The sequence below is a fragment of the Pseudomonas sp. FW305-20 genome, from assembly GCF_058788075.1.
The window spans coordinates 1-221,611 of sequence record NZ_JBYTAJ010000006.1 but is presented as its reverse complement, the minus strand read 5'-3'; the positions used below and the strand labels follow the sequence as shown (position 1 = coordinate 221,611).

At 59.7% G+C, this 221,611-nt stretch carries 196 protein-coding genes and 2 pseudogenes; 95 read left to right on the top strand and 103 right to left on the bottom strand.

The features are described 5' to 3' along the window. Window positions 1-83: 83 nt before the first annotated feature. Window positions 84-1,757, bottom strand: a complete 1,674-nt coding sequence (locus AC3WP4_RS07980) for a putative bifunctional diguanylate cyclase/phosphodiesterase (RefSeq protein ID WP_102614560.1) — start codon at window positions 1,755-1,757, stop codon at window positions 84-86. A 263-nt stretch (window positions 1,758-2,020) separates the two neighbouring features. Here AC3WP4_RS07980 and rep point away from each other — a divergent pair, with 263 nt between their 5' ends. Together rep and AC3WP4_RS07970 are read left to right on the top strand one after the other, a co-directional pair. After that, window positions 2,021-4,030 carry a DNA helicase Rep gene (rep, locus tag AC3WP4_RS07975; protein WP_056738697.1) on the top strand — a complete coding sequence of 670 codons (2,010 nt, stop codon included), beginning with the start codon at window positions 2,021-2,023 and terminating at the stop codon, window positions 4,028-4,030. 56 nt (window positions 4,031-4,086) lie between these two features. Then, window positions 4,087-4,659 carry a xanthine phosphoribosyltransferase gene (locus AC3WP4_RS07970; RefSeq protein ID WP_008150200.1) on the top strand — a complete coding sequence of 191 codons (573 nt, stop codon included), beginning with the start codon at window positions 4,087-4,089 and terminating at the stop codon, window positions 4,657-4,659. Between the two features lie 127 nt (window positions 4,660-4,786). Here the strand turns inward: AC3WP4_RS07970 and AC3WP4_RS07965 are convergent, their stop codons facing one another. The 6 genes from AC3WP4_RS07965 to dadA all read right to left on the bottom strand — a co-directional run bounded on the left by AC3WP4_RS07965 (window position 4,787) and on the right by dadA (window position 10,910). Continuing rightward, window positions 4,787-6,709 carry an acetyl-CoA hydrolase/transferase C-terminal domain-containing protein gene (locus AC3WP4_RS07965; RefSeq protein WP_102614559.1) on the bottom strand — a complete coding sequence of 641 codons (1,923 nt, stop codon included), beginning with the start codon at window positions 6,707-6,709 and terminating at the stop codon, window positions 4,787-4,789. A gap of 134 nt (window positions 6,710-6,843) precedes the next feature. Further along, window positions 6,844-7,269: a c-type cytochrome gene (locus AC3WP4_RS07960; protein ID WP_074871930.1), complete on the bottom strand. Its 426-nt coding sequence runs from the start codon at window positions 7,267-7,269 to the stop codon at window positions 6,844-6,846. 168 nt (window positions 7,270-7,437) lie between these two features. Next, window positions 7,438-7,986 (bottom strand): cupin domain-containing protein, encoded by a 549-nt coding sequence (locus AC3WP4_RS07955; protein ID WP_064680419.1) that lies wholly within the window; start codon window positions 7,984-7,986, stop codon window positions 7,438-7,440. Between the two features lie 125 nt (window positions 7,987-8,111). Further along, window positions 8,112-9,185, bottom strand: coding sequence for an alanine racemase (alr, locus tag AC3WP4_RS07950; RefSeq protein WP_102614558.1), 1,074 nt, complete (start codon window positions 9,183-9,185; stop codon window positions 8,112-8,114). Between the two features lie 95 nt (window positions 9,186-9,280). Next, window positions 9,281-9,634 carry a RidA family protein gene (locus AC3WP4_RS07945; protein WP_008150191.1) on the bottom strand — a complete coding sequence of 118 codons (354 nt, stop codon included), beginning with the start codon at window positions 9,632-9,634 and terminating at the stop codon, window positions 9,281-9,283. Then, entirely contained in the window at window positions 9,606-10,910 is a 1,305-nt protein-coding gene (gene dadA / locus AC3WP4_RS07940) for a D-amino acid dehydrogenase (protein ID WP_074880408.1), read from the bottom strand. The genes AC3WP4_RS07945 and dadA overlap by 29 nt, the downstream gene beginning before the upstream one ends. Before the next feature lie 157 nt (window positions 10,911-11,067). Between dadA and AC3WP4_RS07935 the strand changes: the two genes are divergently transcribed. Then, entirely contained in the window at window positions 11,068-11,556 is a 489-nt protein-coding gene (locus AC3WP4_RS07935) for an Lrp/AsnC ligand binding domain-containing protein (RefSeq protein ID WP_003176896.1), read from the top strand. 129 nt (window positions 11,557-11,685) lie between these two features. Here the strand turns inward: AC3WP4_RS07935 and AC3WP4_RS07930 are convergent, their stop codons facing one another. Further along, a complete protein-coding gene (locus tag AC3WP4_RS07930) occupies window positions 11,686-12,039 on the bottom strand; it encodes a YkgJ family cysteine cluster protein (RefSeq protein ID WP_007947437.1) in 354 nt (117 codons plus the stop codon). Between the two features lie 147 nt (window positions 12,040-12,186). On the opposite strand from AC3WP4_RS07930, the gene AC3WP4_RS07925 reads away from it, so the two are divergent. Then, window positions 12,187-13,500 carry an NAD(P)/FAD-dependent oxidoreductase gene (locus tag AC3WP4_RS07925; protein WP_102614557.1) on the top strand — a complete coding sequence of 438 codons (1,314 nt, stop codon included), beginning with the start codon at window positions 12,187-12,189 and terminating at the stop codon, window positions 13,498-13,500. Between the two features lie 183 nt (window positions 13,501-13,683). Here AC3WP4_RS07925 and AC3WP4_RS07920 read toward each other — a convergent pair whose 3' ends face one another. Beyond that, a complete protein-coding gene (locus AC3WP4_RS07920; protein WP_074871935.1) occupies window positions 13,684-13,929 on the bottom strand; it encodes a DUF1127 domain-containing protein in 246 nt (81 codons plus the stop codon). 179 nt (window positions 13,930-14,108) lie between these two features. Between AC3WP4_RS07920 and AC3WP4_RS07915 the strand changes: the two genes are divergently transcribed. Both AC3WP4_RS07915 and AC3WP4_RS07910 read left to right on the top strand, forming a co-directional pair. After that, window positions 14,109-15,542: an aminotransferase-like domain-containing protein gene (locus AC3WP4_RS07915; protein ID WP_074871937.1), complete on the top strand. Its 1,434-nt coding sequence runs from the start codon at window positions 14,109-14,111 to the stop codon at window positions 15,540-15,542. Window positions 15,543-15,602: 60 nt separating this feature from the next. Next, window positions 15,603-17,171, top strand: coding sequence for a phospholipase D family protein (locus AC3WP4_RS07910; RefSeq protein WP_102614556.1), 1,569 nt, complete (start codon window positions 15,603-15,605; stop codon window positions 17,169-17,171). Between the two features lie 30 nt (window positions 17,172-17,201). On the opposite strand, the gene AC3WP4_RS07905 is transcribed toward AC3WP4_RS07910, so the two are convergent. Beyond that, window positions 17,202-18,347, bottom strand: a complete 1,146-nt coding sequence (locus AC3WP4_RS07905) for an MFS transporter (protein ID WP_102614555.1) — start codon at window positions 18,345-18,347, stop codon at window positions 17,202-17,204. Window positions 18,348-18,532: 185 nt separating this feature from the next. Further along, on the bottom strand, window positions 18,533-20,026 hold the full coding sequence (locus AC3WP4_RS07900) for an aldehyde dehydrogenase (RefSeq protein ID WP_074871942.1): 1,494 nt from the start codon (window positions 20,024-20,026) through the stop codon (window positions 18,533-18,535). A 236-nt stretch (window positions 20,027-20,262) separates the two neighbouring features. Between AC3WP4_RS07900 and AC3WP4_RS07895 the strand changes: the two genes are divergently transcribed. Next, on the top strand, window positions 20,263-20,625 hold the full coding sequence (locus AC3WP4_RS07895) for a cupin domain-containing protein (protein ID WP_074871944.1): 363 nt from the start codon (window positions 20,263-20,265) through the stop codon (window positions 20,623-20,625). 185 nt (window positions 20,626-20,810) lie between these two features. After that, a complete protein-coding gene (locus tag AC3WP4_RS07890; protein WP_074871946.1) occupies window positions 20,811-21,095 on the top strand; it encodes a hypothetical protein in 285 nt (94 codons plus the stop codon). A gap of 84 nt (window positions 21,096-21,179) precedes the next feature. Here AC3WP4_RS07890 and rpmG read toward each other — a convergent pair whose 3' ends face one another. Next, complete coding sequence (gene rpmG, locus AC3WP4_RS07885) at window positions 21,180-21,335, bottom strand: 50S ribosomal protein L33 (RefSeq protein ID WP_008150173.1); 156 nt, start codon at window positions 21,333-21,335, stop codon at window positions 21,180-21,182. An 11-nt stretch (window positions 21,336-21,346) separates the two neighbouring features. Beyond that, window positions 21,347-21,580, bottom strand: a complete 234-nt coding sequence (gene rpmB / locus AC3WP4_RS07880; RefSeq protein ID WP_007894701.1) for a 50S ribosomal protein L28 — start codon at window positions 21,578-21,580, stop codon at window positions 21,347-21,349. A 445-nt stretch (window positions 21,581-22,025) separates the two neighbouring features. On the opposite strand from rpmB, the gene AC3WP4_RS07875 reads away from it, so the two are divergent. Then, the gene (locus AC3WP4_RS07875) at window positions 22,026-23,612 is read left to right on the top strand and encodes an ABC transporter substrate-binding protein (RefSeq protein WP_102614554.1); all 1,587 of its coding nucleotides are present in this window, start codon (window positions 22,026-22,028) and stop codon (window positions 23,610-23,612) included. 129 nt (window positions 23,613-23,741) lie between these two features. On the opposite strand, the gene radC is transcribed toward AC3WP4_RS07875, so the two are convergent. Next, window positions 23,742-24,416 (bottom strand): RadC family protein, encoded by a 675-nt coding sequence (gene radC / locus AC3WP4_RS07870; protein WP_074871949.1) that lies wholly within the window; start codon window positions 24,414-24,416, stop codon window positions 23,742-23,744. Window positions 24,417-24,552: 136 nt separating this feature from the next. On the opposite strand from radC, the gene coaBC reads away from it, so the two are divergent. From coaBC to AC3WP4_RS07835, 7 genes and pseudogenes are all read left to right on the top strand, one after another. Continuing rightward, window positions 24,553-25,761 (top strand): bifunctional phosphopantothenoylcysteine decarboxylase/phosphopantothenate--cysteine ligase CoaBC, encoded by a 1,209-nt coding sequence (gene coaBC, locus AC3WP4_RS07865; protein WP_102614553.1) that lies wholly within the window; start codon window positions 24,553-24,555, stop codon window positions 25,759-25,761. 5 nt (window positions 25,762-25,766) lie between these two features. Continuing rightward, entirely contained in the window at window positions 25,767-26,222 is a 456-nt protein-coding gene (gene dut / locus AC3WP4_RS07860) for a dUTP diphosphatase (RefSeq protein WP_007894692.1), read from the top strand. Window positions 26,223-26,573: 351 nt separating this feature from the next. Next, window positions 26,574-27,950: pseudogene (locus AC3WP4_RS07855) on the top strand (phosphomannomutase/phosphoglucomutase); the annotation flags it as partial. Window positions 27,951-27,975: 25 nt separating this feature from the next. Continuing rightward, the gene (gene argB / locus AC3WP4_RS07850) at window positions 27,976-28,881 is read left to right on the top strand and encodes an acetylglutamate kinase (protein WP_074871956.1); all 906 of its coding nucleotides are present in this window, start codon (window positions 27,976-27,978) and stop codon (window positions 28,879-28,881) included. 191 nt (window positions 28,882-29,072) lie between these two features. After that, complete coding sequence (locus tag AC3WP4_RS07845) at window positions 29,073-29,285, top strand: hypothetical protein (protein ID WP_074871958.1); 213 nt, start codon at window positions 29,073-29,075, stop codon at window positions 29,283-29,285. Between the two features lie 18 nt (window positions 29,286-29,303). After that, window positions 29,304-29,876 (top strand): hypothetical protein, encoded by a 573-nt coding sequence (locus tag AC3WP4_RS07840; protein ID WP_074871960.1) that lies wholly within the window; start codon window positions 29,304-29,306, stop codon window positions 29,874-29,876. Beyond that, window positions 29,863-30,246: a hypothetical protein gene (locus AC3WP4_RS07835; RefSeq protein WP_074871962.1), complete on the top strand. Its 384-nt coding sequence runs from the start codon at window positions 29,863-29,865 to the stop codon at window positions 30,244-30,246. The genes AC3WP4_RS07840 and AC3WP4_RS07835 overlap by 14 nt, the downstream gene beginning before the upstream one ends. Before the next feature lie 157 nt (window positions 30,247-30,403). Here the strand turns inward: AC3WP4_RS07835 and pyrE are convergent, their stop codons facing one another. Beyond that, window positions 30,404-31,048, bottom strand: a complete 645-nt coding sequence (gene pyrE, locus AC3WP4_RS07830) for an orotate phosphoribosyltransferase (protein ID WP_074871964.1) — start codon at window positions 31,046-31,048, stop codon at window positions 30,404-30,406. A gap of 82 nt (window positions 31,049-31,130) precedes the next feature. Between pyrE and crc the strand changes: the two genes are divergently transcribed. Next, entirely contained in the window at window positions 31,131-31,910 is a 780-nt protein-coding gene (gene crc / locus AC3WP4_RS07825) for a catabolite repression control protein Crc (RefSeq protein WP_007934608.1), read from the top strand. 181 nt (window positions 31,911-32,091) lie between these two features. On the opposite strand, the gene AC3WP4_RS07820 is transcribed toward crc, so the two are convergent. Then, the gene (locus AC3WP4_RS07820) at window positions 32,092-32,460 is read right to left on the bottom strand and encodes a DUF4870 domain-containing protein (RefSeq protein ID WP_074871966.1); all 369 of its coding nucleotides are present in this window, start codon (window positions 32,458-32,460) and stop codon (window positions 32,092-32,094) included. Window positions 32,461-32,488: 28 nt separating this feature from the next. Beyond that, window positions 32,489-33,211, bottom strand: a complete 723-nt coding sequence (gene rph / locus AC3WP4_RS07815; RefSeq protein WP_074871968.1) for a ribonuclease PH — start codon at window positions 33,209-33,211, stop codon at window positions 32,489-32,491. A gap of 269 nt (window positions 33,212-33,480) precedes the next feature. On the opposite strand from rph, the gene AC3WP4_RS07810 reads away from it, so the two are divergent. The 7 genes from AC3WP4_RS07810 to AC3WP4_RS07780 all read left to right on the top strand — a co-directional run bounded on the left by AC3WP4_RS07810 (window position 33,481) and on the right by AC3WP4_RS07780 (window position 39,586). Further along, window positions 33,481-34,344 (top strand): YicC/YloC family endoribonuclease, encoded by an 864-nt coding sequence (locus AC3WP4_RS07810; protein WP_008150145.1) that lies wholly within the window; start codon window positions 33,481-33,483, stop codon window positions 34,342-34,344. A 12-nt stretch (window positions 34,345-34,356) separates the two neighbouring features. Beyond that, window positions 34,357-34,977, top strand: a complete 621-nt coding sequence (gene gmk / locus AC3WP4_RS07805; protein WP_076029287.1) for a guanylate kinase — start codon at window positions 34,357-34,359, stop codon at window positions 34,975-34,977. A 167-nt stretch (window positions 34,978-35,144) separates the two neighbouring features. Beyond that, the gene (rpoZ, locus tag AC3WP4_RS07800) at window positions 35,145-35,408 is read left to right on the top strand and encodes a DNA-directed RNA polymerase subunit omega (protein WP_007894670.1); all 264 of its coding nucleotides are present in this window, start codon (window positions 35,145-35,147) and stop codon (window positions 35,406-35,408) included. A 56-nt stretch (window positions 35,409-35,464) separates the two neighbouring features. Continuing rightward, a complete protein-coding gene (gene spoT, locus AC3WP4_RS07795; protein WP_033059343.1) occupies window positions 35,465-37,570 on the top strand; it encodes a bifunctional GTP diphosphokinase/guanosine-3',5'-bis pyrophosphate 3'-pyrophosphohydrolase in 2,106 nt (701 codons plus the stop codon). A 25-nt stretch (window positions 37,571-37,595) separates the two neighbouring features. Then, complete coding sequence (locus AC3WP4_RS07790) at window positions 37,596-37,976, top strand: RidA family protein (protein ID WP_003229509.1); 381 nt, start codon at window positions 37,596-37,598, stop codon at window positions 37,974-37,976. 57 nt (window positions 37,977-38,033) lie between these two features. Further along, window positions 38,034-38,774: a hypothetical protein gene (locus AC3WP4_RS07785; protein WP_074871972.1), complete on the top strand. Its 741-nt coding sequence runs from the start codon at window positions 38,034-38,036 to the stop codon at window positions 38,772-38,774. A 77-nt stretch (window positions 38,775-38,851) separates the two neighbouring features. Next, window positions 38,852-39,586 carry a hypothetical protein gene (locus AC3WP4_RS07780; protein ID WP_074871974.1) on the top strand — a complete coding sequence of 245 codons (735 nt, stop codon included), beginning with the start codon at window positions 38,852-38,854 and terminating at the stop codon, window positions 39,584-39,586. A gap of 51 nt (window positions 39,587-39,637) precedes the next feature. Here the strand turns inward: AC3WP4_RS07780 and AC3WP4_RS07775 are convergent, their stop codons facing one another. Next, window positions 39,638-40,495, bottom strand: coding sequence for an SDR family oxidoreductase (locus AC3WP4_RS07775; protein ID WP_102614551.1), 858 nt, complete (start codon window positions 40,493-40,495; stop codon window positions 39,638-39,640). Window positions 40,496-40,684: 189 nt separating this feature from the next. On the opposite strand from AC3WP4_RS07775, the gene exbB reads away from it, so the two are divergent. The 6 genes from exbB (at window position 40,685) to AC3WP4_RS07745 (ending at window position 47,604) form a co-directional block, all read left to right on the top strand. Next, window positions 40,685-41,653, top strand: coding sequence for a tonB-system energizer ExbB (gene exbB, locus AC3WP4_RS07770; protein WP_102614550.1), 969 nt, complete (start codon window positions 40,685-40,687; stop codon window positions 41,651-41,653). Window positions 41,654-41,659: 6 nt separating this feature from the next. After that, window positions 41,660-42,088 carry a TonB system transport protein ExbD gene (gene exbD / locus AC3WP4_RS07765; RefSeq protein WP_010465232.1) on the top strand — a complete coding sequence of 143 codons (429 nt, stop codon included), beginning with the start codon at window positions 41,660-41,662 and terminating at the stop codon, window positions 42,086-42,088. Then, entirely contained in the window at window positions 42,085-42,834 is a 750-nt protein-coding gene (locus tag AC3WP4_RS07760; RefSeq protein WP_102614549.1) for a TonB family protein, read from the top strand. The genes exbD and AC3WP4_RS07760 overlap by 4 nt, the downstream gene beginning before the upstream one ends. A 276-nt stretch (window positions 42,835-43,110) precedes the next feature. Beyond that, entirely contained in the window at window positions 43,111-44,040 is a 930-nt protein-coding gene (locus AC3WP4_RS07755; RefSeq protein ID WP_008150125.1) for a hydrogen peroxide-inducible genes activator, read from the top strand. Window positions 44,041-44,049: 9 nt separating this feature from the next. Continuing rightward, on the top strand, window positions 44,050-46,125 hold the full coding sequence (recG, locus tag AC3WP4_RS07750; RefSeq protein WP_102614548.1) for an ATP-dependent DNA helicase RecG: 2,076 nt from the start codon (window positions 44,050-44,052) through the stop codon (window positions 46,123-46,125). A 78-nt stretch (window positions 46,126-46,203) separates the two neighbouring features. Continuing rightward, complete coding sequence (locus AC3WP4_RS07745; protein WP_102614547.1) at window positions 46,204-47,604, top strand: aminoacyl-tRNA deacylase and HDOD domain-containing protein; 1,401 nt, start codon at window positions 46,204-46,206, stop codon at window positions 47,602-47,604. A 267-nt stretch (window positions 47,605-47,871) separates the two neighbouring features. Here AC3WP4_RS07745 and AC3WP4_RS07740 read toward each other — a convergent pair whose 3' ends face one another. Then, window positions 47,872-48,261, bottom strand: a complete 390-nt coding sequence (locus AC3WP4_RS07740) for a helicase (protein WP_074871989.1) — start codon at window positions 48,259-48,261, stop codon at window positions 47,872-47,874. A gap of 291 nt (window positions 48,262-48,552) precedes the next feature. Continuing rightward, window positions 48,553-48,792, bottom strand: a pseudogene (locus AC3WP4_RS07735) (hypothetical protein); the annotation flags it as partial. A gap of 475 nt (window positions 48,793-49,267) precedes the next feature. On the opposite strand from AC3WP4_RS07735, the gene AC3WP4_RS07730 reads away from it, so the two are divergent. Continuing rightward, on the top strand, window positions 49,268-49,663 hold the full coding sequence (locus AC3WP4_RS07730; protein WP_074872023.1) for a DUF6124 family protein: 396 nt from the start codon (window positions 49,268-49,270) through the stop codon (window positions 49,661-49,663). 138 nt (window positions 49,664-49,801) lie between these two features. Here the strand turns inward: AC3WP4_RS07730 and tagQ are convergent, their stop codons facing one another. From tagQ to tagH, 12 genes are all read right to left on the bottom strand, one after another. After that, window positions 49,802-50,731 (bottom strand): type VI secretion system-associated lipoprotein TagQ, encoded by a 930-nt coding sequence (tagQ, locus tag AC3WP4_RS07725; protein WP_074872025.1) that lies wholly within the window; start codon window positions 50,729-50,731, stop codon window positions 49,802-49,804. A gap of 84 nt (window positions 50,732-50,815) precedes the next feature. Continuing rightward, a complete protein-coding gene (locus tag AC3WP4_RS07720; protein WP_256581120.1) occupies window positions 50,816-52,513 on the bottom strand; it encodes a formylglycine-generating enzyme family protein in 1,698 nt (565 codons plus the stop codon). 37 nt (window positions 52,514-52,550) lie between these two features. After that, window positions 52,551-53,744, bottom strand: a complete 1,194-nt coding sequence (locus AC3WP4_RS07715; RefSeq protein ID WP_102614545.1) for an ABC transporter permease — start codon at window positions 53,742-53,744, stop codon at window positions 52,551-52,553. After that, window positions 53,744-54,460, bottom strand: a complete 717-nt coding sequence (locus tag AC3WP4_RS07710) for an ABC transporter ATP-binding protein (RefSeq protein ID WP_102614544.1) — start codon at window positions 54,458-54,460, stop codon at window positions 53,744-53,746. Before AC3WP4_RS07710 ends, AC3WP4_RS07715 begins: the two co-directional genes overlap by 1 nt. Next, a complete protein-coding gene (locus AC3WP4_RS07705) occupies window positions 54,460-57,510 on the bottom strand; it encodes a serine/threonine-protein kinase (protein ID WP_102614543.1) in 3,051 nt (1,016 codons plus the stop codon). The genes AC3WP4_RS07710 and AC3WP4_RS07705 overlap by 1 nt, the downstream gene beginning before the upstream one ends. Continuing rightward, window positions 57,507-58,238 (bottom strand): PP2C family protein-serine/threonine phosphatase, encoded by a 732-nt coding sequence (locus tag AC3WP4_RS07700; protein ID WP_102614542.1) that lies wholly within the window; start codon window positions 58,236-58,238, stop codon window positions 57,507-57,509. The genes AC3WP4_RS07705 and AC3WP4_RS07700 overlap by 4 nt, the downstream gene beginning before the upstream one ends. Then, window positions 58,239-58,892: a type VI secretion system-associated protein TagF gene (tagF, locus tag AC3WP4_RS07695; RefSeq protein WP_102614541.1), complete on the bottom strand. Its 654-nt coding sequence runs from the start codon at window positions 58,890-58,892 to the stop codon at window positions 58,239-58,241. It lies immediately after the preceding gene. Further along, entirely contained in the window at window positions 58,889-62,389 is a 3,501-nt protein-coding gene (tssM, locus tag AC3WP4_RS07690; RefSeq protein ID WP_102614540.1) for a type VI secretion system membrane subunit TssM, read from the bottom strand. The genes tagF and tssM overlap by 4 nt, the downstream gene beginning before the upstream one ends. Next, a complete protein-coding gene (locus AC3WP4_RS07685) occupies window positions 62,386-63,684 on the bottom strand; it encodes a DotU family type VI secretion system protein (protein ID WP_102614539.1) in 1,299 nt (432 codons plus the stop codon). Before AC3WP4_RS07685 ends, tssM begins: the two co-directional genes overlap by 4 nt. Window positions 63,685-63,690: 6 nt before the next feature. Next, window positions 63,691-65,025, bottom strand: coding sequence for a type VI secretion system baseplate subunit TssK (gene tssK, locus AC3WP4_RS07680; protein ID WP_074872042.1), 1,335 nt, complete (start codon window positions 65,023-65,025; stop codon window positions 63,691-63,693). A gap of 16 nt (window positions 65,026-65,041) precedes the next feature. Further along, window positions 65,042-65,548 (bottom strand): type VI secretion system lipoprotein TssJ, encoded by a 507-nt coding sequence (tssJ, locus tag AC3WP4_RS07675; RefSeq protein ID WP_074872044.1) that lies wholly within the window; start codon window positions 65,546-65,548, stop codon window positions 65,042-65,044. A gap of 61 nt (window positions 65,549-65,609) precedes the next feature. Beyond that, window positions 65,610-67,010, bottom strand: a complete 1,401-nt coding sequence (gene tagH, locus AC3WP4_RS07670) for a type VI secretion system-associated FHA domain protein TagH (RefSeq protein ID WP_102614538.1) — start codon at window positions 67,008-67,010, stop codon at window positions 65,610-65,612. 403 nt (window positions 67,011-67,413) lie between these two features. On the opposite strand from tagH, the gene tssA reads away from it, so the two are divergent. The 17 genes from tssA (at window position 67,414) to AC3WP4_RS07585 (ending at window position 87,214) form a co-directional block, all read left to right on the top strand. Further along, window positions 67,414-68,448 carry a type VI secretion system protein TssA gene (gene tssA / locus AC3WP4_RS07665; protein ID WP_102614537.1) on the top strand — a complete coding sequence of 345 codons (1,035 nt, stop codon included), beginning with the start codon at window positions 67,414-67,416 and terminating at the stop codon, window positions 68,446-68,448. 80 nt (window positions 68,449-68,528) lie between these two features. After that, complete coding sequence (gene tssB / locus AC3WP4_RS07660; protein ID WP_102614536.1) at window positions 68,529-69,038, top strand: type VI secretion system contractile sheath small subunit; 510 nt, start codon at window positions 68,529-68,531, stop codon at window positions 69,036-69,038. Window positions 69,039-69,053: 15 nt separating this feature from the next. Next, window positions 69,054-70,547: a type VI secretion system contractile sheath large subunit gene (gene tssC, locus AC3WP4_RS07655; RefSeq protein WP_074872049.1), complete on the top strand. Its 1,494-nt coding sequence runs from the start codon at window positions 69,054-69,056 to the stop codon at window positions 70,545-70,547. Between the two features lie 234 nt (window positions 70,548-70,781). Further along, a complete protein-coding gene (locus tag AC3WP4_RS07650; RefSeq protein WP_074872051.1) occupies window positions 70,782-71,270 on the top strand; it encodes an Hcp family type VI secretion system effector in 489 nt (162 codons plus the stop codon). Between the two features lie 81 nt (window positions 71,271-71,351). Next, on the top strand, window positions 71,352-71,810 hold the full coding sequence (locus AC3WP4_RS07645; RefSeq protein WP_076029268.1) for a type VI secretion system amidase effector protein Tae4: 459 nt from the start codon (window positions 71,352-71,354) through the stop codon (window positions 71,808-71,810). Continuing rightward, window positions 71,807-72,247, top strand: a complete 441-nt coding sequence (locus AC3WP4_RS07640; protein WP_102614535.1) for a hypothetical protein — start codon at window positions 71,807-71,809, stop codon at window positions 72,245-72,247. The genes AC3WP4_RS07645 and AC3WP4_RS07640 overlap by 4 nt, the downstream gene beginning before the upstream one ends. A 10-nt stretch (window positions 72,248-72,257) precedes the next feature. After that, entirely contained in the window at window positions 72,258-72,755 is a 498-nt protein-coding gene (locus AC3WP4_RS07635) for a hypothetical protein (protein ID WP_232252230.1), read from the top strand. After that, the gene (tssE, locus tag AC3WP4_RS07630) at window positions 72,749-73,261 is read left to right on the top strand and encodes a type VI secretion system baseplate subunit TssE (protein ID WP_074872059.1); all 513 of its coding nucleotides are present in this window, start codon (window positions 72,749-72,751) and stop codon (window positions 73,259-73,261) included. Before AC3WP4_RS07635 ends, tssE begins: the two co-directional genes overlap by 7 nt. Next, entirely contained in the window at window positions 73,258-75,117 is a 1,860-nt protein-coding gene (gene tssF, locus AC3WP4_RS07625; protein ID WP_102614534.1) for a type VI secretion system baseplate subunit TssF, read from the top strand. The genes tssE and tssF overlap by 4 nt, the downstream gene beginning before the upstream one ends. Next, window positions 75,081-76,121, top strand: coding sequence for a type VI secretion system baseplate subunit TssG (gene tssG / locus AC3WP4_RS07620; protein ID WP_102614533.1), 1,041 nt, complete (start codon window positions 75,081-75,083; stop codon window positions 76,119-76,121). Before tssF ends, tssG begins: the two co-directional genes overlap by 37 nt. Before the next feature lie 4 nt (window positions 76,122-76,125). Further along, a complete protein-coding gene (tssH, locus tag AC3WP4_RS07615) occupies window positions 76,126-78,804 on the top strand; it encodes a type VI secretion system ATPase TssH (RefSeq protein WP_102614532.1) in 2,679 nt (892 codons plus the stop codon). A gap of 172 nt (window positions 78,805-78,976) precedes the next feature. Then, a complete protein-coding gene (locus tag AC3WP4_RS07610) occupies window positions 78,977-80,914 on the top strand; it encodes a type VI secretion system Vgr family protein (RefSeq protein ID WP_102614531.1) in 1,938 nt (645 codons plus the stop codon). 18 nt (window positions 80,915-80,932) lie between these two features. Further along, window positions 80,933-81,367, top strand: coding sequence for a DcrB-related protein (locus tag AC3WP4_RS07605; protein WP_008007718.1), 435 nt, complete (start codon window positions 80,933-80,935; stop codon window positions 81,365-81,367). A gap of 12 nt (window positions 81,368-81,379) precedes the next feature. Beyond that, a complete protein-coding gene (locus tag AC3WP4_RS07600) occupies window positions 81,380-85,750 on the top strand; it encodes an RHS repeat-associated core domain-containing protein (protein WP_102614530.1) in 4,371 nt (1,456 codons plus the stop codon). Continuing rightward, window positions 85,750-86,229, top strand: a complete 480-nt coding sequence (gene comJ, locus AC3WP4_RS07595) for a competence protein ComJ (protein ID WP_074872069.1) — start codon at window positions 85,750-85,752, stop codon at window positions 86,227-86,229. The genes AC3WP4_RS07600 and comJ overlap by 1 nt, the downstream gene beginning before the upstream one ends. Window positions 86,230-86,241: 12 nt before the next feature. Further along, a complete protein-coding gene (locus tag AC3WP4_RS07590; protein ID WP_102614529.1) occupies window positions 86,242-86,583 on the top strand; it encodes a hypothetical protein in 342 nt (113 codons plus the stop codon). Window positions 86,584-86,818: 235 nt separating this feature from the next. Beyond that, a complete protein-coding gene (locus tag AC3WP4_RS07585) occupies window positions 86,819-87,214 on the top strand; it encodes a DUF6124 family protein (protein ID WP_102614528.1) in 396 nt (131 codons plus the stop codon). A gap of 90 nt (window positions 87,215-87,304) precedes the next feature. Here the strand turns inward: AC3WP4_RS07585 and AC3WP4_RS07580 are convergent, their stop codons facing one another. From AC3WP4_RS07580 to AC3WP4_RS07570, 3 genes are all read right to left on the bottom strand, one after another. Next, window positions 87,305-87,580 carry an HU family DNA-binding protein gene (locus tag AC3WP4_RS07580; RefSeq protein ID WP_003213368.1) on the bottom strand — a complete coding sequence of 92 codons (276 nt, stop codon included), beginning with the start codon at window positions 87,578-87,580 and terminating at the stop codon, window positions 87,305-87,307. A gap of 192 nt (window positions 87,581-87,772) precedes the next feature. Next, complete coding sequence (locus tag AC3WP4_RS07575) at window positions 87,773-88,921, bottom strand: NAD(P)/FAD-dependent oxidoreductase (RefSeq protein WP_074872074.1); 1,149 nt, start codon at window positions 88,919-88,921, stop codon at window positions 87,773-87,775. Between the two features lie 20 nt (window positions 88,922-88,941). Then, complete coding sequence (locus AC3WP4_RS07570; protein ID WP_074872076.1) at window positions 88,942-89,109, bottom strand: rubredoxin; 168 nt, start codon at window positions 89,107-89,109, stop codon at window positions 88,942-88,944. 200 nt (window positions 89,110-89,309) lie between these two features. Here AC3WP4_RS07570 and AC3WP4_RS07565 point away from each other — a divergent pair, with 200 nt between their 5' ends. Both AC3WP4_RS07565 and ubiA read left to right on the top strand, forming a co-directional pair. Continuing rightward, window positions 89,310-89,873 carry a chorismate--pyruvate lyase family protein gene (locus tag AC3WP4_RS07565; protein WP_102614527.1) on the top strand — a complete coding sequence of 188 codons (564 nt, stop codon included), beginning with the start codon at window positions 89,310-89,312 and terminating at the stop codon, window positions 89,871-89,873. Next, window positions 89,873-90,763: a 4-hydroxybenzoate octaprenyltransferase gene (ubiA, locus tag AC3WP4_RS07560; RefSeq protein ID WP_102614526.1), complete on the top strand. Its 891-nt coding sequence runs from the start codon at window positions 89,873-89,875 to the stop codon at window positions 90,761-90,763. Before AC3WP4_RS07565 ends, ubiA begins: the two co-directional genes overlap by 1 nt. 150 nt (window positions 90,764-90,913) lie before the next feature. On the opposite strand, the gene AC3WP4_RS07555 is transcribed toward ubiA, so the two are convergent. Next, a complete protein-coding gene (locus tag AC3WP4_RS07555; RefSeq protein ID WP_074872081.1) occupies window positions 90,914-91,300 on the bottom strand; it encodes a COG4315 family predicted lipoprotein in 387 nt (128 codons plus the stop codon). Window positions 91,301-91,452: 152 nt separating this feature from the next. Here AC3WP4_RS07555 and phoB point away from each other — a divergent pair, with 152 nt between their 5' ends. The 3 genes from phoB (at window position 91,453) to AC3WP4_RS07540 (ending at window position 94,974) form a co-directional block, all read left to right on the top strand. Further along, entirely contained in the window at window positions 91,453-92,142 is a 690-nt protein-coding gene (gene phoB, locus AC3WP4_RS07550) for a phosphate regulon transcriptional regulator PhoB (protein WP_046045002.1), read from the top strand. Between the two features lie 81 nt (window positions 92,143-92,223). Then, the gene (gene phoR / locus AC3WP4_RS07545; RefSeq protein ID WP_219732363.1) at window positions 92,224-93,510 is read left to right on the top strand and encodes a phosphate regulon sensor histidine kinase PhoR; all 1,287 of its coding nucleotides are present in this window, start codon (window positions 92,224-92,226) and stop codon (window positions 93,508-93,510) included. 123 nt (window positions 93,511-93,633) lie between these two features. Next, complete coding sequence (locus AC3WP4_RS07540) at window positions 93,634-94,974, top strand: hemolysin family protein (RefSeq protein ID WP_074872085.1); 1,341 nt, start codon at window positions 93,634-93,636, stop codon at window positions 94,972-94,974. Window positions 94,975-95,003: 29 nt separating this feature from the next. Here AC3WP4_RS07540 and AC3WP4_RS07535 read toward each other — a convergent pair whose 3' ends face one another. From AC3WP4_RS07535 to AC3WP4_RS07500, 8 genes are all read right to left on the bottom strand, one after another. Further along, on the bottom strand, window positions 95,004-95,900 hold the full coding sequence (locus AC3WP4_RS07535; protein ID WP_074872086.1) for a peptidoglycan DD-metalloendopeptidase family protein: 897 nt from the start codon (window positions 95,898-95,900) through the stop codon (window positions 95,004-95,006). A 200-nt stretch (window positions 95,901-96,100) separates the two neighbouring features. Continuing rightward, the gene (locus AC3WP4_RS07530; protein WP_102614525.1) at window positions 96,101-97,051 is read right to left on the bottom strand and encodes a response regulator; all 951 of its coding nucleotides are present in this window, start codon (window positions 97,049-97,051) and stop codon (window positions 96,101-96,103) included. 167 nt (window positions 97,052-97,218) lie between these two features. After that, window positions 97,219-97,980, bottom strand: coding sequence for a phosphate signaling complex protein PhoU (phoU, locus tag AC3WP4_RS07525; RefSeq protein ID WP_008150055.1), 762 nt, complete (start codon window positions 97,978-97,980; stop codon window positions 97,219-97,221). Between the two features lie 71 nt (window positions 97,981-98,051). Next, entirely contained in the window at window positions 98,052-98,885 is an 834-nt protein-coding gene (pstB, locus tag AC3WP4_RS07520; RefSeq protein WP_007896484.1) for a phosphate ABC transporter ATP-binding protein PstB, read from the bottom strand. Between the two features lie 204 nt (window positions 98,886-99,089). Continuing rightward, window positions 99,090-100,760 (bottom strand): phosphate ABC transporter permease PstA, encoded by a 1,671-nt coding sequence (pstA, locus tag AC3WP4_RS07515; RefSeq protein ID WP_102614524.1) that lies wholly within the window; start codon window positions 100,758-100,760, stop codon window positions 99,090-99,092. A gap of 15 nt (window positions 100,761-100,775) precedes the next feature. After that, the gene (locus AC3WP4_RS07510; protein ID WP_102614523.1) at window positions 100,776-103,058 is read right to left on the bottom strand and encodes an ABC transporter permease subunit; all 2,283 of its coding nucleotides are present in this window, start codon (window positions 103,056-103,058) and stop codon (window positions 100,776-100,778) included. Between the two features lie 230 nt (window positions 103,059-103,288). After that, entirely contained in the window at window positions 103,289-104,287 is a 999-nt protein-coding gene (locus AC3WP4_RS07505) for a phosphate ABC transporter substrate-binding protein PstS (protein ID WP_074872095.1), read from the bottom strand. A 233-nt stretch (window positions 104,288-104,520) separates the two neighbouring features. Continuing rightward, on the bottom strand, window positions 104,521-105,819 hold the full coding sequence (locus AC3WP4_RS07500; RefSeq protein WP_076029248.1) for an MFS transporter: 1,299 nt from the start codon (window positions 105,817-105,819) through the stop codon (window positions 104,521-104,523). A gap of 362 nt (window positions 105,820-106,181) precedes the next feature. Between AC3WP4_RS07500 and AC3WP4_RS07495 the strand changes: the two genes are divergently transcribed. Further along, on the top strand, window positions 106,182-106,586 hold the full coding sequence (locus AC3WP4_RS07495) for an acyl-CoA thioesterase (protein WP_003177184.1): 405 nt from the start codon (window positions 106,182-106,184) through the stop codon (window positions 106,584-106,586). Between the two features lie 57 nt (window positions 106,587-106,643). Further along, window positions 106,644-107,543 (top strand): D-hexose-6-phosphate mutarotase, encoded by a 900-nt coding sequence (locus AC3WP4_RS07490; protein WP_102614522.1) that lies wholly within the window; start codon window positions 106,644-106,646, stop codon window positions 107,541-107,543. Between the two features lie 125 nt (window positions 107,544-107,668). Here the strand turns inward: AC3WP4_RS07490 and AC3WP4_RS07485 are convergent, their stop codons facing one another. The 4 genes from AC3WP4_RS07485 to purE all read right to left on the bottom strand — a co-directional run bounded on the left by AC3WP4_RS07485 (window position 107,669) and on the right by purE (window position 110,235). Further along, window positions 107,669-108,205: a DUF3299 domain-containing protein gene (locus AC3WP4_RS07485; protein ID WP_102614574.1), complete on the bottom strand. Its 537-nt coding sequence runs from the start codon at window positions 108,203-108,205 to the stop codon at window positions 107,669-107,671. Window positions 108,206-108,294: 89 nt separating this feature from the next. After that, window positions 108,295-108,540 (bottom strand): GlsB/YeaQ/YmgE family stress response membrane protein, encoded by a 246-nt coding sequence (locus AC3WP4_RS07480; protein ID WP_074872101.1) that lies wholly within the window; start codon window positions 108,538-108,540, stop codon window positions 108,295-108,297. A gap of 109 nt (window positions 108,541-108,649) precedes the next feature. Then, window positions 108,650-109,732: a 5-(carboxyamino)imidazole ribonucleotide synthase gene (locus AC3WP4_RS07475; protein WP_074872103.1), complete on the bottom strand. Its 1,083-nt coding sequence runs from the start codon at window positions 109,730-109,732 to the stop codon at window positions 108,650-108,652. Between the two features lie 11 nt (window positions 109,733-109,743). Continuing rightward, a complete protein-coding gene (purE, locus tag AC3WP4_RS07470; RefSeq protein WP_074872105.1) occupies window positions 109,744-110,235 on the bottom strand; it encodes a 5-(carboxyamino)imidazole ribonucleotide mutase in 492 nt (163 codons plus the stop codon). A 469-nt stretch (window positions 110,236-110,704) separates the two neighbouring features. On the opposite strand from purE, the gene AC3WP4_RS07465 reads away from it, so the two are divergent. Then, window positions 110,705-111,364, top strand: a complete 660-nt coding sequence (locus tag AC3WP4_RS07465) for a hypothetical protein (RefSeq protein WP_102614521.1) — start codon at window positions 110,705-110,707, stop codon at window positions 111,362-111,364. Window positions 111,365-111,421: 57 nt separating this feature from the next. Here AC3WP4_RS07465 and AC3WP4_RS07460 read toward each other — a convergent pair whose 3' ends face one another. Further along, complete coding sequence (locus AC3WP4_RS07460) at window positions 111,422-112,333, bottom strand: LysR substrate-binding domain-containing protein (protein ID WP_102614520.1); 912 nt, start codon at window positions 112,331-112,333, stop codon at window positions 111,422-111,424. Window positions 112,334-112,513: 180 nt separating this feature from the next. Between AC3WP4_RS07460 and aspA the strand changes: the two genes are divergently transcribed. The 7 genes from aspA to AC3WP4_RS07425 all read left to right on the top strand — a co-directional run bounded on the left by aspA (window position 112,514) and on the right by AC3WP4_RS07425 (window position 125,367). Then, a complete protein-coding gene (aspA, locus tag AC3WP4_RS07455) occupies window positions 112,514-113,938 on the top strand; it encodes an aspartate ammonia-lyase (RefSeq protein WP_008150027.1) in 1,425 nt (474 codons plus the stop codon). A 498-nt stretch (window positions 113,939-114,436) separates the two neighbouring features. Further along, complete coding sequence (locus AC3WP4_RS07450) at window positions 114,437-115,885, top strand: alanine/glycine:cation symporter family protein (protein ID WP_076029246.1); 1,449 nt, start codon at window positions 114,437-114,439, stop codon at window positions 115,883-115,885. A gap of 131 nt (window positions 115,886-116,016) precedes the next feature. After that, window positions 116,017-117,021, top strand: a complete 1,005-nt coding sequence (locus AC3WP4_RS07445; protein WP_102614519.1) for an asparaginase — start codon at window positions 116,017-116,019, stop codon at window positions 117,019-117,021. A 164-nt stretch (window positions 117,022-117,185) separates the two neighbouring features. Then, window positions 117,186-118,178, top strand: coding sequence for an AraC family transcriptional regulator (locus AC3WP4_RS07440; protein WP_102614518.1), 993 nt, complete (start codon window positions 117,186-117,188; stop codon window positions 118,176-118,178). A 257-nt stretch (window positions 118,179-118,435) separates the two neighbouring features. Next, window positions 118,436-119,467, top strand: a complete 1,032-nt coding sequence (locus AC3WP4_RS07435; RefSeq protein ID WP_102614517.1) for a histone deacetylase family protein — start codon at window positions 118,436-118,438, stop codon at window positions 119,465-119,467. 12 nt (window positions 119,468-119,479) lie between these two features. Beyond that, window positions 119,480-120,580, top strand: a complete 1,101-nt coding sequence (locus AC3WP4_RS07430; protein ID WP_102614516.1) for a polyamine ABC transporter substrate-binding protein — start codon at window positions 119,480-119,482, stop codon at window positions 120,578-120,580. Window positions 120,581-120,741: 161 nt separating this feature from the next. Further along, window positions 120,742-125,367: a dermonecrotic toxin domain-containing protein gene (locus AC3WP4_RS07425; protein ID WP_102614515.1), complete on the top strand. Its 4,626-nt coding sequence runs from the start codon at window positions 120,742-120,744 to the stop codon at window positions 125,365-125,367. Between the two features lie 122 nt (window positions 125,368-125,489). Here AC3WP4_RS07425 and pdxR read toward each other — a convergent pair whose 3' ends face one another. Next, the gene (gene pdxR / locus AC3WP4_RS07420; RefSeq protein WP_102614514.1) at window positions 125,490-127,040 is read right to left on the bottom strand and encodes a MocR-like pyridoxine biosynthesis transcription factor PdxR; all 1,551 of its coding nucleotides are present in this window, start codon (window positions 127,038-127,040) and stop codon (window positions 125,490-125,492) included. A gap of 90 nt (window positions 127,041-127,130) precedes the next feature. Here pdxR and AC3WP4_RS07415 point away from each other — a divergent pair, with 90 nt between their 5' ends. Genes AC3WP4_RS07415 through AC3WP4_RS07405 form a run of 3 tightly spaced genes read left to right on the top strand, consistent with a single transcriptional unit; the run spans window position 127,131 to window position 128,899 of the window. Then, complete coding sequence (locus AC3WP4_RS07415; RefSeq protein WP_074872122.1) at window positions 127,131-127,754, top strand: FMN-binding negative transcriptional regulator; 624 nt, start codon at window positions 127,131-127,133, stop codon at window positions 127,752-127,754. A gap of 9 nt (window positions 127,755-127,763) precedes the next feature. Continuing rightward, window positions 127,764-128,210, top strand: coding sequence for a GNAT family N-acetyltransferase (locus AC3WP4_RS07410; protein WP_102614513.1), 447 nt, complete (start codon window positions 127,764-127,766; stop codon window positions 128,208-128,210). A gap of 17 nt (window positions 128,211-128,227) precedes the next feature. Next, window positions 128,228-128,899 carry a GNAT family N-acetyltransferase gene (locus tag AC3WP4_RS07405; RefSeq protein ID WP_102614512.1) on the top strand — a complete coding sequence of 224 codons (672 nt, stop codon included), beginning with the start codon at window positions 128,228-128,230 and terminating at the stop codon, window positions 128,897-128,899. Between the two features lie 120 nt (window positions 128,900-129,019). Here the strand turns inward: AC3WP4_RS07405 and AC3WP4_RS07400 are convergent, their stop codons facing one another. Then, on the bottom strand, window positions 129,020-129,919 hold the full coding sequence (locus AC3WP4_RS07400) for a homocysteine S-methyltransferase family protein (protein WP_102614511.1): 900 nt from the start codon (window positions 129,917-129,919) through the stop codon (window positions 129,020-129,022). A gap of 112 nt (window positions 129,920-130,031) precedes the next feature. On the opposite strand from AC3WP4_RS07400, the gene AC3WP4_RS07395 reads away from it, so the two are divergent. From AC3WP4_RS07395 to AC3WP4_RS07385, 3 genes are all read left to right on the top strand, one after another. After that, window positions 130,032-130,853: an ABC transporter substrate-binding protein gene (locus AC3WP4_RS07395; RefSeq protein ID WP_102614510.1), complete on the top strand. Its 822-nt coding sequence runs from the start codon at window positions 130,032-130,034 to the stop codon at window positions 130,851-130,853. After that, window positions 130,850-131,686, top strand: coding sequence for an amino acid ABC transporter permease (locus tag AC3WP4_RS07390; RefSeq protein ID WP_074872130.1), 837 nt, complete (start codon window positions 130,850-130,852; stop codon window positions 131,684-131,686). Before AC3WP4_RS07395 ends, AC3WP4_RS07390 begins: the two co-directional genes overlap by 4 nt. A 222-nt stretch (window positions 131,687-131,908) precedes the next feature. Beyond that, window positions 131,909-134,221 carry an autotransporter outer membrane beta-barrel domain-containing protein gene (locus AC3WP4_RS07385; protein ID WP_102614509.1) on the top strand — a complete coding sequence of 771 codons (2,313 nt, stop codon included), beginning with the start codon at window positions 131,909-131,911 and terminating at the stop codon, window positions 134,219-134,221. Between the two features lie 76 nt (window positions 134,222-134,297). Here AC3WP4_RS07385 and oadA read toward each other — a convergent pair whose 3' ends face one another. Both oadA and AC3WP4_RS07375 read right to left on the bottom strand, forming a co-directional pair. Next, window positions 134,298-136,106 carry a sodium-extruding oxaloacetate decarboxylase subunit alpha gene (gene oadA, locus AC3WP4_RS07380; RefSeq protein WP_074872132.1) on the bottom strand — a complete coding sequence of 603 codons (1,809 nt, stop codon included), beginning with the start codon at window positions 136,104-136,106 and terminating at the stop codon, window positions 134,298-134,300. An 11-nt stretch (window positions 136,107-136,117) separates the two neighbouring features. Next, entirely contained in the window at window positions 136,118-137,533 is a 1,416-nt protein-coding gene (locus AC3WP4_RS07375) for an acetyl-CoA carboxylase biotin carboxylase subunit (protein ID WP_008156643.1), read from the bottom strand. A 190-nt stretch (window positions 137,534-137,723) separates the two neighbouring features. On the opposite strand from AC3WP4_RS07375, the gene AC3WP4_RS07370 reads away from it, so the two are divergent. Further along, window positions 137,724-138,686: a LysR family transcriptional regulator gene (locus tag AC3WP4_RS07370; protein WP_074872135.1), complete on the top strand. Its 963-nt coding sequence runs from the start codon at window positions 137,724-137,726 to the stop codon at window positions 138,684-138,686. Here AC3WP4_RS07370 and AC3WP4_RS07365 read toward each other — a convergent pair. The 3 genes from AC3WP4_RS07365 to AC3WP4_RS07355 all read right to left on the bottom strand — a co-directional run bounded on the left by AC3WP4_RS07365 (window position 138,628) and on the right by AC3WP4_RS07355 (window position 142,914). Beyond that, window positions 138,628-138,837, bottom strand: a complete 210-nt coding sequence (locus AC3WP4_RS07365; RefSeq protein WP_076029232.1) for a PA3496 family putative envelope integrity protein — start codon at window positions 138,835-138,837, stop codon at window positions 138,628-138,630. The two genes, AC3WP4_RS07370 and AC3WP4_RS07365, sit on opposite strands and share 59 nt — an antisense overlap. 201 nt (window positions 138,838-139,038) lie before the next feature. Continuing rightward, window positions 139,039-139,905: a transcriptional regulator HexR gene (gene hexR / locus AC3WP4_RS07360; protein ID WP_008156648.1), complete on the bottom strand. Its 867-nt coding sequence runs from the start codon at window positions 139,903-139,905 to the stop codon at window positions 139,039-139,041. Between the two features lie 135 nt (window positions 139,906-140,040). Beyond that, window positions 140,041-142,914, bottom strand: coding sequence for an EAL domain-containing protein (locus tag AC3WP4_RS07355; RefSeq protein WP_102614508.1), 2,874 nt, complete (start codon window positions 142,912-142,914; stop codon window positions 140,041-140,043). 258 nt (window positions 142,915-143,172) lie between these two features. Here AC3WP4_RS07355 and uvrD point away from each other — a divergent pair, with 258 nt between their 5' ends. The 3 genes from uvrD (at window position 143,173) to AC3WP4_RS07340 (ending at window position 147,090) form a co-directional block, all read left to right on the top strand. Then, the gene (gene uvrD, locus AC3WP4_RS07350; RefSeq protein ID WP_074872141.1) at window positions 143,173-145,356 is read left to right on the top strand and encodes a DNA helicase II; all 2,184 of its coding nucleotides are present in this window, start codon (window positions 143,173-143,175) and stop codon (window positions 145,354-145,356) included. A gap of 313 nt (window positions 145,357-145,669) precedes the next feature. Beyond that, window positions 145,670-146,545: a Tim44 domain-containing protein gene (locus tag AC3WP4_RS07345; protein ID WP_102614507.1), complete on the top strand. Its 876-nt coding sequence runs from the start codon at window positions 145,670-145,672 to the stop codon at window positions 146,543-146,545. A 137-nt stretch (window positions 146,546-146,682) separates the two neighbouring features. Further along, window positions 146,683-147,090 carry an SMI1/KNR4 family protein gene (locus AC3WP4_RS07340; RefSeq protein ID WP_008156656.1) on the top strand — a complete coding sequence of 136 codons (408 nt, stop codon included), beginning with the start codon at window positions 146,683-146,685 and terminating at the stop codon, window positions 147,088-147,090. Between the two features lie 21 nt (window positions 147,091-147,111). On the opposite strand, the gene AC3WP4_RS07335 is transcribed toward AC3WP4_RS07340, so the two are convergent. Then, window positions 147,112-148,875, bottom strand: a complete 1,764-nt coding sequence (locus tag AC3WP4_RS07335; RefSeq protein ID WP_074872144.1) for a cation:proton antiporter — start codon at window positions 148,873-148,875, stop codon at window positions 147,112-147,114. A 288-nt stretch (window positions 148,876-149,163) separates the two neighbouring features. On the opposite strand from AC3WP4_RS07335, the gene AC3WP4_RS07330 reads away from it, so the two are divergent. Next, window positions 149,164-149,646: an acyl-CoA thioesterase gene (locus tag AC3WP4_RS07330; protein ID WP_074872148.1), complete on the top strand. Its 483-nt coding sequence runs from the start codon at window positions 149,164-149,166 to the stop codon at window positions 149,644-149,646. Between the two features lie 90 nt (window positions 149,647-149,736). Here AC3WP4_RS07330 and pdxY read toward each other — a convergent pair whose 3' ends face one another. Beyond that, entirely contained in the window at window positions 149,737-150,609 is an 873-nt protein-coding gene (gene pdxY / locus AC3WP4_RS07325) for a pyridoxal kinase PdxY (RefSeq protein WP_074872150.1), read from the bottom strand. A gap of 120 nt (window positions 150,610-150,729) precedes the next feature. Between pdxY and AC3WP4_RS07320 the strand changes: the two genes are divergently transcribed. Next, on the top strand, window positions 150,730-151,143 hold the full coding sequence (locus AC3WP4_RS07320) for a DUF3301 domain-containing protein (protein ID WP_074872152.1): 414 nt from the start codon (window positions 150,730-150,732) through the stop codon (window positions 151,141-151,143). 1 nt (window position 151,144) lies between these two features. Here AC3WP4_RS07320 and AC3WP4_RS07315 read toward each other — a convergent pair whose 3' ends face one another. Beyond that, a complete protein-coding gene (locus AC3WP4_RS07315) occupies window positions 151,145-152,116 on the bottom strand; it encodes a CobW family GTP-binding protein (protein WP_102614506.1) in 972 nt (323 codons plus the stop codon). A gap of 26 nt (window positions 152,117-152,142) precedes the next feature. Between AC3WP4_RS07315 and AC3WP4_RS07310 the strand changes: the two genes are divergently transcribed. Beyond that, window positions 152,143-152,499 carry an NADH:ubiquinone oxidoreductase gene (locus AC3WP4_RS07310; RefSeq protein ID WP_102614505.1) on the top strand — a complete coding sequence of 119 codons (357 nt, stop codon included), beginning with the start codon at window positions 152,143-152,145 and terminating at the stop codon, window positions 152,497-152,499. Window positions 152,500-152,503: 4 nt separating this feature from the next. Here AC3WP4_RS07310 and AC3WP4_RS07305 read toward each other — a convergent pair whose 3' ends face one another. Then, window positions 152,504-153,154 (bottom strand): DUF1826 domain-containing protein, encoded by a 651-nt coding sequence (locus tag AC3WP4_RS07305; protein WP_102614504.1) that lies wholly within the window; start codon window positions 153,152-153,154, stop codon window positions 152,504-152,506. Beyond that, window positions 153,154-154,362, bottom strand: coding sequence for a zinc metallochaperone GTPase ZigA (gene zigA, locus AC3WP4_RS07300; RefSeq protein WP_102614503.1), 1,209 nt, complete (start codon window positions 154,360-154,362; stop codon window positions 153,154-153,156). The genes AC3WP4_RS07305 and zigA overlap by 1 nt, the downstream gene beginning before the upstream one ends. A gap of 268 nt (window positions 154,363-154,630) precedes the next feature. Between zigA and folE2 the strand changes: the two genes are divergently transcribed. From folE2 to AC3WP4_RS07265, 7 genes are read left to right on the top strand one after another with little or no spacing between them, the layout of a single operon-like run. Further along, entirely contained in the window at window positions 154,631-155,527 is an 897-nt protein-coding gene (gene folE2 / locus AC3WP4_RS07295; protein ID WP_102614502.1) for a GTP cyclohydrolase FolE2, read from the top strand. Then, complete coding sequence (locus AC3WP4_RS07290) at window positions 155,524-156,192, top strand: metal ABC transporter ATP-binding protein (RefSeq protein WP_102614501.1); 669 nt, start codon at window positions 155,524-155,526, stop codon at window positions 156,190-156,192. Before folE2 ends, AC3WP4_RS07290 begins: the two co-directional genes overlap by 4 nt. Then, window positions 156,192-157,058 (top strand): metal ABC transporter permease, encoded by an 867-nt coding sequence (locus tag AC3WP4_RS07285; protein ID WP_102614500.1) that lies wholly within the window; start codon window positions 156,192-156,194, stop codon window positions 157,056-157,058. The genes AC3WP4_RS07290 and AC3WP4_RS07285 overlap by 1 nt, the downstream gene beginning before the upstream one ends. 11 nt (window positions 157,059-157,069) lie before the next feature. After that, window positions 157,070-157,945: a metal ABC transporter substrate-binding protein gene (locus tag AC3WP4_RS07280; protein ID WP_102614499.1), complete on the top strand. Its 876-nt coding sequence runs from the start codon at window positions 157,070-157,072 to the stop codon at window positions 157,943-157,945. After that, window positions 157,942-158,502 carry a gamma carbonic anhydrase family protein gene (locus AC3WP4_RS07275; RefSeq protein ID WP_046044954.1) on the top strand — a complete coding sequence of 187 codons (561 nt, stop codon included), beginning with the start codon at window positions 157,942-157,944 and terminating at the stop codon, window positions 158,500-158,502. Before AC3WP4_RS07280 ends, AC3WP4_RS07275 begins: the two co-directional genes overlap by 4 nt. A 2-nt stretch (window positions 158,503-158,504) precedes the next feature. Further along, complete coding sequence (locus AC3WP4_RS07270; RefSeq protein ID WP_102614498.1) at window positions 158,505-159,842, top strand: dihydroorotase; 1,338 nt, start codon at window positions 158,505-158,507, stop codon at window positions 159,840-159,842. Window positions 159,843-159,859: 17 nt separating this feature from the next. Continuing rightward, complete coding sequence (locus tag AC3WP4_RS07265; protein WP_102614497.1) at window positions 159,860-160,741, top strand: His/Gly/Thr/Pro-type tRNA ligase C-terminal domain-containing protein; 882 nt, start codon at window positions 159,860-159,862, stop codon at window positions 160,739-160,741. A 23-nt stretch (window positions 160,742-160,764) separates the two neighbouring features. Here the strand turns inward: AC3WP4_RS07265 and AC3WP4_RS07260 are convergent, their stop codons facing one another. Beyond that, window positions 160,765-161,286 (bottom strand): DUF3617 domain-containing protein, encoded by a 522-nt coding sequence (locus tag AC3WP4_RS07260; RefSeq protein WP_074872171.1) that lies wholly within the window; start codon window positions 161,284-161,286, stop codon window positions 160,765-160,767. Window positions 161,287-161,418: 132 nt separating this feature from the next. Here AC3WP4_RS07260 and cls point away from each other — a divergent pair, with 132 nt between their 5' ends. Beyond that, a complete protein-coding gene (gene cls, locus AC3WP4_RS07255; protein ID WP_074872173.1) occupies window positions 161,419-162,858 on the top strand; it encodes a cardiolipin synthase in 1,440 nt (479 codons plus the stop codon). On the opposite strand, the gene cfaB is transcribed toward cls, so the two are convergent. The 5 genes from cfaB to hflK (AC3WP4_RS07230) all read right to left on the bottom strand — a co-directional run bounded on the left by cfaB (window position 162,855) and on the right by hflK (AC3WP4_RS07230) (window position 170,221). Next, window positions 162,855-164,042: a C17 cyclopropane fatty acid synthase CfaB gene (gene cfaB / locus AC3WP4_RS07250; protein ID WP_102614496.1), complete on the bottom strand. Its 1,188-nt coding sequence runs from the start codon at window positions 164,040-164,042 to the stop codon at window positions 162,855-162,857. The two genes, cls and cfaB, sit on opposite strands and share 4 nt — an antisense overlap. Before the next feature lie 227 nt (window positions 164,043-164,269). Next, window positions 164,270-166,180 (bottom strand): cation-translocating P-type ATPase, encoded by a 1,911-nt coding sequence (locus AC3WP4_RS07245; RefSeq protein ID WP_102614495.1) that lies wholly within the window; start codon window positions 166,178-166,180, stop codon window positions 164,270-164,272. After that, window positions 166,177-167,235 (bottom strand): protease modulator HflK, encoded by a 1,059-nt coding sequence (gene hflK, locus AC3WP4_RS07240; RefSeq protein WP_074872180.1) that lies wholly within the window; start codon window positions 167,233-167,235, stop codon window positions 166,177-166,179. Before hflK (AC3WP4_RS07240) ends, AC3WP4_RS07245 begins: the two co-directional genes overlap by 4 nt. Next, window positions 167,232-168,266: a protease modulator HflC gene (gene hflC / locus AC3WP4_RS07235; protein ID WP_074872182.1), complete on the bottom strand. Its 1,035-nt coding sequence runs from the start codon at window positions 168,264-168,266 to the stop codon at window positions 167,232-167,234. Before hflC ends, hflK (AC3WP4_RS07240) begins: the two co-directional genes overlap by 4 nt. Then, on the bottom strand, window positions 168,263-170,221 hold the full coding sequence (hflK, locus tag AC3WP4_RS07230; RefSeq protein WP_102614573.1) for a protease modulator HflK: 1,959 nt from the start codon (window positions 170,219-170,221) through the stop codon (window positions 168,263-168,265). Before hflK (AC3WP4_RS07230) ends, hflC begins: the two co-directional genes overlap by 4 nt. A 212-nt stretch (window positions 170,222-170,433) precedes the next feature. Here hflK (AC3WP4_RS07230) and lpdA point away from each other — a divergent pair, with 212 nt between their 5' ends. After that, entirely contained in the window at window positions 170,434-171,834 is a 1,401-nt protein-coding gene (gene lpdA, locus AC3WP4_RS07225; protein WP_102614494.1) for a dihydrolipoyl dehydrogenase, read from the top strand. A gap of 124 nt (window positions 171,835-171,958) precedes the next feature. On the opposite strand, the gene AC3WP4_RS07220 is transcribed toward lpdA, so the two are convergent. Continuing rightward, on the bottom strand, window positions 171,959-172,435 hold the full coding sequence (locus AC3WP4_RS07220; protein WP_074872185.1) for an Lrp/AsnC family transcriptional regulator: 477 nt from the start codon (window positions 172,433-172,435) through the stop codon (window positions 171,959-171,961). 145 nt (window positions 172,436-172,580) lie between these two features. Between AC3WP4_RS07220 and AC3WP4_RS07215 the strand changes: the two genes are divergently transcribed. Next, on the top strand, window positions 172,581-173,210 hold the full coding sequence (locus tag AC3WP4_RS07215; protein ID WP_102614493.1) for a LysE family translocator: 630 nt from the start codon (window positions 172,581-172,583) through the stop codon (window positions 173,208-173,210). On the opposite strand, the gene AC3WP4_RS07210 is transcribed toward AC3WP4_RS07215, so the two are convergent. The 26 genes from AC3WP4_RS07210 to rpmH form a co-directional block, all read right to left on the bottom strand. Beyond that, entirely contained in the window at window positions 173,211-175,331 is a 2,121-nt protein-coding gene (locus AC3WP4_RS07210) for a hypothetical protein (RefSeq protein WP_074872189.1), read from the bottom strand. Further along, window positions 175,318-176,514, bottom strand: a complete 1,197-nt coding sequence (locus AC3WP4_RS07205) for a DUF3142 domain-containing protein (RefSeq protein ID WP_102614492.1) — start codon at window positions 176,512-176,514, stop codon at window positions 175,318-175,320. Before AC3WP4_RS07205 ends, AC3WP4_RS07210 begins: the two co-directional genes overlap by 14 nt. Window positions 176,515-176,625: 111 nt before the next feature. Next, a complete protein-coding gene (locus AC3WP4_RS07200; protein ID WP_102614491.1) occupies window positions 176,626-178,656 on the bottom strand; it encodes a pyridoxamine 5'-phosphate oxidase family protein in 2,031 nt (676 codons plus the stop codon). Window positions 178,657-178,719: 63 nt separating this feature from the next. Next, the gene (locus AC3WP4_RS07195; protein WP_102614490.1) at window positions 178,720-179,346 is read right to left on the bottom strand and encodes a glutathione S-transferase family protein; all 627 of its coding nucleotides are present in this window, start codon (window positions 179,344-179,346) and stop codon (window positions 178,720-178,722) included. Between the two features lie 131 nt (window positions 179,347-179,477). After that, window positions 179,478-180,380 (bottom strand): LysR family transcriptional regulator, encoded by a 903-nt coding sequence (locus AC3WP4_RS07190; protein WP_102614489.1) that lies wholly within the window; start codon window positions 180,378-180,380, stop codon window positions 179,478-179,480. 78 nt (window positions 180,381-180,458) lie between these two features. Beyond that, a complete protein-coding gene (gene glmS, locus AC3WP4_RS07185) occupies window positions 180,459-182,291 on the bottom strand; it encodes a glutamine--fructose-6-phosphate transaminase (isomerizing) (protein WP_102614488.1) in 1,833 nt (610 codons plus the stop codon). Between the two features lies 1 nt (window position 182,292). Further along, window positions 182,293-183,069 carry a DeoR/GlpR family DNA-binding transcription regulator gene (locus AC3WP4_RS07180; RefSeq protein ID WP_102614487.1) on the bottom strand — a complete coding sequence of 259 codons (777 nt, stop codon included), beginning with the start codon at window positions 183,067-183,069 and terminating at the stop codon, window positions 182,293-182,295. Between the two features lie 214 nt (window positions 183,070-183,283). After that, window positions 183,284-184,651, bottom strand: a complete 1,368-nt coding sequence (gene glmU, locus AC3WP4_RS07175) for a bifunctional UDP-N-acetylglucosamine diphosphorylase/glucosamine-1-phosphate N-acetyltransferase GlmU (protein ID WP_102614486.1) — start codon at window positions 184,649-184,651, stop codon at window positions 183,284-183,286. A gap of 115 nt (window positions 184,652-184,766) precedes the next feature. Beyond that, entirely contained in the window at window positions 184,767-185,192 is a 426-nt protein-coding gene (locus AC3WP4_RS07170; protein ID WP_010465460.1) for a F0F1 ATP synthase subunit epsilon, read from the bottom strand. A gap of 45 nt (window positions 185,193-185,237) precedes the next feature. Continuing rightward, a complete protein-coding gene (atpD, locus tag AC3WP4_RS07165) occupies window positions 185,238-186,617 on the bottom strand; it encodes a F0F1 ATP synthase subunit beta (protein WP_033059678.1) in 1,380 nt (459 codons plus the stop codon). A 27-nt stretch (window positions 186,618-186,644) separates the two neighbouring features. After that, complete coding sequence (gene atpG, locus AC3WP4_RS07160) at window positions 186,645-187,505, bottom strand: F0F1 ATP synthase subunit gamma (RefSeq protein ID WP_074872204.1); 861 nt, start codon at window positions 187,503-187,505, stop codon at window positions 186,645-186,647. 50 nt (window positions 187,506-187,555) lie between these two features. Then, window positions 187,556-189,100, bottom strand: a complete 1,545-nt coding sequence (gene atpA, locus AC3WP4_RS07155; RefSeq protein ID WP_008155713.1) for a F0F1 ATP synthase subunit alpha — start codon at window positions 189,098-189,100, stop codon at window positions 187,556-187,558. A 21-nt stretch (window positions 189,101-189,121) separates the two neighbouring features. Beyond that, the gene (locus AC3WP4_RS07150; RefSeq protein WP_074872206.1) at window positions 189,122-189,658 is read right to left on the bottom strand and encodes a F0F1 ATP synthase subunit delta; all 537 of its coding nucleotides are present in this window, start codon (window positions 189,656-189,658) and stop codon (window positions 189,122-189,124) included. 12 nt (window positions 189,659-189,670) lie between these two features. After that, window positions 189,671-190,141, bottom strand: a complete 471-nt coding sequence (locus AC3WP4_RS07145; RefSeq protein ID WP_008155711.1) for a F0F1 ATP synthase subunit B — start codon at window positions 190,139-190,141, stop codon at window positions 189,671-189,673. A gap of 56 nt (window positions 190,142-190,197) precedes the next feature. After that, entirely contained in the window at window positions 190,198-190,455 is a 258-nt protein-coding gene (gene atpE, locus AC3WP4_RS07140) for a F0F1 ATP synthase subunit C (protein WP_002555987.1), read from the bottom strand. A 133-nt stretch (window positions 190,456-190,588) separates the two neighbouring features. Further along, window positions 190,589-191,458, bottom strand: coding sequence for a F0F1 ATP synthase subunit A (gene atpB / locus AC3WP4_RS07135; RefSeq protein ID WP_074872208.1), 870 nt, complete (start codon window positions 191,456-191,458; stop codon window positions 190,589-190,591). Between the two features lie 16 nt (window positions 191,459-191,474). Further along, a complete protein-coding gene (locus tag AC3WP4_RS07130; RefSeq protein ID WP_007948092.1) occupies window positions 191,475-191,882 on the bottom strand; it encodes a F0F1 ATP synthase subunit I in 408 nt (135 codons plus the stop codon). A gap of 147 nt (window positions 191,883-192,029) precedes the next feature. Continuing rightward, complete coding sequence (locus tag AC3WP4_RS07125; protein ID WP_008027541.1) at window positions 192,030-192,902, bottom strand: ParB/RepB/Spo0J family partition protein; 873 nt, start codon at window positions 192,900-192,902, stop codon at window positions 192,030-192,032. 9 nt (window positions 192,903-192,911) lie between these two features. Further along, a complete protein-coding gene (locus AC3WP4_RS07120; protein WP_008155709.1) occupies window positions 192,912-193,709 on the bottom strand; it encodes a ParA family protein in 798 nt (265 codons plus the stop codon). 18 nt (window positions 193,710-193,727) lie between these two features. Further along, the gene (rsmG, locus tag AC3WP4_RS07115) at window positions 193,728-194,372 is read right to left on the bottom strand and encodes a 16S rRNA (guanine(527)-N(7))-methyltransferase RsmG (RefSeq protein WP_008155708.1); all 645 of its coding nucleotides are present in this window, start codon (window positions 194,370-194,372) and stop codon (window positions 193,728-193,730) included. Beyond that, the gene (gene mnmG, locus AC3WP4_RS07110) at window positions 194,369-196,267 is read right to left on the bottom strand and encodes a tRNA uridine-5-carboxymethylaminomethyl(34) synthesis enzyme MnmG (RefSeq protein ID WP_008155707.1); all 1,899 of its coding nucleotides are present in this window, start codon (window positions 196,265-196,267) and stop codon (window positions 194,369-194,371) included. The genes rsmG and mnmG overlap by 4 nt, the downstream gene beginning before the upstream one ends. Before the next feature lie 551 nt (window positions 196,268-196,818). Continuing rightward, entirely contained in the window at window positions 196,819-198,189 is a 1,371-nt protein-coding gene (gene mnmE, locus AC3WP4_RS07105) for a tRNA uridine-5-carboxymethylaminomethyl(34) synthesis GTPase MnmE (protein ID WP_102614485.1), read from the bottom strand. A gap of 79 nt (window positions 198,190-198,268) precedes the next feature. Further along, entirely contained in the window at window positions 198,269-199,957 is a 1,689-nt protein-coding gene (yidC, locus tag AC3WP4_RS07100; RefSeq protein WP_102614484.1) for a membrane protein insertase YidC, read from the bottom strand. Window positions 199,958-199,959: 2 nt separating this feature from the next. After that, window positions 199,960-200,205 carry a membrane protein insertion efficiency factor YidD gene (yidD, locus tag AC3WP4_RS07095; protein WP_074872215.1) on the bottom strand — a complete coding sequence of 82 codons (246 nt, stop codon included), beginning with the start codon at window positions 200,203-200,205 and terminating at the stop codon, window positions 199,960-199,962. Continuing rightward, complete coding sequence (gene rnpA, locus AC3WP4_RS07090) at window positions 200,198-200,599, bottom strand: ribonuclease P protein component (protein WP_031319201.1); 402 nt, start codon at window positions 200,597-200,599, stop codon at window positions 200,198-200,200. The genes yidD and rnpA overlap by 8 nt, the downstream gene beginning before the upstream one ends. Before the next feature lie 16 nt (window positions 200,600-200,615). Continuing rightward, the gene (gene rpmH, locus AC3WP4_RS07085; protein WP_003213577.1) at window positions 200,616-200,750 is read right to left on the bottom strand and encodes a 50S ribosomal protein L34; all 135 of its coding nucleotides are present in this window, start codon (window positions 200,748-200,750) and stop codon (window positions 200,616-200,618) included. Between the two features lie 567 nt (window positions 200,751-201,317). Between rpmH and dnaA the strand changes: the two genes are divergently transcribed. The 4 genes from dnaA to gyrB are packed head-to-tail and all read left to right on the top strand — an operon-like array spanning window position 201,318 to window position 207,525. Next, window positions 201,318-202,835: a chromosomal replication initiator protein DnaA gene (dnaA, locus tag AC3WP4_RS07080; RefSeq protein ID WP_074872217.1), complete on the top strand. Its 1,518-nt coding sequence runs from the start codon at window positions 201,318-201,320 to the stop codon at window positions 202,833-202,835. Window positions 202,836-202,874: 39 nt separating this feature from the next. Beyond that, window positions 202,875-203,978, top strand: coding sequence for a DNA polymerase III subunit beta (gene dnaN / locus AC3WP4_RS07075; protein WP_074872219.1), 1,104 nt, complete (start codon window positions 202,875-202,877; stop codon window positions 203,976-203,978). 20 nt (window positions 203,979-203,998) lie between these two features. Next, window positions 203,999-205,102: a DNA replication/repair protein RecF gene (gene recF / locus AC3WP4_RS07070; protein ID WP_007969883.1), complete on the top strand. Its 1,104-nt coding sequence runs from the start codon at window positions 203,999-204,001 to the stop codon at window positions 205,100-205,102. 5 nt (window positions 205,103-205,107) lie between these two features. Further along, window positions 205,108-207,525 carry a DNA topoisomerase (ATP-hydrolyzing) subunit B gene (gyrB, locus tag AC3WP4_RS07065; protein ID WP_074872220.1) on the top strand — a complete coding sequence of 806 codons (2,418 nt, stop codon included), beginning with the start codon at window positions 205,108-205,110 and terminating at the stop codon, window positions 207,523-207,525. Window positions 207,526-207,791: 266 nt separating this feature from the next. Here the strand turns inward: gyrB and AC3WP4_RS07060 are convergent, their stop codons facing one another. The 4 genes from AC3WP4_RS07060 to glyQ form a co-directional block, all read right to left on the bottom strand. Continuing rightward, window positions 207,792-208,571, bottom strand: a complete 780-nt coding sequence (locus AC3WP4_RS07060; RefSeq protein WP_074872222.1) for a lysophospholipid acyltransferase family protein — start codon at window positions 208,569-208,571, stop codon at window positions 207,792-207,794. An 83-nt stretch (window positions 208,572-208,654) separates the two neighbouring features. Beyond that, window positions 208,655-209,194 (bottom strand): D-glycero-beta-D-manno-heptose 1,7-bisphosphate 7-phosphatase, encoded by a 540-nt coding sequence (gene gmhB / locus AC3WP4_RS07055; RefSeq protein WP_162842868.1) that lies wholly within the window; start codon window positions 209,192-209,194, stop codon window positions 208,655-208,657. A 4-nt stretch (window positions 209,195-209,198) separates the two neighbouring features. After that, a complete protein-coding gene (glyS, locus tag AC3WP4_RS07050) occupies window positions 209,199-211,253 on the bottom strand; it encodes a glycine--tRNA ligase subunit beta (RefSeq protein ID WP_074872226.1) in 2,055 nt (684 codons plus the stop codon). Next, a complete protein-coding gene (gene glyQ / locus AC3WP4_RS07045) occupies window positions 211,250-212,203 on the bottom strand; it encodes a glycine--tRNA ligase subunit alpha (protein WP_003213601.1) in 954 nt (317 codons plus the stop codon). Before glyQ ends, glyS begins: the two co-directional genes overlap by 4 nt. Window positions 212,204-212,284: 81 nt before the next feature. Here glyQ and tag point away from each other — a divergent pair, with 81 nt between their 5' ends. Together tag and AC3WP4_RS07035 are read left to right on the top strand one after the other, a co-directional pair. Then, complete coding sequence (gene tag / locus AC3WP4_RS07040) at window positions 212,285-212,842, top strand: DNA-3-methyladenine glycosylase I (protein ID WP_074872227.1); 558 nt, start codon at window positions 212,285-212,287, stop codon at window positions 212,840-212,842. A 40-nt stretch (window positions 212,843-212,882) separates the two neighbouring features. Beyond that, window positions 212,883-213,770 carry a lysophospholipid acyltransferase gene (locus AC3WP4_RS07035; protein WP_074872229.1) on the top strand — a complete coding sequence of 296 codons (888 nt, stop codon included), beginning with the start codon at window positions 212,883-212,885 and terminating at the stop codon, window positions 213,768-213,770. Between the two features lie 17 nt (window positions 213,771-213,787). Here AC3WP4_RS07035 and AC3WP4_RS07030 read toward each other — a convergent pair whose 3' ends face one another. The 5 genes from AC3WP4_RS07030 to def all read right to left on the bottom strand — a co-directional run bounded on the left by AC3WP4_RS07030 (window position 213,788) and on the right by def (window position 218,462). Then, complete coding sequence (locus AC3WP4_RS07030) at window positions 213,788-214,102, bottom strand: tetratricopeptide repeat protein (protein WP_074872230.1); 315 nt, start codon at window positions 214,100-214,102, stop codon at window positions 213,788-213,790. Between the two features lie 134 nt (window positions 214,103-214,236). Beyond that, window positions 214,237-215,610, bottom strand: coding sequence for a Trk system potassium transporter TrkA (gene trkA, locus AC3WP4_RS07025; RefSeq protein WP_074872232.1), 1,374 nt, complete (start codon window positions 215,608-215,610; stop codon window positions 214,237-214,239). Between the two features lie 21 nt (window positions 215,611-215,631). Then, window positions 215,632-216,942: a 16S rRNA (cytosine(967)-C(5))-methyltransferase RsmB gene (rsmB, locus tag AC3WP4_RS07020; protein ID WP_102614483.1), complete on the bottom strand. Its 1,311-nt coding sequence runs from the start codon at window positions 216,940-216,942 to the stop codon at window positions 215,632-215,634. Further along, the gene (gene fmt, locus AC3WP4_RS07015) at window positions 216,939-217,898 is read right to left on the bottom strand and encodes a methionyl-tRNA formyltransferase (protein ID WP_102614482.1); all 960 of its coding nucleotides are present in this window, start codon (window positions 217,896-217,898) and stop codon (window positions 216,939-216,941) included. The genes rsmB and fmt overlap by 4 nt, the downstream gene beginning before the upstream one ends. A gap of 57 nt (window positions 217,899-217,955) precedes the next feature. Then, on the bottom strand, window positions 217,956-218,462 hold the full coding sequence (gene def / locus AC3WP4_RS07010; protein WP_046056612.1) for a peptide deformylase: 507 nt from the start codon (window positions 218,460-218,462) through the stop codon (window positions 217,956-217,958). 170 nt (window positions 218,463-218,632) lie between these two features. Between def and AC3WP4_RS07005 the strand changes: the two genes are divergently transcribed. From AC3WP4_RS07005 to tsaC, 3 genes are all read left to right on the top strand, one after another. Beyond that, window positions 218,633-219,658 (top strand): LysM peptidoglycan-binding domain-containing protein, encoded by a 1,026-nt coding sequence (locus AC3WP4_RS07005; RefSeq protein WP_074872239.1) that lies wholly within the window; start codon window positions 218,633-218,635, stop codon window positions 219,656-219,658. Between the two features lie 79 nt (window positions 219,659-219,737). Then, a complete protein-coding gene (gene dprA, locus AC3WP4_RS07000; RefSeq protein ID WP_102614481.1) occupies window positions 219,738-220,838 on the top strand; it encodes a DNA-processing protein DprA in 1,101 nt (366 codons plus the stop codon). Between the two features lie 54 nt (window positions 220,839-220,892). Next, window positions 220,893-221,450, top strand: coding sequence for an L-threonylcarbamoyladenylate synthase type 1 TsaC (tsaC, locus tag AC3WP4_RS06995; protein WP_074872243.1), 558 nt, complete (start codon window positions 220,893-220,895; stop codon window positions 221,448-221,450). The last annotated feature ends 161 nt before the right edge of the window (window positions 221,451-221,611 follow it).

Below are 221,611 nucleotides of genomic sequence, written 5' to 3'. Positions count from 1 at the left end.
CGCGATAGCGGTGTATCAGTTAACAACGATGTTGACTGATACACCGCTATCGCGAGCAGGCTCACTCCTACAGGGGTATTGGGTTAGTTCACGACTTCCAGGGCGGTTTGCTGATTGCTACCGAACGTCAGGTACTCAACCAGCTCCGCCAGCGGCAACGGCTTGCTGATCAGATACCCCTGCACCTGATCGCAGCCAAACCCGCGCAACAGATCCAGTTGCTCCGGCGTTTCCACGCCTTCGGCGACCACTTCAAGATTGAGGTTGTGCGCCAGATTGATCATCGCGTGGACCAATTTGCGATTCTCTTCGCGCTGTTCCATGCCGCCGACAAAGCTCTTGTCGATCTTCAACAAGGTAATCGGCAGGCTGTTGAGGTGCACGAACGAAGAGAACCCGGTGCCGAAGTCGTCGAGGGAGAAGCGCACACCCAGACGCCCCAACGCATCCATGGTCTGCTTCACCAGATCGCTGCGGCGCATCACCGCGGTTTCGGTCAATTCGAACTCCAGCCATTGCGCCTCGACGCCGCGCTCGGCAATCAGCCGGCTCAGTGTCGAGAGTAACTGGCTGTCCTGAAACTGCCGGAACGACAGGTTGATCGCCATGTGCAACGCCGGCAAACCCCGTTCGCGCAACGCTTGCATGTCGCGCAAGGCCCGGGAAATTACCCAGTAACCCAGCGGCACAATCAAGCCGCTTTGCTCGGCCAGCGGCACGAATTCGCTCGGTGGCAGCAAGCCGCGCTCGCCATGACGCCAGCGCACCAGGGCTTCGAGGCCGACGATCTGCCCGTCCTCAAGGTTCAGGCGAGGCTGGTAATGCAGTTCCAGCTCATCCCGGCGCAACGCCCGGCGCAGCTCGCTTTCGAGGTCGGCCATGCTGCGGGCATTGCGATTGATGCGTTCGTTGAAGATGTGAAAGGTACAGCCTTGAGTGCTTTTGGCCTGTTGCATGGCGATGTGTGCGTGCCACATCAGCGGGTCGGCGCCGGCCTGGGCCCGGGCGTGGGCGATGCCGAGGCTGGAGCCGATCAACAGGCTTTCGCCGTCGACCCAGTAAGGCTCGGCCAGCGCTTCGGTGATCCGTTCGGCCATCCATTCGGCGCGCTGAGGCGCGCGACGGGTGTCGATCAGCAGGGCGAACTCATCGCTGCCCAGTCGGGCCAACTGATCGCTGGCCTCAAGCTGGCTTTTCAGCCGCGCGACCACTTGCAGGATCAGCCGGTCACCGGCCTGGTGGCCGAGGGCGTCGTTGGCGTGGCGGAAGTTGTCGAGGTCGAGGTGACCGAGGGCCAGGCCGCGACCGTCGTTTTCCGCCAGGCGTGCCGCCAGCAAGGTCTGGAAACCCTGGCGGTTGGCGATGCCGGTCAGCGGGTCTTGCTCGGCCAGGCGCTGCAGGGTGTTTTCCAGCAGGCCACGTTCGCGCACATGCCGCAGGCACCGGCGCAACATGCCGGGATCGAGCAAATCGCGCACCAGCCAGTCACTCACACCATCGGGCGGCAACAGCGGCTCATGTTCGAGTAGCAATACCGTCGGCAGGCTGCAACGGCCAGGTAAAGGTTGAAGCGCTGGAATCGTCAACAACACCGCGTTGCGGTTGTCATCGAACAGACTGCTGACTGACTCCCAGCCCGGAGCGCTGATGAGCACGGTCGAGCTCCCCATCGGAGCCAGACACTCGCGCAACAACGCTGCCCACGCTGGCTCTTCGGCCAGTAGCAGCAAACGCAAGGGTTCGACAGGCGTAGACAAGCTAGCTCCCTAGACTCTGCAAAGATGTAGGCGGCGGGCATTATGCAGCGCCGGTAACCAATGACCAAATGACCCCGGTTATCAAACGCGGCTTTGTATCTTGAATAACGAACAATAGACGCACATTCAACGCGCATCCTGCGTGAAAGTATCAAAACCGGCAAATATAGATAGCGTGCTGCGTCACAAGTCGGAGAGAGCAGCACAATTCGCTGAGCCTGTTAAAATGCCGGCCCATTTCGCAAACGACTTCCTGATTTCGTATGTCCCGACTCAATCCCCGGCAGCAAGAAGCCGTGAACTACGTCGGCGGCCCTCTTTTGGTGCTCGCCGGTGCAGGCTCCGGCAAGACCAGCGTGATCACCCGCAAGATCGCTCACTTGATCCAGAATTGCGGCATCCGCGCCCAGTACATCGTCGCCATGACCTTTACCAACAAGGCTGCGCGCGAAATGAAGGAACGGGTCGGCACCTTGCTCAAGGGCGGCGAAGGCCGCGGCCTGACGGTCTGCACCTTCCACAATCTGGGCCTGAACATCATCCGCAAGGAACACGTGCGGCTGGGCTACAAGCCGGGGTTCTCGATCTTCGACGAGACCGATGTCAAAGCCTTGATGACCGACATCATGCAGAAGGAATACTCGGGCGACGACGGCGTCGACGAGATCAAGAACATGATCGGCTCGTGGAAAAACGACCTGATCCTGCCGCCCGAAGCCCTGGAAAACGCGCGCAACCCCAAGGAACAGACCGCCGCCATCGTCTACACCCACTATCAGCGCACGCTCAAGGCGTTCAACGCGGTGGACTTCGACGACCTGATCCTGCTGCCGGTGAAGCTGTTCCAGGAACACGCCGACATCCTCGAAAAATGGCAGAACAAAGTCCGCTACCTGCTGGTGGACGAATACCAGGACACCAACGCCAGCCAGTATTTGCTGGTGAAGTTACTGATCGGCATACGCAACCAGTTCACAGTGGTCGGCGACGATGACCAGTCGATCTACGCCTGGCGCGGCGCCCGACCGGAAAACCTGATGTTGCTCAAGGACGATTATCCGTCCCTGAAAGTGGTGATGCTGGAGCAAAACTACCGCTCCACCAGCCGCATTTTGCGCTGTGCCAACGTGCTGATCTCGAACAACCCGCACGAATTCGAAAAGCAGTTGTGGAGCGAGATGGGCCACGGCGACGAGATTCGCGTAATCCGTTGCCGCAACGAAGACGCCGAAGCCGAGCGTGTGGCCGTGGAATTGCTGACCCTGCACTTGCGCACGGACCGGCCTTACAGTGATTTCGCGATCCTGTACCGCGGTAATTACCAGGCCAAGCTGATCGAGCTGAAGCTGCAACACCACCAGATTCCGTATCGCCTGTCCGGCGGCAACAGCTTTTTCGGACGTCAGGAAGTGAAAGACCTGATGGCCTACTTCCGCCTGATCGTGAACCCGGACGACGACAACGCTTTTCTGCGGGTGATCAACGTCCCACGCCGGGAGATCGGTTCGACCACCCTGGAAAAGCTGGGCAACTACGCCACCGAACGCAAAATCTCGATGTACGCCGCCACCGACGAAATCGGTCTGGGCGAGCATCTGGACACGCGCTTCACCGATCGCCTGTCGCGCTTCAAGCGCTTCATGGACAAGGTCCGCGAGCAATGCGCCGGCGAAGACCCGATCTCGGCGCTGCGCAGCATGGTCATGGACATCGACTACGAGAACTGGCTGCGCACCAACAGCTCCAGCGACAAAGCCGCCGATTACCGCATGGGTAACGTCTGGTTCCTGATCGAGGCGTTGAAGAACACCCTCGAAAAAGACGAAGAAGGCGAGATGACCGTCGAAGACGCCATCGGCAAACTCGTCTTGCGCGACATGCTGGAACGTCAGCAGGAAGAGGAAGACGGCGCCGAAGGTGTGCAGATGATGACCCTGCACGCCTCCAAGGGTCTGGAATTCCCTTACGTGTTCATCATGGGCATGGAAGAGGAAATCCTTCCGCACCGCTCCAGCATCGAAGCCGACACCATCGAAGAAGAACGCCGTCTGGCCTACGTCGGAATTACCCGAGCGCGTCAGACGCTGGCCTTCACCTTCGCCGCCAAGCGTAAGCAATACGGCGAGATCATCGATTGCGCGCCGAGCCGCTTCCTCGATGAGCTGCCACCGGACGACCTGGCCTGGGAAGGCACCGACGACACACCCGTTGAAGTCAAAGCCGTTCGCGGCAATACCGCATTGGCGGACATACGCGCGATGTTAAAGCGCTAAAATCGACTACTTTTTAACCAGCCTTAGGCGCATAGCCGTCCTTAGAGGAAAGCTTCATGGAAGCACTGCACAAGAAAATTCGCGAAGAAGGCATCGTGCTTTCCGACCAAGTCCTGAAAGTCGACGCCTTTCTGAACCACCAGATCGACCCGGCCCTGATGAAGCTGATCGGCGACGAATTCGCCTCGCTGTTCAAGGATTCGGGCATCACCAAGATCGTCACCATCGAAGCCTCGGGCATCGCGCCGGCAATCATGACCGGTCTGAACCTTGGCGTGCCGGTGATTTTTGCGCGCAAGCATCAATCCCTGACCCTGACCGAAAACCTGCTGTCGGCGACCGTTTACTCGTTCACCAAGCAGACCGAAAGCACCGTGGCGATCTCCCCGCGCCACCTGACCAGCAGCGACCGCGTGCTGATCATTGATGACTTTTTGGCCAACGGTAAGGCGTCGCAAGCGCTGATCTCGATCATCAAACAGGCCGGCGCGACGGTTGCTGGTTTGGGTATCGTGATCGAGAAGTCGTTCCAGGGCGGCCGTGCGGAACTGGATGCCCAGGGTTATCGCGTTGAATCCCTGGCCCGCGTTCAGTCGCTGGCTGGCGGCGTCGTGACCTTCATCGAATAAGCCCTCTGCATCACCGAACCTGTGGGAGCGGGCTTGCCCGCGATGAGGTCATAACATTCAACATTGATGTTGGCTGTTCCACCGCCATCGCGGGCAAGCCCGCTCCCACAGTTTTTTGTGGTGACTGTTACTGCGCAGTGGCCTTCAGGCCGGTCAGCAATAACCGCTGAAACAAATCCTCCTTCAGCCCTTCCGGTTTCGTCAGCTGCATCCTTTCCAGATGCACCGCAAATTCCGAAGCCGCTGGCGCATCCAGCGCTGCCTTGCCCAGTTCCAGAATTTCCGTGAGCTTGAACTTGCTCTTCAGCCAGTTCAGCGCCCGCAACAGATCCTTCTCCTCAGCGGTGAAATCACAGCCCAACGGATATTCCGGGAACAACTGCGGATGCCGCGCCTGAATGGCCTGCAAGCGCTGCGGGCTGTTGTCAGCAAAGCGTGGATCAAGGCGGAAATTCTTCGGCAACTTGCCGACTGCCTGCGCCTGTTCGATCAACCCCGGCTGGAAACGTGAGTCGCTGATGTTCAGCAACGCCTCGATCACCGCCGCATCGGTCTTGCCCCGCAGGTCGGCGATGCCGTACTCGGTGACCACAATGTCTCGCAGGTGTCGCGGGATCGTGCAATGGCCGTACTCCCAGACGATGTTCGAACTGACCTCACCGCCCGATTCGCGCCAACTGCGCAGCAGCAACACCGAGCGCGCCCCTTCCAGTGCATGGCCTTGCGCAACGAAGTTGTACTGCCCGCCGACACCGCTGAGTACTCGCCCGTCTTCGAGCTGATCGGCGACGCCGGCACCCAGCAGGGTCATGGTGAACACGGTGTTGATGAAACGCGCATCGAGGCGCTGCAGGCGTTTGAGTTCTTCCTGGCCGAAAAGCTCGTTGATGTAGCTGATACGGGTCATGTTGAATTCGAGCCGCTTGCTCTGCGGCAACTCGCGCAGGCGTTCATAGAAACTGCGCGGCCCAAGGAAGAAACCGCCATGCACCGAAATGCCGTCAGTCTGCGCGGCTTCATCCAGCGTGCCGGCATTCGCCTGTTGCTGGGTCGGTACATCGGGGTAGACCTTGCGCCGCACGATCCCGGCGTCAGCCAGCACCAGCAAGCCGTTGACGAACATTTCGCTGCAACCGTAAAGGCCCTTGGCGAAAGGCTCGACGCCGCCTTCGCGGTCGATGAGTTGCGCCCACTGACTGAGATTCACCTCCGCCAGCAACGCCTTGTAACCGTCATTGTCGGCCTGCCGCGCCAGCAACGCAGCGGTCAGGGCATCACCCATGGCGCCGATGCCGATCTGCAAGGTGCCGCCGTCGCGCACCAACGTGCTGGCGTGCAGCCCAATGAAGTGATCCTGAAACCCCACCGGCATGTTCGGCGTGGAGAACAGCGTGGTGCTGTCCTTCTTGTCGATCAGCAGGTCGAACGTGTCGATAGCGATTTCGGCATCGCCCGGCATGTACGGCAAATCGTTGTGCACCTGGCCCACCAACAGGATTGTCTCCCCCGCCGCCCGACGCTTGGCGATCATGGGGAACAGGTCGAGGGTGATGTCCGGGTTGCAGCTCAGGCTCAGGCGGTCGGGGTGCTCACTGTGGCTGGCGACCAATTGCGCCACCAGGTTCAACCCGGCGGCGTTGATGTCCCGAGCGGCGTGGCTGTAATTGCTGCTCACGTAATCCTGCTGGGCCTGGGCGCTGTGGAGCAGGCTGCCGGGCTGCATGAAGAATTGCTGAATATGAATGTTGGGCGGCAGGCTGTCACGATGCAGGTCGGCGAGGAAGTCCAGTTCAGGATAATCGCCAAAAACCCGCTCGATGAAGGGTTCGAGAAAGCGCTTTTGCAAACCGTCGCCCAAGGGAGGACGGCCCAGGCACAGGGCTGTGTAGATCGTCAGCTGCCGCTCGGGCAATTGCGCGATGCGTTGGAACAGCGCGTTGACGAAGTGGTTGGGTTTGCCCAGACCGAGGGGCAGGCCCATGTGGATATGCGCCGGCAACCGTGCCAAGACATCATCGACCGCTTGCTCGATAGAACACAGCTGCACCATCTGATCCTCCCTTACATTCCGTGAATTGGGGTTGGACCGAGCTTGCCGGGTCTTTGCTGCAATGAACAGCCTCGGGCGTAAATCGCAGCTACAAAAAAGCCGCTCGAAAGCGGCTTTTTGATGAAGATGAAGGCTTATTTCAGGCCGGACATCTTCTGGATGGCGCCCTTGAGGTCGGCATCAGAGCAATCGGCGCAGGTGCCTTTTGGAGGCATTGCATTGATGCCGGAGATGGCTTTCGCCAGCAGACCATCGAGGCCGCCTTCTTTCTTGGCGCGCTCGCCCCACGCTGCGGCATCACCGATTTTCGGCGCGCCCAACAGGCCAGTGCTGTGGCAAGCGTTGCAATGTTTTGCAATCACTGAGTCAGGGGTCTTGGCATCTCCACCACCCGCAGAAGCAGCAACTTCCATCCCCTTGCACTCTTTACCCTGAACGCAAACCTGGCCGACTGGCTCAAGGCGTTTGGCAATATCGTCGTTGGTCGCAGCTTGTGCGCTGACTGCCCAAAGGGCCAATACGGTTGCTGGTACGGCCAGCATTTTCATAATTAGATTCACGCGTTCACCCTCAATGGTGGCTAGTCACGCCCACGGCCACGGTTCGCAGGCGGGCGCAAGTATAACGATAAGCCCGCCACACTGAAACAACCCTAAAGTCGGAGGGGTCTTATACGTGGCGGAAAAACGACTCGGGCCCCTGCGCAATGCTTGCCGGACGCCTCTTTCTTAGAAATTCGCTGGAGTAGCTGCGCTGATTAGTCGCGCTGGCGCATCGAACGGATTACGGAAACGGTGCGGTTTTGTACTTTCAAAGTAGTAGCTGTCGCCTGCTTCGAGCACAAAAGTTTCAAGCCCTACCACCAGTTCGAGTCGACCTTCGAGCAAAATCCCGGTTTCCTCGCCCTCATGGGTGAGCATCTCTTCGCCGGTGTCGGCGCCTGGCGGGTAGATTTCGTTAAGGAACGCGATGGCCCGGCTTGGGTGAGCCCTGCCGACCAGCTTCATGGTCACTGCACCATCGGAAATATCGATCAGCTCGTTGGCTTTGTAGACGATCTGAGTCGGTTTTTCCTGCAGGATCTCTTCGGAAAAGAACTCGACCATGGACATGGGAATCCCGCCCAGTACCTTCCTCAGCGAACTGATCGAGGGGCTGACGCTGTTCTTCTCGATCATCGAAATGGTGCTGTTGGTGACGCCCGCGCGTTTGGCGAGTTCACGCTGGGAAAGTCCTTTGAGCTTACGGATCGATTGCAGTCGTTCACCGACGTCCAATGCTGGAGCCTCCGGGATTCAGGTTGTTGGAATATGAGCGTTATCATGGCGACAGCGTTCAGTATTTACAACACTTGGGCCTGAATCCTGTTCGGTGAAGCGACTTTCGGTCGGGGCGCTTTAACCTAAGCCCCGGAATAGAGCATTGGCACCCGGCGCAGGTTGCAGAAGATCTGGTAGGGAATCGTGCCCGCGGCGGCCGCTACGTCACTGGCGAGGATATTTTTGCCCCACAACTCGACGGTCGAACCGAGGCCGGCTTGCGGCACATCGGTCAGGTCGATGCAGAGCATGTCCATCGACACCCGGCCAATCAACTGGCTGCGCTGCCCGGCAACCAGCACCGGCGTACCGGTCGGTGCCTGACGCGGGTAGCCGTCGGCATAACCCATGGCCACCACGCCCACGCGCATCGGTTTCTGGGTGATGAATTTGGCGCCGTAGCCGATCGGTTCGCCGGCCGGCAGTTCACGCACGCAAATCACTTTCGATTCGAGCGTCATCACCGGTTGCAGGCGCGATGCCACGGCGTTGGCTTCTTCAAACGGAGTCGCGCCGTAGAGCATGATGCCCGGGCGAACCCAGTCACTTGGAATCTGCGGCCAACCGAGTACTGCCGGCGAATTGCGCAGGCTGATCTCGGCCGACAAGCCCTGACGCGCCGCTTCGAACACCGCGACTTGCTCGATACTGGCCTGACTGTGCAGCTCATCGGCCCGGGCGAAGTGGCTCATCAGAACAATCTTCGCCACCTTGCCGCTGGCCAACAGCCGTTGATAGCCCGCCTGATAATCCTTTGGATGCAAGCCCACCCGATGCATGCCCGAATCGAGCTTGAGCCAGACCGTGATCGGCTTGCTCAGTGCCGCGTTCTCGATGGCTTCGAGCTGCCACAGCGAATGCACCACGCACCAGAAGTCATGCTCGACAATCAGCGACAGTTCATCGGCCTCGAAAAAACCTTCCAGCAACAACACCGGCGCACGAATGCCCGCGGCTCGCAGCTCCAACGCTTCTTCGATACAGGCTACGGCGAAACCGTCTGCTTCGGCTTCCAGCGCCTGGGCGCAACGCACCGCGCCATGGCCGTAGGCATCGGCCTTGATCACCGCGAGGGCCTTGGCCCCCGTGACTTCACGGGCGATTTGGTAGTTGTGACGCAGGGCTTGAAGGTCGATCAGGGCACGGGCTGGACGCATGGCGGCAGACTTCTAGGCGGTCATGGGAAGAAAAACCGGTGCTGGCTGACGGCATACACCACCACTAGCACCGGGAGAGGGATTTTTCAGACGGGTTATGGCAGAGCGGCGACAACCGACAGCTCAACCAGGATTTCCGGCTCGCACAACTTCGATTCAACGGTGGCACGGGCCGGTGCGACGCCTTTTGGCAGCCACTTGTCCCAGACCGCGTTCATGCCTTCGAAGTGTGCATCAATGTCTTTCAAGTAAATCGTTACCGACAGCAAACGGCTCTTGTCGGTCCCGGCCAGATCCAGCAAACGCTCGATGTTGGCAAGCGTTTCACGGGTCTGCTGTTCAATCCCGGCGTTCATATCGTCGCCGACCTGCCCTGCCAGATACACGGTACCGCTGTGGACTACGATCTGGCTCATGCGCTCATTGGTGAGCTGGCGCTGGATTGACATGTTTTGCAGACTCCTGAAGTTTTTTTCCATAACGGGAAATATCGAGGCCTTCGGCGCTGATCTGCGGCGTTTTCTTCGCCATCAAATCGGCCAGCAAGCGACCGGAACCGCACGCCATGGTCCAACCAAGCGTGCCGTGACCCGTGTTCAAAAACAGATTGCTGAACGGCGTAGCACCCACGATCGGCGTACCGTCCGGGGTGGTCGGACGCAGGCCGGTCCAGAAACTCGCCTGGGCCAGGTCGCCGCCCTGAGGATAGAGGTCGTTGACGATCATCTCCAGGGTTTCGCGCCGACGCGGATTCAGCGACAGGTCAAAACCGGCAATTTCAGCCATGCCACCGACGCGGATGCGGTTGTCGAAACGGGTGATCGCGACCTTGTAGGTCTCGTCGAGAATAGTCGAAGTCGGGGCCATCGCCGGGTTGGTGATCGGCACAGTCAAGGAATAACCCTTGAGCGGATACACCGGCGCCTTGATCCCCAGCGGCTTGAGCAGTTGCGGCGAGTAGCTGCCCAGGGCCAGCACGTAGCGATCAGCAGTTTCCAGCTTGCCGTCGATCCATACGCCGTTGATGCGGTCACCGGCGTAATCGAGGCGCTGAATGTCCTGGTCGAAGCGGAATTCCACACCCAGTTTGGTCGCCATTTCGACCAGGCGGGTGGTGAACATCTGGCAGTCGCCCGTCTGGTCATTCGGCAGGCGCAGGGCACCGGCGAGGATGTCGGTGACGCTGGCCAGCGCCGGCTCAACGCGGGCAATGCCGGCGCGGTCGAGCAGTTCGAATGGCACGCCAGATTCTTTCAGCACGGCGATGTCTTTCCAGGCGCCGTCGAGTTGGGCCTGGGTGCGGAACAGTTGGGTAGTGCCGAGGCTGCGGCCTTCGTAGGCAATGCCGGTTTCGGCGCGCAATTCATCGAGGCAGTCACGGCTGTACTCGGACAGGCGGACCATGCGCTCCTTGTTCACCGCATAACGGCTGGCGGTGCAGTTGCGCAGCATTTGCGCCATCCACAAGTATTGGTCGATGTCGGCGGTGGCCTTGATCGCCAGCGGTGCGTGGCGCTGCAACAGCCACTTGATGGCCTTGAGCGGAACGCCCGGCGCAGCCCACGGCGAGGCATAACCCGGCGAAACCTGCCCGGCGTTGGCGAAGCTGGTCTCCATGGCAGCGGCCGGCTGACGGTCCACCACCACCACTTCAAACCCGGCACGCGCCAGGTAGTAAGCACTGGTGGTACCGATGACGCCGCTACCCAAGACCATAACGCGCATTTTCATATCCCTCATCGCGGCTTGCCGCTGACGTTTGCAGTTGTCGAGCATTGATGTGCGCAGTGTAAAAAAGATCAGGCAGTGCTTTTCACTATATAAGTGCCTATATTTGGCGAGAATTCTCGGCAAAAACGCTTTTCACGGAGGCGCATCCCCTATGCGTACCAACACTCAGACCAAACGTGAGCTGGACAAGATCGACCGCAACATCCTGCGGATCCTACAAACGGACGGGCGCATCTCTTTCACCGAACTGGGTGAAAAGGTCGGGCTCTCGACCACGCCGTGTACGGAGCGGGTCCGGCGGCTGGAGCGCGAAGGGATCATCATGGGCTACAACGCCCGGCTCAATCCGCAGCACCTCAAGGGCAGTCTTCTGGTATTCGTCGAGATCAGCCTCGACTACAAGTCCGGCGATACTTTCGAAGAGTTCCGACGCGCGGTCCTGAAGCTTCCCCACGTGCTGGAGTGCCATTTGGTGTCAGGGGATTTCGACTATCTGGTGAAAGCGCGGATTTCCGAGATGGCCTCGTACCGCAAGTTGCTGGGCGACATCCTGCTCAAGCTGCCGCATGTGCGCGAATCCAAGAGCTACATCGTGATGGAAGAAGTGAAAGAGAGCTTGAACCTGCCGATTCCGGATTGAGCCCACACAGATCGTCACAGATCGTTCCCACGCTCCGCGTGGGAATGCAGCCCGGGACGCTCTGCGTCCCAAGAGCCGAACGCGGAGCGTCCGTCGAGGCATTCCCACGCAGAGCGTGGGAACGATCAATCAAACGAGAACTTGCCGGGTGCTGGCCATGTACTCATGAATCTGCTTCTCGACCCGCGGATGAATCAGCTCCACCGGCCCCCGCCCATTCGGGCATGGCAAGGTCTTGGTGGTGCCGAACAACCGGCAAATCAGTGGCCGCTCGTCATACACGGTGCAGCCGTTGGGTCCGAGGTGAACACAATTGAGTTCATCCATTGCCGCATCCTGCTCGGCCCGGGTCTTGCGTGGCAGGCGGGACATTTCTTCCGGTGAGGTGGTCACCGGCCCACAGCAGTCATGGCAGCCGGGCACGCACTCGAACGAGGGAATTTGCTGCCGTAGCGTGCGAATTTTCTGACTGTTGCAGCTCATCGAAGCGGTGACCAAAAGCGAAATAGAGCGCGATTCTGACGCAAATGCCCCGATCCAGACAGCACCAACCGACCAGTGTTGCCCGTGTCCGAAGGTCCGGCTTATGCTCCGTCAAATTTTCTAAACGCAAGAATCAGGAACACGCACATGAATGCCCGTGCCCAGCAACCGGCCCCGAACCACCAGCACCCTGCTTCTTACTACGCCGCCAGCAGCCTGCCGCAGCCCGATCATCCGGTGCTCACAGGCGATCTGGTGGCTGACGTGTGCGTGGTCGGTGGCGGGTTCTCCGGGTTGAACACGGCACTCGAACTGGCCGATCGCGGCTTGAGTGTAATTCTGCTCGAAGCCCACAAAATCGGTTGGGGCGCCAGCGGACGCAACGGCGGACAGTTGATTCGTGGCGTCGGCCATGGCCTCGATCAGTTCGCCAACGTGGTCGGTGCGGACGGCGTGCGTCAGATGAAACTCATGGGCCTGGAAGCGGTGGAAATCGTCCGACAGCGCGTCGAGCGTTTTCAGATTCCTTGCGACCTGACGTGGGGTTATTGCGACCTGGCCAACAAACCCCGAGACCTCGAAGGTTTTGCCGAAGACGCCGAAGAGCTGCGCAGCCTCGGTTATCGTTACGAAACCCGTCTGCTGCAAGCCAGTGAAATGCATTCGGTAGTGGGTTCCGACCGCTACGTTGGCGGTTTGATCGACATGGGCTCGGGGCACCTGCATCCGCTGAACCTGGCGCTGGGTGAAGCGGCGGCCGCCCAACAGTTGGGGGTGAAGCTGTTCGAACGATCGGCAGTCACCCGCATCGATTATGGCCCCGAGGTCAAGGTCTACACCGCCCAAGGTTCGGTCCGCGCCAAAACGCTGGTGCTGGGCTGCAACGCCTACCTCAATGAACTCAATCCCGAACTCAGCGGCAAGGTGCTGCCCGCCGGCAGCTATATCATCGCCACCGAACCCTTGAGCGAAGAACTGGCTCACGCGCTACTGCCGCAGAACATGGCGGTCTGTGATCAGCGGGTCGCGCTGGATTACTACCGGCTCTCGGCGGACCGACGCTTGCTGTTTGGCGGCGCCTGTCACTATTCAGGTCGCGACCCGAAGGACATCGCCGCGTACATGCGGCCGAAGATGCTGGAGGTTTTCCCGCAACTGGCCGGGGTCAAGATCGACTATCAATGGGGCGGGATGATTGGCATCGGCGCTAATCGCCTGCCGCAGATCGGGCGGTTAAAGGATCAGCCGAACGTGTATTACGCCCAGGCTTATTCCGGTCATGGCGTGAATGCCACGCATCTGGCGGGGAAATTGTTGGCTGAGGCTATCAGTGGTCAGCACAGCGGAGGGTTCGATCTGTTCGCCAAGGTGCCGCATATCACCTTTCCTGGCGGTAAGCATTTGCGCTCGCCGTTGTTGGCGTTGGGGATGTTGTGGCATCGGCTTAAAGAGTTGGTCTGAACCTGATTAAGCGACATATCCACCCTTGTAGCAGCTGACGAGTACCGCGAGGCAGCGTTCGGCGGCGAAGCCGTCGCAAATCCTGCAACCGCGCTCTTTCAGGCAAACCGCGGTGTCTGATTTACGACTGCTTCGCAGTCGGACGCAGCCTTCGGCAGCTGCTACAAGGAATCGCATTTCATCTCAAATCCGCCAGAACGGTTTAAGTCCCTCCTCCCGCGCCTGCTCCGGACTCAACCCGATGTCCTTGAGCTGCTCGGTCGTGAGTTCCAGCAATGCCTTGCGCGTGTGCCGGCGATGCCAGAACAGGCCCCAGCGACTCAGGCCGGACGGTGCGTTGCGCATGACCGCCTCGCGTGCGCCGTGGTTTTGCCCTGCCGCCAGTTCCTGGCTGTGTAACGTCAGCCGCACATCGCTCAAGCCGTTCATTTTGATTGCTCCTGTTTACTTGGGTAGCCAGAGCTTTCATGATGCGTCGACGGCCAAAAGCATTACAGATTCAACGATACTGTATTAACTCCATACAGATTTTGCATTTCAGCGTCTGAATCCCCTATTTTCGCCCCATCTGTACTGGTCAACCGAATCACCCACACCGAGACTGCACCATGACCCTTTACGTCAACCTCGCCGAACTGCTCGGCACGCGTATCGAACAGGGCTTCTATCGCCCCGGTGACCGACTGCCGTCGGTGCGGGCGTTGAGTGTTGAACATGGCGTCAGCCTGAGCACGGTGCAACAGGCATATCGAGTGCTTGAAGACAGCGGCCTGGCCACCCCCAAACCCAAGTCGGGCTACTTTGTACCGGTGGGTCGTGAACTGCCGGAGCTTCCGGCCATTGGCCGCCCGGCGCAACGGCCGGTGGAAATTTCCCAATGGGATCAAGTGCTGGAACTGATCCGCGCGGTGCCACGCAAGGACGTGGTGCAACTGGGTCGCGGCATGCCGGACATCACCACGCCGACCATGAAACCGCTGCTGCGCAACCTGGCGCGAATCAGCCGGCGACAGGACATGCCCGGCCTGTATTACGACAACATCTACGGCACCCTCGAACTGCGCGAACAGATCGCCCGCCTGCTGCTCGATTCCGGTTGCCAATTGACGGCTCACGACCTGGTGATCACCACCGGTTGTCACGAAGCGCTGTCCACCAGCATCCGCTCCATCTGCGAGCCGGGCGACATTGTGGCCGTGGACTCGCCCAGCTTTCACGGCGCCATGCAGACCCTCAAGGGCCTGGGCATGAAAGCCCTGGAAATCCCCACCGATCCGCTCACCGGGATCAGCCTCGATGCGTTGGAACTGGCCTTGGAACAATGGCCGATCAAGGCCATACAGTTGACCCCCAACTGCAACAACCCGCTGGGCTACATCATGCCGGAGTCGCGCAAACGCGCGTTGTTGACACTCGCACAGCGCTTCGACGTGGCGATCATCGAGGACGATGTGTATGGCGAACTGGCCTACACCTACCCGCGCCCGCGCACGATCAAATCCTTCGACGAAGACGGCCGCGTCCTGCTGTGCAGTTCCTTTTCCAAGACCCTGGCGCCGGGGTTGCGTATCGGTTGGGTGGCGCCAGGACGGTATCTGGAACGGGTGCTGCACATGAAATACATCAGCACCGGCTCTACCGCGCCGCAACCGCAGATCGCGATTGCCGAATTTCTCAAGGCCGGACATTTCGAACCGCATTTACGGCGGATGCGCAGCCAATACCAACGCAATCGCGACGTGATGATCGACTGGGTCAGCCGCTATTTTCCGGCCGGCACCCGCGCCAGTCGCCCTCAGGGCAGCTTTATGCTTTGGGTCGAGCTGCCGGAGGGTTTCGACACCCTGAAACTGAATCGTGCGCTGCACGACCAAGGCGTACAGATTGCCGTCGGCAGTATCTTTTCCGCCTCGGGCAAATACCGCAATTGCCTGCGGATGAACTACGCTGCCAAGCCAACGCCGCAAATTGAAGAAGCGGTGCGCAAGGTCGGTGCCGCGGCAATCAAACTGCTCGCGCAAAGTGACTGCGCCACCGACTGACCTTTCTCGGGAATCCAGCGTCCATATGCCGACACCTGCCGCCAATCGGAACGATCCTACGTGAGAGTCAGACAGCCCCTGCTCGCTCTACTGTTTCTCGCCTCGTTCCTCAACGGCTGTGCGACATTCAACGTTCCGCGCGAACCGAGCCAGGCGCTGCCCGCCAGTGACTCGGCGTTCGGTCGCTCGGTCCAGGCTCAGGCGGCCCCCCACGGAGGGCAATCCGGCTTTCGCCTGCTGTCCGACAGCACCGAAGCCTTCACGGCCCGCGCCGAGCTGATCCGCAACGCCCAAAGCAGCGTGGATTTGCAGTACTACATCGTTCACGACGGCATCAGCACACGGATGCTGGTGGACGAACTGCTCAAGGCTGCCGATCGTGGCGTACGCGTGCGCATTTTGCTCGACGACACCACCAGCGATGGCCTGGACCGCATCATCGCCACACTGGCGGCACATCCGCAGATCCAGATCCGCGTATTCAACCCATTGCACCTTGGCCGCAGTACCGGCGTGACTCGAACCGCGGGACGTTTGCTCAACCTGTCGCAGCAACACCGGCGCATGCACAACAAGCTATGGCTGGCCGACAACAGCATGGCCATCGTCGGTGGACGCAATCTGGGGGATGAGTACTTCGATGCCGAACCCAACCTGAATTTCACCGACATCGACATGCTCGGCGTCGGCCCGGTCGCCGAACAGTTGGGGCACAGTTTCGACCAATACTGGAACAGTGCGCTGAGCAAGCCGATCGACGAGTTCCTCTCGAGCAAACCGACGACCATGGACCTGGAAAACACCCGGACCCGACTGGAAGAATCGCTGGAAGAGACCCGCAAGCAGAATCACGCGCTGTATCAGCAGTTGATGATCTACACCACCAAGCCACGCCTGGACATCTGGCGCCGGGAGTTGATCTGGGCCTGGAACCAGGCGCTGTGGGATGCCCCGAGCAAGGTTCTGTCAGACGGCGAGCCTGACCCGCACTTGCTGCTGACCACGCAACTGGCGCCCGAACTCAGGGGCGTCAGTAAAGAATTGATCATGATTTCGGCTTACTTCGTGCCGGGGCAGCCGGGACTGGTGTACCTCACCGGCCGGGCCGACGCCGGGGTGTCGGTGAGTTTGTTGACCAACGCCCTGGAAGCCACGGACGTGCCGGCCGTGCACGGCGGTTACGCACCTTATCGGCGAGCGCTGCTGGAACATGGTGTGAAGCTGTACGAATTGCGCCGCCAGCCCGGTGAAGGTGGTGGCAGCGGGCCGCATATTTTCTACAGCAAGTCCTACCGGGGTTCTGATTCCAGTTTGCACAGCAAAGCGATGATCTTCGACCAGCAGAAATCCTTCATCGGCTCGTTCAATTTCGACCCGCGCTCGGTGCTGTGGAACACCGAAGTCGGGGTGCTGGTGGACAGCCCCGAACTCGCCGCGCATGTGCGCAAAGCGGCCATGGAAGGTATGGCGCCGCCCTTGAGTTATCAGGTGAAACTGGAAAATGACCGGATCGTCTGGGAGACGGAAGACGACGGCAAGATGCAAGTGTTGACCAAGGAACCGGGCAGCTTGTGGCGCCGGTTCAATTCCTGGTTCAGCACGGCGGTCGGCCTGGAGCGGATGCTTTAGCAGGCGATGTGGCTGACTGGCAACTTGGCGTCAGGCAGGCTCGACTATCGTGCCGAACGCGCCTTGCCGCGACAGCAGAATCACCAACCCCAGCGCACCCGCCGCCATCAGCAGCGGCAACGCATGCCCGCTGATCCACTGACTGCCGGCGCCGGCCGCCAATGGTCCGACCAGACAACCGATCCCCCACAGTTGCGCGATATGCGCATTGGCGCGCACCAGTGCATCGTCTCGGTAGCGCTCGCCGATCAGGATCAGTGACAAGGTGAACAAGCCGCCGGCACTGGCACCGAACAACACCCACAACGGCCAGATCAGCAACGTATCGATCAACAACGGGATGGCCAGGCTCGATATCAGCAGGACCACCGCACACCCGGTGAACAGCGTGCGTCGTGACAAGCGATCGGCCAGCGCGCCAATCGGCAACTGCAGCAAGGCATCACCCACTACCACCGTGCTGACCATCGCCAACGCAATTTCGGTCGTAAAGCCCTGACGCAGGCAATAAACCGGCAACAACGTCAGGATCATCGCTTCGAACGCAGCGAACAGCGACACCGCCCAGGCAATCGCCGGCAGGCCACGGCAGAAACCCAGCAAGTCGCTGAAGGTCACGCTGCAGGCTTCACTGGTCGGCGCGCCGCTGCGGCCCAGCAACAGGAGCGGTGCCGCCATCAGCAAACCGACGCCGACCCAGAATCCGTAATCGTGCTCAGTGCCCAGTACGCCAAGCAGCAACGGCCCGGCCAGCTGACTCAGCGCGTAGCTGCTGCCATACAACGCCACCAATCGTCCGCGCCACTCTTCCACCACAAGCTGGTTGATCCAGCTTTCGCCGAGGATGAACACGAGGGTCAGGATCACCCCGATCATCAGGCGCAACGCCAGCCAAATCGGATAGCTCGGCAACAGCGCCAGCAAACCGATGGACAACGCCCCGGCCCACAGGCACAAACGCATCAGATTGGCCGTGCCCAGACGCGCGGCCAGATGGCTGGAGACCTTCGCACCCAACAGCACGCCTATGGCGGGCATCGCTGCCATCACACCGATGGCGAACGAGCCGTAACCCCAGCCTTCCAGACGAAACGACACCAGCGGCATGCTGACGCCCAAGGCCAGGCCGACACTCAAGACAGACGCCAACACGGCGAAATAAGTCGCCCAACGCATTTCCCACGCTCCTGTGGATATTTTATGTACAGCACAAAACACTGTGGGAGCGAGCCTGCTCGCGATGACGGTACAACATTCAACATTTCTGTCGACTGTCACACCGCAATCGCGAGCAGGCTCGCTCCCACACAGGATCTGCGTCGTTTGGGAGGCCTGTTACTGCGACAGGCCCCTTTAACGGCTTACAACTTGATCCAGGTCGCCTTCAGTTCGGTGTACTTGTCGAACGCATGCAACGACTTGTCGCGACCGTTGCCGGACTGCTTGAAGCCACCGAACGGCGCCGTCATGTCGCCACCGTCATACTGGTTAACCCACACGCTACCAGCGCGCAGTGCCTTGGCGGTCAGGTGGGCCTTGGAAATATCCTTGGTCCACACCGCTGCGGCCAAGCCGTAAGGGGTGTCGTTGGCAATCGCAATGGCTTCTTCGGCGGTATCGAACGTGATCACCGACAGCACTGGGCCGAAGATTTCTTCCTGAGCGATTTTCATCGCGTTGCTGACACCGTCGAAAATCGTCGGCTCGACGTAAGTGCCACCGGTTTCCTGAAGAATGCGTTTGCCGCCCGCCACCAGCTTGGCGCCGTCGGTGTGGCCGGATTCGATGTAGGACAGCACCGTGTTCATCTGCTGGGTATCCACCAGCGCACCGACGTTGGTCGCCGGGTCCAGCGGGTTGCCCGGTTTCCAGGTTTTCAGCGCCTCGATCACCAGCGGCAGGAACTTGTCCTTGATCGAACGCTCCACCAGCAGGCGCGAGCCGGCCGTGCAGACTTCGCCCTGGTTGAAGGCGATGGCGCCAGCCGCCGATTCAGCGGCAGCTTGCAGGTCCGGCGCATCGGCGAACACGATGTTCGGGCTCTTGCCGCCGGCTTCAAGCCAGACGCGTTTCATGTTCGATTCGCCGGAGTAGATCAGCAGTTGCTTGGCGATCTTGGTCGAGCCGGTGAACACCAGGGTGTCCACGTCGTTATGCAGGGCCAGGGCCTTGCCGACGGTGTGGCCGTAGCCTGGCAATACGTTCAGCACGCCTTTCGGAATACCGGCTTCGACGGCCAGCGCAGCGATGCGGATGGCGGTCAGCGGGGATTTTTCGGACGGCTTGAGGATCACCGAGTTACCGGTGGACAGCGCCGGCCCGAGTTTCCAGCAGGCCATCATCAACGGGAAGTTCCACGGCACGATCGCGGCGACGACGCCGACCGGCTCGCGGGTTACCAGACCCAACTGGTCATGGGGCGTCGCGGCCACTTCGTCGTAGATCTTGTCGATGGCTTCACCGCTCCAGCTCAGGGCTTGCGCCGCGCCAGGAACGTCGATGTACAGGGAATCGCTGATCGGCTTGCCCATGTCCAGGGTTTCAAGCAGGGCCAACTCTTCGGCGTGCTGTTTCAGCAGGCCGGCGAAACGGATCATGGTGGCTTTACGTTTGGTCGGCGCCAGGCGCGACCAGACGCCGGAATTGAAAGTGGCGCGGGCGTTTTCAACAGCACGTTGGGCATCGGCGGCGTCACAGCTGGCGATCTTGCCCAGCAGACGGCCATCGACCGGGCTGATGCACTCGAAGGTCTCGCTGGAGACGGCATCGGTATATTCGCCATTGAGGTAGGCGCGGCCTTCGATCTTCAAATCGCGAGCCCGTTGTTCCCAATCGGCACGAGTCAGGGTGGTCATACGAGTGTCCTCCTCTTATTGAATACGAGCGCCCGCGGTCTTCGCGGACGGTCTCAGGAATTCTGCCCAGCCAGCCTGTTTTTCGGCCCGAGGCAACTGCCACCCTAAACCAGCGGCAGGTGAAGTTTCAATATATTTGACAAAAGACTGGCAAACGGCCTTGCGATGTTCATTTTAATAAACATAGACTTTGGGCTTTCCAGTCACTTGCGCCGCAATTACGGGGGATTACAACAATGAGCATCCAGGACATCGTCGATTTCAGCCAGGCCACCACCCAGCCCGAACGCTATCGGCCAGACCAGGCGAAAATCCTCAAGGGCAACCCCGAGCAAGCAGTGTACAACCACTACAACAGCCCTTGCGGTCAGTTGAACGCCGGCGTGTGGGAAGGTGCGATTGGTCAGTGGCTGGTGAACTTTACCGAGCATGAATACTGCGAAATCGTCCAGGGCGTGTCCGTGCTACGCGACAACGACGGCAACAGCAAGACCGTTCGGGCGGGCGACCGCTTCGTCATCCCGGCCGGGTTCCGGGGCACCTGGGAAGTGCTGGAGACGTGCCGCAAGATCTATGTGGCGTTTGAACAAAAGACCTGAGCAATTTGTTAAGGCATCAAAAAGGCCCATATCGCAAGATATGGGCCTTTTTTTTGCTTGGCTGCACGGCCAGATACCAAGTGGAATAGGTAATTACCGCACTCAATCACTGATCTTGCCGGATGCTGTTCTCGCTCCCGAATAAAGGAGCCTCACCGTCATCACTCACAAGGAAGTGAATCAACATGAAAAATTTTCTCACCACTGGCCTGCTGGCAGGTCTTTTCCTGGCCGTCACGCTGACGTCGGCGCATGCGAACGAACCGGAACAGTCAGCGCAGCGATGCGATGCACGGAGGGTCACGTACCTCATCGGCGAATACCTGTCTCGGTCCGTTCGCGATGAGGCCTTCAGGGAGTCACGGGCGACCAGCATTAAAGTCAACTCTCGCGACCTGGACCCTGACAACAATCGCCTGCAAATCAGGACCGATATAAACCTGGATATTATTGCCATTTACTGCGGTTGATCATTCGCAGGCCCCACTATTGGGGGCAACAAAAAAGGCCCGTATCTCGCGATACGGGCCTTTTTCGTAAGAGGGAAAAATCAATTACTTGATTTTGCCTTCTTTGTACATCACGTGCTTGCGAACGCGCGGGTCGAACATGCGCTTTTCGAGCTTGTCCGGAGTAGTACGCTTGTTCTTGTCGGTAGTGTAGAAGTGACCAGTACCGGCGCTAGAAATCATTCGAATCAATTCACGCATGATTAGCTCCCTTAGATCTTGCCAGCTTTGCGAATTTCGGCCAGCACGACAGTAATGCCACGCTTGTCGATGATACGCATGCCTTTGGCAGATACGCGCAGACGCACGAAACGTTTCTCTTCTTCAACCCAGAAGCGGTGATGCTGCAGGTTCGGCAGGAAACGACGACGGGTTTTGTTGTTTGCGTGGGAAATGTTATTCCCAGTCACCGGACCCTTACCGGTAACTTGACATACTCTCGACATGCCTCAGCCCTCTAAAACCACATGCCCAACCCGGCATGGGTTGGCCGCTTAATCTCTCAGTCATTTGGCGCCAGGCGCCGCGTTTCTTTAGAGGTCTTACCGGCTACACCTACAGTGAAGGAACCGGGCCCCTAGAAAAGAGCGCTGCTTTATACCAGAAAGACTGGAGAGCAACAACATTCCGTGTGCGCGGACTTGGTAAATTCCCCATTTTTCACGCGCAGAGCGCCTTGGATAAAGGCTGTCGTCGATTAAGACCGCTCGTCGCAGAGAATCGGCCAACCGACCGATTCCGGGTTTTCCTCGGCCCGCATCACCGAAAACAAGCGCACATAGTCCACTTAAATTGAAAAAGGAGATAGTCATTTGCAAAAGAGCCCACTAGGGTAAGCCTTTTCCAGACTGCACTTGCAGATGGGCCTTCGATCTGTAAAGGAATCCGACCATGCGCCTCGCTGCCCTACCGCTATTGCTCGCCCCTCTTCTGCTGAGCCCGTTGGCTCATGCCGCCGCTCTGAGCGTTTGCACTGAGGCAAGCCCGGAAGGGTTCGACGTGGTGCAATACAACTCGCTGACCACCACCAACGCTTCGGCCGACGTGCTGATGAACCGTCTGGTGGACTTCGATACCGCCAGCGGCAAGGTGGTCGCCAGCCTCGCGGACAGCTGGGAAGTCACACCCGATGGCCTGACGTATGTGTTCAAGCTTCACCCACAGGTGAAATTCCAACGCACCGAGTACTTCAATCCCTCGCGAGACCTGACCGCCGAAGACGTGAAATTCAGCTTCGACCGCATGCTCGACCCGGCCAACCCATGGCACAAGGTCGCCCAGAGCGGCTTCCCGCACGCCCAGTCGATGCAGTTGCCGGCATTGATCAAGAAGATCGACGCACTGGACCCGCTGACCATACGGTTCACCCTCGACCACCCGGATTCGACTTTCCTCGCGACCCTGAGCATGGGCTTCGCCTCGATCTACTCCGCCGAATATGCCGACAAACTGATGAAGGCCGGCACCCCGGAGAAGCTCAACAGCCAGCCGATCGGCAGCGGTCCGTTCATCTTTACGCGTTTCCAGAAAGACGCCTCGATTCGCTACAAGGCCAACCCGGATTACTTCCGTGGCAAGCCTTCGGTGGACCCGCTGATTTTCGCCATTACCCCCGACGCCAACGTGCGGCTGCAGAAATTGCGCCGCAACGAATGCCAGATCGCCCTGTCGCCCAAGCCTCTGGACGTACAGGCAGCGCTGAAAGAACCGACCCTGAAAGTGGAAAAGACTGACGCCTTCATGACCGCGTTCGTTGGCATCAACAGCCAGCATCCGCCGCTGGACAAGCCTGAAGTGCGCCAGGCCATCAACCTCGCCTTCGACAAGACCAACTACGTCAAAGCCGTGTTCGAAGACACCGCCGAACCTGCCAACGGTCCATACCCGCCGAACACCTGGAGCTATGCCAAAGGCCTGCCGGGTTACTCGCACGACGTCGAAAAAGCCAAAGCACTGATGGCGAAGGCCGGGCTCAAGGACGGTTTCAAGACCACCATCTGGACCCGCCCTTCTGGCAGTCTGCTCAACCCGAATCCGAGCCTCAGCGCGCAAATGCTGCAATCGGACCTCGCGGAAATCGGCATTCAGGCGGAAATTCGGGTGATCGAATGGGGCGAGCTGATTCGCCGCGCCAAGGCCGGTGAACACGATCTGTTGTTCATGGGCTGGGCGGGCGACAACGGCGACCCGGACAACTTCCTCACGCCGCAGTTTTCCTGCGCCGCGGTCAAGTCCGGCACCAACTTCGCGCGCTACTGCAACCAGGACTTGGACAAGCTGATCAGCGCCGGCAAGACCACCGGCGAGCAAGGTGTGCGCACCAAGCTCTACGAACAGGCCCAGGCACAGATCCAGCAGCAGGCGCTGTGGCTGCCGCTGGCCCACCCGACCGCCTTCGCACTGACGCGCAAGGACGTTGAGGGTTATCAAGTGAGCCCGTTCGGCCGCCAGGATTACTCCGAGGTCAACCTAAAATAATCCGCCCCCCCCTTGTAGGAGCGAGCCTGCTCGCGATTGCAGAGTGCCAGTCACCGAATAGTTTGACTGACACGACGCCATCGCGAGCAGGCTCGCTCCCACATGGGCTCGCTTAATCCGCCCTTCCACTTACATCCAGCCGTACTCGGCCATGGACAGCGGATCACCGTCCCCGACGATGAAATGATCGAGCACCCGCACATCGATCAGGTCCAGCGCCTCTTGCAGGCGCTTGGTCAGCACTCGGTCGGCCTGGCTGGGATTGGAATTTCCCGACGGATGGTTATGACAAAGGATCAACGCTGCGGCGTTGTGGGCCAATGCGCGTTTAACCACTTGTCTCGGATAGACACTCGTACTGTCGATGGACCCGCGAAACAGCACTTCAAAGGTCAGCACTTGATGCCTGGAATCCAAAAAAAGACAGCCGAACACCTCGTGAGGCTCATGGCGCAGCATTGACTTGAGGTAATCACGAACCGCCTGCGGGTTTTCCAGCGCGTTTTTTTGGCGCGCACGTTCGGCCAAATGCCGCCGGCTCATTTCCTGGACCGCTTGCAACTGAGCGAATTTCGCCGGCCCCAGCCCCAACTGCCTGCTGAACGCCTCCTGATCGGCCTCAAGCAATGAACGCAGGCTGCCAAACTGATTCAACAGGTGCCGCGCCAGATCTACCGCGCTTTTACCCGACACACCCGTTCGTAAAAAAATCGCCAACAGCTCGGCGTCCGAAAGGCTCCCCGAGCCCAACTCAAGCAACCTCTCCCGCGGCCGTTCCGCCGCTGGCCAATCGCGAATACTCATAGCACCTCCCTGGTCTGTGGGCGCCGCTGTTCCGTTGCGGTCGCTGTGATATCGTAGCCCATCTTTTTTGCGGGCGATTTCATCCCTGGGGAGGGGGTATCGCCATGCAGTCATCAACGAAATGAAAGGCAGACCTATGCAGCGGCTGTATCGGAAACGCATCGTTCTGGGCGTCGGCGGCGGCATCGCTGCCTACAAGAGCGCCGACCTGGTTCGCCGCCTGATCGACCAGGGCGCCGAAGTGCGCGTGGTCATGACCCGCGGCGGCAGCGAGTTCATCACACCGTTGACCATGCAGGCCTTGTCCGGGCATCCGGTCCACCTCGATTTGCTCGACCCGGCGGCCGAAGCTGCCATGGGCCACATTGAGCTGGCCAAATGGGCCGACCTGGTGCTGATCGCCCCCGCCACCGCGGATCTCATTGCCCGCCTGGCCCAAGGCATTGCCGACGACCTGCTGACCACGCTGGTGCTGGCCACCGACGCCGTGGTCGCCGTTGCCCCGGCGATGAACCAGGCCATGTGGCGCGACCCGGCCACCCAGACCAACCTGCAAACCCTCGAAAGCCGCGGCCTGAAAAGCTTCGGCCCAGCCTCCGGCAGCCAGGCCTGCGGCGACGTCGGCATGGGTCGCATGCTCGAAGCCACCGACCTCGCCCAATGTGCGGCGGACTGCTTCCAGCGTCAGGCGCTGACCGGCAAACACGTGCTGATCACCGCGGGTCCGACCCAGGAAAACATCGACCCGGTGCGCTACATCACCAACCACAGCTCCGGAAAAATGGGCTTTGCCCTGGCCGAAGCCGCGGTGGAAGCCGGCGCCCGTGTAACGCTGATCACCGGCCCGGTGCACCTGCCGACCCCGGATCGCGTCACACGCATCGATGTGGTCAGCGCCCGCGACATGCTCGCCGCTTGCGAAGCCGCAATCCCTTGCGACCTGTTCATCGCCTCGGCTGCGGTCGCGGACTACCGGCCGGAAGTCGTCGCCCCACAGAAACTCAAGAAAGACCCTACGAACGGCGACGGCTTGTTGCTACAGATGGTGCGTAACCCAGACATTCTGGCCACCATTGCCACTCGCCCCGACCGTCCGTTCAGTGTCGGCTTCGCCGCCGAAACCGAACATTTGCTCGATTACGCTGCGCGCAAGTTGAAAGACAAGAACCTCGATTTGATCGTCGCCAACGACGTCGCCAACCCGAGCATTGGCTTCAACAGCGAAGAAAACGCCTGCAGCGTGATCGACCGCCAGCTACACGCCACACTTTTCGCCCAGACCAGCAAGAGCAAAATCGCTCGCCAGCTGATCACTTTTATCGCCGAACGTCTGAACCAGGTTTAATTTACATGCACGCTTTGCAAGCCAAGATCCTCGACCCACGCATCGGTACCGAATTCCCGCTGCCGCAATACGCCACGCCCGGTTCCGCCGGCCTCGACCTGCGCGCCATGCTGGAAAAAGACACAGTCATCAAGCCGGGCGAAACCCTGCTCATCCCGACTGGCCTGTCCGTCTACATTGGCGATCCGGGCTTGGCGGCACTGATTCTGCCGCGCTCGGGCCTTGGCCATAAGCACGGCATCGTGCTGGGCAACCTGGTTGGCCTGATCGACTCCGATTACCAGGGCCCACTGATGGTGTCGTGCTGGAACCGTGGCCAGACCGATTTCAACATGGTGGTAGGCGAACGCCTGGCCCAATTGGTGCTGGTGCCGGTGGTTCAAGCACATTTTGAAATGGTCGAAGAGTTTGTCGAAACCCAGCGTGGCACTGGCGGGTTCGGCCACTCCGGCAGCCACTGATCCGAAAGATGGCAACCCTGTGGCGAGGGGGCTTGCCCCCGTTGGGCAGCGAAGCGGCCCCAAACTCTGTGAGTCATAACCGATTTTTGTGAGTGCTACGCACTCAAGCGGGAGCAAGCTCCCTCGTCACAAATTGCACAGACGTCATCTGAAAGGTATATCACTGAAAATCAAGGCATTGGCCGCTCCATTACACGCTGATGTCGGGGTCATGGCCTTTTCACACCACGAACTCTCGGTGGAAAACACCGTCATACCCTTCAGTTTGAGCCTGCCGACGAGTTTTTCGCCGGCAGGTCCAGCCACTTTCGAGATGGAGCATTCCTACAGATGAGCACCCCAGTCCAAGTCGCACCCAAGTTCCCTGACAGCATCTTCCGCGCCTACGATATTCGCGGCACCGTCCCGGAATTCTTGAACGCTGAAACCGCGTATTGGCTCGGTCGCGCCATCGGCTCCCAGAGCCTGGCCCAGGATGAACCGAATGTTTCGGTCGGCCGCGACGGTCGCCTGTCCGGTCCGGAACTGGTCGAACAACTGATCAAAGGCCTCGCCGACAGCGGTTGCCACGTCAGCGACGTCGGCCTGGTGCCAACGCCTGCGCTGTACTACGCCGCCAACGTGCTGGCCGGCAAATCCGGCGTGATGCTCACCGGCAGCCACAACCCGTCGAACTACAACGGCTTCAAAATCGTCATCGCTGGCGACACCCTGGCCAACGAACAGATCCAGGCCCTGCACGAACGCCTCAAGACCAACAACCTGAGCAGCGGCAAGGGCAGCATCACCCAGGTCGAGATCCTCGACCGCTACAACACCGAAATCGTCCAGGACATCAAACTGGCTCGTCGCCTCAAAGTCGTGGTCGATTGCGGCAACGGCGCGGCCGGCGTGATCGCCCCGCAACTGATCGAAGCCCTGAACTGCGAAGTCATCCCGTTGTTCTGTGACGTCGACGGCAACTTCCCGAATCACCACCCGGACCCGGGCAAGCCTGAAAACCTGGTCGACCTGATCGCCAAGGTCAAGGAAACCAATGCCGACCTGGGCCTGGCTTTCGACGGCGACGGCGACCGCGTCGGCGTGGTGACCAACACCGGCAGCATCGTCTACCCCGACCGCCTGCTGATGCTGTTCGCCCGTGACGTGCTGGCGCGCAATGCGGACGCGGAAATCATCTTCGACGTCAAATGCACCCGTCGCCTGACGCCGCTGATCAAGGAATACGGCGGCCGTCCGCTAATGTGGAAGACCGGTCACTCGTTGATCAAAAAGAAAATGAAACAGACTGGCGCCCTGTTGGCCGGCGAAATGAGCGGGCACATCTTCTTCAAGGAACGCTGGTTCGGTTTCGACGACGGCATTTACAGCGCCGCGCGCCTGCTGGAGATCCTCAGCAAGGAAAAATCCACCGCGGAAGAGCTGTTTGCGACCTTCCCGAACGATATTTCTACGCCGGAAATCAATATCCATGTGACCGAAGAGAGCAAATTCAGCATCATTGATGCTCTGCACGACGCGAAGTGGGGCGAAGGCGCCGACCTGACCACCATTGACGGCGTGCGAGTCGACTACGCCAAAGGCTGGGGCCTGGTGCGCGCCTCCAACACCACACCGGTGCTGGTGCTGCGCTTCGAGGCCGATGACGAGGCTGAATTGCAACGCATCAAGGACGTTTTCAAAGTCCAATTGAAGCGTGTTGCCCCCGATCTCCAATTACCGTTTTGATCTTCTGAAGCACCCGGAGCCCTGAATGACCCTCGAACGCGAAGCCGCCGCCAACACCGCCAAGGTCCTGTCCGAAGCGCTGCCTTACATTCGCCGCTATGTCGGCAAGACGCTGGTGATCAAATACGGCGGCAACGCGATGGAGAGCGAGGAGCTGAAAACCGGCTTCGCCCGCGACATCGTGCTGATGAAAGCCGTCGGCATCAACCCTGTGGTGGTTCACGGCGGCGGCCCGCAAATCGGCGACCTGCTCAAGCGCCTGTCGATCGAGAGCCACTTCATCGATGGCATGCGCGTGACTGACGCGCAAACCATGGACGTGGTGGAAATGGTCCTCGGCGGCCAGGTCAACAAGGACATCGTCAACCTGATCAACCGTCATGGCGGCAGCGCCATCGGCCTGACCGGTAAAGATGCCGAGCTGATTCGCGCGAAAAAGCTCACCGTGACCCGCCAGACGCCGGAGATGACTCAACCGGAAATCATCGACATCGGCCAGGTCGGTGAAGTGGTCGGGATCAACACCGACTTGCTGAACCTGCTGGTCAAAGGTGACTTCATCCCGGTGATCGCGCCAATCGGTGTCGGTTCCAACGGCGAGTCGTACAACATCAACGCTGACCTGGTGGCCGGTAAAGTCGCCGAAGCGCTGAAAGCTGAAAAGCTGATGCTGCTGACCAACATCGCCGGCCTGATGGACAAGTCGGGCACGGTTCTGACCGGTCTGACGACTCAACAGGTCGACGACCTGATCGCCGATGGCACCATCTACGGCGGCATGCTGCCGAAGATTCGTTGCGCGCTGGAAGCGGTTCAAGGCGGTGTGGGCAGCTCGTTGATCATCGACGGCCGGGTGCCGAACGCGATTCTTCTGGAAATCTTCACCGATACCGGTGTGGGTACCTTGATCAGCAATCGCAAGCGTCCCTGATTGATAAAGCCTTAAAAGATCGCAGGCTTCGGCAGCACCTACGGATGTACGAATATTCCGTAGGAGCTGACGAAGTCTGCGATCTTTTTTATGCGCGAAGGAAATGTCTGACTTGATTAAGCGAAACGTCCGACATCCAACTAGCATTCGTCCGCCTAGGATCTTCCCTGTATCCACAGGAGATCTTCCCCATGAAAAAAGACCACGTTCCCTACGGCAGTGATGTTTCAGCCGGCACTTACGAGTGCGCAGACTGCGGGCGCGAATACACCAATCAGTCAAAGACTTCGCTCCCGCCGTGTCCAGACTTCAAACCCAGCACCCACGTACTCAATGGCTGGAATATCCTGACCGGCCAGGGTGACGCCGTGGCAGATCCGTATCCAAACAAGCCTTCCAAGTAATCCCGAGGGGGCTGAAAAATGCAGATCTCGTTCACGATCGACGCCCAGGCTTTCGAGCAGGAGCAGAAGGAGCCGGTCAAAAAGACCCTGAAGATTTCCGACCACGAAATCGCCCACGCCCTGCAGCGAATCGCCAAGGCGAGCCTGACCGAATACTTGAAAATGCTGGTTGAAGGCGGGATGCCGAGTCGGGCCGATGAAGCGAAGCAGGATCGCCTGCTATATCTGATTCAAAGCTACTTCGGGCAGACATTGCCGACCGAATCTCAGATATCTACGATTTTTCAGCTGACCCAGAGCCAAAGCAAAACCCTGCTGAAAAACACGGTTTCGCGCTTTCGCAATCAGCTGGACGAAATACTTCAACACAGCATGAGGGCCGTGATTGAGACGGCAGAGCATGCGCAGACGGTTTATCTGGTGGTGATCAGCTCCGACGTCATCCGTGATGAGCTGAACATGCTGATTACCCAGAACGAGCCGACTTTCAAACCCATTACAAAACGCAAAGGCAGCGCCGGGCAGTTCGAAATTAGTGAAGATTCCCACGCGTTGTTATGCCTGACACTGGGCCTGAATGCCGTTCAGTGACATCGTCGCGGTCAGTGGATTGCTGCTGACCCTGACCACCTTCATGTTCAACCTGGCCTGGCCAAGGTTGCATGAAGCGTTGGAACTGGATGAAAAACAACCAGGTCCACTCGCCAGAAAACGCAGCCGGAAAACAGTAATGAACGCTTTGTTCGGCCGCGCTCTACCGCTGACGGCCGCCTTCATGGCGCTGTTTTACGTCAATTTCCCTGCCGCCGTGAGGATCATGGGAAGCAGCACGCTGGATCTGTGGGATTTCGATGTGGATCGCACGCTCTACGTGCTAGTCGTCCTGGCGCTGCTGGTGTTTGCGCTGTTCAATCTGGGATTGGCATTCAAACTGATAGGGAAATGGCGAAGACTGCACTGACAAAAAAAGACCCCGTTCAGCCAGTCTGAGCGAGGTCTTTTTTTGCCTGCGATCCCTGTAGGAGCGAGCCTGCTCGCGATAGCGGTCTTTCAGTCACATCAACTTTGAATGTAAAGACCTCATCGCGAGCAGGCTCGCTCCCACAGGGGGATTGTGGTCAGACGCCGAACTGGGCGCGGTAGGCTTCAACCGCTGGCAGGTGCTGCTTGAGCTGCGGGTCATCCGCCAGGAATTCCAGCACCTGGTTCAGCGAAACAATGCTGATCACCGGAATGCCGAAGTCACGCTCCACTTCCTGGATGGCCGACAACTCACCGTTGCCACGCTCCTGACGGTTCAAGGCGATCAACACGCCCGCCGCCTTGGCGCCGTTCTGGGAAGCGATGATCTGCATCACCTCGCGGATGGCGGTGCCAGCGGTGATCACGTCGTCGATGATCAGCACGTCGCCGGTCAACGGTGCGCCGACCAGACTGCCGCCCTCGCCGTGAGCCTTCGCTTCCTTGCGGTTGAAGCACCATGGCAAATCACGGTCATGATGCTCGGCCAGGGCCACTGCGGTGGTCGCCGCCAAAGGGATGCCTTTGTAGGCCGGACCGAATAAAACGTCGAACGAAATACCGCTCTCGACGATGGCTGCCGCGTAGAAACGCCCCAGCTGCGCAAGGGCCTTCCCTGAGTTGAACAGGCCGGCATTGAAGAAGTAAGGACTGGTGCGTCCGGACTTCAGGGTGAACTCGCCGAAGCGCAAAACGCCGCGATCGATGGCAAAACGAATGAAATCGCGCTGATACGCTTGCATGAAAAAAACCCCAAATACCACGGATTTAGCTAATTAGGTTGACGCCGTGTATCATACACGCACGCGATTTTTGGGGCCATTTATGCGGATCATCAGTGTGAACGTCAATGGTATTCAGGCTGCAGTGGAGCGAGGGTTGCTCAGTTGGCTGCAAGCACAGAATGCCGACGTCATCTGCCTGCAGGACACCCGCGCCTCCGCCTTTGAACTGGACGATCCAGCCTTCCAACTGGATGGCTACTTCCTTTATGCCTGCGAAGCCGAAGTTCCCGCCCAAGGTGGCGTGGCTTTGTATTCGCGGCTGCAACCGAAGGCAGTCATCAGCGGTCTCGGCTTCGAGACGGCCGACCGCTACGGGCGCTACCTGCAAGCCGATTTCGACAAGGTCAGCATCGCGACCTTACTGCTCCCTTCGGGGCAAAATGGCGATGAAGACTTGAACCAGAAGTTCAAGCTAATGGACGATTTCGCCCGTTATCTGGATAAACAGCGACGCAAACGTCGCGAGTACATTTACTGTGGCTCGCTGTACGTGGCGCAACAGAAGCTGGATATCAAGAACTGGCGCGACAGCCAGCAATCCCCGGGCTTCCTGGCACCTGAACGTGCCTGGATGGACGAGATTGTCGGCAACATGGGCTATGTCGATGCCCTGCGTGAAGTCAGCCGCGAAGGCGACCAGTACAGCTGGTGGCCGGATAACGAACAGGCTGAAATGCTCAACCTCGGTTGGCGTTTCGACTATCAGTTACTGACACCAGGCTTGCGTCGCTTCGTTCGTAGCGCGCGCCTGCCTCGTCAGCCACGGTTCTCGCAACATGCACCGCTGATCGTGGACTACGACTGGACGCTGACTATCTAAGCGTCGTTTCGCAGATGCAAAAAAGCCGACATCGCTGTCGGCTTTTTTGTGCACGCTGATTTCTGGCTCTTGGTAGGAGTGAGCCTGCTCGCGATAGCGGTAGACCAGTCACATTAATGTTGAATGTGAATGCCTCATCGCGAGCAGGCTCGCTCCCACAGGGGGATCTGTGTTGTGTGGCTTACTTGATCAACCGCCAAGTAAACGGATACCGGTAAGGCACCCCTTCATTGGCTTTCACCCCGGCAATGATCGTCAGCACCAGTGCACCAATCGCGACCAGGCCAAACAGGAAGAACCCGACGATCACCAGCATCAGCAGGAAGCAGATGGCGGAGGCAATGGCGACGGTGATCTGAAAGTTCAGCGCCTCCTTGCCTTGAGCATCAACAAAGGGGTCCATCTCGCGCTTCATCTGCCAGAGAATCAGCGGGCCGATCAGCGTACCGAACGGAATCCAGATCCCCAGCAAGGCGGACAGGTGACAAAACATTGCCCACTGCCGAACCTCTTTGCTCGGTGTGGGAAGCAGCTGTTGCTCGTCACTCATAGCGTCCTCCTTGCGTGGAATAGTCCGATCAGTCAGCCAGTGCAGCCTTTTGCAGCTCGAAGATTTCCGTCATGCCTTTCTTCGCCAACTCAAGCATAGCGTTCAGTTCTTCTGGCTGGAACGGAGCGCCTTCGGCAGTACCCTGGACTTCGATGAAGCCGCCTGTGCTGGTCATCACCACGTTCAGGTCGGTCTCGGCGGCCGAGTCTTCCAGGTAGTCGAGGTCGAGTACCGGCTCGCCCTGGTACATGCCCACCGATACGGCAGCAATCATTTGCTTCAGCGGGTCGCCGCCTTTCAGGCCGCCGCGCTTCTTGATCACTTTCAAGGCATCGACCAGTGCAACCATGGCGCCGGTGATGGACGCGGTGCGGGTGCCGCCGTCAGCCTGGATCACATCGCAATCGACGTACAGGGTGACGTCGCCCAGCTTGGACATGTCCAGCGCAGCGCGCAGGGAACGACCGATCAGACGCTGGATTTCCAGGGTGCGGCCGCCTTGCTTGCCGCGGCTCGCTTCACGCTGGTTACGCTCGCCAGTGGCGCGCGGCAGCATGCCGTATTCAGCGGTCAACCAGCCTTGGCCCTGACCTTTAAGGAAACGCGGCACGCCGTTCTCGACGCTGACGGTGCAGATGACTTTGGTATCACCGAACTCGACCAGTACGGATCCCTCAGCGTGTTTGGTGTAGTTGCGGGTAATGCGGATCGAGCGGAGCTGATCGGCAGCGCGACCACTTGGACGTTTCATAGGGAATACCTGTACGGGGGACGGAAAACTGCGGAGCATTATAGAGCCGCAGGGCCACGAGTGGGCACTTCTAAAAAATCCCCCGACGACTGAAGGCCCGCAATAGCGCTTTACCGACGGCCTGCAGCCCTTTGTCACTTCGTGTGTTTGGGCGCATTCGCCCCACTGCGCTACAATCCTGCGCCTTTGCTGCCTCTGGGCTTAAATTCATATAGATCAGGCCTGCGAAACCTTTGGTAACGCATGGACCTGCATTGCGAGGTACCTCCATGGTGCACAGCATGACCGCCTTCGCCCGCGTCGAGAAAGCCGGCGCCCAAGGCACCCTTAGCTGGGAACTGCGCTCGGTCAACAGCCGTTACCTGGAGCCGCACTTGCGTCTGCCGGAGTCCTTTCGCGACCTCGAAGGCGCAGTCCGCGAAGCCCTGCGCCAAGGAATCTCCCGGGGCAAGCTCGAATGCACCTTGCGCTTCACCGAAGAAAACACCGACAAACCCCTGCAAGTGGACCGCGAGCGCGCCGCACAACTGGTCGCCGCCGCAGAGACCATCGCCGGCCTGATCAAAAATCCGGCCGCGCTGAACCCGCTGGAAGTCCTGGCCTGGCCTGGCGTGCTGGTGGGCGATGCGACCGACCCGCAAGCCCTGAATGCCGAAGCCCTGGCGCTGTTCAACGAAGGCCTGAAAGAACTCAAGGCCGGCCGCGAGCGCGAAGGCGCGGAGCTGGCGCGGTTGATCAACGATCGCCTGACCTCCATTGAGGAAGACGTGGTGACCCTGCGCGAACTGGTGCCGCAGATGCTTGCCACCCAGCGCCAGAAGGTCCTCGACCGCTTCGCCGACATGAAGGCCGAGATGGACCCGCAGCGGCTGGAGCAGGAAATGGTCATGCTCGCGCAAAAGAGCGACGTCGCCGAAGAACTGGATCGCCTGAGCACTCACATCATCGAAGTTCGCCGGGTACTCAAATCCGGTGGCGCTGCCGGTCGGCGCCTGGACTTCCTGATGCAAGAGCTCAACCGCGAAGCCAACACACTGGGCTCCAAAGCCTTCGACCCGCGCAGCACCCAGGCGGCGGTCAACCTCAAAGTGTTGATCGAGCAGATGCGCGAACAAGTGCAGAATATTGAGTAAGGCAAACCCCACATGACCCACAGCACCGGCACCCTGTACATCATTTCCGCCCCTTCGGGCGCGGGCAAGAGCAGCCTGGTCAAGGCCTTGACTGACGCCGATCAGGAGATCCGCGTCTCCGTCTCCCACACCACCCGCGCCATGCGCCCCGGTGAAGTGAACGGCGTGAACTATCACTTCGTCTCCCGCGAAGCGTTCGTGAAGATGGGCGAACATGGCGACTTCCTGGAGCGCGCCGAAGTGTTCGGCAATCTCTACGGCACCTCGCAAAGCCACTTGCAGCAGACCCTCGACGCAGGCCACGACCTGATTCTGGAAATCGACTGGCAAGGCGCCGAGCAAGTGCGCAAGTTGATGCCCCAGGCTCGTTCGATCTTCATTCTGCCGCCGTCCCTGCAAGCCTTGCACCAGCGACTGACCAATCGCGGTCAGGACAGCGACGAGATCATCGAAGGCCGGATGCGCGAAGCCGTCAGCGAAATGAGTCACTACGTTGACTATGATTACCTGATCATCAACGACGATTTCGCCCACGCACTGCGCGATTTGCAGGCGATTTTCCGCGCCAATCAGCTGCATCAGAAGCGCCAGCAGCAGCGGCACGGAAAACTTTTGGCCGAATTGCTCGGCTAAACAGCTCTTCCCAAAACCGTTGCAAGGGCTTTACATTGGCACTTGCAGCGCGTTGAAGGGCTTGGTCAAAAAATCAGCGCTTCCCTAATCGCTGGTGATTTTTTAAACTGTCGAGTCCGCTCGCCCAACCGGGCAGCGCGCATATTGCATTCGCTCCGAGGAATACCATGGCCCGCGTAACCGTTGAAGATTGCCTAAACCACGTGGAAAACCGCTTTGAGCTGGTCATGCTGTCTACCAAGCGTGCCCGTCAACTGGCCACCGGCGGCAAAGAGCCACTGGTTCAGTGGGAAAACGACAAGCCTACTGTTGTAGCCTTGCGTGAAATCGCTGAAGGCCTGATGAGCTACGAGTTCATCGCCAACGCTGAAATCGTCGAAGACGAACCGCTGTTCGCAGCGTTCGAGGACGAGTCCAACGAGGCCGTCTAAGCCATGCCTGGTCGACGTAGCACGGCGCGGGGTCACAGCGAACGGCAGGTTTCATCATGCCGAGCATAGACGCCCTCGCCGATCGCTTATCGACCTACCTCGGCAAGGACCAGGTCAACCTGGTCCGCCGAGCGTACTTCTACGCCGAACAAGCCCACGACGGCCAACGCCGCCGCAGCGGTGAGGCGTACGTCACGCACCCACTCGCGGTTGCGAATATTCTTGCCGACATGCACATGGACCATCAGAGCCTGATGGCTGCGATGCTGCATGACGTGATCGAAGACACCGGTATTGCCAAGGAAGCGCTGCAAGCGCAATTCGGCGAAACCGTGGCCGAACTGGTCGACGGGGTCAGCAAACTGACCCAGATGAACTTCGAGACCAAGGCCGAAGCCCAGGCTGAAAACTTCCAGAAAATGGCCATGGCCATGGCCCGCGACATTCGCGTGATCCTGGTCAAACTGGCTGACCGCCTGCACAACATGCGGACCCTGGAAGTCCTGTCCGGCGAAAAACGCCGACGGATCGCCAAGGAAACCCTGGAAATCTATGCGCCTATTGCCAACCGGCTGGGCATGCACGCCATCCGCATAGAATTCGAAGACCTCGGCTTCAAGGCGATGCACCCGATGCGTTCCGCGCGGATCAACCAGGCGGTCAAGCGCGCCCGGGGCAACCGCAAGGAAATCGTCAACAAGATCGAAGAGTCACTCAGTCACTGCCTGGCCATCGACGGCATTCAGGGTGAGGTCAGCGGTCGTCAGAAACACCTCTACGGCATCTACAAGAAAATGCGCGGCAAGCGTCGGGCCTTCAACGAGATCATGGACGTCTATGCGTTCCGGATCATCGTCGACAAGGTCGATACCTGCTACCGCGTGCTGGGCGCTGTACATAATTTGTACAAGCCGTTGCCGGGTCGCTTCAAGGATTACATAGCGATCCCCAAGGCCAACGGCTACCAGTCGCTGCACACCACGCTGTTCGGCATGCACGGTGTACCGATCGAAATCCAGATCCGCACCCGTGAAATGGAAGAAATGGCCAACAACGGCATCGCTGCCCATTGGCTGTACAAATCCAGCGGCGACGAGCAGCCAAAAGGCACGCATGCCCGCGCCCGGCAGTGGGTCAAAGGCGTGCTGGAGATGCAGCAACGGGCCGGCAACTCGCTGGAATTCATCGAGAGCGTGAAGATCGACCTGTTCCCGGACGAGGTCTACGTGTTCACGCCCAAAGGCCGGATCATGGAGTTGCCCAAAGGCTCCACGGCGGTCGACTTCGCTTACGCGGTGCATACCGACGTGGGCAACAGCTGCATTGCCTGTCGGATCAATCGTCGTCTCGCACCGCTGTCCGAACCGCTGCAAAGCGGTTCCACGGTCGAGATCGTCAGCGCTCCCGGCGCGCGACCGAATCCGGCGTGGCTCAACTTCGTGGTCACTGGCAAGGCGCGGACTCACATCCGCCATGCGTTGAAACTGCAGCGCCGCTCCGAGTCCATCAGCCTCGGCGAACGCCTGCTGAACAAGGTTCTCAACGGTTTCGACAGCTCGCTGGAGAAAGTAGCCGCCGAGCGCGTCAAGGCGATGCTCACCGAGTACCGCCTGGAACTGATCGAAGACCTGCTCGAAGACATTGGCCTGGGCAATCGCATGGCCTACGTGGTCGCCCGCCGACTGCTGGGTGAAGGCGAACAGCTGCCGAGTGCCGAAGGCCCGCTGGCGATTCGCGGCACCGAAGGCTTGGTGCTCAGTTACGCCAAGTGCTGCACGCCGATCCCCGGCGACCCGATTGTCGGCCACCTGTCCGCGGGCAAAGGCATGGTCGTGCACCTGGACAACTGCCGCAACATTAGCGAAATCCGCCACAACCCGGAAAAATGCATCCAGCTCTCGTGGGCCAAGGATGTCACCGGCGAATTCAATGTCGAACTGCGCGTCGAGCTGGAACACCAGCGCGGCCTGATCGCTTTGCTGGCCAGCAGCGTCAACGCGGCCGACGGCAATATCGAAAAAATCAGCATGGACGAACGCGATGGCCGCATCAGCGTGGTCCAACTGGTGGTCAGCGTGCACGACCGCGTACACCTGGCCCGCGTAATCAAGAAACTGCGTGCACTGACCGGGGTGATTCGCATCACCCGCATGCGTGCCTAAGCCACCCCATTACAAGGAGTCATTCATGACCAAAACAGTTATCACCAGCGACAAGGCCCCGGCCGCCATTGGCACTTACTCCCAGGCGATCAAGGCCGGCAACACCGTTTACATGTCGGGTCAAATTCCTCTGGACCCAAAAACCATGGAACTGGTTGAAGGCTTCGAAGCCCAGACCGTCCAGGTGTTCGAGAACCTCAAAGCCGTGGCTGAAGCCGCTGGCGGTTCGTTCAAGGACATCGTCAAACTGAACATCTTCCTCACCGATCTGAGCCACTTCGCCAAGGTCAACGAGATCATGGGCAAGTACTTTGACCAGCCTTACCCTGCCCGCGCCGCCATCGGCGTAGCAGCCCTGCCAAAGGGTTCGCAGGTTGAGATGGATGCCATTCTGGTCATCGAGTAATGTGTCCGGCGCAGCCTTCCAAAGGCTGCGCCGATCTTGTTTTGAAAGGATTCCACCATGCGCCAAGCGCTAGCTCTCTCGCTGGTCGCCCTACTCTTGGGCGGTTGTGCCAGCAACCCTGCCGATCGTGATATCAGCGGCACCTGGATCAATCAGGCGGCGATCGATGCTGCAGCCAAAGGCGGCCCGCTACGCGAAGCGCTCCAGGCTTATGGCCCGAACCTGGAATGGGACGTCAATACCAAGGCCGGCCAGGCCCGCTACACCAACGGTTTTGAAAATGTCGACGGCAAGCTGCTGGGCGAAGAGTCCGGCGCCTGGAAGGTCGACTTTTATGGCAGCTCCGCCAGTGAGCTCAAGCGTGACGGCAAGCAACTGAGCCAGGTCGCCAGCGACAATGAGCCGGAGCAAGTCTTCGACCGCGCGCAAGTTACGGTGCCGGACGGCGCACCGATAGGTGCCAGTTTTGAACGCGCACTGTACTCGGCCTACATGGGCGGTAGCTGGAAAGTCGTCAGCGGTCCCGGTGAAGGCAATACCGTGCAATTCCAGGCTGATGGCCAGGTTGCCGGCCTGCCGGGGGCGGATCGTTATGCCTTGTGTCTGGCAGGCGATTGCGCGTCGATGAGCGGCGGTAATGACAATATGTGGTTACAGGCGAATGGTCAGGGCAATACCTGGATCTTTGCGCGCAAGGGCAAGGAACTGGAAATCCTCCAGGCAGTGAACACCGCACAGGCGGATGAAATGCCACAGTTCACCCCGGGTAATCGCAAGTGGTTGCTGGAAAAACAGTGATACAGAATACAGGAGCCTACGGGCTCCTTTTTCTTTAGCCTGCACCGTCGAATTCTTTGCCCCCTCAAGGATTGATCATGCGCCCACTGCTTATCCTTGGCCTATTGCTGCTCGGCGGTTGCACCTCCATGCCCGCAGAAACGGACATCAGCGGTATCTGGATCAATCAGGCGGCCATCGATGCAGCGGCCCAAGGCCAGTCTTTACGTGAAGCCCTGAACACCCATGGTCGGAATCTGGAATGGGACATCAATACCCACACCAGCAAGGCGCAAGTGAGCAGCGGTTTTGAGGTGGGTGCGGGCCAACTGCTGCAAAAGTCACCCAATGCCTGGACCGTCGACTACAACGGCTACGGCACTGACGAGCTGCGCCTGGATGGCAAGCGACTGACTCAACTGGCCAAGGAGCAAGTCCCCCAGCAGGTGTTCAGTCGCCCCAGCAAGACCGCCAAAACGAAAACAGGGTGGGTTGATACCTTCCGGAGCGCCTTGAACGCTGCTTACATGGGCGGACAGTGGGAAATCATCGACAGTCACGGAACAGGCCAAATGGTCGTGTTTACGGAAGATGGCCACGTTTCGGGGTTACCGGGAACCGATCGATACGAGTTATGCCTGGACGGTGATTGCGCCAGCCAAGGTGCAGGCAATGACACCTTGTATCTGGGCACGGGCGACCTGAGTGACACATGGATTTTCGTTCGCAAAGGCAAGCAACTGGAGATTTTCCGGGCAATCAATCAATCCCGGCCAGACGAAATCCCCCACTTCACCCCCGGCCAACGCCAGTGGCTGTTGGTAAAACAATGACCCAAAAACAAAGGCGCCCGCAGGCGCCTGTTGTTTAGAGGCTCGCTCAGCTCAACTCCCTTGGGCAAGTATCGCGGCGTAGCCTTCGCGATAGCTCGGATACTTCGGTGTCCAGCCCAAGGCTTTCGCCCGGGCATTGCTGCATTGCTTGCTGCCAGTGCGGCGCACGCTTGCGTCTTCGGCCCATTCGGTCACGCCCAGATACTCACGCAACCAGCCCACCACTTCGGCCAGCGGCGCAGGCGCGTCGTCTACACCAATGTAGATGTCATCCAGCGCTACACCGCGAAGATCCGCCTCAAGCAGACACGCCAGCAACCCCGCCGCGTCGTCGGCGTGAATGCGATTGCCGTACAACGGTGGGTCGACAGCCACGCGATAACCCCGACGAACCTGAGTCAGCAGCCATTCGCGACCTGGGCCGTAAATGCCGGTCAAACGTACGATGCTGGCCGGGATGCCACTATTGAGCGCCACTTGCTCCGCCTCCAGCATCAATCGACCCGAATAGCCTGTTGCAATGGTCGGCGAGGTCTCATCGACCCACTCGCCCTCCTGCTGGCCATACACACTGCTGCTGGAAACGAACAGCAGGCGATTAGGCACCTGCCCATAGTCGTTCAGCCACTCCAGCACATGCTGCAAACCCTGCACATAAGCAGCGCGGTAACCCGCCTCATCGTGATCGGTGGCGGCTGCGCAATACACCAGGTAGTCCACCGCACCGACTGGCCAGGTCGCTGGACAGTCTTCATTGAACAAGTCACCGGCAACGCCAATTACCCCCGCGGGCAGGCGTGAGACGTCACGCCTCAGGCCATGAACCTCCCACCCGCCAGCCAGCAATTGCGTAGCCAGACGACTGCCAACATCACCGCAGCCGGCGATCAAAACAGAAGGCGCAGACATCAGAAAACTCCCATCAGAAAGGCACAGACTAGCGCTGGCAATGGACGAGCGGCTAGCAATGAAGGAAAAAAAGATACTCTATTACTTTTGTTAACAAGAATTACTTGCAATAATGCCCGCCACTTTTGTTCTCGGCCTCACGAGGCCTGGAAGAACATTTACCGTCTTTTTCTCTCAGGTCCGGCCAGCATGACACGCAATCAATTCCCCGCTTCGCCAACCAAACGACCTCGCGCCTGGAGCGCAGTGGCCGCCCTGCTGCTCAGCCTGATGCTGGCGCCGACCGCCACTTTCGCTGACGCACAAGCGCCCGCCGCTCCGGCCGCCACCGCTGCTCCAGCTCCAGCTCCAGCCGCTCAGGTTACGCCGGCTGCGACCGATCCGGCCCAAGCCGTAGACGCTACCGGCGAAGACGTTCCGCAAGTCCTCGAGGCCGACAACTCCCTGGGCATGGCCCATGACCTGTCGCCGTGGGGCATGTACCAGAACGCCGATATCATCGTGAAAATCGTGATGATCGGCCTGGCCATCGCCTCGATCATCACCTGGACCATCTGGATCGCCAAGGGTTTCGAGCTGATGGGCGCCAAACGTCGCCTGCGCACCGAAATCGTCCACCTGAAAAAAGCCACCACGCTCAGAGAAGCCAGCGCTTCAGCCACCAAGCAAGGCACCCTCGCCAATTTGCTGGTGCATGACGCCCTGGAAGAGATGCGTTTGTCGGTCAACAGTCGCGAGAAAGAAGGCATCAAGGAACGCGTTGCCTTCCGTCTCGAGCGCCTGGTTGCAGCCTGCGGTCGCAACATGAGCAGCGGCACCGGCGTACTCGCCACCATCGGTTCCACCGCGCCGTTCGTCGGCCTGTTCGGGACCGTGTGGGGCATCATGAACAGCTTCATCGGCATCGCCAAAACCCAGACCACCAACCTCGCCGTCGTGGCTCCCGGCATCGCCGAAGCCCTGCTGGCAACCGCGTTGGGTCTGGTGGCAGCGATTCCTGCCGTGGTGATCTACAACGTCTTTGCCCGCTCGATTGCCGGTTACAAGGCACAAGTCTCCGATGCCTCGGCTGAAGTCCTGCTGCTGGTTAGCCGTGACCTCGATCACCTGCCGACCACCGAGCGCTCCGTGCAACCCCACATGGTCAAAGTAGGGTAATCAGCCATGGGCTTGCATTTGAAAGAAGGCGCAGACGACGATCTGGCCGAGAACCACGAAATCAACGTCACACCGTTCATCGACGTGATGCTGGTGCTGTTGATCATCTTCATGGTGGCGGCCCCGCTCGCCACCGTGGACATCAAGGTCGACCTGCCTGCTTCCAGCGCCAAACCGGCGCCACGACCAGAGAAACCCGTGTTCCTCAGCGTCAAGGCTGACCAGCGCCTGTTCCTCGGCGAAGACGAAGTGAAGGCCGAAGCACTCGGCGCCACCCTCGACGCCAGGACCCAAGGCAAGAAAGACACGACGATCTTCTTCCAGGCTGACAAAGGCGTGGATTACGGCGACTTGATGAGCGTGATGGACAACCTGCGCTCTGCCGGTTACCTGAAGGTGGGTCTGGTCGGACTCGAGACGGCAGTCAAGAAATGATCACGACGCGCCAAAAGTTGACGCGTTACAGCACGAGCCTGGCCGTGGTGCTGGGCGTCCATGCGCTGGCCATTGCGCTGGCGCTGAACTGGACCTCGCGCCCACCGATCGAGCTGCCGCCGCAGGCGATGATGGTCGAGTTGGCGCCGGTTCCGGCCCCGCCACCGCCGGCACCGCCGAAAGTCATAACGCCGCCACAGCCACCCGCCCCGGTGGAAGAACTGCCGATACCGAAGCTGGCTGAAGTGCCAAAGGCGGAGATCGCGGTGCCGAAACCGGTCAAACCCAAGCCAAAGCCTCAACCGCCCAAGCCTGTGGAGAAAAAGCCGGAGCCGCCTAAAGAGAAGCCGTCCGAGGAAAAACCGAGCGACGCGCAACCGACTCGGGCGCCAACGGAGAAATCCGCTCAGCCGGCACCGGGCCCATCACCGGCGCAGCAAGCGGCCAAGGCCAGCTGGCAAGGCACCCTGCTCGCTCACTTGGCCAAGTACAAGAAATACCCGGCCAGTGCGCAGGTGCGGGGCAAGGAAGGCATGAACCGTCTGCGCTTCGTGGTGGATGGGGAAGGTAACGTGTTGTCGTTCGAACTGGTGGGCGGCTCTGGTACAGCGGATCTGGACCGGGCGACCCTGGAAATGATCCGCCGCGCCCAGCCACTGCCCAAGCCCCCGGCGGACATGTTGACCAACGGCGCCATCGAAATCGTTGCACCGTTTGTTTACTCGCTGGAAAAACGCCGGCGTTAAACCACCGCCGAACCATTGTGGGAGCGAGCCTGCTCGCGAAGAGGCCATCACATCCAACATCCATGTTGACTGATACACCGCTTTCGCGAGCAGGCTCGCTCCCACAGAGATCTCCGGCAGCAGGAATATCTGTGAAAGGCACCCGAAAGGTGCCTTTTGCATATCCGCCAGCGGCAAACCTGCTTTGCCCTGTGTCACTCAACGCACTCAGTCTGATAACGTGCGTCTATCGATTGCAGCCGGTATGCTTGGCCCGCAACTTCATGGACGCTTGCTATGACTCTTACAGAATTACGCTACATCGTTACCCTCGCCCAAGAGCAGCACTTCGGCCACGCCGCCGAGCGTTGCCACGTCAGCCAGCCGACCCTGTCGGTGGGCGTGAAAAAGCTTGAAGACGAACTCGGTGTGCTGATTTTCGAGCGCAGCAAGAGTGCTGTGCGCCTGACCCCGGTCGGCGAAGGCATTGTCGCCCAGGCGCAGAAAGTGCTGGAACAGGCCCAAGGCATCCGCGAACTGGCCCAGGCCGGCAAGAACCAGCTGACCGCGCCGCTGAAAGTCGGCGCCATCTACACCGTCGGCCCGTACCTGTTTCCGCACCTGATTCCACAACTGCACCGGGTCGCCCCGCAGATGCCGTTGTACATCGAAGAAAACTTCACCCACGTGCTGCGCGACAAACTGCGCAACGGCGAGCTCGACGCGATCATCATCGCCCTGCCGTTCAACGAAGCCGACGTGCTGACCCTCCAGCTCTACGACGAACCGTTCTACGTCCTGATGCCGGCCCAGCACCCGTGGACCCAAAAAGAATCCATCGACGCCGCCCTGCTCAACGACAAGAGCCTGCTGCTGCTCGGCGAAGGCCACTGTTTCCGCGATCAAGTGCTGGAAGCCTGCCCGACCCTGGCCAAAGGCAATGACGGCGCCAAGCACACCACGGTGGAATCCAGCTCCCTGGAAACCATCCGCCACATGGTTGCGTCCGGCCTCGGCATCTCGATCCTGCCGCTGTCGGCGGTCGACAGCCATCACTACGCCCCCGGCGTGATCGAAGTGCGCCCACTGACGCCGCCGGTACCGTTCCGCACCGTGGCCATCGCCTGGCGCGCGAGCTTCCCGCGGCCGAAGGCGATTGAAATCCTCGCTGACTCCATTCGCCTGTGCTCGGTGGCCAAGCCGCAAGCACCGGTGGTTGCGGCCTAAGTCGCTGCCATGACCGAGTTGTCGCAAGTGTCGGTGACGGCACTCAAGGGTGTCGGCGAGGCCATGGCCGAAAAGTTGGCCAAGGTCGGCCTGGAGAATCTCCAGGACGTGCTTTTTCACCTGCCGCTGCGCTATCAGGACCGCACTCGCGTGGTTCCGATCGGCCATTTGCGACCCGGACAAGACGCCGTGATCGAAGGCACCGTCAGTGGCGCCGATGTGGTCATGGGCCGCCGCCGCAGCCTGGTGGTGCGCCTGCAAGACGGCACTGGCGGGCTCAGCCTGCGTTTCTACCATTTCAGCAACGCCCAGAAAGAAGGCCTCAAACGCGGCACGCGCATTCGCTGCTACGGCGAAGCACGGCCCGGTGCGTCGGGGCTGGAAATCTACCACCCGGAATACCGCGCCATCACCGGCGACGAGCCGCCGCCGGTGGACGAAACCCTGACCCCGGTTTACCCGCTCACTGAAGGCCTGACCCAACAGCGCTTGCGCCAATTGTGCATGCAAACCCTGACGATGCTCGGCCCCACCAGCCTGCCCGACTGGCTGCCGACCGAACTGGCGCGTGACTATCAACTGGCGCCGCTGGCCGATGCGATTCGCTACCTGCACCACCCGCCGGCCGATGCCGATGTCGACGAACTCGCCCTCGGTCATCACTGGGCGCAGCACCGTCTGGCCTTTGAAGAATTGCTGACCCATCAACTGTCCCAGCAGCGCCTGCGCGAGAGCATGCGCTCCCTGCGCGCGCCAGCGATGCCGAAAGCCACCAAGCTGCCGGCTCAATATCTGGCCAACCTCGGTTTCACCCCGACCGGCGCTCAGCAACGGGTCGGCAACGAAATCGCCTACGACCTCAGTCAGCACGAGCCGATGCTGCGGTTGATTCAGGGCGACGTCGGCGCGGGTAAAACCGTGGTCGCTGCCCTCGCTGCACTCCAGGCCTTGGAGGCCGGTTATCAAGTGGCGCTGATGGCGCCCACCGAAATCCTCGCCGAGCAGCACTTCATCACCTTCAAGCGCTGGCTCGAGCCGCTGGGCATTGAAGTTGCGTGGCTGGCCGGCAAGCTCAAAGGCAAGAACCGCGTGGCCGCACTGGAGCAGATTGCCAACGGCACACCCATGGTGGTCGGCACCCACGCGCTTTTCCAGGACGAAGTGCAGTTCAAAAACCTCGCGCTGGCGATCATCGACGAACAGCACCGCTTCGGCGTGCAGCAGCGCCTGGCATTGCGGCAGAAAGGCGTCGGCGGGCGGATGTGTCCGCACCAACTGATCATGACCGCGACGCCAATTCCCCGGACGCTGGCCATGAGCGCCTACGCCGACCTCGACACCTCGATCCTCGATGAACTGCCGCCCGGCCGGACGCCGGTGAACACCGTGCTGATCACCGATACCCGGCGCGTCGAAGTCATCGAGCGGGTGCGCGGCGCTTGCGCTGAAGGGCGCCAGGCCTATTGGGTGTGCACGCTGATTGAAGAGTCGGAAGAGCTGACCTGCCAGGCTGCCGAAACCACTTACGAAGACCTCACCGCCGCCCTCGGCGAGTTGAAGGTCGGGCTCATCCACGGGCGCATGAAGCCTGTCGAGAAAGCCGCGGTCATGGCCGAATTCAAGGCCGGCAACCTGCAACTGCTGGTCGCCACCACGGTGATTGAAGTCGGCGTCGACGTGCCCAACGCCAGCCTGATGATCATCGAAAACCCGGAACGCCTCGGGCTTGCGCAATTGCACCAGTTGCGCGGTCGAGTGGGTCGGGGCAGCGCGGCCAGTCATTGCGTGCTGCTTTACCATCCGCCGCTGTCCCAGATCGGTCGTCAGCGTTTGGGCATCATGCGCGAAACCAACGACGGGTTTGTCATCGCCGAGAAAGACCTTGAGCTGCGCGGCCCCGGCGAAATGCTCGGTACGCGCCAGACCGGCCTGCTGCAATTCAAGGTCGCTGACCTGATGCGCGACGCCGATCTGCTGCCCGCCGTGCGCGACGCCGCCCAGGCGTTGCTGGAGCGCTGGCCGGATCACGTCAGCCCGCTGCTCGACCGCTGGCTACGTCATGGGCAGCAATACGGCCAAGTGTGAGCACCGTCGCAGTTTCTGAACCACCGTTCTGAGCAAGCTGGTTATACTCCTGCCATTGTTTTACAACGGATACAGACCATGACCGAAGTTGCCCTCGCACCCGCCACCCCGCACGCTCCGTCGGTTATTCGGCTGATGCTGGGCAAATTGGGTATCGCCTACGAAGAAGTCATCGACCATCACGGCCTGAACGCCGCACGCAAAGTGCAGGCTGTTCTGCTCGATGACGCCGTGGGCACCCTCATGGTGCTGTTCCCGCAGAACCAATTGCTGGACCTCAACAGCCTCGCTGAATTGACGGGCCGCCGCCTCACCGCCGTGTCGACCGAACGGCTGGTAAAAATGCTCGGCAAACACAACCTGAGCCTGCTGCCCGGCATGCCGGCGCTTACCAGTACACCGTGCCTGTATGAAGAATGCCTGCTGCGCGAGCCGAAGTTGCTGATCAACTCGGGCGAGCCGGGCGTGTTGCTGGAGATCACCAGCGAAGACTTCAAGACCATGCTCACCAAGGCCAGCGCCGCCAACTTCGGCGAAGCCCTGACCAGCATTCGCCCGAACCTGGACCGCCCTCACGATGACCGCGAGGAAATCACCCAGGCCGTTCAAGCGTTCACCGCGCGACGCATCCAGCAACGCCTGGAAGAGACCATCGAAATTCCGCCGCTGGCCGAGACCGCGCAGAAAATCATCAAACTGCGCGTCGACCCCAACGCCACCATCGACGACATCACCGGCGTCGTCGAAACCGACCCTGCCCTGGCCGCACAAGTTGTGAGCTGGGCAGCCTCGCCGTACTACGCGTCGCCGGGCAAGATTCGTTCAGTAGAAGACGCCATCGTGCGGGTGCTGGGTTTCGACCTGGTGATCAACCTGGCGCTGGGCCTGGCTCTGGGCAAAACCCTGAGCCTGCCAAAAGACCATCCGCAACACACCACGCCGTACTGGCAGCAATCGATCTACACCGCCGCCGTCATCGAAGGCCTGACCCGCGCCATGCCCCGCGCCCAGCGCCCGGAAGCCGGCCTGACCTACCTCGCCGGCCTGCTGCACAACTTTGGCTACTTGCTGCTGGCCCACGTGTTCCCACCGCATTTCTCGCTGATCTGCCGCCACCTGGAGGTCAACCCGCACCTGTGCCACAGCTACGTCGAGCAGCACTTGCTGGGTATCAGCCGTGAACAGATCGGCTCGTGGCTGATGCGCTACTGGGACATGCCCGACGAACTGGCCACCGCGCTGCGCTTCCAGCACGACCCGAGTTACGACGGCGATTACGCCGAGTACCCGAACCTCGTGTGCCTGGCGGTGCGCTTGCTGCGTAGTCGCGGAGTCGGGTCCGGGCCGGATGAAGACATCCCGGATGCGTTACTGGAGCGTTTGGGGCTGACGCGCGACAAGGCCAACGACGTGGTCAGCAAGGTTCTGGAAGCAGAAGTGCTGCTGCGTGAACTGGCTTCGCAATTCAGTCAACCCTGAAAAGCTTCGCGGGCAAGCCTCGCTCCTACGGATCACCAAAACCCTGTAGGAGCGAGGCTTGCCCGCGATGAATCCACCTCGGTCTAACTGACCACCAACCCCTGTGGCGAGGGGACTTGTCCCCGTTCGACTGCGCAGCAGTCGCAAACCCAGCCAACACGGTATGTCAGATACACCCAAGGTCTCAGGCTTCAGGGCCGCTTCGCAGCCCAACGGGGCGGTGCGACGCTTCGCCAAGTCCCCTCGCCACAGGGTTAATCATCAACCTCAAGCCTTGGTTTTAGCCTTCGCCTTCCTCGGCTTCAAATACTTGGTCAACCCCTGGAACCAGATCACCAGCGCCGGGTTGCCCTTGATCTGGATCGACTTGTCCTGAATCCCCGTCATGAACGCCAACTGCTTGTTCTTCGCCTGCATCGTGGCAAAGCCATATGCCGCATCTTTAAAGGCAATCGCAAACGCTGGCTCGGCGTACACGCCGGACTTGCTGGTGATGCGCTGGTCCTTCACAAAGAAATGCCGCGCCACTTTCCCGTCCAGGGTCTGTAGCTGAAACACCAAGTCTTTATCACCCAACTGCTGCTGAAACGCAGGATTAGTCCGACTGGCCTTAGCCATCAACAAACCCAGCATCCACAGAAGAAAACGAAATTTCATGCGCACAGCCTCAGAGAAAAGTGAACGGCCGGCGCAGTGTAGCGGCTTCATGCAAGAACGCCACTATCTGCTTACGTTAGAAGAAGATGAACTACTTTTCCCGCATGATGACCGCCAAGTCACATTTTCCAACCACCGCCCCCCGCATACCTGATCGTTCCCACGCTCCCGCGTGGGAATGCATCCCGTGACGCTCCGCGTCACTTCCCGATACCGTCCCTACACCTGAAGAAACCCAATCCTTGATCCCCCCAAACCTCTCGGACATTTCCTTCAACACGCCACGCGCAGTCAGCCATTACGCCCGCAGTCGCGCAGACGTTGCAGCCAAGGCGAAATGCCGCCCATGGCGGTGCGCGCGAATGTGTCACGCAGTTGCGCGGCAGTGACGGTCCGCTTTGCCACATCGAAAGCCAACGCCGTTCGCAGGGCTGGCCAGCAATGTTTCGGGAGATTCCCGGGGGCGTGCAACTGGCGGTCGAGGTGGCCGTCGCGGGCCTCGGTCGAGGGCAAGCGGCGGAACGGGTGTCGCTATCGGTGTTCGAGGGGGACTATTTGGCATACGTCTTCGTGGCAAAGGCGAGTGGGTCAACATCGACCGCTTACGGAAGAATCCAGAGCCTCAATGAACGTGAAAACTTCCGGTAGCTGACACCGATGACAGTGCTTGTTTAAAACGTTTAAAGGTTACTTCCTGCAAGCTACAACACCTTGCGTCATTGCCTACGGCTACGCCAGAATCCGCCGGCTTGTGCGCCTTGGGGACGGTCGGTAACTTGGTTCCTGTCACTGCCTATCAGTGATCGGGTTTAGTAGCCCGTCGATGTCAAGACGCACAACGTCTCTATCAAGCAGGCAGCCCATGCCCGCACTTGATGGCGGTTGTGTGCAGGGCGCTTCGGCGCGCCGATTTCTTGGCTCATCGGTCTACTAACCTGTGCACAGCTGCCACCCTAACGTTTAGTAGCGAACGGGTTGCAGCCTCACTCATCTGAGGATTGAGCCAATGTTCAAGGTCACACCAAATCCGCCGGAAACCGATCCGGCATCGCCCTACGAATCACTCGATTCGAACAAGCTCCACGAAGCCGCCGAGCGCGCCCTCGACCATCACTTCCCACCCACTGAAAAGAAACCATCAAAACGCAACGGCCAGCTCTTCAGCGTCAGCCCGGGCATCAACCCTGAAACCCTTCTCGCCAATGCCTCGGAAGATTTGCTGTCCATCAGCGCCATCGCCGCCAACCTCGCCGACGATGTGGACGGCTCACGCCGATCCGTAGCCCTGGCACTCAGCCGCATGGCCGATGGGGTGCATTTGTTGGTGGAGCGAATGCTGGATCATCTGGATGAGCCGGAAATGGCGGCCATACTCGCCAAGCAGCAAAGCCGAACCTGCTGACTCGCCAAGCAGTAAAAAACCCCGATGAGTGTGTCCCACCCATCGGGGTTTTTCTCGGCACGGCGCCAAGGGGTAGCCCGTACAAAGCACCCCCATGCGTAGCGCGTGGGAATGCCTGAAGGCCTACAGAAAACTCAATCAAACATTCGGGCAAGGCACCGGTGCCCAGTCGCCCAGGTCCGGGTTTTTGCACATGCTGTTGACCTGAGTGGTGCCGGCGCTGGCGACCTGCTTGCTTTCAGCCTGTTTGGCTTTTGCGGTCTGCAGGGTTTTCTCGGTGGTGACCGCTTCTTTCGGCACGGCTGGCAGCACCGGTTTTTTCGCCGGTTTCACCGCTTTTTTGCTCTTGGTCGGTGCCACGACCGGCGTGGTGTCGGCAGTTGCCACGGTGACCACGTCAGTGCGCTGCACGCCTACTTGCTGCAGGTCTTTTTCGTAGGCCTGGGTGTAGTTGTTCAGGTCTTCGCTGGCTTTACCGTTTACCGCGACGATCAGGTCGTTGGACTCCTTGAGGCCCGCGACGATTTCTACCAGACGCTTGCGGCCTTCGGTGTCGCTGACGGTCTTGGCCTTGCGGTCGGCAACCAGTTTGGTAAATGCGTTCTGGTAGCACTGTTGCGAAGTCTTGGCGTACGCCGTGCTGCGATCGATGTCGGCAGCGCTTTTGTTGACGTCGGTGGCGTAGGAGGCGATGCGCTGGTTGTCATCCGTGATCTGCTTCTGGCGCTCGGTGTAGTAACCGGCCGCGCCACCCGCCACGGCACCGCCCGCTGCACCGATGGCGGCGTTGCGGCCACGGTTCTCGGAATCGACCAGGGCGCCCAGCAGGGCACCGCCGACAGCGCCGACAGCCGCGCCGGTGACGACCGACTTGGTCATGTTCGAATCGGTGGCACGCAGGTGCTGCACCGGCTCGTAGCAGTTCGGGTAGTACTCGACCTTGGTGCTCGAAGCGACCTTGGAGGTCGGCGACGTGGCGCAACCGGTCAGTACGGTGCTGAAGCCAACGGCCATCAGCAGCAGATGACGCTTGGAAAGCGAAGCAATTGTTTTACGGGAGGAAAGCATGGTTGTGTTCTCTTTTAAGTTTGACTAGCTCAGCACGGCCCACCGCCGCCTGAGTCCCTTCCAAGCTCGCTATACAACGAACGATCAAGACCGCTGAGCGTTCGATGCGAGCAGTTCCTTCAATATCGCCGCCGGGTCGGCTCGTCGTTGCTGACGATAGTCACCGACATGGCGAACGAATAACGTTGCGCGCGTGACCAGGCTTTTGCCCAGTACCGGCTTGCGCTCCAACTCTTCCTTGATGCGTTGAAACTGCGCCTGGATCACGGCATCGGTGTAGCGCGTGCCGGTTGCCAGGTTGTCGATGTAGATCGCTACCGCGCCGTCCAGCGCGCTGCGGCCATTGTCGATGGCAGTAGCGAACAGCTTGGCGCTGGCCTCGTCCTTGGCGTCCAAGGCCTGTTGGCGACTCTTCTGTAAATTGGTCAGGCGAATGTTGTAGTTGTTGACGGTTTCGGCCACCAGGGCCGCCGACTGGATCAGGTTGCCGGCCGCTTCCTCGCGCTGCTGGGCGATGAGCGAGACGTTGCGCTTGAGCTCTTCGTTGACCAGCCCGAGTTCGGCTTGCAGGCGTGGGTCGACGCTGGCGGCAATGATGCTGTCCAGGCGTTTGGTCGGGTCCTGGGCGTCGTCGATGGCATCGGTCAGCGAAGCCAGCCGGCCTTCTTTCTGCCATTGGGCAAACAGTTCCTTGTAGCGCGAACGTGGTGCCGACAACGCGCCAATCGCCACCCGGAACCCGGTGGTTTCGTTGTTTTGCTCGGTGCCGTCGGCGGCGAACAGCGGGTACTCACGGCGCATCCCGGTGAACAAGGTGCCCTCGCCTTCCAGGTAGTTGCCGCCCTTGACCACGAAGCCGCCATAGGTGCCCTGGCGGCGTCCGGCGTGCACGAGCTGGAAGGATTCCTGGACCATCTCGGCGGCGTTGCCGATCACGTCGAACAGGCCGATGGGGTTGGGCAGCTTGGTACCGATCGGCATCAGGCGCGCAGCCTGGCCGGTGCCGCCAGCGACCTGGTTGAAGACTGCCCAGTCCGCCAGCGGGCCGTCGCTTTCGCTGCCTTCCAGACGCCGGGGAAACAGCCGCCCTTCCAAATCCTGACGGCTGATGGCCTGCCCGCCACGGGCAGCAAATTCCCATTCGACCTCGGTCGGCAAGCGCACAAAACCCAGCCCGCCCTCCTCCGCCGAGGTACCACGACCGCTCACTGGCAGCAGCTCCTTGTGGTATTTCATCAGCCAGGCGCTGTACACCGCCGAGAAGCGTTCGGCCTCGAAGCGCGACAATTTCACCTTGGGCAAACGCCCGGCCATGCCTTGCGGCGCCTCGGCTTGCAAGGCCTCGCAGGCCGGCGCCGGCTCGCCGCTGGCCAGCGATTGCGCCTGGGCCATGACCTGGGCGTATTGGCGGGCGGTGACTTCGTATTTGCCGATGAAATAAAGCATCGGTTTGAGTGGAGTCTTGGCGTCCGTCTTGGGCATCAACGGCGTAATGGTCTTGCCCCAATCCTTGGGCAGATCCTTGAGGGTGAACTGGCCGTTGATAAAGTCCCGACGGTAACCGGAGATGAACGACTGTTGATAACCGGCCTCGCCCTCGCTGAAGGGATAGCCGAGGCTGATCTCGCGGTCGTCCAGCGTGCCTTGCGCCAGGATGTAGACGTAGCGGAACACCATCTGCCCTTCGCACGGCAGCGGCAGGCTGACGTCGTCGGCCAGCGGCTTGGGGTTGTCCAGTTTGTCGGTGCTTTCATCGGCACCCACCAGACTAGCCATGCCCATGCTGGCCAGGCTCAGCGCCACGGCGGCGCCCAGTAACTTATACATCTCGAATTCCTTCACATGCCTGGATACGCGCCACTCGCCAGCCACCACAGGCCGCTGCCACGGCGCTGACGCCGAGCACGGCCACCAGGGCCAACGCGTAGTGACGCGCCAGCAGATGGCTGGCGTACTCGCCTGGCATCTGCACAAATAAATGGTTCAGGCCCGATTGCGCCAGGCCATACAGCCCGGCGCTCAACAGGGCGGCAAGGCCGGCGCTGTACAGCGCCTGCAACACCACAAACAAAAGCAACGCCGCCGTGGAAAACCCCAGCAGGCGCAACACCGACAACTCCCGGCGCTTGCGCTCGACCGCCGCCAACGCGCCGGCAAAAATCGCTGCGAACGCTCCCGCCAAGGCCAAGCCGGCGATGATCCAGAACACGATCGACAGGTTGCGGCTCAGCGATTGCACTTGGGCGATGGTCTGGGCCTGGGTCGAGATCAGCAGGTTCTGCGCAGCGAAGTACTGACGCAGCGGCTCGACATCCTTGAGGCTGCGGGCATACAGGCGAAACGCCGGATACACCCGCTGCTCTGTCACGCCCACCGCATCACCTGACCAACCGAGCGCAGGCACGGCGCGACCGTCCCGGTAATCTTCAGCCGCTTCGAGCAAGGCCAACGGTGCGAACACCCCGTCCCGGGCGAAGGCTTCCAGCGGCAGTACGCGCAACACCTGAACGCGTGTGCGCTGCGCCTCGCCACGACCGGCCACTTGCCGACCGACGCTGGCCTGCAGCCAATCACCGGCCTTGGCCCCGAGCTTTTCGGCGGCGGTCTGGCTGAGCAGCACCTGATCCAGCCCTTGGGGCACCGGCAGATTGCCGAGCAAGGGATCGTTGGCGGCGGTGGGGATCATTTCGACGGTTACCGTCGCAGCACCAGCGCTCAGATCCGCCGTCGCGGCAATCTGCCGGGTGCGCGGCAAGGCGAAAGCCACGTCGCCGCGCTGGTTCAATTGTTCGATAAACGCAGCACTGAACCGGCCGCCACCCAAGGGGATGACTTCCCGAGTGGCCGGGTCGTTTTCCAGGCGCTCGGTCAAGCTGCTGACCAGGCCGAATTTCAAGCCGAACAGCACCAGCAACGGCGCGACCACTGCCACCAGCGCCAGAACCGAACAGGCCGACAGCCACGCATCGTTGCGGTAATCCTGCCAGGCCAGGGAAGCCACCAGCGCGCGCATCAGCAGGCCTCCCCGAGGGTGGCGGTGACACCGCCATCGACGTCGCGACGACAACTGATGCGCCGCACCTGCAAACCGCTGGCGCGGGCCAGCGACTCATCGTGGGTGGCGACGACGCAGCACACGCCGTGTTCGCGGGCCTGGGTCACCAGCAACTGCATCACCCGCTCGGCGTTCAGCGGATCGAGGGCGGCGGTCGGCTCATCGGCCAGCAGCAGACGCGGCCCGTGGGCCAGGGCGCGGGCGCAGCTGACCCGTTGCCGTTGGCCGACGGACAAGTCGCCAGGTTTTTTGCCCAGTTGCTCGACGATATCCAACGCCCCGGCCAGGCGATCCACGCTGCCGTCGTCTTTCAAACCGAGCAGTTTGCGCGACAGGTCGATGTTGCCGCGCACGTCCAGAAAATCCAGCAGGCCACCGGTTTGCAGCACGTAGCCCAAGTGCCGGCGACGCAGGTCCGCCAAGGCACTTTGAGCCTCTGCACGCCACAGCCCGGCGATGTCCGTTCTGGTTTGGTCGGGCGCAAAATCAAACTGCCCGGCCTGATCCGGAGCCAGCACCAGCGCCAGCAAATCCAGCAATGTGCTTTTGCCACAGCCACTGGGACCGACCACCGCCAGTTGTTCACCTGCACGCAGTTGCAGCCGTGGAATCACCAGGCTGTAGCGTTGGCTGCCGGCGCCCCGGTTTTTGTGCACGGCACTCATGTTCAACATCACGGCAGCGTCGACAACGGAACGCGGTACAAGGCATCACCCGGTTCGGCATCGCCGAAACGCACCCAGTTGGCCAAGTCGTTGTGGAAGGTTTCGTAGAGGCGGATTTTCGAATCCAGCTCGTCGATAAAGTCTTCCTGCTCGGCCACGCTCAACGAAAGCCACAAGTCCTGGGTCATGCTCAACGACTTGCTGCGATAGGGCAGCCCTTCCAGGTACTCACCCAGAACCCCGCCATTGGCCAGGTTGCCACCCTTGCGCAAAGCCGAAGGATCGCGGCTCATGTAGGCGCTGGCGCTGGCGATTTCCTGGAAGAAATTCTTCGGCGAGCTCTGGGTCTTGCGGGCGGCATCGACGATCAGTTTCAGCGATTGCTGCAAGTCGTTGAGCTGCAATTTGGTCAGCATCACGCACACCTGGAACGCCGGCAGTGCCGGGTTGGTCAGGTCGCGGTCGGCGGTCCAGGCGCTGACCAGTTGCGGCGCCTGGCTGGCGGCTTTGCGCCCCAGGAAGTCCATGTGCATCGCGTAGCCGACGGCCGCCGATTTGTCGCTCAGACTCGGCGCGGCGCTCAGCAGCGGCACGGTTTGCGGCTTGTCGCTGCGCACCTGATGCACCAGGTCGGCAAACACCGAACCGATCTCGTCCACCCGCTGCCCGAACTTGCGCACATCAGCGCCCGGCACCGGAATGTACAAGTCGCCGATCTGCGGATTGGCGTCGGCGGTCAGGGTGCGGTACTGGCTTTGCGCACCACCGTGGGTTTTCTTGCCGGCATCGCTGAGCAGGTGCAAGGCGTAGATCTTGATCTGCTTGCCCAGCGCGGCTTGGCGCACTTCGGCTTCGTTCATTTGCGTTGCGGCATAGGGGTCGTTCTTGCGCAAGGCACCGGCATCGGTGACCAACAGGATCAAGCGCCCGCCATAGCCGGACCAGTCCATGCCCTCGACCGCTTCCATCACACCGGCAAACGCATCTTCGTTGAACGAATGGCTGGACACCGTAGACGCCTTGACCTGCCGCGCCAGGTCCATGAAGCGCTGCGGGTCGCGGCCCTGTTCCAGGGTGATCAGGGTTTTGGCGACGTATTCCAGGCCCGGGGTTTTCTGGGTGCTGCTGCGAAAACCCACCAGGCCGAAGCTGACGCTGCCCAACTCGCCACGCTCGGCAATGCGGGTTTGCAGTTCGTGCACGACATCGCGTACCTGATCGATGTAGGGCTGCATGGACACGGTGGTGTCCACGACCAACACCACGGCGGTGCGGAACGCGTCGGCGTTAGCGGTCGTGATCGGCGTGTTGTTGGCGGCAGCCTTCGGTGCATTACCGGGATCGATGGACGCCACGTTCAGCAACTGCACCGGCTGGCCGCTTTCATCGAAGCTCTCGCGCGAATCGAAGATCGGCAACAGGTAAAACTGGTTCTGCGGCACCGCGCTGGCCGCCGGTTCCAGGGCCAGCACCCGTTGATTGTCCTCATGGTTCTGCTGGGTCTTGAGCAGCAGGTTTTTCGCCGCCGACGGATCGGCCAGCAGCTTCTCTACATCGCCAGGCTGACGCAGGAACATCACCGGCGCACGGCCGGAGCGTTCGGTGAACTTGAGCACCAGACTCTGCTTCCAGTCGCTGACTTGCGCGGCCGGCAACCAGCCGTCACTGCGCCCGTCGGTGGCGGCGCCGACCCGCAGCCACGGGCTGCCATCAACCTCTTTGCGCTGATAGACGTAAAGCACGGAAAACGCCGGCAACGCCTTGCCTGGCGCGGCCCCCGCTTCGCTGGCGAGCTTCGCCCCCGGCTTGCTGAGTACCCGCTGGAACAAGGTTTTTTTGCCGGCCATCAGCAGCGGACGTTGACCGCCATCGACCTCCGCCGCCACAGGGGGCTTTACGGGGGGCGCAACGGTCGGCGGCGCACTGGCCGGCGGTGCTGAAACCACCGGCACCTTGGCGTCGGTCTCGACGTCACCGGACAGCCACCAATAACCCGCGCCGCCCAAGGCCAGCGCCACGGCCACCGCGACCGCAGCGAGTGCGAACACGGGGCCCTTTCGCTGCTCCGAGATCGAGGTCTGCGGCGTCGGCTTGACGGTCGGCGGAACTGGCGTGGTTCGGGATTGAGGCTGCGCGGGGCCGCTCGGTATGTCGATGGACACCGGCGTCAATCCCGCCAGGTCATCGCCAGTCGGTTTCAGCGACAGCGGAATCGCCAATGGCTGGATCAAGGTCGCTTCAGCTTCAACCGATGCCTTGGGCAGAGTATCCAGCGCCTGCAACAGCGCTGCCGCGTCCGCAAACCGCTCCGCCGGGTCCTTGGCCAACAGCTTTCGCAGCACGTCCTGATAACGACCGTGGTGCTCCGGCAGTTCCGGCAACGGTTCGGTCAAATGCGCCAGGGCCGTGGAGAGCGCGTCGTTGCCGCTGTACGGCAGCTTGCCGACGAGGATTTCATAAAGCACCACGCCCAGCGCATACAGGTCGGCCCGGCCGTCAATGTCCTGGCCGCGCGCCTGTTCCGGGCTCATGTAGCTGGGCGTGCCGACGGCGAAACCGGCCTGAGTGAATTGGGTGCGGTCGTCCAGGGACTTGGCGATGCCGAAGTCCGAGAGCACCGCCGTGCCATCGGCACGGAACAGAATGTTCGCCGGTTTGACGTCGCGATGAACCAGTCCCAGCCCATGGGCATAACCCAGGGCCGAGGCGATCTGGCGGATGTAGATCAGGCCCTGCTCCGGCGTCAGGCCGGCAGCGATGCGCTCCTTGAGCGTGCCGTTGGGCAGGTATTCCATGGCCATGTAATACAGCTCACCGACATTGCCGATGTCATGGATAGTGACCGTATGCGGGTGAGACAGGCGCGCCAGGGTTTTGCCTTCGCGCAGGAAGCGCTCGCAGAAGCTCGGGTCGGCCGCCAGCGCGGCGGCCATGATCTTCAATGCCACCTTGCGCTCCAGCGAGCGCTGGGTCGCCAGGTAAACGCTGGCCATGGCGCCTTCGCCGATCTCGTCGCCGATGTCGTAGCCGGGGATCAGAATGTTCGCGGTGGGGATCATGAAGGCACCTTCACGACGATGACGGTGATGTTGTCCGGAGCGCCGCGCATCAGGCCCAGGGACACCAGGCTGCTGGCGATTTCCCCGGGCTCGTCGTGGCTCAGCACCTCGGTGATTTCATGGTCTTCGACGGTCTTGTTCAGGCCGTCGCTGCACAACAGGTAACTGTCGCCGGGCATCAACAGCAGCTCGACCATCGTCAGCTCCAGTTGCGCCTCGACCCCGATGGCGCGGGTGACAATATTGGCCCGTGGATGCACCCGGGCTTCGGCTTCGCTGAGCAGGCCGCTGTCCTGCAAATCCTGAACGTAACTGTGGTCCCGCGAGATGCCTTCAAGCAGGCCGTCACGCAGGCGATACAAGCGGCTGTCACCCGCCCACAGGCATACCCCGCGCAAGTCGCGCGTGGCCAGCACCACCACCGTGCTGCCCATCATGATCACGCCACGATGGGCGGTTTCTTCGCGCACGGCGGCGTTGACTCGCTGCAGGTCGGTTTGCAGCGCCGCGACGTATTCATCCAGCGAACGACCCACGCCAATACGGCGCAGGCTGTCGACGATCAGGCTGCTGACGTAATCGCCCGCCGCGTGCCCGCCCATGCCATCGGCGACCACCCACAGGCCGTTTTCCGGCAGGTCCAGATAAGCATCTTCATTAACCTGGCGGACCATACCGACGTGGCTCTTGCTTGCAGACTTGAACGTCTTTCCAACGCTTGGACGCATCTACGCAACACCTTCTTGGCCGAGCAAAAATTGCGCAAAATCGGCGGCGACAGGCAGGCCCTGACACCGTAATAAAGCGGGGGCGATACGCTCCGAACCCTGGCCCCACCACAGGCTTGTGCCTTCGCAGGCCTGTTCGGCAAGTGCGCTCATGCGCGCCTTCGAATCGGTGGCATCGAAGCGATGCAGGCCGGCAAAACGGCTGCTTGGAATGCGCGGCAGGCACGCCGGGCTACCCAGTGCTTCCAATTCCGCGCCGAAGGCTTCGAAGCTCGCCTCCACGCTCAACGTGCTCAACAGCAATTGCTCAACCTGTTCAAACCAGATATCCGAACCGCCCACCACCGATGCCGGGTCAGCGTCGTGATCCAGCAGCACCGCGACGGTCAGCGGAAAATACCGGCCAACCCGATCGATGCTCGGCATCACCACCCCAACGGCGGCCTGCGGCCCACATACACCGGGCCCGACCATAAAGCGCCACAGCGGGCTGACCAGATAGGCATCCAGCCAACGGTCGCCGAGGCTGGTCTGGCTGGCGAGCAGGCCCGCCGCCAGCCACGAATCCCAGGGGCCGATAAAACTCTGCGGCAAGCCTCGGCTGACAAAGTCCCCGCGACTAGCCAACTTTCCATAGAAGCCCGGCGTGTTCATAACCGCTCCGGCAAGCTGAAACCGCTGAGCACACGGCTCTTGAACGGGTTGAAGGCGCTGTTGGCGCGCAGTTCATAAGAGGCGCTGGCACCGTCGACCCGCAGTCGCAGGTTGAAGCGATCCGGCGAATTGCCGGCCGTCAGGTCCGATTGCTCCAGCAGGCGAAACCACGCCCATGGCCCGTCCAGGGTGATGCCGGAACGACCGTTGGCCGAAGGCGGCATGATCGAGATCCGCACCACTCCGATGCTGCCGGGGTTGGGCCATTGCATGGAGGTCGGGCGGCTCGGACCGTGGTCGTAGCTCAATTGCTGGCCATCGAGGTCGAGCAAAAACTGGGTGACAGTGGCGTCCATCGTCACTGGCTTGAGTTCGAAGCGCACCATCGGCTGGGTGCCGCCGGAACGGAAAAATGCATCCCGGATGGTCGCTGCCCGCTGGAAGGTTTGCAGCACGCCAGGGGCAATACCGAGCTTCTGCGCGGCGCCCGGTTGCCAGCGCCAGGCCTGGGTCGAGGTATCCACATACGGTTGCAGGTATTTGCGGAAGTAGTTGTCCATCACCCCGCCCACACCGAAGAACTGGCCGAAGTCGTCCAGGGTCGCGTCCCGCGCACTGCCCGGCGACATCGGATAACGCCCGGCAAGGGACTGGCGATAGATGTTCACCACTTCGCTGGTCCAGGCCGCATTCAATTGATTGCGTACCCCGCCCATCATGCTGTTGGTGGTGGAGTTGACCACCGATTTGACCAGCCCCTGCACCAGCGGCGGCTGACGTTCGGCATTGAGGTTGACCCGTGTCGCAGCGGCTACGGCCTGGTTCTTGGCTTCGCCGAGCAAGGCATCGCCGCTGGCGCCGACCATGGCGCTGACCTGCACGTACAGGGCGTTCATGTCGGCCAGCAGGCCGTCGATGGCCGCCGGCTCGCCTTCGCTTTTGCTGACGATGCGGTTGAGCTCGGCAAAATGCGCGGTGATTGGATCTTCGCTCGCCGCAGTTGTGTTTTGCCTCGCCTGCTCCTGGCCGAGCAAGCTGCCCAAGCGCTCCTTGAGCTTGTCGACCCCGCCCTCCACCGGCGCACCCTTGGCGGCCAGCAGGCGTTCTTCCTGTTGCAGATCGGTTTCCTTCGCCACCGCCACCAGCAGTTTTTTCAATGGCGAGGTCGGGCCGGAAATCACCCGCAACACATCGGCGGCCTGGGCCACGCTGGTGATCGGCACAAAGTCGATATCCGCCAGCAAGGCGTCCCACTGACGCTGGTAATCCTGGAAATACAGGCGTCGCACGTCGGCGGCCAGGCTGGCGACGTTCTGCTGTTCTGCCTGGTCGCGACCGAGCACCCACTGCTCCTCGGCCAGGGTGCCGGTCTGGTTCAGGCTGGTGAGCAAAAACCCTTGGCGGTAACCCTTGGCCGTGAAGAAGCCGCTCAAGGGTTCGCCCAGCGGCTTGCCGCTCTTGCGGCTGAACACCAGCGCGGCATCGCGCCCGGCCGCTTCGTTGATACGAAAATCCGGAATGCCGTCCGGCAGTTTCTGCCGCTTGACCCGGTCATAGACACGCTGGGCCACCGGCAGTTGTTGCAACTGTCGGCGCAGGTCATCGATCAGGCGCGGGTCCAGACGTGCGGTGGGCGGATGGCGCTCGAACAGCGCCCGCAAGTGCTCTGCCAGGGCCAGACGCTGATCGGCCGGCAAGTCGCGCGGCAGGCTGCGGTCCCAGTCGAGGGCGATCCACGCCTTGATGAAGTCGGCATCGTAATGCTCGCTGTCGGCGAGCATCAGGTAGGCCTTCAAGCCTTCGTAAAGGAAGTCCGAATTGCCGCCGCCGTGCAGTTGCTCTTCGATGCGCGTGAGCAAGCGTGGCGCGAAGACCGCGATCAACAGCTTGCGATAGACGCTGCCGGACTCGGCTTCAAGCATGTCGCCCTGATACAGGCCCAGGCCTTCGGCCCAGTTCGGTGCGTCGCCGGCCAGATGCTTCACCGCGTTGAGCAACGGCAATACCGCAAGCACGTCCCGCTGGGCCGGGCTGAGGTTTTGCACGGCCTGGCCCAGGGGTGCGACTTTCTGATCGACTTGCGCGATATACGCCTGGTTGGCGCGATAGCTGACCCACCACAAGGTCCCGACCACCAGCACCAAGGCCACGGTCGAGGCCAGCACACCCCGGGCGATCCACTTGCGCCGACGTTCGACTTTCGGGTTGACCCCCACCAGCCCACGCTCGGCGAAGGCCACGGCGCTGAAGAGTTTTTCGATGAAGTAACTGCGTCCGGTGCCGTTCTGGCGCGCCAGGTGCTGGCGGTCCAGGTTCATGCTCTGGGCCATGGAACCGATCAGGCGGTCAATCGGGCTGCCTTCCTGGGTACCGCTGGTGAAATACACCCCGCGCAACAGCACTCGTTCTTCAAAGGCGTTGGGTTTGAATACGCCCTCAAGGAAGCTTTGCAGGCAATCCTTCAACGCGCCGAACTGCTGCGGGAAGCCGTAGATCAGATCGCGCCGCGCCGGGTCGCGTTCCTGTTGCAAACGTTCCACCAAACGATCGTTGAGGCGCTGCTCCAGGCCGGCGAATTCGCTTTGCAGATGGGCCAGCGGGCTGTCATTGCTTTTACCGTCGTCCAGGGCAAAGGTCGTGCCCCAGACCTGAGTCCGCTCTTCCTTGCTCAGGGTATCGAAATACTCCATGAACCCCGGCACCAGATCGAGTTTGGTCAGCATCAGGTAGATCGGAAAACGCACACCCAGTTGCGTGTACAGCTCCTGGATTCGCAGGCGGATCGCGGCGGCATGGGCGGCGCGCTCGGCGTCGCTGCCCAGCAGCAGGTCGGAAAGGCTGATGGCGATGAACGCGCCGTCAATCGGGCGTCGGGGCCGCTGTTTTTTCAACAGGCCGAGAAAGCCCAGCCATGCGGCTTTATCCACCGTCGCATCGCTGTCCTGGGTGGTGTAGCGCCCGGCCGTGTCGAGCAGCACGGCCTGATCGGTGAACCACCAATCGCAATTGCGCGTGCCACCGACGCCGCGTACCGCCCCGGCGCCCAACTGCGCCGCCAACGGAAAATGCAGCCCGGAGTTGACCAGCGCCGTGGTCTTGCCCGAACCCGGCGGGCCGATGATCACGTACCACGGCAGTTCGTAGAGATTGCGTCGCTCGTCACCGCCCAGCTTGGCTTTCTTCAACAGCGTCAAGGCTTCGTCCATGCGCTGGCGCAGGGTTTCAAGCTCTTCGGCCGTGGCGATGCTGGTCGGGTCCGGCGGGGTTTGCGCCGCCAGGCTGCGCATCACTTCGGCGGCCTGACGGCGGGCCTGGATGATGCGAAACACCCGGTAGGCAATCCACACCGCGAACACCAGAATGATCAGCGCCCAGCGCCGACCTTCAGGCACCAGCCATTCGAGCAGCGGCCCGATAAACCAGATGATCAGGCTCAGGGCGATCAGCCCCAGCAGCGGGATGACCCAGCGGATGATAAAACTGAAAAACGCCTTCACTCGACCCCCTCCGCCAACACTGTGATTTCGACCCGACGATTGCGTGCGCGGCCCTCTGCTGTAGCGTTCGAGGCCAGTGGCTCGGTGTCGCTACGGCCTTCGGCGCTGAAGCGCTCAGGCTGGCCGGTCTTGGCCGAGAGGATTTGCAGCACCGAGGTGGCCCGAGCCTCGGACAAGGCCCAGTTCGATGGAAACCGCAGGGTGGCAATCCGGCGATTGTCACTGTGACCGGTCACCCGGACCTGACCCTTGACCTTGCGAATGGCATCGGCGATGCGCAGCATCAGCGGCTGGAAATTGTCGACGACGCTGGCGCTGCCCGAGGCGAACAGCTCATCGCCACGGATGGTCACCACTGAACGGTCAACGGCATCTTCCACGGCTACCCGACCGGCCTTGATTTCATCGGCCAGGAAACCTGCCAGACGCGGACGCTCGATCAGTTTCGGTTGCGCCACCGGACGGTCGATGGCCTGCACCGGGATCTCGCCGAGGGCATGGATGTTCTTGAACACCGGCTCAGCATCCGCAGCCAGTTTCAAACGCAGACCGAACAGCAGTGCCAGCAGCAGCGCCACGCCGATGACCACAGCGATCCATGGCGGCATGAATTGCGCCAGCCGGTCGCGGGCCACGGTGACGCCGCGCCAATGGGGCGAGAGTTCACGCTCGTATTCGCCACGGGCGCTGCGGATGACTGCGCTGGTGCGCTCACGCAAGGCTTCCAGTTGGCTGCGACCGTCGATCATGACCCGATAGCGCCCTTCGAAACCCAGGCACATGCACAGGTACAAAAGCTCCAGCAGATACAAACGTTCGCGGGGGCTTTGCAGGCAATGTTCCAACAGCTGGAACACCTTCTCGCCGCCCCAGGCTTCGTTGTGCACGGTGATCAGCAGGCTCTGTTTGCCCCAGTCGCTGGTGCCGCCCCACGGCGTACTCAACACCGCTTCATCGAGGGCGGTGCACAAGGCGTAACGGGCCAGCAACACATCGTTGCGCACCACGCCGGCGGCCTCGGCGCGCTCCTCGAACTGGCGCAGGTAGGCCAACAATTGCGCTCGCAGGCTCGCTGGCGCCGGGTGGGCAATCGTATTGCGCAAGCGGGTCAGCAAAGCCAGCAGCGGGCCAGCGGCGCTTTCCAAGGGGTTGAGACCTTCGGCTTTGCCGGTCAAAAGCGGCGCGGCCGGCATCGAAAGCGGCGCGGGCTGGGCACGGCCAGCCTGCGGGCGGACCGGGTCGGCGCCACGACCACCGGGGGTCGGCATGAACTGGGTACGATCGTCGTTGCTCATCGCGGTTTATCCTCGGATCGCCCAGAAAGCCAGGTTCAACCCCGGGAACTGCCCCGCGATGTGGAACGCAAAACCGCCGGAGTTGGCCAGTTGCTGCCAATGCTCGCTGCCCCGGTCCAGTTCGTAATAGGTGGAGCCGGCGTGATAAGGAAGTTGCCGTGGTGCCACCGGCAGCGGCAGCAGGCCAATGCCCGGCAATTGCAGGTTGACCAGGTTGCGGATGTGCTCCACCGAGCCGACCTTGCTCTGTTGGCCGAAGTGACCGCGCAGGGTTTCGGCGGGCACGTCGGCGCGCACCACCAGGATGAAGCTGGCGCTGTCGAGCAGGGTCTTGTCGGCCAGCATCGCCACATGCACGCCGTAGGCTTTTTCGACAATCGGAATCGGCGTGGCCTTGCTGTCGATCAACATCGACAGCGCTTCACGCAAGGCTTGCATCACCGGCGCAAAACTCAGCGCGAGGTTATCGTGCTGGTACTGCGGATATTCCTGCGGTCGCCGCCCGGAAGCGGTAAAGGTCGAGAACTCGCCGGCCAGGCTCACCAGTTCGCTGTAGAACCGCTCGGGGTGCAACGGACTCAACTGGCTCAAGTGCTGAATCAACGGCTGAGCGCGGTTGACCAGTTGCAGCAGCATGAAGTCGGCAATTTCCGAGGCACCGCCGGCACCGGACGCCACCACCCGCCCGGCGAGGGCTTCGCCACGTTGGTGCAGCAGGCCCAGCAGTTCGCTGCGAAACGCGGCCAGCGGTTTGGCGGCGGAGACATCCAGCAGCGGCGGGATGTAAGTGTCGTCGAGCACCAGGGCGCGGTCGGCGCGTTTCTCCTTGATTCGTACCAGGCCGATGGCGGCGTAGTCGCTGATGCCATCCTCGGCAATCAACAATCGCAGCGCCCTGGAACCCACGGCCACTGGCGCACGGTTTTCGAACGGTGCGTTGTCGTCCCGTACTTCGCGCACCTGGCTCACGTAGCGCGCAGCGCCCAGGGTTTCGCCGTCATCAACGGTGTCCCGGGCACCGGCGCGCTTGAGCGGCAAGGCCAGGTACACCAAGCCATCGCGCAGGTTGTCGTCGACATTCAGTGGGCTCGGCGCCAGGTCATCCTGGGGAATGTTGAAGGGCGTGCCGTCCGGCAACAGCCCCCGCGCCGAGATGATTGCCAGTTTGCCCTGGGCCAACAGGCCCTGATCGATCAGCAATTCGGAGAAACCCCAGGCGCCGGCCGATAACGGGCGGCTTCGGGCGTCGATGAGGTTTTCCAGGTAACGGTCATGCTGTTGGAAGTGCTGCGTTCCAATGAACATGCCTTCTGACCAGACCACGCGATTGTTCCAGGACATGGGAGCTCCGATTGCTTTATTGGGCAGGGCTGGATGGGGGAACCACGACGGCGCTGCGCACGGCGCGCACATCGAGGCTGATCTGGTATTCGGTGTATTGGCGCGGCGGGACATTCATCACCGTGCGCCACAACGACTGATCCAGTTCGCGATAGCCCACCAGCACACCGATGTGGCGGGTGGCCGGATCGAGGTCGCGTTGCAGGCTCAATTGCTGGCCGGGCTGGACCAGCACTTCGTCCTGGTCGATCAGGTCTGCGCCGAGCGTCGCCTGGGCGCGTTCGGCCAAGGCGAAATAATCGGCACGGCCGAAGGTGGCGGCATTTTTCAGTTCGAAAATGCGCACCCGGACCGGGGCCGGTTGGCCGCTGGTGCCGGGGTTGAGGCTGGCGATGGCGTGGAAGTGCAACTCGACGGCGGCGGTGTCGGCCTCGGCCTCAGCGGCCTCGGGTTTGACCGTATCCTTGGCACACGCGGCCAGCAGAAGCACGGTGGCGACTGCGAGTAAAAACCTGGGAATCATCCTGCGTCCTCAATGACGTTTCAGCTATCCGTTGTTCCATTTTTTGCTATGAATGGCGCGCTCAGCCGCGACGCTGCCTTGTACTGTGTTGTTCGTAGGCGCGGCTGAATTCCCGACCGAACAGGTCCTGGAAATCCTCTTGGGCCTCACGGGAAATATTGCTGTAGAGCTCGGTGAACTGCTGCCAGTACTGGGCCTGTCGCGAGCCATTGAAAATGCTCGACAGGCCACCGGGTTTGCCCATGCGCTCTTCCAGTTGCGCCGGCTCGAAGCGCGCCAACAGGTGCTTGATCGCCGCTTCCACACCGGCCATCACTGCCAATTGGTGGGCACGCAAATCATCGAAGCTGTCGCGCACCGCCAGGTCCGGCGCCATGAACGCCTGATTGCTCTGGCGCAACAGCAACAGCAAGGCTTCATCGACATTGGGCGCGAATTTCAGCGGATTGTTTTCCACCGGTTGAATCATCGTCTGCTGAATGCGGAACTCGCCCTTGAGACTGCTGCGGGCACGCAAGACATCGATCAGGCCCTCGACCATCAGCCGATAACTGCGGCCGATGCTTTCCATCTGCGCTTCGGCCTGGGCCTTGTCCAGGCGCAACTGATCCAGCCCGGCGCCACGCAGGAAGGCTTGCAACAGGTCGGGTTGAGCGTTGTCGGCCGAACTGACCGGATTGACCGGGCGTTCGACGATGGCCGCGGGCGGTTCGGGGGCCGGCTCGATCGGCACGCGGAGTTCAGGCATGGGGGGCGGCGCAACCTCTGCGACCGGCAAAGGGGCGACCGCTACCGGCACAGGCGTGTCGCTGAACAGATCCCAATCTTCCGGAATCACCGGCATTGACGTCTGCGGCACAGGCTCGATCACAGGCGTTGGATGGGGTATCGGGGTCGGTGGTCGGAAGTCATGCTGCTCGGCCGGGACATGGTCGGGCTGGGTGGCCGGCGGGATGGTGGTCGGTGCCAGGAAGTCAAACAGGTCTGGCAGTGTGTCCATTGCCGACACACCCTGAAAATGTGCAGGTGGTGTCATGGACAGCGACGTCGGAGCAGTCGCAACGGCGCCCTGGCGCCCCATCATGGCCTCGAAGCTATTGGACGAATCAGCGAAAGGGTTGCTGTCGGTCGCCGGCAGACTGAAGTCGATGCGCGCCTGGATTTCGTAATCACCGATTCTAATAACTTCGCCATCTTGCAATGGCTCGCTGTTTCCTTTGCGCAAACGAATACCGGCCTTGACCAATTCCACACCATTAGTGCTGTTATCGGTTAAGTAGTAGCGGCCATCTTTGTATTGAATTACGCAATGTTTGCCGGACACCAAGCGCTCGGGGTCAGGCAATATCCAGTCATTATCCAAATTGCGGCCAATCGCCATCACACCCTGATCCATGGATTTTTCAGAGCACTGACCCGGGGTAATTTTGTGATAACTAGTGATAGTCAAACACAGCGACATCTTGCCTCCTTGCTGAACACTTTGCGCGCGGGCGAGTGAGGGACTTAACGCCCGAGCGACTCGCCGACAACCCTTGCAAACAACCTGAAAAACCACGTTTTACCAGCATGATTGCTGATCTTAACCGTCTTTCGTGACAAAAAACCTGCACCAGTGCCCGCCTCGACCCACTGGTCGCGCGGGTTGTTAAGCACCTCACATCTGTCACACAGGGGAAATAGCTTACCTTGACAAGCCATAAGTACTACACCAAAAATGCACAACTTCTTGAATATGAATGATGGCACTTTAAGATCACTGCGCATCTAAAGGGCCATTACATTCAAGGAAACATGTGAAGCTCCACTTGGAACTAACATGGAACTGCCCGACTCTCGAGCGGGCGATATGGAGATCAAATTCAGTGGAAGTGCCTTTGTTGCTCGCCGCCGTGTCCGCGACTTCGCCTTGTGGCGAAGATCTGGAATATGACGCGGATTTTTTGCACCTGGAACGCGACTCCCTAGGCAAGCCCGAGCGCAGCATGGGCGATTCGATATTGCCTGCCGAACCCCCAGAATGGCGCAGCATCCAGCAGCAAAGCATGGCGTTGTTGCAACGCAGCAAAGACCTGCGCATCACCCATTTCCTTTTGCAAAGCTCCCTTGCCCTCGAAGGCGTCAGCGGCCTGGCCCGCGTCCTGACACTGATCAGCGAATTGCTCAAGCAGTACTGGGCCGACCTGCATCCGCGTCTGGATGCCGAAGACAACAACGACCCCACTGTGCGCATCAATGCCCTCGCCGGCCTGACGTCCGATGCCACCATTCGCCTGTTGCGCGAAAGCATCCTGGCCCGTTCGCGAACCTTTGGCGCTGTCAGCCTGCGCGCCGCCGCCAATGCCAGCGGCCTGCAAAGCTTCCCTGACGAAAACCTCGGCGCCGAACAGCTCGCCGGGGCGTTCCTCGACAGCGATCCCGAACAGCTTGAAATCACCCGCGCCGCCCTGCACGAGGCCCGCAGTGCTGCCGAGGCCATCGAACAGCACGTCAGCGAACAAGTTGGTTCCGCCCAAGGCGTTGACCTTGGCCCGTTGAAGCAACCGCTCAAAATGGCTTTGCAGATCCTCGGCCAGTTCGCCCCGCAGAGCGGTGACAGCCCCCTGCCCGATGCCCTCGGTGACGACAGCGCCGCGCCGGTTGAACACGCCACCACACCGAGCGCACCGAGTGCTCCGCGCAGTACCGGCACTGGCGAGATCAACAACCGCGACGACGTGCTGCGCAGCCTGGACCGGATTCTTGCGTACTACACCCGTCATGAGCCCTCCAGCCCGCTGCCGGTGCTGTTGAACCGGGCGAAGAATCTGGTGCACGCCGACTTTGCGGCCATCGTGCGCAATCTGATTCCCGACGGCATGAGCCAATTTGAAAATCTGCGCGGACCAGACAGCGAATAAAAGCGAACGGATCACGCAGTCACGTCACCGGTATCACCGGTGACGCCAACACCGTCGCTTGAGCGACCAGGAGCAGCAACGTGGCGAAGCAAAGTTCTCAGAAATTCATCGCGCGCAACCGTGCGCCTCGAGTGCAGATCGAGTACGACGTCGAGCTTTACGGCGCCGAGAAAAAGGTCCAGTTGCCCTTCGTCATGGGCGTCATGGCGGACCTCGCCGGCAAGCCCGCCGAGCCTCTGGCACCCGTGGCCGATCGCAAGTTCCTGGAGGTGGATGTCGACAACTTCGACTCGCGCCTCAAGGCCATGCAGCCACGCGTCGCGTTCAACGTGCCCAACGAGCTGACCGGCGAAGGCAACCTGAGCCTGGACATCACCTTTGAAAGCATGGACGACTTCAGCCCCGCCGCCGTGGCGCGCAAGGTCGACTCGCTGAACAAGCTGCTCGAAGCGCGCACCCAACTGGCCAACCTGCTGACCTACATGGACGGCAAGACTGGCGCCGAAGAAATCATCATGAAGGCCATCAAGGATCCGGCGCTGCTCCAGGCACTTGCCAGTGCGCCGAAGCCAGCCGAGCCTCAGGCTTAATCAGGACGAATGATCATGACCGATTCAGTACGTGCAGACGCTCAGACACTGAGCACCACCGAAGAAGCCAGCGAGTTCGCCTCCCTGCTGCTGCAAGAATTCAAACCCAAGACCGACCGTGCCCGCGAAGCCGTCGAGACCGCCGTGCGCACCCTGGCCGAACAGGCCCTGGCACAGACCGACCTGGTGTCCAACGACGCGATCAAGTCGATCGAGTCGATCATCGCCGCCATCGACGCCAAGCTCACCGCTCAGGTCAATCAGGTCATTCACCACCCCGATTTCCAGCAACTGGAAAGCGCCTGGCGTGGCCTGCACTACCTGGTCAACAACACCGAGAGCGACGAGCAACTGAAGATCCGCGTGCTCAACATCTCCAAGAATGATCTGCACAAGACCCTGAAGAAATTCAAGGGCACCGCGTGGGACCAGAGCCCGATCTTCAAGAAGATGTACGAGGAAGAATACGGCCAGTTCGGCGGCGAACCTTACGGTTGCCTGGTGGGCGATTACTACTTCGACCAGTCGCCTCCAGACGTGGAACTGTTGGGCGAACTGTCGAAAGTCTGCGCCGCCATGCACGCCCCATTCATCGCCGCCGCCTCGCCGACCGTGATGGGCATGGGCTCGTGGCAGGAACTGTCGAACCCGCGCGATCTGACCAAAATCTTCACCACCCCGGAATACGCCGGCTGGCGCTCGCTGCGCGAATCGGAAGACTCGCGCTACATCGGCCTGACCATGCCGCGCTTCCTCGCGCGTCTGCCGTATGGCGCCAAGACCGATCCGGTGGAGGCCTTCGCCTTCGAAGAAAGCACCGACGGTGCCGACAGCTCCAAGTACACCTGGGCCAACGCCGCTTACGCGATGGCGGTGAACATCAACCGCTCGTTCAAACACTTCGGCTGGTGCTCGCGCATTCGTGGCGTGGAGTCTGGCGGTGAAGTAGAAAACCTGCCGGCGCACACCTTCCCGACTGACGATGGTGGCGTGGACATGAAATGCCCGACCGAAATCGCCATTTCGGACCGCCGTGAAGCGGAGCTGGCGAAGAACGGTTTCATGCCGCTGCTGCACAAGAAAAACACCGACTTCGCCGCGTTCATCGGCGCCCAGTCGTTGCAGAAACCGGCCGAGTACGACGACCCGGACGCCACCGCCAACGCCAACCTGGCCGCGCGCCTGCCGTACCTGTTCGCCACCTGCCGTTTCGCTCATTACTTGAAGTGCATCGTGCGCGACAAGATCGGCTCCTTCAAAGAGAAGGACGAAATGCAGCGCTGGTTGCAGGACTGGATCCTCAACTACGTCGACGGTGATCCGGCGCACTCCACCGAAACCACCAAGGCTCAGCATCCATTGGCTGCGGCCGAAGTGATCGTCGAGGATGTGGAAGGCAACCCGGGGTACTACAACTCCAGGTTCTACCTGCGCCCGCACTATCAGCTCGAAGGCCTGACCGTGTCGCTGCGCCTGGTATCCAAGCTGCCTTCGGCCAAAGGCGCATAAAAGACTGCAGCGGCACGCTTGTGTGGGAGCCGGGCTTGCCCGCGATGGCATCAACGCGGTTCTGCTGAAAAACCGCAGTGCCTGCATCGCGGGCAAGCCCGGCTCCCACAGGTTCTGTGCCTTGACTGGCATTGGACCAGGCTCGAGAAAGCGTGATTCTGCAGTAGCTTTGAACAGATTTCGCAAGGTCGGCGTCAACCAAACAATGTGGTAGAGACCACACAGGGAGAAAACATGGCTGTTGATATTTTCATCAAGATCGGCGACATCAAGGGCGAGTCCATGGACAAGGCCCACAAGGACGAAATCGACGTCTTGAACTGGAGCTGGGGCATGGCTCAGTCCGGCAACATGCACGTGGGCAGCGGCGGCGGTGCCGGCAAGGTGAATATCCAGGACCTGTCGCTGACCAAATACGTCGACAAGGCCACGCCGAACCTGATGATGCACTGCGCCAGCGGCAAGCACATCGACAAGGTCAAGCTGACCGTGCGCAAGGCCGGCGGTGAAAGCCAGGTCGAGTACATGATCATCAACCTGGAAGAAGTGCTGATCACTTCCCTGAGCACCGGCGGCTCGGGCAGCGATGATCGCCTGACCGAAAACGTCACCCTGAACTTCGCCAAGGTGCTGGTGGACTATCAGCCACAAAAAGCCGACGGCACCAAGGACGGCGGGCCGGTCAAGTTCGGCTGGAACATCCGCCAGAACGTCAAGGTGTAATCGAAGAGGCCCCCGGCGTTATGCGCCGGGGGTGTTTTGGTGCTTGCTCGAATCCAATCCTTTCCCTGCGGTGTCTGAGTCATGGCCAAGCCTTCGTTTATTAATTTGTGGAAAGCGTATTCCGATCTGCTGGTTACTCATCCTGACGCAAAGCCTTGCGACGGTCCGTGGGCAAACCAGTGCGCTATCCGTATGAGCATGACGCTCAATGCGGAGCTGACCATCAAGGTCAATAAATCTACCTATACCGAACCCAAATGTGCGCATGAACATGCCAGGGGAGCCGAGTCGCTGGCGAACTGGTTATGGAAGCACCATCTGGGGCGGCCACTGATTCTCGGTGGAAGTGCCGAAGAACGCCGCAAGTTGAAAGACAAGACCGGGCTCATCTTCTTCAAGGACTGTTTCCGGCAGCCTGGGGAAGCTGCAGAAAATCGCACGGGCGACCATATCGACCTTTGGAATCGCGGTTTTACCATCGGCCGTTACAGCGACCTTACCTACCAATCCAGAGCCATCTGGTTCTGGGAGCTGACATGATCAAATCCAGCCGAAACCTGGCGGCCTTGTGCTGCGTGTTGCCGAGCCTGTGGGCGTGTGCCGGCCAGGAAACTACTCCAGCTTCCGAGGATCAAGTCGTCACCTTGGGCGGACAACGATTGATGCTGGAGAACGATCAGCAGCAATGCGTGTTGCGTAAACCGGATCAGAGCGTGCTGCCCCTCGAAATGCCATGGCCTTGCCAATTTGCTGTCGACCGACAGGGCAAACCTCACGTCGAATCCTTCAACAACGTACCGATCGTGATCGTGCTGCATGTGAACGTTGACCCAGCGAACAGTCGTGAATGCCGGTCCGAGTACCGCGCCATTCGTCAAATCAACGGCCAGCTCGAACCTTCGATCGTCGCACCCAGTGCCAGTTGCTTGCGCGGTGCAGGCGATCAGAAAGACTACACAGCGCTTTTCACTTGGTAAGCGACTTCACATGCAATCGCCCACGACTTTGCGTATCACTCATGACAGGTTGGCTTTGAGGCTTGAAATGACTAAGCGAACCCTGTTGATTCTGCTCTCTAGCGGCCTCCTGTTGAGCGCTAATGCCTGGGCCGAACAAAAGCAACTCGCGGCACCCAGCAATCAAATCATTTTTGCCGGACAAACACTGACCCTGGAAAACCACGATCAGCAATGCGCCTTGCGCAAACAGGACCAAAGCCTCTTGAAACTAGACATGCCGTGGCCTTGTTTTCTGAGTGTCGACCGAAAAGGTCAGCCACGGGTCGAAATCTTCAACAACGCCCAAATCATTATCGTGGAACACTCCACACCCGAACCCGCTCCGAGCCATGATTGTGACGCTCGGTATCAGGCCATCCGCCAAATCAAAGACCAGCCCATGGAAGTGTCGAAAGTCGCTCATAGTGCTGGCTGCATGACCGGCGTCATGGACCAGAAAAGTTTCGTGGCGCATTTCTCGTGGTAACCGAAATCGCCACCCGCGATCGTCTGCAACCGTCCCTGCTGGACCGGTTGACCGATGACGACCCGAGCAACCTCAAGGAAAGCGCCGACAAGCGCGTGCTCTCCCTGACTCAACTGAAAGCCTCGGTGCTGCGTGACCTGGCGTGGCTGCTCAACACCACTTCATTGCTCGGCGCCGATGCGACGTTGCACACCCCGGCCGGCACGTCGGTGATCAACTTCGGGCTGCCAGCCCTGGCCGGCAACAGTGCGTCGAATGTCGATATCGCGGCGCTTGAAGCGTTGATCCACCAGGCCATCGCCACGTTCGAGCCGCGGATTTTGCGTAACACCTTGCGCGTGCGGGCCCGGGCATCCGCCGAGATGAACCACAACGCCCTGAGTTTCGAGATCGAAGGCGATCTCTGGGCCCAGCCTGTGCCGTTGCGTCTGATGCTGCAGACCGACCTGGACCTGGAATCCGGCCATGTGCGCGTGATCAACGCCGATCAGCGGAGACGCTCATGAACCCGCGCCTGCTGGAGCTGTACAACCAGGAATTGCACCACGTGCGCGAAAGCGCGGCGGAGTTTGCTCAGGAATACCCGAAGATCGCCAGTCGGCTGACGTTGTCCGGCATGGACTGCGCCGACCCGTACGTCGAGCGCTTGCTGGAAGGTTTTGCTTATCTGACGGCGCGGGTACAGCTCAAGCTCGATGCCGAATACCCGACCTTCACCCACAACCTGCTGGAAATCGCTTATCCCCATTACCTGGCGCCGACACCGTCGATGACCGTGGTGCAATTGCAGGCCGACCCCGATGAAGGCTCGCTGAGCAGCGGCTTCCCGCTGCCCCGGGACACAGTCCTGCGCACCGCCCTGGGCCGCGAAAGCCAAACCTGCTGCGAGTACCGCACCGCCCATGCGGTGACGTTGTGGCCGTTGCAGGTCAGCCAGGCCGAGTACTTCGGCAACCCGTCCGCCGTGCTCGGGCGCCTGGCCGCCAGCGAGCCCAAGGCTAAGGCCGGTCTGCGCCTGACCCTGCGCACCGGCGCCGAACTGCCGTTCAACAGTCTGGCCCTGGACAACCTGCCGTTGTACCTCAGTGGCGCAGACGAGCAGCCCTTCCGTCTCTATGAACAGTTGCTGGGCAATGCCTGTGCCGTGTTCGTCCGCCAGCCCGGCGCCGACTGGGTGGAACGCCTGCCGCAGGACGCACTGCGCTCCCAGGGATTCGACGATACCGACGCCGCGCTGCCGGTGGTGTCGCGAGCCTTCCAGGGCTATCGCCTGTTGCAGGAATACTTCGCCCTGCCCCAGCGCTTTCTGTTTGTCGATTTCACCCAGTTGAGCCGTGCAGTCAAGCGCTGCAATGGCCAGGAACTGGAATTGATCGTGCTGTTCGACCGTCACGATCCGAGCCTGGAAGGCAGCGTCGGAGCCGCGCAGTTCCTGCCGTTCTGCACCCCGGCAATCAACTTGTTTCCCAAGCGCCTTGATCGCATCCACTTGTCGGAACGGGTCAATGAACACCATGTGATCGCCGACCGCACCCGGCCAATGGATTTCGAGATTCATTCCCTGACCACCCTCACCGGCCACGGCACCGGGTCGGAGCAGCCTTTTTTGCCGTTCTATGCGGTACGCGATCCATCTCGCTACGGCCGCGACCAGGCCTGGTACACGGTGCGGCGCGAACCCCGCGTGCTGTCCAGCGGCCAGCGGCGCAACGGCCCGCGCTCGACGTACATCGGCAGCGAAACCTTCGTCAGCCTGGTGGACAGCCAGCAGGCGCCTTATCGCCACGACTTGCGCCAACTGGGTGTCACCGCGTTGTGCACCAACCGCGACCTGCCGCTGTTCATGAGTGTGGGCAACAGCAAGACCGACTTCACCCTGGCCGACAGCGCACCTGTGGCGGCGGTGCGCTGCGTGGCAGGCCCGAGCCGTCCACGCGCCAGCCATGCCCATGACGCCAAGGCGTGGCGATTGATCAGCCAGCTGTCGCTGAATTACCTGTCCCTGAGCGAACAAGGCGAAGGCGCCGCCGCCCTGCGCGAACTGCTGCGCCTGTACGGCGACAGCAACGACGCGGCGTTGCAATTGCAGATCGAAGGCCTGCGCGAAGTCAGCAGCAAGGCTTGCACCCGACGCCTGCCGATGCCCGGCCCGATCGTGTTTGGTCGTGGCCTGGAGATCACCCTGGAATTCGATGAAAACGCGTTTCGCGGCACTGGAGTCTTCTTGCTCGGTGCAGTGTTCGAGCGCTTCCTGGCACGCTACGTGTCGATCAACAGTTTTACCGAGACGGTGATCCGTACCACCGAACGCGGCGAGATCATGCGATGGAAAGCCAAGCCAGGACGCCGTCCGACCCTGTGAATACTCTGGACGCGATGCACCAAGAGCCCTGGGAATACGACTTCTTCCAGGCGTTGCGGCGCATCGAGTGCGAATCGCCTGAACTGCCGCGCCTGGGCCATTCGTTGCGCCTGGCCGATGATCCGCTGCGCCTTGGGCAACAGGCCGAATGCACCTTCGCCCCGGCGACCCTCGCGTCGGTACAGCCAGGCGTCGACGGTGCGCCGGCGCGCCTGGAGCAGTTCTTTTTTGGCCTCGGCGGCCCCAACGGCCCATTGCCGCTGCACCTCACCGAATATGTGCGCGAACGCCAGCGCAACAACGCCGACAGCACCAGCAAACGCTTCCTGGATGTGTTCCATCACCGCCTGCTGAGCCTGTTTTACCGGGCCTGGGCCGAAGCGCGGCCGACGGTCAGCCATGACCGCCCGGACGATGACTACTGGTCGGCACGCCTGGCAGCACTGAGCGGCCGCGGCATGCCGAGCCTGCTCAAACAAGGGCTGATCCCCGACACGGCGAAATTGCATTACAGCGGTCATCTGTCGGCACAAACCCGCTACCCGGACGGTTTGAAGGCCATTCTCAGCGAGTACTTCGGCCTGCCGGTGGCGATTGAAGAGTACGTCGGCCAATGGCTGGAACTGCCGGAACGCAGCCGCGTGGGCGTCAGCGCCCATCAATTGGGCATGGATTTTTGCCTGGGCCGTTACGTCTGGGATCGCCAGCACAAATTCCGCATTCGCCTGGGGCCACTCAAGCTCGATGACTACATGAGCATGTTGCCCGGCAGCCAACCCTTCAATGAGCTGGTGGCCTGGGTCGCCGAATACCTGGGCCATGAACTGGACTGGGATCTGAACCTGATTCTGAAACAGCCCGAAGTACCGGCGCTGCAGCTCAATGGCCGCTTCCGCCTGGGGTTCAATACCTGGCTGGGCAAGCCCGAAAAAGATGCCAAGGACTTAATACTGGCCCGGCATTACGCCGAGCAGGCCAACACCTCACAAACCTCAAGGAGCTAAGAGCATGGGTGAAATCAGTCGCGCCGCGTTGTTCGGCAAACTCAACAGCGTGGCCTACAAAGCCATCGAAGCCGCCACCGTGTTCTGCAAGTTGCGCGGTAACCCTTATGTGGAACTGGCCCACTGGTTTCATCAGTTGCTGCAATTGCAGGACTCGGACCTGCACCGTCTCATCCGCCAGTTCAATATCGAGCCGGCACGCCTGGCCCGGGACCTGACCGAAGCCCTGGACCGTTTGCCACGGGGCTCGACTTCAATCACTGACTTGTCCTCCCATGTGGAAGAAGCCGTGGAACGTGGCTGGGTCTACGGCAGCCTGATGTTCGGCGAAAGCCAGGTGCGTACCGGTTACCTGGTGTTGGGCATCCTCAAGACGCCGAGCCTGCGCCACGGGCTGCTCGGGCTGTCGGCAGAGTTCGACAAAATCAAGGTCGAGGCCCTGAGCGAGCGTTTTGACGAATACGTCGGTGACTCGCCGGAAAATGCGCTCAGCGCCAGCGACGGTTTCAACGCCGGCAGCGTGCCCGGTGAAGCCAGCGGCGCCATGGCCCCCAGCGCCATGGGCAAGCAGGAAGCGCTCAAGCGTTTTACCGTGGATCTCACCGAGCAGGCCCGCAGCGGCAAGCTTGACCCGATTGTCGGGCGTGACGAAGAGATCCGCCAACTGGTGGACATCCTCATGCGCCGTCGGCAGAACAACCCGATTCTGACCGGTGAAGCCGGCGTCGGTAAAACCGCCGTGGTCGAAGGTTTTGCCCTGCGCATCGTCGCCGGTGATGTACCGCCAGCGCTCAAGGACGTGGAACTGCGCAGCCTCGACGTCGGCCTGTTGCAGGCCGGCGCGAGCATGAAAGGTGAATTCGAACAGCGCCTGCGCCAGGTCATCGAAGACGTCCAGGCCTCGCCAAAACCGATCATCCTGTTTATCGACGAAGCCCACACGCTGGTCGGTGCCGGTGGCGCCGCCGGCACCGGGGACGCGGCCAATTTGCTCAAGCCAGCCTTGGCCCGGGGCACCCTGCGCACCGTGGCCGCCACCACCTGGGCCGAGTACAAAAAACATATCGAGAAAGACCCGGCCCTGACCCGCCGCTTCCAGGTGGTGCAAGTCGCCGAGCCGTCCGAAGACAAGGCGCTGTTGATGATGCGCGGCGTGGCCTCGACCATGGAGAAACACCATCAGGTGCAGATCCTCGACGAAGCTCTGGAAGCCTCGGTCAAGCTGTCCCATCGCTACATCCCGGCGCGCCAGTTGCCGGACAAATCCGTGAGCCTGCTGGACACCGCTTGCGCCCGGGTTGCCATCAGCCTGCACGCCGTGCCGGCTGAAGTGGACGACAGCCGTCGCCGCATCGAGGCGCTGGAAACCGAACTGCAAATCATCGCCCGCGAGCACGCCATCGGTATCGTCATCGGCGCCCGCCAGAGCAACAGCGAAAACCTGCTGGCCGCCGAGCGCGAACGCCTGGCCGAACTCGAAAGCCGCTGGGCCGAAGAGAAAACCCTGGTGGACGAACTGCTCGCCACCCGCGCCACCCTGCGCGAAAGCGTCGGCGTGGTAGACCGCGACGTTGGCAGTGAAGACAGCCACGCTCTGCGCGAGAAACTGGTGGACCTGCAACTGCGTCTGAGCGCTCTGCAAGGGGAAACCCCGTTGATTCTGCCGACCGTGGATTACCAGGCCGTGGCCTCGGTGGTCGCCGACTGGACCGGTATCCCGGTGGGCCGCATGGCCCGCAACGAACTGGAAACCGTGCTCAACCTCGACCAGCACCTGAAGAAACGCATCATCGGCCAGGACCATGCCTTGCAGATGATCGCCAAGCGCATCCAGACCTCCCGCGCCGGCCTCGACAACCCGAGCAAACCGATTGGCGTGTTCATGCTCGCGGGCACTTCCGGCGTGGGCAAGACCGAAACCGCCCTGGCCTTGGCCGAAGCCATGTACGGCGGCGAGCAGAACGTCATCACCATCAACATGAGCGAATTCCAGGAAGCTCACACCGTGTCCACCCTCAAGGGCGCGCCACCGGGCTACATCGGCTATGGCGAAGGCGGCGTGCTGACCGAAGCCGTGCGGCGCAAACCCTACAGCGTGGTGCTGCTGGACGAGGTGGAAAAAGCCCACCCGGACGTGCACGAGATCTTCTTCCAGGTCTTCGACAAAGGCGTGATGGAGGACGGCGAAGGCCGAGTGATCGACTTCAAGAACACTTTGATCCTGCTGACTACCAACGCGGGTACTGATCTGATTGCCCAGGTCTGCAAAGACCCGCAAAACGTGCCCGAGCCCGAAGAAATCGCGAAGGCCCTGCGCCAGCCGCTGCTGGAGATTTTCCCGCCGGCATTGTTGGGCCGCCTGGTGACCATTCCGTACTACCCGCTCAACGACGACATGCTCAAGGCCATTACCCGCCTGCAACTCAACCGCATCAAAAAGCGCGTGGAGAACACTCATAAAGTGGCCTTCGATTACGACGACGCGGTGATCGACCTGATCGTCTCCCGCTGCACCGAAACCGAAAGCGGCGGGCGGATGATCGACACCATCCTGACCAACAGCCTGTTGCCGGACATGAGCCGCGAGTTCCTCACCCGCATGCTCGAAGGCAAAGCGCTGGCAGGGGTGCGAATCAGCGCCCGGGATAATGAATTGCACTACGACTTCAGCGACGCGGCATAGCCCCTGGAGGAATGCGGTCAGTGTGGGAGCTGGCTTGCCTGCGATTGCGGTGTGACATTCAGCATTGATGTCGACTGATATACCGCTATCGCAGGCAAGCCAGCTCCCACATTTGATCCGGTTCCGGCAGGGAGAAAGCGGCGCGGCGATTACAACGTTTACGGGATAACTGATGCTATTCAAGCAACTCTCACGCCTGGCAAAAATCACCAGCCCCTTGGGGCCGGATGTGCTGTTGCTCAAGGACATGGGCGGCGGCGAAGAGCTGGGGCGGCTGTTCAACTATGAGCTGCAACTGCACTCGCTGGACAACGCCATCGACCTCAACCAGTTGCTGGGCAAACCCATGTGCCTGAGCCTGCAACTGGAGGGCGGTGGCGAACGTCATTTCCATGGCATCGTTGCCCGCTGCAGCCAGAACGTCGACCAGGGCCAGTTCGCCAGCTATCAAGCCACGCTGCGGCCTTGGCTTTGGCTGCTGACCCGCACCTCCGATTGCCGGATTTTCCAGAACCTGACCATCCCGCAGATCATCAAGCAGGTGTTTCGCGACCTGGGTTTTTCCGATTTCGAAGATGCCCTGAGCCGGCCTTATCGCGAGTGGGAATACTGCGTGCAGTATCGCGAAACCAGCTTCGATTTCGTCAGCCGCCTGATGGAACAGGAAGGGATCTACTACTTCTTCCGCCATGAACAGGGTCGTCATGTGCTGGTACTGGCCGATGCTTATGGCGCCCATACCAGTGCGCCCGGCTATGCCTCAGTGCCCTACTACCCCAAGAATGAACAGCAGCGCGAACGCGATCACATCCACGATTGGCACCTGGCCCAGGAAGTCCAGCCAGGTTCGCTGGAACTCAACGACTATGACTTCCAGCGCCCCAGCGCGCGAATTGACGTGCGCTCGACCATGCCCCGTCCACACACCGCCGGCGACTATCCGCTGTACGACTACCCCGGCACTTATGTGCAAAGCGCAGACGGCGAACATTACGCCCGCACCCGCATCGAAGCCTTGCAGACCTTGCACGAACAGGTGGAGTTCGCCGGCAACGCCCGGGGTTTGGGGTCGGGTCATTTGTTCGGCCTCACGGGCTTCAGCCGCCAGGACCAGAACCGCGAATACCTGATCGTCGGCGCCCGTTACTACGTCGCCCAGGAAAGCGGGGAAACCGGCGGCGCGGCTGCTTCGGCACAGTTCGAAAGCAGCCTGACCTGCATCGATGCGCAACAAAGCTACCGCCCCCTGCCCAACACCCACCGCCCTATCGTCAAAGGTCCGCAGACCGCATTGGTGGTCGGCCCCAAGGGCGAGGAAATCTGGACCGACCAGTTCGGCCGGGTGAAGGTGCATTTCTATTGGGACCGCCACGACCAGTCCAACGAAAACAGTTCGTGCTGGATTCGCGTGTCGCAATCCTGGGCCGGTAAAAACTGGGGTTCGATGCAGATCCCGCGGATCGGCCAGGAAGTGATCGTCAGCTTCCTCGAAGGCGACCCGGACCGGCCGATCATCACCGGCCGCGTCTACAACGCCGAACAAACCGTGCCCTACGACTTGCCGGAAAACGCCACCCAGAGCGGCATGAAAAGCCGTTCGAGCAAGGGCGGCACACCGGCGAACTTCAACGAAATCCGCATGGAAGACAAGAAAGGCGCCGAGCAGCTGTACATCCACGCCGAGCGCAATCAGGACATCGTGGTCGAGGTGGATGAAAGCCACTCGGTCGGCCACGACCGCAACAAGAGCGTCGGGCATAACGAGACGGTGACCATCGGCAACAACCGCCTGCGGATCGTCAAACAGGAAGACATTCTTTCGGTGGGCCAGCGCAAGACCGACAGCATCAGCCAGAGCTACGTCATTGAAGTGGGCGAGAACCTGCGGCTGGTCTGTGGTGAAAGCATCCTGGAGCTCAATGCCAGCGGCCAGATCAACCTGACCGGCGTGCAAATCAGCTTCTATGCCAGCGGTGATGCCGAGTTCAACACCGGCGGCGTGCTGCACCTGAACAACGGCGGCGGCGCTGGCGCCACGCCTGATGGCCAGGGCGTCAAGGCCAGCATCGACGCCAACATCAACGCCGCGTTTCCCAAGCCCAAGGGCTAATCACGAGATCTGTGTTCCATGACTTACCGAATCAATGAATTCCAGTTCCAACTGCCGGCAGGCGAACTGCAAGACGCCTCGATCAACATCCTCAAGTTCCCTGAACTGGGTACTTCGCTGATTGTCAGCCGCAGCTTGCTGGCCGAGGGTGAAACCCTGCAAAGCAACTTCGACGACCAGCTCAAGCGTCTGGAAAAACAAGTGCAAGACTTGCGTTTCCAACCGGGCGTCGCCGTGCGCCTGGGTGCCAGCCAGGAAGTCGAAGGCATCGAGTTGCGCAGCCAGTTCAACAAGGGCAACGACAAAGTCTTCCAATACCAGTTGGCACTGGTGTTGCCCGGCACCCGCAAAATGCTCGCCCTGAGCTACGTGAAGGCCGAAAAACTCGGCGATGCCGAAGCCGCGCATTGGGCGACCATCAAGAGTTCGCTGTTGTTCGACGTTCCGGCCTGATGAGCACCCTGCATGTCTGATGCACTCTGGGCCGCCCGGCTGGGCGATGCGCTCGACCACACCTCGATGATGGCCGACATCCTCGGCGGCGTGCTGGAGGTAGCGGCCAACATCGCGATCACCGCACTGGCTACCGCTGCCGTGGTGGCGGCCACGGGCATCACGGTCGTCACCGGGGGGCTGGGTTGCGTCGTGCTTGGCCTGGTGGTGGGCACGATCGTCGGCCTTGCCATGAGCAAGACCGGGGCCGACAAGGGCCTGAGCAATTTGTGCGAGAGCTTCAGTAATTCGCTGTTTCCGCCCACGGTGCAGGCGAACATTCTCACCGGCTCCACCAACACCCTCACCAACAACATTCCCGCCGCTCGGGCCGCCGGGGCGATCCCGTCCCATGTCGCGCCGGCCGGCACCGAACTGGAAATGCCCGAGCCGGAAGCCGAAGCCAGTTACCTCGACATGGCCGAGAGCTTCTTCTCCCAGATGTGGCGCCCCACCGTCGCCACCCCAGCACCCGGCGCGGTGCCCAAGCCGCTGGACCTGCTCGTCTGCATGAAGCATCCGCCGATGCCGCCGCAGTTTCTGGCCGAGGGCTCGGACAAGGTCACCATCAACGGCCAGCCCGCCGTGCGCAGCGGCGACCGCAGCACCTGCGATGCCAAGGTCGTATCGTCCGGGCTGATCTCTTCCAACGTGACCATTGGCGGCGGTTCGGTGGTGGTACGCGAGATCCGCAGCGGCAAGACCCCGGGCGTGGGGCTGGCGGTCACGGCGCTGCTGATGCTCAAGGGCGGCAAAGGCAAGTTCTTCAGCAAATTGCCGTGCATGCTGATCGGTGGCGCGACGTCGATGGCCGTCAGCAGCGCGATGGGTGCGATGGCCAACGCAGCCATGGGCTCGTCGAACCCGGTGCACGCGGCGACCGGGGCCAAGGTGCTGGGGAGCGATGAAGAGCTGGATTTCGTGTTGCCGGGCATTTTGCCGATGGATTGGCAGCGCTTCTACAACAGCCGCGACGAGCGGCGCAATGGGTTGTTTGGCGCGGGTTGGAGTGTGTCCTATGAGGTGCGGGTTGAAATCCTGCCGCACCCGGAGGGCGGCGAAACGCTGGTCTACACCGATGAGCAGGGCCGGCGCATCGACATGGGATCGATTCCCTTGGGCGGTGCGGTGTTCAGTGCGGGGGAAGGGCTGAGTGTTCGGCGCCACGTTAATGGGCAGTTGTTGATTGAAAGCGATGACGGTGTGTATCGGTTGTTCAATCCAACGCCGGGCAATACCGCGTTGCTGCGCCTTGATCAATTGGGTGATCGCAATGACAACCGCATCTACCTCGACTATGACGCCGCCGGACGCCTTGTAAAACTGCGCGACACCTTTGACTTGGTTCAGGTGGAATTGACCTACCTTCAGACCCGGGTCAGTCAGGTGGAACGGGTCTACCCTGACCAACACCGCGAAGTGTTGGTGAGTTATGGCTACGATCAGTCAGCCAACCTGGCCGAAGTGCGCGACGCCACCGGCCTGGTACAACGGCGCTTCAGTTACGACGCCGGACAACGGATGGTCGAGCACCAGTTGCCCACGGGGCTGCGTTGTTTCTATGAATGGGCGCTGATTGAAGACCTTGAATGGCGCGTGGTCCGGCACTGGACCGACGAGGGCGACGCTTACCAGTTCGACTACGACCTCGGCGCCGGTGTCACGCGCATCACCGACGGCTTGCAGCGCGTCAGTACACGGCGCTGGAACACCCAGCACCAGATCACCCAATACACCGACAACCTCGGCCACACCTGGCAGTTCGAGTGGAACGACGAGCGCCAACTGCTCAGCGCCATCGACCCACAGGGCGGTCGCTATGAATACAGCTACGACGATGCCGGCAACCTGATCGGCGAAACCGACCCGCTGGGCCGCAGCGATTCGACCCTCTGGCTCGAGCACTGGGCCTTGCCGCTGGTGAACACCGACGCCGCCGGCAACAGCTGGCAGTACCGCTACGATCAGCGCGGCAACTGCATCGCCGAAACCGATCCGCTGGGCCACATCACCCGCTACCGCTACGACACCCACGGCCAGGTCGTCGAGATCATCGACGCCACCGGCAAAAGCAAAAAACTGCGCTGGAACCCGTTCGGCCAACTGGCGGAGCACATCGATTGCTCGGGTTATCCGACACGGTTCAGCTACGACCACCGGGGCTATCTGCAAGTCATCACCGACGCCCTCGGCGAACGCACCCAATTCAGCTACGACGCCCAGGGGCGCCTGCTCAGCAGCCAATTGCCGGACGGCCGCACCGAGCAGTATCAGCGCGACGTCAGCGGCCAGTTGATCGGCTACACCGATCCGGCCGGGCACACCACGCTCTACCAACACAACCGTCGCGGCCAGGTGCGCCAGCGCACCGACGCCCATGGCAGGCAGGTGCAGTTCGGGTATGACAGCTACGGGCGGCTGCAAGCGCTGATCAACGAGAACGGCGAAAGTTATCGGTTTACCTGGGACGCCGCGGATCGACTGACCGAACAACAAGACCTCGACGGCAGCGCCAAGCGCTACGCCTATGACCCGCTGGATAACGTCGCGGCGGTAACGGCTGTTCCGGCGCCTTACGGCAACGGCTTGGCCATCGTCCCCCAGACGCCTCTGGCCCCCATCGTTCATCGACTGGAACGCGACGCTGTCGGCCGGCTGATCGCCAAAATCACCGACGATGGCCGTACCGACTACACCTACGACCCATTGGACCAGCTCACCGCTGTCACCTTCACCGACCACCACGGCAACGCACAAACCCTGAGCTTCGCCTATGACGCCCTCGGCCAGTTGCTCGCCGAACAAAGCGCGGCTGGCAGCCTGCAACACCACTACGACGAACTCGGCAACCTGATCCAGACCCAACTGCCCGACAGCCGCTGGATCAACCGCCTGTATTACGGCAGCGGCCACCTGCACCAGATCAACCTCGACGGCCAGGTCATCAGCGACTTCGAACGCGACCGCCTGCACCGCGAAGTGCTGCGCACCCAAGGCCAGATCAGCACCCGCAGCGAATACGACCGCAGCGGCCGTTTACGCTCACGCCAACGCCGACACAGCAGCCAACCCTCGCTGATGCCGGCCGCCGTGCAGAAACATTTCGAGTACGACCCCGCCGACAACCTGATCGGCAAACTCGACCAACAACCCGCCGCGCAACACCGCCAACTGCTGCACTACGACGCCACCGGCCGCATCATCGCCAGCCAGGACAGCCTGCACGGCCAGCGCGAAACCTTCGCCTACGACGCCGCCGCCAACCTGCTGGACAGCCCGCAACCCGGCGCCGGGCTGGTGGTGCACAACAAACTGCTGACCTATCAGGACAAACGTTACCGCTACGACGCGTTTGGCCGGATGATCGAAAAACGCAGCGCTAAACGGGGCGTGCAGCGCTTCGGTTACGACGCCGAAAGCCGATTGATCGAAGTGCGCAATGACAACGGCAGCATGGTCAGGATGACCTACGACCCGCTGGGCCGGCGCATCGAAAAAACCGAGCACGACCCCAACGGTTATCCACTGGGAGAAACCCGCTTCACCTGGGACGGCCTTCGCTTGTTGCAGGAACATCGCCATCAACAGACCAGCCTTTACCTCTACGAAGACGAAGGCTACGAACCCCTGGCCCGCGTCGACGGCACCGGCCCGCTGCAAAAAATCCGCTACTACCACAACGACCTCAACGGCCTGCCGGAACAGCTCACCGAAGCGGACGGCCACAACGTCTGGCAGGCGACTTATCGGGTGTGGGGCAACACGTTAGAAGAGGTGCGCGAGCCGTATTACATTGAAGAGCAGAACCTGCGGTTCCAGGGGCAGTACCTGGACCGGGAAACGGGGCTGCATTTCAATACGTTCAGGTTTTATGATCCGGATGTGGGGCGGTTTACGACGCCGGATCCGATTGGGTTGGCGGGAGGATTCAATCTTTACGCATTCGTTCTGAATCCATTCACTTGGTTGGACCCTCTAGGCCTTGCCGGTTGTACGCTGACCAAGGCACGGTCGAAACAGTACGACTACAAACTGCGATTGAAACGCTCAGAGTATCCGCAGACGTTCGGTCATATCGACGGTGCAATCAAGAAAGGTCACCCCTACATTGTGACCATTCAACGTGACACCGCTAAGCTCAATCGCAAACTCAGCTTGAAAGACATCAAGACCAAAACAGGCAAGGATCGGGACGAATGGCCGATGGCAATGTTCAAGGAAGGTGGTAACGGCGCCAGCGTCAAATACATCGATCCTGGCGATAATCGGGGTGCGGGCTCGAGTATCGGCAACGCCCTATCCGACCTCCCCAACGGGACCAGAGTTAAAATCGAGGTTTACTGATGAAAAATAATGCTCAATCTGTGGATCTACTGATATCCCACAGCCAAATTCAATTCCGCTCACGGCCCTTTGACGAAACCTCAAGCCAATGGGGCAAAGTTAACTTGGAGCAGGGTGCGGTCCTCCATAGCGACTATGTTGTGTTTGACCCTCTACCCGAAGATGCTTTCGGGGCAAACGTGCACCTGAAACTGGAAGACAGTTTCAACCTCGACCCCTCCACCCAGCGCTGCATCGTCGTGCCATTTCATGTCACGGATCCCGGTCATGTGGAAATTGCATCCGCTGCTGAAAAATTCAAGGTCGAGCTTGATCTAGAGAAACGCGACTATGCGTTGTATTTCGAGGTTTGTGAGGGTGAAGAAATCTTTTACAAAATCACTCTAGTCCCATCAGACAGCAAAACTCCAGCCAGGTACCTGCTGGACGATCCTTGGGGCGGCGAGAAAGACAAGGTACTGGTAGAGGGACTTCGTTAGAAGTTCATCTCTGTGTCCAACAAAAATGGGCACCTGATCCAGGCGGTGTGCCCATTTTTCCAGCTCGCACTCATCATGTTCCCTCGCCATCCGATCAGTCGAATCCATCGCCTCTACGAAGACGAAGGCTACGAACCCCTGGCCCGCGTCGACGGCACCGGCCCGCTGAAAAAAATCCGCTACTACCACAACTTCCAAGCCAATGGGGCAAGATTAACTTGGAGCAGGGTGCAGTCCTCCATAGCGACGTTTAAAACGTTTAAAGGTTACTTCCTGCAAGCTACAACACCTTGCGCCGTTGCCTACGCCTACGCCAGAATCCGCCGGCTTGTGCGCCTTGGGGGCGGTCGGTAACTTGGTTCCTGTCACTGCCCATCAGTGATCGGGTTTAGTCGCTCGCTGGTAATTGAAGATGCACAAGCTTCTGTCAGACAGGTATTTCCTACCTGCATTTGATGGTGGCTGTGCGTAGGGCACCTTCGGGTGCGCCGGCTTCTTCAATTCCCCGGTCCGACTAACCTGCGTACAGCTGCCACCCCTTCGTTTAGTCGGCGAAGTGTTGTCAGCATCACTCAAGGAATTGAAGATCATGTTCAAGGTTACTCCCAACCCACCCGACAACGATCCGGTCTCTCCCTACGAAAGCCCCGATTCAAACAAACTCAACGAAGCCGCCGAGCGCGCCCTCGACCATCACTTCCCGCCAGCCGACCCCAAACCACCCAAACGCAACGGCCAGCTCTTCAGCGTCAGTCCGGGCATCAACCCTGAAACCCTTCTCGCCAATGCCTCGGAAGATTTGCTGTCCATCAGCGCCATCGCCGCCAACCTCGCCGACGATGTGGACGGCTCACGCCGCTCCGTAGCCCTGGCGCTCAGTCGCATGGCCGATGGGGTGCATTTGTTGGTGGAGCGAATGCTGGATCATCTGGATGAACCCGAGATAGCAGCGATTTTCGCCAAGCAACAAAGCCGCGCCATCTAATCCGCCACCCATAAAAAAATGGGCACCCAACCTGGTTGGCGTGCCCATTTTTTATTCCCGCTCACCCGCTACGCGGGAAGTCGGTGCGTGTTACGGATTAACGCTGTCTTTCAACGACTTGCCTGGCTTGAACGCAACAGTGTTGCTGGCCTTGATTTTGACGGGCTCACCGGTTTGCGGGTTTTTGCCGGTGCGGGCACCGCGATGGCGTTGCAGGAAGGTGCCGAAGCCCACCAGCGTGACGCTGTCCTTGCGGTGCAGAGCGCCGGTGATTTCTTCGAGAACGGCGTTGAGAACGCGGTTGGCCTGCTCTTTGGTGAGGTCTGCTTTTTCAGCAATTGCAGCGGCGAGTTCTGGTTTACGCATTAGTGAAGCCCCTTTGACGGTTTTTTGTTGTTATGTCCGTGCTGTTCTCGTTGGAACAGCGCCCAAAGCGCCGCAGGTGCTCTACTCTGCGGCAGACGGGAGTGAGGATGGCACGCAGTGAAGAGCCGCGCCAGTCTCGGCGCGACCTTTGTAAGGGCAAAAGAGGGGTGATTCCGACAGAACGACCGGTATTTACGCCAGCAGTGCCGGAAGCTCTTTGTTCAGGGCCAGTTTTTCCATCACCGCCGCGCCTGTCAGGGCATAACCCAGCAGTTTGCCGCTGGCATCGCGGCACAAGACCTTGATGTCCGCGCCCTGCCCTTCGACTGTCCAGACGCCCTCTAAACCCCGTGGTGGCGGTGAAACCACCAATGGGCAGACCGGCGTTTTGACGGTGATGGGCATCGGTCCATAGCTCACCGCCGTCGGGTTTCCGGCGAGGGTCTGGGCCAGCGCTCTCGCACAGCTCATGAGGGGCATGACGTACAACAGATTCAGCCCATCGACCTCGGCGCAGTCGCCCAAGGCATAGATATTGGCGTGAGAGGTTTTCAGCTGGCGATCGACCACCACACCGCGATTGACCTGCACACCGGCCGCAGCCGCCAGATCGATGCGCGGGCGCAGGCCAATGGCCGACACCACCACATCGCAAGGGATCACCTGGCCATCGGACAGATGTGCTTCCAGTCCATCTTCAACACGCTGCAAACGATTGAGCACCGGCCCGAGGTGGAAACGTGCGCCCAGACTTTCCAGCCCGGCCTGGACCGCAGCGGCCGCTGCCGGGTGCAACAAAGTCGGCATGACCTGCTCGCACGGTGCAACCAGTTGCACCTCGTAGCCGCCAAGGATCAGGTCGTTGGCGAATTCGCAGCCGATCAGGCCAGCACCGAGCAGCAACACCCGACGTTTGCCGGCCGCCGCGGCACGAAAGCGTGCGTAGTCTTCCAGGTCGTTGATCGGGAAGACTGCGTCCGCCGCGTCGCCTTCGATCGGCACCCGCACGGTTTCTGCGCCCCAGGCGAGGATCAGGTCACGGTAAAACACCGCTTCCTCCCCGATCCACAGACGCTTGTGGCCAGGATCGATGCCGCTGATGCGCGTGTGCGTGCGCACTTCGGCCTTCAACTGCTCCGCCATGGCACCGGGTTCGGCCATGCTCAGCCCGTCAGCGTCTTTGTTTTTGCCGAAACCGGTGGAGAGCATCGGCTTGGAGTAGGAGCGTCCGTCATCGGCCGTAATCAGCAGCAGCGGGGTTTCGCCATCGAGTTTGCGAAACTCCCGGGCCAGGTTGTAGCCAGCCAGCCCGGTGCCGACGATCACGACAGGTGCGTTCATTCCTTGCTCCTCTAAAAGTCTTAGTTGATTTCGATCATTTCGAAATCCATCTTGCCTACGCCGCAGTCCGGGCATAGCCAGTCTTCCGGCACGTCCTGCCATTGGGTGCCCGGCGCAATGCCGTCATCCGGCCAGCCGTCGGCTTCGTTGTAAATCAGGCCGCAGACCACACATTGCCACTTTTTCATTCACGTACATCCTCAGGATTCAGGCTTTTGCCGGCGCGAACGGTCGATGGTTGGAGCGCTGCCGTCCGGCTCAGGGCGTTTTGTACTGATCGGGCCCGGCAGATGCAAGCCTGTTCGACGCAATGGCCGGCCGGATCAATCAAAATCGCAGGCTGACATGGTAAGCTCGCCGCCTCATTTGCTGCCAATAATGACTCACTGTGCCGCACTCAAAATCCCCCGCCGTGACCCCGCTTTGGCTCCCTCGAAGCCAACTGACGCCCCTCCCCGACACGTCTACCCTCGACTGGTTGTTCGACGAAGGCTCTTTGACCCGACGGCTGATCCGTCTGTCGAATGACGGCTTCAGCGTCACGCCACTCTTCGAAGGCTGGCAACCGCTGCGCGGCGACGAATGCGCCGCGCTGGACCTGGCCGAAGGCAGCGAAGGCTGGGTGCGCGAGGTGTATCTGCGCGGCCACGGCGAAGCCTGGGTGTTTGCCCGCAGCGTGGCGGCGCGCAGTGCCTTGCAGGGCGACGGCCTGCACATGGACGAGTTGGGCAGCCGCTCCCTGGGCGAATTGCTGTTTTGCGATCAGGCATTTCAACGCCGCGCCATTGAGGTTTGTCACTATCCTCAGGAATGGCTGCCGATGGAGTCCCGGGCACCTGAACTGTGGGGCCGCCGTTCGCGTTTCGACCGCGGCGCCTTGAGCGTGCTGGTGGCCGAAATCTTCTTGCCGACCTTGTGGAACGCCACCCGCGCCCATCCGGAGAATTGCTGATGTACCAAAGCCTGCTCAAGTCCCTGAATCGCTTGAATCCACGGGCCTGGGATTTCATTCAGCTGACCCGCATGGACAAACCGATCGGCATTTACCTGCTGCTGTGGCCGACGCTGTGGGCGCTGTGGATTGCTGGTAAAGGTTCGCCGTCGCTGGCCAATATCGTGATTTTCGTCCTGGGCGTGGTGCTGACCCGCGCTGGCGGCTGCGTGATCAATGATTGGGCAGACCGCAAGGTCGATGGCTACGTGAAACGCACTGAACAGCGGCCCTTGGTGAGCGGCAAAATCAGTTCCAAAGAAGCGCTGGTGTTCTTCGCGCTGCTGATGGGCGTGAGTTTCCTGCTGGTGTTGTGCACCAATGCGGCAACGGTCTGGCTGTCGTTCGGCGGTTTGGCACTGGCCCTCACTTACCCGTTCATGAAGCGCTACACCTATTACCCGCAAGTGGTGCTGGGCGCCGCGTTTTCCTGGGGTATGCCGATGGCATTCACCGCCGAAACCGGTGAACTGCCGGCGGCGGCGTGGTTGCTGTGGATCGCCAACCTGCTGTGGACAGTGGGCTACGACACTTATTACGCGATGACTGACCGTGACGACGACTTGAAGATCGGCGTGAAATCCACGGCAATTCTGTTTGGCGAAGCGGATCGAGTGATCATCCTGATTCTGCAGGGGCTGGCGCTGGGTTGCCTGCTGCTGGCCGGGGCGAAATTCGAGCTCGGTGGCTGGTTCCACTTGGGATTGCTGGCGGCGGCGGGCTGTTTTGCGTGGGAGTTCTGGTACACCCGTGGCAAGGACCGGATGCGTTGCTTCAAGGCGTTTCTGCACAACCATTGGGCGGGGTTGGCGATTTTTGTCGGGATCGTACTGGATTACGCGCTGCGATGATGGACACGCTTTTATGTAGCAGCTGGCGCAGCCTGCGTCCGGCTGCGCAGCAGTCGTAAATCCTGAGTACGCGGTTCATCTGATACACCGCGTGAGCAGACTTTACGACTGCTACGCAGCCGAACGCAGGCTTCGCCAGCTGCTACAGGTTTACATCTTCGGCCCTTGGAGGACGTGCCACTTGTCCATTTTCTTGTCGCCTGTCATGTCTCCAGGCTTCTTGTCCTGAACGAAGTAGTACAGCGGCTTGCCGTCGAACGCCCACTGCTTCGTGCCATCGTCACGCTCAATAATGGTCCACTTGCCGTCGCCCTTGTCGGCGTCGGTGGCTTTGAGCGGTGGCCAGTTTTCTGCGCACTTGCCGGTGCACGCCGACTTGCCGCCAGTGTCGTTGTCGAAGGTGTACAACGTCATGCCCTTGTGGTCGACCAACATGCCGTCTTTAACCATGCCCGGGTCTGCGGCGAAGGCCATTGTCGGCATCATTAGCGCAGCAGTGACCAGCAACGCCTTCCAGGATTGAGCGATGTGCTTCATGGAAACCTTCCTTTTGTGGTTGTCAGGATTCGGACTTAGAGCTTAGTTCAGGATCATGACAATCGCCGGACGACTAAAATACTGTCACACGACTGCAATAATTCCGTTATCTAATGCGGCGCAAGACAGTTAAATGACAAGAGGATTAAGGCATGGTTGGCAGGAGCATTCTGATCGTCGACGACGAAGCGCCCATTCGCGAAATGATCGCCGTTGCGTTGGAAATGGCCGGCTATGACTGCATGGAGGCTGAGAACTCGCAGCAGGCCCACGCCATCATTGTCGACCGCAAGCCGGACCTGATCCTGCTCGACTGGATGCTGCCCGGCACGTCCGGCATCGAGTTGGCCCGACGCCTCAAGCGCGATGAGCTGACCGGGGACATCCCGATCATCATGCTCACCGCCAAGGGCGAAGAGGACAACAAGATCCAGGGCCTGGAAGTCGGCGCCGATGACTACATCACCAAGCCTTTTTCCCCACGTGAGCTGGTTGCGCGCCTGAAGGCCGTGCTGCGCCGTGCCGGACCAACCGATGGCGAGACGCCGATCGAAGTCGGCGGCCTGCTGCTGGACCCGATCAGCCACCGCGTGACCATCGACGGCAAACCTGCCGAGATGGGCCCGACCGAATACCGCTTGCTGCAATTCTTCATGACCCACCAGGAACGTGCCTACACCCGTGGCCAGTTGCTGGACCAGGTCTGGGGTGGCAACGTTTATGTCGAAGAGCGCACCGTCGACGTGCACATCCGCCGCCTGCGCAAAGCCCTGGGTGATGCTTACGAAAATCTGGTACAAACCGTGCGCGGCACCGGTTACCGGTTCTCCACCAAGGCCTGATCCGGATCTATCCCGCTCGACAAGCTGACAAGGACGCGCGTTCAAGTGAACCAAAACTGGCATGGCACCCTGATCCGCCACATGCTTTTGCTGGTGACCGGTTGCCTGGTGATCGGCCTGATTACCGGCTATTACGGCTGGAGCCTCGCCGCGGGCCTGGGTCTTTACCTGGCCTGGACCCTCAAGCAACTGCTGCGTCTGCACGAATGGCTGCGCCTGCACAAACCCGATGAAGCACCGCCCGATGGCTATGGCCTGTGGGGCGAAGTATTCGACAGCATCTATCACCTGCAACGCCGCGATCAGCGTGTGCGCGGGCGCCTGCAAGCGGTGATCGATCGGGTCCAGGAATCCACTGCCGCGCTGAAAGACGCGGTGATCATGCTCGACAGCGACGGCAACCTGGAATGGTGGAACCGCGCCGCCGAAACCCTGCTCGGCCTCAAGACCCCGCAAGACAGCGGCCAACCGGTAACCAACCTCGTGCGTCATCCGCGCTTCAAGGAATACTTCGAGCAGGACAGCTACGCCGAGCCGCTGGAAATCCCTTCACCGATCAATGATCGCCTGCGCATTCAGCTGTACATCACCCGCTACGGCAACAACGAACACTTGATGCTGGTGCGCGACGTGACGCGCATCCATCAACTGGAACAGATGCGCAAAGACTTCATCGCCAACGTCTCCCATGAACTGCGCACGCCGTTGACGGTGATCTGCGGTTATCTGGAAACCCTGCTCGACAACGTCGAGGACGTAAACCCGCGCTGGTCCCGTGCCCTGCAACAAATGCAGCAGCAAGGCGGGCGCATGCAGACGTTGCTCAACGACTTGCTGCTATTGGCCAAACTGGAAGCCACCGATTACCCCTCGGACAACCAGCCGGTGGCCATCGACGGCTTGCTGCAATCGATCAAGAGCGACGCTCAGCAACTGTCCGCCCAGCGCAATCAGAAGATCACCCTGGAAGCCGACCCGACGATTCTGCTCAAGGGCAGCGAAGCCGAGTTGCGCAGCGCGTTTTCCAATCTGGTGTTCAACGCGGTGAAATACACCCCGGCCGAAGGCAATATCCGCATTCGCTGGTGGGGCGATGAGCAAGGCGCACACTTGAGCGTGCAGGACTCGGGCATCGGCATCGACAGCAAACACCTGCCGCGTCTGACCGAACGCTTCTACCGCGTCGATTCCAGCCGCAACTCCAACACTGGCGGTACGGGACTCGGGCTGGCGATCGTCAAACACGTGCTGCTGCGCCACCGCGCGCGGATGGAAATCAGCAGTGTACCGGGCCACGGCAGCACGTTTACCTGCCATTTTGCGCCGGCCCAGGTCACCAAATCCCGGGTCATCAGCGCGACCGACTGATACCGGCCGGCACGCGCCACTAGTCAATCACTTGGTCAGCCGCTACATTGGCTGACTTGTGCCTGCCCTTCAGGCGCTCTTTTTTCTTTCCTTTCGAATACACGGAACCCGCAAAACTCCATCATGGACCCTTCCCCTGGCTTGACCCTTGCGACACTCTTCGCCGATTTCGGCATGATTCTTTTTGCTCTGATCCTGGTTTTGCTCAACGGTTTTTTCGTTGCCGCCGAATTCGCCATGGTCAAATTGCGCTCGACCCGGGTCGAAGCCATCGCTGAAAAAAACGGCTGGCGCGGACACATCCTGCGCACCGTTCACAGTCAGCTCGATGCTTACCTGTCGGCCTGCCAACTGGGTATCACCCTCGCCTCCCTCGGCCTCGGCTGGGTCGGTGAGCCGGCGTTCGCGCACATCCTCGAACCGATCCTTGAAGCCGTCGGTGTGCAGTCGCCCGAAGTGATCAAAGGCGTATCGTTCTTCGCCGCGTTCTTCGTCATCTCGTACCTGCACATCGTGGTCGGTGAGCTGGCCCCAAAATCCTGGGCCATCCGCAAACCCGAGCTGCTGTCGCTGTGGACCGCCGTGCCGCTGTACCTGTTCTATTGGGCGATGTACCCAGCCATTTACCTGCTCAACGCCAGCGCCAACACGATCCTGCGGATCGCCGGCCAAGGCGAACCCGGCCCTCATCACGAGCACCATTACAGCCGTGAAGAACTGAAACTGATCCTGCACTCCAGCCGCGGCCAGGACCCGAGCGACCAAGGCATGCGCGTTTTGGCCTCGGCGGTGGAAATGGGCGAGCTGGAAGTGGTCGACTGGGCCAATTCCCGGGAAGACCTGGTGACGCTGGAGTTCAACGCGCCGCTGAAGGAAATCCTGGCGATGTTCCGTCGCCACAAGTTCAGCCGTTATCCGGTGTACGACAGCGATCGCCAGGAGTTCGTCGGCCTGCTGCACATCAAGGATCTGCTGCTGGAACTGGCGGCCCTGGACCACATCCCCGAGTCGTTCAACCTCGCCGAACTGACCCGGCCGCTGGAGCGGGTTTCGCGCCATATGCCGCTGTCGCAGTTGCTGGAACAGTTCCGCAAAGGCGGCTCGCACTTCGCCCTGGTCGAAGAAGCCGATGGCAACATCATCGGCTACCTGACCATGGAAGACGTGCTGGAAGTGCTGGTCGGCGACATTCAGGACGAACACCGCAAGGCTGAGCGCGGGATCCTCGCGTACCAGCCGGGCAAGCTGCTGGTGCGTGGCGACACGCCGCTGTTCAAGGTCGAGCGCCTGTTAGGCATCGATCTGGACCACATCGAAGCCGAAACCCTCGCCGGGCTGGTCTACGAAACCCTGAAACGGGTGCCGGAAGAGGAAGAAGTGCTGGAAGTCGAAGGCTTGCGGATCATCATCAAGAAGATGAAAGGGCCGAAGATCATTCTGGCCAAGGTGTTGATGCTCGATTGAGTGCCCGGCCACAGGAAGCTCTGTGGCCTCTACTGCTTGCCCAACGCAAAGTTGGGCAATGCGCCGACCGGTTGATTGAACTGGTACGGAATCGACACCAGCCCCAACCCGGTATTGCGCTGCACCACGAAATGCAGGTGCGGCCCGCTGCTGTTGCCGGTATTGCCCGACAGGGCCAGCGGACTCCCCACTGACACCCGTTGCCCCTCGCGAACGCTCACCGAGCCTTGTTTGAGGTGCAGGTACACGCCCATCGTCCCGTCGTTGTGCAGCACCCGCACGAAATTACCTGACGGATCGGTGCCGCGCCCGGTCTGGGCATTCTCGGTTTTCACCACCACACCGCCACGCGCCGCGACGATCGGCGTGCCTACGGGCATGGCGATGTCCATGGCGTAGCGGTTCTTGGGACCGAAGTGGCTGTATTGACCGTTGGCGCCCTGACTCAACCGAAACGGTCCACCGCGCCAGGGCAACGGGTATCGATAGGCCATGGCGGCCCCTGAGGGGTCGCCCAGGGAGTATTCGAATTTCGGGGTGTACGCGAGCGGCTTACCGGACTTCGTGGCCGTGAGCAGCGCCAGACGAAGACTGCTGCGTGCCGGCATCACCCGGCGAATCGGTCGGCTGGGCGCACCGCTGACGTTCTTCAGGCCGGCGAAGCTCAACTCGATTTCTACTGGCGCATACAGATCGTTGCGCACATAAACGCTTTCCACGCCCTTCTTCTTGGTGATGACGACGTACACCTGGCGCTCCAGGTTCTCGACCATGCGATCACGAAAAACGAACACCTTGGAGCCCGTCGTGGGGCGGTCGCTGTAGGAGACCACGCCATTGGCGTCGGTGGACTTGTAGATCGTCATGGCCATCGCCGAGAGGGAGGCCATGAAAAGACCGCAAAAAAACAGCAGGCGCGCGAGCATGGGCAAGATTCTGTCGAGTAAGTCCTGGGTAGGAGCCTAGCAGCTGCAATGGACCCGGGTAGTCGGCAGATGTTTCAAATGATCGTTCCCACGCTCTGCGTGGGAATGCAGCCAGTGACGCTCCGCGTCACAGCCGCAGGGACGCAGAGCGTCCCGAGAGGCATTCCCACGCAGAGCGTGGGAACGATCAACGGTAGGGATTACGCGCCCGGTACGAAATGCTTCTGCGCCGTGCCACGTGCGATCAAACGGGAGATGTAGTCGAGCTTCTGCGCGTCCTGGTCGACGAAACGGAAGGTCAGTTGCAGCCAGTCGCTGTCGGGTTTCGGCTCGTGGGCGACGATGGCGTGCAGGTAGCCGTTCAGACGAGCGGTTTCGGCGTTATCGCCCTGCTCCAGGTCGAGTACGGCGCTGTCGAGCACTTGCGGCAGGGTGTCGGTGCGTTTCACCACCAGCAATGCTTCCTTGAGACTCAAGGCCTTGATCACGCATTGCTGAATGCCGTTCGGCAAGCGCAGCTGGCCCTGGCCACGACCGCCCGTCGGCGCTGCGGAGGACGCTGGCGGCTTGATCGGCGGGCTGTTGAGCAGACCGCGAGACGGCGCAGCCGCCGGGGCTGGCGCGGCAGCAGCAGGTTTGGCGAACGGGTTGACCGGCGCCGCGGCGGGTGCGACCACGGCAGCCTTGCCACCGGTCAATGCGCTCAGGGAATCGTTGCCGAACGCCGAGTTCATTTTGGTCGGCGCACTGTTCATCAAGGTGTCGAGCTTGCCGACCTTGTTCAGGGCCTGCTTGACCTTGGTCAGCAGTTGCTCGTTGGTGAACGGCTTGCTGACGTAGCCAGAAACCCCGGCCTGGATTGCCTGGACGACGTTCTCTTTATCGCCCCGGCTGGTCACCATCACGAACGGCATGGTCTTGAGGTTGTCCTGCTCGCGGCACCAGGTCAGCAGCTCCAGGCCGGACATTTCCGGCATTTCCCAGTCGCACAGGACCAGGTCGAACGCTTCCCGTGCCAGCAAGGCCTGAGCCTTTTTGCCGTTGACCGCGTCTTCGATCCGGATCCCCGGGAAGTAGTTGCGCAAGCACTTCTTCACCAGGTCACGAATGAACGACGCGTCGTCCACAACCAACACACTGACCTTACTCATCCATCACCCCTTTAAAAAATCCCGGCAAGCATAGCGCTTTGCTGATGGCACATTGCCAAAAACCTTCAGTCACGCCGGGACTTTTCGTTCGCGGGTGCTGCTTTCGAATTCATCGACCACAAACAAAAACGCCCGGCCAAAAGGCCGGGCGCTTTTCTCAGGCAATCTTACTTATCGTCAGCTTTGCCCGGAACATTAGCGGTTTCGCCACTTGTGCCTTCAACTTCTTCTTTCATGCGCTTGAGGCCCAGGTGCCGCACGTCTGTGCCGCGCACCAGGTAAATCACCAGTTCCGAAATATTGCGCGCGTGGTCGCCGATCCGCTCCAGCGAACGCAGCACCCAAATGATGCTCAAGACCCGCGAGATAGAGCGCGGGTCTTCCATCATGTAGGTGGCAAGTTCACGCAGCGCGGTCTTGTATTCGCGGTCGATGATCTTGTCGTATTGGGCCACCGACAACGCCAGGTCGGCGTCGAAGCGGGCAAAGGCGTCCAGTGCATCGCGAACCATGTTGCGGACCTGGTCGCCGATGTGGCGAACTTCGACGTAACCCCGTGGGGCTTCGCCTTCTTCGCACAACTGGATGGCGCGACGGGCGATCTTGGTCGCTTCGTCACCGATGCGCTCCAGGTCGATCACCGACTTGGAGATGCTGATGATCAAACGCAAGTCCGACGCCGCCGGCTGACGACGGGCCAGAATACGCAGGCATTCTTCGTCGATGTTGCGTTCCATCTGGTTGATCTGGTCGTCGATCTCGCGAACCTGCTGGGCCAGGCCGGAGTCGGCCTCAATCAGCGCGGTCACCGCGTCGTTGACCTGCTTTTCCACCAGCCCGCCCATGGCCAGGAGGTGGCTGCGCACTTCCTCGAGCTCAGCGTTGAACTGCGCGGAGATGTGATGGGTAAGGCCTTCTTTACTAATCATGTTGGCGTCCTTGGAGCGTCCGGTAAGGTGCGGTGGACCGCAGCGTCAGTTCAGTGAGCAACAACAGCTTCCTAGCCGTAGCGACCCGTGATGTAGTCTTCGGTCTGCTTCTTCGCCGGATTGGTGAACAGGGTGTCGGTGTCGCCGAATTCCACCAGTTTGCCCATGTACATGAACGCCGTGTAATCGGAAACCCGCGCGGCCTGTTGCATGTTGTGGGTCACGATGACGATGGTGAACTTCGATTTCAGTTCGTAGATCAGCTCTTCGACTTTCAGCGTGGAGATCGGGTCGAGTGCCGAGCACGGTTCGTCGAGCAGTAGTACTTCCGGCTCCACGGCGATGGTGCGGGCAATCACCAGACGTTGTTGCTGACCACCGGACAGGCCAAGTGCGGACTCGTGCAGACGGTCTTTGACTTCGTCCCACAGCGCCGCGCCTTTCAACGCCCACTCGACGGCTTCGTCGAGGATGCGCTTCTTGTTGATGCCCTGGATGCGCAGGCCGTAGACCACGTTCTCGTAGATGGTTTTCGGGAACGGGTTGGGCTTCTGGAACACCATGCCAACGCGACGACGCAGCTCGGCCACGTCTTCGCCCTTGCGGTAGATGTTGTTGCCGTACAGGTTGATCGCACCTTCGACACGGCAGCCATCTACCAGGTCGTTCATGCGGTTGAAGGTGCGCAGCAGCGTGGACTTGCCGCAGCCGGACGGGCCGATGAAGGCGGTCACGCGCTGTTTCGGGATGTTCATGCTGACGTCGAACAGCGCTTGTTTGTCGCCGTAGAACAGGCTCAGGCCCGGCACTTCAATGGCGACGGTTTCCTGCTCGAGGCTCAGGCTCTGTTTGTCGCGGCCCAGGGCCGACATGTTGATGCCGTGGGTATGTGCTTCGTGCTGCATGGGAGGCTCCCTGTGCTAACAAATTCGGTTCGTTGAACCGCTGGCTTTGTTCAGGCCGGCGGCTTACTCAAAATCTCTGTCTGACGCCGATCCCTGTGGGAACTGGCTTGCCTGCGATGCAGACGACACGGTCTATCAGTAGCACCGCAGTGATGCCATCGCAGGCAAGCCAGCTCCCACAAGGGACAGCGGCGACCAATTAACTTAGCTATCCAGCGCTTTGTATTTTTCGCGCAGGTGGTTGCGGATGTAGACGGCCGACAGGTTGAGCGTGGCGATCACCAGCACCAGCAGCAGCGCCGTGGCGTACACCAGCGGCCGTGCGGCCTCGACGTTCGGGCTCTGGAAGCCGACGTCATAGATGTGGAAGCCCAAGTGCATGATCTTCTGGTCCAGGTGCAAGTACGGGTAGTTGCCATCCACCGGCAGCGACGGCGCCAGTTTCACCACACCCACCAGCATCAGCGGCGCCACTTCACCGGCGGCGCGAGCCACGGCGAGGATCATGCCGGTCATCATCGCCGGGCTGGCCATCGGCAGTACGATCTTCCACAAGGTTTCAGCCTTGGTTGCGCCGAGGGCCAACGAGCCTTCGCGCACGGTGCGGGGAATCCGCGCCAGGCCTTCTTCCGTGGCCACGATCACCACCGGTACCGCCAGCAGCGCCAGGGTCAGGGACGCCCAGAGCAGACCCGGCGTACCAAAGGTCGGCGCCGGCAGCGCTTCCGGGAAGAACAACCGGTCGACCGAACCACCCAGCACATAGACGAAGAAGCCCAGACCGAACACGCCGTAAACGATGGCCGGAACGCCCGCCAGGTTGTTCACGGCGATGCGGATCAAGCGAGTCATGGTGTTCTGTTTGGCATATTCACGCAGGTAAACCGCGGCCAGGACGCCAAACGGGGTCACGATCATCGCCATGATCAATGTCATCATCACGGTGCCGAAAATCGCCGGGAAGATCCCGCCTTCAGTGTTCGCTTCACGCGGGTCGTCGCTCAAGAACTCCCAGACCTTGCTGATATAGAAGCCGATCTTGGTGAAGGTGTTCATGGCGTTCGGCTGATAGGCGTGAACCACTTTGCCGATACCGATTTCGATCTCTTTGCCGTTCGCGTCGCGGGCCGTCAGGCTGTCGCGGTTGAACTGGGCGTGCAGGTCGTTCAGGCGGGCTTCGATGTCCTGATAACGTGCGTTCAGTTCGGCACGCTCGGACTCCATGTCCGCTTGCGCGGCAGCGTCCATCGTCCCGGCCAGTTCCAGTTTGCGACCGTGCAGACGGACGCGCTCGAGGCCGGCGTTGATCGCGCCAATGTCGGATTTTTCCAGGCTCTTGAGCTGTGCGGCAAGCTGGTTGACGCGCGCGACACGGGCCTGCAATTCAGGCCATGCCGCTTCGCCTTCAGCGATGACCTTGCCGTCCTGTTTGACGTTGACCAGGTAGCCGTAGAAGTTGCCCCACTCGCGACGCTCGATGGCCATCAACTCGGGTGGCGTCTTCTGATTGGTCAGCCACTCGCCGACGATCCAGGTGAAGTCGTTGCCGTTCAGGTCACGGTTGCCGACCTTGATCAGCTCGCGGGTCATGAACTCCGGGCCCTGATCGGGCACCGGCAGGCCAGCGCTTTTAAGGCGCTCGCGCGGCACTTGTTCTTTCTGCACCACTTCGCCGATGACGAGGTGATTGGCCTGGCCCGGCACGTCGTAACTGGCGTGCACCAGGTCCGCCGGCCAGAAATGGCCCAGGCCGCGCACGGCAATCACTGCCAGCAAGCCAATGGTCATGATGACCGCGATGGACACCGCGCCACCGCTGATCCAGACGCCAGGGGCGCCGCTCTTGAACCATCCTTTCAGGGAGTTCTGTTTCACAGACTTCTACCTTTCTTAAAGCGACGAGTATTTCTTGCGCAGACGCTGACGAATCAGTTCCGCGAGGGTGTTCATGACGAAGGTGAACAACAGCAGCACCAGCGCCGAGAGGAAAAGCACGCGGTAGTGGCTGCCGCCGACTTCCGATTCGGGCATTTCCACCGCAACGTTGGCGGCCAGGGTGCGCAGGCCTTCGAACAGGTTCATTTCCATGACCGGGGTGTTGCCGGTGGCCATCAGCACGATCATGGTTTCACCGACCGCACGGCCCATGCCGATCATCAGCGCCGAGAAGATGCCCGGGCTGGCGGTGAGGATCACCACGCGCGTCATGGTCTGCCACGGCGTGGCGCCGAGGGCCAGGGAACCGAGGGTCAAACCGCGAGGCACGCTGAACACCGCGTCTTCGGCGATGGAGTAGATGTTTGGAATGACCGCAAAACCCATGGCCAGGCCGACCACCAGAGCGTTGCGCTGGTCGTAGGTGATGCCCAGGTCGTGGGAGATCCACATGCGCATGTCGCCGCCGAAGAACCAGGTTTCCATGTACGGGCTCATGTACAGCGAGAGCCAGCCCACGAACAGGATCACCGGGATCAAGATCGCGCTTTCCCAACCGTCCGGCACCCGCAGGCGCAGCGATTCAGGCAGGCGACTGAAGGTGAAACCGGCGACCAGGATGCCGATCGGCATCAACAACAGCAGGCTGAAGATGCCCGGCAAATGTCCTTCCACATACGGTGCGAGGAACAGACCGGCGAAGAAGCCGAGGATCACCGTCGGCATCGCTTCCATCAGCTCGATCACCGGTTTGACCTTGCGGCGCATGCCCGGGGCCATGAAGTACGCGGTGTAGATCGCCGCGGCGACGGCCAGTGGAGCGGCCAGCAGCATGGCGTAGAACGCAGCTTTCAAGGTGCCGAACGTCAGCGGAGACAGGCTCAGCTTGGGTTCGAAGTCAGTGTTGGCGGCGGTCGATTGCCAGACGTATTTAGGCTCGTCGTAGTTCTCGTACCAGACCTTGCTCCACAACGCGCTCCAGGAAACCTCCGGGTGCGGGTTGTCGAGCAGCAGCGGTTGAATCTTGCCGCCCGCTTCCACGATCACCCGGTTGGCCCGTGGCGACAGACCGAAAATGCCTTGGCCTTCGACGACTTGGTCCACCAGCAAGGTGCGGTGCGCGGTGCTGTGGAACACGCCGAGCTTGCCGGAAGCATCCAGGGCGATGAAGCCTTTGCGACGTTCTTCGGCCGAGATTTCAACGATTGGCGTGGTGCCCATCTGGAACGTTCGAATTTGCTTCAGACGCAGTTCGCCATCCGGGTCGCGCGCCATGAACCACTGGGCCAGGCCGCCGGAGGAGTCGCCGATGATCAAGGAAATGCCGCCCACCAACTGAGTGGCGGCGGTGATTTGGGCTTCACCGTTTTCCAGCAGTTTGTAGCGACCGTTGAGGCTCTTGTCGCGCAGGCTGAACACGTCGGCCTGGGCACGACCGTTAATCACGTACAGCCACTGCTGACGCGGGTCGACGAAGATGTTCTTCACCGGCTCGGTCATTTGCGGCAGATCGATGCGCTTCTGCTCGTTGGTGATTTCGCCGGTCATCATGTTTTCTTCGCTGGTCAGCGACAAAACATTGAGCTGAGAACCGGTGGAGCCGACCAGCATCAGCGTCGAATCGCTCGCGTTGAGGCTGACGTGCTCAAGGGCTCCGCCCGCCTCGTTCAGCACGATGGGTGTTTCGCCGTACGGGTATTCGATGGCCGGCGAGATGGTTTTCTTGCCGTCCGGGTAGCTGACTTTATAAGTGTGACGGAACACCAGCGCCTGGCCGTTGGACAAGCCCACCGCCACCAAGGGATGGCCCGGTTGGTCTTCGCCGATGGAGGTCACGGTGGTGCCGGCCGGAATCAACAGATCGACACGCTTGAGTTCAGCGCCACTGTCGATATCGAAGAACAACGCCTGGCCCTTGTCGGAAACCCGCATGGCGACCTGGTTCTGTTCTTCCAGGGAGATCATCAACGGCTTGCCGGCGTCTTGCATCCAGGCGGGCGTGATGGCGTCCTTGGAGGTCAGGTCGGCACCCTGGAACAGCGGTGCGACAACGTAAGCGAGGAAGAAAAAGATCAGCGTGATCGCGCCGAGAACGGCGAGGCCGCCCACGAGGACGTACCAGCGGGTCAGGCGATCTTTGAGCGCACGAATACGGCGCTTGCGTTGCAGCTCAGGCGTATTGAAGTCAATTCGCTTGGGGGGATTTGTAGTCATGGTGGAGTTGGCCAGATCATTCATTCGCACACCCTAGCGATCCTGTATGACAGAAAGATGACAATGCAGTGACGCAACAAATCCGCCGCCAGCGGGAACTGGCAGTGGACCGGAAATTTGGGGGTTGTAGGAGCTGTCGAGGGAACCGAGGCTGCGATCTTTTGATCTTGCAGCTAGAGACCAGATCAAAAGATCGCAGCCTCGGTTCCCTCGACAGCTCCTACAGAGTCCGGGGTTACCCCGGACTCAAGGTTTTACTTTTTTGCTACGTTGTTACCTTCTTGCAAACCCAGGTCAGCCAGTGCTTTTGCAGCAACCTTGGCTGGCAGCGGGATGTAGCCGTCTTTCACAACCACTTCCTGACCCTGTTTGGACAGAATCAGCTTCACGAACTCGGCTTCCAGCGGGGCCAGAGGCTTGTTCGGGGCTTTGTTGACGTAAACGTAGAGGAAACGCGACAGCGGGTACTTGCCGTTCAGGGCGTTTTCTTCGGTGTCTTCAACGAACTCGGTGCTGCCTTTCTTGGCCAGAGCTACAGTCTTCACGCTGGCGGTCTTGTAACCGATGCCCGAGTAACCCACGCCATTCAGCGAGGAGCTGATCGACTGCACGACCGAAGCCGAGCCTGGTTGTTCGTTGACGTTAGGCTTGTAGTCGCCTTTGCACAGGGCTTCTTCCTTGAAGTAGCCATAAGTGCCGGATACCGAGTTACGACCAAACAGTTGAACCGGCTTGTTGGCCAGGTCGCCGGTCACACCCAGGTCGCCCCAGGTTTTCACGTCGGCTTTGGCGCCGCACAGACGCGTCGAGGAGAAGATCGCGTCGACCTGTTCCATGGTCATGTGCTGGATCGGGTTGTCTTTGTGAACGAAGACCGCCAGGGCATCCACGGCAACCGGGATTGCGGTTGGCTTGTAGCCATACTTGGTTTCGAAGGCTTGCAGCTCGTTGTCCTTCATCTTGCGGCTCATCGGGCCCAGGTTAGCGGTGCCTTCAGTCAACGCAGGTGGCGCGGTAGAAGAACCGGCAGCCTGAATCTGGATATTTACGTTCGGGTATTCTTTTTTGTAGTTCTCAGCCCACAGGGTCATGAGGTTGGCCAGGGTATCGGAGCCGACGCTGGACAGGTTGCCCGACACACCAGTGGTCTTGGTGTAGCTCGGGATAGCAGGGTCAACAGCGGCAACCGCGTTGGCAGTCGCAACGCCAGCAGCGACAAAAGTCATTGCCGCCATCAAACGCTTCAGTTTCATGCCTTACTCCTAGCAGATAGGTGTGTTAAGTCGGGGCCAAGTATCAGCAGGCCGTGTGAACACTCTATGGCTGAAATATGACAATTAGATGAAAGGCCAGCATGTAGCGACAGATCGTTCCCATGCTCTGCGTGGGAATGCCGCCATGGACGCTCTGCGTCCGCTGTGAGAGGTGACGCGGAGCGTCACGGGATGCATTCCCACGCGGAGCATGGGAACGATCGGTTACGTGTTCAGCGACCTTTCTTCCAGAGATACGCGCCCACCAGAACCCCGACACCGCAGATGATCGCTACGTAATAGGCAGGCCCCATCGGGCTTTCCTTGAGCAGCAAGGTGACAACCATCGGGGTCAGGCCGCCGAAGATGGCGTAGGCCAGGTTGTAGGAGAACGACAGCCCGCTGAAACGCACCACCGCCGGAAAGGCTTTGACCATCACATACGGCACCGCACCGATGGTGCCGACCAGCAAGCCGGTCAAGGCGTACATCGGGAACAGCCAGTCCGGGTGGTTGAACAGGCTGTGGTAGAAGGTCCACGAACTGATCAGCAACGCAGCACTGCCGAACACGAAGACACGACCCGCGCCGAAGCGGTCCGCCAGTACACCGGAGGCGACACAGCCCAGGCTCAGAAATACGATCGCCAGGCTGTTGGCCTGTAACGCGGTGGTTGGCGAGAAGTGGTAGACGGTCTGCAGCACGGTCGGGGTCATCAGGATGACCACGATGATGCCGGCGGACAGCAGCCAGGTCAGCAGCATGGAAATCAGGATCGCCCCGCGATGGTCGCGCAACACGGCGCGCAGCGGCACTTCTTCTGCCAGGGCCTTGCGCAGTTGCAGCTCGGCGAATACCGGCGTCTCGTGCAGCCAGCGACGCAGGTAAACCGAAAACAGGCCGAATACGCCACCCAGCAGAAACGGAATCCGCCAAGCGTAATCCGAGACTTCGACCGGGGTGTAAATGCTGTTGATCGCGGTGGCGACCAGCGAGCCCAGCAGGATACCGGCCGTCAGGCCGCAGGTCAGGGTGCCGCAGGCGTAGCCGATGTGCCGCTGCGGCACGTGTTCGGAAACGAATACCCACGCGCCCGGCACTTCACCGCCAATCGCAGCGCCCTGGATTACCCGCATCAGCAGCAACAGGATCGGCGCCCACATGCCGATCTGCGCGTAAGTCGGCAGCAGACCCATGATCAGGGTCGGCACCGCCATCATGAAAATGCTCAGGGTGAACATCTTCTTGCGTCCCAGCAGGTCGCCGAAGTGCGCCATGACGATGCCGCCCAGCGGCCGCGCCAGGTAGCCGGCGGCAAAGATCCCGAAGGTCTGCATCAAGCGCAGCCACTCGGGCATGTCGGCCGGGAAGAACAGCTTGCCGACCACCGTGGCGAAGAACACGAAGATGATGAAGTCGTAAAACTCCAGCGCACCGCCCAGGGCAGACAGTGACAACGTCTTGTAATCGCTGCGGGTCAGCGGACGTGCGGATTGAGTGGGCTGCGCGATGCTCGAGGGCGCTGTGGTCATGGCAAGGCTTCTCTTATAGTCGGATCTGCAACCCCAACAACGCTGGCTGAGGCTTGGGCAGGTCCGGCACGATAGCAAATTGTTCGAAAAAGCACATAGAGGTGCGTATTTGACGGTCGAAATGAGAACCGGACGGTCGTCTCGGAGTCTACCGATCGATATACTCGCAATCTTGCGACAGCTTGCAAGGGTTGCTGTGCGAAGACGCTGCTGGCTCTACCAGTCGATTTCGCAGAGTTTCCCTTTAGGCGCCTTACGAAAAACGTGACGAACGTAGTATGTTCGGGGCTGAATCGTTTTTCCTTGAGACGGCTATTCACCTGAAGTACTTATGAGAGTCACGGGTCAGAGGCACCCCCGGCATGATAGAGCTCGAACAAGAAGATCCAATCCCGCAAGGCGACCTGGCCCTGCAAATTACCGCGCTTCCCCGCGAAACCAACGGCTTCGGCGATATTTTCGGCGGTTGGCTGGTGTCGCAGATGGATTTGGCCGGCACCGCAATGGCCAGCAAAGTCGCCGGTGGCCGCGTGGCTACGGTTGCGATCGACCGCATGGCGTTTCTGGTTCCGGTAGCGGTGGGCGCTCAGCTTTCCTTTTATACCCAGGCGTTGGAAATCGGCCGCAGCTCGATTCAGATGATGGTCGAGGTCTGGAGTGACGATCCGCTGTCCAGCGAATGGCGTAAGGTGACTGAAGCCGTGTTTGTATTCGTCGCGATCGACGGCAGCGGTCGCACCCGTTCGGTTCCGCCAAGAGCTCGTTAAACACTGCGGCCTTTCTGCGGTCCATTGCAGTCATTGTTCCTGATCGAGAGTTGCCCCATGAGCACGCCCAACGTTGAAGCCGTGAAACTGGATGAACTGAACTGCTGGCGCATCCGCCACGGTCAGGCCGAATTGCTGGTTGCCCAGCAGGGCGCACACATCCTCAGTTATCAAGTGGCCGGGGAACCGCCGTTGATCTGGCTCAACGACGAGGCCGTGTTCAAGACTGGCAAGAGCATCCGCGCCGGGGTTCCGGTGTGCTGGCCATGGTTCGGCAATCTGCCGCGCAACCCGCAGAGCGTTCAGGCCATGCGCGTCGGCAATGAAGCGCCAACCGCTCACGGCTTTGTCCGGACAATGGACTGGGAACTGGGCGGCATCGAAACCGAAGGCGAAAGCCTGAAGGTGGAATTCCTTCTGCCCTACCCCGAAGACGGCTTCCCGGGCTGGCCGCATCAGGTGGATTTAAAGCTGAGCATCCGTTTGGACGAGCAACTGCATATCAGCCTGACCAGCCATAACCAGGGTGCTGACAGCGTCACCATCAGCCAGGCGCTGCACAACTATTTCGCGGTCAGCGATGTACGCGAAGTACATGTCGAAGGGCTGGATGGCTTGAGTTACATCGAAACCCTGGACGACTGGAAAACCGTCACCCAGACCGGCGATCTGCGTTTTGTCGGCGAGACCGACCGTATCTATCTCAATACCCCGGCGAAGCTGAGCATTGTCGATCCGGCCTGGGAACGGCGCATCGAACTGACCAGCAGCGGTTCACGCTCGGCGGTGATCTGGAATCCGTGGATTGAACGCGCCGCAGCGTTCAGTGACATGGCCGACGATGGCTGGCAGCGCATGCTGTGCATTGAAACGGCGAACGTGATGGATGATGTGGTGACGCTGGCGCCGGGTGCGAGTCATACCCTGGGTGTCAGCATCGGCAGCAAACCTCTCTAAGCAACACCGCAATACGAAATGTGGGAGCCAGCCTGCTGGCGATGGCGTCATGTCAGTCAAATTGAAAGTATCTGACGGACCGCTATCGCCAGCAGGCTGGCTCCCACAGTTATTTTGGTTGGCTGCTAGAGATCTGATTCCTGCACCACCCGCACTTTCGCCGCATCCAGCGCATACGCTGCGTCAGCCAGGTCGTTGTTGACCTGCTCGATCTTCAGCGTGCCGGTCACCCACAGCGGTGTGTAGATGTCGTTCAGCTTCAAACCTTTGGGATAACGCACCAGCACCAATTGATTAGGTGGCGGTGGCGGCACGTGGATGCAGGCGCCCGGATACGGCACGAGGAAGAACAGCGTGCTGCGGCCCTGGGCGTCGGACTCCAGCGACACCGGATAACCGCCGATGCGGATGTGCTTGTCGTTCATCGACGCCACGGTTTTGCTCGAATACATCACCGCCGGCAAGCCCTTGCTCTGCTTCATGCCACCCTTTTCGGTAAAGGTGCCATTGGCTTCGGGGGAGTTGTGGTCGATTTCAGGCATGGCCTCGAGGGCTTTCTGGTCCGACTTGGGCATCAGGTCGAGCCAGTCGGTTTCCGGCAGTTCGCCGGCATGGGCGAGGCCCGAGCCCAGTAAAAGGAAAGTCAGCAGAAGACGGCGCATGAAGGTGCTCGGCAAAGGAGAGGACAGTGCAACGCCGAGCATTCTAGCCCGCTCTGCCTGCAGCGCAGAGGGGGCTTTGTCGCTTTGAATCAGTTCTTTTTGATCAAACCGTAGATCACCAGCAACACCACCGCGCCAACCAGCGCACCGATGAAGCCTGCACCTTCGCCCGCATGATAGATGCCCAGAGCCTGGCCGCCATAAGTGGCCGCCAGCGAACCGCCAATACCGAGCAGGATGGTCATGATCCAGCCCATTTTGTCATCGCCCGGCTTCAGGAACCGCGCCAGCAGGCCGACGATCAAGCCGATAAAGATGGTTCCGATAATTCCCATGGCATTTCCCTCTGATTAAGTGCTACGTCCAAGCCTAGACAGACTTTGGCATCCTGCCATGAGAGAACGGCGGCCCCTGAATGGTTCCACCGCTGCCACATGAAACTGTTTACTCGGCGATAAGGGCTTCGACCTTGAGGATCTGCGCGGCCAGTGTTTCGCGGTCTGCACAACGCAGGTTGGCGTGGCCGACCTTGCGACCGACCTTGAACGCCTTGCCGTAGTGATGCAGATGGCAATCGGCGATGGCCAGGACTTTCTCGGTCTCCGGCACTTTGCCGATGAAGTTGAGCATCGCGCTCTCGCCGACCTTGGCCGTCGAACCCAGCGGCAGACCGGCAACGGCCCGCAGGTGGTTTTCGAACTGGCTGCACTCGGCGCCTTCCGTGGTCCAGTGACCCGAGTTGTGCACACGCGGGGCGATCTCGTTGGCCTTGAGGCCACCGTCGACTTCAAAGAACTCGAACGCCATCACGCCAACGTAATTCAGCTGCTTGAGCACACGGCTGGAATAGTCTTCCGCCAAGGCTTGCAGCGGGTGGTCGGTGCTGGCCACGGACAACTTGAGGATGCCGCTGTCGTGGGTGTTGTGAACCAGCGGATAGAACCTGGTTTCGCCATCGCGGGCACGCACGGCAATCAGCGAGACTTCGCCGGTAAACGGCACGAAGCCTTCCAGCAGGCAAGCCACGCTGCCCAGTTCGGCGAACGTACCGGCCACATCTTCAGGCTTGCGCAGGACTTTCTGGCCCTTGCCGTCGTAACCCAGGGTGCGGGTTTTCAGCACGGCCGGCAGACCGATGGAAGCTACGGCAGCGTCCAGGTCGGCTTGCGATTGAATGTCGGCGAACGCCGGGGTGGGAATCCCCAGGTCCTTGAACATGCTCTTCTCGAACCAGCGATCACGAGCGATGCGCAGGGCTTCGGCGCTCGGATACACCGGGACGAATTGCGAGAGGAACGCGACGGTTTCAGCCGGGACGCTTTCGAACTCGAAGGTCACCAGATCGACTTCATCGGCCAGCTGACGCAGGTGATCCTGATCGCCGTAATCGGCCCGCAGGTGTTCGCCCAACGCGGCTGCACAAGCATCCGGCGCGGGGTCCAGGAAAGCGAAGTTCATGCCCAGCGGAGTACCCGCCAGCGCCAACATGCGACCCAACTGGCCGCCACCGATTACACCGATCTTCATCGTCAACAACCTCAGGCGATGCGTGGGTCTGGATTTTCCAGGACGCTGTCTGTCTGTTCAGCGCGGAATTTTTTCAGCACCGCGTGGAAGTGCGGGTGCTTGGCGCCGAGAATGCTCGCCGAGAGCAGCGCTGCGTTGATCGCGCCGGCCTTGCCGATGGCCAGGGTGGCAACCGGAATGCCCGCGGGCATCTGCACGATAGACAGCAGCGAATCGACGCCCGAGAGCATCGACGACTGCACCGGCACACCCAGTACCGGCAGGTGGGTCTTGGCCGCACACATGCCTGGCAAGTGGGCCGCGCCGCCGGCACCGGCGATGATCACCTCGATGCCACGCGCCTCAGCCTCTTCGGCGTACTGGAAGAGCAGGTCCGGGGTGCGGTGGGCAGAGACCACTTTCACCTCGTAAGGAATGCCGAGCTTTTCCAGCATATCGGCGGTGTGGCTAAGGGTGGACCAATCGGACTTGGAGCCCATGATCACGCCAACCAGTGCGCTCATCGTCGTGCCTCTTCTCTCTGGGCGCCCGCAGGCGCGTCAAAAAACAACAAGCCACGCAATATGCGTGGCTTGATTGTACGAATTATGGCCGGACGAACCGGCCGAAGGCCGCGCAGTATACCTCAATGAGGCAGATAAACAGCCCCCTGTTCGACCATCTGTCATTTGGTGCCAAAGCGCAGTTTATTGACTTTTAGGTCAGTCGGCGGAGCCAATAAATGGCCGAGCGATATAAAAGTGCATCAGGACTCTGTACGTGATAGCCAGAATCAAATACCTCGAACAATACCGGCAACTTAAACACACCTAACACTGTGCAACACACAAAATTTCCATCTTATATAAAACCGTGGTTAATTCTTTTTAATTGCCCGTTAACCGACAGGCGAGATACCCATTAAATAAACCATGCAACAACCCGCCAACCAGAACTGACGGGCACGACGCACTTGCACAAAGAATTCAAATCATGACAACTATCAAAATATTGTTTATAACGCTGACGGTAGCACTTTTAAATCTTGCCATTCCCGCCTACGCCACCCAGATGACTCAGAATAAAAGTCCAATTACAATATTCGCAATTTTCCACGACGAAGTCCCTTACGACAAAAGACAAACCGCTTACACAGAAAACATTCTCCCCTTCATCAAGGATTTCGAGGGATTCACCGGCAGGCAGGTGAACATTGTGTTTGATCGAAGTTCCCCACCTTACTCAAATTTCAATTACAAATCCGACGACCTCCAGAAACTGATGCGTCAGTGGAATGACTTATCCACAAACTACCTGACGAAGAGGCGTGCTGAAGGTTTTTCCATCGCGCCGCTTGATCGTGTTCTCCTTATCACTAATGGTGTGATCAACGGCACTCCGTTAACCGTAGGTACTGCAGGAGTCGCGCTACAACCAGGCAGAGCGGCCATCGCCTCTTTAATTCAAGTTCAAAATATTGGTCATGAGTTGGGCCACACCTTTAACGCAAACCATGAAAGCGGGGAAGTTCTATATAACGGATGGTGGTGTGAAACATTCATGTTTCCGCCGCTACCCCTTCGCTATAGCTGCTTCAGGTTCAGCGAAGAAAATAAAACTCGTATAAATGACTACTTGAAAGCTTACAACTAAGGAATAGACAACACACACTGCCGGGGCCTTGCCACAGGCCCCGGCTCTTTCAAGCCATCAGGTGTTGCTTGCCGCAGCCCCACCCTCCAGCTTGCGCCACAGCAACCGCACGTTCGCCTTGCGCACCAGCGCGCAGCGGTACAAGCGAATCTCCAGCGGCACATGCCATTGCGGGCCGCCGCATACCACCAGTTCACCTCGAGCCAGTTCGGCGCGCACGCTGAGTCGCGGCACCCAGGCAATGCCCAATCCTTCCAGCGCCATGCTTTTAAGACTGTCGGCCATGGCCGTCTCGTAAATGGTGGTGAAGCGCAGCGCGCGCTGGCGCAGCAGCATGTTCACCGAACGCCCGAGAAATGCACCGGCGCTGTAGGCGAGCAGCGGCACACTGCCTTCGCCTTCCAGATCGAACAGTGGCTTGCCGTCGGCGTCCGCCGCGCAGATCGGGAGCATTTCGGTGTTGCCAAGGTGCAGCGATGGAAAGATTTCCGGGTCCATCTGCATCGCCGCATCCGGGTCGTAGAACGCCAGCATCAAGTCACAACCGCCTTCGCGCAATGCATGCACGGCATCGCCGACGTTGGTCGCCACCAGGCGCGTCGCGATGTTCAGGCCTTCGTTACGCAACTGCGCGATCCAGCGCGGGAAGAAACCCAGCGCCAGGGAGTGAGCGGCGGCGACCTGCATCACCTCGCCCTGCCCGCCTTCCAGGTGATGAAGGTGACGCAGCACTTCACCGAGCTGCTCGACCACCGTCCGCGCGGTGACCAGGAACAGCTGCCCCGCCGCCGTCAGTTCGATCGGCGTGCGCGAGCGATTGACCAGGGTCAGCCCCAACGCGGCTTCAAGGCTGCGGATCCGTCGGCTGAATGCCGGCTGAGTCACGAAGCGTCGTTCGGCAGCCTGGGAGAAGCTGCGGGTGGCAGCCAGGGCACTAAAGTCCTCCAGCCATTTACTTTCAAGGTTCATCACGGCCTCCCGGACACGCACCAATTTAGGTCACACGCTCGCCGCAGACACGACGTCACATGGGCATTATGCCGAATGTGCATAGGCTAGTGTTTAACAGCATTGGCCCAAAATTCTCCACAAGCCTAGCATTTGCAGCGTTCCGGCACAGACCGGGTCCATATCGAGATGATTTCTATCATGTCCTCCGCTGCATCTTTCCGCACAGAAAAAGACCTGCTTGGCGTACTCGAAGTACCTGCTCAAGCGTATTACGGCATCCAGACCCTGCGAGCGGTGAACAACTTCCGTCTCTCCGGCGTTCCGATTTCGCATTACCCGAAGCTGGTTGTCGGCCTGGCGATGGTTAAACAAGCCGCCGCTGACGCCAACCGCGAGTTGGGTCACCTGAGCGAAGCCAAGCACGCTGCCATCAGCGAAGCCTGTGCACGTTTGATCCGCGGCGATTTCCACGAAGAGTTCGTCGTGGACATGATTCAAGGCGGCGCCGGCACTTCAACCAACATGAATGCCAACGAAGTCATCGCCAACATCGCGCTGGAGGCCATGGGTCACCAGAAGGGCGAATACCAATACCTGCACCCGAACAACGACGTGAACATGGCGCAGTCAACCAACGACGCCTACCCGACCGCGATCCGCCTGGGTTTGCTGCTGGGTCACGACGCGCTGCTGGCCAGCCTCGACAGCCTGATCCAGGCGTTCGCCGCCAAGGGCCAAGAGTTCGCTCACGTCCTGAAAATGGGCCGTACCCAACTGCAAGACGCCGTGCCGATGACCCTCGGCCAGGAATTCCGCGCATTCGCCACCACGCTGGGCGAAGACCTGGCCCGTCTGAAGACGCTGGCCCCGGAACTGCTGACCGAAGTGAACCTGGGCGGCACCGCGATCGGTACCGGCATCAACGCCGACCCGCGCTACCAGCACCTGGCCGTTGAGCGTCTGGCGCTGATCAGTGGACAACCGCTGGTTCCGGCTGCCGACCTGATCGAAGCCACCTCCGACATGGGCGCCTTCGTGCTGTTCTCCGGCATGCTCAAGCGCACCGCGGTGAAGCTGTCGAAGATCTGCAACGACCTGCGCCTGCTGTCCAGCGGCCCACGCACCGGCATCAACGAAATCAACCTGCCAGCGCGTCAGCCAGGCAGCTCGATCATGCCCGGCAAGGTCAACCCGGTAATCCCGGAAGCGGTCAACCAGGTGGCGTTCCAGATCATCGGCAACGACCTGGCGCTGACCATCGCAGCCGAAGGCGGCCAGTTGCAACTGAACGTGATGGAGCCGCTGATCGCGTTCAAGATCTTCGACTCGATCCGCCTGCTGCAACGCGCCATGGACATGCTTCGCGAACACTGCATCGTCGGCATCACCGCCAACGAAGAGCGCTGCCGTGAACTGGTCGAGCACTCGATCGGCCTGGTCACCGCGCTGAACCCGTACATCGGCTATGAAAACGCTACCCGTATCGCCCGTATCGCCCTCGAAAGCGGCCGCGGCGTGCTGGAACTGGTGCGCGAAGAAGGCTTGCTCGACGACGAAATGCTCGCCGACATCCTGCGCCCGGAAAACATGATTGCTCCGCGTCTGGTTCCGCTTAAAGCCTGATCCGACGCGTTACTTGTAGCACCGCTCACCAGGTCGAGGGACTAGACACCTCTCACCTTTTGAGGGCTTGGGGATTTGTTCCCCAAGCCCTTTTTTTTAACTTTTGAAAGGACTTCTGTCTTCTGTGGGAGTGAGCCTGCTCGCGATGCAGACACCGCGGTATCTCAGTTACACCGCGTTATCGTTCATCGCGATCAGGCTCACTCCTACAAGAGCCTGGCTCAAAAAAGTCAGGTGTTTCAAAGGCTTCGATTCATCGCTTGCACCACAACCGTGCAGACGGACGGCACACTCATAGGTATAGTGCCGCCCCTCTTCGCGTGAGCGGTCGTCGGTAACGAGGCCCAAACCCATGCGAAACCCGAACTAATAACAAACCCGCAATATGAAATCGGGACGAACCTTCGCCTCACCTGTTTTGCCGCGTGCAATCCGGTGTAACGCGATATTTCTGACCGCACAGCATTTGCATACACAAAAAACAGCGAGGAATAATCCATGCTCGAAGTCATTAACGACTTCCTCTCAGGGAAAGTACTGATCGTGCTCATTGTCGGGCTCGGTAGCTACTTCACGATCCGCTCGCGTTTCGTTCAGTTCCGCCATTTCTTCCACATGTTCGCGGTGTTCCGCGACAGCCTCAAAAGCAGCGCTGGCCAGCTCAGTTCGTTCCAGGCCCTGATGCTCAGCCTCGCCGGCCGCGTCGGTGCAGGTAACATCGCCGGTGTCGGTATCGCCGTGACCCTGGGTGGCCCCGGTGCCGTGTTCTGGATGTGGGTGACCGCGCTGGTCGGCATGTCCAGCAGCTTCTTCGAATGCTCCCTCGGCCAGCTTTACAAGCGCTGCGACTCCGAAGGCCAGTATCGTGGCGGCCCGTCCTTTTACATCCAGCATGGCCTGCAGAAACGCTGGTTGGGCATGATCATGGCGTTCCTGCTGCTGATCACCTTCGGCTTCGCCTTCAACGGCCTGCAAGCCCATGCCGTGACCCACTCGCTGAACAACGCGTTCGGCTTCGACACCACTTACACCGGGCTGGCACTGGCGGTGTTGCTGGGTCTGGTGTTCGTCGGCGGTATCAAGCGGATCGCCAAGGTCGCTGACCTGCTGGTGCCGGTGAAAACCCTGGCGTACATCGGCGTGACCCTCTACGTGATCGTGCTGCAGTTCGACCACGTTCCGGGCATGTTGATGACCATCGTCAAAAGCGCCTTCGGTCTGGATCAAGCCTTCGGCGGCCTGATCGGCAGCGCCATCGTCATGGGCGTGAAGCGCGGCGTGTTCGCCAACGAAGCAGGCCTGGGCAGTGCGCCGAACGTGGCCGCTGTGGCCTCGGTCGAGCACCCGGTATCGCAAGGTGTGGTTCAGGCGTTCAGCGTGTTCCTCGACACTTTCGTGATCTGCACCTGCACCGCGTTGCTGATCCTGCTGTCGGGCTTCTACACCCCGGGCTTCGAAGGCGATGGCATTGCCCTGACCCAGAACTCCCTGGCCGCCGTGGTCGGTGACTGGGGCCGGGTCTTCATTTCGGTGGCTCTGTCGTTGTTCGTGTTCACCTCGATCCTCTACAACTACTACCTGGGCGAGAACAACCTGCGCTTCATGCTGGGTGAAAACCGCAAGGCGCTGATCGGTTACCGCGCACTGGTACTGGTATTGATCTTCTGGGGTGCCATCGAAAACCTCGGCACCGTGTTCGCCTTCGCCGACATCACCATGACGATGCTGGCATTCGTGAACCTGATCGCGTTGTTCCTGCTGTTCAAGGTCGGCATGCGCATCCTGCGTGACTACGATGACCAGCGAGCTGCCGGCATCAAGACCCCGGTGTTCGATTCGAGCAAGTTCCCGGACCTGGACCTGGATCTGAAAGCCTGGCCAGCCAATCCGCCAGCCGCCACCAAGGCTCAAGCCCAGCCGCAAGGTGTACCCGCAGCGCAACGCTGATCAGTAAACGACGGGTGCACAACCTGTGGGAGCCAGCCTGCTGGCGATGACGGACTGTCAGATAACACATTAGTGTCTAACATACCGCTATCGCGAGCAGGCTCGCTCCCACCTGCCAGGAGATTTCCCCCATGACTCCCAATTCCTACCCTGCCGCTCAGCACGTCATGGTGCTCTACACCGGTGGCACCATCGGCATGCAAGCCAGCGCCCACGGCCTGGCCCCGGCGTCCGGTTTCGAAGCCCGGATGCGCGAGTATCTGCACAGCCAGCCTGACCTTGTCGTGCCGCAATGGCGCTTTCGCGAGATGTCGCCGCTGATCGATAGCGCCAACATGACCCCGGTTTACTGGCAGCAACTGCGTGAAGCGGTGGTCGATGCCGTCGATGTCCAGGGTTGCGACAGCGTGCTGATCCTGCATGGCACCGACACCCTCGCCTACAGCGCGGCGGCCATGAGTTTTCAATTGCTCGGCCTGCATGCCCGCGTGGTGTTCACCGGTTCCATGCTGCCGGCCGGCGTAACCGACAGCGATGCCTGGGAAAACCTCAGTGGAGCGTTGGTTGCTTTGGGTCACGGCCTGGCGCCGGGCGTTCATCTGTACTTCCACGGTGAGCAGCTGGACCCGACCCATTGCGCGAAGGTGCGCAGTTTCGGTCGTCATCCGTTCAAGCGGCTTGAGCGCCAGGGTGGCGGCGTGAAAGCGACTTCCGTGCCAGCGCAGTTGAATTACAACCAGGCTAAACAGCTGACGAAGGTTGCGGTGCTGCCGCTGTTCCCGGGCATCGGTGCCGAAATGCTGGACGGCCTGCTCGACAGCGGCATTCAAGGCCTGGTGCTGGAGTGCTACGGCAGCGGTACCGGGCCCAGCGATAACCCGGAGTTTCTCGCCAGCCTGGAGCGGGCGCGGGACAAGGGTGTTGTCGTTGTAGCCGTCACCCAATGCCATGAAGGTGGCGTCGAGCTGGATGTTTACGAGGCTGGCAGTCGCTTGCGCGGTGTCGGCGTGTTGTCCGGTGGAGGCATGACGCGCGAAGCGGCGTTCGGCAAGTTGCATGCGTTGTTGGCTGCAAATCTGGATAACGCTGAAGTGCGGCGCCTTGTAGAACTCGACCTCTGCGGAGAACTCAGCTGACACCCTGCAAAACCCTGTGGGAGCGAGCCTGCTCGCGATAGCGGTCGTCCATCCAACATCGATGCTGACTGACACACCGCCATCGCGAGCAGGCTCACTCCCACAGGATCTCCATCAGGCATACAACTTGCTGCGTTTCAGCCATCCCAAGGCTGGAACACCCCATGCTGCATTCCCATCTCACCACCCTCAACGCTGTCTCCCTGGTGCTCAACACCTTCAAGGCCGAGGGCTTGTCCAGCGAAGCCTTGCTGGCTGGAAGCGGCATCAGCCCGGCGGATCTGAGCCGGGCGGACACGCGCATCACCACCAACCAGGAGATGCAGGTCTGCGCCAACGCCGTCGCGCTCAAGCGTGACATCGGCCTGGAATTGGGCCGCCGGATGCACGTTTCGTCCTACGGCATGCTCGGGTACGCCTTACTCACCAGCGCCACTTTAGGTGACGCCTTGCGGCTGGCACTGCATTACCCGGCGCTATTGGGAACACTGTTCGAATTGAGCCTGGAAGAAGATAACGAGCGCATCTGGCTCACCGCTGGCGACTATCGGGAAAACCCTGCGCTGGCGCCCTTCAATGTCGAGTTTTGCCTGGTTTCGATGAAGGTCACTTGCGAAGACCTGCTCGGCCAACCGTTGCCGCTGCTTGGCGCCCGCTTCGAATACCCCGCACCGGACTATCAGGCACGCTACACCGAACGTTTCGATTGCCCCTTGCAGTTCGACGCTACGTCCAACGCCTTTGCCTTTGATAAACGCTGGCTCGATCAACCCTTGCCTCTGGCCGACGCCATCACCCATCAGGCCATGGCCGAACGCTGCCGCAAACAAAACACCGAGTTCACCGGTCGCCAGGTGTGGCTGGGGCGAATCCGCCAGTTACTCGGCGCGCAGTTGAATGCGGCGCCCGGCCTCGACGGTTTGGCCGAGCAGATGAATTGCTCGGCGCGCACCTTGCGTCGGCATCTGAAGGATCTGGGCTGCAGTTATCAGGAATTGCTTGATGAACTGCGGTTCGAGCAGGCCAAACGCATGCTCTGCGATGACCAACTGCCGATCTATCAAATCGCCGAGGCATTGGGCTTCAGCGAGACCGCGAGCTTCCGTCATGCGTTCGTGCGCTGGAGCGGTGTAGCGCCGAGCCAGTTCAGACCCTGACGACTGATCGTTCCCACGCTCTGCGTGGGAATGCAGCCAGTGACGCTCTGCGTCACCGGGACGCGGAGCGTCCCAAGAGGCATTCCCACGCGGAGCATGGGAACGATCGGCCAGGGTTTGCGCCAATAAGGGAAGGGGCGAATTTCGGTCAATTCTTTTGGCCATATCGATCCCCTTTTGGCCTTTCCTGCCGTTCTCTCAAACGTCGGGCGCCGCAAGACTGTGTTCAACCGAATCAGCCTGCGGAGAACAAGAAAATGCTGACGATCTACTCGGACGATCACCACCTGCACCATGGCCGTTGTGAACTGATGGACGGGCAACTGATGCCCTGCTTCGAAATGCCTTCGCGAGCCGATCATGTTCTGCAGCGTGTGCAGCACCGCGACCTCGGCCCGGTCGAAGCGCCGCAGGATTTCGGCCTCGACCCGATCGCGCGCATCCACAGCCGCGACTACCTCGACTTCTTCAAAGGTGCCTGGGCGCGCTGGACCGAATTCGGTACTGACGGCGACTTGCTGCCCTACACCTGGCCGGCCCGCACCCTGCGCCGGATCATCCCCACCAGCCTGCACGGCCAGCTCGGCTATTACAGCTTCGACGGCGGCGCACCGATTACCGCCGGCACCTGGCAAGCGGCATACAGTGCGGCGCAAGTCGCGCTGACCGCCCAAGCCGCCATTCAACGCGGCGCGCGCAGTGCCTTCGCCTTGTGCCGTCCACCGGGACACCACGCCGCCAGCGATTTGATGGGCGGTTATTGCTACCTCAACAACGCCGCCATCGCCGCTCAAGCCTTCCTCGACCAGGGCCATAAAAAGGTCGCGATCCTCGACGTCGATTACCACCACGGCAACGGCACTCAATCGATTTTCTACGAGCGCAGTGATGTGCTGTTTACCTCGATCCATGGCCATCCGGAAGCCGAGTTCCCGTTCTTCCTCGGCTATGAAGATGAGCTGGGTGAAGGCGCCGGCGAAGGCTTCAACTTCAACTACCCTTTGCCGGCAGGGAGCGGTTGGGACAGCTGGAGTGCCGCGCTGGAACAAGCCTGCAAAGAGATCGAAAAGTACGGCGCCGATATCGTCGTCGTTTCCCTGGGCGTCGATACATTCAAGGACGATCCGATCTCCCAGTTCAAGCTCGACAGCCCGGATTACCTGGCCATGGGCGCACGCATCGCCGGCCTCGGCAAGCCGACGCTGTTCGTGATGGAAGGCGGCTACGCGGTAGAAGAAATCGGCATCAATGCCGTGAACGTTCTCGAAGGTTTTGAAAGCGCCCAATGAGGAATTAGAACAATGGTCAGTCTCAAGCGTTTTATCGCGCCCGCCCTGTGTGCCACCGTGCTCAGTGGCGCCGTTCATGCTGAAGAGCGAACGTTACGCGTCTACAACTGGTTCGACTACATCACTCCCAAAGCGCTGGAAGATTTCAAGGCCCAGAACCCCCAGACCAAACTGGTCTACGACATCTTCGACACCAACGAAGCGCTGGAGGCCAAGCTGCTGACCGGCAACTCCGGTTATGACGTGGTCGTGCCGTCCAACGTGTTTCTCGCCAAGCAGATCGAGGCCGGCGTTTTCCAGCCACTGGATCGCAGCAAACTGCCGAACTGGAACCACCTCGATCCCAAGCTGATGAAGCTGATCGAAGCCAACGATCCGGGCAACAAATTTGCCGTGCCGTACATGTACGGGACCATCCTGATCGGCTTCAACCCGGACAAGATCAAGGCTGCGCTGGGTGACAACGCACCGGTGGACAGCTGGGACCTGATCTTCAAGGAAGAGAACATCAGCAAGCTCAAGCAGTGCGGCGTGGCTTTGCTCGACTCGCCGTCGGAGATCCTGCCACTGGCGCTGCAACACCTCGGCCTGGACCCCAACAGCAAGAAACCGGCGGACTACGAAAAGGCTGAAGCGCTGTTGATGAAGATTCGTCCGTACATCACCTACTTCCATTCCTCGAAGTACATGGCCGACATTGCCAACGGTGACATCTGCGTCGCGGTCGGTTACTCCGGCAGCTTCTCCCAGGCCGCCAACCGCGCCAAGGAAGCCAAGAACGGCGTGCTCGTCGACATGCGCCTGCCCAAAGAAGGCGCGCCGATCTGGTTCGACATGCTCTCCATCCCGAAAGGCGCGAAGAACCCGGAAGACGCCTACACCTTCATCAACTACTTGTTGCAGCCGCAAGTGATTGCGCCTGTCAGCGACTTCGTCGGCTACCCGAACCCGAACAAGGACGCCACCGAACTGGTCGACCCGGCGATCCGCAACAACCCGAACCTGTACCCGACCGAAGCGGCGATGAGCACGCTGTACACCCTGCAACCGCTGCCCCGTGACGCCGAACGGGCACGGACCCGGGCCTGGACCAAGATCAAGTCCGGGACTTGAGCAAACCATCATTTACGCACCCTTGAAGACCCGCCCCGTGCGGGTCTTTTTTTTTACCTGACGATATTTAAGTACCGCCCGACCGATCCCCCACCCCGCTACTTTCCGAACCTGACCGGCGCGTTGGCGCGCACGTCCCAGCCCCTCAGAAAGGAATGCACATGTCTTCTACCGAAACGAATGCAGTCGAAGCCGATCCGGCATCCAGCAATCCAAATGATCTGCTCACCCAACTGGTTACTGGCCCCTCTATCAGGGAGGTGGCCACTCGTATTCTTCGAGACGACCTGAAAAAGCTGTATCCACAATTGGACATTAACCCCGCTATGGCGATGGTCGTCACACCGACCTGGAAAATCATCGCCGGGACTGTCCACCCCGGATCATTGAGATTCGAGTCATTGACGGACACGCTGCTGCGGCACTCCGGCTCAGGCGGATCAGTGACCTATCTCGACGGTGAACATTTCCTGAGCCTGAATCCCGGAGCGACCACGCCTATCCACCTTCCGATCCAGATCGATGCGATAGGACGCCTGATCAATAAACTGTCCCCCATCCTGTTGGTGGCTTACCAGGAACAACAGCTCGAATACTGGGACCAGCCCGCCCAAGGCACGACCCTGCGTTGGCAGACGTTGTCGCAGTCATTGCGCCAGGTCTGGAATGTTGAAAAGGTTGAGGGCTGGGATACGCACCAGCTAGCCATTGCGCGCAACGTCTTCAACTATCCCGATGCAAAGTTGCGTACCCCCCATGACACCTACAAGATTCGGGTCTGCCTGATCGACCTCGACCGGCTCGATGGCGCAGTGTCCAGCCACCTCAATCGTACGGATCTGACCGTCGTGATCGGTACCGTCGAGACACGCACAATCATTCTGACCCACTCCATCGCTTCAGGCTTTGGGACATATGAGTCGCTGGAAAAGCTCGGCGAGGATTTGCCGAAGTATGTTGAAGAACTGCCTCCCGAGGCCACGCTCCAATGGCGCCTGTTCGAACCCGCCGGGAATTTTTTCGATCATCAGGCCGTCGCACTGATTGCTCTTCAGACGGATGCCATTGCCAGCCTGGAGTTTGCAAAACGGACCAGCAGGCCGGCGATTCCCGCCCTCACCCATCCCGCAACAGAGGTGAGCGGCAGGACTCAAACCACCCAGGTTTCGCACTTCGAAAAGGTGCAGCGGCTGATCCCCGAATGGCTGAACGACGCTTCGCCATTCGATCTGGGTTGCTACAGCCGACACCTGTTTGATCTGGCGCTGCTGCAACTGCGTAACAACGGAAAATCCTTCGACGACGATATTGCTCCGATCAAGAAATTCGCGCTGGATGCACTTCGAGCCCACATGCTCAAAAGCCACAGTGATGTTGCCAGCATGAAGCTTGAGAACGTCGAGATCGTTATTGAGAGTCAAGTGGTATGGGGGACATTCACGGCTCCCGGCATGAGCGAGACCAAACGCCTGGGCCTTGCCGAACTGGCACTCGACAACCTCATCGCCCTTCCGCTGGGCAACCAGTCGGTGCAGTACAAAGACGGCACAGCGGTGCCCACGTGGATGACGCCCGACTATGTCAAGAAGGCCATCAGCGCTGTCGATATCGGTGCGACCTACCCCGCGTGGGTCAAGAGCAAGCTACTGGATGACCCGCTGGAATCGCTGCGCCGTCAACGCCTCTACGCCAGTAACTTGCGTATTCAGCTGGCGCTGCAAGCATTGCAAAGCAAAATCCTCGGCGAACATGGCATCGACGAAAAGGGCTATCGCTACGTCGTGGCGGCAATGAATGTGCTGAACGCCGACCGGTGGGTCGATGGGCATGAGATCGTCATCCGTCCGCTGGCGTTCATTCCCAGCCAGCGGAATAACAAAACCCCTGATGAAGTCACCAACATGTTTGTGATCGGGCCACGAGACATGGCCAAGGGGCCCTGCATTCTCTATCGCCCACTGCTTGAGCAACCGCTGACGCAGTACCCCACGGCCGCCAACCTGCTGTATGCGATCAAACACTCCAAGGAGCTGCGGGCATCAACCCTGGCATGGTTGCCGGACAAGGTTCGGTTCAACTATTCGCAGTATGTCTTCCCGGGGGAATTGCCTTCGGTCTGGACGTTGTCACAACTGCTGGTCGACTCAAGCATTGCCCGGCAGATGAGCGGGCCGGTGTCGTTCGGGCAGAAAGTGATCGAGCACGACCGCCTGATGAAACTGTTCAAGGCCAACGCCAACGCGCTGATCATGAAGGGCGAGCGGGATTCGGTGTCCAATGCCGAAAGCCGCTGGGCCAGTTTCAAACAACACGCCTGGATGATATTCAGCGCCGTGTTGCCGTTTCTCGGTCGAACCGCCGGAACGGCTGCGTGGATCTGGCAGATTCTGGACGATCTGCAAGAAGGCGTCGACGCCCGGGAAAACCAGGATACGACAGCACAATGGTCCGCCCTGACCGACTTGCTCCTGACCCTGGGCATGGTGCTGGCTCACCACGCGACTGCCCGCCGCCAACCCGCGCGAGACCGCGTATCGCAGACCGAAAAACCCGTTATTGCCAGCGCGCAGAAAACTCCTCCGGCCCAGACCCCGGCCAGCATACAACTGCCTGATATTGCGGACGATTATCTGCCGGTTGAACACCAGACCTCGCTTCACCCCACGACCGTGCTCAGTAGCAACAGCGCAGGGCTTGGGCCAACCCTGGACCGATACAAAATCCCCAAACCGCAAGGACTCGGAGAGGCCAGTACCGAAGGCTTGTACAAACACCTCTATGAACATCAGTCCAAATACTATGCCCCGGTGGGTGAACGATGGTTCGAAGTCTTCGTGAACGACGATGAAATCGTTCAGATCATTGATACCCGCAAGCAACCGTCCATCACCGGCCCCTTGTTGATCAGCAATTCCAAAGGCGAATGGGTCATTGATATCAGGCTGCGCCTGCGGGGTGGCGGCAAGAAAAGCAGGCTCAAGGCATTACAAAAAGCCAACGCAAGCAAAACCGCCGAGATCAAGACTTATCTGGCCGTTTTCGATGCGCAGATGGCGGACAAACGAAAAAGTATTACCGACGCCTACAAAACCATGAAAGACGCCCCCCCAGAGGCAATCGCTGCCGCTCGACAAACATTTCTCGAAAAACTGGAGGAGCGCACCGCCGAATATGAAACCACGATCGAGAAAGTCAAATCGCTCAATCTGGTCGAGGAAGTGCCCAACTACCGTGTCGCGATGATCGAAATGCTGGGAACTCAACTGTTTTTCAACCAAACCTGGATCGACGAGAAATACCCGGCATTCGTCGATGCCCTGAAGCTGACCATGGAACATCTCGATGCCGAAGAAAAAAGCGGCTCCCCTCCTCCCACCGGGACGTTTGAAGCCATGTCAGACCTGACCCAAGGGATTATTCAGAAGGTCGAGTTCGCTCAGTTGCGCTTCCAGGAGTTGAGACGACTGGGCAAAAACGCTGAGCAGTTGCTCCTCGATTACCAAAAACAACTGCCTAAATTCAACCTCCCGGACCTCAAGTCCCTGCAGGTCACGCTGGCCCGCGAGCTGTGCCTCAAATCTGGCGAAACGCCCGAACGGCCCGCAGCCAAAGCTTCCATCGAGCAGATTGTCGAAGATGCCGATCTGACGGTGAATAGTGCAATGGAGTTGATGGGTGATGAGCAGCTGCTGAACATGGGTGACCGGATCGAGGCCTTGAACAATCTGGTCGATCAGTTCGCCGCCATCGAACAACGCCTCAAGAGCTTCACAGCGACCTACCAGGAGCAGATCGAGCAAAAGCAATTTGAGCGACTGCAGGGCCGTATCGAGGAGTTCCATCAGCAGACCGTAGGGCATCTGGCGGACTTGCTGCGCGAGCAGCGACTCCTGGAGCCTGCACCCGGCCCGTCACGCACCTCATCGGCGTCAAACAAGAGAGTCATCACGACGCGCTTCAAAGGCACCGTGATCGGCCAGACCCGTAAAAACGCGCCCGGAAAAATGGTCCTCGTGGACGTCACCGCCCCGGTGACCGGCAAGGTGATTGCCACTTTCCACGAAAAGACCCCTGGGGTCTGGGTCGAACGGTTGACGAAGAAACCGCAGGCTCCCAAAGGGCGCCTGCCTGACCCGGGGGCACGCATAACGGCAGGACAATCGCTGCTGGATTCTCTGCCCGCCTTTATGCAACGTGCCGAAGCTGACTCAAAACAGTCCTGGCAGCTTCCGGTGGAAATAGAGGAAGTGTTCCACCAGCAGGCCTCTCGCCTTGAAGACGCCGCCAAAGCGATCAACGCAGCGCTCATCCAAAGCAATGCCACGCAGGATCATAAGAACGAGGCACAACCGGTATTGACGCAACTGGCCACACAAACCACCCGACTCTATGCCGAAGGCCATCGCCTGCGGCTTGAGATGACCAAACGACAACCGCCTACCGCCGCCCGCGTCGAATGGTTACACAGCAAAGGCGAAGTCGACATCGTGCACGTGGGAGACCGACGTCGACTCAAAGGGCAGCGCCGGGACTATCTGCAGGAATACGAAGTGCGGGAGGCCACCACCGCCCGCGTGCTTTGGTACGCCCACTTTCACTACGCCCAGCTCAAGGACGAGGTCCAGGCCTATACCGCCGCTCATTTGAAAACCCGCGAGCAACGGCTGCTGGGCAGTGCCGATATAGGGGCAAGCACCAGCAACCAGGAAGCGATCGAGATCTATCGCAGCAGAATCAGCCCTCAGCTGGCCCGATCGCTGTTCTTTCCCAAGGTGAGCACTTCCTGACGCACCATCCACAGACCAGCTCTCCCGTTCATCTCGCTGTCAGCGTCGAAGACATTGCACAGCGAGATGAAAAGACGATCCTGCAGCCGACTACGTACTGCGTCGAATCACCAGTGCGCCCTTTACCGGCACCAGGCACTGCGCAAACGCGCAAGCGCTGATTCGATGGCCGCCTCCGGCACCGCCGCAAAACCCAGCACCAGCCCCGCTCGCTGATCCGCCGGAGTGCTCGAATCCGGTAGCCAGTAACTGCTCAGGCCGTTGATCTCGACATCGACGCGGGCTGCGGCTTCAATCAGTTCGCGCTCGCGGGCCTGAGTGTCGACCGCCACCGTCAAGTGCAGCCCTGCCGCGACATTCGGCAGGCTGCCAACTCCGGGAATGTCCGAGGGCCAGTTGGCCAGAAGTGTATTGCGACGACTCAACGCGGCGCGGCGCATGCGGCGGATGTGCCGCTGGAAATGCCCGGCCGCCATGAATTCGGCCATGACGGCCTGGGTGCTTACCTCGGAATGGCGCACATCGACCGCGCGGCGCTGGGCGAAAGCGTCCACCAATGCCGCTGGTAGCACCAGATAGCCCAGGCGCAATGCCGGAAAAGCCACTTTGCCGAACGTGCCGACGTAGAGCACCCGCCCGTGGCGATCAAGCGCAGCCAGCGGGGCCAGTGGCGCGCCGCTGTAACGGTATTCGCCATCGTAATCATCCTCGACGATCCAACCCCCGGTTCGCTCGGCCCAGGCCAACAACTCCAACCGCCGCGCCAGACTCATCACCACCCCGGTCGGGTATTGATGCGACGGCGTGACATAGGCCAAACGACAATCCTTGAGCCCGTTCAATTCGGTGCAGTCGATACCCTCGCTGTCCACCGCCACCCCGTGCAATCGCGCACCGGCCACGGCGAACGCATGACCCGCCGCCCGATACCCCGGATTCTCGATCGCGACGCCATCGCCCGGCTCTACCAGCAGCTGTGCACAAAGGCTAATCCCTTGCTGTGCGCCACTGGTGATCACTATTTGCTCAGCCGTGCACTGCATCCCCCGGGAGCTGCGCAAATACGCGGCAATCAGACCGCGTAAACGGGCGTCGCCTGCCGGATCGCCGTAACACAACTGCTGCAGATCCGGTTTACGCCAGAAAGCCGCATTCAGCTTGGCCCAAACCTCGAACGGGAACAGGTCGAACGCCGGAACACCGACCCGAAACGCTCGGGGCGGACCACTCGGCGGCAAGGCCAAATGGTTCTTTTCCACGCGCCCCAGCGCACCGCTGTGGATAACTTTGCTGGATGAAACCACAGGTAAATCCAGCCAATTTGTGGATAAGGCTGTGGGTAACCCTGTTGACAACCCTGTGGATACTTTTGTGGATAGTTTTTTCACCAGCAACACTGATTGAGGCAATTGCGCGACATACGTCCCGTCACCCACACGCCCTTCAATAAAGCCCTCGGCGTAGAGCTGATCGTAGGCCCGGACCACGCTGTTTCGGGAAATCGACAACGCCGCCGCCAGATCGCGACTGGCCGGTAATCGCGTACCGCTGGCCAGCCGACCGTCGAGCACTCGCACCCGCAGGGCTTGATAGAGCTGACGACTCAAACCCTGACGGCGATCGAGTTCGATACCCGCCGGGTTGAATGACAAGGACAGTGGCTCGCGGGTCATGGCAATGGACCTATGAAATTGGTCGTTAATGGCTCTTACAACAGACCAATAGCCTGCCTAGGATGCAGGCATTCGCCAAGGAAAATCTCCATGTACACGCCCAGCAACTTTGCCATCGATGATTTGCATGAACTGCACCAGCAGATACTCGGCACCCGCCTCGCGGTGTTGGTCACCTATGGGGAACAAGGTCTGCAAGCCAGCCATTTACCGCTGCTGCTGAGTTCGGACCAAGGCCCGAATGGCACCCTTTATGGACACTTCGCCAAGGCCAATCCGCAATGGAAGGAACTGCAAAACGGCGCCGAAGCCCTGGTGATTTTTGCCGGTGCCGACGCTTACATCAGCCCTGGGTTTTACCCGAGCAAGGCCGAGCACGGCAAAGTCGTGCCGACCTGGAACTACGTTGCCGTGCATGCATACGGCACGGCCGAAGTGTTCACCGACACCGATCGCCTGCGCACTCTGGTCAGTGCACTGACCGATCGTCATGAAGCGGGTCGCGCCAATCCATGGAAAGTCGCTGATGCCCCCGCTGACTACATTGACGGGATGCTCAAGGCCATCGTCGGTTTTGCCTTGCCGATCCAGCGCCTGGAAGGCAAACGCAAGCTCAGCCAGAACCGCAACGCCGCAGACATCACCGGAGTGCGCGAGGGGCTTGCCGCCAGCCCTGATGTGCACGACCAGGCCCTCGCCCACTTGATGCGTTAAGGAATGAACATGAGTCAGATCGACATCCGCCAGGTCACCGCCGACGAGCACGCCGCCTGGTTGCCCTTGTGGCAAGCGTACCTGCGCTTCTACAACACCGAACTGCCTGAGCCCGTCACCCAAAGCACCTGGCAGCGCCTGCTCGACCCGAGCGAGCCGACCCATGCCGCGCTGGCCTGGGCCGACGGCAAAGCGGTGGGCATGGTGCACTTCATCTACCATCGCTCGAACTGGAGCATCGAAAACTCCTGCTACCTGCAAGACCTGTTGGTAACGCCTGAAACCCGCGGCACTGGCGTCGGCCGGCAGTTGATCGAATACGTTTACGCCACAGCCAAAGAGGACGGTTGCTGCAAGGTCCACTGGCTGACCCACGAAACCAACGCCACCGCGATCCAGCTCTACGAGCGCATCGCCGAACGCCCCGGTTTTATCCAGTTTCGCAAAGCCCTGTAAGGTTCAAGGAGAACAGCATGTCGATTTCACTCGCCGACTGGAAAGGCGTTCCGGCGCCATCCGTCCAAACCCTCGAAGGGCGTTTCATCCGCCTGGAAAAACTCGATCCGGCGCGTCATGCCGACGGATTGTGGAAAGCCCTGCAAGGCCCCGGCTCCGACCCGAAACTCTGGGACTATTTGCCTTATGGGCCTTTCCCGGAGCGCAGCGCGTTCAACGATTGGCTGAACAATCATGCGGCCAATAGCGATCCGTATTTCTTCAGCGTGATCGACCGTGCCAGCGGCGATGTGCAAGGCCTCCTCAGTTTGATGTCGATTGTTCCTTCACAAGGCCGGATCGAGATCGGCCATGTCACTTTCGGTGCGCCGATGCAGCGCTCGCCGAAAAGCACCGAGGCGGTTTACTTGCTCGCCAAGGAATCCTTTGCGCTGGGTTATCGGCGGCTGGAGTGGAAGTGCAACAACGGCAACGCCCGCTCCAAATACGCGGCCGAGCGGCTGGGGTTCAGTTTTGAAGGGGTGTTTCGCCAGCACATGGTGGTCAAGGGGCAAAATCGGGACACGGCTTGGTATTCGATTCTCGACTCGGAATGGCCGGCAATCGGGGCGGGGTTTGAGCGCTGGCTGTCCGATGAGAACCAGACGGATTCGGGGCAGGTGAAAACCCTGGCCGAGTGTCGCGGGTAAATCAGCGGCGCCTGGACGGACACCATCGCGAGCAGGCTCGCTCCCACAGGGTTTTGGGTTGACCACAAAATTGTGACCAGCCCCAATCCAATGTGGGAGCGAGCCTGCTCGCGATTGGCTTCACGCCAATTTCTGGGCAAGCACCGCAATATGCTCCGGCCCGATCCCGCAGCAACCACCCAAATGACTGGCGCCGCGTTCTTTCCAGTCTGCCGCCCATTGCAAATAACCCGGCGGATCGAGGTCTTCGCGCAGCGGGTCCAGACCGTCATTGGCCGTGGCCTCTTTCGGTTGCGGCGGGAAGGCATTAGCGTAGGCGCCGATGTGAATTTTCACCCCCAAACGCTTGAAGGTTTCCCGCGCGGCATCAATCGCAGCACCGATCACCTCTGGCTGGCTGCAATTGAACAGCAACGTCTCGACGCCCAGCTCAGCCGCCACGGCTGCGGCTTCAGCCACCGGCTCACCCGAACGCAAACGCGGCACTTCGTCCGTGTCTTCATCCTTCAGGGTAAACGACAGCCAGAACGGCTTGCCGTCCGTTGGCAGACCGGCGTGGATCGCTCGCGCTTCAACGATCGAGCTCTGGGTTTCCGCCAGCCACAGATCGACATGAGGCGCCAACCCCTTCACCAGCGGCGCCAACAATTCAGTCGCCCGGGCAGCATCGAAAAGGTCCGGACGGTAGGACCCAAACAGTGGCGGCAATGAGCCGGCCACACGCACCGCTTTGCCTGAAGCTTCTACAGCGCGCCGCGCCAGCTCACCGGCCAACGCCGCGAGCGCCTGCCCTTCTGCTGCAAAACGTTCTTCGCCAATGTGAAACGGCACCACCGCGTAACTGTTGCTGGTGATCACGTTCGCACCGCTTTCGATATAAGCCGTGTGCACTGCCTCTACCGCTTGCGGCGCTTCGCTCAAGGCCAGCGCCGACCACTCGGGCTGTCTGAACGGCGCGCCTCGACGCTGCAACTCACGACCCATACCGCCATCCAGAATTACCGTGCTTGCTGCGCCCATATGCTTTTCACTCATAAGCTTATGAAAATAACTCACTATCGGAGTCGTTCTTATAACTATTTAATACGCACCATCCGGTTAATAACAACCTCTTTTTTATCAGGGATCGACTGTGAAATTCCAACCGCTACTGGCCCTGGGCCTGACGATTCTGGCTGCCTCCACCCAAGCCTTTGGCGGCGCCACGCTGGATCGCGTCGAAAAAAAGAAAGAGCTCGTGGGCGTGTTGATGGAAAGCTATCCACCCTTCTCGTTCCTCAATGATCAGAACCAGCTCGATGGATTCGACGTCGATGTGGCCAAGGCCGTGGCAGACAAACTGGGCGTCAAACTGCGCCTCGAAACCCCGTCCTGGGACGTGATCGCCGCCGGCCGCTGGAGTGGGCGCTACGACATCTGCATCTGCTCCATGACCCCGAGCAAGGCCCGCGCCGAAGTCTTCGATTTCCCGGTTGAATACTACGCCTCGCCAGCGGTGATTGTGGTCAACGCCAAGGACGACAGCATCCACGGCGCCAAGGACCTGAGCGGCAAGAAAGTCGGTCTCACCAGCGCCTCCAGCTACGAAAGCTACCTGAACAAGAACCTGGTGATCGAAGGCGCCGAAGACACGCAATTGCAGTACCCGTTCGAGGACGTGCAGATTGCGCCGTATGACACTGACAATGTGGCATTCCAGGACTTGGGCCTGGGCACTGGCGTTCGACTGGACGCGATCCTCACCAACCTTGTCACCGCCCAGCCGCGCCTGACCGAAGACAAACGCTTCAAGCTCGCCGGCGAGCCGCTGTACTCGGAGCCGAACTCGGTGGCCATTGAAAAAGGCGACGCCCAGTGGGACGCCAAAGTGCGTGAAGTCTTCGTTCAGCTCAAACAGGACGGCACCCTGAGCAAGCTGTCGCAAAAATGGATCGGCGCCGACATCAGTAAATGACTTCTTTCCCAACACCTCCCCAGCCGCCGCAACCGGTGGCTGAGTCGCGACTGCAACGGATCTTCGGTTTCCGCACGCGGCTGTACCTGACCTGGGCAGTGATGCTCGGCTTGTTCGCCAGTTTCTTCCTGAGCTTCGACCTGAAGTTCTCGATCATCCTCGACAAACTGCCGAACCTGATCGGCCTGCACCTGGCGCCCAACGGCTTCCTGCAGGGCGCGGCACTGACGTTGTTTCTGTGCCTGTGCTCGATCGTGACCTCTTCGCTGCTGGGCTTCATCACCGCCCTGGCGCGGCTGTCGAAAAGTGCTGTGGCCTTCGGTATTGCGAGCTTCTATGCCTCGTTCTTCCGTGGCACACCGCTGCTGATCCAGATCCTGCTGATCTACCTCGGCTTGCCACAACTCGGCATCGTCCCGGGCGCCATCGCCGCCGGTATCATCGCCCTGTCGCTCAACTACGGCGCGTACCTGAGCGAAATCTTCCGCGCAGGCATCCTCGGCGTCCCCCACGGCCAACGCGAAGCATCCCTGGCGCTGGGCATGCGTGAAACCGTGATCTTCTGGCGCGTCACCCTGCCCCAGGCCATGCGCACCATCATCCCGCCAACCACCAACCAATTCATCTCAATGCTCAAAGACTCGTCACTGATCTCGGTGATGGGGGTTTGGGAGGTGATGTTTCTGGCGCAATCGTATGGACGCTCGAGTTATCGCTACATCGAGATGCTGACGACGGCAGCGGTGATTTACTGGCTGATGTCGATTGGGCTGGAGCTGATTCAGGCGCGGATGGAGCGGCATTATGGGAAGGCGTATTTGAGCCGTAGCTAGTGAAAGGCAGATGAGTTTCCGAGTTTGCGATAGCCGACCATATCTCTATTTGTTGTAAGAAAAAGCGTCAGCCAGAACAGGTAAAATCCACCATCCTCAGGAGGCTGGCAATTTTCTACACAACCTTCTGACAACCCCCGCAAGCCTGAGGGAAGCAGCTGACATCAGTACCTATAGCCTGCCTCTTAGAGTTTGGCCTCCTTTCAAACGAGGCCGTACTCGATGTCCGCTCAACACAAATTCCGACCAAAACACCTGGCGCTGGCCGTTGCGCTTACGCTGGGTTGCACTCAAATTTCGCTTGCCCAGCAACTATCCTTCGACGCCATTCCTTCGGGTGCAACGCCAGAGCAGCTCATCGCGGCGATGGACGCATTTATCAATGATCCCGCCACCGACAAAAACACCATTGGCAAAGCATCGGATGGTATTGATCGAAAATTCGGCGATGGAGATGATCTGGTCATTGTGTCTGGCCGCGGAGCCCTTGCAGGATTGATTGACGGTGGTGGCGGCATCAACTTCCTGCAACTTGATACCGCGAGCGGTGGCACGCTAGGTGAGAGTCGTCGTTTTGAAGGCCTGGAACTCAAACGAAGCACTTGGACCATGAATGGTTCCGGTGATTTCAATACCGGTGTCTTGATACGTTCAAAAGCAACGCTAATAAATAACGGAGATATCCAGGGCGGGGCATTGTCCCAAGGAACGCTTGTCAACAACGGAAGGATTGGCGGCAGCGCAACCGTGCAATCAGGCGGCACGCTGAACAATCCTGGAACTATCGAAGGCGACGTAGTTATCAATGAAAAAGGTGCCTTTGCGGGCAACGGTGTAACGGGTTCCCTGACGGTAAACGGAAAGCTTTCTGTCGACGGTTTGCACGGAGCACCGAAAGTTAGAGGTGACTTGAATCTCTCCAAAACTGCCGAGCTAACCTACGAGGTCAATCCCGACCGTAAAAGTGAAACGATATTAGTCGGTGGCACCGCCGACCTCGGCGGCGCCACACTGAATATCGTTGCAGCACCGGGTGACTACCCGTTACTCAGCGAAAACACCATCCTTGCTGCCAGTAAAGTCGAAGGGGAATTTGGGAAAGTCATCAATAACCTTGCCTTCTTAACGCCCAAGCTCGATTACCAAGAAAAGAAGGTCGACCTGATCCTCCTCCGTAACGATGTGCCGATCGAAAATGTCGCAACCACGGATAACGGGAAGGAAGTCGCCCAAAGCATTGAAGAGCCAACGGACATACCTCAAGCATCCTCCGTTGCTGTAGCTCCGAATCCACCTGCGAGTCCCGACACATCCGTTCAGGTCACCACACCAACAACTACCGCTGAAAAACCTTCGATAGCCGCAACGCCGCATACCACCGAACAGCCCGTCACAGCCGCTTCGCCACCCATCACCGACCAGCCCGTCGCAGCCGCAACTCAACCTCCTGTTACCAATCCCGTCGCCACAGTGCCAAAGGCATCCAGCCCAACAAACGCAGCTGTCGTCGCCCTGCTCAGCGCTGACAAACAAACGGCATCTATTGCCATCGAACAGCTGGCTGGCGGCCAAAACGCCAACCTTGCAAAAGCGACCCTGAACAGTGACAGCCCAATCAGCGCCACCATGCTCTCGGCCATGCGTCAGCTGGACAGCGCCAATAGCTACATCAATTCCAGCAAGCGCAATGCACCACGCCTGGCCGCCGGCAGTGAAGACAATGGCCGGGTCTGGCTGCAAGCATTGGGTCACGGTGGGACGCTGGATCGCGACTACGATGCTCTGAAACACACAACCCACGGCCTGGTACTGGGAGCGGATTGGGGCATCGATGAGGAATGGCGCATCGGTGTAATGAGCGGTAAATCCGAGACGCGCCTGGATAGTCGAGGACTCGACGGCGATCTCGACAGCTGGCATTTGGGCGCTTATGCCCTGCGGCAAAACGGACCAATGTCCCTGCGCCTGGGCGCGACCTATAGCAACCACGACGGCAGCACTAAACGCCGGGTTGCCTTCAGAGGTTTCAGCGACCGCCCCGAAGGCCGTTACGATGCCAACACCCAGCAGGCCTTTGCAGAATTGGGTTACAACCTGGGCCGGGCGAACGTCAGCATCGAACCGTTTGCCAGCCTGGGTTACCAACGCTATCAGCGCGACACCTACACAGAAAAAGGTGGCGCAGCGGCGCTGAAGGTACAGGGTCAAACGCAGAACAATTTGAACAGCACATTCGGCCTGCGATTGGCGAAACTCAACACGCTGGATAACGGCATGCAACTGACACCGCGGTTCAGTGCCGGCTGGAAACACACGTACGGGGACATCTACAGCGATACCCGCCAACGATTGGTGACGGGCGGAAAAAACTTCAGCGTTTCCGGCGCGTCGCTGGACCGTGACAGTCTGCTGGTCGATGCCGGGCTGGACCTTGGGTTGTCAGCAAAACACACCCTGGGCGTCGGCCTCACTGGCGAGGTCGGCACCGACAGCCGAAACCACGGCGTCACGGGTCAGTGGCGAATGAGTTTCTGACAGTCAAAAACCCGGGGCGAAAAAAGGGGAGCACATGCCCCCCCGAGGTTTAAAGCAGTGTATCGAGGCTGTTAACTCAGCCTTCGATCTCGATCAGGATTTCGCCCGGGTTCACCCGGTCGCCCTTGGCCACATGGATGGCGGTGACTTTGCCGGCGATGGCCGATTGCACTTCGGTTTCCATCTTCATCGCTTCGCTGATCAGCACGGCCTGGCCGGCCTTCACGGTGTCGCCTTCCTTGACCAGCACGTCGACGATGTTGCCCGGCATGGTGGTGCTGACGTGGCCCGGTGCAGTGGCTTGCTTGCGCTTGCTGCTGCCGCCGCTGACGAATTCGTTGAGCGGTTCGAACACCACTTCTTCCGGCATGCCGTCGATAGACAGGTAGAAGTGACGCTTGCCTTCAGCCTTGACGCCCACACCGGTGATGTCGACGCGGTAAGTTTCGCCGTGGACGTCGATGACGAACTCGGTCGGCACGCCTTCGCCACCGGCCGAGGTCACACCGCCTGCTTCAGGAATCGGCAGCAGCACTTCTGGAGTCAGGGTGCCGGCGGCACGCTCTTCGAGGAACTTGCGCCCGATGTCCGGGAACATGGCATAGGTCAGCACGTCTTCTTCAGACTTGGCCACGGCGCCGATTTCGGCACGCAGCTTGGTCATTTCCGGCTTGAGCAGGTCAGCCGGACGCACGTCGATCACGTCTTCGCTGCCGATCGCCTGACGACGCAGTTTTTCATTCACGGTGCCCGGCGCCTTGCCATAACCGCCTTGCAGGTAAAGCTTCACTTCGTTGGTGATGGTCTTGTAGCGCTCACCGGCAAGCACGTTGAAGAACGCCTGGGTGCCGACGATCTGCGAGGTCGGGGTCACCAGCGGCGGGAAGCCGAGGTCTTCACGCACGCGCGGGATTTCCGCCAGCACTTCGCTCATGCGGTTCAGGGCGCCCTGCTCTTTCAACTGGTTGGCCAGGTTGGAAATCATCCCGCCCGGTACCTGGTTGACTTGAACACGGGTGTCGACAGCGGTGAACTCGCTTTCGAACTGGTGGTACTTTTTGCGCACGGCGTAGAAGTACAGACCGATCTCTTGCAGCAGCTCCAGATTCAGTCCGGTGTCGAACTCGCTGCCTTTAAGGGCGGCGACCATCGACTCGGTGCCTGGGTGACTGGTGCCCGAGGCGAAGCTGGAGATCGCGGTATCGATGTGGTCGGCACCGTTTTCGATGGCCTTGAGTTGGCACATCGCGGCCAAACCAGCGGTGTCGTGCGAGTGAATGAACACGGGCAGCGATTGCTCGGATTTCAATGCCTTGACCAGTTCGCCGGTAGCGTACGGCGTCAGCAGGCCTGCCATGTCCTTGATCGCCACCGAGTCGCAACCCATGGCTTCCATTTGCTTGGCTTGCGCCACGAACGCCTCGATGGTGTGCACCGGGCTGGTGGTGTAGGCGATGGTGCCCTGGGCGTGTTTGCCAGCTGCTTTCACCGCTTCGATGGCGACTCGCAGGTTACGCACGTCGTTCATCGCATCGAAGATGCGGAACACGTCGATGCCGTTGACCGCGGCCTTGGCGACGAAGGCTCTGACCACGTCGTCGCTGTAGTGGCGGTAGCCCAGCAGGTTTTGGCCACGCAGAAGCATTTGCAGGCGAGTGTTAGGCAAGGCCGCGCGCAGTTGGCGCAGACGCTCCCACGGGTCTTCCTTGAGGAAGCGGACGCAGGCGTCGAAGGTCGCGCCGCCCCAGCATTCCAGCGACCAGTAGCCGACTTTGTCGAGCTTGTCGCAAATCGGCAGCATGTCTTCGGTGCGCATGCGGGTCGCGAGAAGCGATTGGTGGGCGTCGCGCAGGATTGTGTCGGTAACGTGGATTTTCTTGCTCATTGTTCTATTCCTCACAGGCCTGCGTGGGCGGCGATGGCGGCGGCGATGGCCAGGGCCAGCTCTTCGGGTTTGCGCTTGATCGAGTAGTTGGTCAGTTCAGGATGGCTTTCAACGAAGCTGGTGTTGAACTGACCGCTACGGAATTCCGGGTTGCGCAGGATTTCCTGGTAGTACGCGGCGGTGGTCTTGACCCCTTGCAGACGCATGTCGTCGAGGGCGCGCAAGCCACGGTCCATCGCCTCTTCCCAAGTCAGCGCCCACACCACCAATTTCAGACACATGGAGTCGTAGAACGGTGGAATGGTGTAACCGGTGTAGATCGCCGTGTCGGTACGCACGCCGGGACCGCCGGGTGCGTAGTAACGGGTGATCTTGCCAAAGCTCGGCAGGAAGTTGTTTTTCGGGTCTTCGGCGTTGATCCGGAATTGCAGCGCGAAACCGCGGTGCTGGATGTCTTCCTGTTTCACCGAAAGCGGCAGGCCGGAGGCGATGCGGATCTGCTCGCGAACGATGTCGATGCCGGTGATTTCTTCGGTGATGGTGTGTTCCACCTGCACCCGGGTATTCATCTCCATGAAGTACACCTCGCCCTCGGCGAGCAGGAACTCCACGGTGCCAGCGTTCTCGTAACCCACGGCCTTGGCTGCGCGCACCGACAGGTCGCCGATGTAGGCGCGCTGTTCAGGGGTCAGTTGCGGGCTCGGGGCGATCTCGATGAGCTTCTGGTTGCGACGCTGGATCGAGCAGTCACGCTCGAACAAATGCACCACGTTGCCAAAGCTGTCGCCGAGGATCTGCGCTTCGATGTGCTTCGGATTGACGATGCATTTTTCCAGGAACACTTCCGCCGAACCGAAAGCCTTGGTGGCTTCGGAAATAACTCGCGGGAATGCTTGTTCAAGTTCTTCTCGGCTGTCGCAGCGACGGATACCGCGGCCACCGCCACCGGAAGTCGCCTTGAGCATCACCGGATAACCGATGCGATCGCCTTCGATCAAAGCTTCCGCGATATCCGCGACGTTGCCTTCGGTGCCCGGGGTAACGGGTACGCCAGCCTTGATCATGCTGCGACGGGCTTCAGTCTTGTCGCCCATGCGGCGAATCACTTCAGCCGATGGACCGATGAACTTGATGCCGCGTTCGGCGCAGATATCTGCCAGTTCAGCGTTTTCCGAGAGGAAGCCGTAGCCGGGGTGCAGCGCATCACAACCGGTTTCCACAGCCAGATTCACCAGCTTGCGCGCATTCAGGTAGCCGGCCAGTGGCTCGGCACCGATGCTGTGGGCCTCGTCCGCACGCTTCACATGCAGCGCATGGCGGTCGGCGTCGGAATAGATCGCGACCGAGCGAATGCCCATCTCGGCGCAGGCACGCACGATTCGTACGGCAATCTCACCACGGTTGGCGATCAGGATCTTTTTTATCACTTGGAGGTTCCCTTGAGCCGGTGGTACCCACGACCTGCTAGACCAGGTCGACGCGTGACCAAATGTTTCGATTCAGTCGCAGCCCCACACTAGCCCCCACAAGGGATTAACAAAAATGATTAATAATTGGGTCAGTCATAAGTAAAGACTTATAGTTGAGCCATCAGCCTGCGTCGAGAGAGCCAATAAAATGCGTAAGTCCTTGATGCGTATGACATTACGTCAATTACAGATCTTCAATGAAGTCTGTGATTTGCGCTCCTACAGCCGAGCAGCCGATGAAATGTCTCTCACACAACCTGCCGTGAGCCTACAGATTCGTCAACTTGAAGAGCTGATTGGTCAGCCTTTGTTCGATTACGTCGGCAAAAAGCTCTACATGACCGAGGCAGCCGAAGCCCTCCAACGTGCCAGCCGGGATATTTTCGGGCGGCTAGAAAACCTCGATATGCAGCTTTCAGACATGCAGGGATCGCTGCAAGGACAACTGAAGCTGGCAGTGGAATCCAGCGCCAAGTATTTCGTGCCGCATCTGTTTGCCGCGTTCAAGCGCCAGCATCCGGAAGTGAACCTGCAACTGACGGTGGTCAATCGCGGCCAGGTCATTCGACGCCTGTCGGACAACCGCGACGACCTGGTGATCATGTCCATGGTGCCGCAGGACATGGGGCTGGAGTTCTTGCCATTCCTCAACAACCCGATCGTTGCTGTGGCGCCGCCGGATCATCCGCTGTGCCACATGGGCCCGCTGCGCTTGCAGGATCTTGAACCCTACACACTGCTGATGCGCGAATCCGGCTCCGGGACGCGGCTGGCTTGCGAAGAATATTTCAAAGAGAAGCGCGTGCACTTCAACCAGACCCAGGAAGTCTCGTCAGCTGAGGCTCAGCGTGAATGTGTGGTGGCGGGTCTGGGCGTGGCGCTGTTGACGCGCCACGCCCTGAACCTTGAGTTGGCGACCGGCGGGTTGGTCGAGCTGCCAGTCGAAGAGCTGCCGTTGTACCGCAGCTGGTGCCTGGTGCAAGCCAAGGCAAAACGGCTGTCACCAGTGGCGCACGCATTCCTTGCGTTTATTCGCAGTGAGCGGGTGCAGATCAGCGCGCTGGTTGAGCGCTTCGACGGGAAGCTGCCGGTGCCGCCTGCCAGTAGTTGAGTTCCAGCTCAGGGAAATCACCGATCTCGGCCAGCAGTTGGCGACGTTCGCAGCGATCTTCGATAGCGCGGCGAAATTCCATGCGGCGCTGGTCTTCCTGCTGACGACGGGTTCTGACGGCGCTGTTGCGTTCTTCGTAGGGCTGGGCCATTTCGAGTCTCCCAAGGCGTTTACGGGAGTTTCAAGATAGGCGCGAGGGATGACGGTTTGGCGGCGGGCGGGTTACAGGGAGATGAACGTTGTTCTGTGGCGAGGGGGCTTGCCCCCGTTCGGCTGCGCAGCAGTCGCAAAGATTTTGGGGCCGCTGCGCGACCCAACGGGGGAAAGCCCCCTCACCACAATTCCAGAAGAATCAATCGTCCAGCGCTTTTACCGATTTAGGCGACAACCGCAAGCTGCGCAGGCTGCGCTTGACGCTCTTGAGGTGATTGACCAGGCTCGGCCCGCGCGCCATGGCCACGCCCATTGCCAATACGTCGATCACCACCAGGTGGGCAATGCGCGAGGTCAGCGGCGTATAGATCTCGGTGTCTTCGTGCACATCGATCGCCAGGTTGACGGTCGACAGTTCGGCCAGCGGTGTCTGGCTCGGGCACAAGGTAATCAGCGAAGCGCCGCTTTCGCGCACCAGATTGGCGGTGATCAACAAATCTTTGGAACGCCCGGACTGGGAAATACAGATCGCCACATCGGTCGGTTTCAACGTGACCGCCGACATCGCTTGCATGTGCGGGTCGGAATACGCCGCCGCCGTCAGCAGCAAACGGAAGAACTTATGCTGGGCATCGGCCGCCACTGCGCCCGACGCGCCAAAGCCATAGAACTCGACCCGCTGGGCCTGCGACATCAACGACACGGCACGCTGCAACTCCACCGGATCAAGCTTCTCGCGAACCTCCATCAGCGTGTGCAGGGTGGTGTCGAAGATTTTCAGGCTGTAGTCAGCGACCGAGTCGTCTTCATGAATCGCGAACTGACCGAAGCTCGCGCCGGCAGCCAGGCTCTGTGCCAGTTTCAGCTTCAAGTCCTGGAAACCGGAGCAACCGATGGCGCGACAGAAGCGCACGATGGTCGGCTCGCTGATGCCCACGTTGTGGGCCAGGTCGGCCATGGAGCTGTGCATCACCGCCGCAGGATCAAGCAGCACGTGGTCGGCGACCTTGAGCTCCGACTTGCGTAAGAGGTGGCGTGACTGGGCGATGTGTTGCAGCAGATTCAAAGGGCTGGACTCTTTGTTATTGGCAGGTGCCGGGGATGTAGCACGCTTGTAGTTATACTACATGAATCGGCTTTTTGCCTGCTCAATGCGTAACTCGATGTCCCCATTTCACGCCACATGCGCTCCATGTAGCCCTTACAAGGGTTTCGCGTCCGCACGCAACAGCGCCGCCAGGCCATCGGCCTCGACCGGGCGACTAATCAAATAGCCCTGCACTTCATCGCAGTGCTCGGCTTTCAAAAACGCCAACTGTTCTGCCCGCTCCACACCCTCGGCCACCACTTTGAGCGACAAGCCGTGCGCCATGGCAATAATTGCCCGGGTGATCGCCGCATCCTCGCTACCCTCCCCCAGACCGCGGATAAATGCCTGATCGATCTTCACGTAATCCACAGGGATGCGCTTGAGGTAACTCAGAGACGAATACCCGGTGCCAAAGTCATCAATCGCCAACTTGACCCCCAAATCACGCAATTGCTGGAAGGTCGCGATGATGTGCTCGACGCTGTCCAGCAACTGGCTTTCGGTGAGTTCCAGTTCGAGGTAGTGCGGCGCCAGACCGGTTTCCTCCAGCACCTGACGCACCAGGCTGACCAACTTACCCTGACGCAATTGATGCACCGACAGATTCACCGACACCCGAATCGGCGCAAGCCCCTGACGCTGCCACTCGCAGGCTTGCCAGCAGGCCTGACGCAACACGAACTCGCCGATCGGGCCGATCAACCCGGTTTCCTCGGCCAGGCCAATAAAATCCCCTGGCGGCACACGGCCCATCGTTGGATGATCCCAGCGCACCAGCGCTTCGGCGGCATTCAACCGCCCCGTGGCGAGGCACAACTTCGGTTGGTAAAACACCTTCAACTGCTTCTCTTCGATGGCCTTACGCAGCTGGTTTTCCAGCTGCAAACGCTCCAGCGTGCTGGCTTGCAGGCTGTCGGTGTAAAACTGGAAGTTATTTCCGCCCAAGTGCTTGGCATGCTGCATCGCCATGTTGGACTGATGAACCAGCGCGGAGATTTCTCGCGCGTTGTCCGGCAACAGACTGATGCCCATGGACGCGCTAACCACCAGTTCATGGCCCTCGACAGTGATCGGCAAACGCAGCTTGGACGACAGTCGGGTCGCCACCCGCGCCAGGCTAGACAGGTTGCCGTAGGCATTGAACAAAACGGCAAACTCATCGCCGGACAAGCGAGCGATGGTGTCTGCCTCAGGTAATGCATTGACCAACCGCCGGGCCATTTTCTGCAAGAGCTGGTCGGCGATTTCATGGCCAAGGCTGTCGTTGAGCAGCTTGAAACGGTCCAGATTGATGTGCAGCAACGCCAGACTGCGGTAACCGCCCTGGCGCACCCGCTGATGAGCCTCGTTTAGCCGCTCGCGGAACAGTGAACGGTTAGCCAGCCCCGTCAATTCATCGTAATGCGCCAGGTAACGCATGCGCTCCTCGGATTCGCGCCGGGCCGATAGATCGGCGAAGAAGCCTACGATATGGCTTACATTTCCCCGAGCATCGCGCACCGCGTTCAGTTGCAACCATTGCGGATACAACTCGCCATTCTTGCGGGTTTCGACCAACTCGCCCTGCCAACTGCCGTGCTGCTCCAGCGCCTGACGAATCGCAGCGTAGTGTCGGCGGGCATCGCGGCTGCACGGCAACTCGACCACGTTGCGTCCGATCATGTCGTCAGTGTCATAGCCGGTGACCCGGCTGAAGGCCTGATTGACCGCGATCAACGCGTAATTCGGATCGAAAATCACGATGCCTTCACTGGCGGCTTCGAACACCGTTGCGGCCAGTTGTTGTTGCTCTTCCAGAGCCTTGCTGACGCTGATGTCGCGACGGGTACCGACCATGCGGATCACCCGGCCATTTTCGCCGCGCTCAACCGCCCGACCTCGGTCCTCGATCCAGACCCAATGGCCATCGCCGTGGCGGACGCGGTACTCAATCTGATAGTCGTCGCTGCGGCCTTTCAAATGCTCGACCAGCGCGCGCTTGAGCGACGGCAAGTCATCGGGGTGCAGCCGCGGCTTGAGGTGGCGAAGCATTGCCGTCACGAGTTCCGGTTCCAGGCCAAACAGCTCCTGAAGCTGGGTGTGATGAACTTCGTCGGTTTGCAGGTTCCAGTCCCACAAGCCCAATTCACTGGCCTTCAACGCCAGGGCGAGACGCGCTTCACTCTTGCTCAGGGCCTGGTTGGCGGCATCCAGTTCCAGGCTGCGCTGGGCGACACGGCTTTCCAGCTCGATCTGAATTTGCCGCAACTCGTCTTCGGCACGACGACGCTGGTCGATTTCCTTGGCCAGCTTTTGATTGAGCTGGTCGCTGCAGTTTTGAGCCTGCTGCAAGTGTTCGATCAGCGCCTGATTCTGGAAGCGCCGTAACAGACCGTTATTGATGAGCCGATTGACCTGCCAGGCGACCACACTTAATGCGCCGAGCAAAATCAGGCCGAACCAGCCCCAGCCCTGACTCTGTTCATCGCCGCCCCAGAACAGATAGCCAATGGCCGGCAACAGACAGGGCAAAGTAAAGGACAGGAACGCCGGCAGACTGACCGCATAGGCAACGCTGGCCGAAAGGGCGGCGGCGCCGATCAGGCCGAACACCCAGGCTTGTTGCATGAAGTTATCGGCGGGCACCAACGCAATGCCGGCGCCGGCCAAGGTCAGGCCGGTCATGGCCGAACCCAGCAAAAACATGCGGCGCCAGATCGGATGGGCCTGACGGTTGGGTATCGCCGAATCGAAGGCCGCGACCTGAATCACCCGCAGCGCCACCAGCGACAACAGCCACACCAGCCAGACGCTGACCAGGAAGTAGCGCTGCGGGCTCCAAAGCAAGCCAGCGCAGACCAGACCGTTGATCAACATGAATAACGTGGGCAGCAACGAGCCCTGATAAAGCAGACGCGTGCGTTCGACCGCCATTTCCATGGCGTACTGTTTGCGGATAACCCGGGGTTCCACAACGGGGCCCGACAGGTCGGTGCTGAGGGTCATAGGCAATGTTCTTGTTCTTATAATGATGAGCATGAGCCCGAAACGTCGACGGAGCATACACAAGCAAATGCCCCGGCCAAACTGCCCCGGATGATAAATAGACCAAAGTATCGACTGCCTGGTCCCCGTGTAAAAGCAGCCAAGCGAGCCCCGCCAACGCTTGCAGCCAGTGACTGACCGGTCGTCCTGCACTTATCTTTCATCGGCTAAAACAATGCAGGGTTTGCCCGGTGTGACGCCGCCCCCTAGAATGCCCCGATGCGCGATGATCTCTCCCTTCTGCTGAACTCCCTCAACGATGCCCAACGCCAGGCCGTAGCTGCCCGCGTGGGTCGTCAGTTGGTCCTGGCCGGTGCTGGTTCCGGTAAAACCCGAGTGCTGGTGCACCGTATCGCCTGGTTGATCCAGGTCGAAAACGCCTCGCCCCACTCAATCCTGTCGGTGACTTTCACCAATAAGGCCGCTGCGGAGATGCGTCACCGCATCGAGCAACTGATGGGTATCAACCCGGCCGGCATGTGGGTCGGCACCTTCCACGGCCTGGCGCACCGCTTGTTGCGGGCGCACTGGCAGGAAGCCGGCCTGAGCCAGACGTTCCAGATTCTCGACAGCGACGACCAGCAACGACTGGTCAAGCGGGTGATCCGCGAGCTGGGCCTGGACGAGCAGCGCTGGCCGGCCCGTCAGGCCCAGTGGTTCATCAACGGGCAGAAAGACGAAGGTCTGCGCCCGCAACATATTCAAGCCAGCGGCGACCTGTTCCTGGCGACCATGCGCAGCATTTATGAAGCCTACGAGGCCGCGTGCCTGCGCGCTGGCGTGATCGACTTCTCCGAACTGCTGCTGCGCGCCCTCGATCTGTGGCGCGATCATCCGGGCCTGCTCGCCCATTATCAGAAGCGCTTCCGGCACATTCTGGTGGACGAGTTCCAGGACACCAACGCCGTGCAATACGCCTGGTTGCGGCTGTTGGCCAAGGGCGGCGACAGCCTGATGGTGGTCGGCGACGACGATCAGTCGATCTACGGCTGGCGCGGCGCGAAAATCGAGAACATCTATCAGTATTCCGACGACTTCCCGGATGCCGAAACCATTCGTCTAGAGCAGAACTACCGCTCCACTGCCGGGATTCTCAAGGCTGCCAACGCCCTGATCGCCAACAACACGGGACGGATGGGCAAAGAGCTGTGGACCGACGGCGGCGAAGGCGAAGCGATCAATCTATACGCCGCGTTCAACGAACACGATGAAGCACGCTACGTGGTGGAAACCATCGAAAGCGCGCTGAAAACCGGCTTGGCCCGTAGCGATATCGCGATTTTGTACCGTTCCAACGCCCAATCACGCGTTTTGGAAGAAGCCTTGCTACGCGAGCGTATTCCGTACCGCATTTATGGCGGCCAGCGCTTCTTCGAGCGGGCAGAAATCAAAAACGCCATGGCCTACCTGCGCTTGCTGGAAGGTCGCGGCAACGATGCAGCGCTGGAGCGGGTGATCAACGTTCCGGCTCGCGGTATCGGCGAGAAAACCGTTGAAGCGATCCGCGACCATGCCCGCCACAGCGATGTGTCGATGTGGGAAGCCATGCGCCTGCTGGTGGCTAACAAAGGCCTGACCGGCCGTGCGGCCGGCGCGCTGGGCGCATTCATCGAGTTGATCGAGAACCTCGCCGCCAAGTGCATGGATATGCCGCTGCATCTGATGACCCAGACTGTCATCGAGCAGTCCGGACTGATCGCCTATCACGAAGCGGAAAAAGGCGAGAAAGGCCAGGCACGGGTAGAAAACCTTGAGGAACTGGTCAGCGCCGCGCGCAACTTCGAAAATGCTGAAGAAGACGAAGACCTGTCGCCACTGGCGGCGTTCCTCGGTCACGCGTCACTGGAGGCCGGAGATACTCAGGCAGACGAGCATGAAGACAGCATTCAGCTGATGACCTTGCACAGTGCCAAGGGCCTGGAATTCCCTTACGTGTTCCTGGTGGGCATGGAAGAAGGCCTGTTCCCGCACAAGATGAGCCTTGAAGAACCGGGTCGTCTTGAAGAGGAGCGCCGTTTGGCCTACGTCGGAATCACCCGGGCCATGCAGAACCTGGTGATGACCTATGCGGAAACCCGACGCCTGTACGGCAGCGAGACTTACAACAAGGTGTCGCGTTTCGTACGTGAAGTGCCGAAAGGCCTGATCCAGGAAGTGCGGCTGTCCAACAGTGTCAGCCGTCCGTTCGGCGGCGGCCAGCAGCAGAGCTCCAGCAGCCTGTTTGGCGGTAGCGAGATCCCGGACACTGGGTTCAGCCTCGGCCAGACCGTACGGCATTCGGTGTTTGGCGACGGTGTGATCCTGAACTTCGAAGGCGCCGGGGCCCAGGCTCGGGTGCAGGTGAACTTCAGCGAAGGCAGCAAGTGGTTGATGCTGGGTTACGCGAAGCTGGAAGCGATCTAAAAGCGACCGTCAGGGACATTTCTGTGGGAGCGAGCCTGCTCGCGATGAACGATGACGCGGTGTTTCTGCTATTCCGCGCTGCAACTATTCGCGAGCAGGCTCGCTCCCACAGTTTGATCGTGCAGCGGCGCTTGTCGCTTTTCCTACAGAACTAATCCACTCGTCCTACAGACCAAAACTAACAGGTCTTATTGCGCTGACTGAAGCTGAACACAACCTGTCAGGCAAAAGCCCGAAACACTCTGCCGCTAGCCAGTAACACTCCAGCTGTGCAACATGGCGCGCGTGCCTTCCACAAATGGGAATTCCCTTTATGAAACGTTTTCTTAGCATCGCCATGGCGTTGTGCATTGGCCTGACGATGAGCCTCGACGCCAATGCCGCCAAGCGCTTTGGTGGCGGCAAGAGCTCCGGCGCTGCGCCGACTCACCAGACCAGCCAAATGGCTCCTTCTTCTGCCGCAGGTGGTGCTGCCGCCACTGCGGGCGCGGCCGGTGCCGCGGGCGCTGCCGCCAAGGCCGGCGGTGCTTCGCGCTGGCTCGGCCCTCTGGCCGGCATCGCGGCCGGTGGCCTGCTGGCCTCCATGTTCATGGGCGACGGCTTCCAGGGCATGCAGATCTTCGACATCCTGATCATGGCGGTCATCGCCTTCCTGGTCTTCCGTTTCATCGCCGCTCGGCGTCGCAAGCAGCAGGAGCACATGGCTCCAGCTGGCGCCCCGATGCAGCGTGAAGTGTTCGAGCAGAAGCCAGCGGCCATGGGCTCGATCTTCGGCGGCTCGGCAGCACCGGTTGCCGCTCGTCCGGTAATCAATGCTCCGGCCTGGTTCAATGAGAACAACTTCATTGAAGCGGCCCGCAACCACTTCCAGTCCCTGCAGCAGCACTGGGACGCTAACGAAATGGACAAGATCGCCGAGTTCGTGACTCCGCAACTGCTGGAGTTCCTCAAGCGCGAACGTGCCGATCTGGGCGACGGTTTCCAGTCCACCTACATTGATAACCTCAATGTTCAACTGGACGGCGTGGATGATCGGGCCGACAAGACCATCGCCACCCTGACCTTCACCGGTGTGTCGAAGACCTCGCGTTTCGACCAGGGCGAAGTGTTCAGCGAAAGCTGGAACATGGAACGTCCGCAGGGCGAGAACCAGCCTTGGCTGGTCGCCGGTATCCGCCAGAACGGCTGATCCCCTCCCGCGTTAAGCATGTTGTAATAAAAACCCCAGCCTCGGCTGGGGTTTTCTATTTCGCGGTTGCATCTATAGCGAGCTACTGTATAAACCGCCCCAACTAAACCGCGCCATCAAGCAAGAGGATCCCGGACGTGGAAGAAATCATCGAACAACTGCGTGAAGCCAACGAACCGGTACCGGTCCCCTTGGAGTTACCCGACGAAGATCAACTGGTGGAAATCGAAGAACAGCTGTTCATCGACATTCCGTTTGTCTTCAGGGAGTTTTTGCTGACCGTCAGCGACGTCGTCTACGGCAGCCTGGAGCCGGTGACCGTTACCGACCCGCAATCCCACACCTACCTGCCGGACGTTGCCGCCAATGCCTGGGATGCGGGTGTTGATCGCAGCATGATTCCGATCTGCCAGGACGGTGACAACTACTACCTGGTCGAAGAAGACGGCACCGTGGTGCTGTGGTTGGCCGAAGAAGAGCTGATCGCCGAAGAAACCTGGGAATCGGTATGGCACTGGGCGCGGGACGTCTGGCTGGAAAGCTGAGACGCCTGACGCGCTACAGGGTTAATGCCCGGACGAATCCTTGTGGTTGTCCAGTGTGTCGAGCAACGCCACCTGCATCCGCGTGTGCACGCGGATGAACCAGCGCCAGAGCAGCGCCGCCACAGCGGCCGCGACGACGACGATCAGGACCAGCAACTTGTTGGTCGGCAGAATACTGGCCGACAAGGCTGCCAGCAGCAGAAAAATCACCAGCAGCGAGAGGATCGGGATCACTTCGGCGATCACCCGACGCACACGCTGCGTATGGCGGCCGGCCATCTCCGGCTTCACGCCCATCTCCGCCAACAGCATCGAGAGCGCCTTGAGCTTGCGATAGGCGGCGATCAGGAACGGCAGCGACAACAGCAACGCCCCGCCCCAAATCAACGCTTTCTGCCAGCTCGGGTCGCTGATCCAGTCTTGCAGGTAAGCGGACATGCGCTCGGCGAAAAAAGCACCCGAGAAGAAGATCGCAATCACCAGCGCCAGATTGACGCCCACCTGCAACAGAATCCGCCGAATCATCGACGCCAGCAGCGCGCCCTCGCCCTGGGGCTGGATGCTGCGCAGCCATTCGCCGTACATCCCCAATACCCTGCCCAGTCGCTTCGGCATCACCGCGGCAAGCTTGATCGACAGCGGATCAGCCGCGCGGATCAAGTAAGGCGTCAGCAATGTGGTGATCACAGAGACGGCAACGGCGACCGGGTAAAGGAAGTTGCTGGTGACCTGCAACGTCATGCCCAACGCCGCGATGATGAAAGAAAATTCGCCAATCTGCGAAAGCCCCATCCCGACTCGAAGTGAGGTGCGTCCATCATTGCCAGCGATAAAGGCACCAAGGCCACAAGAAAACATCTTGCCCAGCACCACGGCCACGGTGATCACCGCAATCGGCCACGCGTATTGCAGCAGGATCATCGGATCGAGCATCAACCCAATGGCGACAAAAAAGATCGCACTGAACAGGTCGCGAACGGGTTCGATCAAACGCTCGATTTTCAGCAATTGCCGGGATTCAGCCATGATCGCGCCAATCAGGAAGGCGCCTAGCACCATGCTGTATTCAAGTTTGACCACCAGCAAACAGAAGCCGAAACACAGGCCTAACACCGTGATCAGCAGCATTTCATTACTGTCGAACTTCGCCACGTAAGCCAGCAATCGCGGCACCAGCAGAATGCCGATGACCAGTGCGACAACCATGAACAGCGAGAGCTTGCCGACCGTTGAAAACACTTCGCCGGAACTGACCGTGCCGCTGACCGCGATGCTCGACAGCAAGGCGATGATGCCGATGCCAAGGATGTCTTCAACGATCAGTACGCCGAAAATCAGCTGTGCGAAGCGCTCGTTCTTCATCTTCAGATCGTTGAGAGCCTTGACGATGATGGTGGTTGAGGAAATCGCCAGGATCGCGCCGAGGAACAGCGAGTCCATGGTGTTCCAGTCGAACCAGCGACCGATCTCGTAGCCGATCCAGATCATCAGTACGATTTCCAGGAACGCCGCAATGAATGCTGTGGCGCCGACCTTGAACAACTTGCGCAGGCTGAACTCCAGGCCCAGACAGAACATCAGGAAAATCACCCCGAGTTCAGCGAGGGTTTTGATGGTGTCTTCATCGTGGATCAAGCTGAACGGTGGGGTGTGCGGGCCGATGATGAAGCCGGCGACGATGTAGCCGAGCACCACCGGTTGTTTGAAGCGATGAAACAGTACGGTCACCACACCCGCGATCAACATGATCACTGCCAGGTCTTGAATGAAACTGATGGCGTGCATGGTGTGGGGCTCCTTGGCTGACATTGCTCAATCGACAGACGTGGGAAAGGTCTGATCGGGCAAGGTAGAAAACCATTTTCCGCGTGGGAATTACCCTTGAGAAAGGGCTTTTGAAGGGTAACACCGCGACTTCTGGCAGAAAGGCGGTGCAATATATGGAAACAGATCGATCCGGGCGTGACGGCAGCCACGCGCCCGGCGTCCCGATAACGGTTGGTTTGAAAAGCTGACAAGGCCCCCGCAGAGGTGCCGCCCTCCCGAAATTCTGCCTTGAACCGTGAGAACGCTATGGAACCCGGAAACGCACAACTGTCGATGACGGTATTGATGACCCCCGACATGGCCAACTTCTCTGGCAATGTCCACGGCGGTACCTTGCTCAAATACCTCGACGAAGTGGCCTATGCGTGCGCCAGCCGTTATGCCGGTCGCTACGTGGTGACACTGTCGGTGGACCAGGTGATTTTCCGCGAGCCGATTCATGTCGGCGAACTGGTGACCTTTCTGGCCTCGGTGAACTACACCGGCAACACCTCCATGGAGGTGGGCATCAAGGTGGTGACCGAGAACATCCGCGAGCGCTCGGTGCGCCACACCAACAGCTGCTTCTTCACCATGGTCGCCGTGGATGACGACCGCAAACCGGCTGCTGTCCCGCCACTGCAACCGCAGAACAGCGAAGACAAACGCCGCTTCATGCAGGCCCAGCAACGTCGGCAGATTCGTCAGGAGCTGGAAAAGCGCTATCAGGACATCAAGGGCGACGCCTGACGTGTTTGGTCGTTAGATCGCACGCGGGCAAGCCTCGCTCCTACAGATTTCTCACCGTACCTGTAGGCGCGAGGTTTGCCCGCGAAGCTTTTAAAGACTTATCGCTGTCGCTTCAAACCGCACCCGCGGATGGGCAATCCGGTCCTGAGCCCGTACCAGTTCCAGCTCATAGCTGGAGCACGCCTGGGTTTCCAGCAGCACTTCATGCACCGCCGACGCGGCGAATTCGAAAGCCGCCACCAGGCTATCGCCCAACAGTACGCGAGCCAGAAACAGTCCGGAGGTCAGGTCCCCGACGCCCACCGGCTGACGCGGGAACGCCAGCAGCGGACGGCGCAAATGCCAGCTGTCTTCGGCCGTCACCAACAACATCTCGAAAACATCCGCCGGTTTTCCGGGATAGTCCAGATGCTTGACCAGCACAGCCTTCGGACCACGAGCCAGCAGCGCTCGCGCCATGGCCAGGCAATCGAACAACGATTGCGGCTTGCGCCCCGAAAAGCTGTCCAGTTCCAGCTGGTTCGGACACATGAAGTCCGCCACGGCAGCCGCTTCCTCCAGCAGAAAATCGCTGACTTCGGCGGGCACGCTGCACCCCTTCTCCGGATGGCCCATCACCGGGTCACACAGATACAGCGCCTTGGGATTCATCGACTTGATCCGCGCCACTCCCGTCAGGATCGCCCGGCCCTGAGCAGCACTGCCGAGATAGCCGGACAACACGGCGTCGCAGTTGCCCAGCTCGCCAATCGCCGCGATGCCTTCGACCAGGTCGGGGATCTGATGCGGCGCCAGCACTTCACCGGTCCATTGGCCGTACTGGGTGTGGTTGGAGAACTGCACGGTATTGAGCGGCCAGACATTCACCCCGACCCGCTGCATCGGAAAAACCGCGGCGCTGTTGCCAGCGTGGCCGAACACCACGTGGGACTGGATGGCGAGCAGATGAGGCGTACGTTTCATGCGGTGGGTTTTCCGTCAAACGATTGAAATTCAAGCCGCGCAGTATGCGACTAAACGCAGCCTGTACGACAGACCGGCGACGCAGTTAAGCTGACACCATCTTGTTGGAGCAACGTGTTGATGCTGACCCTTGGAAATATCTTCGTCCTGATGCTGCTTGCCACCGGTGGCGCGTGGTTATGGCATAACCACGGCTTGCGTGAGCGCGCGCTGGAGCGGGTCAAGCTGCATTGCACCAAGCTCGGAATCGAGCTGCTGGACGGCAACGTGGCCTTGAAGAAGATTGCGTTCATTAAAGACGCCAACGGCCGGCGGCGCCTCGCCCGTGTGTATAACTTCGAATTCACCGTCACCGGTGAAAGCCGTCACAACGGCACCATCACCCAGTTCGGTGCCCACAGTGCGCAGATTGAGCTGGCGCCCTACCCGATGCCGTTCGACGACACGCCTGCGGTAGACGATGTGGTGAAACCGCGCGCCGAGGTGATCGAGATGAGCCAGTGGCGGCAAGAACACACTAAATGGCGTCCTTGATTCACGTCTTGCTCGACCGGCAGTCGGCTAGATTACTTTGCAATGAATCAACATCCTGCGGCTCACTGAAAATCAGCTCGATACGCGAATCACGCCGCCATTCGCTGGGCTGCCAATCCAGCATCGAATTTTCCAGCGCATTTACCGAAACCCAACCGTTGACGCTGTGGATAACCAGCTTCGCCCGCCGCCAGGCAAGGCTTTCAAGCCAACGACCAACGAGCGTCGCATCGAAAGTCTGACTCGGATGCCAGCGCCACCCCACGCTCCAGCCGCCCTCCTGCTCCTGGCTCAAGCAAATTGGCAGCGCAAGTTCGGTCCAGATGGCCGGCAGCTGCGCCAATCCTTTGGGCGCAACGAAGTTATCCACACCCGCTACAGCCTGAACCCCAAGCCCAGGTAACTCACTCAATGGCAACGCGGCTTGCTGCGTCCAGTACAACGGGCGTGCCGGCAACTGTGCAGCGATTCGCTGGCGATCGGCGTCGTCTAGATTTTCGGCTTTATTCATCAGCAACAGACCGGCGCTGCTCAGTGCTTCCTGTTGCGCCACCGGCAGCGGTTTACCGGCGGCAAGCGCCAGGGCGTCCAGCACCAGTACGCAGGGTTGTACAGCCAATACACCTAGCCACGGCGCCTCACTCAATTGCCTGAGCAATTGCGCCGGATGCCCAAGCCCAGAGGGCTCGATAAACAGCCGATCCGGCCGCGCCTTGCGCAGCAAACGTCCGAGGCCGATCTGAAACGGCGCACCATTGACGCAACACAAACAGCCCCCGGCCACTTCGCCCAGTGCGATACCATCGGCGTCCTGGGTCAGCAACGCAGCGTCGAGGCCGATCTGGCCAAACTCGTTGATCAGCACCGCCCAACGCTCATTCGCCGGCCGCTGCGTCAGCAGGTGCTTGATCAGACTGGTCTTGCCGGCACCCAAAGGGCCTGCAATGACGTGCGTGGGAATGTTCTGCAACATGGTCGAAAGTTTCTGAGGAGGTAAGGATGCGGTTGATGGGATTGTCGTTGCTCCTGGCACTCACTTCAGGTGAAGCGCTGGCCCAAGCTTGCGTGGTACATAGCACGGCTGCGCGACTCGACGTGAAAGTCTGCCAGCAAAACCGCAACATCCCGGAAAAACTGTTCGCCGACGGTTTCTGCCAGCCGAACCTTCCTGGCCAGAAAGTCGAGGTGCAGTACGTCGATCAATGCCCCACCGGCGCGTTCGGCGTGTGCAGCAACGCCCAAGTCGCCAATATGCCTTACCGGCAGGAAATTCACTATTACGGCGTAGCCACGGATGCGGCGTATTTGAAGCCGTTTTGCGAAGCCCAGAGCCAGGGCACCTGGCTCAAGCCGTGAGCCGCTAGCTCAACCAGTCGAGTGTCAGGATCAGCCGCCGCTCACCGGACCCAAGCTGTGGCGAGCGGTGAATCAGGCCGAAGCCTTCGTTGCCATGCCATTTCTCGCCTTTGAGCAGCGCGACTGCGCCGCTGGCGATCTGCTCGATCAGCGGCCCGTCCTGGGGTTCGGCTTCGGGCTTGCCCAGTTGTCGGCGATCCATCGCACCTTCCTTCAGCCACTGGCTGCCGATCCCGCAATACGTGGTGATCAGCCGCACCGGCACGTGATCGACGTGGAAACGCGGGCACATGGCCTTGTCCAGGACCCGCAGGCGCAGGCCGACACGCTTGGCGCCCAGCAAACAGGCGAAAGCACTGACCAGCCAGGAGATGTCGGCGATGAAACCTTCGTAACCTTCGAGATCGCTGAAACCTGAGGCCAATCCGTGAAGATTGGGTTCGGTGTCATCGCTGGGCAGTTCCAGGACCAGCGACTCGGCCAGCGGATCGTTCAGGGACAGCAGCAAACTCCCGAAATCAGCGATGTGCGCCGGCAGTTGGCGCTGCCAAACGGCGAGGTTTACCCCGTCATCCAGGATTTTGGCCAGCGTTCGCGGCGCCTCACCTTCAACCTGATAAATGATCGGCCGCAGTTTCAGGCTGGGTGCCAACATCAGGCGGCCTCCTCGTCGTGCCACGGGCCAAATGGATCTGACAGCAATCGCCAGCCCTCGACGCCTAACGCCATTTCATCGTCGGTCAGCAGGCAATTGTCGAGGTCGTCGGTGAGTTGCGCGAAGTCCATGTTCTGGCCGATGAACACCAGTTCCTGGCGGCAATCGCCAGTGGTTGCGGTCCAGTTTTCCATGATCCCGGCGGTGCTTTCTTCGTCCTGCGGCCACTGGGTTTTTGGCACAAAACGCCACCAGCGCCCGGCGAAACCATGGCGCATCAATCCGCCGGCCTGGGACCAGCTACCGGCGTCCATGTGCTTGCTGGCCAGCCAGAAGAAACCCTTGGAACGCAGCAGTTTGCCGTTCACCCACGGGCGGTCGATGAAGCTGTAAAAGCGCTGCGGATGAAACGGTCGGCGTGCTCGGTAGGCTGTCGAGGCGATGCCGTATTCCTCGGTTTCGGGCACGTGTTCGCCACGCAATTCCTTAAGCCAGCCCGGTGCCTGGGCGGCCTTTTCGAAGTCGAAACGACCGGTATTGAGGATTTTCTTCAGCGGCACTTCACCCATGACCATCGGAATGATTTCGGCCTGGGCATTGAGCCGTTCGAGGATCGCGATCAACTCTTGGCGTTCGCTGCTGCTGATCAAGTCGATCTTGCTGATCAAAATCACGTCGGCGAATTCGATCTGCTCGATCAACAGGTCGGTGATCGAGCGTTCGTCCTCTTCACCCAAGGTTTCACCACGGGATGCGAGGCTTTCGGCGGCCTGATAGTCGAGCAGGAAGTTCATGCCATCGACCACGGTGACCATGGTGTCGAGCCGGGCGATGTCGGCCAGGCTCTGCCCTTCTTCATCGCGGAAAGTGAAGGTTTCCGCCACGGGCAGTGGCTCGGAAATGCCAGTGGATTCGATCAATAAATAATCAAAGCGCCCCTCCTTGGCGAGTTTGCTCACCTCTTCCAGCAAGTCTTCGCGCAAGGTGCAGCAGATGCAGCCATTGCTCATCTCCACCAGTTTTTCTTCGGCACGATTCAGGCTGACATCGCGCTGGACCTCGCCGCCATCGATGTTGATTTCGCTCATATCGTTGACGATCACGGCGACGCGAAGGTTGTCGCGATTGCGCAGCACGTAGTTGAGCAGCGTACTTTTGCCAGCGCCGAGAAAGCCGGACAGGACGGTTACGGGGAGACGATTGGGCATCAGGTATTCCTCACAGAGATGCCCGGTCGCAGTGTCGGGCTTAACTTGATGTTATAGTATAACAACACAATCAAGCCACTCTCCTCTTGCCTGCGATGACAAAGAGCACAATGCACAAGCCCATTCTGATTGTTGCGAGCGTTGGAGATGACTCAGGTTTCACTCCGCGCTGGCCTGTACATGATGAAAGTCTGTTCATAAAAAAGGCGTGGTCGATTTCAATGTAATAACATAACATTGAGAATCAACTTCCACGACGGACCTGCTCATGAATGCGCTGACTCTGCCGGATATTGCCGCGCAGGCCTCACGCCAAGCCCTGCCACTCGACTGGGTAGGCATGTGCGGCATTGCTCTTCCTGTTTTGTTCGATGGCCAACGATTGAGTGCAATGGCCGACGCCGGCGTTAGCCTCGACGATGGCGAGGCGCGCGGGATTCATATGTCGCGGCTGTATTTGGCGCTGGAAATGCTCGAGCAAAAAAACCTGACACCCGCCTTGTTGCGGCGAGTTTTGCAACGTTTTCTCGAGACTCATGAAGGACTGTCCAACAGCGCGTACATAAAAATCCACACTGATTTACTGCTCAAAAGACCAGCGCTGGTCAGCCCATTGGCCGGCTGGAAAACTTATCCAGTGAGCATCGAAGCTCGTTTGAAAAACGCGATGTTCCACGTGGAACTAAAAATCGACGTGCCTTATTCCTCGACTTGTCCGTGTTCGGCCGCGCTTTCCCGGCAGCTGATTCAGCAGCAATTCGTCGATGACTTCGCCAACAAGCCGCTGCAACATGCCGATGTTTTGTCTTGGCTTGGCTCGACAAAAGGCATCGTCGCAACGCCTCACAGCCAACGGAGCACTGCGAGATTGCGGCTTCGACTGGGCGATTTTCTGGATGACTTGCCGCTGATCGCGATCATCAACGACGCCGAAGCGGCTCTCGGCACCGCCGTGCAAACCGCTGTAAAACGCGCCGATGAACAAGCCTTCGCGCTGGCCAACGGTCAGAACCTGATGTTCTGCGAAGACGCCGCACGACGTTTGAACCTGGCCTTGAAACGCGCCCCCGGCATCAACGCCTTCCACATACGAGTCGTCCACGCGGAAAGCCTCCACGCCCACGATGCGGTCGCCGAAAGCCGCTGGAATTGGGAGGCCGCATGATTCATTGCCAAGCCTTGCGTTGGGGTGCACCCGGCCAGCCACTGACTCCCCCCGTGGATTTCAAGCTGGCCGAAGGAAGTCTCACTGCCGTCATCGGTGCCAATGGCTCGGGCAAAAGCAGCCTGTTGAAAGTCATCGCGGGCTTGCAAAAACCGCTGACCGGCAAAGTCATCCTGGATGTTCCACGCAAGGGCAGCCTCTCGTTCCTGCCCCAGCAACAACACCTGGACCGGCAATTCCCCATCAGCCTGCAAGAGCTTGTGGCCGCTGGTTTCTGGGGCAGCACGCAGTCTCCCGAGATACGCAGACAACGCCTCAAAGCCGTGCTGGAAAACTGGTGCCTGAGCGGACTTGAACAACGCCCATTGATGGCCTTGTCCGGCGGTGAATTACAACGTGCCCTGCTCGCCCGTTTGAGTCTCGCCGACGCACCATTGCTATTGCTCGACGAACCCCACGCCGCCCTCGATGAACTGGGCCAAACGCTGCTCTGGAAACACATTCACGCCTGGCATGCCGAAGGCCGAACCCAGTTGATCGTGTGCCATGACCTGACCGCCGTTCGCCAACACATTCCTCAAACGTTGCTGATCAAAAGCACCGGCTGCGTCCTCGGATCGAGCGTTGATCTGATCCACCAACAACCCCACACGCGGGTGGCCTGATGCTCGCAGCCGCTCATCTTTGGCAACCGTTCCACGAGTTCGTGTTCATGCGGCGAGCGCTTCTCGGCGGATTGGTTCTGGCATGCAGCACCGCACCGTTGGGCGTGTTTTTGATCCTGCGACGCATGAGTCTGATCGGCGACGCGGTGGCCCACGGCATTTTGCCGGGGGCGGCATTGGGCTTCTGGTTTGCCGGATTGAGTTTGCCGGCGCTGACCGTCGGCGGGCTCGGTGCCGGTCTGGGCATGGCCGGACTCGCTGCCTGGATCACTCGTCGAACCGGCCTGCGAGAAGACGCCAGCCTCGCCGCGATCTACCCGATTTCCCTGGCCTGCGGTGTGCTGATCCTCGGCATCGCCGGTAAACGTCTGGACCTGTTGCACCTGTTGTTTGGGTCGGCGCTGGCGGTCGATGGCCCGACGTTGACCGGTATGGTGTGGGTCTCGGCATTCAGCCTGATTGCCATGGCCTTCATCTATAAACCGCTGTTGCTGGACACCCTCGATCCACTCTTTCTGCAAACCGTCAGCCGACTCGGCCCCTTGGCTCATGGCGTATTTCTGACCCTGGTGGTGCTGAACCTGGTGATCGGTTTTCAAGCCATCGGCGCGCTGATGGTGGTCGGTTTGATGATGTTGCCCGCCGCCGCGTCGCGCTTCTGGAGTCGTCGCTTGCCGACATTAATCGCCATCGCCGCCCTGCTCGGCTGCCTCTCGGTGTGGCTCGGACTGTTGCTGTCGTTCTACTTCTCGCTGCCCAGTGGCCCGGCGATCGTGCTGGTGGCTGGCGGTTTGTATCTGCTGTCCGTGGTGTTCGGACCGGTGCACGGTTTGCTGCGCCGCCCGCCTTTGTTCACATCCCAATGAGGTGTTACCCGATGCGCGCTTTACTCGTGCTGTTCAGTTTGCTGCTGTCGATGTCGTTGTCTGCGGCGGAAAAACTTCAGGTAGTCACCAGTTTCAGCATCCTCGCCGACATGACCCACCAAGTCGGCGGCGACCATATCCAGATCACCAACATGGTCGGCCCTGATGCCGATGCTCACACGTACGAGCCGACACCGGACGACGCCAAGGCGTTGCTCAAAGCCAAACTCATCATCAAAAACGGCTTGGGTTTCGAGCCATGGCTGGACCGCCTGGTGACCAGCACCGAGACCCAAGCGCCAGTGATCAGCGCGAGCCGCGGCGTCATCCCGCGCGCCCTGGATGAAGATGGCGAGACGATTCCCGACCCGCACGCTTGGCACAACCTGGCGAACGCTGAGCTGTACATCAGCAACATCACCAAGGCGCTGATCGCCGCCGACCCGACGAATAAAGCCGACTACGAACGCAACAGCCAGGCTTACCTGAAAAAGGTCTACGCGCTGCTTGCCGAAGCCAAGGCCAAACTCGGCTCGCTGCCACCGGGCAATCGCAAAATCGTGACGTCCCATGACGCCTTCGGTTACCTCGGTCAGGCTTACGGTATCGACTTCATGGCGCCTCAAGGCCTGTCCACTGAACGTGAACCGTCAGCCGCCGAAGTCGCTGCACTGATCACCCAGATTCGCCAGGCCAAGGTCAAAGCGGTGTTCATGGAAAACATCAAGGATGCCCGCCTGCTCAAGCAGATTGCCGATGAAAGCGGCGCGCACATCGGTGGCACGTTGTACTCCGATGCGCTCGCGGCGACCGGTCCGGCCAGCACCTTCATCGGGTTGTTCGAGTACAACCTCAACATCCTGTACAACGCGCTGAGCAAGCCATGATCCGCAAGAATCCTTCCGGTGATTTGCCGGTGATCGCGGAATCTGCCTACGTGGATAAAACCGCCATCATCTGCGGCAAAGTGGTAATCGGTGAGAACGTCTTCGTCGGCCCTTACGCGGTGATTCGGGCCGACGAAGTGGATGCCTCGGGCGAGATGGAGCCGATCACCATCGGCGCCAACTCGAACATCCAGGATGGCGTGGTGATCCACTCCAAGTCCGGGGCGGCAGTGACCATCGGCGAATTCAGTTCCATTGCCCACCGCTCGATCGTTCATGGTCCGTGCAAGGTTGGCGACCGGGTGTTTATCGGGTTCAACAGCGTGCTGTTCAACTGCGTAGTGGGTGACGGTTGCGTGGTGCGGCACAACTCGGTGGTCGACGGTCGCGACTTGCCCGAAGATTTCTATGTGCCCTCCACCACCCGCATCGGCCCGAAGACAGATCTGTCGCAGTTCCCACCGGTGAGCGTCAGCGCCTCGGAGTTCTCCGAGGACGTGGCGCGTACCAACGTCGATCTGGTGCGCGGCTACAAAGCCCTGCAGAACGAGTTCTGACCATGAGCAGTGTGCTGATTCGCAATGCCCGGCTGGTGAACGAAGGCCGGGAGTTTGACGGTGATCTGTTGGTCAGCAACGGGCGAATCGTGAAGATCGCCAGCAGCATCCACGGCGAAAACGCCGACGTGGAAATCGATGCACAAGGGCAATGGCTGCTGCCCGGAATGATCGACGACCAAGTGCATTTCCGCGATCCAGGCTCGCCGGACAAGGGCAGCTTCTACAGCGAATCCCGGGCTGCGGTGGCCGGTGGCATCACCAGCTTCATGGACATGCCCAACACCCATCCGGCGACTCTGACCCTCAGCGCACTTGCCGACAAAAAGCGCCGAGCGGCAACTAACTCCGTCGCCAATTACGGCTTTCATTTCGGCGTGAGCAACGACAATCTCGACACCGTCGCCAGGCTCAATCCTTGTGAAGTAGCGGGCGTCAAAGTGTTCATGGGCGCCTCCACCGGCAACATGCTGGTCGATGACCCACAGATTCTCGAGCGATTATTCGCCGAGGTCCCGACCCTTTTGTTGGCCCACTGCGAACACACGCCCAGCATCGACGCCAATGCCGCGAACCTGCGTGACTTGTTCGGCGAACACCTTCCAGCGGCGGCCCACCCGCTGATCCGTAACGCCGAGGCCTGCTTTCGCTCCTCCTCAATGGCGGTAGACCTGGCCAGGCGTCACGGCACCCGACTGCACGTTCTGCACCTGACCACTGCCCGCGAACTGGCATTGTTTGAAGACAAGCCGCTGGCCCAGAAACGCATCACCGCCGAAGTCTGCCTGCACCACTTGTTGTTCGATGATCGGGATTACCCGAGCCTCGGCAACCTGATCAAGTGCAACCCGGCGATCAAAACCCAGGCCGACCGCGATGCCTTGCGTGAAGCACTGCTGAGCCATCGCCTCGACGTGATAGGCAGCGATCACGCGCCTCACACCTGGGCTGAAAAACAGAGGCCGTACAGCCAGGCGCCTTCCGGTTTGCCATTGGTGCAGCACGCCCTGCCCGCACTGCTGGAATTGGTCGCGGATGCGATTGTGCCGATCACTACGCTCGTCGCAAAAACCAGTCACCGGGTTGCCGATCTGTTCGCCATTCCCGACCGCGGTTATCTGCGCGAAGGCTATTGGGCTGACCTCGTTATGATCAAACCCGAACCCGGCGGCGTCGCCGTTTCCCAGCAGCCGATCCTGTCTCAATGCGGCTGGACACCTTTTGCCCGACGGCGTTTTCGCCACAGCGTCAGCACCACGATTGTGTCGGGGCAAATTGCCTGGCACGACCAACGTCTTAATGACAACTGTCAGGGTTTACCACTACGGTTTATGCGCTAGCACTCGGGAGCACCGACATGATTCACATCACCCTGAGCGATGGTTCATTGCGTGAATACGACCAGCCACTGTCGGTGTACGAGCTCGCCGCAAGTATCGGACCGGGACTGGCGAAAGCGGCGGTGGCCGGCCGGGTAGACGGCATCCTGGTGGACTGTGAATACATGATCGAAGCCGATGCCCGGGTCAGCATCGTCACGCCTCAAGAGCCCGACGGGCTGGAGATCCTGCGACGCTCCTGTGTACTGATGCTGGCCATGGCCGTGAAACAACTCCATCCCCAGGTGCAATTGCACGCAGGAACGGCGCTGGGCGACGGGTTCTTTCATGAGTTATCTGCCGAGCAACCCTTAACGCGAACAGACCTGCCACTAATCGAAGCCCGTATGCAGACGCTGGCGGCGACCAATCACTCGATTCGCCGTCAAGAAAAGACGCCGCTGTACCGCCTGGGGAACGTCGAATCTACGACTGCCGACCCGCATGTTCCCGCGACCAGAGTGCTGCAAGCGTTCACCCTCGATCACATCAGCAGTACGTTGCCGCAACGGATTTACGGTACGTGCTGGTCCTGCCAACAAGAGCTTGATAACTGGCGGACACCGCCACACGTCATGATCGTCAGCATGGACCAACGTCAGGCGGATTACGCGCAGTCGGTAACCGAGGCATTGCGCAGAAGTGGCGTGCGCGCCCGTGCGGACCTGCGTCACGAGAAAGTCCGCCAAAAAATTCGCGAGCACAGTCGGCACGTGCCGTATCTGCTGGTGATCGGGGAGAAAGAAAAAGAAGGCAGGTTTGTCAGTGTGCGCAGTCGCGCTGGAGAGGATTTCGGAAGGATGAGCGTTGAGACGGTGTGTGAGTGGTTGAATCAGGCCCGCTCCCACACGGTCGCGTAGGGCGCGGGCCTGCTGACGAGTTTTTAAGCTCTCGGCTTGACGGTCCCGCAATCCTGCCCCAACCACACGGCGCGGCTTTCGAGGCTACCCTTCTGCTGAATACCGGTAGCGTTGAACGTGCCGTTAACCTTGGTGGTGAACTCACGATCACTGAGGAAAGTGGCGACACCAGCGCCCTGTGCTTTCGGACAGCTGAAGCGGAATTTCCACTGATTGCCGGTGCGGTCGGTGATTTCCTGCTTGCAGCCCGACTGCGGATCGGTCAGCGGAATGTCGTCGGTCTTTACCTGTTCCGGCGTCAAGCACGCCCGAATCCCTTTACCGCCCATGGTGATGCCCTGTTTTTCGAGCTGCGCGCGCTGCTGAGGGGTCATCTGGCTCTGTATCTGGCCAAGGATCAGCTGCAAATCCGGGAGGTTCTGGTCATCGACCTTCATGTTGCTTGTGGTCATTTCCCACAAACCGGGCTGCAACATCTGCGCCTGAGCGGCCACAGGAAGTGACAAACCAACAGCCATGGCCAAACCCAGCAGACGAACGTTCATCGAGTAACTCCTGATCAGTTGTGGCCGTTAGACGTCAGCCAGTGGCTTCGGTTCATGGGCCAATTAAATAGCGACATTCTGCACGGAACATGGTCTGTTAAGCATTGAATCTTCAGGAGCAAGGCATGCCCCATGGATTACTTTGGACCGCATATTTTCGGCTACATGATTGCACTGCTTCACACGCTGGGCCTGGTCGCTGCCCTCCACGCCGTGCTCACCGTCCGGACCGCCCAGGGATCAATCGCCTGGGCCCTGTCGTTGGTGTTTATTCCCTACCTCACGCTCATCCCCTATCTGGTCTTCGGCCGCAGCACCTTCGATGGCTACATCAAGGCCCGGCGCCAGGCCAACGAAGAAATGCGCAAGGCGATCTCCGAACTCAACTGGCGTCCTTGGGTAGAAGAGGCGCTGACCGCTCGCGCCTCAAGTGCCTACGCGTCCTTGAGGGCCATGCCGAAACTGGGACGGATGCCGTGCCTGGCGAACAACGAAGTGCGTTTGTTGATCGATGGCCAGGCCACCTTCAACGCCATATTTGAAGCCATCAGCAACGCGAAGGAAGCGGTACTGATTCAGTTTTTCATCATCCACGACGATCGCCTCGGGCAACGCCTGCAAACCTTGCTGCTGAAGAAAGCCGCCGAAGGCGTGGCGGTTTATTTGTTGTACGACCGCATCGGCAGCCATTCCCTGCCTCACAGTTACGTGCAGCCACTGCGCGATGCCGGCGTCGAAGTCAAAGCCTTTGCCACCCGCAGTGGCTGGCTCAATCGTTTTCAGGTCAACTTCCGCAACCACCGCAAAATTGTGGTGGTCGATGGCGTTCTGGGTTTCGTCGGTGGGCACAACGTCGGCGACGAATACATGGGCGAGAAACCTCCGCTGGCACCGTGGCGCGATACCCATGTGCAAGTCCGCGGGCCAGTGGTGGCCTGCATGCAGGAATCTTTTGCCGAAGACTGGTTTTGGGCTGCCCGCTCATTGCCGCCGCTGATCCTGCCGGACGTTTACCCGGACGATGGCGTGCTCTGCCAATTGCTCGCCAGCGGGCCGGCGGATTCCTACGAAACCTGTTCGTTATTCTTCGTCGAAGCCATCCACGCCGCCACCGAACGGGTGTGGATCACCAGCCCCTATTTCATCCCTGACGAAGCTGTGTTCGCTGCGTTGCGGCTGGCTGTTCTGCGCGGTGTCGATGTGCGATTGCTCCTGCCCTCACGACCGGACCACCGAATCGTCTACGCCGCTTCCAGCCTTTATGCCTTCGAAGCCGTGCGCGCCGGTGTGCGGGTGTTCCGCTACGAGCCGGGCTTCCTGCATCAGAAAGTGGTGTTGATCGACAGCGAAATCAGCGCCATTGGCAGTGCCAATCTGGACAACCGCTCGTTCCGGCTGAATTTTGAAGTGATGTTGTTGACGGTCGACAGCGCCTTTGCCGCCGAAGTAGAACAGATGCTCAACGATGACTTCGCCCAGGCTCACGAGATTGCCAAAGAAGAAAGCCGGGAGACCCGCCGCCTGCAACAAATCGGCATGCGGGTCGCCCGGCTTATTTCACCGATCCTCTAAGGGTTGTAGATATCGTCTCGCGTCCATGGCAGTTCATGGCTGCCATCGGGGTGGGTTTTTACCGCGAGAATCTGGTGCAGATTGATCCAGCCCTTGGCGAAGGCGTAGGCGCATCCCGCCAGGTACAGCCGCCAGATCCGCAACGCCTGCTCTGGCACCAGCCTGGAAGCCGCTTCCAGATTGTCTTCCAGGCGTTCGCTCCAATGGTCCAGCGTACGCGCGTAATGCAGGCGCAGACTTTCGACGTCAACAATCTCCAGCCCTGCTTCGCTGATCTCGGCAGAGATCATCGACAGATGCGGCAGCTCGCCATTGGGGAACACATACTTCTCGATGAATTCGCCGGCACCGCGCCCCACCGGACGGCCGTCGATGTGTTTGGCGGTGATCCCGTGGTTCATCACCAGGCCACCCTCCTTCACCGCACCGAACAAGGTCTTGCAGTACTCGGCCAGATTGGCGTGGCCGACGTGTTCGAACATGCCGACACTGACCACTTTGTCGAAGCGCCCGTCCTGAGGCAGGTCACGGTAGTCCAACAGTTGCAGTTCGATTTGGTCGTCCAGGCCTTCTTCGGTCACCCGTTCACGGGCGAGTTCCAGTTGCGCTTTACTGAGCGTGATCCCGAATACCTTCGCGCCAAACTCCCGGGCGGCATAGCGTGCCAGCCCGCCCCAACCGCAGCCGACATCCAGCAGATATTCCCCCGGTTGCAGCCGCAGCTTGCGGCACAGGTGGCGGAATTTGGCTTGCTGTGCTTGCTCCAGGGTTTCGCTGCCGGTCTCGAAATAGGCGCAGGAATACGCCATGTCACTGTCGAGCCATAGCTGATAAAACGCGTTGGAAAGGTCGTAGTGGTAGGAAATCGCCTTGGCGTCGGTTTCCTTGTCGTGAACGGTGCGCACCGGCTGACTGTCGTCGTCCTCGCTCACCAGCGCCTGGCTCCATTCATCGCAGACGCGAATCACGTCGCTGATGGAGCCTTCCAGCTCAAGTTTACCTTCGACAAACGCCGCTCCGAGCGCGTCCAGGCTTGGGTGAGTGAACTGGGTAACCATTTGTGGGTCCTTGACCACAATAGTGACGCTGGGCGTCGGCCCCAGATTGAATTCATGGCCGTCCCAGAGTCGCAGGCGTAACGGTAGCTGCAGATTCTGTAAGGCCGGAGGAAGGTGCGCGAGCATGGAGAGTCCCTCTAGTTTCAGACCGTCTGATGTGAGGGTAGACCATCCTTGAAAAATAGCTGGCTAACGAATTGATCGCCCTTTTCCATGATTCGTAACGCTCGAACCCACCGTCGCGAATTCACAAAAGTGATTGCCCTCACGTAGATGACTACGAATTCGTCGTACAGTTCTGAAAACTTCAAACCGCCCGGGATCGCGCTATTTAGAGCATTCACCCGGCGGCCTCAATCCTCATCCTCAAGCTTGAGCAAGGGTTCCTGAAAACGCAGTAAACGCCCGGCGTTCCCCAACACCAGCAGCGTGCTGAAATTGTGCAACAGCGCAGCAATCATCGCACCCGCAGCGCCAAGCCAGCCGAAAGCGGCGAAGGCTACAATCGCCAGCGTCCAGCCCAGACCGATGATCACGTTAACCTGCAAGGTGTGCCGGCATTGGCGACTCAAGCGCACACACGTGCCGAGTCGACGCAGGTCGCTGCCGATCAGCACGATGTCGGCCGAGGCCAGCGCGATGTCCGCCCCGCCCGCGCCCATGGCGACGCCGACCACCCCGGCCTTGAGCGCCAGCGAATCGTTGATCCCGTCTCCCACGACCATCGGCCGGAAGCCGCTGCCGATTTCCTTCAGCACGCGATTGAGTTTGTCCTCGGGCAACGCTTGAGCTTCAACGTCGCTGATCCCGACATTACGCGCCAAGGTGTGTGCGACGCTTTGCCGATCACCTGTCAACAGCAACTGCCGGCCCAACCCCAATTCACGTAGCTCGCTCAAGGCAAATCGCGCCTCGGGTTTGACGCTGTCGGCCAGCAACAGCCAGGCGAGGAATTCACCGTTGAGCGCCAGCCCGGCAATCGGGCCATCGTGGTCGGGGACATTTGAAGTGGTGATACCCAATTGCGCGAACAATTCCGGACGACCGAGCGCCGCCTCGCCCTGCTCCGTCATCGCCACCACGCCCAACCCCTGACGCTCGTGGATGTCGGAGAGCAGCAGGAAATGTTCCTGGGTGACCAACCCGGCGAGCGCGCGGCTGACCGGATGACTGCTGGCTGAACCGAGGCTGGCAGCGAGTTTAAGGACGTGACTGCGATCCTCGAGCGGACTGTCGATGGATTGCAAACGCAAGGTGCCAAAGGTCAGGGTTCCGGTCTTGTCGACCACCAGTGACGTCAGGTCTGCCAACTCTTCGAGGAACGCGGAGCTGCGAATCAGAATCCCGTGCCGAGCGGCCACCGCCACCCCGGCAATCGCCGTGGCGGGTGCCGACAACACCAGCGCGCAAGGACAGGCCGCCACTAACACGGCGAGCATGGCCTGGGCATCGTTAGTGACGAACCAGGTCACGGCGGCCAGCAGCAACACCAGCACCATGTAGCTGCCGGCGTAGCGTTCCAGCAAACGCGTGATCGGTGGTTTGGAACGCTCGGCACTTTGCATCAGCGCGATGACTTTGCCGAGGGTCGACTCATTGCCGGTGCGAGTCACCTCGATGCGCAGCAGACCGTCGAGGTTGATCGCGCCGCCGAAGACTTGCATGCCGACGCCCGCCTCCATCGGCACCGATTCGCCAGTAATCGAAGCGGTGTCCAGGCTCGCCTGACCCGACAACACCCGACCATCCGCCGGCACTCGATCACCCGCGCGCACCTCGACCAGGTCGCCCGCCTTGAGTGTGCCGTTATCGACTTCGACGATAGAGCCATCGGCCTGAACTTTGCGCGCGTGGCTGCGCGTCAGTTTGCCGAGGGCGCGAATCGCCTCCTGCGAGCCGATCACGCTGCGCTCTTCCAGCACGTGACCGAAGATCATGATGATCGGCAGCAACGCCGCGGTCAGCAGATCACCCGTGGCCCACGCCCCGAGCATGGCCAGGGCGATCAATTGATCGGTGATCCCGTGCAGGCTCGGATAACGCAGGCTGTACCAGGCTGAACGCATCACGGGCACGGCGACCAACAACGAAGCAAAACCCAGCAGCAATTGACTGACGCCCGTCTGCTCCGGAGACAACCAGCGCCAGGTCAGGCCGAGCGCGAGCAGGCCAAGTGCGAGCATGGCCAAGGTCAACTGGCGGGCGGCGCTGCGTTGTTCAGCCGAGGACAACATGCTCGGTGCGGCGGCGGTTGGAGTGGTCATTGTGCAGCTCCCTGAATGATCAGGCGGGAATCGTCTTTCGGATTGACCGTGGTCACCGAACCGGCTTGACCGAGAATCTTCGGCATCCGCTCGCGATAGATGCGCAGCAGCATTTGCGGGTCGGTCCCTTGTTGTTGCGCCTTGGCCAGGCTCAACACCGTGGCCGTGTCCGCCGAGGCTTTGGCCAGCCGTTCGCTCGCTTGGGCGTGAGCGACTTGCAGCGTGCGATCGGCTTGTTCGTTGGCGGTCTGAGTCAGTTTCTCCGCTTCGGTACGAGCATTGGCCACCGCTTTGTCGGCTTGTTGACTGGCGGTCAGAACAGCGTTGAAAGCGTTGACCGCGGGCCCCGGCAGACTCGATTGCACGTCGACTCGTGCCACTTCAATGCCTAACCCCTGCCCGGTCGCGGTCAGGTCAGCCAGGCGCCGATTGATGCCTTGCACCAGATCACCGCGTAGACGTTCGCGTCGTTCGGCAGCCTGTTTATCCGCGCCGATGAGTTCTGGGCGCGCCACCAGAATGGTGTCCAGATCTCGTGCGGCAGTGAGGGTCACCGCGCTGCGAGTCACCAATCGATCCAATGCCGGCAGCACGTGTTCGCCTTGAAGGACGAAGGCATAGGGCTCGGTGACTTTGTAGAAAACCCGCACATCCAGTTGCACCACGCCCGCGTCACCGGTGAGCAGATATCCGGAGCCGGCGAGTGCATCGCTGATCGGTGTGGCGAAACTCGCCACTCGGTCTGCCTGCAATGCTGCATCGGTGCGCAACAGGTTTTCCACCCGACGCTCCATCACCCGATCCGCCGCGGGCAACAAAATCACCTGCTCAAACGGACGGGGCCAAGCCAACAACAGGCCAGCATTCTGGATGCGATCCAGTGCGCCGAAGTGCAAAACCACCGCGCGATTTTGCGGATCAATCTGCCGCACATTGGAAAATGCCCACACCAAAGCGGCCAGCACTGTCACGGCATAAAGAGCCAAAAAAGCCAATCGCCCCGCCTGAATCCAGGGACTGCTTAACTCGTTTGTTCCACGTGGAACTAATTTCATGGCTGCGACCCGGACTTGTTATCGAGGGTCGGCGGACCGTCAACCAACACCCGGAACGGCGCGGCGTCGGTACGCAGAATCAGTTTTGTGCCGGGCGTGACGATCGTGCCTAGTGTGTCGAGGGAGCGCAGCAGGTTATAGAGCTGAGGAGACCCAGCGTAGGCGCGACCATAAATTTGTGCGGCTTCGACGCGCGATTGCGCTTCGATATCGGCCGCTTTCACCGTCGCATCGGCTTGTACGATTCGTGCATCACGCTCGGCGGCAGAACGGATTTGCGCCGCTTCGCGCTTGCCGATGGCCGTGCGTTCGGTGGCGATTGTTTCACGCTCGGCACGCATACGATCAACCGTGGCAGTGAGGGTTACCGACGGCAACGTCAGACGTTCGATACCGACTTGCAGCACCCGCACGCCATAAGTGGTGAGCAGCTGCTGATCGATTTGCTGACGCAACTGCGCTTCAAAGTCAGCGATGCGTACTTGGTTGGCGTCGGTGTTCACCAGGTTAGCCAGATCAAAACTGCTGGCCGTGGTTTCCAGCGCCGACCCCACAAACGTGCGAATCTGCCGCGCGGCTTCGTCCGGCTGATTCTGTACGGCGCGCATGAAACGTTGCACGTTGTCCGGATCGCCCTGAACCTGCCAGGCCACATAAGCCTGAACGATGATGCGCAAACCGTCCCGCGTGCCGACGTCCTGTAATCCACTCGAAGTCGTGCGCAGTCGCAGATCGACAGGAATCGCCGCTTCAAAAGGAGCAGGCCAACGCCAGCCAAGACCTGGTTCCAGCAATACCCGCGACGGATTACCGAAACGCGTGATCACCGTGGCCTCCCCCGAACGCACTTGAACCAGGCTCGCCGCCGCGATGGCGAACGCCACCAGCAACGCTGCCCAGCCCATTCGCCGCCATGGGAACGGGCCCGCTTCCTGGGGATCACCGTGGTGGTGATGGCCGTGATGATGTCCGCCATGACCGTGATCGTGGCCAGTGTGGTCATCGTGATCGTGAGTGTGCGACTGGCTCAATTGGCAGCTCCTGGCTGAGCGGTTTTACGCGCCGGCGCCGGATCAGCCGGCAGCGTGAAGGTACGGAGGTCAATGGTCGGCGCGTTACTGCTGCCGCCCAGGCGATGATCGAGCACCAGCAATTTGGCATTGGCCAAGCCCTGGGACAGTTGACTCAAGTACTGCTCCAGCACGAAGGCCTGGCCGGCGCTGGCGTAGGCTTTTTGCTCGGCACTGAATTTCAAGTCAGCCGCTTGGGCGGTGGCGTTGATTTCACGTGCGCTGGCCGTCGCTTGATCGCGAGCGATGCTGGCCTGCAATTGCGCCTGGTTGGTGGCTTGCGCCGCCGCCCCACGCTCGCGGGAAATCAATGCCTGGGCGCCAATCTGCGCAGCCTGGACGCCGTGATAAGCATTGGCGGCACCGGCCGGCGGATGAATCGCCTCGACCACGGTGGCGAGAATTTCCACGCCGCTGTCGAGTTTTTGCAGGTCAGCCTGTACCGCCCGGCCAATCTCTTCGGCGAGCCCGACCCTGTCCGCGCCGAGCAAACCGTCGAGGGTACGCGAGGCGAAATCGTGGACCAGAATCCGGCTGGCGGTGCTGCGAATCAGCGTCGGGACATCGGCACTGTTGTAGGTCGCCGCCAACGCCGCTTGATCGCTCAGGCCGATGCGGTAGACGAAACGCACGTCCATGTTGACGATCTGGAAGCTCTGCTTGTCGGCTCGACTGCTGGCGATAACCTGGGATTTGTCATTCACATGGCTCGCGTCCCACAAGCGATTGGCAATCGCGGGCGCCGGGCCTTCAGCGGGATCGGCCACGACCGGCGCCGGTGTGTCGCCCACACTGGTGGCCAACTCATGGACCACACCGTTCTCGACGCTCAACACTCGGCCCAACGGCCAAGGCAAACCTGCGTGCAAACCGGGACCGAACACCTCCCCCGGTTTGCCGAATCGCTCGTAGATGCCTCGCCCTTGCATGGGGATTTCATGAATGCCGGTGAGTGACCAGCCCACTATCGAAACCACGGCCAGCACCGGCAAAAATGCCCGACGCATGTAGGTGAAAGCCCAGATCTGCCGCAGGTCGATGCCGAAGCGGTTGTGCAATTCGTGCTGCAACGCCAACAAGGGTTGCGGCGGCCAGCGCAGCATGTCGGCGACGAAGCTGCGCGCCAGCAACGCCGGTTCGAGTTGTTCGCGCTGCGGGCTGAACAATGACAGCAAAGCGCGCAACAGCAGCTCGGCGGCGACCAACCCTGGTAGCAAACCCATCAGTACCGCCAGACGCACCGGCCAGACCGAGGTTTCGCTCCCAAGCAACAAGCACAAAGCGCTGAGCACCAGACCAATGATCGCCACTCGAGTCAGCTGCGCCAGCGACGCTGCTTCGGGCCACTGGGCGGCGTTTTCCTGTGCCAGTTGTCGCTCCAACACCAACAAACCGAAAGCCAGCAACAAGGACAGCGCTGCACCGACACTGGCCGACAATCCCAGTGCGGCCGGCGGCAGTGCAAGGTTCCATACCTGTTCTATGCTCACCAACGTCAACAGCGACCAACCCGCGAGCCACAGTGTCGGCGCGCCGATCTGCACCAGCATTCGCAACCATCGCTGGCTGAGCCTATCCAGCAGCCGTTCGTACCAACCTACCGGGGCAACGACTTCGTCAGCAACGACAACCTGCACCACTGGGTTCAATGCCCGCGCACGCCACTGCGTCACCCACCAGGCCGATTGCAAACCGGCGACCAGCACCAGCAAACCGGCGCTCTGATTGACCAGCAACGCGGGCCACAGGGACTGTGGCGCAAACAACCCGACAAAAAACGCCAGCAACCAACCAATTGCCGCCAGAGCGCCGAGACCGATTGCGAACTGACGCAATCGCCGCCCTTGAAAAACCGCCTGCTGGAAACGCGGCAGCCCGGCTACTTGCGTCCCATCGACATCGAGATCGACTTGCATACCACCCCAGTTATCGTTGCTCATATCGCAATTCGTTACGATATAACGAAAGCCGTGAAATTTCCGTTCTTAAATGCTGCATCTAAAAGCTCTCAACCTGTCGCTTGGCTGAAGCCTTGACCGAACTGCCGCGCAACGCACATATTACGTTCGTAATTTTATCCAGGAACTACGGTTACCCATTCCGATCCGATTCACTCCAGGAGTACACCATGAGCATCTATGACGTCGTGATTCTGGGCGGAGGCCCCGGCGGTTATAACGCGGCGATCCGCGCCGGTCAGTTGGGCCTCAGAGCAGCCTGCATAGAAGGACGCGCCACGCTCGGCGGCACCTGCCTGAACGTCGGGTGCATGCCGTCAAAAGCGTTGCTGCATGCTTCCGAACTCTACGACGCTGCCATGGGCGCGGAATTCGCCAACCTGGGGATCGAAGTCAAACCCACACTCAACCTCGCGCAGATGATGAAACAAAAGGATGAAAGCGTTGCCGGGTTGACCAAGGGCATCGAGTTTCTGTTTCGCAAAAACAAAGTCCACTGGATCAGGGGCTGGGGCCACATCGACGGGCCCGGCAAAGTCACGGTGACCGACAACCAGGGCGGCAAGACCGAACTGACCGCGAAGAACATCATCATCGCCACCGGCTCCGAGCCCACTCCCCTGCCCGGCGTAGACATCGACAACAAACGCATCCTCGATTCGACGGGCGCACTGTCGCTGGCTGAAGTGCCCAAGCATCTGGTGGTGATCGGCGCTGGAGTGATCGGTCTGGAGCTGGGTTCGGTGTGGCGGCGTCTGGGCGCTCAGGTGACGGTAATCGAGTTTCTCGACCGGATCTGCCCCGGTGTGGACAGTGAAGCCGGCAAAACCCTGCAACGTTCGTTGAGCAAACAGGGCATCGAATTCAAATTGAGTTGCAAGGTCACCCGCGCCACAACCTCCGCCACCGGCGTTCAACTCAGCGTCGAGCCCGCGGCTGGTGGCACGGCCGAAACGATTGAAGCGGATTACGTGCTGGTATCCATCGGCCGCCGGCCTTACACCCAAGGCCTGGGGCTGGAAAACGTTGGCCTCGCCACGGATAAACGCGGCATGCTCGCCAACAAGCGCCATCGCACTGAAGCGGCTGGTGTCTGGGTAATTGGCGACGTCACGTCCGGGCCGATGCTCGCCCATAAAGCCGAAGACGAGGCCATGGTCTGCATCGAGCAGATTGTCGGCAAAGCGGCCGAGGTCAACTACGACCTGATCCCCAACGTGATCTACACCAAACCCGAACTGGCCAGCGTCGGCAAGACCGAAGAGCAGCTCAAGGCCGAAGGCCGCGCCTACAAGGTTGGCAAGTTTCCCTTCACCGCCAACAGTCGGGCCAAGATCAATCACGAAACCGAAGGCTTCGCCAAAGTGCTGGCCGATGAGCGCACCGACGAAGTTCTCGGCGTGCACCTGGTGGGTCCAAGCGTCAGTGAAATGATTGGCGAATATTGCGTAGCCATGGAGTTCAGCGCTTCTGCCGAAGACATCGCCCTGACCTGCCATCCACACCCGACTCGCTCCGAGGCCTTGCGCCAGGCGGCGATGAATGTGGAGGGGATGGCGACGCAGATGTAATGGTGTTGCCCCTGATCGTTCCCACGCTCTGCGTGGGAATGCAGCCCGGGGCGCTCCGCGTCCCTTCCGAAGCCGAACGCGGAGCGTCCGTTGAGGCATTCCCACGCAGAGCGTGGGAACGATCTTAGTTCGCGGGTAAATGTTCCAGCGGCAACGCCCCCGGCGTCTTCACGGTATGAATCGCAAAGTTGCTGCGGATGTCGCTCACGCCCGGCAACTTCAGCAACCGCCCCGTGAGGAAACGGTCATAGGCGCGCAGATCCGGCACCACCACTTGCAGCAGAAAATCCGATTCCCCTGACACCAGAAAAGCCGAAATCACCTCGGGCAACGCGGTCACGGCCAGGCGAAAGGCTTCGGCCTGTTCATCGTTGTGCCGTTCGACCTTGACCCCGACAAACACCGTCAGCCCAAGCCCCACTTCGTCGCGATCCAGATTGGCCTGGTAACCGCGTATGACCCCGGCTTCTTCAAGCATCCGTACCCGGCGCAAACAAGGCGAGGCGGACAGGCCGATCTCGTCAGCCAGTTGCACATTGCTCAGGCGACCGTCCCGTTGCAGGGCTGCGAGAATCTTGCGGTCATAGGCGTCGAGTTTCATGATTTGGCAGATCCTGATGGTTTTCCTGCAATTGAGTGGCAGGTTATGCCAACCACAAGCATTTTAGAAGCGAACTACGCAACCACCTGCCCCGCCCTTCGCCCATAGACTGGCCGTACCGAATCGACAACGAAGGGGGTGCAACGTGGCAGGACTCTGGGTGTTTTTCATGGCGCTGGCGGTGGTCTATCTGTTGCCGGGCCCGGACATGATCCTGCTGTTGCAGACCGGCGCTCGTCAGGGCAAAGGCGCGGCGTTGGCCACTGCGGTGGGTCTGGGCATTGCCCGCGGTTGCCATGTGGCCTTGGCAGCGTTGGGGTTGGCGGCACTGTTCAAGGCTGCGCCCTGGACGTTCGACGTGGTACGCCTGGCCGGGGCCGCCTATCTGCTGTGGATCGGCATTCAATGCCTGCGAACCACCATGCTGCCGAATTTGAGCGGAGCAGACGCCACCACCGAGAAACCTCGCTGGCGCGCAGCGATCCAGCGCGGTTTGCTGACTAACCTGCTCAACCCCAAAGCCTTGCTGTTCTGCTCCGTGCTGCTGCCGCAGTTCATCGATCCACACGCCGGACCGGTGCTCGCACAATTTGCGACCCTCGGGATAGTGCTGGTCGGTGTCGGTTTGCTGTTCGACAGCGCTTACGCACTGACCGGCGCAGCGCTGGGCCGTTGGCTGCAACGCAGTCCTTCAGCCCAGCGCGTGCAGCAGTGGCTGTTCGGCAGCTTGTTGATCGGCTTCGCCGTGCGGCTGACCTTTGTGCAACAGGCTTGATTACGCCAGCGCCTTGCGCTTGCGGCGATTGATCAGCACCAGCGCTACCGCTGTGAACACAACAACGCCGCCCGCTTGCAGCCATTTTTTGTAAGGTCGCAAGGCCGAGCGAACAGGGTCCAATGCCTGGGTTACATAACGTTTGTCAGCGTTCTGGAAATCAGGATAGGGACAATGGAGACCGAAGTTCACTGCCCAATACACGTACGGCCCTTCTTTTACATAGCGTTGGTAGAAGGCGCTTTCTTCTTCAAGGCTGCTGTTCCACCCCGCCGCATCACACAGCACTGCCGCAAAGGCCGCACTGGAATGCGGCAAATTGTCCGCTGCGCGACTGGCTAATGCGGTGGCGACAAAACGATAGTGGTAGCGCTGATCGGGCAGGGCTGCGCTTGCCAGCTGACGTTTGACTTCACCTTCAGCCACTAATGAACCGACCTTGAGTTCGCTGTTTTCGAGACTGTAATTACCACCGAAGGTCGCGTAATCCGGGGACATCTCGTAGCCCAACAACTCCATTCCGTCGAAACGCGCCAGTGTCGCTGCTTGGTAATAAGCGAATGCCCGTTTGGTCGGCCACCATTTGGATTCGGCGTCGTGGCGCCACTGCCCGTACCACGTAGCCTTGTGTTGCAACTCGACGTTCTCGAAGTACGCCGGTGCCTCGTCGTACCGCTCTTCGCGCAGTAAGCGCCGCCCGAGCAAATTGCGCAGTTTCGCCGCCACCGGTAACTGCACATAGTTGTCGCGATCCTGCTGAGTCAGAGGGGGCGGTGCCGGCACTTGAGTGTCGACGTATTGCTTGAGCTCATCGACGGTCAACACCCGCTCGGCGACCGTGGCGGCGTCGAACCAGTAGATATCCTTACTGCGATAAAGCTGATCGAACGCTTGCAGGTAATCCCCGCGTTGCAACGCCAGGATCGCGCTTTCACCCTCGACCCGGCACTTGGGCTGAAGTGTTTCGAAGTCCCAGTCTGGCGTGCGCCGCTCGCCCCACGACTCATTCTGCGGGAAGGCCTGGGCAGCCTTGGCGTATGCCGCGGCAGCCGCGTTTTTATCGCCATCGCGCACGGCCAGTTTGGCCCGCAGCCACCACGCCAGTCCGCCATCACCGGCGTGTTCGAGGAACGCCTTGGCGCTGGCGTAATCACCCTGTTGATAATTCACCGCCGCCAGGCGATCCGCGTTATCGAGGCTGCCGCGGGTGCTGTTTTGCAGCAGTTTGATCAGTTTCAATTCGTTCGGCGGTTGATCACCGAATGACCAGCCCAGTCGGCTGATCAACGACGCGGTCACCAGTTGCTGCACTGGTTTGCCCTCGAGCAACACGGCCAGTTGATCCTCCGGCAGTGCCGCGAGGTCGGCTACCAGCAGTTTCAGCGAGGTGTAACCCACCGCCGAACCCTGCAGGTTTTGCGTGGCATAAAGTTCGATAGCGCGGTTCCAGTCGCCGGCCGTGCGGGCGACGCGGGCTTCTTCGCCGAGGCTGGCGACGCCCAGCTCCAGCGGGTCACTGAAGCCGTCGATGCTCAGTTGACGGGCCTGCTCGAAGGCCTTTGCCGATTGAGCCAACACGTCAGGGCCAGCGTCCGCTTCGGAACTCATGGCAAACAGCGCCCGACCTAGCGAATAAGCCGCCCACGTGCTGCGCAACACCCGTTGATCCGCCGGCAGTGCCAGCACCTTTTGGAAGTACTCGGCGGCCAGTCCATGATCGCCGGCATTGAATGCCACAGCGCCGGCCAGATAGAGCTTGAGCTCCGGCGGAAGGCTCGCGCCCTGACTCTCGACCTCCTGCGCATCGGTCAGGCTGCGCAACTGTTTCACCCGCGCTTGCTGCTCAGCCGTCAAACCGGATTGCTCAGCCTTATCCCGCTGTTCTGCGTAGTCGGGCGCCTCCATGTTATAGGCAGTTTCGCTGACGTTCTTCAGCCCGGCGACCGCATGCCCGAGGCGACTGATTTCAAACCTGAAATTTCCTTCCGGCAGTTCCGCCAGCGACTGACCGCGGTTGTCCAGCAGACGCATCGGGAAATCCGGCCCACAGGCCAGTGCCGAACCCAGCGGCAGGCTGAGGCTCAGGCAAAGCAGATGGCGGGGCCAGTTACGGGTCAACATTCGAACCTCCTTGATCAATATGCGCGCAACGAGCCCAACCCATGGCGCGCTGCCCGCCCGCCGGTATTCGACCGTCGCGCAGGCGGGTGAAGGTAAGCAGATCCGGCCGCTGTTGCAATGCATAACCGGCCAGCGCATCGGCACCGTCACAGCCCTGCACCGCGAGAGTCAGGCGTTCGGGCCAGGCGCTGTCGAGGTTGCCCTGATTGCTGAGGCTGATGTCGTAGAGATCGTTCTGCACCGAGAGTTTCAACGCCAGTCGACTGTCGAGGGCATCGCCGCGCGCCACGGCGCCCAGGGTCGTCAGGCTCCAGGCCCGGCGGTCGCTCGCCAGCGGCAAACGAAACCAGATCAGTCCTGCAAGATGAGCGGGCGGATCGTTGCGCAACTCGGTCGCGAGCCGACTCAGTTGCTGCGGGTCGGCCAGCAATTCCCGGCGCTTGCCGCCTCGTTCTATCGGCACTTCGCTTTCCACTACCGGCGCACTGCCCTCTCCCGGAAACAACGCCACGCCATAAGCCGGCAGCGCCAGATAGAAAGGTTTGGCAGCGATGCGGCTCCAGGCCTTGGTCCATTGCCTAGCCTGATCCGCGTCGAACAAACCAAGACGCGGATCGCTCACCGCGTGCACCTGCAACACGCTGCTGTCGACTGTGGATAACAATGCCGGCAACTCGGGGCTGGCAAGCCAGGCCGGCAATGCGGTGATGCTCAACGGCAGAGAGGCAGGCAGAACTGCGCGCAGGTGCATAAGAAATTCGCGGTAGGCCGGTAGACGAGCATTACCGGCATCGTGGTCGATTTCCACGCCGGAGAGATTCAACCCCTGCCCTTGCCAATCGCCGAGGACTTGCCGGATCTGCGCGGTGACTACGTCCCGATCCAGCGACTTGAGTTGGCCATCAAGACGAATCACCGCGATCAGTGGCCGCCCATCGCGTTTGAGCAGCGCCGGGTCAATCCGCGCCCGGCTCCAACCCGCCTCGGGGAATGCCTGCAAGGCCAGCACCCGCAGGGTGGAAAAGTCAGCGCGGCTGTCCCTCAGCGCTGATTCGTGGGCCGGTGTCCATTGCCGTTGCCAGACGTAAAGTTGCTGATCAAGCGGTGGCGCGTCCTGTCGTTCGCAACCGCTGAGCATCGCCATCATCGCCAGCAAACCGATCATGCGAATGAAAAAAACCATCAAAAGTCTTATCCCTGAAATGCAGAAAGGGCCTCTCAAGGCCCTTTTTCGCTCTGCTCGCTACCCTACTTAGCCAGTGGCTTGCGGGCAATGATCACCGGTGCTGAATCATCAAATATCCAATACCAAAGGTTGCGATCCCTGCGCCGGAATCGCACAGCAAATCAGCACCTGTCCGTCGTCCGGCACTTCGGCTGGCGGCTGTGGATAATTCACCTGCCCGCTGATCAGCCGGGTCTTGCAGGTCCCGCAGGAACCGCCGCGACAGCTGAATTCCGGGCGCAATCCACGGCTTTCCGCCAACTCCAGCAAACTGCCACCGTCCGGTTGCCAGCGCGCCTCTTTAGCCGAGCGCTGAAACACCACCGGCACCGAGGTGGTAGCAGCGGGCGGTTGCTCGATGACCACCGCGTCGGGGTCCGGCACTCGGCGCAAGGTCGAGGGGCCGAAGGTTTCGGCGTGAATCCTTGCATCACGGATGTGCAGCTCCCGCAGGCCGTCGTACAGCCCTTGGGTAAAACTGCCCGGACCGCATAGGACAAAATCCAGCTGATCGTAGTCCTCCACTTCAAGGAGGGTCTTGAGCAGCCCGGTGTCGATCCGCCCTGTCAGGTCAAAATCCTCACCCTCCAAGGCCCCGGCTTCCGGCTGACTCACCAGACGCAACACCCTGACCGCATCCCCTGTGCCCTCGAGCAAACGATCCAGCTCAGGACGAAACACTTGATCGGCCAACGTGCTCGAACTCTGGAAAAACCAGGTCGGCCGGATACGGCGGGTGCGCAGGCCCTGGTAAACCACCTCGCGCAGCATCGACAGCAACGGCGTGATGCCGACACCGGCAGCCAACAACACCAGCGGCCGACGCTCATCAGGTGCCACGGTGAAATGCCCCTGAGGCGCACGGGCCTCCAACAGATCACCGACGCGCACCTGTTCATGCAGGTGCGAAGACACCAAGCCTTCACGCTTCACACTGATGCGGAAAAAATCATCGGACGGCGCACTCGACAGGCTGTACGTGCGGATGTGCACCTCGCCGGCAATGTTGAAACGCAGCGGCAAATGCTGTCCGGCCTGAAACACTGGCAACCCCGCGCCGTCGGCAGGCTCCAGATAAATCGAGCGGATGTTGTGGCTTTCTTCTTTGATGCGCGCCACCCGCAGCGGCCGCCAACGATCGCCCAACGCCTGGGCTTGCAGACGGGCATTGGCCTGCTCCCAGGTGCCGGTGAGCAAACTGGTGGGTGACACGCCGTCGAAGCGCCAGCGCAGAGCAAGCGCGGCGGGCCGACGCACAACGCGTTCCACCTCGAATGTCCACAAGCGCTCGGCCCCTTGAAACGCCTCGACCTGCGGCCCTTCAAGAATGACTTCGGTGCGGCCGCTGAGGTGCAGCAGGTCTCCCGAATTGAAATCGATAAACAGCAAACCGGCCCGGGGATTGAGCAGCAGGTTGCCCAAGGTGTTGAAAAACAGGTTGCCGGCGAAATCCGGAATGGTCAGGCGATTGCCTTCTACCTGTACGAAACCGGCCTGGCCGCCGCGGTGGGAAACGTCCACCGAGCGCTGGCCATCAACGTCCACGTAACTGGCGACAAAGAATGTATCGGCTCCCGCGATCAGGGATTTGGCCGCTTCATCCAGCCCGTTGAGGTGTTGCGCGATGCGAGTCGACGGCTCCGCCAACGGCACCGAGCGAAACTGCCGCAATTGGATGTATTGCGGGCAATTGCCGAAAGACTGTTCAACCGCCACATCGAAGCCGCTCGCCGTCATCGCGCCGACTCGGCCGTTGAGACGATTGCGGCGACGGGTGTGCAGTTCTATCCCCAGCAGGCCGATCGCCGAGCCGTCCGTTAATTGCGCCGGATCATCAGCCCCCGGCAGGCTGCTAAATTGCAGCGCACCCGGCGTTGGCGAGTGAGCGAAACCCGGTGGCCCTTCAAGAATACTGGCCCAGGGATTACCGTCGGCATCCACCGCGCCGTACAGCATGAACGGCAATTGCTCATAAAACGTGCGGTGCTGATCCGGCATCTCGCGACGAATCACCTTACGACCGAGCACCTCCATTCGCTCGGCAATGCCCACATGAACCTGCAATTGTTTTTCGCCGGCGTGCCAGGGTGAACGATCCACAACGACTTCTCCCCTGCGCCATCGGCGCAGTGTGAACAACCCGACAATGACGGGCCGTAAGCATCAGGCGGTTTTTTGCAGACCGACCACAGTGCGCGGCATGCCGACAAACCCTGGCAAGGCTTCGATCCGTGCCAGCCAGGCGCGGATGTTGGCGTAGTCCTCCAGCGACACGTTGCCTTCTGGCGCATGGGCGATATAGCTGTAGGCAGAAACGTCGGCAATGGTTGGCTCGGCGCCAGCCAGATACGGCGTTGCGGCCAGTTCCTGATCGATCACTTTGAGCACGGTGTGGGAATAAGCGATCACTTCTTCAGCGTTGTAAGCCGCCCCAAACACCGTGATCAGCCTCGCCCTGGCGGGGCCAAAGGCAATCGGCCCTGCGGCAATCGACAACCAGCGCTGAACCTTGGCCGCCCCGACCGGATCGGTTGGCAGCCAACGTCCGTCGCCATATTTTTGCGCCAGATAAACCAGAATCGCGTTGGAATCGGCCAGCACCACGCCTTGATCATCGATGACCGGAACCTGGCCAAACGCATTGAGCGCGAGGAAGTCCGGCTGTTTGTGCGCGCCCTTGGCCAAGTCGACAAATACCAGCTCGGTGGGCAAATGCAGCAGGGACATCATCAGCTCTATGCGGTGAGCGTGGCCGGAACGTGGGAAGTTGTAGAGTTTGATCGCTTGCATGGTCGACTCCGCTGGGTGGTGGCGCTGTTGAACAGTGTTCAGCACCGATGGGGGGCTATCTTCCACCCGCACCCAAAACAACAGAATAACCAGCCAACGCAATCCATTATTTCATCTGATGAAATAAACCCTCACGCCTGCAAGGACGGATGCTCACGCAGCGCGCTCACCGCAAAATCCACAAAACTGCGAATCCGCGCAGGGGCCTTGCGCCCGCCCTGATAGACCACATGGATAGGCAATGGCGGCAGTTCGAAGTCCGCCAGAACGATTTCCAGCTCACCGGAAGCGACTTTGCTCGCGACCTGATAAGACAGAACCCGGGTCAGCCCCAAGCCCAGGCACGCCGCCGTAATCGCCGCCTGATTGGCCGTCACCACCAGGCGCGGCGTGGGTCGAACAGTCAGCGGCTCTCCCCCTTCGAGGAACGGCCAGGTTCTCGACTGACCGATAGAAGACGTCGCAACAACCGGCACCTGAGCCAGATCCTGAGGATGTCGAGGTCGACCATGGGCCGTCAGGAACCCCGGCGAGCCGCAAATCACCCGCCGAACCTCACCCACGCGAATCGCATGCTGATTACTGTCGGGCAACTCACCTATACGCACAGCGACATCGATGCCCTCCTCGACCATGCTGACCACTCGATCGACCAGCAACCCATTGATGCTGACTTCAGGAAACTGCGTCAGATAATTCACCATTACAGGCGTGACAAACAGCTCACCGAACAACACCGGCGCAGTAATCGTCAGTTGCCCACGCGGTTGGGTATGACTGCCCGCCGCCGAATCCTCGGCTTCCTGCACCTCGGCGAGAATCCTCCGACAGTCTTCCAGGTAACGCTGACCCGCCTCACTCAAATGCACACTGCGGGTAGTTCGCGTCAGCAGCACCGTGCCGATGCGTTTCTCCAGCGCTGCTACCGCACGGGTGACGCTAGCAGCCGACAGGCCCAAACGCCGCGCCGCCGCCGAGAAGCCTTGGTCTTGGGCGACGGCAGCGAAGACCTGCATTTCCTGGAATCGGTCCATGGGCGTGTCCTCAATTCAGATAAAAAAAATCGCAACCGAAGGCTGCGATTTTTAATGTTTCCATCACCTGTGGATAACTTATTCCACCGTCACCGACTTCGCCAGGTTACGCGGCTGGTCAACGTCGGTGCCTTTCAATACAGCAACGTAATACGAGAGCAACTGCAGCGGAATGGTGTAGAGGATCGGCGACAGGATGTCGTGGATGTGCGGCATTTGCACAACGTGCGTGCCTTCGCCATTGGTCATGCCAGCTTGTTCGTCTGCGAAGACAATCAGCTCGCCGCCACGGGCGCGGACTTCCTGGAGGTTGGATTTCAACTTCTCCAGCAGCTCGTTGTTTGGTGCCACGGTGACCACTGGCATGTCGTTATCCACAAGCGCCAACGGGCCGTGTTTCAGCTCGCCGGCCGGATAGGCTTCGGCGTGGATGTAGGAGATTTCCTTGAGCTTGAGCGCCCCTTCCATTGCCACCGGGAATTGCGCACCACGACCGAGGAACAGGGTGTGGTTTTTCTCGGCGAACAGCTCGGCGATTTTTTCGACGGTACCGTCCATGGCCAAGGCTTCGCCGAGGCGGGTTGGCAGGCGACGCAACTCTTCGACCAACGTGGCTTCGATGCCGTTGGCCAACGTCCCGCGAACCTGGCCCAGGGACAAGGTCAGCAACAGCAGACCGACCAATTGAGTGGTGAACGCTTTGGTCGAAGCCACACCGATTTCGCGACCGGCCTGGGTCAGCAAAGTCAGGTCGGATTCACGCACCAATGAGCTGATGCCGACGTTGCAAATCGCCAGGCTCGCGAGATAACCCAACTCTTTGGCGTTACGCAGTGCAGCCAGGGTGTCGGCGGTTTCGCCGGACTGGGAAATGGTCACGAATAACGTGTCGGCCTGTACCACTACCTTGCGGTAGCGGAACTCGCTGGCGACTTCGACCTGGCACGGGATGCCGGCCAGTTCTTCGAGCCAGTAACGAGCAACCATACCGGCGTGGTAGCTGGTACCGCACGCGACAATCTGCACGTTACGCACTTTGGCGAACAGCTCGGCTGCCTGTGGACCGAACGCTTCCACCAGCACTTGATTGTGGCTGATGCGACCTTCCAGGGTGCGCTGCACCACCACCGGTTGCTCATGAATTTCCTTGAGCATGTAGTGGCGGAATTCCCCTTTTTCAGCGGCTTCGGCGCCATCGCGGTACTGCACCGACTCACGCTCGACCACTTGGCCGCTCACGTCCCAGATCTGCACGCTGTCGCGGCGAATTTCGGCGATATCGCCTTCTTCCAGGTACATGAAGCGATCAGTGACCTGACGCAAGGCCAACTGATCGGAAGCCAGGAAGTTTTCACCCATGCCCAAACCGATGACCAGCGGGCTGCCGCTACGCGCGGCGACCAGACGATCCGGTTGCCGAGCACTGATCACCGCCAGACCGTAAGCACCGTGCAACTCTTTGACAGTAGCCTTCAGGGCCACGGTCAGATCCGGCAGATCCTTGAGTTTGTGGTGCAACAGGTGAGCAATGACTTCGGTGTCAGTGTCCGAGGTGAACACGTAACCCAAGGCTTTCAGTTGATCGCGCAGGGCGTCGTGGTTCTCGATGATGCCGTTGTGCACCACCGCCAGATCATCGGAAAAATGCGGGTGAGCGTTGCGCTCGCACGGCGCACCGTGGGTGGCCCAGCGGGTGTGGGCAATACCCAGGCGGCCGACCAGCGGCTCTTCAGCCAGCGCCAGTTCCAATTCACTGACCTTGCCCGGGCGACGCAGGCGCACAAGCTGTTCGTCATTGGTGTAGATCGCCACCCCTGCACTGTCATAGCCACGGTATTCCAGGCGTTTCAAGCCTTCGAGCAGGATGGCGGTAATGTTACGTTCTGCGACTGCGCCGACAATTCCACACATGCTATTTCTCCTGACTGACAGCCGCGAGGATCAAGTTGATTCCGCGGGCCTGTATCTGATCCCGTGCCTCGAGCGGCAGGCGATCATCGGTTATAAGGGTATGGACGCTGCTCCAGGGCAGCTCCAGGTTGGGAATCTTGCGGCCGATCTTGTCGGCCTCCACCATGACAACCACTTCCCGGGCGACTTCTGCCATGACCCGGCTCAGCCCAAGCAGTTCGTTGAAGGTGGTGGTGCCGCGAACCAGGTCGATGCCATCGGCACCGATGAACAACTGGTCGAAATCGTATGAGCGTAGTACCTGCTCGGCCACCTGCCCCTGAAAAGACTCGGAGTGCGGGTCCCAAGTGCCGCCGGTCATCAACAGGACCGGCTCATGCTCAAGTTCGCACAAGGCATTAGCGACGTGCAGGGAGTTGGTCATCACGACCAGGCCCGGCTGCTGGCCGAGTTCCGGAATCATCGCCGCCGTGGTGCTGCCGCTGTCGATGATGATCCGCGCATGCTCGCGAATCCGCCCAACGGCGGCGCGAGCGATGGCTTGTTTGTATTTGGATATCGGCTGACCGAGGTCGGCTACGAGTTCTTGAGGCAAGGTGATCGCTCCGCCATAACGGCGCAGCAGCAAACCGTTGCTCTCAAGCGCGGCGAGATCTTTGCGGATCGTGACTTCCGACGTTTCGAAGCGCTTGGCCAGCTCATCCACACTGACTTCGCCCTGCTCATTGAGCAAGGCGAGGATGTTGTGACGGCGTTGAGGTGTATTGCGTTTCGACATGGCTTAAGTTTCGATTCGAAAGATAGCGGAAGCAATCAAAACCTATTGGCGAAACAACGTCAAGCGCGGGGCGATAAAAAGACCTGCGGATAAAAGCATCGCGGGCAAGCCCTCTCCCACAGGTTTTGCGAGATCCATGTGGGAGCGGGCTTGCCCGCGAATTCGATGGTGCTGCCTGTGAATAACTTAAGCAGGTCACAAATATGTGGATAACTCAGCTTTTCTTAATCTTCTCCGGTCTTTTCCAACCATCGATATTCTTCTGCCGTGCACGACCCACGGCCAACTGCAAGTTATCCACATTCTGCGTAATGGTCGAACCCGCCGCCGTGGTCGCACCCGAAGAGATATCCACAGGCGCAACCAACGAGTTGTTGGAACCGATGAACACATCTTCACCCAGCACGGTTTTCCACTTATTGGCACCGTCGTAGTTGCAGGTGATGGTGCCCGCGCCGATGTTGGTACGTGCACCAATCTCTGCATCGCCCAGATAGGTCAGATGACCGGCCTTGGCACCTTCGCCCAGGTGAGCGTTTTTCAATTCAACAAAGTTACCCACATGGGCACGAGCTTCCAGCACAGTACCTGGACGCAAACGCGCGAACGGGCCGGCGTCGCTGCCTTCACCGAGCACCGCGCCATCGATGTGGCTGTTAGCCTTGATCACCACACCTTTGCGCAAGGTGCTGTCCTTGATTACGCAGTTCGGGCCGATCACCACGTCATCCTCGATAACGACCTTGCCTTCGAGGATCACGTTGATGTCGATCAGCACGTCGCGGCCGACGGTGATTTCACCGCGTACATCGAAACGAGCAGGATCACGCAGGGTCACGCCCTCAGCCATCAACCGACGACCAGCGCGCAGTTGATAGTGGCGCTCAAGCTCGGAAAGCTGCTTGCGGTCGTTGGCGCCCTGCACTTCCATGGCGTCATGCGGTTGCTCGGTGGCCACCACCAGACCGTCACTGACTGCCATCTCGATCACGTCGGTCAGGTAGTACTCGCCCTGAGCGTTGTTGTTCGAAAGACGGCTCATCCAGCCAGCCAATTGCGCGAACGGCAGGGCCAGAATGCCGGTGTTGCCTTCAGTGATCGCACGTTCGGTTTCGTTGGCGTCTTTCTGCTCGACGATGGCCGTCACTTTGCCGTCAGCGTTGCGGACAATGCGGCCATAGCCCGTCGGATCATCCAGTTCTACTGTCAACAAACCCAATTGCTGCGGCGCTACTTGCTTGAGCAGACGTTGCAGGGTCTCGACTTCGATCAATGGCACGTCGCCATAAAGAATCAGGACGGTGTCGGACTCAATGAAAGGCACCGCTTGAGCAACGGCGTGGCCAGTCCCAAGCTGTTTGTCCTGCAGGACGAAATTCAGATCATCAGCGGCCAGACGCTCGCGCACGGCATCGGCGCCATGGCCGATCACCACGTGGATGCGTTGTGGATCAAGTTGCCGGGCGCTGTGGATAACATGGCCTAGCATCGAGTTGCCGGCAATCGGATGCAGCACTTTCGGCAGTGCCGAACGCATGCGAGTGCCTTGACCAGCAGCGAGGATAACGATTTCTAAAGACATGACTGGCTACCAATCCTGGGTGGTCAGCGGCTGCGACCAGGTTTTGAATTCTAAAAAGAAAAAAGGGTAGCCGAGGCTACCCTTTTTAATCAATCGCACAACAAGCGGTGGCCTATTAGTGGCCGAACTTCTTGCGGATCTGCTGGACGGTGCGCAGCTGAGCTGCAGCCTCGGCCAGACGTGCGGCAGCAGAACCGTAATCGAATTCTGCACCTCGTTCATGCAAGGCCTTCTCGGCAGCCTTAACGGCTTCCTGAGCGGAGGCTTCGTCCAGGTCGGCAGCACGTTGCACAGTGTCGGCAAGTACCTTGACCATGTTCGGCTGAACCTCGAGGAAACCGCCGGAGATGTAATACACCTCCTCTTCCCCGCCCTGCTTGATCAGGCGGATAGGACCCGGCTTGAGATTAGTGATCAGCGGCGCGTGACCCAGGGCGATACCAAGATCACCCAGTGCACCGTGCGCAACCACCATCTCGACCAGGCCGGAAAAGATTTCCCCTTCCGCGCTGACGATATCGCAATGGACTGTCATAGCCATCTGATTGCCTCAACCTAAATTAGCGCCCGTTGCCGGGCGCCGGGATTACAGTTTCTTGGCTTTCTCGATCGCTTCTTCGATGCCGCCGACCATGTAGAACGCTTGTTCTGGCAGGTGGTCGTAGTCACCGTTGAGGATGCCTTTGAAGCCAGCAATGGTGTCTTTCAGGGAAACGTATTTACCCGAAGCACCGGTGAAGACTTCAGCCACGAAGAACGGCTGCGACAAGAAACGCTGGATCTTACGAGCACGGTTTACCAACTGCTTGTCGGCTTCCGACAGCTCGTCCATACCCAGGATCGCAATGATGTCCTTCAGTTCCTTGTAACGCTGCAGAACATACTGTACGCCGCGAGCGGTGTCGTAGTGGTCCTGGCCGATTACGTTCGGGTCCAGCTGGCGCGAAGTCGAGTCGAGTGGATCGACCGCTGGGTAGATACCCAGGGAAGCGATGTCACGGGACAGAACGACGGTGGCGTCCAAGTGGGCGAAAGTGGTCGCTGGCGACGGGTCAGTCAAGTCATCCGCAGGTACGTATACCGCTTGGATCGAGGTGATCGAACCGTTTTTGGTCGAAGTGATACGCTCTTGCAGAGTACCCATCTCTTCGGCCAGGGTCGGCTGGTAACCTACTGCGGAAGGCATACGGCCCAGCAGTGCGGATACTTCAGTACCGGCCAGGGTGTAACGATAGATGTTGTCGACGAACAGCAGAACGTCGTTACCTTCGTCACGGAACTTCTCGGCCATGGTCAGGCCGGTCAGTGCTACGCGCAGACGGTTACCCGGCGGCTCGTTCATCTGACCGTAAACCAGTGCCACTTTGTCCAGAACGTTGGAATCCTTCATCTCGTGGTAGAAGTCGTTACCCTCACGAGTACGCTCACCCACACCGGCGAACACGGAATAACCGCTGTGCTCGATGGCGATGTTACGGATCAGTTCCATCATGTTTACGGTTTTGCCTACACCGGCACCACCGAACAGACCGACTTTACCACCCTTGGCGAACGGGCAAACCAGGTCGATAACCTTGATGCCGGTTTCCAGCAGGTCGTTGCCGCCCGCTTGTTCAGCGAAGGTTGGCGCAGGACGGTGAATGCCCCAGCGCTCTTCGGTGTCGATCGGGCCAGCTTCGTCGATGGGATTGCCCAGTACGTCCATGATCCGGCCCAGGGTCGCTTTACCGACCGGTACGGAGATGGCTGCGCCAGAATCCTTGACTTCCAGACCGCGCTTCAAGCCTTCGGTGGAACCCATCGCAATGGTACGAACCACGCCGTCGCCCAGCTGTTGCTGAACTTCGAGAGTAGTCCCGGCCGCGCTTTGTACCAACAACGCGTTGTAGATGCTCGGTACGCTGTCGCGTGGAAATTCCACGTCGATAACGGCGCCGATGATTTGAACGATACGTCCGCTACTCATAGCTGGATCCTCTGAATATTTGAACCGTTAAACCGCGGCAGCGCCGCCGACGATTTCCGAGATCTCTTGGGTGATCGCAGCCTGACGCGCCTTGTTGTAGACCAGCTGCAAATCGCTGATCAAATCACCGGCGTTGTCGGTAGCGTTCTTCATCGCGATCATCCGCGCAGCTTGTTCAGCCGCGTTGTTCTCGACCACCGCCTGGTAGACCTGCGACTCGACGTAACGGACCATCAAGCCGTCAAGCAGCTCTTTGGCATCCGGTTCGTAGAGATAGTCCCAGTGATGCTTGAGCGATTTATCCGCGGTCGCCTCCAGTGGAATCAACTGCTCCACAGTAGGCTGTTGCGTCATGGTGTTGATGAACTTGTTGGACACCACGGACAGGCGATCAATACGGCCGTCCAGGTAGGCATCCAGCATCACCTTGACGCTGCCAATCAGATCATTGATCGACGGCTCTTCGCCCAGGTGGCTGATAGCTGCAACGACGTTGCCGCCGAAGTTGCGGAAGAAAGCCGCACCCTTGCTACCAACAACACACAGGTCGATCTCGACGCCGTTTTCGCGGTTTACCGCCATGTCCTTGACCAGGGCCTTGAACAGGTTGGTGTTCAAGCCACCACACAGACCACGGTCACTGCTCACTACGACATAACCGACGCGCTTGATTTCACGCTCGATCATGAAGGGGTGGCGATATTCCGGGTTGGCGTTGGCCAAATGACCAATAACCTGGCGGATGCGCTCCGCGTAAGGACGGCTAGCAGCCATGCGCATTTGTGCCTTGCGCATTTTACTGACCGCCACTTTTTCCATGGCGCTGGTAATCTTTTGCGTGCTTTTGATGCTCGCAATCTTACTGCGAATCTCTTTTGCGCCTGCCATGTAACACCTATCAGGTTAGCAAGCGGGAGCCTTGCGGCTCCCGCTGCGGCTTACCAGGTTTGGGTGGCCTTGAACTTCTCGATACCGGCTTTCATGCCAGCGTCGATTTCGTCATTGAAGTCACCCTTCACGTTGATCTTCGCCATCAAATCGGCGTGATCGCGGTTGAAGAAAGCAATCAGCGCTTGTTCGAAGCTGCCGATCTTGGCGATTTCAACGTCAGTCAGGAACCCACGCTCAGCGGCATACAGCGACAGCGCCATGTCAGCGATCGACATTGGTGCGTATTGCTTCTGCTTCATCAGCTCGGTAACGCGCTGACCATGCTCAAGTTGCTTACGGGTCGCTTCGTCCAGGTCAGAAGCGAACTGGGCGAATGCCGCCAGTTCACGGTACTGAGCCAGAGCGGTACGGATACCACCGGAGAGCTTCTTGATGATCTTGGTCTGAGCGGCACCACCCACACGGGATACCGAAACACCGGCGTTCACAGCAGGACGGATCCCGGAGTTGAACATGGCCGATTCCAGGAAGATCTGACCGTCGGTGATGGAAATCACGTTGGTCGGAACGAACGCGGAAACGTCGCCAGCCTGGGTTTCGATGATCGGCAGTGCGGTCAGGGAACCGGTTTTGCCGGTCACTGCGCCGTTGGTGAACTTCTCTACGTACTCTTCCGAAACGCGGGATGCGCGCTCCAGCAGACGGGAGTGGAGATAGAACACGTCGCCTGGGTAAGCTTCACGGCCTGGTGGACGGCGCAGCAGCAGGGAAATCTGGCGGTAAGCCACTGCTTGCTTGGACAGATCGTCATAAACGATCAGTGCGTCTTCACCGCGGTCGCGGAAGAATTCACCCATGGTGCAACCGGAGTACGGTGCCAGGAACTGCAGTGCTGCAGATTCCGAAGCGCTCGCAGCCACGACAATGGTGTTAGCCAGTGCGCCGTTTTCTTCCAGCTTGCGAACCACGTTGGCGATGGTCGATTGTTTCTGACCGATCGCTACATAGACGCAGAAAATGCCGCTGTTTTTCTGGTTGATGATCGCGTCGATCGCCAGAGCGGTTTTACCGATCTGACGGTCACCGATGATCAGCTCACGCTGGCCACGGCCGACAGGGATCATGGCATCGACAGCCTTGTAGCCAGTCTGTACAGGCTGGTCTACCGACTTACGCCAGATCACGCCCGGAGCAACTTTCTCGACCGCATCGGTCTCGGTGTTGTTCAGCGGACCTTTGCCGTCAACTGGGTTACCCAGTGCGTCGACTACGCGACCCAGCAGTTCCTTACCAACCGGAACTTCGAGGATGCGGCCAGTGCACTTGGCGCTCATGCCTTCAGCCAGAGACTGGTAGGAGCCCAATACAACGGCACCTACGGAGTCTTGCTCCAGGTTGAGAGCCATACCGAAGACGCCGCCCGGAAACTCGATCATCTCGCCGTACATGACGTCGGCCAGACCGTGAATCCGCACGATACCGTCAGATACGCTGACGACAGTGCCTTCGTTACGGGCTTGGGAGGTCACATCGAGCTTGTCGATGCGGCCCTTGATAATTTCACTTATTTCGGAAGGATTGAGTTGCTGCATTGCTCTGCTGCCCCTTCAAACTCAAGATTTCAATGCTTCGGCAAGGTTTGCGAGTTTTCCGCGAACCGAGCCATCGATTACCAGGTCGCCGGCGCGGATGACAATGCCCCCAATAAGGGATTTGTCTTCCTCGACTTGCAGGCGCACTTCCCGGTTGAGTCGTGCACTGAGAACCTTGGCGAGTTTGTCTTGCTGTTCTTGGTTCAATGCAAAAGCACTGGTGACTTCAACGTCTACCGATTTCTCTTGTTCGGCCTTGTACAGGTCAAACAGAGCGGCGATCTCCGGCAACAGCGGGAGACGGTCGTTTTCGGAAACGACGTTAATGAAGTTCTGTACCTTCACATCAAACTTGTCGCCGCACACGTCAATAAACGTGGCGGCCTTGTCTGCGCTCGTCAGTCGCGGGGCCTTGAGCACGCGCTGCATGGTGTCATCTTGCGACACTGCTGCAGCCAGGCCGAGCATGGCTGACCAAGAGGCCAGTTGCTGGTGGGCCTGGGCGTGCTCGAAGGCTGCCTTAGCGTAAGGTCGGGCCAACGTGGTCAATTCTGCCATGATCGCCCTCGCTTAAATTTCAGCAGCCAGTTTGTTTACCAGCTCCGCGTGCGCGTTTTGATCGATTGTGGCACCCAGGATCTTCTCGGCGCCGCCAACGGCCAGAGCACCCAATTGGGCACGCAGCGCGTCTTTGACACTGTTCAGTTCCTGCTCGATCTCGGCCTGAGCCTGAACCTTCACACGGTCAGCGTCGATACGGGCTTTTTCAACAGCCTCTTCAACGATCTGGTTACCGCGTTTCTTGGCTTGCTCAATGATTTCAGCTGCCTGAGCTTTTGCTTCGCGCAGTTGATGACCCGCTTTCTCTTGGGCCAACTCCAGGTCGCGAGCTGCTCGGCTGGCAGCATCCAGTCCATCCGCGATCTTCTTCTGACGTTCGTGCAAAGCCGCGATGACCGGAGGCCACACGAACTTCATGCAAAACAGTACAAAAATGAAGAACGCAACGGACTGGCCAATCAGGGTTGCATTAATGTTCACGCCAACACCTCGCTCGTTCGTTGCACATCACACCAATTACTCGAAGGTTCGAGCAATTAGCCAGCGAGTTGACCAACGAATGGGTTCGCGAAGGTGAAGAACAGAGCGATACCAACACCGATCATGGTTACGGCGTCGAGCAGACCGGCAACGATGAACATTTTGACTTGCAGCATTGGAACCATCTCTGGCTGACGCGCTGCGCCTTCCAGGAACTTGCCGCCCAACAGGCCGAAACCAATTGCGGTACCCAGTGCGCCCAGGCCGATCAACAGTGCAACAGCGATAGCGGTTAGACCAACTACAGTTTCCATCTTTCCTCCCGACTTTTACGTCGTATGGTTTAGGTTTTTTAGATTTTAAAGCGGTAAAACAAATCGTTTCATAGCCCTGTTCGGGCACCCACTCGTTTGACCGAGTGGGACATCAGACTAGTCGAGACTGGTCTTAATGGTTCTCTTCGTGCGCCATCGACAAGTAAACGATGGTCAGCATCATGAAGATAAACGCCTGCAGGGTGATGATCAGGATGTGGAACACAGCCCACGCCCACTGCAGAACTACGCCCAGGCCGCTAAGCCAGAGCAGACCACTGCCGAACATCACAGCGATCAGAATGAAGACCAGTTCGCCGGCGTACATGTTGCCGAACAGACGCAGTGCCAGAGAGATTGGCTTGGCGATCAGTGTCACGAACTCCAGCAGGAAGTTCACCGGGATCAGCAGGGCTTGAACGAAGATGTTCTTGCTGCCGAAAGGGTGCAGGGTCAGTTCGCCGATGAAGCCGCCGATGCCCTTGACCTTGATGCTGTAGAAAATGATCAACGCGAACACCGACAGGGCCATGCCCAGGGTAGCGTTCGGGTCAGTGGTCGATACGGCACGGAACGGAATGTGCGAATCGCCAGTGATCAGGATGGCCAGCTGAGGAATCCAGTCGACCGGGATCAGGTCGACGGCGTTCATCAGGAAGACCCAGACGAAGATGGTCAGTGCCAACGGTGCAATCACCGGGCTACGGCCATGGAAGCTGTCTTTCACGCTGCCATCGACGAATTCGACCAATACTTCAACGAAGTTCTGCAAAGCACCAGGCTGACCGGAAGTCGCCTTCTTTGCCGCCATGCGGAAAAGAAGAACGAAGATCAGACCCAACGCGACCGACCAGCCGAGAGTATCGACGTGGAAAGCCCAGAAGCCCATTTCCTTGGCTTCTGCTGCGGTGTGGGCAAAACCCCACCCGCCAGTTGGGTGCTGACCGAAGGTCAGGTTCTGCAAGTGGTGCTGGATATAGCCCGAAGCGGTTGTCTCTGCCATGGTTGCCTCAAACGCCCTAAGGTCTCGAAAGTCTTGTTCTCATCAGCAGGGGCGCGAACCAGCTGACCAGTTGGGTCAACACGAAGACGCCGAATACAGCTAGCGGCGCCAATGGCTTCACACCTGCGAACGTCAATGCAAAGAGCACTGCCGTCAAAATCAGTTTGCCCGCCTCGCCGGCATAAAAAGACCGGACGATGGCTTGAGCTGCTCGGGCGCCGGAAAACCGAAATGCCCTGTGAGCGAAATAAACATTGGGTAGCAAGGCTATCAGGCCTCCGCAGAGTCCCGAGTACCCGGCTACGACTCCATGCCAGTACCAAAGCGCCAAAGCGGCCAGTACCAAAACGACAAATTGAGCCAGTAGGACCGGAAAAACTGCCAGGCGATGGAACGGCAAGCGGTTTGGCGTGCGGCTCTCCATCGTTTTTGCTCCCCAATGATCGGCTGCCGGAATTCAATAACTTGGCATAATTTGTGCCGACAAAATGCGCGCAGAGTATAGGGGCGGTTCTGCCCCTATTCAACTGTCAGGTAGTATTTCCGACTGCACGCTACATGAGGAAATGTTTCAGCGAATGTGCGCAAGTACACCTTGAAGCTCGTCGAGGGAGTTGTAACCGATCACCAACTGCCCCTTCCCCTTTTTTCCGTGGCGAATCTGCACCGCAGAGCCTAGGCGCTCAGCCAGACGCTGTTCGAGTCGAGCGATATCCGGGTCCGGCTTTACCGGTTCAGCAGGTTCCTGTTTACCGCTCAACCACTGGCGAACCAGTGCTTCAGTCTGGCGAACGGTCAGCCCCCGTGCGACAACGTGTCGCGCCCCTTCAACCTGTTGATTTTCCGGTAAACCGAGCAAAGCACGGGCATGACCCATTTCCAGGTCGCCGTGGGACAGCATGGTTTTGATGACTTCCGGCAACGCGATCAAGCGTAGCAGGTTGGCCACAGTCACGCGGGATTTGCCCACGGCTTCGGCCACTTGTTGCTGAGTCAGCTGGAATTCCTGCTGCAAACGCTGCAACGCAACCGCTTCTTCGATCGGATTGAGGTCTTCACGCTGGATGTTCTCGATCAGCGCCATGGCGATCGCGGTTTCATCCGGCACATCGCGAACCATCGCCGGGATGGTTTCCTGACCCGCTTGCTGGCTGGCGCGCCAGCGGCGTTCGCCGGCGATGATTTCAAAGCGACCGCTGCCAATCGGACGAACCACGATCGGTTGCATCACACCTTGAGCCTTGATCGACTGTGCCAGTTCTTCCAGCGCCTGAGGATCCATATCCCGTCGCGGCTGATACTTGCCGCGCTGGATCAGGTCCAGGGGCAGGTGCTGCAGCTCACGCTGATCGGCCTGCACCGCTTGTTCTTCCAGCGAGCTGACAGTCGGACCGCTCAGCAGTGCATCCAGTCCACGTCCGAGACCTCGTTTCTTGACGGCCATGGGGATTCCTTAAGTTGCCTGAGCAGCGGCAGTGCGTGAGTTTTTGCGTTGACGACGAACCATCTCGCCCGCCAATGCCAGATAGGCAATGGCGCCCCGGGATGATTTGTCGTACGCCAGCGCCGGCATGCCATAGCTTGGTGCTTCAGCCAGGCGGATGTTGCGCGGAATCACCGTGTCGTAGAGCTGCTCGCCGAAATGTTCCTTGAGCTGCGCCGAAACATCGTTCATCAGGCTCAGGCGCGGGTCATACATGGTCCGCAACAGGCCTTCGACTTTCAGGTTCGGGTTCAGCAACTCGGCGATACGCTTGATGTTATCCACAAGGTCGCTCAAGCCTTCGAGCGCGAAGTACTCGCACTGCATGGGGATAATCACCCCATCAGCGGCGACCAAAGCGTTCAGTGTGAGCATCGACAACGACGGCGGACAGTCGATCAAAATGTAATCGTAGTTTTCACGGATCGGTGCCAACGCACTGCGCAGGCGGCTTTCCTTCATCTGCATTTCCAGCAGAACCACTTCGGCCGCGGTCAGGTCGCGGTTGGCCGGCAGCAGTTGGTAACCACCGTGCTCGGAGTAGTGCATGGCCTGGGCCAGATCGCACTCGCCGATCAGCAGGTCGTAGACCGAGTTTTCCAGGCCGTGTTTATCCACACCGCTACCCATGGTGGCGTTGCCCTGTGGATCGAGATCGATCAACAGCACCCGACGCTTGGTAGCGACCAGGGAAGCTGCGAGGTTGATGCAGGTGGTGGTCTTGCCCACACCACCCTTTTGGTTCGCTATCGCGAATACCTTAGCCATTCTTGCTTGTGTTCCCAATCATGCCGTGCGGCGCAGTATCAGCAGATGGCGTTGGCCTTGGCAACCGGGTACGGCCAGGGCGTGTTCGCTATCGAGGTGGAAGTCTGCCGGCAATGCTACCAGCTCATCGGCGGGATGAACGCCCTTCATTGCCAGCCAACGTGTTTCGGTGTCGCCGAGGTGGCGAGTCCAGTTGCTGAAATTCTCCATGCTGCTGAAGGCCCGGGAAATGATCCCGTTGAAGGGCTGAGCAGGTTGAAAAGCTTCGACGCGACTGTGGATAACTTGCAGGTTATCCAGTTTGAGTTCGAGTTTGACCTGAGTCAGGAAGCGGGTTTTCTTGCCGTTGCTGTCCAGGCAAGTCACCTGGGACTCTGGAAACAGGATGGCCAGCGGAATACCCGGCATGCCCCCACCGCTGCCAACATCCAGCCAGCGGCCGTTTTCGACGAACGACATCACGCTCAAACTATCGAGCAAGTGACGGGAAACCATTTCATCCGGATCGCGTACGGCGGTCAGGTTGTAAGCCTTGTTCCATTTTATCAACAGGGCCAGGTAACCCAGCAGCTGAGCATGCTGGGTTTCTGTCAGCGTGACACCAAGCTGGCGAGCACCTGTGGATAACTCTTCTGCGTGTTGCGAGGTGACCAACGAACTCAAGCGCTTTGCTCCAACTGACGGCCCGCGCCGCGTTTTTTCAAATGAATCATCAACAGCGAAATCGCTGCCGGCGTCACACCCGGGATGCGCGACGCCTGGCCCAAAGTCTCTGGACGGGTCGCACCGAGCTTGCTCTGGATCTCTTTGGAGAGACCGGAAATATTCGTGTAATCGATATCCACAGGCAGTTTTGTGTCTTCGCTGGCCCGCAGACGAGCGATTTCATCCTGCTGGCGATCGATGTAGCCGGCGTATTTGGTCTTGATTTCGACCTGCTCGGCGACTTGTGGATCTTCTGCACCGCCACCGGTCACGGCGATCAGACCAGCGTAGTCGATTTCCGGACGGCTCAGCAGGTTGAGCAAGTTGTATTCGTGGGTCAGCGGCGTACCGAACTTCTCGGAAATCGCATCGCCTTGTTCGGTGCCCGGACGAACCCAGGTACTTTTCAGGCGTTGCTCTTCCAGCGTGATGCTTTCGCGTTTGGTGCAGAAAGCAGCCCAACGCGCGTCATCCACCAAGCCCAGCTCGCGACCTTTTTCGGTCAAGCGCAGGTCGGCGTTGTCTTCGCGCAGGATCAGGCGGTATTCGGCGCGGGATGTGAACATCCGATACGGTTCCTGGGTACCCAGGGTAATCAGGTCGTCGACCAATACGCCGATGTACGCTTCGTCGCGACGCGGACACCAGGCATCTTTGCCCTGAGCCCGCAGTGCGGCGTTGGCCCCGGCCAGCAAACCCTGGGCGCCGGCTTCTTCGTAACCGGTGGTGCCGTTGATTTGCCCGGCGAAGAACAGACCGCCGATGACTTTGGTTTCCAGGTTGTACTTCAGGTCACGCGGGTCAAAGTAATCGTATTCGATGGCGTAACCCGGACGAACGATGTGCGCGTTTTCCATGCCGCGAATCGATTGCACGATCTGCAGTTGCACGTCGAATGGCAGCGATGTGGATATCCCGTTCGGGTACAGCTCGTTAGTCGTCAGGCCTTCCGGTTCGATGAAGACCTGATGGCTGTCCTTGTCGGCAAAGCGATGGATCTTGTCTTCGATCGACGGGCAGTACCGCGGACCGATGCCTTCGATCAACCCGGCATCGGAATACATCGGCGACCGATCCAGGTTGGCGGCAATGATTTCGTGGGTACGGGCGTTGGTGTGGGTAATCCAGCAGCTGACCTGTTTCGGATGCTGCTCTTTGGAACCCATGAACGACATCACCGGGATCGGTGTATCGCCGGCTTGCTCGGTCATCACCGAGAAATCCACCGAACGTCCGTCGATACGCGGCGGCGTACCGGTTTTCAAGCGACCGACGCGCAATGGCAACTCACGCAAACGGTGAGCCAGGGCGATCGACGGTGGATCACCGGCACGGCCACCGGAAAAATTCTGCATTCCGATGTGGATAAGTCCACCGAGGAAGGTGCCAGTGGTCAACACCACGGAATCCGCGAAGAAACGCAGGCCCATTTGGGTGACAACACCGCGCACTTGTTCCTGCTCGACGATCAGGTCGTCGGCAGCCTGTTGAAATATCCACAGGTTCGGCTGGTTTTCGAGAATTTCGCGGACAGCGGCTTTGTACAAAACCCGATCAGCCTGAGCGCGGGTTGCCCGCACGGCCGGGCCTTTGCGGCTGTTCAATACGCGAAACTGAATACCACCTTTATCGGTAGCCATGGCCATCGCGCCGCCGAGGGCATCGATTTCCTTGACCAGATGGCTTTTGCCGATCCCACCGATAGCGGGGTTGCAACTCATGGCACCGAGGGTTTCCACGTTATGCGTCAGCAACAGGGTTTTTGCACCCATGCGTGCTGAGGCCAGTGCTGCCTCGGTACCGGCATGACCGCCGCCGATGACGATCACTTCAAAACGGGAAGGGAAATCCACCACGCACCTCGTGCCTGCTTCAGTTAGGTAATCCGGAATAGGTTGGTCTCAGGTTTTTGGACCTGGTCGGCAAGTATAGGGACTTCGCCCTTCCTAAAGAACCCTTTGCACAAAATTTAACCAGCTGTGGAGAAGTCGCGGTTATAGAAATTAAAAAGAGAGAAATTTATTAAATCTTTGTTTTTATGTTTATTTCTACTGAGCCACCTTTCTGTGGATAGATCTCTACAAGCCTCTATATTCAATGTGTACAGAGATTCAAAACCCTGTGGTCATGTACCAATGAGGCCCTTGGATAACCGGTTTAAGCCTGTGGATGAAAGGGGTGCTTATCCACAGGGGCGGTTATCTTCAGTTTTGAGGCCCTGTTATCAACTGCCCTTAGTGGCAGTTATTCACAGGGCTTAATCCACAGAAAACTGCTAAATGAGCAAATCCAGGACACGGAAAATCCGCTCAAGCAGAAAGAATCGGCTCGGCACTGGAAGAGAATTCAAGAAAAGGAGGGAACAGACAGGCACGAATGGCCTGTCTGTGGACAACGGAGAGTCTTATTTACCGATACAGAAGCTGGAAAAGATCCGCCCCAGCAGATCATCGGAGCTGAATGCACCGGTGATTTCACCCAAAGCGTGTTGGGCCTGGCGCAAATCCTCGGCCAACAGTTCGCCGGCACCCGCCAGGGTCAGCTGCGCACGGCCGTGCTCAAGGGAAGCACTGGCGTGACGCAACGCTTCAAGGTGACGCCTGCGAGCACTGAAGCTGCTTTCAGAGGTCTGTTCGTAGCCCATGCAGGCCTTGAGGTGGTCCCGCAGCAACTCCAACCCTTCACCTGCAGACCTGGCACTCAGGCTGATGGTGACATGGCCATCCTCGCTGACTTCCAGGGCAATGGCTTCGCCCGTGAGGTCTGCCTTGTTACGGATTAGCGTAACTTTCGCCGGGTCGGGACGGATTTCCAGAAATTCAGGCCATAACGCGAACGGATCAAGAGCCTCAGGAGCGGTGGCATCGACCACCAAAAGGACTCGATCAGCCTCGCCGATCGCTTTCAACGCCCGTTCGACGCCGATTTTTTCCACCTGGTCATCGGTGTCTCGAAGACCTGCGGTGTCGACCACGTGCAGCGGCATGCCATCGATGTGGATATGTTCACGGAGTATGTCCCGGGTAGTGCCGGCAATCTCGGTCACGATAGCGGCTTCACGACCGGCCAGTGCATTCAACAGGCTGGATTTACCGGCATTTGGCCGCCCGGCGATCACCACGGTCATCCCGTCTCGCAGCAAGGCACCCTGCCCGGCTTCACGCAGCACTGTGGATAATTCGTCGCGCACTTTGTCGAGCATGCTCAGTACGTGGCCATCGGCGAGGAAATCGATTTCTTCTTCCGGGAAGTCGATCGCCGCTTCGACATAGATGCGCAGGCCAATCAGTTGCTCGGTGAGGTTATGCACACGTTCGGAGAATGCACCTTGCAATGAACGCAGGGCATTTCGTGCAGCTTGTGCAGAACTCGCCTCGATCAAGTCGGCGATGGCCTCGGCCTGAGCCAGATCGAGCTTGTCATTGAGGAACGCGCGCTCGCTGAATTCACCCGGCCGGGCCAGACGACAGCCCAGTTCCAGGCAACGCTTGAGCAGCATATCCAGAACGACGGGACCGCCATGGCCCTGGAGTTCCAGCACATCTTCGCCGGTAAATGAGTTCGGGCCCGGAAAATACAGGGCGATGCCTTGATCCAGCACCTCATCGTTCTCACTGAGGAACGGGCCGTAGTGGGCAAATCTTGGCTTGAGTTCACGACCGCTGAAGGCCTTGGCCGCAACACTTGCCAGCGGCCCGGAAATACGGACGATGCCCACACCGCCGCGACCTTGAGCGGTGGCGACGGCTGCGATGGTTTCACGAGGAACGCTCATAAAGCGGTATCCAGACAAAAGTGACAGATAGCAAAACGCCCCACTAGGGGGCGTTTTGAGTGGTTATCCACAGAGTAAGTTACGCCTCGGCTTTTTTGGTAGCCGCTTCGATCTTACGCGTGATGTACCACTGTTGGGCGATCGACAAAACGTTGTTCACTACCCAATACAGAACAAGACCGGCCGGGAACCACAGGAAGAAGAAGGTGAAGATGATTGGCATCATTTTCATGACCTTCGCCTGCATCGGATCCGGAGGAGTCGGGTTCAACTGCTGCTGGATGAACATGGTTACGCCCATGATGATCGGCAGAATGAAGAACGGATCCTTGATCGACAGGTCAGTAATCCACAGCATGAACGGCGCTTGGCGCATTTCAACGCTTTCCAGCAGAACCCAGTACAGCGAAAGGAAAACCGGCATCTGCACGAGGATTGGCAAGCAACCACCCAGCGGATTGATCTTTTCTTTCTTGTACAGCTCCATCATGGATTGCGACATTTTCTGCCGGTCGTCGCCATGTTGCTCTTTCAGCGCGGCCAGTTTCGGTGCCACTGCACGCATGCGCGCCATGGATTTGTAACTGGCAGCCGACAGCGGGAAGAAAATCCCTTTGATCAGCATGGTCAGGAAGATGATCGACCAGCCCCAGTTACCGACGATTGCGTGGATGTGTCCCAGCAACCAGAAGATGGGTTGGGCGATGAACCAAAGAATGCCGTAATCGACGGTCAGTTCCAGACCTGGGGACAACTCTTTCAGCACAGCCTGACTTTTCGGACCCGCGTACAGAACAGCACTGGTTTCGGCTTTTGCACCTGGCGCAACGCTCATTGCCGGGCCGGTATAACCGATGATGTAGTTGCCCTTGCTGTCTTTACGGGTCTGGACGATGTTGTTTTCGCCCTTGGCCGGAATCCATGCGGTCACGAAGTAGTGCTGCAACCAGGCAACCCAACCACCGGTGACGGTTTCCTTGAGCTGAGCCTTGTCCATGTCGCTCATCGACACTTTCTTGTACGGCTCGTTACTTGTCCACAGGGCAGCACCGAGGTAAGTCGCGGTACCGGTGGCGGTGGTCGAGGAAGGATCGCCGCTGGCGTCACGCTTGAGTTGCGCGAACATCGCACCAGACCAGGGCTGCGCGCTCTGGTTGTCGATCAGATAGGAAACGGTTACGTCATACAGGCCACGTTTCACGGTGAAACGCTTGATGTAGTTGACGCCGTCCTTGCTGAACTTCAGGTCTGCGACCAATTGGTCCTGACCGTCAGCCAGTTGATAAATCTTCTTCTCCGAGGAGTAAACCGGGCGACCGGCCGGGCTTGCGTCCGGACCGTTGGTGCCGATCAAACCGCTTTGAGCCAGATAAGTCCGCTCGTTGCCGTTATCGAACAACTGGAATGGAATTTCCGGATGGTCCTGGCGACGTGGATACAGCGGCAGCGTCAACTGCGCAACATCACCACCTTGGGGATCGATTGCCAGGTTGAGCACATCCGTTTTGATCTGGATGAGGTCTTTGCTTGCAGCTACTGGTGTTTCAGCAGGTGCAGTTGCACTGGTATCGCTTGGGGCGCGGGGAATGTCGTCACTGACAGAAGCTTTATTGCCAGTCGCCGTGTCCGGTAGGCCCGGTGCGGTAGTACTGGAAGCAACATTCTGAGTCGGCAGGGCAGCCTGGCCATAGTCCTGGTTCCATTTAAGAACCATAACGTAGGACACGATTGCCAGGGCGACGATCAGGATCGTGCGTTTGATATCCATGATTACTCGGCCATCGAAGAAGAACGGGAGGTAGGGATAGATGGAACCGGGTCATAACCACCGGGATTCCACGGATGACAGCGACCTAAACGACGAAAGGCCAGCCAGCCACCGCGCAGAAGACCATGATTTTCTATGGCTTCATACGCGTAGCAGGAACAACTGGGGTAGAAACGACAGTGACTGGCCATCAGAGGACTAATGGCATAGCGATAAAACTGGATCGGAACGAGTGCCAGTTTACGCATCGGGACTGTCTACCCCTACAGTTTCGGTTTTGACTGCTGGTACCGGCGTGCTGCGTGCCAGACGCTTCCAGAGTTTGCCGAAATGCTGAATCAATTCGGGGTTTTCTACGTCACCCAAACCTTTGCGCGCGACGATAACGATGTCCCAGCCGGCCAGTGAGTCCTGGTTCAGACGGAACGATTCGCGCATCAGACGTTTGAGGCGATTGCGCTCGACGGAGAGCTTTACGCTCTTTTTCCCGATAACCAGCCCGAGACGGGGGTGATCAAGATCGTTGTTGCGCGCAAGGAGCAGGAGATTTTTCCCCGGAACCTTGCCGGTAGGGGAGTCAAAGACTGCCTTGAAATGCCGGGGAGTAAGCAGACGCTTTTCCCGACTGAAGTCCTGACTCACCTCCAGTGCCGGATTATCAAACTGCCAGACGCGCACGACCTTTGGCGCGACGACGCGACAGGACGGCACGACCGTTCTTGGTAGCCATGCGAGCACGGAAACCGTGGGTACGAGCGCGTTTGATAGTGCTTGGTTGGAAAGTACGTTTCATTGTCGTGTTACCTGGTTCGTCCACAACGGGCCGGAATGGCCCCCGTTTTAAGAGACCGGGGATTCTAGAGAAAGCAAGCCTCTAGGTCAATTTCCAACCAGCGTTTCCTTATAAATAGATCTCCAGGCGTTTTTCCTGCCGAGCGCCTTGGCTAGATATAGAAACTAAGAAGGAAAGTATTTAAAGCTTTTCTGTAAAGCTTATAAAAGCTAGGGGCGCGATCATCTGTGGATAACTGCCATTAGCCCTTTAAAGCCGTGATGTACAGAGAATGACAACTACGGTGGAAAACGGTGGTAACCCTGTGCTGCACTGTCGGATAAGCTGTGTGTGAAAGAGGTACTTATCCACAAGGCGGTTATCCACCGAGTTTCCCCCCCAGTTGTGCAACGACCTTAGACCCGGTTATCCACAGAGCTTATGCACAGACCGCTGGTCGTCTTTTTTTCATATAAATCACCGATTCTTCCTAGGAGGTGAACAACCTTCGTGTGGATAAGTCGGGGCCTGGTCGGCTACAATGGCCGCTTGTTTTTGCCTCACCGGCTTTCAACTTAGGGGATATCCGTGTCAGTGGAACTTTGGCAGCAGTGCGTGGAGCTTTTGCGCGATGAGCTGCCTGCCCAACAATTCAACACTTGGATCCGTCCACTACAGGTCGAAGCCGAAGGCGACGAGTTGCGTGTCTACGCACCGAATCGTTTTGTTCTCGACTGGGTCAACGAAAAGTATCTGGGCCGCGTTCTTGAGCTTCTGGATGAGCATGGCAATGGCCTGGCGCCGGCGCTGTCCTTATTAATAGGTAGCAAACGCAGTTCGGCACCACGTGCCGCCCCGAATGCTCCGCTGGCCGCCGCTGCTTCGCAGGCGCAAGCCGCTCAAGCACCTGTCAGCGCCCCGGCGCCATCCCAGGCCGCTCCGACCAAGCGTGCGACACAAAAAGTTGCCGAGGTTAATGAAGAGCCATCGCGCGACAGCTTCGACCCGATGGCCGGGGCCAGTTCGCAACAAGCTCCTATTCGTGCCGAACAGCGTACGGTGCAAGTCGAAGGCGCGCTCAAGCACACCAGTTACCTGAACCGCACCTTCACTTTCGAAAACTTCGTCGAGGGCAAGTCCAACCAACTGGCCCGGGCTGCGGCCTGGCAAGTGGCGGACAATCCAAAGCACGGTTACAACCCGCTCTTCCTTTATGGTGGCGTCGGCTTGGGTAAAACCCACTTGATGCACGCTGTGGGTAACCACCTGTTAAAGAAGAATCCGAATGCCAAGGTTGTGTACCTGCATTCCGAGCGTTTCGTGGCCGACATGGTCAAGGCCTTGCAGCTGAACGCCATCAACGAGTTCAAGCGCTTCTACCGTTCGGTGGATGCGTTGCTGATCGATGACATTCAGTTCTTCGCCCGCAAGGAACGTTCCCAGGAAGAGTTTTTCCACACCTTCAACGCACTGCTTGAAGGTGGCCAGCAGGTCATTCTTACCAGTGACCGCTACCCGAAAGAAATCGAAGGCCTTGAAGAGCGCCTCAAATCCCGCTTCGGCTGGGGCCTGACGGTAGCCGTCGAGCCGCCGGAACTGGAAACCCGCGTGGCGATCCTGATGAAAAAGGCCGACCAGGCCAAAGTCGATCTGCCCCATGACGCGGCGTTCTTTATTGCCCAGCGTATTCGTTCCAACGTCCGTGAGCTGGAAGGCGCGCTCAAACGCGTGATCGCCCACTCGCACTTCATGGGCCGCGATATCACCATCGAGTTGATTCGCGAATCCCTGAAAGATCTGTTGGCACTGCAAGACAAACTGGTCTCTGTGGATAACATTCAGCGCACCGTCGCCGAGTACTACAAGATCAAGATCTCCGACTTGTTGTCCAAACGTCGTTCGCGTTCGGTCGCTCGTCCACGTCAGGTCGCCATGGCGTTGTCCAAAGAACTGACCAACCACAGCTTGCCGGAAATCGGCGATGTGTTTGGCGGCCGGGACCACACGACTGTTTTGCACGCCTGCCGCAAGATCAATGAACTTAAGGAATCCGACGCGGACATCCGCGAGGACTACAAGAACCTGCTGCGTACACTGACCACTTGATGAACACCAGCGCAGCTTATTAAGGCAAGGGACTAGACCATGCATTTCACCATTCAACGCGAAGCCCTGTTGAAACCCCTGCAACTGGTCGCAGGCGTCGTCGAGCGCCGACAGACCTTGCCGGTGCTCTCCAACGTGCTGCTGGTTGTCGAAGGCCAGCAATTGTCGCTGACCGGTACCGACCTGGAAGTCGAGCTGGTCGGTCGTGTACAACTCGAAGAGCCTGCTGATCCAGGTTCCATCACTGTGCCTGCGCGCAAGCTGATGGATATCTGCAAAAGCTTGCCCAACGATGCGCTGATCGACATCAAGGTCGACGAGCAGAAGCTCGTGGTGAAGGCCGGCCGTAGCCGCTTCACCCTGTCGACCCTGCCGGCCAATGACTTCCCGACGGTGGAAGAAGGCCCTGGCTCGTTGACGTGCAGCCTTGAGCAAAACAAGTTGCGTCGCCTGATTGAACGCACCAGCTTCGCCATGGCCCAGCAGGACGTGCGCTACTACCTCAACGGCATGCTGCTGGAAGTTTCCGAAGGCATCATCCGCGCCGTGGCCACCGATGGTCACCGTCTGGCCATGTGCTCGATGAAGGCTGATATCGGTCAACCGGACCGTCACCAGGTCATCGTGCCACGTAAAGGTATCCTTGAATTGGCGCGCCTGCTGACTGAGCCGGACGGCATCGTCAGCATCGTCCTGGGTCAACACCACATTCGTGCGACCACTGGCGAGTTCACCTTCACTTCGAAACTGGTCGACGGGAAATTCCCCGACTACGAGCGTGTTCTGCCCAAAGGTGGCGACAAGCTGGTACTCGGCGATCGTCAGGCCCTGCGTGAAGCCTTCAGCCGTACCGCGATTCTGTCCAACGAGAAGTACCGCGGCATTCGTCTGCAACTGGCCAATGGTCAGCTGAAGATTCAGGCGAACAACCCGGAACAGGAAGAAGCGGAAGAAGAAGTCGGCGTTGAGTACAACGGCGGCAATCTGGAAATCGGCTTCAACGTGAGTTATCTGCTCGACGTATTGGGCGTGATGACCACTGAGCAGGTTCGTTTGATCCTGTCCGACTCCAACAGCAGCGCGCTGGTGCAAGAGTCCGACAACGATGACTCGGCCTACGTTGTCATGCCGATGCGTCTGTAATCATGCTCAGCAGAAGCTAGATGTCCTTAAGTCGCGTCTCGGTCACCGCGGTGCGCAATCTGCACCCGGTGACCTTCTCCCCCTCCCCCCGAATCAACATTCTTTACGGCGCCAACGGCAGCGGCAAAACCAGTGTTCTGGAAGCCATTCACCTGCTGGGGCTTGCCCGTTCGTTTCGTAGCACCCGCCTGTTACCGGTTATCCAATACGAGCAGCTCGCCTGTACGGTGTTCGGTCAGGTGGAGCTGGCGGAGGGTGGGCACAGTGCTTTGGGAATCTCTCGCGACCGCCAAGGGGAGTTCCAGATTCGCATCGACGGGCAGAACGCCCGGAGCGCAGCGCAACTGGCGGAAATCCTGCCACTGCAGCTAATCAACCCCGACAGTTTCCGCTTGTTGGAAGGCGCTCCCAAGATTCGCCGACAGTTTCTCGACTGGGGTGTGTTCCACGTGGAACCACGATTCATGTCTACCTGGCAGCGCTTGCAGAAGGCCCTGCGCCAGAGAAACTCTTGGCTGCGGCATGGTACACTTGACGCCGTTTCGCAAGCGGTTTGGGACAGGGAACTGTGCCAGGCCAGCGCTGAAATTGATGAATACCGCCGCGCTTATATCAAAGCCTTGAAACCAGTCTTTGAACAGACCTTGAGCGAACTGGTTGAGCTCGAGGGCTTAACGCTCAGCTATTACCGAGGTTGGGACAAAGACCGAGAGCTGAGTGCAGTGCTCGCCGGGTCCCTTCAGCGGGATCAGCAAATGGGCCATACCCAGGCCGGACCACAGCGTGCTGATTTGCGTCTTAGATTGGGCGCACACAATGCCGCGGACATCTTGTCTCGCGGTCAGCAGAAGCTGGTGGTCTGTGCATTGCGGATTGCTCAAGGGCACTTGGTCAGCCAGGCCCGACGCGGCCAGTGTATTTATCTGGTGGATGACCTGCCGTCCGAACTGGACGAGCACCACCGTCGCGCGCTTTGCCGCTTGCTGGAAGACTTACGCTGCCAGGTGTTTATCACCTGTGTAGATCACGAATTATTGAGGGAAGGCTGGCAGACGGAAACGCCAGTCGCTCTGTTCCACGTGGAACAGGGCCGTATCACCCAGACCCACGACCATCGGGAGTGAAGGCATTGAGCGAAGAAAATACGTACGACTCAACGAGCATTAAAGTGCTGAAAGGCCTGGATGCCGTACGCAAACGTCCCGGTATGTACATTGGTGACACCGACGATGGCAGCGGTCTGCACCACATGGTCTTCGAGGTAGTCGACAACTCCATCGATGAAGCGCTCGCTGGCCACTGCGACGACATCAGCATCATCATCCACCCGGACGAATCCATCACCGTTCGCGACAACGGTCGTGGTATCCCGGTAGACGTGCACAAAGAAGAAGGCGTCTCAGCAGCCGAGGTCATCATGACCGTGCTGCACGCCGGCGGTAAATTCGACGACAACTCCTACAAAGTATCCGGCGGTCTGCACGGTGTAGGTGTGTCGGTTGTGAACGCCCTGTCCGAAGAACTGGTCTTGACCGTTCGCCGCAGCGGCAAAATCTGGGAACAGACCTACATTCACGGTGTTCCAAAAGAGCCGATGAAAATCGTCGGTGAGAGTGAAACCACCGGCACCCAGATCCACTTCAAACCGTCCGACCTGACCTTCAAGAACATCCATTTCAGCTGGGACATCCTGGCCAAGCGGATTCGTGAACTGTCCTTCCTCAACTCCGGTGTCGGCATCGTCCTCAAGGATGAGCGCAGCGGCAAGGAAGAGCTGTTCAAGTACGAGGGCGGCCTGCGTGCGTTCGTTGAATACCTGAACACCAACAAGACCCCGGTCAACCAGGTGTTCCACTTCAACATCCAGCGCGAAGACGGCATCGGCGTGGAAATCGCCTTGCAGTGGAACGACAGCTTCAACGAGAACCTGTTGTGCTTCACCAACAACATTCCACAGCGCGATGGCGGTACTCACCTGGTGGGTTTCCGTTCCGCGCTGACGCGCAACCTGAACACCTACATCGAAGCCGAAGGTCTGGCGAAGAAGCATAAAGTCGCGACCACCGGTGACGATGCCCGTGAAGGCCTGACCGCGATTATCTCGGTAAAAGTGCCGGATCCGAAGTTCAGCTCCCAGACCAAAGACAAGCTGGTTTCTTCCGAAGTGAAGACCGCGGTCGAACAGGAAATGGGCAAGTACTTTTCCGACTTCTTGCTGGAAAACCCGAACGAAGCCAAGCTGGTCGTCGGCAAGATGATCGACGCGGCCCGTGCTCGTGAAGCGGCGCGTAAAGCCCGTGAGATGACCCGTCGTAAAGGCGCGCTGGATATCGCCGGCCTGCCTGGCAAACTGGCTGACTGCCAGGAAAAAGACCCTGCCCTTTCCGAACTGTACCTCGTGGAAGGTGACTCTGCTGGCGGCTCCGCCAAGCAGGGACGCAACCGTCGGACCCAGGCCATCCTGCCTCTCAAGGGCAAGATCCTGAACGTCGAGAAGGCGCGCTTCGACAAGATGATCTCTTCGCAAGAAGTGGGCACCTTGATCACCGCGCTGGGCTGTGGCATTGGCCGCGATGAGTACAACATCGCGAAGCTGCGTTACCACAACATCATCATCATGACCGATGCTGACGTCGACGGTTCGCACATCCGTACCCTGCTGCTGACCTTCTTCTTCCGTCAGTTGCCGGAGCTGATCGAGCGCGGCTACATCTACATCGCCCAGCCTCCGCTGTACAAGGTCAAGAAAGGCAAGCAAGAGCAATACATCAAAGACGACGACGCCATGGAAGAGTACATGACGCAGTCGGCCCTGGAAGATGCGAGCCTGCACCTGAACGAGGAAGCGCCGGGCATTTCCGGACCGGCCCTCGAGCGTCTGGTGAATGACTTCCGTCTGGTAATGAAGACGCTCAAGCGTCTGTCGCGCCTGTACCCACAGGAGCTGACCGAGCACTTCATCTACCTGCCTGCCGTTAGCCTGGAGCAACTCTCCGATCACGCAGCGATGCAGGATTGGATGGCCCAGTACGAAGTTCGTCTGCGCACAGTCGAGAAGTCGGGTCTGGTTTACAAAGCCAGCCTGCGTGAAGACCGTGAACGTAACGTCTGGTTGCCTGAGGTCGAACTGATCTCCCACGGCTTGTCGAACTACGTCACCTTCAACCGCGACTTCTTCGGCAGCAACGATTACAAGACTGTTGTTTCTCTGGGTGCTCAGCTGAGCACCTTGCTGGACGACGGCGCGTATATCCAGCGTGGCGAGCGCAAGAAGCCGGTCACCGAGTTCAAGGAAGCCCTTGAATGGCTGATGGCCGAAAGCACCAAGCGTCACACCATCCAGCGATACAAAGGTCTGGGTGAGATGAACCCGGATCAGCTGTGGGAAACCACCATGGACCCAAGTCAGCGCCGGATGCTCAAAGTGACCATCGAAGACGCCATTGGCGCGGACCAGATCTTCAACACCCTGATGGGTGATGCGGTCGAGCCTCGTCGTGACTTCATCGAAAGCAACGCCCTGGCGGTTTCCAACCTGGACTTCTGATCCAGCAAACCTGCCAAACGAAAAAGGCCAACGCTTGAGCGTTGGCCTTTTTTTTAACCGAAATTTGCGTCCGTTAACCCGGTGATTGCTGCCGAACCGAAGGCATAAAAAAACCGGCTATATCAGCCGGTTTTTTTACATCCGAAAAAAACTTATGCACTTTTTTTGGTTTTTTAATGGTTTATAAAATATCTATATAAATCATAGAGTTAAAAACTAAATTAGACGCTTTTCAACAAAACGGTACACAGGTTATCCACAGAATCTCAGACAGCGATTTGATCGTTGGCAGAAGGGGCCGCAGGAGCGGCCGGCAGCGAACCCATTTCACGTTGCATCTGTTCGTTCCAGGCTTGGACCCGGTCATTCAGCTCGGCAATCGCTCGCGGCCCGCTGCCCTCGGCATACATGGGGGCGCCGATGATTACGGTAATCACGCCCTGCTTCTTCGCCCAACCGGTTTTCGGCCAGAACTTGCCAGCATTGTGCGCAATCGGCAGCACGGGAAGCGCGGCGTTCACGGCTAAAGCGGTACCACCGCGAGAGAACTTTCCGATGGTGCCGTAAGGAACGCGTGTTCCCTCAGGGAAGATCAGGACCCAGACGCCGTCTTTCAGCAATTCATCGCCCTTCTTCGCCACATGCTTGAGTGCCGCTTTCGGATTGTCGCGATCGATGGCGATGGGTCGCAGCATGGCCATGGCCCAGCCGAAGAACGGAACGTAGAGCAGCTCGCGCTTCAGTACCTGGCTCAATGGCTCAAAGTAGGCGGATAGAAAGAACGTCTCCCAGGTGCTCTGGTGGTTCGACTGAATTACGCAGGGCTGGTCGGGCACGTTCTCGGCGCCCTTCACTTCGTAGCTGATACCTAGAAAGACTTTGCTCAGCCACAGTGCGCAGCGGCACCAGTACACGTTGATGAAGCGATAACGCGCCTTGAACGACAGAAAAGGCGCGATAAAAAAGCTCAGGCTGCACCAGAGTAAAGAGGTGGTGCCCAACAACAGATAAAAGAGGAAAGTTCTGATGGCCTGCAGTATCGACATAGCGACGTTTACCGTTGCGGGCTCTGCCCGTCTATATAAAGCGCACTCCCGATCAAATCCCTGGTCAGGACAATCGAAGCACTCTAATTGTGGATAAGTTCTGCAGCAATCGCCGCCAGATCGTCAAAAATCAAGGTGCCTGCCGGTAGGGTCTTGCCCAAAGTCTTTTCGCCTTTCCCGGTCTTTACCAAAACTGGCTGAGAATCGACGGCTTTGGCGGCCTCCAGGTCACCAAGGGTGTCGCCGACAAACCAAACATTGGTCAGCGATACGTTGTAATGCGCGGCGATGGTTTTCAACATCCCGGGTTTTGGTTTGCGGCAATCGCAGCCATCGTCCGGCCCGTGCGGGCAATAGACGATCAGCCCGACTTCACCGCCCTGCTCCGCCACCAGGGAGCGCAAGCGCTCATGCATGGCGTCCAGGGTGGCGATGTCGTAATAGCCGCGAGCGATGCCCGACTGGTTGGTAGCCACCGCTACCGTCCAGCCGGCCTTGCTCAACTGCGCGATGGCTTCGATCGAACCCGGGAGCGGAATCCACTCCTGCACCGACTTGATGTAAGCGTCGGAGTCGTAATTGATCACCCCGTCCCGATCGAGAATCAGCAGTTTCAACAGCAGCCCCTCAACCCAGCAGCGAAATGTCGGCGACGCCGAGGAACAGCCCACGCAGACGCGACAGCAGCGCATAACGGTTGGCGCGGACCTTGGCATCTTCAGCGTTGACCATCACGGCTTCGAAGAACGCATCCACTGGCTCGCGCAAGGCAGCCAGACGTGCCAACGATTCGCTGTACTGACGCGCCGCAGCCATCGGCTGGACAGCCTGGTCAGCTTGCTGGATTGCCGAGTACAGGGAGAACTCATTGGCATTGTCGAAGTACTTGGCTTCAACGACTGAAGGAACAGAGCCTTCGACCTTGCTCAGCAAGTTCGAAACGCGCTTGTTCACCGCGGCCAGGGCAGCGGCTTCCGGCAATTTGCGGAACGCTTCTACCGCTTGTACGCGCTGATCGAAGTCCAGCGCCGAACCCGGTTTCAGGGCACGCACCGACAGGTAAGTGCCGACATCCACGCCTTCGTCTTCGTAACGTGCACGCAGACGGTCGAAGATGAACTCCAGCACCGAATCGTTGAGGCCGGCCGCCTTCACCTTGGTACCGAACGCATTCACGGCAAACGCCACGGCGTCATTCAGGTCGAGGTCGAGCTTCTTGTCGATCAGGATGCGCAACACGCCGAGTGCAGCACGGCGCAGGGCATACGGGTCTTTGCTACCGGTTGGCAGCATGCCGATACCGAAAATGCCCACCAGCGTGTCGAGCTTGTCAGCGATGGCCACGGCCGCACCGGTCAGGGTGGTCGGCAGTTCAGCACCGGCACCGCGCGGCATGTACTGCTCGTTCAGCGCCAGAGCGACTTCTTCCGGCTCGCCGTCGTTGAGGGCGTAGTAGTAACCGGCGACACCTTGCATCTCCGGGAACTCACCGACCATTTCGGTCGCCAGGTCGCACTTGGACAGCAGGCCTGCACGGGACGCCCACGCAGCGTTACCGCCAATGCGTTGAGCGATGAACGCGGCGAGTTTGGAAACGCGCTCGGCCTTGTCGTAGACGCTGCCGAGTTTTTCCTGGAACACCACGTTCTGCAGACGCAGGTTGAAGTCTTCGAGCTTCTGCTTCTTGTCTTGCTTGAAGAAGAACTCGGCGTCGGTCAGGCGTGGACGAACCACTTTCTCGTTACCGGCGATGATCTGCTGCGGGTCTTTGCTTTCGATGTTGGCCACGGTAATGAAACGTGGCAGCAACTTGCCGTCGGCATCCAGCAGGCAGAAGTACTTCTGGTTGTCCTGCATGGTGGTGATCAGGGCTTCTTGCGGCACATCGAGGAAACGCTCTTCGAACGAGCACACCAGCGGCACCGGCCATTCAACCAGCGCGGCGACTTCGTCGAGCAGCGCTGGCGGCACGATCGCCGTCCCTTCCTGCATCGTCGCCAGCTCTTCAACGCGCTTGCTGATCAGCTCGCGACGCTCATTGGCATCGGCCAGTACGTAAGCGGCACGCAGGTCAGTCAGGTAGTTGGCCGGCGAGGTGATGCGCACGCTTTGCGGGTGATGGAAGCGGTGACCACGGGAATCGCGACCGGCTTTCTGGGCGAGGATGGTGCAATCGATGACCTGGTCACCGAGCAGCATCACCAGCCATTGGGTCGGACGAACGAATTCTTCCTTGCGAGCACCCCAGCGCATGCGCTTGGGAATCGGCAGGTCGTTCAGGGAATCTTCGACGATGGTCGCCAGCAGGCTCGCGGTCGGTTTGCCGGCGATGCTCTGGCTGTAACGCAGTTTCGGGCCGCTTCGATCGATTTCGCTCAGGTCCACGCCGCACTTCTTGGCGAAGCCCAATGCCGCTTGAGTCGGATTGCCTTCGGCATCGAACGCGGCCTGACATGGCGGGCCATCGAGGTTGATGCTGCGATCCGGCTGCTGAGTCGCCAGATCGGTGATCAGCACGGCCAGACGACGTGGCGCGGCGTAGACGGTTTTGGTCTCGTAGTTCAGGCCAGCGGCTTGCAGGCCCTTGTCGATACCGGCCAGGAACGCGTCGGCCAGGGTGTTCAGGGCTTTGGGTGGCAGCTCTTCGGTGCCCAGTTCAACCAGAAAATCCAGAGCACTCATTGTGCAGCCTCCAGCTTAGCCAACACTTCGTCACGCAGGTCCGGGGTCGCCATCGGGAAGCCCAGCTTGGCGCGAGCCAGCAGATAGGCTTGCGCAACGGAACGCGCGAGGGTGCGGACACGCAGAATGTATTGCTGACGCGCGGTCACCGAGATTGCCCGGCGCGCATCCAGCAGGTTGAAGGTATGGGACGCCTTCAACACCATTTCGTAGCTCGGCAACGGCAGCGGCTGGTCGAGTTCGATCAGGCGCTTGGCTTCACTTTCGTAGAAATCGAACAGTTCGAACAGCTTCTCGACGTTGGCGTGTTCAAAGTTGTAGGTCGACTGCTCCACTTCGTTCTGGTGGAACACGTCGCCGTAGGTCACCTTGCCGAACGGGCCGTCAGCCCAGACCAGGTCGTAGACCGAGTCCACGCCTTGCAGGTACATGGCCAGGCGTTCGAGGCCATAAGTGATCTCGCCGGTCACCGGGTAGCACTCGATGCCGCCCGCTTGCTGGAAGTAAGTGAACTGCGTCACTTCCATGCCATTGAGCCAGACTTCCCAGCCCAGGCCCCAGGCGCCCAGTGTTGGCGATTCCCAGTTGTCTTCAACAAAGCGAATGTCGTGGACCAGCGGGTCCAGGCCGACATGCTTGAGGGAGCCCAGGTACAGTTCCTGGAAGTTGTCCGGGTTCGGCTTCAGAACTACCTGGAACTGGTAGTAGTGCTGCAGACGGTTCGGGTTTTCGCCGTAGCGGCCGTCAGTCGGGCGACGACTGGGCTGCACATAAGCGGCGTTCCAGGTTTCCGGGCCAATGGCGCGCAGAAACGTGGCAGTGTGGAAAGTCCCGGCGCCTACTTCCATATCGTAGGGCTGAAGTACCACGCAACCTTGCTCGGCCCAGTATTGCTGGAGGGCGAGGATCAAGTCTTGGAAGGTACGCACGGCTGGCGTAGGCTGGCTCACGAAATTCACCTGTTTCTTGGGCTGCGATTTAAAGAGCGGGAGTATACCCGATTCGGTCCTGCGCACGCCCCCTGGAGCCTTATGCCACGCTGCTTTTGGTGTTCTGAAGATCCGCTGTACATGGCTTATCACGATCAGGAGTGGGGCACGCCGCTACGCGATGCGCAGGGATTGTTCGAGTTGCTTTTGCTCGAAGGGTTCCAGGCCGGCCTTTCCTGGATCACCGTGTTGCGCAAACGTGAGCGATATCGCGAAGTGCTGTTCGGCTTCGACGTACAGCGCGTGGCGCAAATGAGCGACGCCGAAATCGATGAATTGATGCTCGATCCGGGCATCATTCGCAATCGCCTCAAACTCAATGCAGCCCGGCGCAATGCCCAGGCCTGGCTGGCGCTGGAGGACCCAGTTGCGTTTCTCTGGTCCTTCGTCGACGGCAAGCCTGTGATCAATCATTTCAAGGATCGCAGCGAAGTGCCGGCCGTGACGCCGACCGCCGTGGAGATGAGCAAAGGCCTGAAAAAGGCCGGCTTCACGTTCGTCGGTCCGACTATTTGTTACGCACTGATGCAGGCCTCGGGCATGGTCATGGACCACACCCGGGATTGCGATCGCTACGCGGCGCTGGCGAACGGCGGTTAGAATAGCCGCCTCGCGCACAGCACAAGATCAGGAGTGACCTGTGGATAAGTTGAAAGGCGCCTTGCTGGTAGGCGCTCTGCGTCTGTTTGCCTTGCTTCCGTGGCGGGCAGTACAAGCCGTGGGCTCGGTCATCGGCTGGGTCATGTGGAAAACCCCGAACCGTTCCCGCGATGTGGTGCGGATCAATCTCGCCAAGTGTTTCCCGGACATGGACCCGGCCGAGCGTGAGCGTCTGGTCGGCCAGAGTCTGAAAGACATCGGCAAATCCCTGACCGAAAGCGCTTGTGCCTGGATCTGGCCGGCCCAGCGCTCCATCGACCTGGTGCGTGAAGTCGAAGGGCTCGACGTATTGAAGGACGCCCTCGCCTCCGGCAAAGGTGTCGTCGGCATCACCAGTCACCTGGGCAACTGGGAAGTGTTGAACCACTTCTATTGCAACCAGTGCAAACCGATCATTTTTTATCGTCCGCCAAAGCTGAAGGCTGTGGATGATTTGCTGCGCAAGCAGCGGGTGCAATTGGGCAACCGGGTGGCCGCTTCCACCAAGGAAGGCATCCTCAGCGTCATCAAGGAAGTGCGTAAAGGGGGGGCAGTGGGCATTCCCGCTGACCCGGAACCGGCAGAATCCGCTGGGATCTTCGTGCCGTTCTTCGCCACTCAGGCGCTGACCAGTAAATTCGTACCGAACATGCTGGCTGGCGGCAAAGCGGTCGGCGTGTTCTTGCATGCCCTGCGATTGCCGGACGGTTCGGGTTACAAAGTGATTCTCGAAGCCGCGCCAGAGGCCATGTACAGCACCGATACCGAAACGTCCTGCGCGGCCATGAGCCAGGTGGTCGAGCGCTATGTGCGGGCGTATCCGAGCCAGTACATGTGGAGCATGAAGCGCTTCAAGAAGCGGCCGCCGGGTGAAGAACGCTGGTACTGATGCTGGCTGTGGATAGATCAGTGCGCCTGACGCTCAAGCTTCTTCAGAAACACGGTCATTTCCTTTTCGGCCTGCTTGTCGCCATGGGCGCGAGCAGCGTCCAGGCCCTGTTCCCACGCCTGACGTGCGGACGCGAAATCCTTCAGCCCCAGATGCGCCTTGCCCAATAGCTTCCACGCTGCCGAATATTTCGGATCGAATTCGACGCAGCGCTGGAAATGCTCGGCGGCCTTCGCGTATTCCCCAAGATCCAGATAACCCTTGCCCAGGCCGAAGCGCAGCAATGAGTTATCCACACCCTTGGCGAGCATTTTTTCCAGGGATTCGATCATTGGTATTTCCCCTCAGTCAGTGATCGTTCCCACGCTTCGCGTGGGAATGCAGCCCGGGACGCTCCGCGTCCCATCTGAAGCCGAACGCGGAGCGTCCGTTGAGGCATTCCCACGCAGAGCGTGGGAACGATCAGTTAGAAGAAGCTCAACCCCACATGGAACAGCTTTTCCACATCCCGAATATGCTTTTTATCCACAAGGAACAGAATCACGTGGTCGCCGGCTTCGATCACCGTGTTGTCGTGGGCAATGATCACTTCTTCGTCGCGGATAATTGCGCCGATGGTGGTGCCCGGCGGCAGGCCGATGTTCTCGATGGCCTTGCCGATCACCTTGCTCGACTTCTCATCACCGTGGGCAATCGCCTCGATGGCTTCCGCCGCGCCGCGGCGCAATGAGTGCACGCTGACGATATCGCCGCGACGCACGTGGGCCAGCAAGGTGCCGATGGTCGCCAATTGCGGGCTGATGGCGATGTCGATGTCGCCACCCTGGATCAGGTCGACGTAGGCCGGGTTGTTGATGATGGTCATCACCTTCTTCGCACCCAGGCGCTTGGCCAGTAGCGAAGACATGATGTTGGCTTCGTCGTCGTTGGTCAGGGCCAGGAAGATATCGGCGTCGGCAATGTTCTCCTCGATCAGCAAGTCGCGGTCGGAGGCACTGCCCTGCAACACCACGGTGCTGTCGAGGGTGTCCGAGAGATGACGGCAGCGCGCCGGGTTCATCTCGATGATCTTCACTTGGTAACGGCTTTCGATGGCCTCGGCCAGACGTTCACCGATCTGCCCGCCGCCAGCGATGACGATGCGCTTGTAGCTCTCGTCGAGCCGGCGCATTTCGCTCATCACGGCGCGAATATTCGCCTTGGCGGCGATGAAAAAGACTTCATCGTCGGCCTCGATCACCGTATCGCCTTGCGGCAGGATCGGCCGATCACGCCGGAAAATCGCCGCCACACGGGTTTCGACATTCGGCATGTGCTCACGCAACTGACGCAGTTGCTGACCCACCAGCGGGCCGCCGTAATACGCCTTGACCGCCACCAATTGGGCTTTGCCTTCGGCGAAGTCGATTACCTGCAAGGCGCCCGGATGCTGGATCAGGCGCTTGATGTAATTGGTGACCACTTGCTCCGGGCTGATCAGCACGTCCACCGGAATGGCTTCGTTGTCGAACAGCTCGGAACGAGTCAGGTACGCCGCTTCACGAACCCGGGCGATTTTGGTCGGGGTGTGGAACAGGGTGTGGGCAACCTGGCAGGCCACCATATTGGTTTCGTCGCTGTTGGTTACCGCCACCAGCATGTCGGCGTCGTCCGCGCCGGCTTGACGCAGCACCGTCGGCAACGAGCCGCGGCCCTGCACGGTGCGGATGTCCAGCCGATCGCCGAGGTCGCGCAGGCGTTCGCCGTCGGTGTCGACCACAGTGATGTCATTGGCCTCGCTGGCCAAGTGTTCTGCCAGCGAACCGCCGACCTGCCCTGCGCCGAGGATGATGATTTTCATCCAGTCACTCCTTAAAACCCATTAACCGCGTGCGGCGGCGATCTTGATCAACTTGGCGTAGTAGAACCCGTCATGGCCGCCGTCCTGTGCCAGCAATTGGCGACCGTGAGGTTGCTTGATGCCGGCTTGAGTCGCGAGGTCCAGTTCACGGGCGCCCGGCGTGCGAGCGAGGAAGGCCTCGATGACTTCGGTGTTCTCGGTCGGAAGCGTCGAGCAGGTGGCGTAAAGTAGAACACCGCCTACTTCCAGAGTTATCCACATGGCGTCGAGCAGCTCGCCTTGAAGCACCGCCAGAGCAGCGATGTCGTCTGGTTGGCGAGTCAGCTTGATGTCCGGGTGACGACGAATGACACCGGTGGCCGAGCATGGTGCGTCCAGCAGAATGCGCTGGAACGGTTTGCCGTCCCACCAGGTGGCGGTATCGCGGCCGTCGGCGGCGATCAGCTCGGCGCTCAGGCCCAGGCGTGCGAGGTTTTCCCGCACTCGCACCAGACGCTTGGCTTCCAGGTCCACCGCCACCACGCCCGCGAGTGCCGGCTCGGCTTCAAGAATGTGGCAGGTCTTGCCGCCCGGTGCGCAGCAGGCGTCCAGCACCCGCTGGCCCGGTGCCAGGTCGAGCAGGTCGGCGGCCAGTTGCGCGGCTTCGTCCTGCACGCTGATCCAGCCTTCGGCGAACCCCGGCAAACTGCGCACGTCGGCAGCGGCGTCGAGAATGATGCCGTCCCGACTGTAAACACACGGCGTGGCGGCGATGCCAGCGTCGGTCAGCAACCCGAGATAAGCATCGCGGCTGTGATGTCGACGGTTGACCCGCAGGATCATCGGCGGATGTGCGTTGTTCGCCGCGCAAATGGCTTCCCACTGTTCAGGCCAGAACGCCTTGAGTGATTTTTGCAGCCAGCGCGGGTGGGCAGTGCGCACCACCGGATCGTGTTCCAGCTCGGCCAGCAGCGCTTCGCTTTCACGCTGGGCGCGGCGTAGCACGGCATTGAGCAAGGCCTTGGCCCAGGGCTTTTTCAGCTTGTCGGCGCAACCCACGGTTTCACCGATGGCGGCATGCGCCGGAACCCGTGTGTAGAGCAACTGGTACAGACCGACCAGCAACAGCGCTTCGACATCGGCGTCGGCTGCCTTGAACGGCTTTTGTAGCAACTTGGCCGCCAACGCCGACAAACGCGGCTGCCAACGCGCGGTGCCGAACGCCAGGTCCTGGGTGAAGCCGCGGTCGCGATCTTCGACCTTGTCCATTTGTGTTGGCAGGGAACTGTTGAGTGAGGCTTTTCCGTTAAGAACAGCAGCAAGTGCCTTGGCGGCGGCCAGACGTGGATTCATTGAGCGTCCGCCGCTTGACCGAGGACGGTGCCGACGGCGAATTTCTCACGACGGCTGTTGAACAAGTCGCTGAAGTTCAGCGCCTTGCCGCCGGGCAATTGCAGACGAGTCAGACACAGGGCTTGTTCACCGCAGGCGACGATCAAACCGTCCTTGCTGGCGCCGAGGACTTCACCGGGAGCGCCCTGCCCTTCGGCGAGGCTGGCGGCCAGTACCTTCAGGGCTTCGCCGTTCAGCATGCTGTGGCAGATCGGCCATGGGTTGAAAGCGCGAACCAGGCGTTCCAGCTCAACCGCCGGACGGCTCCAGTCGATGCGCGCTTCGTCTTTGTTCAATTTGTGCGCATAAGTGGCGAGGCTGTCGTCCTGGACTTCGCCTTCCAAAGTACCCGCAGCGAGGCCGGCGATCGCCTGAATTACCGCTGGCGGACCCATTTGCGCCAGACGGTCGTGGAGGCTGCCGCCAGTATCTACCGCGGTAATCGGCGTGGTGACTTTGAGCAGCATCGGCCCGGTGTCGAGGCCCAGTTCCATGCGCATCACGGTCACACCGCTTTCGCTGTCGCCCGCTTCAACGGCGCGCTGGATCGGCGCCGCACCGCGCCAGCGTGGCAGCAGCGAGGCGTGGCTGTTGATGCAGCCCAAACGCGGAATATCCAGCACCACTTGCGGCAGGATCAGGCCGTAGGCAACCACGACCAGCAAGTCCGGCTTGAGCGCGGCCAATTCAGCCTGAGCGTCTTCGTTGCGCAGGGTTGGCGGTTGCAGCACCGGGATGTTGTTTTCCAGAGCCAACTGCTTGACCGGACTTGGCATCAACTTTTGCCCGCGACCCGCCGGACGGTCCGGTTGGGTGTAGACCGCGACGATCTCGTAAGGGCTGTCGAGCAGGGCCTTGAGGTGTTCGGCGGCGAATTCCGGGGTGCCGGCAAAGACGATGCGCAGTGGCTCAGTCATTCAAAAGGTCTCGCAAAAGAAAAAGGCTTGCCGCAGCAAGCCTTTGAAAGGAGGGCATCAAGCGTTCTGGCGATGGAGCTTTTCCAGTTTCTTCTTGATTCGGTCGCGTTTGAGATTGGACAGGTAGTCGACGAACAATTTGCCATTCAGGTGGTCGCATTCATGCTGGATGCACACGGCGAGCAGGCCTTCGGCGATCAGTTCGTAAGGCTGGCCGTCGCGGTCCAGGGCCTTGATCTTGACCTTCTGTGGGCGATCGACGTTTTCGTAGAAACCCGGCACCGAGAGGCAGCCTTCCTGGTATTGCTCCATCTCGTCGGTCAGGGTTTCGAACTCGGGGTTGATGAACACCCGTGGTTCGCTGCGGTCTTCGGAGAGGTCCATCACGACGATACGTTTGTGCACGTTGACCTGGGTCGCGGCGAGGCCGATGCCTGGCGCTTCATACATTGTTTCAAACATGTCATCGACCAACTGACGCACTTCGTCGTCCACTACGGCCACTGGTTTGGCGATAGTGCGCAGGCGCGAATCGGGGAATTCGAGGATGTCTAAAATGGCCATAAGCTCAATTGCTGCACATGTGAGGTAATGTCGGGTCGATGGCCTGGCGGGTCCGAAGATGCAGGCTACCGTTGTAAAACGTAGCTCCTTCTCTTTTGGTAAAGGGTCAGGAGCGAGCCACGAGGGCTCTGGCGTTCTACGCGAATGCACATAATAAAGGGATTCACCGCATGAGGAAATCACTACTCGCCTTGCTCCTTCTGGCCTCGGCCGGTTTTGCGCACGGGCAAGTGCAACTCAGGGAAGGTTTTCCACAGCAATACACCGTGGTATCCGGTGACACACTCTGGGACATATCCGGGAAATACCTTCGTGAGCCGTGGAAATGGCCGGAGCTCTGGCAGGCCAATCCACAGATCGAAAACCCCAATCTCATCTACCCCGGCGACTCACTGTCGTTGGTCTATGTCAACGGGCAGCCGCGTCTGACCCTCAACCGCGGCGCTTCCAGGGGCACCATCAAGCTGTCGCCACGCATCCGCAGCAGCCCGGTTGCCGATGCGATCCCGAGCATTCCACTGCAATCGATCAACAGCTTTCTGCTGAGCAACCGCATCGTCGACAAGGTCGAGGATTTCGACAAGGCGCCTTACATCGTCGCCGGCGATGCCGAACGCGTACTCAGTGGCACCGGTGACCGAATCTTCGCTCGCGGCCATTTCGATCTGGCTCAACCGGTTTACGGCATCTTCCGTCAGGGCAAGGTCTATACCGATCCTGACACTAAGGAATTTTTGGGGATCAATGCCGACGACATCGGCGGTGGCGAAATTGTGGCCACCGAAGGCGACGTTGCTACCCTGGCGCTGCAACGCACCACTCAGGAAGTTCGCCTCGGCGACCGCTTGTTCAGCGGTGAAGAGCGCTCCATCAACTCGGCCTTCATGCCCAGTGCGCCAAAAACCGAGATCAATGGGCTGATCATCGACGTGCCGCGCGGGGTTACCCAAATTGGCGCGCTGGATGTGGTCACGCTGAACAAGGGTCAGCGCGATGGCCTGGTCGAAGGCAACGTCTTGGTGGTGATGAAGACCGGCGAGACCGTGCGGGACCGGATCACCGGTCAACCACTGAAAATCCCGGATGAGCGCGCCGGTCTGCTGATGGTTTTCCGCACCTACGACAAGCTCAGCTACGGTCTGGTGCTCAATGCATCACGCTCCCTGGCGGTGCTGGACAAGGTGCGAAATCCTTAACAGGCTCCACAAGTTACCAACAGAGTTATCCACAGCTTATTCCCGTTTGAACGGGGCTCATAACGATCAAGGATGATCCATGTCGCTGTCTGCTTTTGCACCGGTTTCCCCTGCGGAACTGGAAGCTCGTTTACGTTTGCATCGCCTGCCGGAACTCGGTCCTGTGCGTTTCAAGAAATTGCTTGAGGCCTTCGGCTCGGCGTCCAAGGCTATCAGCGCGCCGGCCAGTGCCTGGCGTTCGCTGGGTTTGCCCCTCGCTTGCGCAGAGGCCAGGCGCTCCAGTGAAATCCGTGATGGCGCGAGCCATGCATTGGCCTGGTTAGAGCGCCAGGGCCAGCATTTATTGATGTGGGACCAACCTGACTACCCGGCACTGCTGGCGGAAATCAGTGATGCGCCGCCACTGTTATTCGTGGCGGGCGATCCCGGCATTCTGGAAAAGCCGCAACTGGCGATGGTCGGCAGCCGTCGCGCTTCGCGGCCGGGCATGGACACCGCAGCGGCTTTTTCCCGCAGTCTGGCCGGTGCCGGTTTTGTCATTACCAGCGGTCTGGCGCTGGGCATTGATGCCGCCGCCCATCAAGCCGCTTTGGACGTGGGCGGGCGAACGGTCGGTGTACTTGGCACGGGACTTGAAAAGTTTTATCCACAGCGCAATCGAAGGCTGGCAGACGCCATGATCGCCACCGGCAGCGCAGTGCTTTCGGAGTTTCCGCTGGACGCCGGGCCGACCGCCAGTAACTTCCCCCGGCGCAATCGGATCATCAGTGGTTTATCCCTGGGCGTACTGGTGGTCGAGGCGAGTGTCGCCAGCGGTTCGTTGATCACCGCGAGGCTGGCGGCGGAACAAGGGCGCGAGGTGTATGCGATCCCCGGGTCGATTCATCACCCGGGCGCAAAGGGTTGTCATCAGCTGATTCGCGACGGCGCGGTGCTGGTGGAAACCATCGAGCATATCCTTGAAGCATTGCGTGGCTGGCAGCAGTTGCCGTTATCCACAGCGACACCTGCGGTGACACATCCGTTGCTCATGCTGCTGCATGCCGCGCCACACACCAGTGAAGCGTTGTCCGTCACCAGCGGCTGGGCCTTGCCGAAAGTGCTGGCAGCGTTGACCGAGCTGGAAATGGACGGCCGGGCAGTCTGCGAAAGCGGGCGTTGGTTTGCGCGGGTGAGCTAGGTTTTATAAGGAAGATCGGTAAACTGCGCAGAGCCTTATTCCGGAGAGTTTTTCATGGTCAACAGTTGGCGTGTGCAACAAGCCGCACGAGCCATTCGCGCAGGCGCGGTGATTGCCTACCCAACCGAAGCGGTCTGGGGTCTGGGTTGCGACCCGTGGGACGAAGAGGCGGTCTATCGCCTGCTGGCGATCAAGGGGCGGTCGGTGGAAAAAGGGTTGATTCTGGTGGCCGACAACATTCGCCAGTTCGACTTCCTCTTCGAAGACTTTCCTGAATTGTGGATGGACCGCATGGCCAGCACCTGGCCAGGGCCGAACACCTGGCTGGTACCGCATCAGAATATGTTGCCGCAGTGGATTACCGGCGTGCATGAAACGGTGGCATTGCGGGTCAGCGATCATCCGCAGGTGCGGGATTTGTGTGCGTTGGTCGGGCCGTTGGTGTCGACTTCGGCCAATCCACAAGGCCGGCCAGCGGCGCGCACACGAATTCGCGTGGAGCAGTATTTCCGTGGGCAGGTTGATTTGGTGCTCGGCGGTAACCTCGGTGGCCGCAAGAACCCGAGCGTGATCCGCGATCTGGCGACTGGTCACGTTGTGCGCCCGGACTGACACCGCGGCGCAGCCAATCGCGAGCAGGCTCGCTCCCACATTAGATTTTCAGTGAACACGGATTTCGTGTTCGACGCTGATCCACTGTGGGAGATTCTATGGTTGAGGGAAAGCCCTCAACTGGCTTTTGGTTGATATTCGCTTTGCCCTTTCAGCAAGGC

Coding starts and splice junctions, on each gene's coding strand:
- rep (WP_056738697.1), top strand. CDS start 2,021: ATGTCCCGACTCAATCCCCGGCAGCAAGAAGCCGTGAACTACGTCGGC.
- AC3WP4_RS07970 (WP_008150200.1), top strand. CDS start 4,087: ATGGAAGCACTGCACAAGAAAATTCGCGAAGAAGGCATCGTGCTTTCC.
- AC3WP4_RS07965 (WP_102614559.1), bottom strand. CDS start 6,709: ATGGTGCAGCTGTGTTCTATCGAGCAAGCGGTCGATGATGTCTTGGCA.
- alr (WP_102614558.1), bottom strand. CDS start 9,185: ATGCGTCCAGCCCGTGCCCTGATCGACCTTCAAGCCCTGCGTCACAAC.
- AC3WP4_RS07945 (WP_008150191.1), bottom strand. CDS start 9,634: ATGTCAATCCAGCGCCAGCTCACCAATGAGCGCATGAGCCAGATCGTA.
- dadA (WP_074880408.1), bottom strand. CDS start 10,910: ATGCGCGTTATGGTCTTGGGTAGCGGCGTCATCGGTACCACCAGTGCT.
- AC3WP4_RS07935 (WP_003176896.1), top strand. CDS start 11,068: ATGCGTACCAACACTCAGACCAAACGTGAGCTGGACAAGATCGACCGC.
- AC3WP4_RS07930 (WP_007947437.1), bottom strand. CDS start 12,039: ATGAGCTGCAACAGTCAGAAAATTCGCACGCTACGGCAGCAAATTCCC.
- AC3WP4_RS07925 (WP_102614557.1), top strand. CDS start 12,187: ATGAATGCCCGTGCCCAGCAACCGGCCCCGAACCACCAGCACCCTGCT.
- AC3WP4_RS07920 (WP_074871935.1), bottom strand. CDS start 13,929: ATGAACGGCTTGAGCGATGTGCGGCTGACGTTACACAGCCAGGAACTG.
- AC3WP4_RS07915 (WP_074871937.1), top strand. CDS start 14,109: ATGACCCTTTACGTCAACCTCGCCGAACTGCTCGGCACGCGTATCGAA.
- AC3WP4_RS07905 (WP_102614555.1), bottom strand. CDS start 18,347: ATGCGTTGGGCGACTTATTTCGCCGTGTTGGCGTCTGTCTTGAGTGTC.
- AC3WP4_RS07900 (WP_074871942.1), bottom strand. CDS start 20,026: ATGACCACCCTGACTCGTGCCGATTGGGAACAACGGGCTCGCGATTTG.
- AC3WP4_RS07895 (WP_074871944.1), top strand. CDS start 20,263: ATGAGCATCCAGGACATCGTCGATTTCAGCCAGGCCACCACCCAGCCC.
- AC3WP4_RS07890 (WP_074871946.1), top strand. CDS start 20,811: ATGAAAAATTTTCTCACCACTGGCCTGCTGGCAGGTCTTTTCCTGGCC.
- rpmG (WP_008150173.1), bottom strand. CDS start 21,335: ATGCGTGAATTGATTCGAATGATTTCTAGCGCCGGTACTGGTCACTTC.
- rpmB (WP_007894701.1), bottom strand. CDS start 21,580: ATGTCGAGAGTATGTCAAGTTACCGGTAAGGGTCCGGTGACTGGGAAT.
- AC3WP4_RS07875 (WP_102614554.1), top strand. CDS start 22,026: ATGCGCCTCGCTGCCCTACCGCTATTGCTCGCCCCTCTTCTGCTGAGC.
- radC (WP_074871949.1), bottom strand. CDS start 24,416: ATGAGTATTCGCGATTGGCCAGCGGCGGAACGGCCGCGGGAGAGGTTG.
- coaBC (WP_102614553.1), top strand. CDS start 24,553: ATGCAGCGGCTGTATCGGAAACGCATCGTTCTGGGCGTCGGCGGCGGC.
- dut (WP_007894692.1), top strand. CDS start 25,767: ATGCACGCTTTGCAAGCCAAGATCCTCGACCCACGCATCGGTACCGAA.
- argB (WP_074871956.1), top strand. CDS start 27,976: ATGACCCTCGAACGCGAAGCCGCCGCCAACACCGCCAAGGTCCTGTCC.
- AC3WP4_RS07845 (WP_074871958.1), top strand. CDS start 29,073: ATGAAAAAAGACCACGTTCCCTACGGCAGTGATGTTTCAGCCGGCACT.
- AC3WP4_RS07840 (WP_074871960.1), top strand. CDS start 29,304: ATGCAGATCTCGTTCACGATCGACGCCCAGGCTTTCGAGCAGGAGCAG.
- AC3WP4_RS07835 (WP_074871962.1), top strand. CDS start 29,863: ATGCCGTTCAGTGACATCGTCGCGGTCAGTGGATTGCTGCTGACCCTG.
- pyrE (WP_074871964.1), bottom strand. CDS start 31,048: ATGCAAGCGTATCAGCGCGATTTCATTCGTTTTGCCATCGATCGCGGC.
- crc (WP_007934608.1), top strand. CDS start 31,131: ATGCGGATCATCAGTGTGAACGTCAATGGTATTCAGGCTGCAGTGGAG.
- AC3WP4_RS07820 (WP_074871966.1), bottom strand. CDS start 32,460: ATGAGTGACGAGCAACAGCTGCTTCCCACACCGAGCAAAGAGGTTCGG.
- rph (WP_074871968.1), bottom strand. CDS start 33,211: ATGAAACGTCCAAGTGGTCGCGCTGCCGATCAGCTCCGCTCGATCCGC.
- AC3WP4_RS07810 (WP_008150145.1), top strand. CDS start 33,481: ATGGTGCACAGCATGACCGCCTTCGCCCGCGTCGAGAAAGCCGGCGCC.
- gmk (WP_076029287.1), top strand. CDS start 34,357: ATGACCCACAGCACCGGCACCCTGTACATCATTTCCGCCCCTTCGGGC.
- rpoZ (WP_007894670.1), top strand. CDS start 35,145: ATGGCCCGCGTAACCGTTGAAGATTGCCTAAACCACGTGGAAAACCGC.
- spoT (WP_033059343.1), top strand. CDS start 35,465: ATGCCGAGCATAGACGCCCTCGCCGATCGCTTATCGACCTACCTCGGC.
- AC3WP4_RS07790 (WP_003229509.1), top strand. CDS start 37,596: ATGACCAAAACAGTTATCACCAGCGACAAGGCCCCGGCCGCCATTGGC.
- AC3WP4_RS07785 (WP_074871972.1), top strand. CDS start 38,034: ATGCGCCAAGCGCTAGCTCTCTCGCTGGTCGCCCTACTCTTGGGCGGT.
- AC3WP4_RS07780 (WP_074871974.1), top strand. CDS start 38,852: ATGCGCCCACTGCTTATCCTTGGCCTATTGCTGCTCGGCGGTTGCACC.
- AC3WP4_RS07775 (WP_102614551.1), bottom strand. CDS start 40,495: ATGTCTGCGCCTTCTGTTTTGATCGCCGGCTGCGGTGATGTTGGCAGT.
- exbB (WP_102614550.1), top strand. CDS start 40,685: ATGACACGCAATCAATTCCCCGCTTCGCCAACCAAACGACCTCGCGCC.
- exbD (WP_010465232.1), top strand. CDS start 41,660: ATGGGCTTGCATTTGAAAGAAGGCGCAGACGACGATCTGGCCGAGAAC.
- AC3WP4_RS07760 (WP_102614549.1), top strand. CDS start 42,085: ATGATCACGACGCGCCAAAAGTTGACGCGTTACAGCACGAGCCTGGCC.
- AC3WP4_RS07755 (WP_008150125.1), top strand. CDS start 43,111: ATGACTCTTACAGAATTACGCTACATCGTTACCCTCGCCCAAGAGCAG.
- recG (WP_102614548.1), top strand. CDS start 44,050: ATGACCGAGTTGTCGCAAGTGTCGGTGACGGCACTCAAGGGTGTCGGC.
- AC3WP4_RS07745 (WP_102614547.1), top strand. CDS start 46,204: ATGACCGAAGTTGCCCTCGCACCCGCCACCCCGCACGCTCCGTCGGTT.
- AC3WP4_RS07740 (WP_074871989.1), bottom strand. CDS start 48,261: ATGAAATTTCGTTTTCTTCTGTGGATGCTGGGTTTGTTGATGGCTAAG.
- AC3WP4_RS07730 (WP_074872023.1), top strand. CDS start 49,268: ATGTTCAAGGTCACACCAAATCCGCCGGAAACCGATCCGGCATCGCCC.
- tagQ (WP_074872025.1), bottom strand. CDS start 50,731: ATGCTTTCCTCCCGTAAAACAATTGCTTCGCTTTCCAAGCGTCATCTG.
- AC3WP4_RS07720 (WP_256581120.1), bottom strand. CDS start 52,513: ATGGGCATGGCTAGTCTGGTGGGTGCCGATGAAAGCACCGACAAACTG.
- AC3WP4_RS07715 (WP_102614545.1), bottom strand. CDS start 53,744: ATGCGCGCGCTGGTGGCTTCCCTGGCCTGGCAGGATTACCGCAACGAT.
- AC3WP4_RS07710 (WP_102614544.1), bottom strand. CDS start 54,460: ATGTTGAACATGAGTGCCGTGCACAAAAACCGGGGCGCCGGCAGCCAA.
- AC3WP4_RS07705 (WP_102614543.1), bottom strand. CDS start 57,510: ATGATCCCCACCGCGAACATTCTGATCCCCGGCTACGACATCGGCGAC.
- AC3WP4_RS07700 (WP_102614542.1), bottom strand. CDS start 58,238: ATGCGTCCAAGCGTTGGAAAGACGTTCAAGTCTGCAAGCAAGAGCCAC.
- tagF (WP_102614541.1), bottom strand. CDS start 58,892: ATGAACACGCCGGGCTTCTATGGAAAGTTGGCTAGTCGCGGGGACTTT.
- AC3WP4_RS07685 (WP_102614539.1), bottom strand. CDS start 63,684: ATGAGCAACGACGATCGTACCCAGTTCATGCCGACCCCCGGTGGTCGT.
- tssK (WP_074872042.1), bottom strand. CDS start 65,025: ATGTCCTGGAACAATCGCGTGGTCTGGTCAGAAGGCATGTTCATTGGA.
- tssJ (WP_074872044.1), bottom strand. CDS start 65,548: ATGATTCCCAGGTTTTTACTCGCAGTCGCCACCGTGCTTCTGCTGGCC.
- tagH (WP_102614538.1), bottom strand. CDS start 67,010: ATGTCGCTGTGTTTGACTATCACTAGTTATCACAAAATTACCCCGGGT.
- tssC (WP_074872049.1), top strand. CDS start 69,054: ATGACCGATTCAGTACGTGCAGACGCTCAGACACTGAGCACCACCGAA.
- AC3WP4_RS07650 (WP_074872051.1), top strand. CDS start 70,782: ATGGCTGTTGATATTTTCATCAAGATCGGCGACATCAAGGGCGAGTCC.
- AC3WP4_RS07645 (WP_076029268.1), top strand. CDS start 71,352: ATGGCCAAGCCTTCGTTTATTAATTTGTGGAAAGCGTATTCCGATCTG.
- AC3WP4_RS07640 (WP_102614535.1), top strand. CDS start 71,807: ATGATCAAATCCAGCCGAAACCTGGCGGCCTTGTGCTGCGTGTTGCCG.
- AC3WP4_RS07635 (WP_232252230.1), top strand. CDS start 72,258: ATGCAATCGCCCACGACTTTGCGTATCACTCATGACAGGTTGGCTTTG.
- tssF (WP_102614534.1), top strand. CDS start 73,258: ATGAACCCGCGCCTGCTGGAGCTGTACAACCAGGAATTGCACCACGTG.
- tssG (WP_102614533.1), top strand. CDS start 75,081: ATGGAAAGCCAAGCCAGGACGCCGTCCGACCCTGTGAATACTCTGGAC.
- tssH (WP_102614532.1), top strand. CDS start 76,126: ATGGGTGAAATCAGTCGCGCCGCGTTGTTCGGCAAACTCAACAGCGTG.
- AC3WP4_RS07610 (WP_102614531.1), top strand. CDS start 78,977: ATGCTATTCAAGCAACTCTCACGCCTGGCAAAAATCACCAGCCCCTTG.
- AC3WP4_RS07605 (WP_008007718.1), top strand. CDS start 80,933: ATGACTTACCGAATCAATGAATTCCAGTTCCAACTGCCGGCAGGCGAA.
- AC3WP4_RS07600 (WP_102614530.1), top strand. CDS start 81,380: ATGTCTGATGCACTCTGGGCCGCCCGGCTGGGCGATGCGCTCGACCAC.
- comJ (WP_074872069.1), top strand. CDS start 85,750: ATGAAAAATAATGCTCAATCTGTGGATCTACTGATATCCCACAGCCAA.
- AC3WP4_RS07585 (WP_102614528.1), top strand. CDS start 86,819: ATGTTCAAGGTTACTCCCAACCCACCCGACAACGATCCGGTCTCTCCC.
- AC3WP4_RS07580 (WP_003213368.1), bottom strand. CDS start 87,580: ATGCGTAAACCAGAACTCGCCGCTGCAATTGCTGAAAAAGCAGACCTC.
- AC3WP4_RS07575 (WP_074872074.1), bottom strand. CDS start 88,921: ATGAACGCACCTGTCGTGATCGTCGGCACCGGGCTGGCTGGCTACAAC.
- AC3WP4_RS07570 (WP_074872076.1), bottom strand. CDS start 89,109: ATGAAAAAGTGGCAATGTGTGGTCTGCGGCCTGATTTACAACGAAGCC.
- ubiA (WP_102614526.1), top strand. CDS start 89,873: ATGTACCAAAGCCTGCTCAAGTCCCTGAATCGCTTGAATCCACGGGCC.
- AC3WP4_RS07555 (WP_074872081.1), bottom strand. CDS start 91,300: ATGAAGCACATCGCTCAATCCTGGAAGGCGTTGCTGGTCACTGCTGCG.
- phoB (WP_046045002.1), top strand. CDS start 91,453: ATGGTTGGCAGGAGCATTCTGATCGTCGACGACGAAGCGCCCATTCGC.
- phoR (WP_219732363.1), top strand. CDS start 92,224: ATGCTTTTGCTGGTGACCGGTTGCCTGGTGATCGGCCTGATTACCGGC.
- AC3WP4_RS07540 (WP_074872085.1), top strand. CDS start 93,634: ATGGACCCTTCCCCTGGCTTGACCCTTGCGACACTCTTCGCCGATTTC.
- AC3WP4_RS07535 (WP_074872086.1), bottom strand. CDS start 95,900: ATGCTCGCGCGCCTGCTGTTTTTTTGCGGTCTTTTCATGGCCTCCCTC.
- AC3WP4_RS07530 (WP_102614525.1), bottom strand. CDS start 97,051: ATGAGTAAGGTCAGTGTGTTGGTTGTGGACGACGCGTCGTTCATTCGT.
- phoU (WP_008150055.1), bottom strand. CDS start 97,980: ATGATTAGTAAAGAAGGCCTTACCCATCACATCTCCGCGCAGTTCAAC.
- pstB (WP_007896484.1), bottom strand. CDS start 98,885: ATGCAGCACGAAGCACATACCCACGGCATCAACATGTCGGCCCTGGGC.
- AC3WP4_RS07510 (WP_102614523.1), bottom strand. CDS start 103,058: ATGAATGATCTGGCCAACTCCACCATGACTACAAATCCCCCCAAGCGA.
- AC3WP4_RS07505 (WP_074872095.1), bottom strand. CDS start 104,287: ATGAAACTGAAGCGTTTGATGGCGGCAATGACTTTTGTCGCTGCTGGC.
- AC3WP4_RS07500 (WP_076029248.1), bottom strand. CDS start 105,819: ATGACCACAGCGCCCTCGAGCATCGCGCAGCCCACTCAATCCGCACGT.
- AC3WP4_RS07495 (WP_003177184.1), top strand. CDS start 106,182: ATGATAGAGCTCGAACAAGAAGATCCAATCCCGCAAGGCGACCTGGCC.
- AC3WP4_RS07490 (WP_102614522.1), top strand. CDS start 106,644: ATGAGCACGCCCAACGTTGAAGCCGTGAAACTGGATGAACTGAACTGC.
- AC3WP4_RS07485 (WP_102614574.1), bottom strand. CDS start 108,205: ATGCGCCGTCTTCTGCTGACTTTCCTTTTACTGGGCTCGGGCCTCGCC.
- AC3WP4_RS07480 (WP_074872101.1), bottom strand. CDS start 108,540: ATGGGAATTATCGGAACCATCTTTATCGGCTTGATCGTCGGCCTGCTG.
- AC3WP4_RS07475 (WP_074872103.1), bottom strand. CDS start 109,732: ATGAAGATCGGTGTAATCGGTGGCGGCCAGTTGGGTCGCATGTTGGCG.
- purE (WP_074872105.1), bottom strand. CDS start 110,235: ATGAGCGCACTGGTTGGCGTGATCATGGGCTCCAAGTCCGATTGGTCC.
- AC3WP4_RS07465 (WP_102614521.1), top strand. CDS start 110,705: ATGACAACTATCAAAATATTGTTTATAACGCTGACGGTAGCACTTTTA.
- AC3WP4_RS07460 (WP_102614520.1), bottom strand. CDS start 112,333: ATGAACCTTGAAAGTAAATGGCTGGAGGACTTTAGTGCCCTGGCTGCC.
- aspA (WP_008150027.1), top strand. CDS start 112,514: ATGTCCTCCGCTGCATCTTTCCGCACAGAAAAAGACCTGCTTGGCGTA.
- AC3WP4_RS07450 (WP_076029246.1), top strand. CDS start 114,437: ATGCTCGAAGTCATTAACGACTTCCTCTCAGGGAAAGTACTGATCGTG.
- AC3WP4_RS07445 (WP_102614519.1), top strand. CDS start 116,017: ATGACTCCCAATTCCTACCCTGCCGCTCAGCACGTCATGGTGCTCTAC.
- AC3WP4_RS07440 (WP_102614518.1), top strand. CDS start 117,186: ATGCTGCATTCCCATCTCACCACCCTCAACGCTGTCTCCCTGGTGCTC.
- AC3WP4_RS07435 (WP_102614517.1), top strand. CDS start 118,436: ATGCTGACGATCTACTCGGACGATCACCACCTGCACCATGGCCGTTGT.
- AC3WP4_RS07430 (WP_102614516.1), top strand. CDS start 119,480: ATGGTCAGTCTCAAGCGTTTTATCGCGCCCGCCCTGTGTGCCACCGTG.
- AC3WP4_RS07425 (WP_102614515.1), top strand. CDS start 120,742: ATGTCTTCTACCGAAACGAATGCAGTCGAAGCCGATCCGGCATCCAGC.
- pdxR (WP_102614514.1), bottom strand. CDS start 127,040: ATGACCCGCGAGCCACTGTCCTTGTCATTCAACCCGGCGGGTATCGAA.
- AC3WP4_RS07415 (WP_074872122.1), top strand. CDS start 127,131: ATGTACACGCCCAGCAACTTTGCCATCGATGATTTGCATGAACTGCAC.
- AC3WP4_RS07410 (WP_102614513.1), top strand. CDS start 127,764: ATGAGTCAGATCGACATCCGCCAGGTCACCGCCGACGAGCACGCCGCC.
- AC3WP4_RS07405 (WP_102614512.1), top strand. CDS start 128,228: ATGTCGATTTCACTCGCCGACTGGAAAGGCGTTCCGGCGCCATCCGTC.
- AC3WP4_RS07400 (WP_102614511.1), bottom strand. CDS start 129,919: ATGGGCGCAGCAAGCACGGTAATTCTGGATGGCGGTATGGGTCGTGAG.
- AC3WP4_RS07390 (WP_074872130.1), top strand. CDS start 130,850: ATGACTTCTTTCCCAACACCTCCCCAGCCGCCGCAACCGGTGGCTGAG.
- AC3WP4_RS07385 (WP_102614509.1), top strand. CDS start 131,909: ATGTCCGCTCAACACAAATTCCGACCAAAACACCTGGCGCTGGCCGTT.
- oadA (WP_074872132.1), bottom strand. CDS start 136,106: ATGAGCAAGAAAATCCACGTTACCGACACAATCCTGCGCGACGCCCAC.
- AC3WP4_RS07370 (WP_074872135.1), top strand. CDS start 137,724: ATGCGTAAGTCCTTGATGCGTATGACATTACGTCAATTACAGATCTTC.
- AC3WP4_RS07365 (WP_076029232.1), bottom strand. CDS start 138,837: ATGGCCCAGCCCTACGAAGAACGCAACAGCGCCGTCAGAACCCGTCGT.
- AC3WP4_RS07355 (WP_102614508.1), bottom strand. CDS start 142,914: ATGACCCTCAGCACCGACCTGTCGGGCCCCGTTGTGGAACCCCGGGTT.
- uvrD (WP_074872141.1), top strand. CDS start 143,173: ATGCGCGATGATCTCTCCCTTCTGCTGAACTCCCTCAACGATGCCCAA.
- AC3WP4_RS07345 (WP_102614507.1), top strand. CDS start 145,670: ATGAAACGTTTTCTTAGCATCGCCATGGCGTTGTGCATTGGCCTGACG.
- AC3WP4_RS07335 (WP_074872144.1), bottom strand. CDS start 148,875: ATGCACGCCATCAGTTTCATTCAAGACCTGGCAGTGATCATGTTGATC.
- AC3WP4_RS07330 (WP_074872148.1), top strand. CDS start 149,164: ATGGAACCCGGAAACGCACAACTGTCGATGACGGTATTGATGACCCCC.
- pdxY (WP_074872150.1), bottom strand. CDS start 150,609: ATGAAACGTACGCCTCATCTGCTCGCCATCCAGTCCCACGTGGTGTTC.
- AC3WP4_RS07320 (WP_074872152.1), top strand. CDS start 150,730: ATGCTGACCCTTGGAAATATCTTCGTCCTGATGCTGCTTGCCACCGGT.
- AC3WP4_RS07315 (WP_102614506.1), bottom strand. CDS start 152,116: ATGTTGCAGAACATTCCCACGCACGTCATTGCAGGCCCTTTGGGTGCC.
- AC3WP4_RS07310 (WP_102614505.1), top strand. CDS start 152,143: ATGCGGTTGATGGGATTGTCGTTGCTCCTGGCACTCACTTCAGGTGAA.
- AC3WP4_RS07305 (WP_102614504.1), bottom strand. CDS start 153,154: ATGTTGGCACCCAGCCTGAAACTGCGGCCGATCATTTATCAGGTTGAA.
- zigA (WP_102614503.1), bottom strand. CDS start 154,362: ATGCCCAATCGTCTCCCCGTAACCGTCCTGTCCGGCTTTCTCGGCGCT.
- folE2 (WP_102614502.1), top strand. CDS start 154,631: ATGAATGCGCTGACTCTGCCGGATATTGCCGCGCAGGCCTCACGCCAA.
- AC3WP4_RS07290 (WP_102614501.1), top strand. CDS start 155,524: ATGATTCATTGCCAAGCCTTGCGTTGGGGTGCACCCGGCCAGCCACTG.
- AC3WP4_RS07285 (WP_102614500.1), top strand. CDS start 156,192: ATGCTCGCAGCCGCTCATCTTTGGCAACCGTTCCACGAGTTCGTGTTC.
- AC3WP4_RS07280 (WP_102614499.1), top strand. CDS start 157,070: ATGCGCGCTTTACTCGTGCTGTTCAGTTTGCTGCTGTCGATGTCGTTG.
- AC3WP4_RS07275 (WP_046044954.1), top strand. CDS start 157,942: ATGATCCGCAAGAATCCTTCCGGTGATTTGCCGGTGATCGCGGAATCT.
- AC3WP4_RS07270 (WP_102614498.1), top strand. CDS start 158,505: ATGAGCAGTGTGCTGATTCGCAATGCCCGGCTGGTGAACGAAGGCCGG.
- AC3WP4_RS07265 (WP_102614497.1), top strand. CDS start 159,860: ATGATTCACATCACCCTGAGCGATGGTTCATTGCGTGAATACGACCAG.
- AC3WP4_RS07260 (WP_074872171.1), bottom strand. CDS start 161,286: ATGAACGTTCGTCTGCTGGGTTTGGCCATGGCTGTTGGTTTGTCACTT.
- cls (WP_074872173.1), top strand. CDS start 161,419: ATGGATTACTTTGGACCGCATATTTTCGGCTACATGATTGCACTGCTT.
- cfaB (WP_102614496.1), bottom strand. CDS start 164,042: ATGCTCGCGCACCTTCCTCCGGCCTTACAGAATCTGCAGCTACCGTTA.
- AC3WP4_RS07245 (WP_102614495.1), bottom strand. CDS start 166,180: ATGACCACTCCAACCGCCGCCGCACCGAGCATGTTGTCCTCGGCTGAA.
- hflK (WP_074872180.1), bottom strand. CDS start 167,235: ATGAAATTAGTTCCACGTGGAACAAACGAGTTAAGCAGTCCCTGGATT.
- hflK (WP_102614573.1), bottom strand. CDS start 170,221: ATGCAAGTCGATCTCGATGTCGATGGGACGCAAGTAGCCGGGCTGCCG.
- lpdA (WP_102614494.1), top strand. CDS start 170,434: ATGAGCATCTATGACGTCGTGATTCTGGGCGGAGGCCCCGGCGGTTAT.
- AC3WP4_RS07220 (WP_074872185.1), bottom strand. CDS start 172,435: ATGAAACTCGACGCCTATGACCGCAAGATTCTCGCAGCCCTGCAACGG.
- AC3WP4_RS07210 (WP_074872189.1), bottom strand. CDS start 175,331: ATGTTGACCCGTAACTGGCCCCGCCATCTGCTTTGCCTGAGCCTCAGC.
- AC3WP4_RS07205 (WP_102614492.1), bottom strand. CDS start 176,514: ATGGTTTTTTTCATTCGCATGATCGGTTTGCTGGCGATGATGGCGATG.
- AC3WP4_RS07195 (WP_102614490.1), bottom strand. CDS start 179,346: ATGCAAGCGATCAAACTCTACAACTTCCCACGTTCCGGCCACGCTCAC.
- AC3WP4_RS07190 (WP_102614489.1), bottom strand. CDS start 180,380: ATGGACCGATTCCAGGAAATGCAGGTCTTCGCTGCCGTCGCCCAAGAC.
- glmS (WP_102614488.1), bottom strand. CDS start 182,291: ATGTGTGGAATTGTCGGCGCAGTCGCAGAACGTAACATTACCGCCATC.
- AC3WP4_RS07180 (WP_102614487.1), bottom strand. CDS start 183,069: ATGTCGAAACGCAATACACCTCAACGCCGTCACAACATCCTCGCCTTG.
- glmU (WP_102614486.1), bottom strand. CDS start 184,651: ATGTCTTTAGAAATCGTTATCCTCGCTGCTGGTCAAGGCACTCGCATG.
- AC3WP4_RS07170 (WP_010465460.1), bottom strand. CDS start 185,192: ATGGCTATGACAGTCCATTGCGATATCGTCAGCGCGGAAGGGGAAATC.
- atpD (WP_033059678.1), bottom strand. CDS start 186,617: ATGAGTAGCGGACGTATCGTTCAAATCATCGGCGCCGTTATCGACGTG.
- atpG (WP_074872204.1), bottom strand. CDS start 187,505: ATGGCAGGCGCAAAAGAGATTCGCAGTAAGATTGCGAGCATCAAAAGC.
- atpA (WP_008155713.1), bottom strand. CDS start 189,100: ATGCAGCAACTCAATCCTTCCGAAATAAGTGAAATTATCAAGGGCCGC.
- AC3WP4_RS07150 (WP_074872206.1), bottom strand. CDS start 189,658: ATGGCAGAATTGACCACGTTGGCCCGACCTTACGCTAAGGCAGCCTTC.
- atpE (WP_002555987.1), bottom strand. CDS start 190,455: ATGGAAACTGTAGTTGGTCTAACCGCTATCGCTGTTGCACTGTTGATC.
- atpB (WP_074872208.1), bottom strand. CDS start 191,458: ATGGCAGAGACAACCGCTTCGGGCTATATCCAGCACCACTTGCAGAAC.
- AC3WP4_RS07130 (WP_007948092.1), bottom strand. CDS start 191,882: ATGGAGAGCCGCACGCCAAACCGCTTGCCGTTCCATCGCCTGGCAGTT.
- AC3WP4_RS07125 (WP_008027541.1), bottom strand. CDS start 192,902: ATGGCCGTCAAGAAACGAGGTCTCGGACGTGGACTGGATGCACTGCTG.
- AC3WP4_RS07120 (WP_008155709.1), bottom strand. CDS start 193,709: ATGGCTAAGGTATTCGCGATAGCGAACCAAAAGGGTGGTGTGGGCAAG.
- mnmE (WP_102614485.1), bottom strand. CDS start 198,189: ATGAGCGTTCCTCGTGAAACCATCGCAGCCGTCGCCACCGCTCAAGGT.
- yidC (WP_102614484.1), bottom strand. CDS start 199,957: ATGGATATCAAACGCACGATCCTGATCGTCGCCCTGGCAATCGTGTCC.
- yidD (WP_074872215.1), bottom strand. CDS start 200,205: ATGCGTAAACTGGCACTCGTTCCGATCCAGTTTTATCGCTATGCCATT.
- rpmH (WP_003213577.1), bottom strand. CDS start 200,750: ATGAAACGTACTTTCCAACCAAGCACTATCAAACGCGCTCGTACCCAC.
- dnaN (WP_074872219.1), top strand. CDS start 202,875: ATGCATTTCACCATTCAACGCGAAGCCCTGTTGAAACCCCTGCAACTG.
- recF (WP_007969883.1), top strand. CDS start 203,999: ATGTCCTTAAGTCGCGTCTCGGTCACCGCGGTGCGCAATCTGCACCCG.
- AC3WP4_RS07060 (WP_074872222.1), bottom strand. CDS start 208,571: ATGTCGATACTGCAGGCCATCAGAACTTTCCTCTTTTATCTGTTGTTG.
- glyS (WP_074872226.1), bottom strand. CDS start 211,253: ATGAGTGCTCTGGATTTTCTGGTTGAACTGGGCACCGAAGAGCTGCCA.
- tag (WP_074872227.1), top strand. CDS start 212,285: ATGCCACGCTGCTTTTGGTGTTCTGAAGATCCGCTGTACATGGCTTAT.
- AC3WP4_RS07030 (WP_074872230.1), bottom strand. CDS start 214,102: ATGATCGAATCCCTGGAAAAAATGCTCGCCAAGGGTGTGGATAACTCA.
- trkA (WP_074872232.1), bottom strand. CDS start 215,610: ATGAAAATCATCATCCTCGGCGCAGGGCAGGTCGGCGGTTCGCTGGCA.
- rsmB (WP_102614483.1), bottom strand. CDS start 216,942: ATGAATCCACGTCTGGCCGCCGCCAAGGCACTTGCTGCTGTTCTTAAC.
- fmt (WP_102614482.1), bottom strand. CDS start 217,898: ATGACTGAGCCACTGCGCATCGTCTTTGCCGGCACCCCGGAATTCGCC.
- def (WP_046056612.1), bottom strand. CDS start 218,462: ATGGCCATTTTAGACATCCTCGAATTCCCCGATTCGCGCCTGCGCACT.
- AC3WP4_RS07005 (WP_074872239.1), top strand. CDS start 218,633: ATGAGGAAATCACTACTCGCCTTGCTCCTTCTGGCCTCGGCCGGTTTT.
- dprA (WP_102614481.1), top strand. CDS start 219,738: ATGTCGCTGTCTGCTTTTGCACCGGTTTCCCCTGCGGAACTGGAAGCT.
- tsaC (WP_074872243.1), top strand. CDS start 220,893: ATGGTCAACAGTTGGCGTGTGCAACAAGCCGCACGAGCCATTCGCGCA.